This window comes from Asanoa ferruginea, from assembly GCF_003387075.1.
Taxonomy (GTDB): Bacteria; Actinomycetota; Actinomycetes; order Mycobacteriales; family Micromonosporaceae; genus Asanoa; species Asanoa ferruginea.
The window spans coordinates 3,577,414-3,808,099 of sequence record NZ_QUMQ01000001.1 but is presented as its reverse complement, the minus strand read 5'-3'; the positions used below and the strand labels follow the sequence as shown (position 1 = coordinate 3,808,099).

Annotated in this window: 193 protein-coding genes, 1 tRNA gene and 6 pseudogenes (2 of these 200 running past the window's edge); 85 read left to right on the top strand and 115 right to left on the bottom strand. The window is 70.0% G+C overall.

Features of this window, described 5'->3' with window-relative positions:
* Both dgoD (DFJ67_RS17880) and DFJ67_RS17875 read left to right on the top strand, forming a co-directional pair.
* Positions 1-93 carry the end of a galactonate dehydratase gene (dgoD, locus tag DFJ67_RS17880; protein WP_116069027.1) on the top strand. The gene continues 1,056 nt to the left of window position 1, outside the view, so the window shows 93 of its 1,149 coding nt (coding positions 1,057-1,149); its start codon lies beyond the left edge, outside the window; the stop codon is at positions 91-93.
* A gap of 14 nt (positions 94-107) precedes the next feature.
* The gene (locus DFJ67_RS17875; RefSeq protein ID WP_116069026.1) at positions 108-998 is read left to right on the top strand and encodes a class I SAM-dependent methyltransferase; all 891 of its coding nucleotides are present in this window, start codon (positions 108-110) and stop codon (positions 996-998) included.
* Here DFJ67_RS17875 and DFJ67_RS17870 read toward each other — a convergent pair.
* From DFJ67_RS17870 to DFJ67_RS17855, 4 genes are all read right to left on the bottom strand, one after another.
* The gene (locus tag DFJ67_RS17870) at positions 974-1,582 is read right to left on the bottom strand and encodes a hypothetical protein (RefSeq protein ID WP_203783613.1); all 609 of its coding nucleotides are present in this window, start codon (positions 1,580-1,582) and stop codon (positions 974-976) included. The genes DFJ67_RS17875 and DFJ67_RS17870 overlap by 25 nt on opposite strands.
* A 14-nt stretch (positions 1,583-1,596) precedes the next feature.
* Complete coding sequence (locus DFJ67_RS17865; protein WP_116069025.1) at positions 1,597-2,664, bottom strand: DUF2855 family protein; 1,068 nt, start codon at positions 2,662-2,664, stop codon at positions 1,597-1,599.
* Between the two features lie 21 nt (positions 2,665-2,685).
* On the bottom strand, positions 2,686-6,357 hold the full coding sequence (locus DFJ67_RS17860; protein WP_203783612.1) for a PQQ-dependent sugar dehydrogenase: 3,672 nt from the start codon (positions 6,355-6,357) through the stop codon (positions 2,686-2,688).
* Positions 6,358-6,494: 137 nt separating this feature from the next.
* Complete coding sequence (locus tag DFJ67_RS17855; RefSeq protein WP_170215902.1) at positions 6,495-10,172, bottom strand: PQQ-dependent sugar dehydrogenase; 3,678 nt, start codon at positions 10,170-10,172, stop codon at positions 6,495-6,497.
* A 354-nt stretch (positions 10,173-10,526) separates the two neighbouring features.
* On the opposite strand from DFJ67_RS17855, the gene DFJ67_RS17850 reads away from it, so the two are divergent.
* From DFJ67_RS17850 to DFJ67_RS17825, 6 genes are read left to right on the top strand one after another with little or no spacing between them, the layout of a single operon-like run.
* Complete coding sequence (locus DFJ67_RS17850; RefSeq protein WP_116069023.1) at positions 10,527-11,798, top strand: glycosyltransferase family 4 protein; 1,272 nt, start codon at positions 10,527-10,529, stop codon at positions 11,796-11,798.
* Between the two features lie 48 nt (positions 11,799-11,846).
* Positions 11,847-12,782: a GumC domain-containing protein gene (locus DFJ67_RS17845; protein WP_116069022.1), complete on the top strand. Its 936-nt coding sequence runs from the start codon at positions 11,847-11,849 to the stop codon at positions 12,780-12,782.
* Positions 12,783-12,784: 2 nt separating this feature from the next.
* A complete protein-coding gene (locus DFJ67_RS17840; RefSeq protein WP_116069021.1) occupies positions 12,785-14,122 on the top strand; it encodes an O-antigen ligase family protein in 1,338 nt (445 codons plus the stop codon).
* 13 nt (positions 14,123-14,135) lie between these two features.
* Entirely contained in the window at positions 14,136-14,981 is an 846-nt protein-coding gene (locus DFJ67_RS17835; protein WP_116069020.1) for a glycosyltransferase family 2 protein, read from the top strand.
* Complete coding sequence (locus tag DFJ67_RS17830; protein ID WP_116069019.1) at positions 14,975-15,811, top strand: glycosyltransferase; 837 nt, start codon at positions 14,975-14,977, stop codon at positions 15,809-15,811. The genes DFJ67_RS17835 and DFJ67_RS17830 overlap by 7 nt, the downstream gene beginning before the upstream one ends.
* Before the next feature lie 16 nt (positions 15,812-15,827).
* Positions 15,828-16,649 carry a serine hydrolase domain-containing protein gene (locus DFJ67_RS17825; RefSeq protein ID WP_203783611.1) on the top strand — a complete coding sequence of 274 codons (822 nt, stop codon included), beginning with the start codon at positions 15,828-15,830 and terminating at the stop codon, positions 16,647-16,649.
* Here DFJ67_RS17825 and DFJ67_RS17820 read toward each other — a convergent pair.
* The 4 genes from DFJ67_RS17820 to DFJ67_RS17805 form a co-directional block, all read right to left on the bottom strand.
* Complete coding sequence (locus tag DFJ67_RS17820) at positions 16,637-16,906, bottom strand: Rv1322 family protein (protein ID WP_409362921.1); 270 nt, start codon at positions 16,904-16,906, stop codon at positions 16,637-16,639. The genes DFJ67_RS17825 and DFJ67_RS17820 overlap by 13 nt on opposite strands.
* 69 nt (positions 16,907-16,975) lie before the next feature.
* Positions 16,976-18,760, bottom strand: coding sequence for a 3-hydroxyacyl-CoA dehydrogenase family protein (locus DFJ67_RS17815; protein ID WP_116069017.1), 1,785 nt, complete (start codon positions 18,758-18,760; stop codon positions 16,976-16,978).
* Positions 18,761-18,829: 69 nt separating this feature from the next.
* On the bottom strand, positions 18,830-19,702 hold the full coding sequence (locus DFJ67_RS17810) for an alpha/beta fold hydrolase (RefSeq protein ID WP_170215901.1): 873 nt from the start codon (positions 19,700-19,702) through the stop codon (positions 18,830-18,832).
* Positions 19,699-20,748: an alpha/beta fold hydrolase gene (locus DFJ67_RS17805; protein ID WP_116069015.1), complete on the bottom strand. Its 1,050-nt coding sequence runs from the start codon at positions 20,746-20,748 to the stop codon at positions 19,699-19,701. The genes DFJ67_RS17810 and DFJ67_RS17805 overlap by 4 nt, the downstream gene beginning before the upstream one ends.
* 112 nt (positions 20,749-20,860) lie before the next feature.
* Between DFJ67_RS17805 and DFJ67_RS17800 the strand changes: the two genes are divergently transcribed.
* The gene (locus DFJ67_RS17800) at positions 20,861-22,369 is read left to right on the top strand and encodes an aldehyde dehydrogenase family protein (RefSeq protein WP_116069014.1); all 1,509 of its coding nucleotides are present in this window, start codon (positions 20,861-20,863) and stop codon (positions 22,367-22,369) included.
* Here DFJ67_RS17800 and DFJ67_RS17795 read toward each other — a convergent pair whose 3' ends face one another.
* The 5 genes from DFJ67_RS17795 to nucS are packed head-to-tail and all read right to left on the bottom strand — an operon-like array spanning position 22,370 to position 29,334.
* Positions 22,370-25,084, bottom strand: a complete 2,715-nt coding sequence (locus DFJ67_RS17795; RefSeq protein WP_116069013.1) for a tetratricopeptide repeat protein — start codon at positions 25,082-25,084, stop codon at positions 22,370-22,372.
* 5 nt (positions 25,085-25,089) lie between these two features.
* A complete protein-coding gene (locus tag DFJ67_RS17790) occupies positions 25,090-26,472 on the bottom strand; it encodes a hypothetical protein (protein WP_147315536.1) in 1,383 nt (460 codons plus the stop codon).
* Positions 26,459-27,562 (bottom strand): hypothetical protein, encoded by a 1,104-nt coding sequence (locus DFJ67_RS17785; RefSeq protein WP_116069011.1) that lies wholly within the window; start codon positions 27,560-27,562, stop codon positions 26,459-26,461. Before DFJ67_RS17785 ends, DFJ67_RS17790 begins: the two co-directional genes overlap by 14 nt.
* On the bottom strand, positions 27,559-28,638 hold the full coding sequence (locus DFJ67_RS17780) for a hypothetical protein (protein WP_116069010.1): 1,080 nt from the start codon (positions 28,636-28,638) through the stop codon (positions 27,559-27,561). The genes DFJ67_RS17785 and DFJ67_RS17780 overlap by 4 nt, the downstream gene beginning before the upstream one ends.
* A 36-nt stretch (positions 28,639-28,674) precedes the next feature.
* Positions 28,675-29,334 carry an endonuclease NucS gene (gene nucS / locus DFJ67_RS17775; protein ID WP_116069009.1) on the bottom strand — a complete coding sequence of 220 codons (660 nt, stop codon included), beginning with the start codon at positions 29,332-29,334 and terminating at the stop codon, positions 28,675-28,677.
* 44 nt (positions 29,335-29,378) lie between these two features.
* Between nucS and DFJ67_RS17770 the strand changes: the two genes are divergently transcribed.
* From DFJ67_RS17770 to DFJ67_RS17750, 5 genes and pseudogenes are all read left to right on the top strand, one after another.
* Positions 29,379-29,972 (top strand): DUF4126 domain-containing protein, encoded by a 594-nt coding sequence (locus tag DFJ67_RS17770; RefSeq protein WP_116069008.1) that lies wholly within the window; start codon positions 29,379-29,381, stop codon positions 29,970-29,972.
* A 68-nt stretch (positions 29,973-30,040) separates the two neighbouring features.
* Positions 30,041-30,301, top strand: coding sequence for a hypothetical protein (locus tag DFJ67_RS17765; RefSeq protein ID WP_089246402.1), 261 nt, complete (start codon positions 30,041-30,043; stop codon positions 30,299-30,301).
* Positions 30,298-30,993, top strand: coding sequence for a hypothetical protein (locus tag DFJ67_RS17760; RefSeq protein ID WP_116069007.1), 696 nt, complete (start codon positions 30,298-30,300; stop codon positions 30,991-30,993). Before DFJ67_RS17765 ends, DFJ67_RS17760 begins: the two co-directional genes overlap by 4 nt.
* A 1-nt stretch (position 30,994) precedes the next feature.
* Positions 30,995-33,481: pseudogene (locus DFJ67_RS17755) on the top strand (FtsK/SpoIIIE domain-containing protein); the annotation flags it as partial.
* Between the two features lie 494 nt (positions 33,482-33,975).
* Entirely contained in the window at positions 33,976-34,665 is a 690-nt protein-coding gene (locus tag DFJ67_RS17750; protein WP_116069005.1) for a hypothetical protein, read from the top strand.
* A 76-nt stretch (positions 34,666-34,741) separates the two neighbouring features.
* Here the strand turns inward: DFJ67_RS17750 and DFJ67_RS17745 are convergent, their stop codons facing one another.
* Entirely contained in the window at positions 34,742-36,733 is a 1,992-nt protein-coding gene (locus DFJ67_RS17745) for a protein meaA (RefSeq protein WP_116069004.1), read from the bottom strand.
* Positions 36,734-36,832: 99 nt separating this feature from the next.
* Here DFJ67_RS17745 and DFJ67_RS17740 point away from each other — a divergent pair, with 99 nt between their 5' ends.
* Together DFJ67_RS17740 and DFJ67_RS17735 are read left to right on the top strand one after the other, a co-directional pair.
* Complete coding sequence (locus DFJ67_RS17740) at positions 36,833-37,684, top strand: ABC transporter ATP-binding protein (RefSeq protein ID WP_116069003.1); 852 nt, start codon at positions 36,833-36,835, stop codon at positions 37,682-37,684.
* Positions 37,681-38,502, top strand: coding sequence for an ABC transporter permease (locus DFJ67_RS17735; RefSeq protein ID WP_116069002.1), 822 nt, complete (start codon positions 37,681-37,683; stop codon positions 38,500-38,502). Before DFJ67_RS17740 ends, DFJ67_RS17735 begins: the two co-directional genes overlap by 4 nt.
* A gap of 10 nt (positions 38,503-38,512) precedes the next feature.
* On the opposite strand, the gene DFJ67_RS17730 is transcribed toward DFJ67_RS17735, so the two are convergent.
* Positions 38,513-39,094, bottom strand: a complete 582-nt coding sequence (locus DFJ67_RS17730) for a cob(I)yrinic acid a,c-diamide adenosyltransferase (RefSeq protein WP_116069001.1) — start codon at positions 39,092-39,094, stop codon at positions 38,513-38,515.
* On the opposite strand from DFJ67_RS17730, the gene murA reads away from it, so the two are divergent.
* On the top strand, positions 39,093-40,490 hold the full coding sequence (murA, locus tag DFJ67_RS17725; RefSeq protein ID WP_116069000.1) for a UDP-N-acetylglucosamine 1-carboxyvinyltransferase: 1,398 nt from the start codon (positions 39,093-39,095) through the stop codon (positions 40,488-40,490). The two genes, DFJ67_RS17730 and murA, sit on opposite strands and share 2 nt — an antisense overlap.
* A 435-nt stretch (positions 40,491-40,925) precedes the next feature.
* Here murA and DFJ67_RS17720 read toward each other — a convergent pair whose 3' ends face one another.
* Positions 40,926-41,216, bottom strand: coding sequence for a hypothetical protein (locus DFJ67_RS17720; protein WP_116068999.1), 291 nt, complete (start codon positions 41,214-41,216; stop codon positions 40,926-40,928).
* Positions 41,217-41,342: 126 nt separating this feature from the next.
* Between DFJ67_RS17720 and DFJ67_RS17715 the strand changes: the two genes are divergently transcribed.
* Positions 41,343-42,197, top strand: coding sequence for a 3-hydroxyacyl-CoA dehydrogenase family protein (locus tag DFJ67_RS17715; protein ID WP_116068998.1), 855 nt, complete (start codon positions 41,343-41,345; stop codon positions 42,195-42,197).
* Here the strand turns inward: DFJ67_RS17715 and DFJ67_RS17710 are convergent.
* From DFJ67_RS17710 to DFJ67_RS17655, 12 genes are all read right to left on the bottom strand, one after another.
* On the bottom strand, positions 42,194-42,649 hold the full coding sequence (locus tag DFJ67_RS17710; RefSeq protein WP_116068997.1) for a DUF2550 domain-containing protein: 456 nt from the start codon (positions 42,647-42,649) through the stop codon (positions 42,194-42,196). The genes DFJ67_RS17715 and DFJ67_RS17710 overlap by 4 nt on opposite strands.
* A gap of 13 nt (positions 42,650-42,662) precedes the next feature.
* Complete coding sequence (locus DFJ67_RS17705; protein ID WP_116068996.1) at positions 42,663-42,944, bottom strand: F0F1 ATP synthase subunit epsilon; 282 nt, start codon at positions 42,942-42,944, stop codon at positions 42,663-42,665.
* Positions 42,945-43,088: 144 nt separating this feature from the next.
* Positions 43,089-44,318, bottom strand: coding sequence for an LCP family protein (locus tag DFJ67_RS17700; RefSeq protein ID WP_116068995.1), 1,230 nt, complete (start codon positions 44,316-44,318; stop codon positions 43,089-43,091).
* Between the two features lie 198 nt (positions 44,319-44,516).
* Positions 44,517-45,962, bottom strand: a complete 1,446-nt coding sequence (gene atpD, locus DFJ67_RS17695) for a F0F1 ATP synthase subunit beta (RefSeq protein ID WP_409362920.1) — start codon at positions 45,960-45,962, stop codon at positions 44,517-44,519.
* Positions 45,959-46,888 (bottom strand): F0F1 ATP synthase subunit gamma, encoded by a 930-nt coding sequence (locus DFJ67_RS17690; protein ID WP_116068993.1) that lies wholly within the window; start codon positions 46,886-46,888, stop codon positions 45,959-45,961. The genes atpD and DFJ67_RS17690 overlap by 4 nt, the downstream gene beginning before the upstream one ends.
* 7 nt (positions 46,889-46,895) lie before the next feature.
* A complete protein-coding gene (gene atpA, locus DFJ67_RS17685) occupies positions 46,896-48,539 on the bottom strand; it encodes a F0F1 ATP synthase subunit alpha (protein WP_116068992.1) in 1,644 nt (547 codons plus the stop codon).
* Positions 48,540-48,603: 64 nt separating this feature from the next.
* Positions 48,604-49,428 (bottom strand): F0F1 ATP synthase subunit delta, encoded by an 825-nt coding sequence (locus tag DFJ67_RS17680; RefSeq protein WP_409362918.1) that lies wholly within the window; start codon positions 49,426-49,428, stop codon positions 48,604-48,606.
* Entirely contained in the window at positions 49,425-49,952 is a 528-nt protein-coding gene (locus tag DFJ67_RS17675; protein WP_116068990.1) for a F0F1 ATP synthase subunit B, read from the bottom strand. The genes DFJ67_RS17680 and DFJ67_RS17675 overlap by 4 nt, the downstream gene beginning before the upstream one ends.
* Positions 49,953-49,980: 28 nt before the next feature.
* A complete protein-coding gene (locus DFJ67_RS17670; protein WP_116068989.1) occupies positions 49,981-50,214 on the bottom strand; it encodes an ATP synthase F0 subunit C in 234 nt (77 codons plus the stop codon).
* A 96-nt stretch (positions 50,215-50,310) separates the two neighbouring features.
* The gene (atpB, locus tag DFJ67_RS17665; RefSeq protein WP_116068988.1) at positions 50,311-51,108 is read right to left on the bottom strand and encodes a F0F1 ATP synthase subunit A; all 798 of its coding nucleotides are present in this window, start codon (positions 51,106-51,108) and stop codon (positions 50,311-50,313) included.
* A gap of 13 nt (positions 51,109-51,121) precedes the next feature.
* On the bottom strand, positions 51,122-51,379 hold the full coding sequence (locus tag DFJ67_RS17660; RefSeq protein ID WP_116068987.1) for an AtpZ/AtpI family protein: 258 nt from the start codon (positions 51,377-51,379) through the stop codon (positions 51,122-51,124).
* A gap of 146 nt (positions 51,380-51,525) precedes the next feature.
* A complete protein-coding gene (locus DFJ67_RS17655) occupies positions 51,526-52,011 on the bottom strand; it encodes a hypothetical protein (RefSeq protein WP_409362917.1) in 486 nt (161 codons plus the stop codon).
* Positions 52,012-52,065: 54 nt separating this feature from the next.
* On the opposite strand from DFJ67_RS17655, the gene DFJ67_RS17650 reads away from it, so the two are divergent.
* Positions 52,066-53,598, top strand: coding sequence for an SDR family oxidoreductase (locus DFJ67_RS17650; protein ID WP_116068985.1), 1,533 nt, complete (start codon positions 52,066-52,068; stop codon positions 53,596-53,598).
* On the opposite strand, the gene DFJ67_RS17645 is transcribed toward DFJ67_RS17650, so the two are convergent.
* The 4 genes from DFJ67_RS17645 to prmC are packed head-to-tail and all read right to left on the bottom strand — an operon-like array spanning position 53,519 to position 56,337.
* Entirely contained in the window at positions 53,519-54,178 is a 660-nt protein-coding gene (locus tag DFJ67_RS17645; RefSeq protein WP_116068984.1) for an L-threonylcarbamoyladenylate synthase, read from the bottom strand. The two genes, DFJ67_RS17650 and DFJ67_RS17645, sit on opposite strands and share 80 nt — an antisense overlap.
* A gap of 37 nt (positions 54,179-54,215) precedes the next feature.
* A complete protein-coding gene (locus tag DFJ67_RS17640) occupies positions 54,216-54,830 on the bottom strand; it encodes an arsenate reductase/protein-tyrosine-phosphatase family protein (RefSeq protein WP_116076335.1) in 615 nt (204 codons plus the stop codon).
* 2 nt (positions 54,831-54,832) lie between these two features.
* Positions 54,833-55,477: an L-threonylcarbamoyladenylate synthase gene (locus tag DFJ67_RS17635; RefSeq protein ID WP_116076333.1), complete on the bottom strand. Its 645-nt coding sequence runs from the start codon at positions 55,475-55,477 to the stop codon at positions 54,833-54,835.
* Positions 55,477-56,337, bottom strand: coding sequence for a peptide chain release factor N(5)-glutamine methyltransferase (gene prmC, locus DFJ67_RS17630; RefSeq protein WP_116068983.1), 861 nt, complete (start codon positions 56,335-56,337; stop codon positions 55,477-55,479). Before prmC ends, DFJ67_RS17635 begins: the two co-directional genes overlap by 1 nt.
* Before the next feature lie 106 nt (positions 56,338-56,443).
* Between prmC and DFJ67_RS17625 the strand changes: the two genes are divergently transcribed.
* Positions 56,444-57,991, top strand: coding sequence for a GGDEF domain-containing protein (locus DFJ67_RS17625; protein ID WP_116068982.1), 1,548 nt, complete (start codon positions 56,444-56,446; stop codon positions 57,989-57,991).
* Here the strand turns inward: DFJ67_RS17625 and DFJ67_RS17620 are convergent.
* Complete coding sequence (locus tag DFJ67_RS17620) at positions 57,888-59,354, bottom strand: DUF11 domain-containing protein (protein WP_170215900.1); 1,467 nt, start codon at positions 59,352-59,354, stop codon at positions 57,888-57,890. The two genes, DFJ67_RS17625 and DFJ67_RS17620, sit on opposite strands and share 104 nt — an antisense overlap.
* 94 nt (positions 59,355-59,448) lie before the next feature.
* On the opposite strand from DFJ67_RS17620, the gene DFJ67_RS17615 reads away from it, so the two are divergent.
* Together DFJ67_RS17615 and DFJ67_RS17610 are read left to right on the top strand one after the other, a co-directional pair.
* Positions 59,449-60,141: a Clp protease N-terminal domain-containing protein gene (locus tag DFJ67_RS17615; RefSeq protein WP_116068980.1), complete on the top strand. Its 693-nt coding sequence runs from the start codon at positions 59,449-59,451 to the stop codon at positions 60,139-60,141.
* Positions 60,138-60,635 (top strand): endonuclease V, encoded by a 498-nt coding sequence (locus tag DFJ67_RS17610; protein ID WP_116068979.1) that lies wholly within the window; start codon positions 60,138-60,140, stop codon positions 60,633-60,635. Before DFJ67_RS17615 ends, DFJ67_RS17610 begins: the two co-directional genes overlap by 4 nt.
* On the opposite strand, the gene prfA is transcribed toward DFJ67_RS17610, so the two are convergent.
* Positions 60,621-61,709 (bottom strand): peptide chain release factor 1, encoded by a 1,089-nt coding sequence (gene prfA, locus DFJ67_RS17605; protein ID WP_116068978.1) that lies wholly within the window; start codon positions 61,707-61,709, stop codon positions 60,621-60,623. The genes DFJ67_RS17610 and prfA overlap by 15 nt on opposite strands.
* Before the next feature lie 85 nt (positions 61,710-61,794).
* Positions 61,795-62,022: a 50S ribosomal protein L31 gene (rpmE, locus tag DFJ67_RS17600; RefSeq protein ID WP_116068977.1), complete on the bottom strand. Its 228-nt coding sequence runs from the start codon at positions 62,020-62,022 to the stop codon at positions 61,795-61,797.
* Between the two features lie 150 nt (positions 62,023-62,172).
* Between rpmE and DFJ67_RS17595 the strand changes: the two genes are divergently transcribed.
* A complete protein-coding gene (locus DFJ67_RS17595) occupies positions 62,173-63,081 on the top strand; it encodes a phosphatase domain-containing protein (protein ID WP_116068976.1) in 909 nt (302 codons plus the stop codon).
* A gap of 1,090 nt (positions 63,082-64,171) precedes the next feature.
* Here DFJ67_RS17595 and DFJ67_RS17590 read toward each other — a convergent pair.
* The 9 genes from DFJ67_RS17590 to DFJ67_RS17550 all read right to left on the bottom strand — a co-directional run bounded on the left by DFJ67_RS17590 (position 64,172) and on the right by DFJ67_RS17550 (position 77,003).
* Positions 64,172-65,542 (bottom strand): nitric oxide synthase oxygenase, encoded by a 1,371-nt coding sequence (locus DFJ67_RS17590; protein WP_116068975.1) that lies wholly within the window; start codon positions 65,540-65,542, stop codon positions 64,172-64,174.
* Between the two features lie 241 nt (positions 65,543-65,783).
* Positions 65,784-67,946: a transcription termination factor Rho gene (gene rho / locus DFJ67_RS17585; RefSeq protein ID WP_116068974.1), complete on the bottom strand. Its 2,163-nt coding sequence runs from the start codon at positions 67,944-67,946 to the stop codon at positions 65,784-65,786.
* Positions 67,947-68,189: 243 nt separating this feature from the next.
* On the bottom strand, positions 68,190-69,140 hold the full coding sequence (gene thrB / locus DFJ67_RS17580; RefSeq protein WP_116068973.1) for a homoserine kinase: 951 nt from the start codon (positions 69,138-69,140) through the stop codon (positions 68,190-68,192).
* A 41-nt stretch (positions 69,141-69,181) separates the two neighbouring features.
* Positions 69,182-69,379, bottom strand: coding sequence for a type II toxin-antitoxin system antitoxin (locus tag DFJ67_RS17575; RefSeq protein WP_116068972.1), 198 nt, complete (start codon positions 69,377-69,379; stop codon positions 69,182-69,184).
* Between the two features lie 4 nt (positions 69,380-69,383).
* Positions 69,384-70,232 carry an SPFH domain-containing protein gene (locus DFJ67_RS17570; RefSeq protein WP_116068971.1) on the bottom strand — a complete coding sequence of 283 codons (849 nt, stop codon included), beginning with the start codon at positions 70,230-70,232 and terminating at the stop codon, positions 69,384-69,386.
* Positions 70,233-70,263: 31 nt separating this feature from the next.
* Positions 70,264-71,490, bottom strand: coding sequence for an MFS transporter (locus DFJ67_RS17565; protein WP_116068970.1), 1,227 nt, complete (start codon positions 71,488-71,490; stop codon positions 70,264-70,266).
* A gap of 32 nt (positions 71,491-71,522) precedes the next feature.
* A complete protein-coding gene (locus tag DFJ67_RS17560) occupies positions 71,523-74,792 on the bottom strand; it encodes an efflux RND transporter permease subunit (protein ID WP_116068969.1) in 3,270 nt (1,089 codons plus the stop codon).
* 78 nt (positions 74,793-74,870) lie between these two features.
* On the bottom strand, positions 74,871-75,920 hold the full coding sequence (thrC, locus tag DFJ67_RS17555; RefSeq protein WP_116068968.1) for a threonine synthase: 1,050 nt from the start codon (positions 75,918-75,920) through the stop codon (positions 74,871-74,873).
* Between the two features lie 111 nt (positions 75,921-76,031).
* Positions 76,032-77,003 carry an MDR family NADP-dependent oxidoreductase gene (locus DFJ67_RS17550; protein ID WP_116068967.1) on the bottom strand — a complete coding sequence of 324 codons (972 nt, stop codon included), beginning with the start codon at positions 77,001-77,003 and terminating at the stop codon, positions 76,032-76,034.
* 54 nt (positions 77,004-77,057) lie between these two features.
* Here DFJ67_RS17550 and DFJ67_RS17545 point away from each other — a divergent pair, with 54 nt between their 5' ends.
* Positions 77,058-78,053 (top strand): helix-turn-helix transcriptional regulator, encoded by a 996-nt coding sequence (locus DFJ67_RS17545; RefSeq protein ID WP_116068966.1) that lies wholly within the window; start codon positions 77,058-77,060, stop codon positions 78,051-78,053.
* 784 nt (positions 78,054-78,837) lie between these two features.
* On the opposite strand, the gene DFJ67_RS17540 is transcribed toward DFJ67_RS17545, so the two are convergent.
* The 3 genes from DFJ67_RS17540 to argS form a co-directional block, all read right to left on the bottom strand.
* A complete protein-coding gene (locus DFJ67_RS17540) occupies positions 78,838-80,124 on the bottom strand; it encodes a homoserine dehydrogenase (RefSeq protein WP_239097168.1) in 1,287 nt (428 codons plus the stop codon).
* Between the two features lie 77 nt (positions 80,125-80,201).
* Complete coding sequence (gene lysA, locus DFJ67_RS17535) at positions 80,202-81,584, bottom strand: diaminopimelate decarboxylase (RefSeq protein WP_116068964.1); 1,383 nt, start codon at positions 81,582-81,584, stop codon at positions 80,202-80,204.
* Positions 81,585-81,592: 8 nt separating this feature from the next.
* Positions 81,593-83,257 (bottom strand): arginine--tRNA ligase, encoded by a 1,665-nt coding sequence (gene argS, locus DFJ67_RS17530; RefSeq protein WP_116068963.1) that lies wholly within the window; start codon positions 83,255-83,257, stop codon positions 81,593-81,595.
* A gap of 96 nt (positions 83,258-83,353) precedes the next feature.
* On the opposite strand from argS, the gene DFJ67_RS17525 reads away from it, so the two are divergent.
* From DFJ67_RS17525 to DFJ67_RS17515, 3 genes are read left to right on the top strand one after another with little or no spacing between them, the layout of a single operon-like run.
* On the top strand, positions 83,354-84,163 hold the full coding sequence (locus tag DFJ67_RS17525; RefSeq protein ID WP_116068962.1) for a thioredoxin-like domain-containing protein: 810 nt from the start codon (positions 83,354-83,356) through the stop codon (positions 84,161-84,163).
* A 3-nt stretch (positions 84,164-84,166) separates the two neighbouring features.
* The gene (locus DFJ67_RS17520; protein ID WP_116068961.1) at positions 84,167-84,829 is read left to right on the top strand and encodes a DUF305 domain-containing protein; all 663 of its coding nucleotides are present in this window, start codon (positions 84,167-84,169) and stop codon (positions 84,827-84,829) included.
* A 45-nt stretch (positions 84,830-84,874) separates the two neighbouring features.
* The gene (locus DFJ67_RS17515) at positions 84,875-85,549 is read left to right on the top strand and encodes a COG3415 family protein (protein WP_116068960.1); all 675 of its coding nucleotides are present in this window, start codon (positions 84,875-84,877) and stop codon (positions 85,547-85,549) included.
* On the opposite strand, the gene DFJ67_RS42765 is transcribed toward DFJ67_RS17515, so the two are convergent.
* The gene (locus DFJ67_RS42765) at positions 85,546-86,091 is read right to left on the bottom strand and encodes a hypothetical protein (RefSeq protein WP_170215693.1); all 546 of its coding nucleotides are present in this window, start codon (positions 86,089-86,091) and stop codon (positions 85,546-85,548) included. The two genes, DFJ67_RS17515 and DFJ67_RS42765, sit on opposite strands and share 4 nt — an antisense overlap.
* Before the next feature lie 171 nt (positions 86,092-86,262).
* Between DFJ67_RS42765 and DFJ67_RS17505 the strand changes: the two genes are divergently transcribed.
* Positions 86,263-86,334, top strand: a tRNA-Arg gene (locus DFJ67_RS17505).
* A gap of 879 nt (positions 86,335-87,213) precedes the next feature.
* Here the strand turns inward: DFJ67_RS17505 and DFJ67_RS44715 are convergent.
* From DFJ67_RS44715 to DFJ67_RS43810, 4 genes and pseudogenes are all read right to left on the bottom strand, one after another.
* Positions 87,214-88,011: pseudogene (locus DFJ67_RS44715) on the bottom strand (recombinase family protein); the annotation flags it as partial.
* A gap of 812 nt (positions 88,012-88,823) precedes the next feature.
* The gene (locus DFJ67_RS17490; RefSeq protein ID WP_116068957.1) at positions 88,824-89,816 is read right to left on the bottom strand and encodes an IS481 family transposase; all 993 of its coding nucleotides are present in this window, start codon (positions 89,814-89,816) and stop codon (positions 88,824-88,826) included.
* Positions 89,817-90,450: 634 nt separating this feature from the next.
* The gene (locus DFJ67_RS17485) at positions 90,451-92,094 is read right to left on the bottom strand and encodes a UvrD-helicase domain-containing protein (protein ID WP_116068956.1); all 1,644 of its coding nucleotides are present in this window, start codon (positions 92,092-92,094) and stop codon (positions 90,451-90,453) included.
* The gene (locus tag DFJ67_RS43810) at positions 92,091-93,800 is read right to left on the bottom strand and encodes a hypothetical protein (protein ID WP_239097160.1); all 1,710 of its coding nucleotides are present in this window, start codon (positions 93,798-93,800) and stop codon (positions 92,091-92,093) included. The genes DFJ67_RS17485 and DFJ67_RS43810 overlap by 4 nt, the downstream gene beginning before the upstream one ends.
* 413 nt (positions 93,801-94,213) lie before the next feature.
* On the opposite strand from DFJ67_RS43810, the gene DFJ67_RS17475 reads away from it, so the two are divergent.
* Positions 94,214-94,969 (top strand): competence protein CoiA, encoded by a 756-nt coding sequence (locus tag DFJ67_RS17475; RefSeq protein WP_116068955.1) that lies wholly within the window; start codon positions 94,214-94,216, stop codon positions 94,967-94,969.
* A 512-nt stretch (positions 94,970-95,481) separates the two neighbouring features.
* On the opposite strand, the gene DFJ67_RS42315 is transcribed toward DFJ67_RS17475, so the two are convergent.
* The 6 genes from DFJ67_RS42315 to DFJ67_RS17460 form a co-directional block, all read right to left on the bottom strand.
* Positions 95,482-96,207 (bottom strand): hypothetical protein, encoded by a 726-nt coding sequence (locus tag DFJ67_RS42315; RefSeq protein WP_147315535.1) that lies wholly within the window; start codon positions 96,205-96,207, stop codon positions 95,482-95,484.
* Positions 96,191-96,607: a hypothetical protein gene (locus tag DFJ67_RS42310; RefSeq protein ID WP_147315534.1), complete on the bottom strand. Its 417-nt coding sequence runs from the start codon at positions 96,605-96,607 to the stop codon at positions 96,191-96,193. Before DFJ67_RS42310 ends, DFJ67_RS42315 begins: the two co-directional genes overlap by 17 nt.
* Before the next feature lie 364 nt (positions 96,608-96,971).
* Positions 96,972-97,115: a hypothetical protein gene (locus tag DFJ67_RS42760; protein ID WP_170215899.1), complete on the bottom strand. Its 144-nt coding sequence runs from the start codon at positions 97,113-97,115 to the stop codon at positions 96,972-96,974.
* A 32-nt stretch (positions 97,116-97,147) separates the two neighbouring features.
* Positions 97,148-97,759, bottom strand: coding sequence for a hypothetical protein (locus DFJ67_RS17470; RefSeq protein WP_116068954.1), 612 nt, complete (start codon positions 97,757-97,759; stop codon positions 97,148-97,150).
* A 262-nt stretch (positions 97,760-98,021) separates the two neighbouring features.
* On the bottom strand, positions 98,022-98,711 hold the full coding sequence (locus DFJ67_RS17465) for a hypothetical protein (protein WP_116068953.1): 690 nt from the start codon (positions 98,709-98,711) through the stop codon (positions 98,022-98,024).
* Entirely contained in the window at positions 98,708-99,208 is a 501-nt protein-coding gene (locus DFJ67_RS17460; RefSeq protein ID WP_116068952.1) for a hypothetical protein, read from the bottom strand. The genes DFJ67_RS17465 and DFJ67_RS17460 overlap by 4 nt, the downstream gene beginning before the upstream one ends.
* 182 nt (positions 99,209-99,390) lie before the next feature.
* Here DFJ67_RS17460 and DFJ67_RS44710 point away from each other — a divergent pair.
* The 4 genes and pseudogenes from DFJ67_RS44710 to DFJ67_RS17450 form a co-directional block, all read left to right on the top strand.
* Positions 99,391-99,963: pseudogene (locus tag DFJ67_RS44710) on the top strand (type ISP restriction/modification enzyme); the annotation flags it as partial.
* A gap of 188 nt (positions 99,964-100,151) precedes the next feature.
* Positions 100,152-100,487, top strand: a pseudogene (locus DFJ67_RS44705) (hypothetical protein); the annotation flags it as partial.
* A gap of 152 nt (positions 100,488-100,639) precedes the next feature.
* The gene (locus DFJ67_RS17455) at positions 100,640-101,761 is read left to right on the top strand and encodes a DUF4268 domain-containing protein (protein WP_116068951.1); all 1,122 of its coding nucleotides are present in this window, start codon (positions 100,640-100,642) and stop codon (positions 101,759-101,761) included.
* Positions 101,762-101,987: 226 nt separating this feature from the next.
* The gene (locus tag DFJ67_RS17450) at positions 101,988-103,376 is read left to right on the top strand and encodes a hypothetical protein (protein ID WP_116068950.1); all 1,389 of its coding nucleotides are present in this window, start codon (positions 101,988-101,990) and stop codon (positions 103,374-103,376) included.
* A 736-nt stretch (positions 103,377-104,112) separates the two neighbouring features.
* Here the strand turns inward: DFJ67_RS17450 and DFJ67_RS17440 are convergent.
* The 3 genes from DFJ67_RS17440 to DFJ67_RS17430 form a co-directional block, all read right to left on the bottom strand.
* Entirely contained in the window at positions 104,113-105,867 is a 1,755-nt protein-coding gene (locus DFJ67_RS17440; protein ID WP_147315533.1) for an N-6 DNA methylase, read from the bottom strand.
* Between the two features lie 635 nt (positions 105,868-106,502).
* Complete coding sequence (locus DFJ67_RS17435; RefSeq protein ID WP_170215897.1) at positions 106,503-107,741, bottom strand: Shedu anti-phage system protein SduA domain-containing protein; 1,239 nt, start codon at positions 107,739-107,741, stop codon at positions 106,503-106,505.
* Positions 107,742-107,960: 219 nt separating this feature from the next.
* A complete protein-coding gene (locus tag DFJ67_RS17430; RefSeq protein WP_147315532.1) occupies positions 107,961-109,031 on the bottom strand; it encodes a hypothetical protein in 1,071 nt (356 codons plus the stop codon).
* 642 nt (positions 109,032-109,673) lie between these two features.
* On the opposite strand from DFJ67_RS17430, the gene DFJ67_RS42750 reads away from it, so the two are divergent.
* From DFJ67_RS42750 to DFJ67_RS17415, 4 genes are all read left to right on the top strand, one after another.
* On the top strand, positions 109,674-110,051 hold the full coding sequence (locus DFJ67_RS42750) for a hypothetical protein (RefSeq protein ID WP_170215896.1): 378 nt from the start codon (positions 109,674-109,676) through the stop codon (positions 110,049-110,051).
* Entirely contained in the window at positions 110,048-112,870 is a 2,823-nt protein-coding gene (locus DFJ67_RS17425; RefSeq protein WP_170215895.1) for a tetratricopeptide repeat protein, read from the top strand. The genes DFJ67_RS42750 and DFJ67_RS17425 overlap by 4 nt, the downstream gene beginning before the upstream one ends.
* Before the next feature lie 335 nt (positions 112,871-113,205).
* Positions 113,206-113,607, top strand: a complete 402-nt coding sequence (locus DFJ67_RS17420; RefSeq protein WP_116068944.1) for a hypothetical protein — start codon at positions 113,206-113,208, stop codon at positions 113,605-113,607.
* Positions 113,604-116,048, top strand: coding sequence for a tetratricopeptide repeat protein (locus tag DFJ67_RS17415; protein WP_116068943.1), 2,445 nt, complete (start codon positions 113,604-113,606; stop codon positions 116,046-116,048). The genes DFJ67_RS17420 and DFJ67_RS17415 overlap by 4 nt, the downstream gene beginning before the upstream one ends.
* Positions 116,049-116,550: 502 nt before the next feature.
* Here DFJ67_RS17415 and DFJ67_RS17410 read toward each other — a convergent pair.
* The 8 genes from DFJ67_RS17410 to DFJ67_RS17375 form a co-directional block, all read right to left on the bottom strand.
* Positions 116,551-118,125, bottom strand: a complete 1,575-nt coding sequence (locus DFJ67_RS17410; protein WP_203783562.1) for a serine/threonine-protein kinase — start codon at positions 118,123-118,125, stop codon at positions 116,551-116,553.
* A 31-nt stretch (positions 118,126-118,156) separates the two neighbouring features.
* Positions 118,157-120,115 carry an N-6 DNA methylase gene (locus tag DFJ67_RS17405; protein WP_116068942.1) on the bottom strand — a complete coding sequence of 653 codons (1,959 nt, stop codon included), beginning with the start codon at positions 120,113-120,115 and terminating at the stop codon, positions 118,157-118,159.
* Between the two features lie 4 nt (positions 120,116-120,119).
* Positions 120,120-120,902, bottom strand: a complete 783-nt coding sequence (gene drmC, locus DFJ67_RS17400) for a DISARM system phospholipase D-like protein DrmC (protein WP_116068941.1) — start codon at positions 120,900-120,902, stop codon at positions 120,120-120,122.
* On the bottom strand, positions 120,899-122,794 hold the full coding sequence (gene drmB / locus DFJ67_RS17395; protein WP_116068940.1) for a DUF1998 domain-containing protein: 1,896 nt from the start codon (positions 122,792-122,794) through the stop codon (positions 120,899-120,901). Before drmB ends, drmC begins: the two co-directional genes overlap by 4 nt.
* Positions 122,794-126,627, bottom strand: a complete 3,834-nt coding sequence (gene drmA / locus DFJ67_RS17390; protein ID WP_116076329.1) for a DISARM system helicase DrmA — start codon at positions 126,625-126,627, stop codon at positions 122,794-122,796. The genes drmB and drmA overlap by 1 nt, the downstream gene beginning before the upstream one ends.
* The gene (locus DFJ67_RS17385; RefSeq protein WP_116068939.1) at positions 126,627-130,613 is read right to left on the bottom strand and encodes an Eco57I restriction-modification methylase domain-containing protein; all 3,987 of its coding nucleotides are present in this window, start codon (positions 130,611-130,613) and stop codon (positions 126,627-126,629) included. Before DFJ67_RS17385 ends, drmA begins: the two co-directional genes overlap by 1 nt.
* On the bottom strand, positions 130,610-133,771 hold the full coding sequence (gene drmD / locus DFJ67_RS17380) for a DISARM system SNF2-like helicase DrmD (protein ID WP_116068938.1): 3,162 nt from the start codon (positions 133,769-133,771) through the stop codon (positions 130,610-130,612). The genes DFJ67_RS17385 and drmD overlap by 4 nt, the downstream gene beginning before the upstream one ends.
* Positions 133,772-133,915: 144 nt before the next feature.
* Positions 133,916-135,916, bottom strand: a complete 2,001-nt coding sequence (locus DFJ67_RS17375; protein WP_244940434.1) for an N-6 DNA methylase — start codon at positions 135,914-135,916, stop codon at positions 133,916-133,918.
* A gap of 55 nt (positions 135,917-135,971) precedes the next feature.
* On the opposite strand from DFJ67_RS17375, the gene DFJ67_RS17370 reads away from it, so the two are divergent.
* From DFJ67_RS17370 to DFJ67_RS17330, 9 genes are all read left to right on the top strand, one after another.
* Positions 135,972-136,508: a DUF4352 domain-containing protein gene (locus tag DFJ67_RS17370; protein ID WP_116068937.1), complete on the top strand. Its 537-nt coding sequence runs from the start codon at positions 135,972-135,974 to the stop codon at positions 136,506-136,508.
* Between the two features lie 144 nt (positions 136,509-136,652).
* Positions 136,653-139,067, top strand: a complete 2,415-nt coding sequence (locus DFJ67_RS17365) for an AAA family ATPase (protein WP_116068936.1) — start codon at positions 136,653-136,655, stop codon at positions 139,065-139,067.
* The gene (locus DFJ67_RS17360; RefSeq protein ID WP_116068935.1) at positions 139,064-139,426 is read left to right on the top strand and encodes a hypothetical protein; all 363 of its coding nucleotides are present in this window, start codon (positions 139,064-139,066) and stop codon (positions 139,424-139,426) included. Before DFJ67_RS17365 ends, DFJ67_RS17360 begins: the two co-directional genes overlap by 4 nt.
* Positions 139,426-139,938 carry a hypothetical protein gene (locus tag DFJ67_RS17355; protein ID WP_116068934.1) on the top strand — a complete coding sequence of 171 codons (513 nt, stop codon included), beginning with the start codon at positions 139,426-139,428 and terminating at the stop codon, positions 139,936-139,938. The genes DFJ67_RS17360 and DFJ67_RS17355 overlap by 1 nt, the downstream gene beginning before the upstream one ends.
* Before the next feature lie 18 nt (positions 139,939-139,956).
* Positions 139,957-140,103, top strand: coding sequence for a DUF4352 domain-containing protein (locus DFJ67_RS17350; RefSeq protein WP_239097161.1), 147 nt, complete (start codon positions 139,957-139,959; stop codon positions 140,101-140,103).
* Positions 140,100-140,543: a hypothetical protein gene (locus DFJ67_RS17345; protein ID WP_116068932.1), complete on the top strand. Its 444-nt coding sequence runs from the start codon at positions 140,100-140,102 to the stop codon at positions 140,541-140,543. The genes DFJ67_RS17350 and DFJ67_RS17345 overlap by 4 nt, the downstream gene beginning before the upstream one ends.
* Before the next feature lie 44 nt (positions 140,544-140,587).
* Entirely contained in the window at positions 140,588-141,070 is a 483-nt protein-coding gene (locus DFJ67_RS17340; RefSeq protein WP_147315531.1) for a hypothetical protein, read from the top strand.
* 71 nt (positions 141,071-141,141) lie between these two features.
* Positions 141,142-142,113 carry a hypothetical protein gene (locus tag DFJ67_RS17335; protein WP_147315530.1) on the top strand — a complete coding sequence of 324 codons (972 nt, stop codon included), beginning with the start codon at positions 141,142-141,144 and terminating at the stop codon, positions 142,111-142,113.
* Positions 142,110-142,532 carry a hypothetical protein gene (locus DFJ67_RS17330; protein ID WP_116068929.1) on the top strand — a complete coding sequence of 141 codons (423 nt, stop codon included), beginning with the start codon at positions 142,110-142,112 and terminating at the stop codon, positions 142,530-142,532. The genes DFJ67_RS17335 and DFJ67_RS17330 overlap by 4 nt, the downstream gene beginning before the upstream one ends.
* Positions 142,533-142,862: 330 nt before the next feature.
* On the opposite strand, the gene DFJ67_RS17325 is transcribed toward DFJ67_RS17330, so the two are convergent.
* On the bottom strand, positions 142,863-143,090 hold the full coding sequence (locus DFJ67_RS17325; RefSeq protein ID WP_147315529.1) for a hypothetical protein: 228 nt from the start codon (positions 143,088-143,090) through the stop codon (positions 142,863-142,865).
* A 1,315-nt stretch (positions 143,091-144,405) separates the two neighbouring features.
* Here DFJ67_RS17325 and DFJ67_RS17315 point away from each other — a divergent pair.
* Positions 144,406-144,813: pseudogene (locus tag DFJ67_RS17315) on the top strand (DUF4265 domain-containing protein).
* Positions 144,814-144,858: 45 nt separating this feature from the next.
* On the opposite strand, the gene DFJ67_RS17310 reads toward DFJ67_RS17315, so the two are convergent.
* From DFJ67_RS17310 to DFJ67_RS17300, 3 genes are all read right to left on the bottom strand, one after another.
* Entirely contained in the window at positions 144,859-145,572 is a 714-nt protein-coding gene (locus tag DFJ67_RS17310) for a copper homeostasis protein CutC (protein WP_116068926.1), read from the bottom strand.
* Positions 145,573-145,645: 73 nt separating this feature from the next.
* Positions 145,646-146,473, bottom strand: a complete 828-nt coding sequence (locus DFJ67_RS17305) for an alpha/beta fold hydrolase (RefSeq protein ID WP_116076326.1) — start codon at positions 146,471-146,473, stop codon at positions 145,646-145,648.
* An 11-nt stretch (positions 146,474-146,484) separates the two neighbouring features.
* Positions 146,485-147,318 carry an alpha/beta fold hydrolase gene (locus tag DFJ67_RS17300; RefSeq protein WP_116068925.1) on the bottom strand — a complete coding sequence of 278 codons (834 nt, stop codon included), beginning with the start codon at positions 147,316-147,318 and terminating at the stop codon, positions 146,485-146,487.
* 141 nt (positions 147,319-147,459) lie between these two features.
* Between DFJ67_RS17300 and DFJ67_RS17295 the strand changes: the two genes are divergently transcribed.
* Positions 147,460-150,315 (top strand): AfsR/SARP family transcriptional regulator, encoded by a 2,856-nt coding sequence (locus DFJ67_RS17295; RefSeq protein WP_170215894.1) that lies wholly within the window; start codon positions 147,460-147,462, stop codon positions 150,313-150,315.
* Positions 150,316-150,360: 45 nt separating this feature from the next.
* Positions 150,361-150,786, top strand: coding sequence for a helix-turn-helix domain-containing protein (locus DFJ67_RS17290; RefSeq protein ID WP_239097162.1), 426 nt, complete (start codon positions 150,361-150,363; stop codon positions 150,784-150,786).
* Between the two features lie 9 nt (positions 150,787-150,795).
* Here the strand turns inward: DFJ67_RS17290 and DFJ67_RS17285 are convergent, their stop codons facing one another.
* The 6 genes from DFJ67_RS17285 to DFJ67_RS17260 form a co-directional block, all read right to left on the bottom strand.
* Entirely contained in the window at positions 150,796-152,421 is a 1,626-nt protein-coding gene (locus DFJ67_RS17285) for an alcohol dehydrogenase catalytic domain-containing protein (RefSeq protein ID WP_170215893.1), read from the bottom strand.
* Positions 152,422-152,486: 65 nt separating this feature from the next.
* Positions 152,487-153,428 carry a sugar kinase gene (locus tag DFJ67_RS17280; RefSeq protein ID WP_239097163.1) on the bottom strand — a complete coding sequence of 314 codons (942 nt, stop codon included), beginning with the start codon at positions 153,426-153,428 and terminating at the stop codon, positions 152,487-152,489.
* Positions 153,425-154,039, bottom strand: coding sequence for a bifunctional 4-hydroxy-2-oxoglutarate aldolase/2-dehydro-3-deoxy-phosphogluconate aldolase (locus DFJ67_RS17275; protein ID WP_116068922.1), 615 nt, complete (start codon positions 154,037-154,039; stop codon positions 153,425-153,427). Before DFJ67_RS17275 ends, DFJ67_RS17280 begins: the two co-directional genes overlap by 4 nt.
* Positions 154,039-154,857, bottom strand: a complete 819-nt coding sequence (locus DFJ67_RS17270; protein WP_116068921.1) for a hypothetical protein — start codon at positions 154,855-154,857, stop codon at positions 154,039-154,041. Before DFJ67_RS17270 ends, DFJ67_RS17275 begins: the two co-directional genes overlap by 1 nt.
* A complete protein-coding gene (gene dgoD / locus DFJ67_RS17265; protein ID WP_116068920.1) occupies positions 154,851-156,014 on the bottom strand; it encodes a galactonate dehydratase in 1,164 nt (387 codons plus the stop codon). Before dgoD (DFJ67_RS17265) ends, DFJ67_RS17270 begins: the two co-directional genes overlap by 7 nt.
* Positions 156,011-156,742: an SDR family NAD(P)-dependent oxidoreductase gene (locus tag DFJ67_RS17260; RefSeq protein WP_116076318.1), complete on the bottom strand. Its 732-nt coding sequence runs from the start codon at positions 156,740-156,742 to the stop codon at positions 156,011-156,013. The genes dgoD (DFJ67_RS17265) and DFJ67_RS17260 overlap by 4 nt, the downstream gene beginning before the upstream one ends.
* Before the next feature lie 100 nt (positions 156,743-156,842).
* Here DFJ67_RS17260 and DFJ67_RS17255 point away from each other — a divergent pair, with 100 nt between their 5' ends.
* Complete coding sequence (locus DFJ67_RS17255) at positions 156,843-157,706, top strand: helix-turn-helix transcriptional regulator (protein ID WP_116076316.1); 864 nt, start codon at positions 156,843-156,845, stop codon at positions 157,704-157,706.
* Positions 157,707-157,716: 10 nt separating this feature from the next.
* Here DFJ67_RS17255 and DFJ67_RS17250 read toward each other — a convergent pair whose 3' ends face one another.
* From DFJ67_RS17250 to DFJ67_RS17230, 5 genes are read right to left on the bottom strand one after another with little or no spacing between them, the layout of a single operon-like run.
* Positions 157,717-159,837 carry an alpha-galactosidase gene (locus DFJ67_RS17250; RefSeq protein ID WP_116068919.1) on the bottom strand — a complete coding sequence of 707 codons (2,121 nt, stop codon included), beginning with the start codon at positions 159,835-159,837 and terminating at the stop codon, positions 157,717-157,719.
* Complete coding sequence (locus tag DFJ67_RS17245) at positions 159,834-160,676, bottom strand: carbohydrate ABC transporter permease (protein ID WP_116068918.1); 843 nt, start codon at positions 160,674-160,676, stop codon at positions 159,834-159,836. Before DFJ67_RS17245 ends, DFJ67_RS17250 begins: the two co-directional genes overlap by 4 nt.
* Positions 160,669-161,598 (bottom strand): carbohydrate ABC transporter permease, encoded by a 930-nt coding sequence (locus tag DFJ67_RS17240; protein ID WP_116068917.1) that lies wholly within the window; start codon positions 161,596-161,598, stop codon positions 160,669-160,671. The genes DFJ67_RS17245 and DFJ67_RS17240 overlap by 8 nt, the downstream gene beginning before the upstream one ends.
* Complete coding sequence (locus tag DFJ67_RS17235) at positions 161,595-162,860, bottom strand: ABC transporter substrate-binding protein (protein ID WP_116068916.1); 1,266 nt, start codon at positions 162,858-162,860, stop codon at positions 161,595-161,597. The genes DFJ67_RS17240 and DFJ67_RS17235 overlap by 4 nt, the downstream gene beginning before the upstream one ends.
* Positions 162,861-162,890: 30 nt before the next feature.
* A complete protein-coding gene (locus DFJ67_RS17230) occupies positions 162,891-165,359 on the bottom strand; it encodes a glycoside hydrolase family 97 catalytic domain-containing protein (protein ID WP_170215892.1) in 2,469 nt (822 codons plus the stop codon).
* 268 nt (positions 165,360-165,627) lie between these two features.
* Between DFJ67_RS17230 and DFJ67_RS17225 the strand changes: the two genes are divergently transcribed.
* Both DFJ67_RS17225 and DFJ67_RS17220 read left to right on the top strand, forming a co-directional pair.
* Entirely contained in the window at positions 165,628-166,197 is a 570-nt protein-coding gene (locus DFJ67_RS17225; RefSeq protein WP_239097164.1) for a calcium-binding protein, read from the top strand.
* A 103-nt stretch (positions 166,198-166,300) separates the two neighbouring features.
* Positions 166,301-169,087 (top strand): AfsR/SARP family transcriptional regulator, encoded by a 2,787-nt coding sequence (locus DFJ67_RS17220; RefSeq protein WP_116076314.1) that lies wholly within the window; start codon positions 166,301-166,303, stop codon positions 169,085-169,087.
* A 39-nt stretch (positions 169,088-169,126) separates the two neighbouring features.
* Here the strand turns inward: DFJ67_RS17220 and DFJ67_RS17215 are convergent, their stop codons facing one another.
* Positions 169,127-169,684, bottom strand: a complete 558-nt coding sequence (locus DFJ67_RS17215) for a helix-turn-helix domain-containing protein (RefSeq protein ID WP_116068913.1) — start codon at positions 169,682-169,684, stop codon at positions 169,127-169,129.
* Positions 169,685-169,724: 40 nt separating this feature from the next.
* Between DFJ67_RS17215 and DFJ67_RS17210 the strand changes: the two genes are divergently transcribed.
* Complete coding sequence (locus DFJ67_RS17210) at positions 169,725-170,237, top strand: GNAT family N-acetyltransferase (RefSeq protein ID WP_116068912.1); 513 nt, start codon at positions 169,725-169,727, stop codon at positions 170,235-170,237.
* 2 nt (positions 170,238-170,239) lie between these two features.
* Here the strand turns inward: DFJ67_RS17210 and DFJ67_RS17205 are convergent, their stop codons facing one another.
* Genes DFJ67_RS17205 through DFJ67_RS17190 form a run of 4 tightly spaced genes read right to left on the bottom strand, consistent with a single transcriptional unit; the run spans position 170,240 to position 173,594 of the window.
* Positions 170,240-170,620, bottom strand: a complete 381-nt coding sequence (locus DFJ67_RS17205) for a nuclear transport factor 2 family protein (RefSeq protein WP_147315528.1) — start codon at positions 170,618-170,620, stop codon at positions 170,240-170,242.
* Positions 170,593-171,741: an MFS transporter gene (locus DFJ67_RS17200; protein WP_116068910.1), complete on the bottom strand. Its 1,149-nt coding sequence runs from the start codon at positions 171,739-171,741 to the stop codon at positions 170,593-170,595. The genes DFJ67_RS17205 and DFJ67_RS17200 overlap by 28 nt, the downstream gene beginning before the upstream one ends.
* Positions 171,742-171,759: 18 nt before the next feature.
* The gene (locus tag DFJ67_RS17195) at positions 171,760-172,437 is read right to left on the bottom strand and encodes a response regulator (RefSeq protein WP_116068909.1); all 678 of its coding nucleotides are present in this window, start codon (positions 172,435-172,437) and stop codon (positions 171,760-171,762) included.
* A complete protein-coding gene (locus tag DFJ67_RS17190; protein ID WP_116068908.1) occupies positions 172,434-173,594 on the bottom strand; it encodes a sensor histidine kinase in 1,161 nt (386 codons plus the stop codon). Before DFJ67_RS17190 ends, DFJ67_RS17195 begins: the two co-directional genes overlap by 4 nt.
* 131 nt (positions 173,595-173,725) lie before the next feature.
* Here DFJ67_RS17190 and DFJ67_RS17185 point away from each other — a divergent pair, with 131 nt between their 5' ends.
* Both DFJ67_RS17185 and DFJ67_RS17180 read left to right on the top strand, forming a co-directional pair.
* The gene (locus DFJ67_RS17185) at positions 173,726-174,637 is read left to right on the top strand and encodes an ATP-binding cassette domain-containing protein (protein WP_425321067.1); all 912 of its coding nucleotides are present in this window, start codon (positions 173,726-173,728) and stop codon (positions 174,635-174,637) included.
* Complete coding sequence (locus tag DFJ67_RS17180) at positions 174,634-175,497, top strand: ABC transporter permease (protein ID WP_203783572.1); 864 nt, start codon at positions 174,634-174,636, stop codon at positions 175,495-175,497. The genes DFJ67_RS17185 and DFJ67_RS17180 overlap by 4 nt, the downstream gene beginning before the upstream one ends.
* On the opposite strand, the gene DFJ67_RS17175 is transcribed toward DFJ67_RS17180, so the two are convergent.
* The 4 genes from DFJ67_RS17175 to DFJ67_RS17160 all read right to left on the bottom strand — a co-directional run bounded on the left by DFJ67_RS17175 (position 175,443) and on the right by DFJ67_RS17160 (position 180,947).
* Entirely contained in the window at positions 175,443-176,405 is a 963-nt protein-coding gene (locus tag DFJ67_RS17175) for a DUF808 domain-containing protein (protein ID WP_116068907.1), read from the bottom strand. The two genes, DFJ67_RS17180 and DFJ67_RS17175, sit on opposite strands and share 55 nt — an antisense overlap.
* A 106-nt stretch (positions 176,406-176,511) precedes the next feature.
* On the bottom strand, positions 176,512-177,546 hold the full coding sequence (locus DFJ67_RS17170) for a WxL protein peptidoglycan domain-containing protein (protein WP_116068906.1): 1,035 nt from the start codon (positions 177,544-177,546) through the stop codon (positions 176,512-176,514).
* 85 nt (positions 177,547-177,631) lie between these two features.
* Positions 177,632-179,566, bottom strand: coding sequence for a purple acid phosphatase family protein (locus DFJ67_RS17165; protein ID WP_203783573.1), 1,935 nt, complete (start codon positions 179,564-179,566; stop codon positions 177,632-177,634).
* Positions 179,567-179,738: 172 nt separating this feature from the next.
* On the bottom strand, positions 179,739-180,947 hold the full coding sequence (locus DFJ67_RS17160) for a HupE/UreJ family protein (protein WP_116068904.1): 1,209 nt from the start codon (positions 180,945-180,947) through the stop codon (positions 179,739-179,741).
* A 171-nt stretch (positions 180,948-181,118) separates the two neighbouring features.
* Between DFJ67_RS17160 and DFJ67_RS17155 the strand changes: the two genes are divergently transcribed.
* Entirely contained in the window at positions 181,119-181,781 is a 663-nt protein-coding gene (locus tag DFJ67_RS17155; RefSeq protein ID WP_116068903.1) for a type 1 periplasmic-binding domain-containing protein, read from the top strand.
* A gap of 118 nt (positions 181,782-181,899) precedes the next feature.
* Here the strand turns inward: DFJ67_RS17155 and DFJ67_RS17150 are convergent, their stop codons facing one another.
* The 3 genes from DFJ67_RS17150 to dapA all read right to left on the bottom strand — a co-directional run bounded on the left by DFJ67_RS17150 (position 181,900) and on the right by dapA (position 184,536).
* Entirely contained in the window at positions 181,900-182,649 is a 750-nt protein-coding gene (locus DFJ67_RS17150; protein WP_116068902.1) for an ABC transporter permease, read from the bottom strand.
* Positions 182,646-183,590 carry an ATP-binding cassette domain-containing protein gene (locus tag DFJ67_RS17145; RefSeq protein WP_116068901.1) on the bottom strand — a complete coding sequence of 315 codons (945 nt, stop codon included), beginning with the start codon at positions 183,588-183,590 and terminating at the stop codon, positions 182,646-182,648. The genes DFJ67_RS17150 and DFJ67_RS17145 overlap by 4 nt, the downstream gene beginning before the upstream one ends.
* 67 nt (positions 183,591-183,657) lie before the next feature.
* The gene (dapA, locus tag DFJ67_RS17140; RefSeq protein WP_116068900.1) at positions 183,658-184,536 is read right to left on the bottom strand and encodes a 4-hydroxy-tetrahydrodipicolinate synthase; all 879 of its coding nucleotides are present in this window, start codon (positions 184,534-184,536) and stop codon (positions 183,658-183,660) included.
* Positions 184,537-184,609: 73 nt separating this feature from the next.
* Between dapA and DFJ67_RS17135 the strand changes: the two genes are divergently transcribed.
* From DFJ67_RS17135 to DFJ67_RS17125, 3 genes are all read left to right on the top strand, one after another.
* Entirely contained in the window at positions 184,610-185,527 is a 918-nt protein-coding gene (locus DFJ67_RS17135; RefSeq protein WP_116068899.1) for a LysR family transcriptional regulator, read from the top strand.
* Positions 185,528-185,658: 131 nt separating this feature from the next.
* Entirely contained in the window at positions 185,659-186,432 is a 774-nt protein-coding gene (locus tag DFJ67_RS17130; protein ID WP_116068898.1) for a dienelactone hydrolase family protein, read from the top strand.
* Between the two features lie 9 nt (positions 186,433-186,441).
* On the top strand, positions 186,442-187,695 hold the full coding sequence (locus DFJ67_RS17125; RefSeq protein ID WP_116068897.1) for an aspartate aminotransferase family protein: 1,254 nt from the start codon (positions 186,442-186,444) through the stop codon (positions 187,693-187,695).
* Here the strand turns inward: DFJ67_RS17125 and DFJ67_RS17120 are convergent.
* The 4 genes from DFJ67_RS17120 to DFJ67_RS17110 are packed head-to-tail and all read right to left on the bottom strand — an operon-like array spanning position 187,675 to position 191,117.
* Positions 187,675-188,643 (bottom strand): hypothetical protein, encoded by a 969-nt coding sequence (locus DFJ67_RS17120; protein WP_116068896.1) that lies wholly within the window; start codon positions 188,641-188,643, stop codon positions 187,675-187,677. The genes DFJ67_RS17125 and DFJ67_RS17120 overlap by 21 nt on opposite strands.
* A gap of 10 nt (positions 188,644-188,653) precedes the next feature.
* On the bottom strand, positions 188,654-189,919 hold the full coding sequence (locus tag DFJ67_RS17115; RefSeq protein WP_170215891.1) for an FAD-dependent monooxygenase: 1,266 nt from the start codon (positions 189,917-189,919) through the stop codon (positions 188,654-188,656).
* Positions 189,916-190,575 (bottom strand): VC0807 family protein, encoded by a 660-nt coding sequence (locus tag DFJ67_RS42745; RefSeq protein WP_170215890.1) that lies wholly within the window; start codon positions 190,573-190,575, stop codon positions 189,916-189,918. Before DFJ67_RS42745 ends, DFJ67_RS17115 begins: the two co-directional genes overlap by 4 nt.
* The gene (locus tag DFJ67_RS17110) at positions 190,572-191,117 is read right to left on the bottom strand and encodes a TetR/AcrR family transcriptional regulator (protein WP_203783576.1); all 546 of its coding nucleotides are present in this window, start codon (positions 191,115-191,117) and stop codon (positions 190,572-190,574) included. Before DFJ67_RS17110 ends, DFJ67_RS42745 begins: the two co-directional genes overlap by 4 nt.
* A gap of 216 nt (positions 191,118-191,333) precedes the next feature.
* On the opposite strand from DFJ67_RS17110, the gene DFJ67_RS17105 reads away from it, so the two are divergent.
* From DFJ67_RS17105 to DFJ67_RS17090, 4 genes are read left to right on the top strand one after another with little or no spacing between them, the layout of a single operon-like run.
* A complete protein-coding gene (locus tag DFJ67_RS17105) occupies positions 191,334-191,786 on the top strand; it encodes a hypothetical protein (RefSeq protein WP_116068893.1) in 453 nt (150 codons plus the stop codon).
* A complete protein-coding gene (locus DFJ67_RS17100; RefSeq protein WP_116068892.1) occupies positions 191,783-193,000 on the top strand; it encodes an NRAMP family divalent metal transporter in 1,218 nt (405 codons plus the stop codon). The genes DFJ67_RS17105 and DFJ67_RS17100 overlap by 4 nt, the downstream gene beginning before the upstream one ends.
* Position 193,001: 1 nt before the next feature.
* Complete coding sequence (locus DFJ67_RS17095) at positions 193,002-193,352, top strand: PRC-barrel domain-containing protein (RefSeq protein WP_116068891.1); 351 nt, start codon at positions 193,002-193,004, stop codon at positions 193,350-193,352.
* Positions 193,345-193,599, top strand: coding sequence for a PRC-barrel domain containing protein (locus DFJ67_RS17090; protein WP_116068890.1), 255 nt, complete (start codon positions 193,345-193,347; stop codon positions 193,597-193,599). The genes DFJ67_RS17095 and DFJ67_RS17090 overlap by 8 nt, the downstream gene beginning before the upstream one ends.
* A gap of 5 nt (positions 193,600-193,604) precedes the next feature.
* On the opposite strand, the gene DFJ67_RS17085 is transcribed toward DFJ67_RS17090, so the two are convergent.
* Complete coding sequence (locus DFJ67_RS17085) at positions 193,605-194,369, bottom strand: SDR family NAD(P)-dependent oxidoreductase (RefSeq protein WP_116068889.1); 765 nt, start codon at positions 194,367-194,369, stop codon at positions 193,605-193,607.
* A 101-nt stretch (positions 194,370-194,470) separates the two neighbouring features.
* On the opposite strand from DFJ67_RS17085, the gene DFJ67_RS17080 reads away from it, so the two are divergent.
* Both DFJ67_RS17080 and DFJ67_RS17075 read left to right on the top strand, forming a co-directional pair.
* Positions 194,471-195,244: a tetratricopeptide repeat protein gene (locus tag DFJ67_RS17080; RefSeq protein WP_147315527.1), complete on the top strand. Its 774-nt coding sequence runs from the start codon at positions 194,471-194,473 to the stop codon at positions 195,242-195,244.
* Positions 195,245-195,316: 72 nt separating this feature from the next.
* A complete protein-coding gene (locus DFJ67_RS17075; RefSeq protein WP_147315526.1) occupies positions 195,317-195,943 on the top strand; it encodes a tetratricopeptide repeat protein in 627 nt (208 codons plus the stop codon).
* Here DFJ67_RS17075 and DFJ67_RS17070 read toward each other — a convergent pair.
* Positions 195,882-197,333 (bottom strand): MDR family MFS transporter, encoded by a 1,452-nt coding sequence (locus DFJ67_RS17070; RefSeq protein WP_116068886.1) that lies wholly within the window; start codon positions 197,331-197,333, stop codon positions 195,882-195,884. The two genes, DFJ67_RS17075 and DFJ67_RS17070, sit on opposite strands and share 62 nt — an antisense overlap.
* A gap of 93 nt (positions 197,334-197,426) precedes the next feature.
* Between DFJ67_RS17070 and DFJ67_RS17065 the strand changes: the two genes are divergently transcribed.
* Positions 197,427-198,017, top strand: coding sequence for a TetR/AcrR family transcriptional regulator (locus DFJ67_RS17065; RefSeq protein WP_116068885.1), 591 nt, complete (start codon positions 197,427-197,429; stop codon positions 198,015-198,017).
* Here the strand turns inward: DFJ67_RS17065 and DFJ67_RS17060 are convergent.
* Both DFJ67_RS17060 and DFJ67_RS17055 read right to left on the bottom strand, forming a co-directional pair.
* Complete coding sequence (locus tag DFJ67_RS17060; protein WP_116068884.1) at positions 197,904-199,193, bottom strand: MFS transporter; 1,290 nt, start codon at positions 199,191-199,193, stop codon at positions 197,904-197,906. The genes DFJ67_RS17065 and DFJ67_RS17060 overlap by 114 nt on opposite strands.
* A gap of 55 nt (positions 199,194-199,248) precedes the next feature.
* On the bottom strand, positions 199,249-200,004 hold the full coding sequence (locus DFJ67_RS17055; protein ID WP_116076311.1) for an SDR family oxidoreductase: 756 nt from the start codon (positions 200,002-200,004) through the stop codon (positions 199,249-199,251).
* A 67-nt stretch (positions 200,005-200,071) separates the two neighbouring features.
* Here DFJ67_RS17055 and DFJ67_RS17050 point away from each other — a divergent pair, with 67 nt between their 5' ends.
* The 8 genes from DFJ67_RS17050 to DFJ67_RS17015 all read left to right on the top strand — a co-directional run bounded on the left by DFJ67_RS17050 (position 200,072) and on the right by DFJ67_RS17015 (position 207,619).
* Positions 200,072-200,662: a TetR/AcrR family transcriptional regulator gene (locus DFJ67_RS17050; RefSeq protein WP_203783578.1), complete on the top strand. Its 591-nt coding sequence runs from the start codon at positions 200,072-200,074 to the stop codon at positions 200,660-200,662.
* Between the two features lie 28 nt (positions 200,663-200,690).
* Complete coding sequence (locus DFJ67_RS17045) at positions 200,691-201,572, top strand: helix-turn-helix domain-containing protein (protein ID WP_116068883.1); 882 nt, start codon at positions 200,691-200,693, stop codon at positions 201,570-201,572.
* Between the two features lie 126 nt (positions 201,573-201,698).
* Positions 201,699-203,156 (top strand): RICIN domain-containing protein, encoded by a 1,458-nt coding sequence (locus DFJ67_RS17040; RefSeq protein ID WP_116068882.1) that lies wholly within the window; start codon positions 201,699-201,701, stop codon positions 203,154-203,156.
* Positions 203,157-203,231: 75 nt separating this feature from the next.
* Complete coding sequence (locus DFJ67_RS17035; protein WP_116068881.1) at positions 203,232-203,951, top strand: ABC transporter ATP-binding protein; 720 nt, start codon at positions 203,232-203,234, stop codon at positions 203,949-203,951.
* A complete protein-coding gene (locus tag DFJ67_RS17030; RefSeq protein ID WP_116068880.1) occupies positions 203,948-205,267 on the top strand; it encodes an ABC transporter permease in 1,320 nt (439 codons plus the stop codon). Before DFJ67_RS17035 ends, DFJ67_RS17030 begins: the two co-directional genes overlap by 4 nt.
* A complete protein-coding gene (locus DFJ67_RS17025; protein ID WP_116068879.1) occupies positions 205,264-206,478 on the top strand; it encodes a sensor histidine kinase in 1,215 nt (404 codons plus the stop codon). Before DFJ67_RS17030 ends, DFJ67_RS17025 begins: the two co-directional genes overlap by 4 nt.
* Before the next feature lies 1 nt (position 206,479).
* Positions 206,480-207,124, top strand: coding sequence for a response regulator transcription factor (locus tag DFJ67_RS17020; protein WP_116068878.1), 645 nt, complete (start codon positions 206,480-206,482; stop codon positions 207,122-207,124).
* A 54-nt stretch (positions 207,125-207,178) separates the two neighbouring features.
* Positions 207,179-207,619, top strand: coding sequence for an iron chaperone (locus DFJ67_RS17015; protein ID WP_116068877.1), 441 nt, complete (start codon positions 207,179-207,181; stop codon positions 207,617-207,619).
* Position 207,620: 1 nt separating this feature from the next.
* Here the strand turns inward: DFJ67_RS17015 and DFJ67_RS17010 are convergent, their stop codons facing one another.
* Positions 207,621-207,965 (bottom strand): MmcQ/YjbR family DNA-binding protein, encoded by a 345-nt coding sequence (locus tag DFJ67_RS17010; RefSeq protein ID WP_116068876.1) that lies wholly within the window; start codon positions 207,963-207,965, stop codon positions 207,621-207,623.
* A 74-nt stretch (positions 207,966-208,039) separates the two neighbouring features.
* Here DFJ67_RS17010 and DFJ67_RS17005 point away from each other — a divergent pair, with 74 nt between their 5' ends.
* Positions 208,040-210,805, top strand: a complete 2,766-nt coding sequence (locus DFJ67_RS17005; RefSeq protein ID WP_170215889.1) for an ATP-binding protein — start codon at positions 208,040-208,042, stop codon at positions 210,803-210,805.
* Positions 210,806-211,056: 251 nt separating this feature from the next.
* On the opposite strand, the gene DFJ67_RS17000 is transcribed toward DFJ67_RS17005, so the two are convergent.
* Positions 211,057-212,271: an amidohydrolase family protein gene (locus tag DFJ67_RS17000; protein ID WP_239097165.1), complete on the bottom strand. Its 1,215-nt coding sequence runs from the start codon at positions 212,269-212,271 to the stop codon at positions 211,057-211,059.
* Positions 212,272-212,373: 102 nt separating this feature from the next.
* Between DFJ67_RS17000 and DFJ67_RS16995 the strand changes: the two genes are divergently transcribed.
* From DFJ67_RS16995 to DFJ67_RS16985, 3 genes are read left to right on the top strand one after another with little or no spacing between them, the layout of a single operon-like run.
* Positions 212,374-212,883, top strand: coding sequence for a SigE family RNA polymerase sigma factor (locus DFJ67_RS16995; protein ID WP_116076308.1), 510 nt, complete (start codon positions 212,374-212,376; stop codon positions 212,881-212,883).
* Complete coding sequence (locus DFJ67_RS16990; protein WP_147315525.1) at positions 212,876-214,114, top strand: WD40/YVTN/BNR-like repeat-containing protein; 1,239 nt, start codon at positions 212,876-212,878, stop codon at positions 214,112-214,114. The genes DFJ67_RS16995 and DFJ67_RS16990 overlap by 8 nt, the downstream gene beginning before the upstream one ends.
* 9 nt (positions 214,115-214,123) lie before the next feature.
* Positions 214,124-214,768, top strand: a complete 645-nt coding sequence (locus DFJ67_RS16985; protein WP_116068872.1) for an MBL fold metallo-hydrolase — start codon at positions 214,124-214,126, stop codon at positions 214,766-214,768.
* A gap of 85 nt (positions 214,769-214,853) precedes the next feature.
* Here the strand turns inward: DFJ67_RS16985 and DFJ67_RS16980 are convergent, their stop codons facing one another.
* Together DFJ67_RS16980 and DFJ67_RS16975 are read right to left on the bottom strand one after the other, a co-directional pair.
* The gene (locus DFJ67_RS16980; protein ID WP_116068871.1) at positions 214,854-216,278 is read right to left on the bottom strand and encodes a DHA2 family efflux MFS transporter permease subunit; all 1,425 of its coding nucleotides are present in this window, start codon (positions 216,276-216,278) and stop codon (positions 214,854-214,856) included.
* A 68-nt stretch (positions 216,279-216,346) separates the two neighbouring features.
* Positions 216,347-216,826: a MarR family winged helix-turn-helix transcriptional regulator gene (locus tag DFJ67_RS16975; RefSeq protein ID WP_116068870.1), complete on the bottom strand. Its 480-nt coding sequence runs from the start codon at positions 216,824-216,826 to the stop codon at positions 216,347-216,349.
* A gap of 110 nt (positions 216,827-216,936) precedes the next feature.
* Between DFJ67_RS16975 and DFJ67_RS16970 the strand changes: the two genes are divergently transcribed.
* Positions 216,937-217,914, top strand: a complete 978-nt coding sequence (locus tag DFJ67_RS16970; protein WP_116068869.1) for a DUF4034 domain-containing protein — start codon at positions 216,937-216,939, stop codon at positions 217,912-217,914.
* A gap of 51 nt (positions 217,915-217,965) precedes the next feature.
* On the top strand, positions 217,966-220,905 hold the full coding sequence (locus DFJ67_RS16965) for a M36 family metallopeptidase (RefSeq protein ID WP_116068868.1): 2,940 nt from the start codon (positions 217,966-217,968) through the stop codon (positions 220,903-220,905).
* Positions 220,906-220,970: 65 nt separating this feature from the next.
* On the opposite strand, the gene DFJ67_RS16960 is transcribed toward DFJ67_RS16965, so the two are convergent.
* Positions 220,971-222,494, bottom strand: coding sequence for a restriction endonuclease (locus DFJ67_RS16960; protein ID WP_116068867.1), 1,524 nt, complete (start codon positions 222,492-222,494; stop codon positions 220,971-220,973).
* Between the two features lie 102 nt (positions 222,495-222,596).
* Positions 222,597-222,986, bottom strand: coding sequence for a TIGR03618 family F420-dependent PPOX class oxidoreductase (locus DFJ67_RS16955; protein WP_116068866.1), 390 nt, complete (start codon positions 222,984-222,986; stop codon positions 222,597-222,599).
* A 128-nt stretch (positions 222,987-223,114) separates the two neighbouring features.
* Here DFJ67_RS16955 and DFJ67_RS16950 point away from each other — a divergent pair.
* Positions 223,115-224,596: pseudogene (locus DFJ67_RS16950) on the top strand (glycine hydroxymethyltransferase); the annotation flags it as partial.
* Positions 224,597-224,655: 59 nt separating this feature from the next.
* On the opposite strand, the gene DFJ67_RS16945 reads toward DFJ67_RS16950, so the two are convergent.
* The 5 genes from DFJ67_RS16945 to DFJ67_RS16925 form a co-directional block, all read right to left on the bottom strand.
* The gene (locus tag DFJ67_RS16945; protein WP_116068864.1) at positions 224,656-225,639 is read right to left on the bottom strand and encodes a beta-ketoacyl-ACP synthase 3; all 984 of its coding nucleotides are present in this window, start codon (positions 225,637-225,639) and stop codon (positions 224,656-224,658) included.
* 29 nt (positions 225,640-225,668) lie between these two features.
* Entirely contained in the window at positions 225,669-226,754 is a 1,086-nt protein-coding gene (locus tag DFJ67_RS44370) for an FUSC family protein (RefSeq protein ID WP_116068863.1), read from the bottom strand.
* A complete protein-coding gene (locus DFJ67_RS16935) occupies positions 226,747-227,178 on the bottom strand; it encodes a hypothetical protein (RefSeq protein WP_116076306.1) in 432 nt (143 codons plus the stop codon). The genes DFJ67_RS44370 and DFJ67_RS16935 overlap by 8 nt, the downstream gene beginning before the upstream one ends.
* Before the next feature lie 73 nt (positions 227,179-227,251).
* A complete protein-coding gene (locus tag DFJ67_RS16930) occupies positions 227,252-228,124 on the bottom strand; it encodes a M56 family metallopeptidase (RefSeq protein ID WP_116068862.1) in 873 nt (290 codons plus the stop codon).
* A complete protein-coding gene (locus DFJ67_RS16925) occupies positions 228,121-228,501 on the bottom strand; it encodes a BlaI/MecI/CopY family transcriptional regulator (protein WP_116068861.1) in 381 nt (126 codons plus the stop codon). The genes DFJ67_RS16930 and DFJ67_RS16925 overlap by 4 nt, the downstream gene beginning before the upstream one ends.
* 105 nt (positions 228,502-228,606) lie before the next feature.
* Here DFJ67_RS16925 and DFJ67_RS16920 point away from each other — a divergent pair, with 105 nt between their 5' ends.
* The 4 genes from DFJ67_RS16920 to DFJ67_RS16905 all read left to right on the top strand — a co-directional run.
* Entirely contained in the window at positions 228,607-229,359 is a 753-nt protein-coding gene (locus DFJ67_RS16920; RefSeq protein ID WP_203783579.1) for a class I SAM-dependent methyltransferase, read from the top strand.
* A 12-nt stretch (positions 229,360-229,371) separates the two neighbouring features.
* On the top strand, positions 229,372-229,908 hold the full coding sequence (locus tag DFJ67_RS16915; RefSeq protein ID WP_170215888.1) for a phosphatase PAP2 family protein: 537 nt from the start codon (positions 229,372-229,374) through the stop codon (positions 229,906-229,908).
* Between the two features lie 46 nt (positions 229,909-229,954).
* Positions 229,955-230,524 (top strand): DedA family protein, encoded by a 570-nt coding sequence (locus DFJ67_RS16910; RefSeq protein ID WP_116076304.1) that lies wholly within the window; start codon positions 229,955-229,957, stop codon positions 230,522-230,524.
* Between the two features lie 86 nt (positions 230,525-230,610).
* Positions 230,611-230,686, top strand: the start of a protein-coding gene (locus DFJ67_RS16905) for a glycosyltransferase family 2 protein (protein WP_116068859.1). The gene runs 1,457 nt beyond the window's last position; the window shows 76 of its 1,533 coding nt (coding positions 1-76); its start codon is at positions 230,611-230,613; the stop codon falls past the right edge of the window.

Genomic DNA, 230,686 nt, shown 5'->3' with positions numbered 1-230,686 from the left:
GACGAGGCGGCGGTGCGGCGGGCCGACGCGACCGGGCACGCCTGGCGCAACCCGGTCTGGCGCCACGACGACGGCTCCTTCGCCGAATGGTGAGCTAGGTTCGAGGGATGGCCGACACGTTGCGGGCGAGCCGCACCGCGGTGCTGGTGTGCCAGGGCCGGGCGGCCGCCGATGGCCTGGTGGTCCCGGACCGGTTCGCCGATCCGACGGCGCTGCCGTTGCTGCTGCCCGACGAGCGGGTCGCGGTCGAGTGGGTGCGCACCGGTGAGGTGCCCCGGCAGTGGCGCGCACGGGTCGACTACGAGACGGTGCGCGCGATGGCCGAGCTGATGGTGCCGCGCACCGTCGCCATCGACGACGCCGTCCGCGCGCACGCCGCACCGCAGGTGGTCATCCTCGGCGCCGGGCTCGACGGCCGGGCCTGGCGGATGCCGGAACTCGCCGGCGTGGCCGTCTTCGAGGTCGACCAGCCGGCCTCCCAACAGGACAAACGCGACCGCGCCGCCGCGCTGACCGGCCCACCACCGGCCTTCGTTGCGGTCGACTTCACCCGCGACGTGCTGGGCACTGCGCTGGCCGCGGCCGGGCACCGCGCCGACGCCGCGACGACCTGGATCTGGGAGGGCGTCGTGCCCTACCTCACGACCGACCAGGTGGCGGCGACCGTCGAGGCACTGGCCGGCTGCTCGGCGCCGGGCAGCCGGTTGGTGGTCAACTTCCAGCTGCCGGCCGGTTCGCGCAAGCTCAGCCGGCTGCTGGCCCGGCTGTTGAGCGCGTCCACCGGCCGGTCGAGCGTGTTCGCCAACGAGCCGTGGCTCTCGTTCTGGACCTCGGCCACGATGGGCGCCCTGCTCAGCCAACACGGTTTCGCCGTCACCGAAGACCACAACCTGCTCGACGTGGCCAAAGCGCTGCGCACCCAGGTGCGGCATCCGGCCTCGCTGGTCCTCAGCGCGGTGCTGGTCGCCGAGTTTCAGGCCGTGCGGGCCAACACCTGAAGCCGGTAGTCCACACTCACCCGGAAATCGCCGCTGCCGCCGCGTAACCGCAGCTGGTGAATCCCGGCCGGCAACGCCGGAATCGTCGCCCAGAGACCACATCCCACTGCGTCGACGGGATCGGTCTCGGTGCCGAGGGCGTTGCCGGCGACGCCGGTGAAGCTGACCGGTTCGCTCTCGATCCGCTCGATCGGCACCGAACTGCCGTCGAGGTCGACGGTGCCCTGGGCGGTCGCCATGAACGTGTCGCAGTCGTCGGGCGAGCCGAACACGTTGACGATCGGCACCACCACCGGGCGGCCGGCGGGTGTGTCGCAACGGCGGGTCGCCGACGTGCCGAACGTGCCGGCCAGGAACCACACGTCGGCCGGCTGGTTGCGCCGGCAGTCGTCACCATCCTGATCGGACACCGGGTCGTCTCCCCGCGGTGCGGACGCCGCCCATTCCCACCAGCGGCCCTGAAGACCGGCCGCGCTGGTCACCGGCTGGCTGTTTTCCGGTGCCGGCCGCGGATCGCTCGCGTCGGCGCACCCACCCAACAGGACCCCCGCGGCCGCCAACAGCCCCATCACACGTCTCTTCACCCCGGCAACCTAGTTCACAACTGGAGCACCTGACCGACCTGGGCCGGGGTGCGGCCGGCGACCGCGTCGAGCCAGGCGGTGCGCAACGCCTCCGGGCCGGCGCCGACGCGAACCTCGACCCGATCACCAAGCTCGTCGACGAAGCGGCGCCAGGCCACGCCGAACCGGCGGTCCAACTCGTCGCGACCCCAGTCGGCGCCGCGCTTGCGCATCTGGACCGGCGCGAAGAAGAACTCGCCGGCCGCCTCGGTGTTGGGCACCTGGTAGGTCAGGCCGACCGCGATGTCGCGGATCAGGTGGTCGCCGAGGTGCTCGCGCAGCGCGGCCCGGGTCGCCGGCGCGCCGGACAGGTCGAGGTAGGCGGTCCGCACCGGCGGCAACGTCTCCAACTGGGCGTAGGACAGCACGTCGTCGTAGCAGCCGAGCGACTCGGTGAAGGCGACGTTGCCGGGCGAGGTGAGTCCGACGACCCGCGGACCTTGCCCCCGCAACTCGAACGCGGCCGCGTAGGCCGTCTTGCTGGACGCCGACGAGAGCACCAGCGCGTCGGCACCGTAGAAGTCGTTGTCGGCGATCTGGTCGGCCAGCATGAACGACGTGAAGAACAGCGGCCGGAACAACACCAGCAGGTCTTCCTCGTCGACCCGATAGGCCGCGTCACCGGTGGTCAGCCGGTAGGCGTTGTAGGGCGAGGGCAGGTCGGCCCGGTGCGCGCTGCCGTCGCGGAAGCCGGCCGCGTCGACCCGCTCGGGCCGCACCAGCAGGTGGCTGGCGGGCGGGAGGTAGCCGTACACCCGTTGCCCGATTTCCACACCCGCGACGGTGGAGCCGACCACGTCGGCGAAGCCCCACAACGGCACGAGTCCCCAGCCGGGGTCGAGCCCGTAACGCGAAGGCGAGAAGAACTGCCAATAACGGAAGGACTCCCCCAGCACGGCGTAGGTGACGTTGTTGGCGGTCATGCCGACCCGGTCGACCCGCAGCAGCACCTCGCCGTCGGCCAGGTCGGGCACGACCCCGTCGCTGATGCTGGTGCGGGTCAGGTCGTCACGGGCAACGGCGAACGTCCATGCGTGAGCCATGCCCGTGACGGTAACCGCTGTCTAGTTGGGAGTGAAGATGATGGCCTGGCCGTCGGCGAGGACGGCCTGGTTGAGCGAGTGTTGGACGCCCGCCGTGCCGGTCGGGTTTTCCAGGCCGACGGTGGCGCTGTCGCCGCGTTCGCGGGTCTTGCTCGGTGCCAGGTCCTGGTAGTTGTAGACGATGGTGCCGTCTTCGCCGAAGATGGCCTCGACCGAGATGCGCGCCGACGCCGACCCATACTGGCCGATGTTGTTCCACTCGACGACGAGTTGGCGGTTGGGCGACGACCCGGTCACCTTCGTGCGGATCGTGCTGTCGGCCCGCATCACCAGGTCGTCCCAGAAGGCGTAGGCACCGGCGTTGGGCAGCGCCGCCGCCGGGATCGCGACGTTCTCCGGCTGGGCCCAGTCGGGGTCGGCGAACGAGACGAAGCCGTTGGTGGAGATCCAGGCCTGCGACTTCGACTGGCCGTAGAACGGCACCGCGAACGGCAGGCTGAGCTGGGCCACCGCGTCGTCGCCGGTCAGGTCGACCACGGTGCCGCCGGTCGTTGGCACGTACGCCCGCTGCTGTGTGGTCTTGGTGTAGCCGGGCTCGGCCGGTGGGCTGCCCACCGCCAGGTTGATCGTCGACGTGTTGCCCGCGGTCACCGTCACCGGCTTGCTGGCGCTCTGGCCCGACGACGTCGCCGTCACCGTGTAGTTGCCCGCCGGCACGCCGCCGAACTGGTAGGCGCCTTGCGCCGCGGTCGTGGTCGAGCCGCCGCCCGGCGTCAGCGTCACGGCGGCGCCCACGATCGGCGTGCCACCGGCGTTGGTCACCACGCCCTTGACCGTGCCGGTGGTCGGCGGCGGTGGCGGCTCCTCGGTGTCGGCCGGCGTGAACGTGACCCGCTTGCCGTTGTCGAGGTTGGCCTGGTTGAACGAGTAGGTCGACGCGGTCGCGCCGGCCGCGTCTTCGATGCCGACGGTCGCGGAGTTGCCGTCTTCGCGGGCCGTGTTGAGGTCGGTGTAGTTGAACTCGATCTTGCCCGACTCGTAGAGCACCGCGCTGATCGACAGCCGGGCCGAGTTGGAGCCGTAGTGGCCGACGTTGTGCCACTCGACGACGAACCGGCGGTTGGGTGCGGAACCGACCGTCTCGGTGCGGATCGACGAGTCGGCCCGCAGCACCAGGTCGTCCCAGAACGGGTAGATGCCGGCGTTGGGCACGCTGCCGTTGGGCAACGGGGTGTTCTCCGCGATCAGGCCGGTGAAGCCCGGATCGGCGAAGGACAGGAAGCCGTTGCTGGTCACCCACACACTGCTCTGCGGTACGCCGTAGAACGGGAACGCGAACGGCAGCGACACCTGCTGCTTCACGTCGTCACCGGCGAGCGGCAGCGTGGTCGCGTCGGCACCGACGAACGGCTGGCCGGTGGCGTCGCTGACCTCGTAGTCACCGCTGCCCCCGGTGCTGGCCGTGTAGGTCGCGGTGTAGGTGGTCGGCGAGTCCGGCGCGACGACCACGTGGGTCGCGGCGCCGCCGTCGGACCAGTGGTCGAACGCGTAGCCGCTCTGCGGTGTCGGCGCGCTGATCGAGTTGGTCGAGCCGGCCAGCACGGTGCGGGTGGCCGGCGTGGTCACCAGCACGCCGTTGGCACTGATCTGGAGGCCCGGCGGGTTGCTGGTGAACGTCAGGTCGACGTGCCGCGGGTCGAGCCGCCGGCTGGCCGTGTGGGTCAGGCCGCCGTTGTCGGTCGCGGTGAGCGCAAGCTCCAGATAGGACGGATACTCGTGGTCGGGCGCGTTGAACGTGCCGCCGGCCACGCCGTCCCACTCCTGCACGTTGTGGGTGTGGCAGTTGTCGTCGGAATAGCAGTGGTGCAGCAGCAACTGCCAGTGCAGCGCCGACGCCGGCAGGTTGCCCTGCTGCGGGTCGGTGGCATGGCCGCTGAACGAGATCGCGTCGCCGACCTTGAAGCTCGGGTTGCTGGCCGGCGTGTCGATGAACGCGGTCGGCGCGCCGGTGCCCACCAGGATCTGGACGGTCTTCTCCGACGACAGCCCGCCGAGGTCGCTGACCCGCAGGCGGGCGGTGTAGGTGCCGGTGGCCGTGTAGGTGAACGACGTGGTCGCACCGGAGGCGTCCCACGAGCCGTTGTTGGTGAAGTCCCACTGGTAGGAGAGCACTTCGCCGGCGTCGGGATCGGTCGAGGCGGACGCGTCGAAGTTGACCGTGAGTGGCGCGTTGCCGGCCGTCGGCGACGCGGTCACCGCGGCGGTCGGCGGCTGGTTGCCGGTGTTGTAGTTGAACCGGCGGATCGTGCCACCGGAGTGGTCGACGTAGTAGAGCCGGTTGTCGGGACCGATCTCGAGGTCGACGGGCGTCGCCGCGGTCGAGGTGAACGGCACGATGTGGTCGCGGTCGGGCACCCCGCCGGCACCCGGCAGCATCGCCCAGATGCACTGCCGCGCGTAGTCGCCGAAGAACAGCGCGCCGCGGTAGGTCGCCGGGTAGTTGCCACCGCTGGTCGGGTAGAACGCCAGCGCGCTGGGCGACGAACCGCCGGTGGGGCAGCCGTCGCCGGAGACGACCGCGGCGGCGTGGTTGTAGGTGTATTGCGGCGCCACGACCGCGTTGGGGCCCTGGGCGTAGAGGCTCTCGCAGAGCGACAGGTTGGGCGCGTTGTAACCGTTCTGGTCCTCGTCACCCTCGTAGCAGGGCCAGCCGAAGTTTTCCACGGGCCCGTTCAGCGGGTCGGCCAGCCGGTCGATCTCTTCCCAGGTGCGCCAGCCGACGTCACCGAACCAGACCTCGGAGGTGCCCGGGCGGAACACCCAGCGGTAGGGGTTGCGCAGCCCGTACGCCAGGATCCGCCGGTTGTTGGGGTCACTGCTGCCGGCCATCGGGTTGTCGGGCAGCCCGGCCGCGGTGTCGGGGTCGACCCGGATGAAGGTGCCGTTGAGCCCGGTCGGGTCGCCGGCGGTGCGCACGTCCTGCGAGCGCAGCGCGCCACCCTCGGCGGTCGGCGGGGTCATCGCGCCGCCGACCGGAGCACCCGGGTCGCCGCAGGCGTTGGTCACCGCGCCACGCTGGCCGTAGTCGGGGAAGCTGGGCGAGGCGCCGTCACCGCCGCTGACGTAGAGCTTGCCGTCGGGGCCGAACTTGATGTCGCCGATGGAGTGCGTCTCGTATTGCAGGCACCAGTCGTGCAGCAGCACCTGCTCGGTGCCGGTCATCACGTTGCCGGCGATGCGCAACCGGGAGACCCGGCTGCTGACGATGCAGTCGCCCAGCACCGGGCACTGGTCGTTGTAGGTCGGCGCGCTGCCGCCGATCTGCCCGTCGTAGGTGTAGCTGACGTAGACGTAGGGCGTGTCCGGGAAGTCCGGCGGCACGGCCAGCCCGAGCAGCCCGAGGTCGCCGTAGTTGAAGATCTCGCTGCTCAGGTCGGCGAAGACCGTCGGGGTGGTGTCGGAGAGGTTGTCGTAGATCTTGATGACGCCGTTCTTCTGCGCGATCAGGATCCGGCCGTCGGGCGCGAACACCAGCTTGGTCGGGTTGCTCAGGCCGCTCATCACGACCTGCTCGGTGAACCCGGTCGGCGGCGGGCCGGCCGCGGCGGGTGCGGCCAACAGCCCCGCGGTCAGCGGCAGACCAAGGACCAACGCCAGCAGGCCGGCGAAAAATCGCCGAACGCTCAACGACACGGCACTGCTCCATCCCGCGGTGAACCACCGCATCCCGGATGCTCATGGTCATCCGGATTCCGCAAGCAACTCTTCAGCTTCGTGACCGGTCCCGTTAACCGGACGGGCCTATTTGCCCGCCCGGTCGGACGGCAGGTCTAGTTAGGTGTGAAGACGATCGCCGTGCCGTTGCTCAGCACACCCTGGTTGAAGGAGTGCTGCACGGCATTGAGGCCGGCGGCGTCTTCGATGCCGACCGTCGCGGAGTCGCCCCGTTCCCGGGCCGATGTCGCGAGGTCGGCGTAGTTCAGGGAGATCTCGCCGTTCTCGGCGAGCACCACCTGAGCGGAGATCCGCGCCGACGACGAACCGTACATCCCGGTGTTGAACCAGTCGATGACGAACTGCCGGTTGGGCGCGGAGCCGACCACCTTGGTGCGGATCGCGCTGCCGGAGCGCTGCACCAGGTCGTCCCAGTATGGGTAGATGGCCGCGTTCGGCAGCCCGGTCGCCGGCAGTGCCGTGTTGTCGGGCGTCGCGCCGCCGGGGTTCACAAAGGACAGCACGCCGTTGGTCGACACCCACGCCGTGGTCTGCTGCTGGCCGTAGAACGCGAACCCGAACGGCAGCGTGACCTGGGCGACCGCGTCGTCACCGGTGAGCGGCAGCACCGTGCCGTCGTCGGTCGACACGTATGGTCGCGCCTGCGTCGTCTTGGTGTAGGCGCCGGTGCCCGGCGGCGGCCCGGTCAGCGTGAGGTTGACCGTGTGCGTGCCACCCGCGGTCACCGTCACCGGCGCGGAGCCGGTGAACCCGCCGGGCGCGGTGCCCGCCACCGTGTAGGCGCCCGGCGCGACCGCGGTGAACTGGTAGGCGCCGTTGCCGGCCGAGGTCGCCGTGCGACCGCCGGGCGACAGCGTCAGGGTCGCGCCGCCGAGCGGGTTGCCGTTGGCGCTGACCACGCCGGAGATGGTGCCGGAGGTCGGCGGCGGCGTGCCACCGGGCGGCGAGAACGTCACCGTGGTGCCGTCGCGCAGCACCGGCTGCTCGACCGAGTAGGCCAGGCCCACGGTGCCCGAACCGTCTTCGATGCCGACGGTGGCGGAGTTGCCCTCTTCGCGGTCAGCGGTCGACAGGTCGGCGTAGTGGTAGGTGATCGAGCCGTCTTCGCCGAACACCGCGGAGAACCGGATCCGCCCGGAGTTGGACCCGTAGTAGCCGCTGTTGCGCCACTCGACGGTGAATTTGCGGTTGGGCGCCGTGCCGCTCACCCCGGTGCGCACGGTCGAGTCGGCCCGTTGCACGAGGTCGTCCCAGAACGGGTAGACCGCGGCGTTGGGCGCGCCGGTCGAGGGCAGCGGCCCGTTGGCCGGCACCGCGCCACCGGGGGTGGCGAACGAGACGAACCCGTTGGTGGAAACCCAGGCGTTGCCGTATTCCTGGCCGTAGAGCCGGAACGGGAACGGCAGCGACACCGGTGCGACCGCGTCGTCGCCGGTCAGCGGCAGCACCGCGCCGTCGGCCGAGGCGAACGGCTGGCCGGTCTGCGTCGTGCAGACGTAGCCGTAGCTGTCGGCGCAGCCGGCCGTCGCGGTGAACGTGGCCGTGTAGGTCGCGGCCGCCGTCGGCGCGGTGATCACGTGGCTGTTGGCGCCGCCGTCGGACCAGTTGGCGAACGTGTTGATCGCGCCGCCGGAACTCTGCGGCGTGGGCGCGCTGACCGAGTTGGTGGAACCCTGGATCACGGTACGCGTGAACGGCGTCGCACCGGTGAACGCGCCGACGTTGAGCTGTAGCCCGGCCGGGTTGCTGCGGAACGTCAGGTCGACCGTCTTCGGGTCGAGCTGCCGCGACGCCGTGTTGCTCAGCCCGTCGGCGTCGGTCGCCGTCAGCTCGAGCTCCAGATAGGACGGATACTCGTGGTCGGGCGCGATGAACGAGCCGCTGGTCACGCCGTTCCATTGCTGCACCTCGTGCACGTGGCAGTTGCCGACGCTCTCGCAGTGGTGCATCCGCAACCGCCAGGACAGCCCGCCGGCCGGCAGGTTGCCCTGGTCGGCGTCGGTGGCGTGCCCGCTGAAGGCGATCGTGTCGCCGACCTTCCAGGTGGTCGCCGCGGCTGGCGTGTCGATCACCGCGACCGGCGCGGTGTGGCCGGGCTGGATGGCCACCAGGTGGGTGTCGGTGGCGCCGAGCGTGTCGGTCACCGTCAGCTTCGCGGTGTAGCTGCCCGCGGCCGGGTAGGTGAACGCGGCGGTCGGCCCGGTGGCGTCGGTCGAGCCGTCGTTGGTGAAGTCCCAGGCGTAGGTGAGCCGGCCCTGGTCGGCCGGGTCGGCGTCGCTCGAGGCGCTGCCGTCGAAGGTGACCCGCAGTGGCTGCCCGGCGACCGGCGTGGCGCTGAACGCGGCCACCGGCGGCTGGTTGCCCGGGAAGTAGCGGATCCGCCGGACGGTGCCGCCGAGGTCGACGTAGTAGAGCTCGTTGCCGGGGCCGATCTGAAGGTCGACGGGACCGGCCGCGGCCTGCCCGAACGCCTCGATGGCGCCGGTCGACGGCAGCCCGCCGGCGGTGGTCGGCTTCATCGCCCAGATGCAGTTGCGGGAGTAGTCGGCGAAGAACAGCGCTCCCGCGTAGGCCGCCGGGTAGTTGCCCCCGCTGGCCGGGTAGAACGCCAGGCCACTCGTGGCGTCGCCGCCGTTGCCGCAGTTTTCCCCCGGCACGACCGCGGCGCTGTGGTTGTAGGTGTAGTAGGGCTGGGTGTGCCCGCCGCCGCTGTAGAGCGACTCGCAGAGGTTGAGGTTGGCGCCGTCGTAGGAGCCCATGATGCCCATGCCCTCGTAGCAGGGCCAGCCGAAGTTGGTGACCCCCGCGGTCGGGTTGGTCACCCGGTTGATCTCTTCCCACGTGTTCCAGCCGACGTCGCCGGCCCACACCTCGTTGGTGCCGGGCCGCACGGTGAGCCGGAACGGGTTGCGCAGGCCGTGCGCGACGATCCGCCGCGAGTTGGCGTCGGGCGAGGCGGCGAGCGGGTTGCCGGGCGCGGCGGCGCCGGTGGCCGGGTCGAGCCGCAGCACCGCGCCGTCGAGCGAGGTCGGGTCGCCGGTCGAGCGCACGTCCTGCGAGCGCAGCGCGCCGCCCTCGGCGGTGGGCGGGTTCATCGCGCCGCCGACCGCAGACGGCGGGTCGGCGCACGGGTTGCGCGGGGTGCCCAACTGGCCGTAGTCGGTGGCGCTGAAGCTCGCGCCGTCGCCGCCGCTCACGTAGAGCATGCCGTCGGCGCCGAACTTGAGATCGCCGATCGAGTGGCTGGGGAACTGCTGGCACCAGTCGGTGATGAGCACCTGCTCGCTGCCGGTCATCACGTCGCCGGCGGCCTGGAGCCGGGAGAGCCGGCCCTGGACGATGCACTGGCCGTTGTTGGCGTCGCCGCAGTTGTCGTTCCAGAACGGCGCGGTCTGCCCGGGCGGCGCGTCATAGCTGTAGAGAACGTAGACGTAGGGGTTGGCCGGGAAGCCGGGCGCCAGCGCCAGGCCGAGCAGGCCGCGGTCCCACACGTTGAACACGTTGGTCGACAGGTCGGCGAACACCGTGGGGGTCGGGTCGGCGAGGTTGTCGTAGACCTTGATCCGGCCGCCCTTCTCGGCGACGAAGACCCGGCCGTCGGCGGCGAACTCGATGTTCGTCGGCTGCGCCAGCCCACTGAACACGATCTGTTCCTGGAAACCGCTCGGCAGCGTGGTCGCCGCGGCCGGCTGCGCTCCCGCCAGCGCGATGAGCCCGCCGGCGACCAACGCCGTGGCCAGCATCGTCCGCAGCGGACGTAGTGGGCGCGTCATCGCGCCACCTCCCCCAAGATTCACATGTACGCATACGCTGCGTCGCAGGCGCACAGGCTAGCCAGTGGCTCAAGGGAAAGCGGTGTCTGATTCTTGACGGGTCATTGCCGGCAATTGCGGCGCACCCCCACCATCCGGTGGCATATCCGGGATTTGGCCGGCCGACCCGCCAACAAGTATGGTCCGGTCTTCCGACGAGCAATCGACCGATCGGCCACGGGCATGTAGTGAAGTCGACACTAGTGGTGCATCAGTCACCCTTGCCACGCGTGGCTCGGATAGAGCATCGTCGCCTGTGTTAGTTAAGCCTCCCTTAAGGGAGCGCACAACTGTCCACAGTATCCAGAGGTGGAGATGACCAAATCGCGGGGGCATGTGGTCATCGTCGTGGTCAACCTGCCGGTCGAGCGTGACCGCAGGGTGATCCGCGAGTGCCTGGCGCTGGAAGAAGCCGGCTACCGGGTCACGGTGATCTGCCCGCGAGGCGCCAACCGACTGACCCGCCTGCCGGGCAGCCGGTCGACCGACATCCGGTCGTTCCCCCAACCGCTCGCCGGCGCGGGGGTGCTGTCGTTCGCCTTCGAGTTCGCCTGGGCGCTCTGCGCCGTCACCACCCGCCTGCTCGGCCTGATGCTGCGCACCCGGGTCGACGCTGTGCAGGCCTGCAACCCACCAGACGTCTTCTGGGTGCTGGCGTTGCTGCTGCGCCTGCTCGGCCGCCCGTTCGTTTTCGACCACCACGACCTGAGCCCCGAGCTCTACGAGTGCAAGACAGACTCGCCCAAACCGGCCGTGCTGACGATCCTCAAGTGGTTCGAGAAGATGTCCTGGCGCTGGGCCACCGCCGTCGTGTCGACCAACGAGTCCTACCGTGACCTGGCGATCACCCGTGGTGGCGTCGACCCCGACAAGGTGGTCGTCGTCCGCAACGGTCCCGCCATCGCCGAGGTCGCCTACGCCGAGCAGGCCCAGCCGGCCGGCCGGCACACCATCGTCTACCTTGGGGTGATCAACCCGCAGGACCACGTCGACGCCGCCGTGCTCGCCGCCGAGCGGCTGACCGGGCTGCGCGGCAACCACGACTGGAAGCTGGTGGTCGCCGGCGACGGTGACAGCCTGCCCGAATTGCGCGAGCTGGCCACCACGCGGCACCTCGACGACGTGGTCGAGTTCCGCGGCTGGCTCGAGGCCGACGAGGTCGACGCGTTGCTCAACACCGCCACCATCGCGATCCAGCCCGACCCGCCGACCAAAATGGCCGAGCTGTCGACCATGGCGAAGACTGTCGAATATGTCGCCCGCGGCGTCCCGGTGGTCGCCGTCGACCTGCTGGAGACCCGCCGCACCGCCGAAGGCGCGGCGCTCTACGTGCCCACCGGTGCGCCCGACGAGCTCGCCAAGGCGCTCGACACCCTGCTGAGCGACGGCGCCGCCCGTGCCGAGATGAGCAAGGTGGCCCGCCGCCGCTTTGTCGACGTGCTGGCCTGGGATCACCAGGCCAAGTCATACATCCGACTCTGGGACCGGTTGCTGGGTCAGACGCGAAAAGGTTACAAATCAGGTTCACCGGTGGGGGGAGGCGACCGACCGGGGAGCCAGCGTGATACCAACCAGACGGTCGGTTGACGACCACCTGACGCCCCTTCCCGCCGCATTCGATCAAAGGGCCTTTCCATGGACCTCCTTGACCTCCTCAAGCTCGTCGTCCGGCGGTGGTACGTCGCGGTCCCGGTCGTCATCGTGACGCTGGCCGCCGCGGTGGCTCTCGGCAGCGCGATCCAGCCCGAATACAAAACCGCGGCGACCGTCATCCTGGTTCCGCCGACCACCTCACAGGCGCCGACCGAAAACGGCGCCACCCCGGCGCCCGGCAACCCCTGGCTGCGCATCGGTGAGACCGCGATGGCGCAGGCGGTGCAGATCTCGGCGTCGTCCGGCGAGTCGCGGCAGAAGGTCGTCGCCGCCGGCGGCGACAGTGCCTACGAGATCACGCTGGTCACCCGCAGCTCGATCATGACGGTCGAGATCTCCAGCGACACCAGCGCCAAGGCGCTCGCCACGGTCGAGGCGGTCATCAAGCTGATCGGCGAAGAGGTCGTCGCGCAGCAGGCCAAATACAAGCCCAAAGCGGGCGAGGAGATCTCCACCCAGGTGCTCGACGCCGGCCTCAACGTGACGCCGTCGCGGTCCAACGTGCTCCGCGCCCAGATCGTCGTGCTCGCCATCGGCCTGCTCTTCATGGCCGCCGCCGTGGTCGCCTACGACGCGATCGCCCGCCGCAAGCTGACCAAGCAGGTCAACGCCCGCGCCGGCGTGCGCGGCAACGCCACCGCCGGTTCCGCCGCGGTCGAGCCGCGCCGCCCGCAGCCGCCACTGGCCAAACCCATGGGTCCGGTCAACAAACCGGCCGGGCGCGACGTCGGCGACGACGAGGAGCCGGCCGACGCCACCCAGATCATCCGGATCAACAGCACCCCGGTGACCGCCAACGGCCACTCGTCCGGCACCAACCAGCAGGTCTCCGCCGACTACGTCCGGGCACCGGACACCGACGAAACCATCCTGCTCACCGCTGTGCGGACGCCCAGGCCTGACGACAACGATCAGTAATAGTGCAGACCTACCTATCCGCTCGTCGCACCGCGACCGTCTACGACGGCGTAACGCCCAGCGTCATCGAGTTCCGGGATGCCACCGCGTGGGTCAGCCTGACCATCTTCGCGATGTATTTCTTCCCGGCGCGGCTGATCTTCCCGCCGCTCACCACGCTGGGCCGCCCCGGCGTGGTGGTCGGGCTGCTGCTGTTCGTCTGGTGGGGGCTGACCCGCTTCCACCCGTCCCTGGTCACCCGCGGCCAGCAGCCGATGCGCTGGGCGCTGGCGTTCTACTTCGTCACCCTGGCCGCGTCCTACATCGCCGGCCAGGCCCGCGGCCTCGACCCGCTGGAAGCCAACCAGGCTGACCGCACGGTGTTGCTGGGCTTCGCCGCCGGCGGCATCCTGCTGGCCGCCTGCGACGGCGTGCTCACCCGTGAGCGGATCGACACGGTGCTGCGCTGGCTCTGCTACGGCTCCGTGGTGATGGCGCTGTTCGCGTTCACCCAGTTCGCCTTCCGCCAGGACTTCACCGGCTACCTCAAGCTGCCGCCGATCCTCCAGTTCCAGCGCGACCTGGTCGGCTTCGACGACCGCGGTGGCGGCGGCCTGGTCCGGGTGGCCGGCACCGCCGGGCACTACATCGAGTTCAGCGTGCTGATGGTGGTCGCGCTGGTGATCGCGATCCACTACGCCCGGTTCGCGGCGACCCGGCGGGAGCGGCAGATCTTCGCCGGCATCGCGATGATCGTCGCCGGTGTCATCCCGATCTCGCTGTCCCGCACCGGCGTGCTCGCCCTCGCGGCCGCGATCCTGCTGCTGATCCTGGTCTGGCCGCTGCGAACGACGTTCAACGTGCTGGTGGCCGGGGTCTTCCTGACCGCGATCATCCAGGTCGGCAAGCCCGGCCTGCTCGGCGCGCTGAAGTCGCTGCTGTTCGCGGGCGAGAGCGACCCGAGCGTCCAGGGCCGGCTGGAAGACTACGAATACGTCGCGCCGTTCATCAAGGAACGGCCCTGGTTCGGCCGCGGCGTCGGCACCTGGCTGCCCTCGCTCTACCAACTCCTCGACAACCAGTGGCTCGGCACGTTGGTGACCACCGGCATCGTCGGCGTGGTCGGCCTCGGCGCGCTGTTCCTGACCGGCGTCGTGGTCGCCGCCCGGGTCCGCCGGTTCGCCAAGACCGACAGCGACCGCGACCTGGCCGCCGTGCTCGCCGTCGCGATCGGCGTGATGGCGGTGTCCGCGTTCACCTTCGACGCGCTCTTCTTCTCCACCTACCTGTTCACGATGCACCTGCTGCTCGGCCTGGCCGGCGCGATGTGGCGGCTCACCAGGGCACAACGGCTGAATTGAGGGAGACCGCGAGATGCGTGCCGGCATCGACATCCTGATGATCACGTACGACCGGCCGGAGTACGTCCGGCTGTCGCTTCCGCACCTGCTCGACACCTGCACCGACGACGCCCGGGTCTGGCTCTGGCACAACGGGAGCGACGCGGCGACGCTGGCCGCCGTCGAGGAGTTCCGGCACGACCCGCGGGTGCACCGGTTCCACCACAGCCCGACCAACGCCGGGCTGCGCGAGCCGACCAACTGGCTCTGGGCCGAGTCGACCGGCGCCTACCTGAGCAAGGTCGACGACGACTGCCTGCCCGACAAGTCGTGGCTCGAGGTGCTCCGCAAGGCACATGAAGACGTGCCCGAGTTCGGGGTGATCGGCACCTGGCGGTTCCCCGACTCCGACGTGCACCAGGACCTGGTCGACCGCAAGCTGGCCAGCTACGCCGGCGGCCACCAACTCATGCGCAACCACTGGGTGCAGGGCAGCGGCTACCTGCTCAAGCGCGAGATGGTCGAGCGCACCGGCCCGCTGGCCGACGACGACTCGTTCAGCAGTTGGTGCCTCAAGGCGGCCGCGCTCGGCTTCGTCAACGGCTGGATCTACCCGTTCCTGCCGGAAGACCACCTCGACGACCCGCGCAGCCCGCGCACGATCTACCACACCGACGAGGAGTTCATGGCCCGCCGGCCGCTCTCCGCGCAGAAGACCGGCGTCCGCACCGTCGCCGAGTGGACCGAGCAGATGCGTCGCTCGGCCTACGTCGTCCAGGCCGCCTCGCTCGACCTCCGCGAATACTCCGGGTGGCGGCGACGGGGCCGGGCGCTGCAGAAGCGGGTCCGCCGCGCGATCACCGGGCGCGCGCCGTGGTGAGCATCGTGGTCGCCGCGCACAACGAGGCGACGGTCATCGGGCGCACCCTGCGCCACCTGCTCGCCGGCGCCGAGCTCGGCGAGTTCGACGTGGTGGTGGCGGCCAACGGCTGCACCGATGACACGGCCGGGGCGGCCCGGGCGGTGCCCGGCGTGCGGGTGGTCGAGGTCGAACGCGCCTCGAAGCCGGCCGCACTCAACGCCGGCGACGCGGCCGCCGCCAGCTTCCCCCGGATCTACCTCGACGCCGACATCACCCTCGACGCGGCCGGTGCACGCGCGCTGGCCGCGGCGGTGTCCGGCCCGTCGGGCGTCATCGCCGCCGCACCGCGCCGGGTGCTCGACGTCAAGGGTCGGCCGCTGCTCGTCCGCGCCTACTTCGCCGTCAACGGCCGCCTGCCGGCCTTCCGCGACGCGCTCTTCGGCCGCGGCGCGATCGTGCTGTCCAAGGACGCCCGGGCGCGCTTCGACGAGTTCCCCGACCAGTTCGCCGACGACCTGTTCCTCGACGCGCTGTTCGCAGTCGGCGAGAAGCGCGAGATCGCCGCCGTCCGGTCCGTGGTCGCCACCCCGACCCGCACCGCCGACCTGCTCCGCCGGCTGGGCCGGGTGCGGTCCGCCAACACCACGCTGCGCGAGGTGTCCAAGAACGCCGGCGTGGCCGTCCGCCCGGTGCGCAAGGCATCCTGGCTGGTCGACGTCGTGCTGCCGCGGCCCTGGCTGTGGCCGGCTGGCGCCTGCTACGCCGCGCTGACGCTGCTCGCCGAGCGCCGGGCCCGGCGCACCCCGGCCGGCGCCGCCTGGGCCCGCGACGAGTCGACCCGCTCCTGACGGATACGGTGGCCGCGTGGCCGAATCGCAAGCGCTCGCCCTGGTCAACTCCTGGCCGGTGGACACCGTCGCCGTCACCGTGGTCAACAAGGCCGGCGTGCTGGCCCGCACGGGGCCGGAGACCGCGCTGCCCTGGGCCTCGGTCACCAAGCCGCTGACCGCGTTGACCGTGCTGGCCGCCGTCGACGACGGGCTGGTCTCGCTCGACGACCCGGCCGGCCCGCCCGGCTCCACCGTGCGCCACCTGCTGGCACACGCCTCGGGCCTCAACATGAGCGACGACCAGGTGATGGGCAAGCCCGGCCAGCGCCGGATCTACTCCAACCGTGGGTTCGAGGTGCTCGCGGACCACGTCGCGGATCGGGCCGAGGGCAGCTTCGCCGATCTGATGATCGACCTGGTCCTCGACCAGCTCGACATGCCCGACACGGTGCTCGAGGGATCGGCTGCGTCGAAGGTGACCGGCCCGGTCGGCGACCTGGCGACGCTGGCCCGCGAGTTGCTCAACCCGACGATCGCGCCGGCGCTGACCCGCGAGGCGAGCCAGGTGGCGTTCCCCGGCCTATCCGGCGTGCTGCCCGGCTATGGCCGGCAGGACCCCAACGACTGGGGCCTCGGCTTCGAGGTCCGGGCCGACAAGAGCCCGCACTGGACGGGCGCCAACAACTCGCCCGCGACCTTCGGGCACTTCGGACAGACGGGCACGTTCCTCTGGGTCGACCCGGTGGCCGGCCTGGCCTGCGCCTGCCTCACCGACCGCGCCTTCGGCGACTGGGCGATCCCCCTCTGGCCGGCCCTCTCCGACGCGGTGCTGGCGGAGTTCGCTCAGCGGCCGTAGCGCGGGGCGCTGCGCGACCGGACCACCCCGGGTGCCCGCCGGTCGCGGGCCCGCCAGCAGCCGCTGTGCCAGTGCCGGCGGTCGGTCAGGTCGCCGCGCTCGTCGGCGGGCCAGACCACGACGTGTGCTGTGCCCGGCCGGATCTCCTGGTCGCAGCCCGGACACCGGTAGACCTTCGCGCTGGCCCCACCCGGCACCAACCGCACCATCCAGTCACCGTGCCGGTCGCCCTCCACCGACCCGACACCACGGCGCAGCGCCTCGTCGTCGAGGGGCCGCCCGTCATCGGGCTTGGGTCGGTTGCGACGCGGACTCACACACCCAGATTAGTGAGTGTGGTCGCGGAACCCACGGCCTGCCTTGCGACCCACGTAGCCCGCCGTCACCAGGTGCTCCAGCAGTGGCGCGGGGGCGAAGCCGGGCTCGCGCAGCTCCAGATAGAGCTCGCGCTGGATGGCCAGGGCCACGTCGAGGCCGACGGTGTCGAGGAGCTCGAACGGGCCCATCGGGTAGCCGCAGCCGAGCTTCATCGCGTGGTCGATGTCGTCGGCGGTCGCGTAGGACGCCTCGAGCATCCGGACCGCGTCGTTGAGGTAGGGGAACAGCAGCGCGTTGACGATGAAGCCGGACCGATCGGCGCAGTGCACCCCGGTCTTGCCCAGCGCCTCGACCAGGGCCGCCACGGCCGCGGTGGTCTCCGGCGAGGTGCGGATGGTGCGCACGATCTCGACGAGCTTCATCACCGGCGCCGGGTTGAAGAGGTGCAGGCCGATCACGTCGGCGGGGCGCTGGGTGGCCATCGCGATCTCGATCACCGGCAGCGACGAGGTGGTCGTGGCGAGCACGACGCCGGGCTTGCAGATCTCGTCGAGGGCGGCGAAGACCGCCTTCTTGACCGAGATCTCCTCGACCACCGACTCGATCACCAGGTCGACATCGTCGAGGTCGTCGAGCCGGCTCGACCACGTGATCCGAGCCAGCGCGGCGGCCTGGTCGGCCTCGGTCAGCTTGCCCCGGGCGACCGCCTTGGCCAGGGAAGCCTCGACCGTGCCGGCGACCGCCGCCGACTTCTCCGCGCCCCGGGTGACCGAGACCACGTCGAACCCGGCCCGGGCCACCACCTCGATGATCCCCGGCGCCATCGTGCCCGAGCCGACCACGCCGATCGTGGCGATCGCGCGGCTATCCTCCAGAGCGACCGCCGACGCTGGCGCGGTCAGCTCGTCGGGCACGACCTTGGGCGAGCCCGGCCCCTCGTAGGTGTAGAAGCCCCGCCCGGTCTTGCGGCCGAGCAGGCCGGCCGTGACCATCTGCTTGATCAACGGCACCGGCGCGTGCCGGCGGTCTCGGCCGCCCCGGCGATACATCGTGTCGAGGATCTCGTACGCCGTGTCGATCCCGATCAGGTCCATCAGCGCGAGCGGACCCATCGGCAGCCCGCAGCCGAGTCGCATCGCCGCGTCGATGTCTTCCCGGGTCGCGTAGTGCGCCTCCAGCATCGACACGGCCTGGTTGAGATAGCCGAAGAGCAGCGCGTTGGCGATGAAGCCGGCCCGGTCGTTGATCGTGACGTCGGTCTTGCCGAGCCGGGCGCACAGGGCCTCGACGTCGGCGACCACGTCGGGGGCGGTGACCACGGTGCGCACGATCTCGACCAGCTTCATCACCGGCGCCGGGTTGAAGAAGTGCACGCCGATGACCGCGTTGGGCCGGGTCGTGGCGACCGAGATCTCGGTGACCGACAGCGAGGAGGTGTTGGTGGCCAGGATCGCGTCGGGCTTGCAGACCCGGTCGAGCTCGGCGAAGATCCCCTGCTTCAGCGCGAGCTGCTCGGGCACCGCCTCGATCACCAGGTCGACGTCGTGCAGGGCGCCGAGGCCGACGGCGAAGCCGATCCGCGCGAAGATCTCGTCGCGCTCGGCGGCGGTGAGCTTGCCCTTCGCCACGGCCCGGTCGATCGAGCCGACCATGGTCGACTGGCCCCGCTCCAGGGCCGCGTCGGTGATCTCCACCGCGACCACGTCGATGCCGCTGCGGGCGAAGACCTCGACGATTCCGGCGCCCATCGTGCCGAGCCCGACAACTCCGACGGTGTTGATCTCCCGCGACACGCAGCGCTCCCCTAACGATCCATCAGGTCACGGCCAGTCTGCCATGCCCGACAGGCGCCGGAAGGCGGGTCAGGACAACCGTCGGACCGCGCCGGCGACCTCGGCGGCACCCTTCGCGCCCAGCACGATCGTGTAGTGGTTGGTGCCGGTCACGTCGCTCTCGGCGATGCCCGGGAAGGCCCGGGTCGCCGCGCCGGGCGCGATCATTCCCTCGGGCTGGTCGAACATGCCGCGCTCGGCCCGCAGGAACACCGCCGGCACCGGCAACGGCTCCGGCGCGACCGGGCGCCATGCGTAGAGGTCGCGGGCATCCTCCAGGGCCGCCGCCAACCGGCAGGCCGGCTGCCAGCCGCCGTCGACCGCGACCAGGTCGTAGTCGGCGTAGGCGGCCGTGGTCTCGGTCCAGTCGGCGAACGACGGGTGGGCCCGCCAGGTCGCCCGGTAGGCCTCGTGGTCGGGGAAGGTCAGGGTCAGCCGCCGGTAGGCGTGGCCGATCGTCTCCGCGATGACCGCGGTGATCTCGTCTTCGGTCGGGTCGGCGGTGACACCGGGCAGTGCCGGCAGCGCCGGGCCGCCGTCGACCAGGACCAACCGATCGACCAGCATCGGGTAGGCGCGGGCCAGTTCCACCGCCGCCCAGCCGCCCATCGAGTGGCCGACGACCGTGGCCGTGCCGCCGTAGGCCTGGATGACCGCGGCGAGGTCGGCGGCGTGCCGGGCCATGCCGTAAGGCCCCGGCAGGTCCCGGCTGTGCCCCCGGCCGCGCAGGTCGGGCGCGACGACCCGGTGGTCGGCGGCAAGGTCGGCGCCGACCAGCGCCCAGGCGAGGTGGTGGGAGGTGATCCCGTGCACGGCCACCACCAGCGGCCCTTCGTCGCCCCACACCCCGACGGTCAGTTCGCCGCCGTCGACCGGGACGGTCTGGGTGCGGTGGTCGGTCACGCGGGGCCGACCAGGTCGAGCAGTTCGGCGACGAACTCGGCGGGCCGCTCGAGGTGCGGCGAGTGGCCGCAGCCCGCGTAGACGACCTCGCGGTAGCCGCCACCGGCTGCTTCGTAGCGGTCGAACACCGCCCGGGTCTGCCCGACCATCGGCTGCGGCGGGCTCGCCTCCGCACCGGGCCAGCCCGGCACGAAACCCAGCGAGCCGAGGTAGGACAGGTCGAACAGGGAGGTGTCGGAGACGATCGCGTCGCGGTCACCGCGTACCCACGTGATGTGTGGCTTGTTCGGCACGGCGACGAGCGCTTCCGCGATCCGGAAGTGGTTGGGAGCCATGGTGTTGAGCACCCCGCGGTCGCCGGGCCCGACGCCGGGCCAGTTGGCGCTGGCCACCGAAGTGCCCGGGTAGTTGTCGTCGCCGATGACCGTCGACAGCACCGTGTCGAGCAGCAACTCCTCGTCGTCGCCGAGCGACGCCGGATCGGCCACGTAGGCGGTGCGCATCACGGTGCGCGGGCTGGTCGGCTCGTCACCGCCGCGGTCCTTGGCCGCCAGCCGCGCGACGAAGTCCGGGTTGGCGGTGCCCGCGCCGGTGCCGGCGAAGTCGGCGGTTGTCGGGGTGCCGTCGAGGTCGCGAGTGCCACCGAAACCGTAGGGCGACAGCGGCGCCTCGAGCAGCAGCGCGCCGACCCGGTCGGGATGGTCGACGAGCAGTTGCATGGCCACGCCGCAGCCCATCGAGTGTGCGACCACCAGCGGCTTGGCGCCGGCCGGGAACAACTCCGGCGCGTCGAGCAGGGCGGCCACGTCGTCGGCGAAGTCGCGCAGGCCGCGGGTGGCGTCGACGGGCGCCGCGTCGGTCGCGCCGTAGCCGCGCAGGTCGGGCGCGACGATCCGCAGGTTGGGTGGCAGGTGGCCGAGCAGCGGCCGCCAGAAGTCGGCGGACGAGCAGTTGCCGTGGATCATCAGCACCGGCGGCCCGTCGGCCGGGCCGGCGACGAGGACGTTCTGGTCGATTCCGCGGGCCTGCACGCGCACCTGTTCCATGAGACCACATCCTGCCGCCGTGGTCGCCGGCCCGCTGTGTGGGGCGGCCACACAACGAAGCGACGGTCGCTGTGCCTACCCACGAGTAACCCTCACGAGTAGGCTTCGCCGCATGACGGCTACTCGGGCTGCCGGCGTTCCGGTCGTCGAAGACGGCGCGCTGGTCTCCACCAACCCCGCGACCGGCGAAGAGGTGGGCCGGTTCCCGGTCGCCGACGCCGACGACGTGGCGCGCGCCGTGACCCGCGCCCGAGACGCGGCGCAGTGGTGGGTCGCGCTGGGCCACGCCGGCCGCAAGGCCCGGCTGCTGCGCTGGCGGGCGCTGCTCGCCCAGCGGGTCGAAGAGGCCGCCGCCCTGGTCAGCCGCGAGGGCGGCAAGCCCGTCGCCGAGGCCATCGTGGAGACCGCGGCCGCGATCGACCACATCGACTGGGCGGCCCGCAACGCCAAGCGGGTGCTCGGCCCCCGCCGGGTGCGCGGCCGGCTGACGCTCGCCGAGTTCTCGGCACACCTCGAATACCAGCCGATGGGCGTGGTCGGGGTGATCGGGCCGTGGAACTACCCGGTGGTCACCCCGCTCGGCACGGTCGCCTACGCGCTCGCGGCCGGCAACACGGTCGTGTTCAAGCCCAGCGAATACACCCCGGCCGTCGGGCAATGGCTCGCCGACACGTTCGCCGAGATCGTGCCCGAGCAGCCGGTCTTCCAGGTCGTGCAGGGGATGGGCGAGGTCGGCGCCGCGCTCTGCCACGCCGGCGTCGACAAGGTCGCCTTCACCGGCTCGACCGCCACCGGCAAGAAGGTCATGGCCGCCTGCGCCGAGACGCTGACCCCGGTGCTGATCGAGGCCGGTGGCAAGGACGCGCTGATCGTCGACGACGACGCCGACATCGCGGCCGCTGCCGAGGCGTGTGTCTGGGGCGCGCTGACCAACGCCGGGCAGACCTGCCTGGCGATCGAACGCGTCTACGCGGTCGCACCGGTCTACGACCGGTTCGTCGACGAGGTCGTCCGCCGCGCGTCGGCGCTCAAGGTCGGCTACGGCGAGGGCTTCGACATCGGCCCGATCACCATGCCCAAGCAGATCGACGTGATCCGCCGGCACATCGACGACGCGCTCACCCGCGGCGGCCGGGCCGTGCTCGGCGGCCGCGACGCGGTCGAGCCGCCCTATGTCCGGCCCACGATCCTGGTCGACGTGCCGGAAGACTCGGCGGCCGTGCGCGAGGAGACGTTCGGCCCGACGCTGACCATCACCAAGGTCGCCGACCTCGACGAGGCGGTCCGGCTCACCAACGCCACCAGCTACGGGCTCGGTGCCGCGGTCTTCGGCAAGCGCCGCGCGGTGGCCGCGGCCCGGCGGTTGCGCACCGGCATGGCCTCGGTCAACTCGGTGATCACTTTCATCGGGATGTCGTCCTTACCTTTCGGCGGCGTCGGCGACTCCGGCTTCGGCCGCACCCACGGCGACGACGGCCTGCGCGAGTTCTCCCGCGCGAAGGCGATCACCACCCGGCGCGGCCCGTCGGCGCTCAAGTCGATGACCTTCGAGCGCACGCCGGCCCAGGTCGCCCGGATCACCAAGGCGATCAAGATGCTCTACGGCCGGCCCGGCCGCTAGCTAGCGCCGGGCTTCGAGTTCCTTCGCCAGGCGCTCGCGCACGTCGGTGACCTGGGCCGTGTCTTCGATGATGCCGGCCGCGACCGAGACACGCAGGTCTTCGTCGGCGGCCACCAGCATGCCCAGCACCCGGGTCCGCGGCACCGCGGGCAGAACACCGAAACCTTGGGCGTACGCGTCGGCGGCGCGCACGGTCTCGCCCGACGCCAGCAGGTTGAGCCCGATGTCGAACAGCAGCGGCGAGCGCTCGTCGCTGGCCGGCAGCGCCAGTTGGTAGGTCTCGGCCGCCTCGGCGTAGCGGCCGAGCCGGTGCTGGCACCAGCCGACGCCGTGCCGCGACCACGACTGGTCGGCGCCGAACCGCTCGTAGAGGTCGATCGCCTCCTGGTAGGCCGGGGCCGCCTCGGCCCGCTGCCCGATCGACCACAGCACGTCGCCGGCGCCCTGCGGGCCCATCGGGTTGTCGGGCACCCGCTCGCGCATGGTCTGGAACGCCTCGAGGGCCTCCGGTAGCCGGCCGAGGTAGCGCAGCGCCCGCCCGAGACCCCAGTAGGCGTAGGCGTCGACCGGCTCGACGGCCACCGCCTCGACCGCCGCGGCGTGTGCGGCGGGCCAGTCGGCCAGCCCGGCGAAGACGTCACAGCGCAGCCGGAGCAGCACCGAGGTGCGCTCCACGGCCAGGCCCCGGTCGATCGTGCGCAGCGCTTCTCCCACGTCGTCGCCGCGCGCCCGGATGGTGGCCAGGTCGGTGATGGTGGTCGCGTCCGGCCACGCCTCGACCGCCCGCTCCAGCGCCTCCGTCGCTCGGGCCGGGTCACCCAGCGCGAACTGCGCCCAGCCCAGTGAACGCAGCAGGCCGACGTGGTTGGGTTCGGCGGCCAGCGCGCGCTCGATCACCTCGACCGCCTCGGCGTGCCGGCCGGCGTTCTGGAGCACGTCGGCGTACACCTCCTGGACCTTGGCGTTGTCGGGGTGGCGCGCCGCCTGCTCGGCGACCTCGGTGACCACGGCCTCGATGTCGGCCGTGGCGCTCAGCGCCTCACACAGCCACCAGACCGCGAAACCGGGCTCCGCGCCCAGGTCGAGCGAGCGGCGCAGGTCGGCGAGGGCGGCCGGGCTGTCGCCCAGGGCCTGCCGGGTCGCGCCCAGGCTGGCCAGCGACCAGCCGTCGGCGGGGTCGATGGAAGCGGCGCGGCCGAGCTCGACCAGGGCCTCGTCGTTGCGGCCGACCACCCGGTAGGTCTCGCCGAGCGCGCCGTGCGCCTCGCCCAGCTCCGGCAGCGCGCTCACCGCGGCCTCCAGGTCGGGGATGGCGCGTTCGAACTCGCCCGTTGCCCGCAGCGCCTGGCCGCGCAGCAGCCGCACGTTGGGATCGTCGGGCAGCTCCGCGTAGGCCTGCTCGGCGCGCTCCAGCGCCTCCTCGTAGCGGCCGGCGTCGAACAGCACCAGGCCGAAGTCGTAGGAGAGGTTGGGGTCGTCGGGCCGGATCCCGTAGGCCTCGCGGAGCGCGTCTTCGGCCGCCTGCATCGCGCCCGGGTCGGCACCGCGGCGGTGCCAGTGTGCGTAGCCGATGAGCGCCAGCGTGCGGACGTTGGTGGGATCCAGCTCGTGCGCGACGCCGAGGTGGGCCAGCGCCCGCTCGAAATCCTCGTCGCGGGCCCGGACGTAGTAGGCCTCGCCGGCCGAGTAACGGATCCACTCGGCGCCCGGCTGGAGCGCCGACGCCCGTTCCAGGTCGTCGATCGCGTCGTCGTGGCGCTCCGTGGCGAGGCGCACCTGGCCCCGGGTCCCGATGGCGTAGGCGTCGTCGGGGTCGAGCGCCACCGCCCGGTCGAGCGCCTCGATGGCCTGGTCGAACGCGCCGGTCACCCGGTGCAGCTCGCCCAGGACGGCGTGCGCCCGGGCGTGCTCGGGCTGCGCCGCGATGGCGCGGTGCAGCAGGTCGGCCGCGACGTCCTGGTGTGCGCCGGTCAGGAGCTGGCTGCCGAGCACGACCAGCAGCGGCGCCAGCTCGAACCCGGTCGGCGCGAGCTCCTGCGCCCGCGCCACGAGCGCGCGGACCTCGTCGACCTCGTCGAGCGCGGCGCACGCGCCGGCCTTCTGCATCAGCAGGTTGACGTCGTCGGGTGCGAGCTCGACGGCCCGACCGTAGGCGTTGTAGGACACCTCCGCCTGGCCGGCGCTGTCGCACAGCGAGCCGGCCACCGCCCAGGCGTCGGCGCTGGCGCGCGGGTCGGCGGAGGTCAGGAAGACCACCTCGGCGAGCGCGACCGCGATCAGCCAGTCTTGCGGGAACGCGCGCAGTGCGGCGCTCAGCGTGCGGCGGCCGGCGGCGAGGTCGCCCCGCTCGACGAGCACGTTGCCCATGCAGCGCCAGGCGTCAGCGGAGCCGGCCCCGATCGCCAGCGCCCGGCGCAGCAACGGCTCCGCGTCGGCGGGCCGGCCGGCCAGGGCCAGCGCGCAGCCGTATTCGCCGACGTGGTCGCGGTCGATTGCCGGCACCCTGGCGAACCGCTCCGCGGCCGCGATGAACAGGCCTTCACCGGCGCGGTCGGCCCGCGCGGCGCACAGGCCCAGGATGGTCAGCGCGGCCGCCTGGGTCGCGTCGTCGGCGGCCAGGTCGGCGATGGTCTCGGCGCGCTCCCGGGCCCGCGCGAGGTCGCCGCCGTAATAGGCGTCGCGGGCCTCGGTGAGCACCTCGCGTGCGGTGGTCATCGCGATCACCGGCCCTGGAACGGGAGGCCGTAGCCGCCGGCCCGGGTCGTGGTCTGCGGCCCTTGGGTGGGCCGGCCGGTGAGCCGCTCGCGGGGCAGCGGGGCCCGGCGTGGGCCCCACAGCGCCCGGGCGGCGTCGGCGATCTCCTGGGTGACCGCCACGTCGTGCGGGTCGGACAGCGACATCCGCGCCGCCCAGGCCGCGTTGAGCAGGCCACGAACGGTCGCGCCGCGGGCGCTGCCCGACTCGCCGGTCAGGGCCGCGAAGGGCTCCGTCGCCTCCACCTCCCACTGTGCCGAGTCGAAACCGCGGAACGAGGTGATGTTGCGCAGGGTCGCGCACGCCTCCGCGACGAAGGAGTCCAACTCGGCGCGGCGGGCCGGGTCGGCGACGGCGGGCACGCCACGTTCCTCGACCGCGCCGTGCCAGCAGTCGGCGACCAGGTCGACCACGGCCGCCGACATGCCGTCGCCGGTCAGCGCGCGCAGCACGCCGAGGATGACGTAGGCACGCTCCACATCGGACGGCTCGCCGGCGACGCCGGGGCGCATCCGGAGCAACAGCACGGCGCAGGCGTACGCCGGGCCGAGCGCGTAGGCGGCGTAGGCGTCGGCGACCAGCCCGCGCCGGGCCGGGCCGGCCGCCGGCCCGAGCAGGCCGTCGGCCAGCGGCGACGAGCGCAGCCAGGCCAGGCCGGCCTCGTGACCGAAGAGCGGCACGTCCCAGATCGTCCACTCCGGGAACCAGAGCATCACCAGGCTGCCCGCCGAATAATCGGCCGCACCGCCGGCCAGGTCGGCGGGCCGGGCCGGCACCGCGCGCAGCGGCGCGGTCAACTCTTCCAGCAGGCCGTCGGTCAGCTCGCTGACCCGGTCGTCGAGCCCGGTGTCGCGCAGGGTCAGCCCGCCCAGCATGTCGACGTAGTCGACGAAGAGCCGCCGGCAGTCGGTGTCGGTGAGCTGGTCGAGGGCCGACCAGGCGGCCGGCCGATCGAGCGCGCCGGAGCGCAGGTCGGCCTCGACGGTGTCGATCGAGCGGAGGATCTCGTCGCAGCGCCGGCTCACGTCGTCGGTGTTCATCAGCCGGATCATCGAGCCGTCGAGTTGGTCGAGCACGACACCGGCCCGGGCGACCTTGCGCTCGAGGTCGGCCAGCAGCGGTTCGAGGTCGCCGAGGAGCAACTCCAACTCGGGTGCGTCGCCGCCGCGGCGGAAGTCGAAGATCATTTGACGGGCGTCGAGGAGCCCGTCGCGCACCTCTTTGCGCACGCTGCGCAGCCCGTCGAGCCGGCTGTGCCGGCTCTCCGCCAGCTTCGCGACCCGCTTCACCTTGCCGACGTCTTCACGCAGGTCGGCCAGGCGGACGGCGAGGAGGTCAAGCCGCGGCATCGGCAGCGCCTTCCGGGTCGAGGGCACTTAGCGCCGCCGCGCTGACCCGGCCCAGCCGCGCGGGCGGGGCGTCGGGGTTGGCGAGCCGCCAGCGCCAGGCCGCGGCGACCACGGCGACCGGGCCTTCGCGGGCCGGCGGCGAGCCCGCTTCGAGCCCGGCGACCAGGGCGTCGCGGCCGGCCAGCGGGTCGAACCGCAACCGCTGCGGTGCGTTGCGGTCGAGCAGGTCGACGAGGTCGCGGGCCTGGCGCAGGGCCAGCGGAGGCGGCGCGGTGGCGAGACCGTTCATCGTGGACCAGCGCTGCGCCACCTGGTCGGCCGCCCGGCGATGCCCGGCGGCGGTGAGCGGGTCAGGCGCCCGCTCGGCGATCTCGCGCAGGCCCGCCACCATCGTCCACACCCGCCGGTCCCAGGAGGGATGCGTGGGTGTCGCGTCGTCGAACCGGTCTGGCCGGGCCCGCAGCGTCATGACCGCGCAAGGATATGCCGCACCGAGCGCGTAGGTCGCGAACACATCGGCGAACAGCTCACCGAGCAGCCGGTCGTCTTCCCGGTCGAGGTGGATCAGCACCGGCCGGGCGTTGCGGTCGCCCGGCTCCGGCAGCGCGTCGGCGACCAGGTGGCCCAACTCGTGCACCAGGATCGGCAGGCCCCAGACGCCGACGTCGGGGAAGCGCATCCGGACCATGCCCGCCATCCGCTCGAAGCGCTCGCCGTCGGCGACCGAGAGCAGCACGCCCCGGCCGACCCCGCTGGCGTCGACCAGCGCGTCGAGCAGCGCCTCGGCGGCGACGGTGATGCCGCGGTAGAACGGGTGGGCGCGCAGCAGGATGCCCTCGAGCAGGGCCAGCGCGGCGGCCTTCACGGGTGCGATCCGGCGGGTGCGGAGCAGGTCGAGCCCGGCCCAGTCGTCGCCAGCGGTCAGCAGGTCGTGCAGGTCGCGGATGCGGTCGCGGAGCAGCAGAGTGAAGTCGTCGCGGACGGCCGCGGTCGTGGTGCCCAGCCGCTCCTCCTGCCGCAGCGCCTCGTTGACCTGCTCCAGCTCGGTGATCTCCTGCCGGACCTGGGTCGCGAACCACGGGCTGGTCATGCGGTCCGCGCGGCGTCCAGGAGGATCAACCGGGCGCCGCGGACCCGGCCGACGTTGACGGTCGTGTCGATGTAGTCGATCGCCAGCACCACCGCGACCGCGCCGATCAGCAACTCGGCGCCGAGCAGCGCCAGCGGCAGCCAGGGCACGGCCAGGCCCAGGTGCCCCTGCACCACGAAGATCCCGCCGACCGCCGCCTGCGCGATGGCCAGCTTGCTGATCACGCCGTCGAAGCGGTCGGCCAGCGCGCCGAGCGCCTCGGTGCCGCCGTCGAGCCGGCTGAGGTTGAGCCCGTCGGCCGCCAGCAGGCCGTCGGCCTCGACCCGGGCCCGCTCGGAGCCGATCATGCCGCCGAGCAGCGCCGCGCCGGCGCCGGTTTCGCCGGCCCGGTCGGCCAGCGCGACCAGCCGGTCGCGGGCGGTCTCCAGCCAGCTCGCGTCGATCAGCCGGTGCAGCGCGCCGAGGGCGGCGGACAGCGCACGCAGCCCGAGCCGGACCAGGCGGCCGCCGATGTTGTCGAGGAAGAGCTGCTTGCTGACCTTCTCCCAGGCCTCTTTGACCTGCGCCGGTGCCTTGCCGGCCAGGCTCTTCAGCGGGCCGGCGACGACGTCGGCGGTGCCGGTCGCGATCGCGTCGAGGGTGCTGGCCAGCCGGGCCCGCAGGGTGGCGACGGCTTCGGCCAGGTCGTGGGAGACGATCCGGTCGGCCGCGAACGCGCGGGCCTGCTCTGGCTGCTCGAGGGTGAGCGTGGTGCGGCGCAGGTCGGCCAGGGCGGTGTCGAGGACCTCGGCCTGCGCTCCCCCGGCGGCCAGCGCCACCTCGCCGAGCCGGAGCTGGCCGGCGACGACAGCGAGCAGGGTCTCGGGGTCTTCGGGCGCCGCCTCGCGCGCCTCGGCCTCGAAATAACCCGTCTCCGTGCGCCGCAGGTCGGCCAGTCCACTCTCGATCGAACGAGCCAGCCGCTCGGCAGCGTCGTCGTGCCCCTCACCCGCCGCCAGCGCATCTCGAAAATCCCGACCAGCACGGTGTACGGCGGTCGCTGACCGCACGAACCGTCCGATCTCGACGTCGTCCACGCGTACAGCCTGTCATCAGGCGCGGACGGGCGGAAGTCAGAACAATGTCAGCTCGTCGCGCACGATGCCGCGCAGCTTGTCGTAGTCGACGACGACGCACCGGATGCCGCGGTCCTCGGCGAGCACCCGCGCCTGCGGTTTGATCTCCTGCGCGGCGAAGATGCCCGCGACCGGGGCGAGCAGCGGGTCGCGGTTCATCAGTTCGAGGTAGCGGGTGAGCTGCTCGACCCCGTCGATCTCGCCACGCCGCTTCACCTCGACGGCGACACTCCCGCCGGCCGCGTCGCGGCAGAGCAGGTCGACCGGGCCGATCGCGGTCATGTATTCGCGCCGGACCAGCGTGTAGCCCTCGCCGAACGTGGTCGGGTTGGCGGCCAGCAACTCCTGGAGGTGCGCCTCGACACCGTCTTTGACCAGGCCAGGGTCGACACCCAGCTCGTACGACGTGTCCTGGAAGATCTCCTCCAGGGTGATCCGCAGTTCCTCGCCGGCCTTGTTGACCACCCGCCAGACGCCGGGCTCCTCTTTGATCCGGCACGGCGGGCTCATCCAGTTGAGCGGCTTGTAGGCGCGGTCGTCGGCATGCACCGAGACGGACCCGTCGGCCTTGACCATCAGCAGCCGGGTGGCCGGGGGCAGGTGGGCCGAGAGCCGACCGACATAGTCGACGGAGCAGCGAGCGATCACGAGGCGCACCGCACCACCCTATGCGGGTGGCTTGGTGCTGCCATGCTGAGGTCGTGCTGGAAGCCCTCACCGGCGCGGGCCTCGCGACCTCGGCCGGCCTCAACGCCTACATCCCGCTGCTCGCCATCGGGGTGCTGTCCCGCTACACCGACATCGTGGCGCTGCCCGCCGGCTGGGGCTGGCTCGGCAACGGCTGGGTGATCCTGATCCTCGGCGTGCTGCTCGCGATCGAGGTCGTCGCCGACAAGGTGCCCGTCCTCGACTCGGCCAACGACATCGTGCAGACGGTGGTCCGGCCGACCGCGGGCGGTCTCGCGTTCGGCGCCGGCACGTCCTCCTCCACGACCGTGTCCGACCCGGGCAGCTTCTTCGGGTCACACCAGTGGGTGCCGGTCGCCGTCGGGGTGCTGCTGGCACTCGGCGTGCACGGCATCAAGGCGACCGCGCGGCCGGTGATCAACGTCGGCACGGCCGGCTTCGGCGCACCGATCGTGAGCACGCTGGAAGACATCGCGAGCGTGGCGATGTCGCTCGTGGCGCTCGTACTCCCGGTGCTGATCGTGGTGTTCCTGGTCGGGTTGGTCGTGCTTTTCGTCTGGGCGCTGCGGCGGCGGGGCGCCCGCAAACGCCGGCGTGCCATGGCCTGACGGCGCGTCGCGCTCACCTCTCGCATTCCGGCGATAACGTAGCGTTATCGGCCAGTTGAGGGGGAACCGTGGCGAGCGTTGCCGAGGTCAAGGCCGCTATCGACGTCGCGATGGCGCATGTCCAGGAGGGCCAGGAGGCCGTCCGCGCGGCCAACGACAAGCTCGACGCCGCACAGGCCAGCCTCGCGGCGGCGGTCGACGGCAGCGCGCACGAGTCGGTGGCGGCGGCCAGGTCGGCGCTCGCGCAGGCGGCGACCGAACTCGACGACTGCATGACCGCCACGCTGGGCGCGATGGAGCAGGCACAGACCTACGCCGCGGCCCTGTGAGCCTCCTGCACGCGCTGGCGTCCCGGGTGGAGACGGTGCGTTCCGACCTCCCGGTGGCCGAGGTGTCGGTGGCGACCGGGCGGCTGCGCGAGGCGACCGCGCTGCTGGCGGCGACGCTCGAATCGTCGGCGGCCTCCTCGGCAGCGCCGTTGCTGGCCTCGGCGACGTCGCACCTCGACGCGGCGGCCGGCGCTCTGGGTCGGGCCGGCGAGGAACTCGACCGCTACCTCGCGTCGGTCGGCGTGTTCGCCTCGGCGGCGTCGGTGGTCGTCTCGGGCTCCTGCCCGTGGGCAGACCGGGTCGACGTGTTGACCGGGCAGGTCGGCGCCGCGCGACCGGCCGTCGAAGATCTTTCGGTCGATCTTGTGCTGGCGGCTTCGGTGCGGGCGGCCCTGGCCGGGTCCGCTGCCGGGCTGCGCCAGGTTCTCGTCGCAGCGCCGCCGTCGGTGGGCTGGGCGCTGGGAGCGCGGGCGGCGGGGTTGCTAGGTGTCGCCGAGCCCGCGCTGGTCCGTCGGGGCGCGGCCGACCGGTTGCCAGCGCTGCTGCCCGGGCTGTCGGCGTCGGCCGGGTCGGCGCTGGTGTCGCGGGCGTTGCGGTTGCCCGCTCCCTCGGTCTCGGCCCATGCCGCCGACGTCGCGGCGGTCGGGGTGGTGCTGGTCTCGGTGGTATTCGGGCTGACGGGGCGGTCCTGAGATGGCCGGCGCGCGTTCCCGGCTGGTGGCCGAGGTACGCGAGTCGCTGGCGGCGGCCCGCGGCCAGGCCCGGGCGGCGTCGGCTCTTGCGGAGTCCCGGCGGTCCGCGGCACACGCGGTGCTGCGGGCGGTGCGCGACGCGCATCTGGCCTGTGTCAACCGGTTGGGCGCCCAGCGCGAACGGGCCCGGCGGTCGATCGAGGCCGACTTCGTCGCGTCGGCGCGCCGGCTGGCCGGGTCGCTCTCGTCGTTGGCGCCCGACCACACGCTGATCCGGCTGGGCACGGTGACCGCGCCCGGCTGCGACGTGGTGCTGCCCGCGCTGGTGCCGCTGCTCGACCGCGGCCACCTGTGGTTCACCGGCCCACCGTCCCGCGTGGACGACCTCGTGCGGTTGGTGCTGCTGCGGGTGCTGTCGGCGGCGGCGCCGGGTTCGGTGCGGTTGACCGTCTACGACCCCGAGCGGCTCGGCGGCACGCTGTCGGGCTTCGCGCCGCTGGGCGCCGCGTCGCTGGTGCGGTTCGTCGGGCCGGGCGAGTTCGGGTCCATGATGGACGAGTTGGTCGCGGAGATCCAGCGGCTCAACGCGCTCGTACTGGCGGGCGGGCACACGTCGGTCGCGTCCCTCTCGCCACGGCCGGCGCCATGGCAGGTGGTGGTCCTGCTCGGCGACGCGGCGACGGCGGCGGAACTGACCCCGGCGGTGCGGGCCCAGCTCGACCGGGTGCTGCGGCTGGGCCCGTCGTGCGGGATCCATGTCGTCGGCCGCGGCCTGCCTGTTGATTCCTCCGTCACCCGGGTCGAGGTCGCCGACGGGGTAGCCCGGTGCGCGGCGGTCGCCGACCTGCCGATCACGCTCGACGCGGCGCCGCCGGTCTCGGCGATCGCCGCGTGCTGCCGTGACGTGGCCACCGCGGCTGCCTCGGGTCCACCGGCGGCGTCGTTCGCCGACCTGTTGCCGGCCTCCCGCTGGACCTCTTTGGCGACGTTCGGGGTGTCAGCGCCGGTGGGCACGCTGCTCGGGTCGTCGACGCCGGTGTCGCTCTCGCTCGGTGACGACCCGCCGCACGCGCTGATCGGCGGCCCGTCCGGGTCGGGCAAAACCAACCTCATCTACGCCTGGCTGGGCGCGTTGTGCGCCCGCTACTCCCCCGACGAACTCGCGCTCTACCTGCTGGATTTCAAGGAGGGCGTGTCGTTCGCGCGGTTCGCGCCGAGCCAGCGCGACCCGAGTTGGCTGCCGCACGTACGCCTGGTTGGGGTCAATATCAACAATGACCGCGAGTTCGGCCTGGCGCTGCTCCGGCACCTGGCCGCGGAACTGCGTCGCCGGGCCGCCGCCGCGAAGAGCTTCGACGCGACGAAGCTGTCGGAGTTGCGCGCCGAGGACCCGACCTCGCCGTGGCCCCGGATCGTCGCCGTGATCGACGAGTTCCAGGTCTTGCTGACCGGCCGCGACGCGGTGACGACGGAGTCGGTGGCCCTGCTCGAAGACCTGGCCCGCCGCGGCCGTTCCCAAGGTATCCACCTGGTGCTGGCGTCACAGGACGTATCCGGCATCGAGGCGCTGTGGGGCCGCGCGGGCCTGGTCGCGCAGTTCACCCTGCGGGTGGCCCTGCCCAAGGCCCGCCGCATCCTGGCCGAGACCAACCTGGCGGCGGAGACGATCCCGCGCTGCACGGCGGTGGTCAACGCCGACTCCGGCGTCACCCCCGCCAACCGGGTGGTCCGCGTTCCCGATGCGAGCGACCGCGCGCTATGGCGCACGTTGCAGCAGTCGCTGTGGGAGCAACGCCGCCCCGACGCCCCTTCTCCACGCCTGTTCGACGGCGACGCGGTGCCGCTGCTGCCGCGGTCCTTCGGCGTTGAGCCGGTGGCGTTCCTGGGCGAGACCATCGACGTCGACGCCCGCCCGGCGGTGTTCCCCTTGACCCGTGTGCCGGGCCGCAACCTGTCCGTGTTGGGCACCCGCACCGGCGACGCCTGCGCCATCCTGACGGCGGCGGCGTTGTCCCTTAGCACCACTGCCCGGTTCAGCGTGGTGTGCCTCGACGACAGCGCGTTGGCCTCGGCTACGGCGTTGGCGTTGGCGTTGCCGGGCGCGGACTTCTTCGACCGGTCCACGGTGGGCTCTCTCGTCGCGTCGCTCGAGGTGTTTTCGCCTGCTGGCGGGCCGCACGTGGTGGTCGGGTTCGCCTGGGACGCCCGCCCGCCGGGCGTCGACCTCAAGGCCGTGCTGAGCCGCGGCCCGGAGAACGGCATCCACATGCTCGGCTGGTGGCGCACGGTAGCCCGGCTCCGCGACGACCTCGGCGGCCCCGGCGCCCGGACAGACGCGATCGGCGGCTGGGTGGCGCTCGACGTGCACGGGCCGGACCTGTCGTCGCTGGCACCGCAACCGGGCGGCCCAACCTGGTACCCCCGCGACCGCCGCGCCCTCTTCTTCGACCGCAGCACCGACCGGTCCCCACAGGTGATCGTCCCCTACGAAATCCCCGCGGACCGTTTGACCGCCCGCCCAACCGCGCTGCCAGCCCAAAGCCGCGGCGCCCAACCGCCCGACGACGACGCACCTCTCCCAGCCGGACAGCAGAGCAACGGCGACGCCCGAGCCCCAGGCGGCGAACCGGCAAACGGCCACGCCCGACTCCCGGGCTACCAACCGATCGACGACGACGCCCGACTCCCAAGCGGCCAGCCACCCAACGGCGACACCCGACTCGCAGGCGGCCAACCGACCAACGACGACGCCCGACTCCCAAGCGGCCCGCCAACCGACGATGGCCGACGCTCAGGCGGCCAACCGACCACCAGTCACACCCGACTCCCAGGCGGCCAACCGACCAACAGCGACACCCGACTCCCGGCACTCCAGTCGAGCGACGACGACGCCCGAATCCCCGGCGGCCCGCCAACCGACGATGACCGACGCTTGGTCGGCCAGCCGAGCGACGACGACGCCCAAGTCCCGGGTGGTCCGCGGTGACCGACTACCGCAGCCTGATGTCGGAGTTGGCCAGCACGTCCACCCGGCGGGCGACCGCGCTCGCGGCCGCCGAGCGGGCCTACCACGACGGGATGGCCGCCGCGGCGGCCGAACTCCGCCGCGCCGAGGCCGAGGCTGACGAGTGCGACCGGCGCGCGGCCGCCGCCGCGTCCGCGGTCGTCGAGGTCGACCGCGAAGCGGAACGCCTCTGGTCGGACCTGCAACGCACCCGGGCCTGGCCCGGCCAACGCCCCGGCAGCGCCCCCGAGCCAGCACCGGCGACGGCCCAACCCCCGCTGGATTTCGACGACGACGCGAGCGCCGCCCTGCTGACCCGGGTAGCCCACCAGATCCACGGCGGCCCACCCCGCATCGGCATCGGCCTGAGCGGCAAGTTGCCCGTCCTGGTCCCCGCGCTGCTCCCCATGCTCGGCGCGGCCACCACCGCCGTCGTGGCGCTGCTGGCAAGCGCCCTGCTGGCGCTCGCGAACCTCGACCCGCCCGGCGCGGGCATCGTGCGGCTGGCCGGGGGTATGGCCTACTTCGCGTCCCCGTTCGCCGGGATCCCGGTCGCCTCGCGCTGGGCCCGCCACCGCTGGTCCGCCCGCCTGGACACGGGCGCAGTCGCCATGATCGTTCTCGGCGGCCTGTGCGCCTTGTGCGCGGTCATCATCACGCTGGCCTAAGCCCGCGACGCCCGGCGCGGCAGCCCACGATGTGCCCCGACCTGGCCGCCCACGCGCCGCGCGCTGGCCGCCGGCGTCAGGGCAACGCGTTCGCCGCTCGGATGACGTCCACCAGGTCGTCGACGATCTGGGTCAAGGCGAAGTCCTTCGGCGTGAAGACCCGGGCGACGCCGGCCGCCCGCAGCTTCTCGGCATCAACAGGCGGGATGATCCCGCCAACAACGACCGGCAGGTCGTCCCGACCGGCAGCGCGCAGACCGTCGAGCACCGCCGGCACCGCGGCCAGGTGCGAGCCCGACAGCACGCTCAGCCCGACCAGGTCAACGTCTTCATCGATGGCCGCGGCCACGATCTCCTCGGGCGTCAGCCGGATGCCCTGGTAGATCACTTCAAAGCCGGCATCCCGCGCGCGTACGGCGATCTGCTCCGCACCGTTGGAGTGCCCGTCGAGGCCGGGCTTCCCGACCAACAACCGCAACCGCCCGCCGCCCAGGTCTGAAGCGGTCTGTAACACCCGCTCACGCACCCCAACCAGCGACTCGTCCGCACCCGCACCACTGCTCGCCGACAGGCCGGTCGGTGCCCGGTATTCGCCGAACACCTCGCGCAGCGCACCCGCCCACTCGCCGGTGGTGACTCCGGCCCGGGCGCACGCGATCGTGGCCGCCATCAGGTTGGTGCTGCCCGCCGCGTCGGTCCGGAGCCGGTCGAGGGCGGCCGAGACCGCCGCATCGTCGCGGGCGGCCCGCCATGCGCGCAGCGCAAAGGTCGCCTCCGCCTCGACGCCCGGGTCGACCTGCTCGACGTGGTCGGCACCCATCGTGGTGAGCGGCGAGGGCTCCGTGTCGGCGTAACGGTTGACCCCGACCACCACCTCCTCGCCCGCCTCGATCCGCCGGCGACGTTCGGCCAGCGACGCGACCAGCGCGGTCTTGAGGTAGCCCGAGTCGACGGCGGCCACCACCCCGCCCAACTCGAGGATCTGGTCGAGTTCGGCCCGGGCGCCGTCTGCGATCGAGCCCACCAGCGCGGCGACGACGGGCGAGCCGTCGAAAATGTCCGGATAGTCGAGCAGGTCCGACTCTAAAGCCAGCACCTGCTGCATGCGCAGCGACCACTGCTGGTCCCACGGCCGGGGCAGGCCCAGTGCCTCGTTCCAGGCCGGGAGTTGCACCGCCCGAGCGCGGGCGGAGCGCGACAGCGTCACCCCGAGCATCTCCAGCACGATGCGCTGCACGTTGTTCTCCGGCTGGGCCTCCGTCAGGCCTAAGGAGTTGACCTGCACCCCGTACCGCAGGCGTCGCTGCTTTGGATCTTCGATCTGGTATCTGCTTGCGGTGATCTCATCCCAGAGCTGCGCGAACGCCCGCATCTTCGCCATCTCCTCGACGAACCGCACGCCGGAGTTGACGAAGAACGACATCCGGCCGACGACGTCGCCCATCCGGTCGGGCGGCACCTGGCCCGAGTCGCGGACCGCGTCGAGCACCGCCACCGCCGTCGCCAGGGCGAAACCGACCTCCTGCACCGGCGTGGCGCCGGCCTCCTGGAGGTGGTAGGAGCAGACGTTGATCGGGTTCCACCGGGGCGCGTTGGCGACCGTCCACGCGATCATGTCGGTGGTCAGCCGCAGCGACGGGCCCGGCGGGAAGATGTGCGTGCCGCGCGACAGGTATTCCTTGACGATGTCGTTCTGGGTGGTGCCGGCCAGGTCCCGGCCGGGCGCGCCCTGCTCCTCGGCCACGACGACGTAGAGCGCGAGCAGCCACATCGCGGTCGCGTTGATGGTCATCGAGGTGTTGGCGGCGGCGAGCGGGATGCCGTCGAAGAGTGCCCGCAGGTCGCCGACGTGCGAGACCGGCACGCCGACCCGGCCGACCTCGCCGGCCGCGAGCGGGTGGTCGGGGTCATAGCCGGTCTGCGTCGGGAGGTCGAACGCCACCGACAGGCCGGTCTGCCCCTTTTCGAGGTTGCGGCGGAACAGCGCGTTGGTCGCGGTCGCCGACGAGTGGCCCGCGTAGGTCCGCATCACCCAGGGGCGGTCGGGTTCCGGCAGGCGGCCCTCCATGGCCGCAGTCTAGGTGCCGCTATCACCGGATTTAGGCCAATTCACAAGCGCAGGGACCCGACAGAGCCTTTCGCGTACGCGAAGGGCATCATCTCTGTCATGACGCAGGACGAGCCCGCGATCGCGGTCAGTGGTTTACGCAAGGCCTACGGTGAGAACGTCGCCGTGGCCGGTGTCGACCTCGAGGTGCGCCGCGGCGAGGTGTTCGCCCTGCTCGGCCCCAACGGCGCCGGCAAGACGACCACGGTCGAGATCCTCGAGGGCTACCGGCACCGCGACGGCGGCACGGTCAGCGTGCTCGGCGTCGACCCGCAGCACGGCGACCGCAGTTGGCGGGCCCGGGTCGGCATCGTCCTCCAAGGCACCGGTGAGTTCGACGAGTTGACCGTTGGCGAGGTGGTCAGCCACTTCGCGGGCTTCTATCCCAACCCCGACGACCCGGCCTCGGTGATCGGGCGGGTCGGCCTGTCCGACAAGGCGCGGGCCCGCACCCACACGCTCTCCGGCGGGCAGAAGCGCCGGCTCGACGTGGCGCTCGGCATCATCGGCCGGCCGGAGTTGCTGTTCCTCGACGAGCCGACGACCGGCTTCGACCCGGAGGCGCGGCGCGAGTTCTGGGAGCTCATCCGCGACCTGTCCGCAGCCGGCACGACGATCGTGCTGACCACCCACTACCTCGAAGAGGCCGAGGCGCTCGCCGACCGGCTGGCCGTGATCGCCGGCGGGTCGCTGATCGCCGTCTCCACGCCGCAGGCGCTGGGCGACCGGCAGAACGCGCCGGCGACCGTGTCGTGGCGTACGCCCGACGGCACCATCGAGCGCAAGGAGACCAGCACGCCGACGGCGGTGATCACCGAGATCGCCACTGGCTACGGCGGGGAGATCCCGGGCCTGACCGTGAGTCGGCCGACCCTCGAAGACGTCTACCTGACGATGATCGGACACCGATGACCGCCGTTACGCAGGCGCCGCCCGCGCCGGGTCCGCTGAAGCTCGGCCTCCGGCAGGGTGGCCTCGAAGTCAGGCAGTTCAGCCGCAGCCGCGAGGCCGTGGTCTTCACGATGGCCTTCCCGGTCATCATGATCGTGATCTTCGCTTCGATCTTCGGTGGCGAGATCGGCGGCGGGGTCAAGTTCACCCAATACTTCATCACCGGCATGATCGCGACCGGCCTGCTGTCGGTCGGTTTCCAGAGCCTGGCGATCCAGATCCCGGCCGAGCGCGACCGCGGCGTCCTCAAGCGCCTGCGCGGCACGCCGATGCCGGGCTGGGTCTACTTCGCCGGCAAGGTGATCATGGTCCTGATCGTCGGCATCGCCGAGACGGCGATCCTGCTCGCGGTCTCGACGCTCTTCTTCGACCTGGACCTGCCCGCTACGGGCGCCCGCTGGCTGACCTTCCTGTGGGTTTCGCTGCTCGGCATCTCCGCCTGCACGCTGTGCGGCATCGCCTTCTCGTCGGTGGCCCGCACCGCCCGCAGCGCGCCGGCGGTGGTCACCCCGGTGGCGCTGATCCTCCAGTTCATCTCGGGCGTCTTCTTCGTCTTCACCGACCTGCCGACCCCGATGCAGCAGATCGCCGCGATCTTCCCGCTCAAGTGGATGTGCCAGGGGCTGCGCTCGGTCTTCCTCCCCGACTCCTTCGCCGTCACCGAGGCGGCCCACTCCTGGGAACTCGGCAAGGTCGCCCTCGTGCTCGGCGCCTGGTGCGTCATCGGCCTCGTCCTGTGCATCACGACGTTCAAATGGACGACCAAGCGCGACGGCTGACCCGCCATTGTTACCCTCGCTTGTGCCCGCCCCCAGGAACCCACAGCACATCGCCGTCGGGATTGGCCGTTCTTGACAGGATGAACAGCAAGTCCGAGAGCCGGTTGAGATACTTTGCCGGGAGCGTGTTGGTTCGGTCGGGATCCTCCGCGATCAGCGACCAGGCAGCGCGTTCCGCGCGGCGGGCGACCGTGCGCGCTACGTGCAGCAGCGCGGCTCCCGCGGTGCCGCCCGGGAGGACGAAGGAGTCGAGCTTGGACTGCCGCTCAATGAACTCGTCACACCAGCCCTCCAACCGCTCCACGTACTCCTCGGTCACCCGCAGTGGCGGGTATGCCGGCTCTGGTTCCACCGGGTTGCCCAGGTCTGCTCCGACGTCGAACAGGTCGTTCTGGATCTGGGCCAGCACCTCGCGCACCTCGGCGTCGAGGTTGCCGAGCGCGAGCGCCACACCGAGTGCCGCATTGCATTCGTCGACATCGGCGTACGCGGTGATGCGCGGATGGGTCTTGGGTACCTCTTCGTTGTTGACCAGTCGGGTCGAGCCGGTGTCGCCGGCCTTCGTGTAGATGCGGGTGAGGTGGACGGCCATGACAAACAGCCTACGGACGCCCCCACGGAACGACCTCGAGGCCGGTGCACCGGCGGTCACTCCTACCATTGCCGACGTGGATCTGATCCGGGTCGAAGGCGGCGCGCGACTGGCCGGCGAGGTCGCCGTAGTCGGCGCCAAGAACTCCGCGCTCAAGCTGATGGCCGCGGCGCTACTCGCGCCGGGGCGAAGTGAGATCACCAACGTGCCGCGGATCACCGACATCGCGATCATGGCGGAGGTGCTCCGCCGGCTCGGCTGCCAGGTGGAGATCACCCCCGACGCGGTGCCCGAGGGACGCGAGGGGCCGCCACCGTCGGTCGTGGTGACCATCGACGTGCCCGACGAACCGGGCACCGAGGCCGACTACGACCTGGTCCGCCGGCTGCGCGCCTCGATCGCGGTGCTCGGACCGCTGCTGGCCCGCCGCGGCTACGTGCGGGTCGCCCACCCCGGCGGCGACGCGATCGGCTCCCGCGGGCTCGACATGCACGTTGCCGGCCTGGCCCGGATGGGCGCCGAGATATCCGGCGAGCACGGCTTCGTGATCGCCTCGGCGCCACAGGGCCTCCAGGGCGCCACGATCTGGCTCGACTTCCCCAGCGTCGGCGCGACCGAGAACCTGGTCATGGCCGCCGTCCTGGCCAAGGGCAGCACCGAGATCGACAACGCCGCGCGCGAACCGGAGATCGTCGACATCTGCGAGATGCTGATCGCGATGGGCGCCCGAATCGACGGCGTCGGCACCTCGACCCTGCGGATCGAGGGCGTCGAGTCGCTCTCCCCGGTGCGGCACGCCACCGTCGGCGACCGCATCGTGGCCGGCACGTGGGCGTTCGGCGCCGCGATGACCCGCGGCGACGTGCTGGTCAGCGGCGTCAACCCGGCATTCCTGGAGATCGCGCTCGACAAGCTGAGCACCGCCGGCGGCGTGGTCGAGACCCACGACACAGCATTCCGGGTACGCATGGACGACCGCCCCAGGGCCGTCGACATCGTCACCCTGCCGTTCCCGGGCTTCGCGACGGACCTGCTCCCGATGGCGATCGGCCTGGCCGCGGTCAGCGACGGCGCCTCGCTCGTCACGGAGAACATCTTCGACGGGCGCTTCATGTTCATCAACGAGATGGCCCGCTTGGGCGCGGACATCAAAACCGATGGACACCACGCCGTCGTACGCGGCCGCGAGCGCCTGTCCAGCGCCCCCGTCCGGGCCACCGACATCCGCGCCGGGGCAGGCCTGGTGATCGCGGCGCTGTGCTCCGACGGCGTCACCGAGATCTCCCACGTGCACCACATCGACCGCGGCTACCCAGACTTCGTCGGCGACCTGGCCGCCCTGGGCGTCGTAGTCAAGCGGGTAGCGGCCCCAGAAGACCCACAGTTCTCCTTCTAACCGCCAGGGGGCGGCAGATCTGTTGAGCTGATCGCCGCCCCGACAGATTTAGCGCCCCGGATCGGCAGGGCCGACCTGCGACCTGCTCGGACGGGCGTGTGGCATCGTCAACGCCGCCCAGGCGGCGGTGATCTTGGCCGGGCGCTGCTCGCCGACCTGACCCGGCTCGGGCCGAGCAGGGATTGTTCGACCTACGTCTGGTCCGCTGGTGATCATCGACAAGGACGACATGGATGTGGGCGTGACTGCCTGGAGGCCGTCCTCAAGCAACTCGCAACGGTCCGGCCCGGGCCCTTGCCGCGAGCATTTGCTCTGCACCCCCACAGGCAACACCTAACGGTTAGAGGCGCTGCCTGTGGGGGTGCAGAGCAAGGGCATCAGGCGCCGGCGCGGCGGTGGGTCGCGTTTGTGCGGGTTCGGGCGGCCGGGGTCAAGTCAGTCGGCGCTGGCGTCCAACGCGCCGCCGCCGGCCAGGCGGCGGGCGTGTGCGGCGTTTTCGCGGAAGACCAGGATGCGGGTGCGGCCGTCCGGGCACGGTGCCACGGTCGAGCGGATGCCGTTGGCGGCCAGGCGCTTGCGGATCTCGCCCGCGTCGCCGGTGGCGCCCACCAAGGCCACCGTGACCAGCAGCCCGAAGTCGGGACCGTCGTTCCTAGGCTTCCCACCCATCGCCGGCCCCCCGCCGCTCAGCTCACCGACCGGCGCGGCCCAGGCGCCAACTGGCATGGGCACAGTCTGTCAGCCCACACCCCTGCGTGACGGGGAGTCGGTGACACAGCGGTGGGCTGACCGATCGTTAACCGCGCCCGCTATGTTGCTTGGCAAGCGAACCAACAGTAGGGAGCGTGCGGGATGGCGGGTCGGCTAGCGGTCATCGGGGCCGGACTGATGGGGTCGGGCATCGCCCAGGTGGCGGCGCAGGCCGGGTGGGAGGTGACGCTGCGCGACCTCGACGACGCGTCGGTCGGGCGTGGGGTGGCCGGCATCCGCAAGTCGCTGGAGCGGTTCGCGGCCAAGGGCACGATCGGGGCCGGCGATGTGGAGGCCGCCCTCGGGCGGATCAGCACCACCACCGACCTCGGCGCGGCCGCTGACGCCGACATCGTCGTGGAGGCCGTGTTCGAGCGGCTCGAGGTGAAGCAGGACGTGTTCCGCGAGCTCGACAAGATCTGCAAGGCCGACGCCGTGCTGGCGACGAACACCTCGGCCATTCCGGTGACCCAGATCGCCGCGGCCACGCAGCGGCCGGAGCAGGTGGTGGGCACGCACTTCTTCTCGCCCGTACCCATGATGAAGCTCTGTGAACTGGTTCGTGGGTTCAAGACCTCCGACGCCGCCCTCGACGCGGCCAAGGTGTTCGCGGAGGAGATCGGCAAGACCGTCGTGGTGGTCAACCGCGACGTGGCCGGGTTCGTCACCACCCGGCTGATCGCCGCGCTGGCGTTGGAGGCGATCAAGCTGGTCGAGTCTGGGGTGGTTTCCGCCGAAGACCTCGACACCGCGTGCCGGCTCGGGTTCGGGCACGCCATGGGTCCGCTGGCCACCGTCGACCTGACCGGCGTCGACGTGATGCTGCACGCGGCCCGCAACATCTACACCGACACGGCCGACCAGAAGTTCTTCCCGCCGGAGTTGCTCCAGCGCATGGTGATCGCCGGCGATCTGGGCCGGAAGACCGGCAAGGGGTTCTACGACTACGAGAGCTAGGCCGCGGGCCAGTCGGGAACCGAGAGGCGGGGGCTCTGATAGTCGGGAGGCCCCGCCTCGATCCACGAGGAGAAGCCGGTCACCGTGGACAGGGCCATCGCGATCTCGACCGGGGCCTGGTGGCCCATGCAGCGCAGGATGATCCAGTCGGTGGGCATCGTGAGGCGTTCCTGGCCCTCGGGCAGGCGACGGCTCTGCACGGTCAGGCCACGGCGGGAGAGCACGCGCTTGGGGCGGATCGCGAAGCTGAAGAGGCGGTACCAGCGCATCTCGTCGTCGACGAACCGGGCGAAACCGGGTGACCAGCCACGGCCGTCGAGCAGCGTCGTGACGCGCAGGTCACAGCGGATCGTGCCGCCCGCGCGGGCGTAGTAGGCCCGGCGGGCGAACAGCAGGACGATCGTGGCCAGGAGCAGCAGGAGGCCGATAGCGATCCATTCGATGATCAGCATCGGCCCGGCTCCGTCAGCGGGTCGCGGACTCGGCTGGCGTGGCGCTCTCGGCGAGGACCGTTACGCCGGTCTCGGTGACGGAGAGGAAGCCACCCGCGACGTCATAGGCGAGTTGCTCGCCGCCGTCGAGCTTGATCCGGATCTGGCTCGGCTCGGCCAGCTGGCCCAGGAGCGGGGCATGGCCCGGCAGCACACCAAGCTCGCCCTCGGTGGTGCGGGCCACGAGCATCTCTGCCTCGCCGGTCCACACCTTCTCTTCGACGGATACGAGCTCGACATGGAGCTGATTTGCCACTATGGCTCCTCTTCGACGCCGGACCGGGGCGAGGGGATCGTCGCCCGGTGTCGCGGTGGAATTGAAACCGAGTCTAGTCGGCACACCGGCCCGGATAAGACCAGGGGTGCCTCCTGTGTCAGGAGGCACCCCCGGTGGGACGGATCACTTATCTCGGTTGATCATCTCTGGGTGCGCGGCGATGAACGCGTCGGCCTTGTCGGTGCGGATCGCGGTGAAGAGATCCTGGGCATCGGGTTGCTTCAACGCCTCGCCCGCGTATTTGCCCGCGGAGTTGTTGACCCCGCCGCCGGCCAGTTTGATCATGGTGATCGAGTCTTGCCGCATGCCCTTGAGGGCGAAGCCGAACTCGGCGACGCTGTGGCCGCGGCCGTTGAAGACCAGCGCCTCGCCGGCCGCCCGGATCACCTTGTCGAGCTTGGGCAGGTCGGTCATCACGTTCTTGCTCAGCACCTGCGAGACCATCGCCTTGACGAACTGCTGCTGGTGCCGCTGGCGCCCGTAGTCGCCGCCGTCGACCGTGTAGCGCTGCCGCACGTAGTCGAGCGCCTGCCAGCCCTTGAACTCGTGCGTGCCCTTGGTGTAGCGGGCCTGCGGCCCGATGTAGGGGTGGGCACCGCACTCGCAGGCCTTCATCGGCCGTGCCTTGCCGTTGGGCTGGAGGTGCTCGGAGAGCACCTCGTCCTCGTCGACATACATGGTCACGCCGCCCATGGCGTCGACGATCTTCTTGAAGCCGGCGAAGTTGACGATCGCGCCCGCGTCGAAGCGCTGGATGCCGGTGTAGTTGCTGACCGTCTTCGACAGCAACTCGAAGCCCTTGGCCCGGTCGGGCAGGCCGCCGCCCTGCACCCGCGCACCGTGTGACATCGCGGCGTTGAGCTTCTCGCGGCCGCCGGGGTAGCCGGCCTTGGGGAACGCCGGGATGTCGACCAGGAGGTCGCGGGGCAGGGAGAACAGGTAGCCGCGGTCGAGGCCGGCCGGGATGTGCATGATCATGATGGAGTCGGCCAGCGGCAACGTGGTCGCGTTGCGGGGGTCGATGCCGACCAGCAGGATGTTGAGCGGGCCCTTGATGTCGCTCTTCGCCTCGACGGCGGTGCCGTCGCCGAACAGGTCTTCGGTGGTGACCGCGCCTTCGTAGCGGGCCAGCAGCGCCTCGGAGGTGACCAGCAGGCCGCCGCTCGCGACCATCAGGATCGCGCCGAGGATCGTGCACCAGCGGGCCCAACGGGGAATGCCCGAGCGCTTGCGCCCCTTCTTCGTGGCGCCGGTGGGCGCTCCGAACTCCGGTGGTGTGGCGCCGGTGGCCCTGCCGGTCGCACCGCGCCCGGTCGAGCGGCCCGATGAACCGCTGCCCGACCTCTTCGCCATCAGAACTCCTTGTCGTCGACGCCCGTGTGCCGGCGTTCCGTTATGGAGACGTCTGCAGGAGGGCCCGCCGTTGCGCCCGGAAGCCTATATCTCATGTTTGGATCAGGCCGCCCTGGGCCACCGTCATGCAAAATCCTGGTAAAAACCAACGATCCAGGCACCCACCGTGGGTGCCTGGATCGCGGACGGTAACCGGAACTAGTCCTTCATCAGCTCCGCGGCCTTGCGCTCGAGGTCTTCGAGCCCACCGCACATGAAGAAGGCCTGCTCGGGGAAGTGGTCGTATTCGCCCTCGGAGATCTTCTTGAATGCCTCGATGGTCTCCTTGATCGGCACCGTCGAGCCGGGCACGCCGGTGAACTGCTCCGCGGCGTAGGTGTTCTGCGACAGGAACCGCTCGATCCGGCGGGCCCGCTGCACGGTCACCTTGTCGTCTTCGGAGAGTTCTTCCATGCCCAGGATGGCGATGATGTCCTGGAGGTCCTTGTAGCGCTGGAGGATCCGCTTGACCTCGGACGCGACGTTGTAGTGCTCCTGGCCGACGAACTGCGGCGCGAGCAGCGTCGACGACGAGGCCAGCGGGTCGACCGCCGGGTAGATGCCCTTGTCGGAGATCGACCGCTCCAGGTTGGTGGTCGCGTCGAGGTGGGCGAACGTGGTGGCCGGCGCCGGGTCGGTGTAGTCGTCGGCGGGCACGTAGATCGCCTGCATCGAGGTGATCGCCTGACCCCGGACCGAGGTGATCCGCTCCTGCAACTGGCCCATCTCGTCGGCCAGGGTGGGCTGGTAGCCCACGGCCGACGGCATGCGGCCGAGCAGGGTGGAGACCTCGGAACCGGCCTGGGTGAAGCGGAAGATGTTGTCGATGAAGAGCAGCACCTCCTGCTTCTGCACGTCGCGGAAGTATTCGGCCATCGTCAGCGCCGACAGGGCGACCCGAAGCCGGGTGCCCGGCGGCTCGTCCATCTGGCCGAACACCAGCGCCGTCTGCGGCAGCACGCCGGACTCGGTCATTTCAGTGATGAGGTCGTTGCCCTCACGGGTGCGCTCGCCGACGCCGGCGAACACCGAGGTGCCACCGAAGTTGCGGGCCACGCGGGTGATCATCTCCTGGATGAGCACCGTCTTGCCCACGCCCGCACCGCCGAACAGGCCGATCTTGCCGCCCTTGACGTAGGGGGTCAGCAGGTCGATGACCTTGATGCCGGTCTCCAGCATCTCGGTCTTCGGCTCGAGGTCGGCGAAGGCCGGGGGCTTGCGGTGGATCGGCCACCGCTCGGTCACCTCGAACTTCTCGCCCTCTTTGAGGTTGAGCACCTCGCCGATGGTGTTGAAGACGTGGCCCTTGGTGATGTCACCGACCGGCACCGAGATGCCCGCGCCGGTGTCTTCCACCTCGGTGCCCCGGACCAGACCGTCGGTCGGCTGCATCGAGATCGCCCGCACCATGTTGTCGCCGAGGTGCTGTGCGACCTCGAGCGTCAACGTCTTCACGCCCTCGGCCAACTCGACCTTCACGTGCAGCGCGTTGTAGATCTCGGGCATCGCGTCGCGCGGGAACTCCGCGTCGACGACCGGGCCGATGACCCGGACGACACGGCCGTTAGCCGTGGTGGTCTCAGTTTCAACAGTCGCAGTCATCAGGCTTCACTTCCCGCCGCGGCCAGCGCGTTCGCGCCGCCGACAATTTCACTGATCTCCTGGGTGATGCCGGCCTGGCGTGCCGAGTTCATCTGGCGCGTGTAGGTCCGGATCATGTCTTCCGCGTTGTCGGTGGCGCTCTTCATCGCCCGCCGCCGCGCCGCCGACTCGCTCGCCGCCGAGTCGAGCAGGGCGGCGTAGATGCGGGTGTTGACGTAGCGCGGCAGCAGCGCGTCGAGCAGCGCCTCCGCCTCCGGCTCGAACTCGTAGGCCGGGAGCAGCCCTTCGGACTTGGGCCGTTCCTCGACCTGCATCGGACCGATGATGCGGGTCACCGGCGCCTGCGTCAGCAGCGACTTGAACTGCGTGTAGACGATGTGCAGTTCGTCGACGCCGGTGACCGCGTCAGGACCCGGGCCTTCGTCGGTGTCGTCGGCACCGCGGGTGAACGCCTCGATCAGCGTGTTTCCCACCTCGCGGGCGTCGTCGAACGTCGGCTGCTCCGAGAAACCGGTCCAGCTCGCCTCGATCGGCCGCTGCCGGAACCGGTAGTAACCGACTCCCTTGCGCCCGATGACGTAGACCACCGGCTCCTTGCCGTCTTCGCGCAACCGCGCGATGAGCGACTCGGCGGTGCGGATCGCGTTGGTGCTGTAACCGCCGGCCAGGCCCCGGTCGCTGGTGATGAGCAGCACCCCGGCCCGCCGCACCTGCTGGCGCGGAGTGAGCAGCGGGTGGTCGATGCTGGCGTTGGACGCCAGCGCCGTCAGCACACCGGTGATCGCCTGGGCGTAGGGCAGCGACGACGCGACCCGTGCCTGCGCCTTGGCGATGCGGCTCGTCGCGACGAGCTCCATCGCCTTGGTGATCTTCTTCATGCCCTTCGCCGAGCGAATTCGCTGGCGAAGGACGCGTACCTGGGCCGCCATGCGGTGCCTACGCCTTCTCTGCCGGCTGATCGGTGTAGCGGGTCACCGACTCGCTCTCGAGCTCACCCTCGGTCGGCTCGGCGGGCGCGTCGTGGACCGGCTTGTCGGTGTCGCGGGCGAGGAAGTTCTGCTTGAAATCCTTCAGCGACTTGTCGAGCGCGGCGACGACGTCGTCGTCCCACTTGCCGTCGTCGATCGCCTGGAGCGTCGCCTTGTCGTGCCGCCGCACGTGGTCGAGGAAATCGCCCTCGAACCGGCGCACGTCGCCGACCGGGATGTCGTCGAGCTTGCCCTCGACACCCGCCCAGATCACGACCGCCTCTTCGGCGACCGGGACCGGCGAGTAGTTGGGCTGCTTGAGCAGCTCGACCAGCCGGGAACCGCGATCGAGCTGGGCGCGGGACGCCCGGTCGAGGTCCGACGCGAACGCGGCGAACGCCTCGAGCTCGCGGAACTGCGCGAGGTTGAGCCGCAGCGAACCGGCGACCTTACGCATCGGCTTGACCTGTGCGGCGCCGCCGACCCGGGACACCGAGGTGCCGACGTTGATCGCCGGGCGGACGCCCTGGTTGAACAGGTCGGCCTCCAGGAAGATCTGGCCGTCGGTGATCGAGATGACGTTGGTCGGGATGAACGCCGAGATGTCGTTGGCCTTCGTCTCGACGATCGGCAGACCGGTCATCGAGCCCGCGCCCAGCTCGTCGGAGAGCTTCGCGCAGCGCTCCAGCAGCCGGGAGTGCAGGTAGAAGACGTCACCGGGGTAGGCCTCGCGGCCCGGCGGGCGGCGCAGCAGCAGCGACACGGCGCGGTAGGCCTCGGCCTGCTTGCTCAGGTCGTCGAAGACGATGAGCACGTGCTTGCCGGCGTACATCCAGTGCTGGCCGATCGACGACCCGGTGTAGGGCGCGATGTATTTGAAGCCGGCCGGGTCGGACGCGGGCGCCGCGACGATGGTGGTGTATTCCATCGCGCCGGCCGCGTCGAGGATGCCCTTGATCGACGCCACGGTCGAGGCCTTCTGGCCGATCGCGACGTAGATGCAGCGAACCTGCTTCTTCGGGTCGCCGGACTCCCAGTTGGCCTTCTGGTTGAGGATCGTGTCGATCGCGATCGTCGTCTTGCCGGTCTTGCGGTCGCCGATGATCAGCTGCCGCTGGCCGCGACCGATCGGCGTCATCGCGTCGATCGCCTTGATGCCGGTCTGCATCGGCTCGTTGACCGACTGGCGGGAGACCACGTTGGGCGCCTGGAGCTCGAGCTCGCGGAACCCTTCGTTTTCGATCTCGCCGAGGGCGTCGATCGGGTTGCCGAGCGCGTCGACCACGCGGCCGAGGAACTTGTCCCCGACCGGCACGGACAGAACGCGGCCCGTGCGCTTGACGCGCTGGCCCTCGTCGATGCCGGAGAAGTCACCCAGAACCACGACGCCGATCTCGCGGGCGTCGAGGTTGAGCGCCACGCCGAGCGTGCCGTCTTCGAATTCGAGCAGTTCGTTGGCCATCGTCGAGGGCAGGCCCTCGACGTGGGCGATGCCGTCACCGGCGTCGGCGACGGAGCCGACTTCCTCACGGGAAATGTCGGGCGTGTAGGAGGAGACGTAGCGCTCCAGGGCGCCGCGGATTTCCTCCGACGAGATGGTCAGCTCGGCCATCCTCTGCTTCCTCTATTCAGGCCCGGGTGTTACCGGTGCGGTGTCAGGGTCTAAGCGGGGGTGCTTAGCGCTGTGAGAGCGCCTTGCGGGTGTCGTTGAGGCGGCGGAGCACCGTGCCGTCGTAGAGGTCGGAGCCGACAAGCACGCTCATGCCGCCCAGCACCTGCGGATCGACCGTCTGCTTGACAGTGACGTCTCGACCGTACAGTTGCGACAGCTTGGTGCCCAGCCGGCGCTCCTCGTCATCGGACAGGGGCGCTGCGACGGTGACAAAAGCGACCTGGCGATCGCGGCGTTCTGCGGACATTTCCACCATGCGGGTCAGACCGGTCTGGAACGACCGGCCACCGAACCCGCCGAGCGCCACCTCGACCAGCTTCAGCGTCGCCGGCTTGGCCTTGCCCTCCAGCAGCGTCTTGACCAGCTCGGCCCGCTGCGCGGGTGGTGCGACCACGTCGGAGAGCGCACCGGACAGTGCCGGTGAGCCGTCGACGACCTGCCCGAAACGGAACAGCTCGTCTTCGACCTCCGCCAGGTCACCGGCGCGGTCGGCGCTGGCGAGCAGCGCCTCGACGCCCATCCGCTCGGCCGCGTCGAGCAACTCGGACGCGGCCGACCAGCGGCCGCCGGCCAGGATCGCGGCCAGTTCGAGCGTCTCGTCGCTGACCTTGCCGGTCAGCAGCGAGCGGAACAGCTCGGCCCGATCGTCGCCCGCCCGGCCCGGGTCCGACAGCGCCCGGCGCAGCCGCGGCTGCCCGCGGAGCACGTCGGCCACCATCAGCAGCTCGTCACCGGTCTTCGCGACATCGGCGGCGGGCGCCGAGGCCGCGAAGGAGTCCAGCCGCTCGGCGGCCGTGCGGTAGGACTCCCGGCTGACGCCCTGCATCAACGACTCCCGGTCGACTCGAGCTCGGAGAGGAACCGGTCCACGGTCCCCCGCCGGCGCGCCTCGTCGGTGAGCGACTCGCCGACGATCCGGCCGGCCAGGTCAACGGCCAGCGTGCCGACCTCGGCCCGCAGCTCGCGAACGATCTGCTGGCGCTCGGCGTTGAGCTGCTCGCGACCCGCCGCGATGATCCGGTCGGACTCTTCGCGAGCCCGCACCTGGATCTCCTGGCGGATCTGCTCACCGTCGGCCCGCGCGTCGTCGCGAATCTTCGCGGCGTCGGTGCGCGCCTCGGCGAGCTGGGTCTTGTATTGCTCGAGCAGCTTGTTGGCCTCGGCCTGCGCCTCTTCGGCCCGCTTGAGGCCGCCCTCGATGGCGTCGACGCGAGCCTTGAAGGTCTCCTCCATGCGCGGGAAGACGAACTTCATCAGCACGAAGCAGAGCACCGCGAAAGCGACGCCACCGACCAGGATCTCCTGCCAGAGCGGCAGGATCGGGCTGTGCTCGACCGCCTCGGAGAGCAACATGGGGAAACCTCCCGTTCGAAGGTGGTGATTAAGAACCGGTGGCCCAGATGAAGCCGAACGCGATGCCGAACAGCGCGAGCGCCTCGACCACGGCGAAACCGATCCAGACGAACGGCAGGGTCATGCGCGACGACTCGGGCTGGCGAGCGGTCGACTGGATGTAGGACGCGAAGATCAGCCCGACGCCGATGCCCGGGCCGATCGCGGCGAGGCCATAACCGATAGCGGCGAGGCTGCCACTAACTCCTGCGGCGATGTCCATTGCTGAGGTTCCTCCTGGTTATCACGCGTGACGTTCACGCGGGACGGACAACTGTTGGTGCGGGGGGTGGACCACTTATCCCGGCAACACCGGGGATCAGTGCTCCTCCGAGACCGCGCCTTGGATGTAGCTCGCGGTAAGCACGGTGAAGACGTAGGCCTGCAGGAAGATCACCAGCAGCTCGAGCAGCGTCAGCGCGATGGTCATCAACCAGGACAGCACCGAGAACGCGGCAAGTTTGGCATTCGCCTGCAGAATGGCGAACCCGCCGAGGGTGAAAACGAGCAGCAGCATGTGCCCGGCGAACATGTTCGCGAACAACCGGACGGCCAGCGAGAACGGCCGCACGAGGAAGGTCGAGAAGAACTCGATCGGGATCAGGATCGGGAGCACGAACCACGGCGCCGGCGGGATGAGCGAGTTGCGCATGTATTTGCGGAACCCGAACTTCTTGATGCCGACGTAGTTGAACAGCACGTAGCTGATCAGCGCCAGGAACGCCGGGAACGCGATGTGCGAGTTCGGCGAGATCTGGGCGATCGGGATGATGCTCCACAGGTTGTTGAAGACGATGAACAGCAGCAGCGACGCCAGGTAGGGGGCGAACCGCAGGCCGCGCTCGGTGCCGAGCATCTCGATGGAGATGTTGTTGCGCACGAAGCCGTATGCCGACTCGGCCATCCATTGCGCCTTGCCCGGAACCATCTTCGGCTTCCGGTAGGCGGTCAGGAAGAAGATGATGAGGATCGCCGTGCTGACCCAGACCAACGCCGTGATCTTGGTGAACCACAGCGAGTTGAGCCCGTCCCACGGCACGATGGAGGGCAGGTAGAAGTCGCCCACCTCTGGTGGAAACGGAACGTCGCTCTGGAGAGCGACCGCCTGTCCGATCACCGCGTCCCTTCCCTCATGAACTGCCGGACCCCGGTGGTGGGGCCCCGATCCGCTTGATGACCAGATAGATGCCGCCAGCGCAACCGATCACCACACCGATGCCGGTGATGATGCCGCCGCTGTGCACCCAACGGTCAACCAGCCAGCCGATGAACCCCCACACCGCCATCCCACCGATGAGGTAGGACAGTGCGGTCCACCCGAGGTCGGCCCCCGTCGGCGTGGCGTCGGGGGTCTCATCGGGGTGCTGCGAGGGTGGGTCACCGGCCATGACGCGGGAACCGTATCAGCCGGTAGAGGGAGGCGAAGACTCGACCCCCGCACGCTCATGCTGTGCGGGGGCAATGGGATGATGGATCTGCCTCTGCGCTCACGCTACTCCTCCGGCCCCCGATGTGGGGTCACCCAAGGGTCGCGTTAACGACGAAATCTCGGCGCGTGCACGGTCACGATCCACCAGATCTGGGTCGCTGTCCACGCCAACACGCCGGCGACAATCCCTACGGAGAGTGGCTTAAGCCCAGCCCATCCGGTCGAGGCGACAACCAGCATCAGCCCGCCGAGCACGCTCAACTTGGCCACGTAGACGCCCATGCCGAATGGCATGACCAGCTTCGGGTCGAGTTTGTCGGCCCAGGCAATGGCCAATGTGGATGCCAGGTAACTCGCCGTAGCGATGATTACACCGAGTGCTGCCGCGAGCGCACCGACGCCGCCCGCGAACACGCCGCCCAGGACCGCCGCGCCGGCGGTCATCACGCCGGCGGCGATGAGGATGGGCGGCAGGTGCCGCAGCCGCCAGTTACGGTCCGCGTCGGCTGGCGTGGTCGTGGGTACAGAGGTCGTCGACATCGCGTCGCAGTCTACGTTGACCGGCAAACCTGCCCGGAACGCGGCTTTCATTCGCATAGACTCGGACAAAACCGGCGCGTCCGGAAAACTTGGGGCGAACTCTAGATGACCATCACGAGGTGCTTAGTCACCGGCGCCACCGGCTACATCGGCGGCCGGCTGGTTCCCCGCCTCCTCGACGCGGGTTACCAGGTCCGCTGCCTGAGCCGGTCGCCCGAGAAACTCCGCGACGTGCCCTGGGCCGACCGGGTCGAGGTGGCCAAGGGCGACCTCGGCGATCCGGCCTCGCTGCCCGCGGCCTTCGCCGGGGTCGACGTCGCCTACTTCCTCGTCCACTCGCTCGGCCGCCCCGACTTCGAGGCCCTCGACCGGGCCAACGCCGAGGCCTTCGCCGCCGCGGCCCGGGAGGCCGGCGTCCGGCGGATCGTCTACCTCGGCGGCCCGGAACCCCCGCCCGGCGGCACGAGCTCGGCGCACCTGCGCTCGCGTGCCGAGGTGGCCCGGATCCTGTTGGACAGCGGCACCCCGACCGCCGTCCTGCGGGCCCCGGTGATCCTCGGTTCGGGTTCGGCGTCGTTCGAGATGCTGCGCTACCTCACCGAGCGGCTCCCGGCGATGGTCACCCCGCGCTGGGTGCGCAACCGGATCCAGCCGATCGCGGTCCGCGACGTGCTGCGCTACCTGGTCGGGACGGCCACCCTGCCGGCCGACGTCAACCGCGGCTTCGACATCGGCGGCCCCGACGTGCTGACCTTCGCCGAGATGATGCAGCGGTACGCCGCCGTGGCCGGGCTACCTCGCCGGCTCATCGTCCCGGTCCGGCCGCTGACCCCGGGGCTCTCCTCCCACTGGGTCGGCCTCGTCACCCCCGTGCCCAACTCGATCGCCCGGCCACTGGTGGAGAGCCTGATCCACGAGGCGGTGGCGCACGAACACGACATCGCGGAGTACGTACCCGATCCGCCCGACGGTCTGCTCGGTTTTGACCGTGCGGTCGAGTTGGCGCTCAACAAGGTGCGCGACTTCAACGTGGAGACCCGCTGGTCCGGCGCCGGATCGCCGGCCGACCCGCTGCCCACCGACCCGGGTTGGGCCGGTGGCAGCGTCTACACCGACGTGCGCGAGCGGGCCGTCGCGGCCGACGCGTCGATGCTGTGGCGGGTGATCGAGGGGGTCGGCGGCGAGAACGGCTGGTATTCGTTCCCGCTGGCCTGGGAGGTGCGCGGCTGGATGGACCGGCTGGTCGGCGGCGTCGGCCTGCGGCGCGGCCGGCGCGACCCGAACCGGCTCTACGTCGGCGACGCGCTCGACTTCTGGCGGGTCGAGGAGGTCGTGCCGGGCGAGTTGCTCCGGCTGCGGGCCGAGATGAAGCTGCCCGGCCGGGCCTGGCTGGAACTACGCGCCGAACCCGACGGCGCCGGTGCGTCCCGCTACTGGCAGCGAGCGGTGTTCCTGCCGCGCGGGCTGGCCGGGCACGCCTACTGGGCGGCGGTCTCGCCGTTCCACGCGGTGATCTTCGGTGGGATGGCCCGCAACATCGCGCGCGGCGCCGAGCACCCTACTGAGCCAGGGTCGCCCGCACCTGCGCCGCCGAGACCGGGCCTTCACGGAGCACCCGCGGACCATCCGGACCGGTGAGCGAAACCAGCGTCGAGGCCAGCGTGTGCCGGATCGAGGCGTGGTCGACCACCACCGGCACGGCTTCGTCTTCGTCCCACTCGAGCTCGGCGAGCACGTCGGCGTCGACCGGGCGCGACTCCGCGCCGGACGGGTTGAGGCTGGTCGCGGTCACCGGCACGCCGGCCGCCGCGATCACCTGAAGCGTCGCCGGGTGGTCGGGAACCCGGATCCCGACCGTGCCCTCGTGGGTCACCAGCCGGCGGGGCAGCTCGCTGGTGTGCTCGACGACGACGGTCAGCGGGCCGGGCGTGAACGCGCCGATCACCCGGCGGGCATCGGGGGTCAGCACCCCGTAGTGCGCGGCCATCTCCAGCGACGCGCAGGCGATGTGCATCGGGTGGGCGAGGTCGCGGCGCTTGGCCCGGAACACCCGCTCGACCGACGCCTCGATGGTCGCGGCGGCGGCGAGCATGTAGCCGGTCTCGGTGGGCAGCACGGCGAGCCCGCCATCCGCGAGCACGCCCGCGACCAGCTCCGCGTCGGCGAGCCTGAGCAGGCCGGACGGCGATCCCGGCGCGAGCCAGCGAGCGTTGACCATGTCTTTCCCTTCAACCGAAGACCTGAGGCCACAGGCCTCATACCGCGATGAGCAGGCGGGCGAGCGGCACGACGGTCTCTTCGATCTCGTCGGCCACCCGGCTGAACGTCTGGTCGCCGCGCCCCCACGGGTCGTCGAGGTCGTCGGCGGCCAGTGGTGCGGCGCCCCGGCGGGCCGTGTCGACGGCGGCGACCAGCGCGACGCCCCGGGCGTACACCGCGTCGGGGGTGTTTCCGCCGTCGGGCAGCGTGGCCGGGTCGACCATCGGCAGCAGGCGGCCGAATTCGCCGAGGACGAACGTGCGCTGTTCGGCGTCGCCGCGCAGGGCGACCACGTAGTCCTGCTGGTCGGCGGTCGCGGTGAGCACCAGGTCGGCCGCGTCGATGTGCTCCGAGAGCAGCTTGCGGGCGGCGAAACCGGCCGGGTCGCCACCGCGGGCGCGCACCTGCCGGGCCGCCGGTGGGTTCATCTCCTCGCCGTCGTGCCAGCCGCCGGTGCCGGCGCTGTGGCTGAGCACCAGCGCTCCCGGGTCGGCGACGTCCGCCGCCGCGCGCGACAACCGCTGCTGGACCGCGAGCGCGAGCAGCCGCTCGGCCATCGGCGACCGGCAGATGTTGCCCATGCACACGTGCAGGACGGTGAACGGCGGCACGGTCACCGCTCCGGGCCGACCAGGCCGGGGACGACGTCGCGCAGCTTCTCGATCGGGATGCCGCCCTCGCGGAGCAGGCGGGGCACGTCACCGGTCACGTCGACCATCGCGCTGGGCACCGGGTCGGCGCTCGGGCCGGCCTCCAGGTAGACCCGGACGGCGTAGTCGAGTTGCTCGCGGGCCTCTTCGGCGGTCGTCGGCGCGGGCCGGCCGGCCTTGTTGGCGGCGAGCACCGCCATCGGGCCGGTCTCGCGCAGCACCTCGAGGGCCACCGGGTGCAGCGGCATGCGCACGGCGATCTGGCCGCCGGTCTCGCCCAGGTCCCACTGGAGCGTCGGCGAGTGCTCGATGATGATCGTCAGCGGGCCCGGCCAGAACGCCTCGACCAGGTCGCGGGCGGCCTGCGGCAGCGAGAAGACCAGGCCGTCGAGGGTGTGCCGGGAGCCGACCATCACCGGCGGCGCGGCGGCGCGGTCGCGCCCCTTGGTGGTCTGCAACTGCGACACCGCGTGCGGCGTGAACGCGTCGGCGCCCAGCCCGTAGACCGTGTCGGTGGGCAGCACCACCAGCTCACCGGATTTGACCGCCTCGATCGCCGCGGCGATTCCCCGGTCGCGGTCGGCGATCGACCGGCAGTCATAGAGCATCACGATGAGCCAGTCTGCCACGGCGCGGTGTCCGTGCTGCGCCGGGCAGTGGTGAATCGAGGACGGCCGGTGAGATCCACGTGCCGTTCAATCCGGTCAAACCGGCCGTCGGCGCGCAGCAGTTCCGGTAGCGCCGTCGCGTGCTCCTCATCGTGCTCGATGGCCAGCCCGCCACCGGGACGCAGCAACTCGGCGGCGCGCGCGATCACCGGCCGCACGACGGTGAGCCCGTCCGGCCCACCGAACACCGCGGTCGCCGGGTCGAACCGGGCCACCTCCGGCGGGACGGGTGTGCCCTCCGGAACGTAGGGCGGGTTGCTGAGCAGCACGTCGACCACGCCGCGCAGGTCGCGCAGCAGCGCCGGATCGGTCACGTCGCCGGCCACCACGTGGGTGCGCGGTGCCAGTTCCGCGGCGTTGCGGCGCAGCCAGGACAGGGCGGCCGGCGACTTCTCCACGGCGTACACCGTCGCGGTCGGCACCTCGTGCGCGACCGACAGCGCGATCGGGCCGGGGCCGGCGCAGAGGTCGACCACTACCGGCTCGGTCAGCTCGCGGGCCAGGTCGACGCCCCAGCCGGCGAGGAGCTCGGTCTCCGGCCGGGGCACGAAGGCGCCCGGGCCGACCGCGACATCCAGGTAGCGGAAGGCCGCCGTACCCATGACGTATTGCAATGGTTCGCGGTCGCGGCGCCGGGCCACCAGGCGCACGAAGGCGTCGCGCTGCTCGGCAGTGGCCCGGTCGATCAGCGCCAGGCGGCCGCGGGACACGCCAAGAACGAAGGCGGCGAGCAGCTCCGCGTCGTTTCGCGCCGATTCGACCCCCGCGGATTCCAACGTTGCGGTGGCATCGGCGATCATTGGTGCGATGCGGATCGTCGTACCTTCGGTCGGCTGTTGTCGGCGGCCCGTCACGCGATAATCATTGACGCTCAAGCAGGCGACGGTTGCAGAAGGGGGTCACCTGGTGGCTTGGCTCGACCGGGTCCCCGACCAGGTTGACGCGCTGCGGGAGGCACGCGCGCTGATGATGCAGAGCCGCTCGGCCGATGCCTGCGTGGTGCTCGACCGGGTTCTCGACGCCAGCACCGAGCCGCACACCCGCGCCGACGCGCTGATCCAGCGCCTGTCCGCCGTGCTCAACCTGGGCCGCACCGCCGAATACGCCAACGCGGTCGACCGGGCCCTCGAAGCCGCCCGCGAGGCCGGCGACCCCTATGTGCTGGGTCACGCGCACGCCCTCGCCGCGCTCGCCGCCCACCACCAGGGCGCGCTCGACCGCTGCGTCACCCACTTCGTGCAGAGCGCCAGCTATCTGGCCCGGGTGCAGGATCCCGACGGCGACACCGCCTGGGGCTGGCACGACCTGGCGATGGCATATTCATATTTGAGCTTCCATGGGTACGCGCTGGGCGCGATCGAGCGGGCCCGGCAGATCGGCACCGCCGCCGGGCTGCGCGAGGAACTGTTCGCCGCGCCCGGCATCCGGCTGCGCAACGCCGTCGCGCTCGACCACTCCGGCGACTCCGACGGCTGCCTGCGGGTGCTCCGCGACATCGGCGCCGACCTCCACCGGTTCCTCAACGCCGACGGCGGTGTCCGGTTGCGACCGTCCACGGTGACCGCCTACGGCTACGCCGCCGCCCGCCGCGCCGCGCTCGGCGAAACCGTCGACTCCGGCGTCGACGTGCACGCCCTGCTGGCCGCCGGCGGCGACGGCGCCCGTGCCCGCGACCTGCGCCAACTCGGCGACGTCTGCGTGGCCATCGCGTCCGGCCGGCCGATCGAGGCGCTGGCCCGGCTCGGCACGGTCACCGTCTCACCGCAGACGCTGGGCGCGGCCGAGCCGGAACGGTTGCGCAGCCTGACCTTCGCCCGGGCCGGCGACCACGCCGCCGCGCAGCGGGCCGACCGGCACGCGTTCCGGCTCGCCGCCCAGCGCAGCGACCGGCTCCAGACGGTCTACGTCGACGGCATCGCGGCCCAGATCGAGCGCGAGGAACTGCGCCGCACGGCCGCGCAATACGCCGGCGAGGCGCTCACCGACCCGCTGACCGGGCTGCCCAACCGGCGCCAACTCGAGCGCTACGTGGCCGCGATGGTCGCGCGCGGCGAGCGGGCCGTGATCGGCGTCTGCGACCTCGACGGCTTCAAGGCGGTCAACACCGAGCACGGCCACCACTCGGGCGATCTGGTGCTCCAGCGCATCGCCGGGGTGATCCACCGGGTGATGCGGCGCGGCGACTTCGTGGCCCGCTACGGCGGCGACGAGTTCGTGGTGGTGCTGCCGGGCGCCGGGATGGCCGAGGCCGCCGACGTGGCCCGCCGGATCGCGATCGCGGTGGCCGCCGAAGACTGGCACGCCCTGGTCCCCGGCACGCCGGTCGGTGTCAGTGTCGGCTTCGCCGAGGTCAACGGCTCCGGTCCGGCGCTGCGTGACGCCCTGGGCCAGGCGTTCGAGATCGCTGACCGGGAGATGCTGCGCTCCAAGCGCCGCCCGAAGGCCGCGTCCTGACCGGCTGCGGCCCCGGCTGCGGCTCACGCCGCAACAGCAACAACACCACGCCGCCCGCGAACAGCAGGCCGCCGACGATCGTCGCCTCCACCATGGAGAGCCGGATCTGGGTGTACGGCAGGGGAAAGCCAGCCCGGAACTGCACCGCCGGTGCGGGCGGGTCACCGCCGGCCGTCAGCACCGTCTCGACCGTGTTGCCGGCGAGGTCCGGGTCGCGCGGGGTGCCCTCGATCGTCGCGCGGCTCGGTATCGACCCGGTCGCCGCGACCCGGGCCAGCAGCGTCAGCGTTTGCTCGGTGCCGGCCGCCAGATCGCCGATCACCCACCGGCCGCTCTCCTCGTCATAACCTCCGGCCGCGTAGCGCGCCGACTCGAAGACCAGCCCCCGGCCGAGCGGGTCGGCGACGGTCACCTGGCGGGCCAGGTCGGGCCCGGCGTTGGCGGCGGTGAGCGTGACCTCGACCTCCCCGCCGAGCGTCGGGGTCAGGTTGCTGACGTCGCGGGTGAGGGTGAGGTTGGCGGCGGCCACCGCCGGTGCGATGCGCGCGACGTTGTCGGCCGGCACCGGGTCGGCCGCGCTGCTCTGGCTGACCAGCAGGCCCGGGTTGCCCCGCCACGCCACGGTGGCGGGCGCCCGGACCGTCCAGGTCGCACTCGCACCGGCGGCCAGGGTGCCGACCCGCCAGCGGGCCGCGGTCGCGACCGGCCCGCCCGCCGGGGCCGCCCCGGTCACCGTGCCGACCGACGCCGCCGAGGTCAGCACGCTCCCGGTCAGCACCGGGTCGGCCACCTCCACGCCGGCCGCCGGGTCGGGGCCCTTGTTGGTGATCGTGACCGCGTAGGTCACCGGGTCGCCCACCTCGGCCTTGCCCGGCTCGACCCGCGCCGCGAGGGCCAGGTCGGCCCGCCCCTTCGTGCCGTCGACCTTCAGCGCGGCGGTGGCCAGGTCGTCGCGGTCGTCGCCGTCGGCCGGTGTCGAGGCGACAAGCGCGGCCGCGACCGTGGCGGTCGCCGGCTCGGCGCCCCGGACCAGCAGCGTCAGCGTCGCGGTGGCGCCCACCGGCAGCGCGCCGACGGTCCACACCAGACCGTCGAAGGCGCCGCGGCCGGCGGTCGCCCGGGTCACGGCCAGCCGGGCCGGCAGGGGCACCGCGACGCGTACCCCGTCCGCTGGTAGAAAGCCCGCGTTGCGGGCGGTGACGGTGAGCGTGGCGTCCTGGCCGGGCCGCACCACCGCCGGCGTCACCTTGTCCGTCACCGCGATGTTGGCGGTGGTCGGCAGCGGCGCCGCCAGCGCCAGCCCGGGCAGCACGAGCAGCAGCCCCACCGGCAGGGAAGCGGCGGCGATCCGAAACCACTTCACACCAGTCACATTAACCGCATAACTGGACAATGGTGGCGACTTTCAGCGTCAACCCAGGCTTGACGAATGGCGATCGTCAACCCATGATTGACGTATGGCACCCTTCAACCTCAGCGTCGACGACCTGATCAGAGCGTTGGAACAGGACCTACCCGACGCCGACCCGGTGGACCGCGTGGGCGAGGCCCGCGCGCGGGCCCGGGCACTCGGCGACCTCGGCGACCAACTCATCGACCACTTCATCCGGGCGGCCCGGGAAAACGGCGCCTCGTGGAGCCAGATCGGCGACGCCATGGGCGTCTCCAAACAGGCCGCGCAGCAGCGGGGCACGGGCCGGTTCGCGCGCTTCACCGCCCGCGCGGCGGGGGTGGTCACGGCCGCGCAGGCCCTGGCCCGCGAACGACGCAACCCGTCCGTCGAACCCGAGCACGTGCTGGTGGCGCTGCTCGACGCGCGGGAGGCGCTGGCCGCCAAGCTGATCGGCGTGCTCGGCGACCCTGCCGCCCTGACCGAGACGGCCACCGCCCGGCTGCCCGGGCCGGTCGACAGCGTGCCCGAGCACGTGCCGTTCTCCGGCGGCGCGAAGCAACTGCTCGAGGAGACCTCGCAGAGCGCCCTCGACCTGGGCCACAACTACGTCGGCACCGAGCACCTGCTGCTCGGCCTGCTGCGGATGCCCGACAGCGTGGCCGGCCGGGTGCTCACCGACGCCGGGCTCAACTACGAAGACACGAAGAAGACCACGCAGGCCGCGCTGGCCGGTCTCCAGCACCGCGTCAAGGGGTGACCGCCCGCTACGGCGCGGTCGACGTGCACTATCCCGACGAGGGCGGCGCGCGGGCCGCTCTCGTCGTCGCCGCCGACCCGCGCTTAGCCACGGTCGTCGAGGAGCGGGTGGCCGTCGTCGACGCGGTGCCGGCCTACCGCCCGGGCTTCTTCTTCGAACGCGAACTGCCGGCGATCCGGGCCGTCCTGGCGCCCGTCGACCTGCTCGTGGTCGACGGCTACGTCGACCTGGACCCGTCGGGCCGGCCCGGGCTCGGTGCGCACGTGCACGACGAGATCGGCAAGCCGGTGATCGGGGTGGCCAAGACCGCGTTCCGGTCGGCGACACACGCCGCGCCGGTCATCCGCGGCACGGGTGCGCGGCCGCTCTACGTGACGGCGGCCGGCATCCCGGTCGAAGACGCGGCGGCGTTGGTCAGTGCGATGGCCGGGGCGCACCGGATCCCCGACGCGCTGCGCCGGGTCGACCGGTTGGCCCGGTCAGTGCCGGGATAGCTCGGTCTCCCCCGCCAGCCGCGCGGCCCGGTCGGCCTCGCTGAGCGCGTCGAGCACGCCGTCGAGGTCGCCGGCCAGGGCCAGGTCGAGGTTGTAGGCGGTGTAGCCGATCCGGTGGTCGCTGATCCGGTTCTGCGGGAAGTTGTAGGTGCGGATCCGCTCGGACCGGTCGACGGTGCGCACCTGCGCCTTGCGTGCGTCGGACGCGGCCGCGTCGGCCTGTTCCTGCGCCGCGGCCAGCAGCCGGGCACGCAGGATCCGCATGGCCTGCTCCCGGTTCTGGAGCTGGCTCTTCTCGTTCTGGCAGCTCACCACGATGCCGGTGGACAGGTGCGTGATGCGGACAGCCGAGTCGGTGGTGTTGACCGACTGACCGCCGGGGCCCGACGACCGGAACACGTCGACCCGGATGTCGCCCGGGTCGATGCTCACGTCGACGTCTTCGGCCTCGGGAAGCACCAGCACGCCCGCCGCCGAGGTGTGGATCCGGCCCTGCGACTCGGTGACCGGGACGCGCTGCACCCGGTGCACGCCGCCCTCCCACTTGAGCCGCGACCAGACGCCGTTGCCGCCCTCGGGAACGCCGCGGGTCTTGATGGCCAGCGACACGTCTTTCACCCCGCCCAGGTCGGAGTCCTGCGCGTCGATCACTTCGGTGACCCAGCCGTGCCGCTCGGCGTAACGGCTGTACATGCGCAGCAGGTCGCCGGCGAACAGCGCCGACTCCTCGCCGCCCTCGCCGGCCTTGATCTCGAGGATCACGTCCTTGGCGTCGTGCGGGTCGCGCGGCGCGAGCAGCTCGGCGAGCCGCTCCTCGAGCGCCGGGATGGTGGCCGCCAGGGCGTCGACCTCACCGGCGAACGACGGGTCCTCGGCGGCCAGTTCGCGCGCGGCGATCAGGTCGGCGCGGGCCTGCTCGAGCTCGTCGTTGGCCTTGCGGATCGGGGTCAGCTCGGCGAACCGGCGACCGACCCGCCGGGCCGTGTTCTGGTCAGCGTGGATCGCCGGGTCGGCGAGCCGCTTCTCCAGCTCGCCGTACTCGTCAAGCAGCCCCGCGAGTCGGTCCACGCTCATTTCAACCTGTCCTTCGGTCGATCCGGCCCTGAACAGACGACGGCGCCCGCCCCCGCATGTCGCGAGGGGGGCGCCGTCAGCGCAGCTACTTCTTCTTGGCCTGGGCCTGAACCTTGGCGTACTTCTGCTGGAACTTCGCCACCCGGCCGGCGGTGTCGAGAACGCGCTGCTTGCCCGTGTAGAACGGGTGGCACGCGCTGCAGGTCTCGACGTGGATCTGACCACTCTTGGCCGTGCTGCGGGTGGTGAAAGTGTTGCCGCAGGAACAGGTGACCTCAGTAGTCACGTACTGCGGGTGGATGTCGGGCTTCATGCCGCCTCGGTCCTTTCGTCGATGGTCGCCGGGTCGCCCCATCAGGACGTGAACCGGAACCTTGGCCGATTGACCAGTCTGCCATGCACTGGTCCGACGGGTGTAACGCGACCCCCCAGGTCCGCATTCCCGTGGGCCATGATTGGAGCCATGCCGTCCCGCGCCCCCCGGTTGATCATCACCCGCGGCCTACCCGCCTCCGGGAAGACGACCTTCGCGAGGGGACTACAGCCCTGGGTGGTCCGGGTCAACCGCGACGAACTACGCCGGATGCTGCACGGCGAGCCGCTGCTCACCGACCGCACCGAACGCGAGGTAACGATCGCCTCGTTCACCCTGGTCGACAACCTCCTCCAGGCCGGCGTAGACGTCTGCGTCGACGACACCAACCTGCGCGGCCGCGTAGTTCGCGACTGGGCGGCCCTGGCCACCCGACACGGCGCGAGCTTCGAGGTGCACGACTTCACCGACGTACCCGTCGATGAATGCGTCCGCCGCGACGCCACCCGCCCGAAGGAGGAGCGGGTCGGCGAGGCAGCGATCCGCTCGATGCACCGCCGCTATCTGGAGGGCCGCACACTCCCCCTACCGATCCCGCGGGTGGCCGCAGCACCGCCGACTGACCGCTACGAGCCGCCCGCGAACGCCCCCGAGGTGGTCCTGGTCGACATCGACGGCACGGTCGCCCTACTCGGCGACCGCCACCACCTCGACTTCGACCGGGTGGCCGACGACGAGCCCAACCACGCGGTGATCGCCGCGGTCCGCGCCATGCACTCGGCCGGCTACGGCATCATCTACTGCACAGGCCGCGAGGAAACCGCCCGGCCCGACACGGAACACTGGCTGGCCCACCACGTCGGCGTGCCTTACCTGGCCCTGCACATGCGCTCCTACGGCGACCCACGCCGCGACGCGGTGGTCAAACGCGAGATCTTCCAACAAAAGATCGCGCGGTCCTACCACGTCATCGGCGTCTTCGACGACCGCCAACACGTAGTCCGCATGTGGCGCGAACTGGGACTCACAGTCTTCCAAGTCGCCGAAGGCGATTTCTAAAAGCTCATGACTCGGGTCCGCAGTGGTCCGGACCGCTCCTCCCGCGAGAGACCGCTCCGCTGCCAGGCCCGCGGCGGCAAAACGCAAGGCCGCGCGCCGCGGCCAAGGCCGGACGCCCCGCCGCCGCCAATGCCCGGCGCTCCGCCCGCGCCGCACGCTGCCGTCAAGACCGCGCCGCCACAGACGCCGAACGCCAACGCTGGCCGCCGCGGCCAACGCCGCACACCCCGCCGCCAGCGCCGCACGCCACCGTCAACACCGGGCACCGCCGCCAAGGCCCGGCACAACGCCAACGCCGCACGCCCCGCCGCCAACGCCGCACGCCACCGTCAACACCGGGCACCGCCGCCAAGGCCGAGCAGAACGCCAACGCCACACGCCACCGCCGGGCGTCGCCGCCAAGGCCGGGCACAACGCCGACGCCGCTCGCCACCGCCAACGCCGCACGCCCCGCCGCCGGCGCCGCACGCCACCGTCAACGCCGAGCAAAACGCCGACGGCGCTCGCCACCGCCAACGCCGCACGCCCCGCCCCCGCCAGCGCCGCACGCCACCGTCAACACCGGGCACCGCGGCCAAGGCCGGCCACTCCGCCAACGCCGGGCATCGCCGCCAAGGCCGGGCACAACCCCGACGCCGCTCGCCATCGCCAACGCCGCACGCCCCGCCCCCACCAGCGCCGCACGCCACCGTCAACACCGGGCACCGCGGCCAAGCCGGGCACCCACGCCAACGCCGCACGCGACCGCCAACGCCAACCCCAACGCCGCTGCGAAGGCCGCGCGCCCCGCCACCAAACGCCGCGCGCGCCGCCCCGCGCCGCCGCGCCGACGCGTGGCGCCGTGCGCGCCACCCCCAACGCCGCTCGCGCCAGAGCATCGGCCCACGCGGGGGCGAAACGTGCCGGGCGTGTCGTGCCGCCGGCGGGTAGGTCCGCGCGGGCGTACGTAACAAAACATGTAGCTACATGTTTTGTTATGTACGCCGCGACGAGGTGGTCCGCCCCCGGCGCGACACGCCCGGGCGCCCGATGCAGCAGCGCCAGAGCGCCGTTCGGGCTCGGCGAAGCGCAAAGGGCTGAGCGTTGGTCGTCAGTGGCGGACCGGGCAAGCGGGGCGCAGGGTCGGTGACGGGAGGGTCCTGGGTTCGGGCGACGTGGGCTGGGTCGGGACCATCGGTGCGGAGCGCTGGGTGGGTGCCGGGCGATCTGGCACGTGATGGGCACCCTGGGGCGCCGGGTGCTGCTCCCTGGCCAGGTCCTGGGGCGCGGGAGCGCTGGCCGGGTGGGCGCGGTGGCCCTTGGTCGCCAGCTCGCGGGCGTCGGGGTCGAGGTAGAAGTTCGGGCGTTGGTCGGCCTCGTGGTAGTAGCGGTGGAAGACGCCCGTCGCCGAGCCGGACATGGGTGGGACGATCCAGCTCCAGTCGGCCGGGACCTCGCGGCCGGCGCGGCCCTCGTTGCGGATGTGGGCCAGGAAGCGGTCTGACTCGGTGTGGTGGTCGGTGATCTTCACGCCGGCGCGCTCGAATGACCAGAGCACCGCGCGGTTGAGTTCGACCAGGACACGGTCGCGCCAGAGGGTGTTGGGCTTGCTGGTGTCGAGGCCCATCATCCGGGCCACCACCGGCACCATGTTGTAGCGCTCCGGGTCGGCCAGGTTGCGGGCGCCGATCTCGGTGCCCATGTACCAACCGTTGAACGGGGCCAGCGGGTAGTGCACCCCGCCGATCGTCAGGCGCATGTTGGAGATCGCGGGCACCGCGTGCCAGCGCAGCCCCAGCTCGGCGAACCAGCCGAACTCCGGGTGGGCCAGGGGCACCTCGAGCACCGCCCGCTCGGGCAGCTCGAACAGCCGCACCCCCTCGCTCGGCGTCTCGATCGCGATCGGCAGCACGTCGAACGCGTCGCCCTTGCCGCGCCAGCCCAGGTCGCGCATCGACTCGGTGAAGCCCACCGCGCGCGGGTCGCCGGTCACGCCGCCGTTGACGTCGCGGTAGCCGGCGTAGCGGATGAGCTGGTCGTTCCAGATCCGTGCGTAGGGGCGGCCGGGCTGTGCCTGCGGGAACACCGAGATCACCGGGCGGATCGCGCCGGGCTCGCGGTTGGCCGCCGCGGTGCCGCCGGCCATGCACAGGTGCCGCACGACCAGGGCGAAGATCTCCTCAGGGGTACGCGCCCGGCGCCGGTCGAGCACCACCAGGCTGCGCCAGTAGAGCCGGCCGATGCACCGGCTGGAGTTGCGCCAGGCGATCCGGGCGCCGTAGGCGAGCTCGTCAGGCGTGTGCCCGTAGGTGCCGGTGGCCGCGATCTGCGCCCGCACCACCGCCAACCGGGGCTCGACCGGGCCCATCTTGCCGTTGTCGGCGTAGCACATCCGCAGGAACTCTTCGGCCTCCCCGAAGTCGACCGGCGCCTGCGGGTCCCATGCCTCGGGGGGCATATCACGGTAACCAGGTGTCGTCATCGCGCCTCCCAGATTGATGACGTTCTTCCTACTCACGCGCACGGTGATGCCGCCGCAGCCAGGGGGCAGCTCCCGGGAGCGCAGTGTGAGCAGAGTTTCACCTGGGGTCACTCATGGATCGGACACCTTGTGCGACCGGGTGCCCCACCCATGAGACAGGTGCTGGGCTGCGGAAACATGAAACCGGCCCCACCCTGGGAAAGGTGGGGCCGGTTTCGGTGTCGCGTGGTCGCGACCGGGGTCACTCCCCCGGGGTTGACTTGGCGATCTGGCGCAGGAACTCGATGTTGGTGCGGCTCTGCTTGAGCCGGTCGAGCAGGAGATCGAGCGCGGCCTGCGACTCGAGCGAGTGCAGCACCTTGCGGAGCTTGTGCGTGATCGCCAGCTCGTCGGGCGCGAGCAGGATCTCCTCCTTGCGCGTGCTGGACGGGTGGATATCGATAGCGGGGAACACCCGCTTGTCGGCGATCTTCCGGTCCAGCTTGAGCTCGGCGTTGCCGGTGCCCTTGAACTCCTCGAAGATGACCGTGTCCATCATGGAACCGGTCTCCACCAGCGCGTTGGCGATGATGGTCAGCGACCCGCCGTTTTCGATGTTGCGGGCCGCGCCGAGGAAGCGCTTCGGCGGGTAGAGCGCCGTCGAGTCGATGCCGCCGGAGAGGATCCGGCCGCTCGCCGGGGCCGCCAGGTTGTAGGCGCGGCCGAGGCGGGTGATCGAGTCGAGCAGCACGACCACGTCGTGACCGAGCTCAACCAGCCGCTTGGCCCGCTCGATGGCGAGCTCGGCGACCGTGGTGTGGTCTTGCGGCGGCCGGTCGAACGTGGACGAGATGACCTCGCCCTTGACCGAACGCTGCATGTCGGTGACCTCTTCGGGGCGCTCGTCGATGAGCACGACCATGAGGTGCACTTCGGGGTGGTTGCGGGTGATCGCGTTGGCGACCGCCTGCTGGATCATCGTCTTACCGGCCTTCGGCGGCGAGACGATCAGCGCGCGCTGGCCCTTGCCGATCGGCATGATCAGGTCGATCACGCGGGTCGTCAGGATGTGCGGCTCGGTCTCCAGCCGCAGGCGCTCCTGCGGGTAGAGCGGGGTCAGCTTGTAGAACTCGGGGCGGCGCTTGGCCTCCTCCGGGTCCATGCCGTTGACCGTGTCGAGCCGGACCAGCGGGTTGTATTTGTCGCGCCGCTGCTCGCCCTCGCGGGCCGCCCGGACGGCACCGGTGACGGCGTCGCCGCGTCGCAGGCCGTATTTCTTGACCTGGGACATCGAGACGTAGACGTCGTTGGGGCCGGACAGGTAGCCGGTGGTGCGGACGAACGCGTAGTTGTCGAGCACGTCGACGATGCCGGCGACGGGCACGAGCACGTCGTCGTCGCTGACCTGGGGCTCACGCGTCTCACGACCGCCTTCGCGGCCGCCCTCACGCGTCTCGCCGCCCTCCGGACGGTCGCCCCGGCCCCGACGCCGGTCGCGGAAGCGGCTGCGCCGGCTCCGCCGGCCACCGCCCTCACCGTCGTCGTCGCCGTCGAGGTCACGGTTGGCCCCGTCGCGCTGTGCGTCGGGGTGGCCGCTGTCGCGTCGGCTGTCGTCGCGGCGGCTGTCGCCCTGGCTCTCGCCCCGGCGGCCGTCGCGCTGGCCACGCTCGTTGCTCGACCCACGCTCGTTGCGGTCGGACCGCTCGGCCCGGTCGGTGCCGCGGTCACCGCGGTCGCCGCGCTCAGCGCGGTCGCCCCGGTCGTTGCGGCTGGACCGCTCATCGGTGCGCTCGCCGCGCTCGTGGCGGTCACCACGGTCGCGGGTGTCCCGATCGCTCCGGGAGTCACCCGTGCCACCGCTGCCCCGCGAGTCACCATTGCCCCGCGAGTCACCAGTGCCACGCTCACGATCGCCCCGGGAGTCCCGGTCGTCGCGCTCGTCGACCCGCGGCTCGGGCGGAGCCGAGGCGGAAGCCGAAGCAGCCGTCGCGCGGCTGCGCCGGGTGCGCTGGCCACCCTCGGCAACGGGGGCAGCAGCTTCGTCAATGGTCGCGACGGCGGATGGCGCACTGGCGGTCTGCGCGGCAGCCACTGTCGGAGCCGACGTGGCGGCCACACCCGCCGACGCCGGTGCGGACGAGCCCGCCGGCGCGCCCTCGGGCGCGGCGGTCTTCTCGGACTCGGCACGCGGCCGAGGGGTGCTGCCGGTCGTCGCCCCGCCGTTCTGCCGCTCGGAGATAGCGGTGATCAGCTCGCCCTTGCGCATCCGGGCGGTGCCGGAAATGCCGAGGGACGCGGCCAGGCTCTGGAGCTCCGGCAGGAGCATCGCAGACAGCCCGCTGCCCCGCCGGCGTCGGGTGCCGGTGGTCGTGGCGTCGTCAGCGACGTTGGTGACATCCGACGTCACGTCGGTGGTGTCGCTCAATGGATTCCTTCCCTCGATAGGCCGGGGCTGCCCGGGTTGGGTAGATCAGGTGGCCGGGCGGCCTCGGTGCAACCCGCCTCGCTTGACACGTCACGGGTTTTCGCACGCCAACTCATCGCGGTGCGTGGCATGTGGTGCGGCGTAAGCCGAGGCAGGAGATTGACGGATCGACCGTCGATAGCTTCGGGGATGCGCCGCCCCGCAGATCGCATGCTTCGCGGCTGTGCTAGGTCTAGAGCGTAATCAACTCTTCCGACCTGCGGCAACAGGGGCCCGCTCGGCGTGTCCGAGTCTACCTGAACCAATCCTGGCGCCGACTACGTCTATCGCCAACTCGACCTGCTGCCAATCTATTCCCATCTTGACGTCGTCGGGTGGTGTGGTCAGGGCGAGAACAGTCGGCCCGGCCCCACTGACCACCGCGGCCACACCTCGACCACGCAGCTCATCGACGAGCGCCGCGGCCGCCGGCATCCCGGGTGCTCGATAGCCCTGGTGCAGCCGGTCTTCGGTGGCCGGAAACAGCAGGTCAGGCGCTGCGGTGAGGGCGTGAACGAGCAGTGCCGCACGACCGGCCGCGAAGGCCGCGTCCTGGTGTGGCACGGTCGTCGGCAACACCGCCCGGGCCTCGGCGGTCAGCCCGCGGTCGGCGGGAATGAACACGGTCGGCCGGATCTGCGGCGACGGCTCCAGCCGCACCGCCCGGAAGCCACCGGACCGCTCGTCGGACCACGCGATCACGAACCCGCCGAGCAGGCACGGCGCCACATTGTCGGGATGGCCCTCGAGCTCGGCGGCCAGGGCGAGCGCGGCCGCGTCGTCGAGGATCGTGGTGCCGTCACGGACCAGCGCGCGGGCGAGTTGCACCCCGGCCACGACCGCCGCCGACGACGAGCCGAGCCCGCGGGCCTGTGGGATGCGGTTGACGCATTCGACGGCCACGCCGGGCGGATGCCCGCCGAGCCGATCGAACGTCGCGGCCATCGCGCGCGCCACCAGGTGGTCGGCGCCGGTCGGCAACTCACCGGCGCCCTCACCGGCCACGTCGACCTGCCAACCCCGGTCAGTGACCCAGGCCGCGACGTCGTCGTGGAGGGCAAGGGCCAGACCGAGCGCGTCGAAGCCCGGACCGAGGTTGGCGCTGGTCGCCGGCACCCGCACCCGCACCGCCCCGTCGACGAACGTCACACCCATGCCCCGCACTCTAGAGGCACCTACCGACAAGATCTGGCGGGTCAGGAATCGTCCACAGAGCGGAACTCGGGCTCGGCGTCGGGCGCCGCGCGGATCGGCCGGCCGGCCGCCCGCAGCGCCTGGCGCAGCGCGTATTCGATCTGGGCGTTCACGCTGCGCAGGTCGTCGGCCGCCCACCGGGCCAGCGCGTCGTAGACGTGTGGATCGAGCCGCAGCAGCAGCTTCTTACGCTCGGCCATGCGGTCAGTAGAGCGTTCCGGCGTTGACCACCGGCGACACCGACCGGTCACCGCAGAGCACGACCAGCAGGTTGGCCACCATCTGCGCCTTGCGCTCCTCGTCGAGGTCGACGACCTGTTGCTCTCGGAGCTTCTCAAGCGCGCTGGACACCATGCCGACCGCGCCCTCCACGATCTTGAACCGGGCGGCGACGATAGCCGAGGCCTGCTGCCGGGCCAGCATCGCCTGGGCGATCTCCGGCGCGTAGGCCAGGTGGGTCACCCGCGACTCGAGCACCTCGACGCCGGCCAGCGTGAACCGCTCGGCCAGCTCAGCGGTGAGCTGCTCGCTGACCACCGCGCTGTCGCGCAGGCTGGTCGCGCCGGTGTCGTGTGCCTCGTAGGGATAGGTGGTCGCCATGTGCCGCACGGCGGCCTCGGCCTGCACCGCCACATAACGCAGGTAGTCGTCGACGCCGAAGGCCGCGTTGGCCGAGTCGACCACCCGCCAGACCACCACGGCCGCGATCTCGACGGGGTTGCCGTCGGCATCGGAGACCTTGAGTTTCGCGGTCTCGAAGTTGCGCACCCGCAGCGTGATCCGGCGCCGCCCGGTCAGCGGCCAGGTCCAGTGGAACCCGGCCTCCCGGATCGAGCCCACATAGCGGCCGAAGAACTGCACGACCTGCGCGTCGTTGGGGTTGACCACGACGAACCCGGTGGCACCGAAGACCACGACGACGCCCAGGACGATGGCGACGGCGGCCGTCGCCGGGCCGGGCAGCGCGACGCCGAGCGCCACCGCGACGGCGGCCAGCACGACCACCAGCAACAGGGCCAGGAATCCAGGTAGCCGGAACGCCCGCTTTTCCATCGCATGCCTCCGCACTATCAAAGTGATATCACTACGATAGCGCGGGAGCGCTCGTGAGCGAAAGCCGCCGGGTCAGCAGCCACCAGCCCACCGCGTAGAGCAGCGTGACCGCGCCGCAACCGGCCAGGATGACCCGCTCGTCGAGGGTGTCGACGACGGCGGCCACGCCGAGTTGGCTGACCGAGATCGCCAGCGTCGCCAGCATCAGGTCGGTGGCGAACACCCGGCCGCGCAACCGGTCCGGCACCTCGGTCTGAAGCGCGTAGTTGGACATCGTCCAGTTGCTGCCGGCCGCGAAGTGCGCCAGGAACACCAGGACCAGGACCAGCGGGAACCAGGTCAGGACCGAGACGCCGAGGTACGCCAGCCCGTAGGTCGACATCGACAGCGCCAGTCCCGGCAGCAGCAGCGCACGCCGGGTCAGCAGCGGCCGCAGCGCGAACGGGCCGACCAGCGCGCCCAGCCCGCGCACCGCGAAGAGCAGGCCGGCGCCGATCGGGCCGACCCCGTAGACGGCGGCGAGCAGCGGAAAGACGGTCAGCACCCCGTTGCCCAGGCCGACCGCCGACTTGACCGTGACCAGGGCCCGCACGGTCGGCCGCCCGGAGATGTAGGTCAGCGCCTCGCCGATCGCCGCGAACGCCCGGACCGCCGGCTCCGCCGCGTCCCGCGGTGCCTGCAACGGCTTGCGGATCCGCCCGGCCAGCACCGCGGCGCCGGCCAGGGCGGCCGCCGCGATCCAGAAGCAGGCGTAGGGGCTGAGCACCGCACTCAGGATCCCGCCAAGGGAGGCGCCGAGCACCGCCATCGTGCCCCAGGCCGCGCCGGCCAGCGTGGTCGCCAGGCCCAACTCGCTCGCCGCGACCACATTGGGCAGCGACGCCGAGGCGGCCGGCGAGTAGAAGCCCTTCGCCACGGCCATCCCGCCGACCACGACGATCGCCAGCCAGGCGGTGCCGGGGGTACGCACGAGCAGCAGGAGCAACAGCACGGCGAGGCAGGCCAGGTTGGCGGTGACCATGACCTTCTTGCGGTCGAGCCGGTCGGCGACCGTGCCGGCGTAGGGCAGCACCAGCGCGGTCACCCCGGTGTCGGCGGCGAGCACGAACGCGCCCCAGGTGCCGCTGCCGGTCAGCTCCGGCAGGAGCACCAGCAACGGCACCATGACGAACCAGTCGGAGCCGAAGACCACCAACTCGGCGACGAACAGCCGGCGGAAGTCAGGGTTGCGCAACAGCAGGGCAAGGAGCGGGGGCACCGCCAGACGTTACCCCCGACTCCCCTCTGTGCTCAGTCCTCGCTGGGCGGGCGCGGCCGGTTGCGCGGCAGCCGCAACACCTCGAACTGGTCGGTGCCCTCCAGCAGCGCCGCCGACGGCCGGCTCGGGTCCGGGTCGGCGGTGCGCTGCAAGGGCGAGCCGGCCGGCGTCGCGACCTGGTTGGGCGCGACGTCGTCGAAGGTCTTGTGCCCGTTGGACGACGGGTTCGGGCCCGCGGCCACGCCGGCCCGGCGGAGCCGGAACCGCTCCTTGGTGCCCTCGACCATCGTGTAGAGCGTCGGCACCAGCACCAGCGTCAGCAGCGTCGAGGTGATCAGGCCGCCGATCACGACCACGGCCAGCGGCTGCGAGATGAACCCACCCTCGCCGGTCAGGCCGAGCGCCATCGGGAGCAGCGCGAAGATCGTCGCCACCGCGGTCATCAGGATCGGCCGCAGCCGGCGCCGGCCACCCTCGACCACCGCGTCGCGCACGCTCATGCCCTGCTCGCGGTATTGGTTGATCAGATCCATCAGCACGATCGCGTTGGTGACCACGATGCCGACCAGCATCAGCATGCCGATCAGCGCCGGCACGCCTAGTGGGGTGCCGGTGAGCAGCAGCAGGCCGATCGCGCCGGTCGCCGCGAACGGCACCGAGACCAGCAGGATCAGCGGCTGCACCAGGCTCCGGAAGGTGGCCACCATGATCACGAAGACGATCGCGATGGCCGCGAGCACCGCCATGATCAGCTTGCGGAACGCGTCGGCCTGGTCGGCGCTGACGCCACCGACCTCCCAGGTGGCGCCGTCCTTCAGGGTCAGCCCCGCGAGCTTCTCCTTCAGCGCGGTCGTCGTGGCACCGAGGTTGGAGCCGGTCGCCGTGCCGGTCACGGTGACGCTGCGATCGCCGTCGATCCGATCGATCGCCAGCGGGCCCTCGACCGTCTCCACCTGTGCGACCTGGCCAAGCGTCAGCGGCCCGTTCCACTTCATCGGGCCGAGCGGCAGCGCCCGCAGCTCCTCGACGGTGGCCGGCGGCGTGCCGGTCTGGAGCACCACGTCGACCCGCTGCCCGTCGACGGTGACCTGGCCGAGCGGCGCGCCGCGCATCGCGGCGGCGACGACCTGGCCCACCGACTGGTCGGTCAGCCCGTAGGCCGCGGCGACCGACCGGTCCAGCGTGATGTCGAACCGGGTCGAGCTGTCGGCGAGCCCGCTCTGCACGTCGGCGACGTCGGGCGTGTCGGCCATGGCGGCCCGCACCTGCTCGGCCGCGGCCGCCAGGGCCTCCTGGTCGGCGGCCCGGACGACGACCGCGAGCTGGTTGGCCGACGATCCGCCGCCCTGGCCGAAGGTGAACTCGCCGGCGTTGCTCAGCTTGCCGAACTCGTCGCGCAGGGTCGCTTCGACGTCTTTGGACTCGACGCCATCGCGCAGCGTCACCGAGTAGCTGGCGGTGCGGCCGCCGGCCGCGCCCTCCCACGGCAGCCCCGAGCCGCCGGCACTGACCTGGTAGGACTCGACGCCTTCGGCGCGCTTCAGGATCGCCTCGACCTGACCGGCGGCCTGGTCGGTCTGCGCGAGGCCGCTGCCGACCGGGAGCTCCTGCTGGATCGCCAGCGTGTTGCCGCCGCTGTCGTCGAGGAAGTTGGTCTCCAGCCGGGTGCCGAGCGCGAACGTGCCGATCAGCACCAGCAGGCCGATGCCCACCGTGGTCCAGCGGCGGGCCGTCGCGAACCGGATCACCGGCAGGTAGGCCTTCTGGAGCCGGTTGTCGCGCTCCTTGGCCTCGGCCTCGGCGCGCACCCGCTCCTCGTCGGCGCCGGTGCCGGCCGGGCGCAGGAACCAGTAGGCCAGCACCGGGATGACGGTCAGCGAGACCAGCAGCGACGCGAGCAGGGCGACCGTGACGGTGATGGCGAACGGCGCGAAGAGCTGGCCGACGAAGCCGCCGACGAGCGCGATCGGCGCGAACACCGCGACGGTGGTCAGCGTCGACGCGGTCACGGCGCCGGCGACCTCGCGTACACCGGTGAGGATCGCGGTTCGTTTGTTTTCGCCGTACCCGAGATGTCGTTTGATGTTTTCCAGCACGACGATCGAGTCGTCGACCACCCGGCCCACCGCGATCGTCAGCGCGCCGAGCGTGAGCAGGTTGAGCGAATAGTCGCCCAGGTAGAGCACGATCAGCGCGACCAGCACCGACAGCGGGATCGAGACCGCGGTGACCAGGGTCGAGCGCACCGAGAGCAGGAAGACCAGGATCACGATCACGGCCATCAGGAGGCCGAGCAGACCCTCGGTGGTCAGGCTGTCGATCGACGACTCGACGAACGGCGCCTGGTCGAACACGACGGTCAGGTCGGAGTTGACCGTGCTGCCGAGGCCGGCGAGCTTGTCGTTGACCTGGTGGGAGATCTCGACGGCGTTGCTGTCGGGCGTTCCGAAGATCTCGATGCCCAGGCTCGCGGTGCCGTTGGTGCGGGTGAACGAGGTCGCCGGCGCCAGGTCTTCGACCACGTCACTGACGTCGCCCAGCTTCGTCGGCGGGGTGCCCGGCGCGGCGGTCAGGTAGATGCCCTTGAGCTTGTCGAGCGAGTCGATCTGGCTGCCGGTCTGCACCGCGTAGGTCTTGCCGGCGTCGGTGATCGAGCCCGCCGGGACGGTGACGCCGTTGGCCTGGAGCGCGGCCGGGATCGACGCCGGATTCACCTTCGCCGCGGCCAGCTTCGCCGGGTTGGGGGTGATCTTCACGATCTGGTCACGGGCGCCGGAGACGTTGACGGTGCGCACGCCGTCGATGCCCTCGAGCTCGGGCACGACCTGGGTGCGCAGCCGGTCGGCCAGCGCGCGCTCGTCGTCGCGGATCGTCGCGGCGAGCACCAGCACCGGCAGGTCGTCGGTGCTGCCCGCGAACACCGTCGGATCGACGTTGTCGGGGAGCTGCGGTCGGATCCGGTTGATCGCCGTCTGCATCTGGTTGACGGCGTTGTCGAGGTCGGTGCCGAACTCGTAGGAGACCTGGACGGTCGCCGAACCCTCGCGGCTGGTCGAGTTGACCTTGTCGAGCCCGTCGATGCCCTGGATGCTGTTTTCCAGCGGCTCGGTGACCTGCCGCTCGACCACGTCGGGCGACGCACCCGGGTAGGTCGCGATGATGAACGCGCCCGGAAACTCCAGCGAGGGCAGGAGCTGCTGCTTGAGCTGGGGCAGGGTGAAGACGCCGAACAGCGTGATGACGACCGCGATCAGCGCGACGAGACCCCGGTTGGCCAGACTGAGCCGGGCGAGTAGCGACATGCGGAAGATTTTGGCGTAGCCGTCTTCGCGCCTTCCGCGCGGGGTGCGAGGGTTATTGCCGCCTCGGCCGCGTTGGGCTCAGGCGAGATCCAACGCGCGGGCTGCGACCAACACGTCGTTTCGGATGGTGATGGGCGACGGTGCGGTGGAAATAGCCCACTCGGGGTCTTTGAGGCCATGCCCGGTGACGGTGCAGACCACCGTCGCGCCGCGCGGGATCAGCCCGGCGGCGGCGCTCTGCAACAGCCCGGCGACACTGGCCGCGCTGCCCAGCTCGACGAACACGCCGACCTCGCGGGCCAGCATCCGGTAGGCGGCCAGGATCTCCCGGTCGGTCACCGCGTCGATCCGCCCGCCCGACTCGTCACGCGCGTCGACCGCCTTGGTCCAGCTCGCCGGGTTGCCGATCCGGATCGCGGTGGCGATCGTCGACGGCTCGCGGACCACACTGCCGGTCACGATCGGCGCGGCGCCAGAAGCCTGAAAACCAAACATCCTGGGGGTACGGGTGGCCCGCCCGGCCGCCGCGTCTTCGCCGTAGCCCATCCAGTAGGCGGCGATGTTGCCGGCGTTGCCGACCGGCAGGCAGTGGATCTCCGGTGCGTCGCCGAGCGCTTCGACGATCTCGAACGCGGCCGTCTTCTGGCCGTGCAGCCGGTCGACGTTGACCGAGTTGACCAGCGCGACCGGGTATTCCACCGCCAGCTTGGAGGCGAGCCCGAGGCAGTCGTCGAAGTTGCCGCTGACCTGGAGCAGCTTGGCGCCGTGCACCAGCGCCTGGGCCAGCTTGCCGAGCGCGATCTTGCCCTGTGGCACGAGCACGGCGCAGGTCAGCCCGGCGCGGGCAGCGTACGCCGCCGCGGAAGCGCTGGTGTTGCCCGTCGAGGCGCAGATGATCGCCTTGTTGCCGGCCTCGACCGCCTTGGAGACGGCCACGGTCATCCCGCGGTCCTTGAACGAGCCGGTCGGGTTGGCCCCTTCGACCTTGAGGAACACCTCGGCACCGGTCCGCGAGGACAGCACCGGGGCCGGCAGCAGTGGCGTGTTGCCCTCGTGCAGCGTGATGACCGGCGTGGCGTCGGTGACCGGCAACCGGTCCCGGTAGGCATCGATCAGTCCCCGCCACATGGCGATCTCCCTGGCTCTGGCCTGCGTTGTGGCCAGCGTAGGCACACGCTTAGTGATCTCCGCAAGCGGACCGTCCCGTTCCATGGCTCGGGACAGTCCGCTTTTCGGACGTCAGAGCCGCACGGCGACGTTGCCCCGGTAGGCACCGGCGAGCAGATCGACGAGCGCTGCCGGCACGGCTTTGAGCCCGCCGTCCACGATGGTGTGCGGGAAGGTGAACCGGCCTTCCGCGTGCCACTTCGCGAAGTGCGTCTGCCACGCCGCGATCTGGTCCGGGGTGTGGTGGGTGGCGAACGGCCGCACCGCGATCCCCTTGGCGGTGGCCGCGGTCAGGTCGGGCTCGGGCTGGCCACCGATCTGGGTGGCGAGCGAACCACACAGCGCGAACCGGGCGCCGGGCCTGGCATTGGCGACCGCGGCGTCGAACTGTTCGCCGCCGACGTTGTCGAAGAACACGGTGATGCCGTCCGGGGCGAGGGCGCGGAGCCGGTCGGCCGGCGGCCCGTCGTGATAGTCGAAGGCCGCGTCGAAGCCGAGTTCCCGCACCAGGTAGTCGACCTTCGCCGGGCTGCCCGCGCTGCCGATCACGGTGGCGGCGTTCTTGCAGCGCGCTATCTGACCGGCCAGCGAGCCGACCCCGCCGGCGGCGCCGGACACGAACACGACGTCGCCGGGCCCGACCTCGGCGATGTCGACCATCCCGTAGTAGGCCGTGGTGCCCTGGCCGAGGTGGTGGACCGGGCTCAGCTCCCGATCGAGGCGGGGAAAGGCGGCGGCCGGGCCGGCGGCGTACTCGGACCAGCCCGCCATCGTCATGACCAGGTCGCCGGTCTTCAGCGCCGGGCTGTCCGAGCGGACCACGGTGCCCACTCCGGCGAGGCCGACCCGCTGTCCCGGCTGCCAGGGCGGGATCGGCAGGCGCGAGTCGGCCCGCATCATCTCGAGGTAGGCGACCGCCAGGCCGACGTAGTCGATCTTCACGAGCACCTCGCCGTCGGGCATCTCCTGGTTTTCGACGACGTCGAAGTGCTCGGTGGTCAGTTCGCCGCTCAGGTGCCGGGCCAGCCGGATCTCTGTGTTCATGGCTCGGACGCTATGGTGCTTTGCGGCCAGTTCCTGACCTCAATTGGAGCTCATATGGCCAACACGAGCACCCGATCCCTTCAGCTGCTCTCGCTGTTGCAAACGCACCGCTACTGGCCGGGCGACGAACTGGCGGCCAGGTTGGCGGTCAGCCCACGAACCCTGCGGCGCGACGTCGACCGGTTGCGCGAGCTGGGCTATCCGGTCACCGGCAGCCGCGGCGTGGCCGGCGGCTACCAACTCCGGCCGGGCGCGGTGCTGCCCCCACTGCTGGTCGACGACGACGAGGCGGTGGCCATCGTGATCGGCCTACGGTCCGCGGCCGGCGGCGTGGTGGCGGGCATCGAGGACACGGCGGTCCGGGCGCTTGCCAAGATCGTGCAAGTGCTGCCGCCCCGGTTGCGACAACGGGTCGATGCTCTCCAGGCCCACACCGTGCCGGCGCTCGCGGGCGGGGATCCGGTCGACGCGGTCGCGCTGACCACGATCGCGCTGGCGGCCCGGGATGCCGAGCGCGTGCGGTTCTCCTACGGTGACGCTTCGCGGCTCGTCGAACCGCACACGCTGGTCACCCTGGGCCGACGCTGGTATCTGGTGGCTTGGGACCTGGACCGCCACGACTGGCGCACGTTTCGGCTGGACCGGCTGACCGACCCGGTCCCGACGGGGGCCCGGTTCCGGCTCCGCGACCTGCCCGGCGGTGATCCGGCGGCTTTCGTCCGCGCCCGCGTCGGCGGGGTCCCGACCCGCTACCGGGTGGAGGTGGTGGTGCGGGCGGCGGCCGACGTGGTGACGGCGGCGGTCGGGCGCTGGGGAACGGTAGAGGCGCTCGACGAGCAGAGCTGCCGCCTGCGGATGGACGTCCACCAGCTGGACGACCCGATCAAGGTGGTCGCTGGTCTCGGCGCCGATTTCGAGATCCTGGAGCCCGCCGAACTGCGCGACCGCGTTCAAGCCATCGGCGAGACCTTCCTCCGCTCAACAGAACGGCGCGTCGACCCCGACACGCCGCCCCGTCACGCGGGCTTCCCGCCGCGCGGGGAGATCTAGGAAAATAGATGTAGCTATAGCAACAGTTTTTTACCTAGATCTGCGGAAGTGAGCGGCGAGACCGGCGTGTCGACCACGACACGCCCGGCGGTCGTCAAGGCAGGGCCGGCAATGTCGCCGGCTCGAGGCAGGACGGCCCCGCCAGCGTCCCCGCCGAGCCGGATCCACCCACTGGCGCCCGCACCGGGTCCATCCGGAGCCACCCCCTGGCGCCCGCGCCGGGTCGAGCTGGGATTACCCACCGGCGTCCACGCCGAGTTAAGGCCGAACCACCCAAACCGCCTGCGCCGCCCCGCGCCAGGACCACCCACCCGGCGTCCATGCCGAGTTAAGGCGGAACGACCCAACCGCATCTGCGCCGCGTCGCGCCAGGACCGCCCACCCGCGTTCACGCCGAGTTAAGGCCGAACCACCCAAACCGCCTGCGCCGCCCCGCGCCAGGACCACCCACCCGGCGTCCATGCCGAGTTAAGGCGGAACGACCCAACAGCATCTGCGCCGCGTCGCGCCAGGACCGCCCACCCGCGTTCACGCCGAGCTAAGCCGGAACCCACCCAACCGCATCTCCGCCGCGCCAGGATCAACCACCCGCGTCCACGCCGGGCCGGGCCGGAACCACCCGCCAGCGTCCGCGCCGGGACGAGCCAGGACAACCCGCCGACGTCCGCGCCGAGTCGAACCGGGACCGACCGCTCGCGTCCGCGCCGAGTCGAAGCGGGACCGACCGCTCGCGTCCGCGCCGAGTCGAAGCGGGACCGACCGCTCGCGCGGGCGGCGGGCTGAGTTAGACCGAGCCCTCAACCCTCAGGACGCTGGCGATGGCCCGGACGAACTCCAGGCCTCGCAGCTCCTCGACCGTCGCGGCCAGGGCGGCATCAGGTGCGCCGTGCGTGACGATCACCAGGACGGCGTCATCGCCCCGGCCCGACTGGCGGACGGTCGCGATCGAGACGTCGTGCTTGGCGAAGATGCCGGCCACCGTGGCGAGCACGCCGGCGCGGTCGGCCACGTCGAGGCTCACGTGGTAGCGGGTGACCGCCTCGCCCATCGGGCGGATGGGCAGCGCCGCGTAGGACGATTCGCTGGCCGCCCGCGTGCCGGCCAGGTGGTTGCGGGCCACCGCCACCAGGTCGCCGAGCACCGCGCTCGCCGTCGGCGCGCCGCCGGCACCGCGGCCGTAGAACATCAGTTGCCCGGCCGCCTCGGCCTCGACGAACACCGCGTTGAACGCGTCGCCGACGCTGGCCAAGGGGTGGCTGCGGGGGATCATCGCCGGGTGGACGCGCACGCTCACCGACGGCCGGCCCTCGTTGTCGAGGGCGCGGGTGGCGATGCACAAGAGCTTGATCGTGCAGCCCATCTGCTTGGCGCTGGCCACGTCGCGGGCGCTCACCGCGGTGATGCCCTCGCGGTAGACGTCGGCCGCGCCGACCCGGGTGTGGAACGCCAGCGAAGCCAGGATCGACGCCTTCGCCGCCGCGTCGAAGCCCTCGACGTCGGCGGTCGGGTCGGCCTCGGCGTAGCCCAGCGCGGTCGCCTCTTCGAGTGCCTCCTCGAAGCCGGCGCCCGTCTCGTCCATCGCCGAGAGGATGAAGTTGGTCGTGCCGTTGACGATGCCGGTCACCCGGGTGATCGTGTCGCCCTGCAACGACTCGCGCAGCGGGCGCAGCAGCGGGATCGCGCCCGCGACGGCCGCCTCGTAGTAGAGGTCTGCCGCGCCTTCCGTGGCCGCGTCGTGCAGTGTGCCGCCGTCTTCGGCCAGCAGTGCCTTGTTGGCGGTGACCACGCTCTTGCCGCGGCGCAGTGACTCGACCAGCCAGGTGCGGGCCGGCTCGATGCCGCCGACCACCTCGACCACCACGTCGACGTCTTCGCGCTTGACCAGGCCGAGCGCGTCGGTGGTGAACAGGGCCGGGTCGACCGGCAGGTCGCCGCGGTCGCGCCCGGGGCGCCGCACCGCGATGCCGACGATCTCCAGCTGCGCGCCGACCCGCGCGGTCAGGTCGGTGGCCTGCTCGTGCAGCAGGCGCACGACCTCGGTCCCAACTGTGCCGCAGCCGAGCAGGGCGATCCGGACACTCCCCTTTTCCCCATCCGCGGTTTGCTCTGCGCCGACCGAAGGTCCAGGCGCCTTTAGCGACACAGTCTTCATCCCACATCCAATGCCAGGAGGTCGGCTTCGGTCTCCCGCCGGACGATCACCCGTGCCTCGCCGCCGCGGACGGCGACCACCGGGGGACGGGGCACGTGGTTGTAGTTGCTGGCCATGCTCCGGCAATAGGCGCCGGTGCCGGGCACGGCAAGAAGATCTCCGGGCTGCACGTCAGCGGGCAGGAATTCATCCTTCACCACGATGTCCCCGGACTCACAATGTTTTCCCACCACCCGGGCAAGGATCGGGTCGGCGGTCGATGCGCGCCCGGCGACGGTGGCGGAGTAGGAAGCGTCGTACAACGCTGTCCTGATGTTGTCGCTCATTCCCCCGTCGACGCTGACGTAGGTCCGCAGTCCATCGACATCTTTGACGGTGCCGACCTCGTAGAGCGTGAACATCGCGGGGCCGACGATGGCGCGGCCGGGCTCGATCGACAGCTTGGGGGTGGCCAGGTCGAGCGCGGCGCACTCGTCGTCGACGATCTTGAGCATGCGGTCGGCCAGATCGGCGGGCGTCGACGGGTCGTCCTGGGTCGTGTAGGCGATGCCGAAGCCGCCGCCCAGGTCGATCTCCGGCAACTCGACGCCGCGCGCGTCGCGGATCTGCGCCTGCAGCGCGAGCACCCGCCGCGCGGCGACCTCGAAACCGCTGGCGTCGAAGATCTGGGAGCCGATGTGCGAGTGCAGCCCGCGCAGGTCGAGCACGTCGTCGTCGAGGATCTTGCAGACCGCCTTGAACGCCGCTCCCCCGCCGACCGAGAAGCCGAACTTCTGGTCCTCGTGCGCGGTGGCGATGAACTCGTGGGTGTGCGCCTCGACGCCGACGGTCACCCGTACCAGAACAGCCTGGCGAATGTTCTTCTCGCGCGCCAGCGCCGTCAGCCGGTCGATCTCGTCGAACGAGTCGACGATGATCCGGCCGACACCCGCGTCGACGGCCCGCGACAGCTCGGAAAGCGACTTGTTGTTGCCGTGGAAGCCGATCCGCTCCGGCGGCATCCCGGCCGAGAGCGCGGTGGCCAACTCGCCGCCGGTGCACACGTCGAGGAAGAGGCCCTCCTCGTCGATCGCGCGCACCACCGCCCGACACAGGAACGCCTTGCCCGCGTAGTAGATGTCGTGCCCCGCGAACGCGGCTTTGAAGTCGCGAGCCCGAGACCGAAGATCATCTTCATCGAGTACGTAGGCAGGGGTGCCGTATTCGGCCCGGATCCGCTCGACGCTGAGGCCCGCGACGGCGAGTGCGCCGCGTTCGTCGCGGGTCACGCCGCTCGGCCACAGTTGCGGAACCAACGCGTTGACATCATCGGGGGTACGTAGCCAGGCAGGGCCCTGGCCGAAGTCCCCGTGCAGCGCGCCAGCTTCGTGCGCCCTCATGTTCCTTGTTACATCCGTTCTGGTGCGGTCACGCCGAGCAGGCCGAGCCCATTGGCGATCACTGTGCGGGTGGCGTCGTTGAGCCACAGCCGCGCGCGATGCGTGTCGGTGATCTCCTCGTCGCCCCGGGGCAGAACCCGGCAGTTGTCATAGAACCGGTGGTAGGCACCGGCCAGGTCTTCCAGGTAGCGCGCCACCCGGTGGGGCTCGCGCAGCTCGGCCGCCGTGGCGACCACCGCCGGGTAGTCACCCAGCGACTTGAGCAGGTCGAGCTCCTTCTCGTGGTCGAGCAGCTCGGGGTGGAACGCATCGCCGGAGCCGCGGGTCAGCCCGACCTCGGCGGCGTTGCGGGCCACGCTCGCGGTGCGCGCGGCCACGTATTGCACGTAGTAGACCGGGTTGTCGCGGGTCGACCGGGTCCACAGGTCGACGTCGATGTCGATCGGTGAGTCGCTGGAGAACCGGGCCAGCGCGTAGCGCGCGGCGTCGACGCCGATCTTCTCGACCAGGTCTTCGAGGGTCAGCGTGGTGCCCGCGCGCTTCGACATCCGCAGCGCCTCGCCGTTTTCGAGCAGGTTGACCAACTGTCCGATGAGGATTTCCAGGTTGGCGTCGGGGTCGTCGCCGAAGCACGCCGACATCGCCCGCATCCGGCCGACGTAGCCGTGGTGGTCGGCGCCGAGCATGATGACCACCCGGTCGAAGCCCCGCGCGCGCTTGTCGAGGTAGTAGGCGCAGTCACCGGCGAAGTAGGTCCAGTCGCCGTCGGACTTGCGCAGCACCCGGTCCTTGTCGTCGCCGAAGTCGGTGGTGCGCAGCCAGACCGCGCCGTCGGCCTCGAAGACGTGGCCCTGTGCCCGCAGCCGCTCCAGCGCGAGGTCGAGCTCGCCCTGGTCGTGCAACTGCTTCTCGTTGAAATAGACGTCGAAATTGACGCCGAAGTCGACGAGCGAGCTCTTGATCTCGTCGAACATGATCGCGACGCCGGCGACCCGGAACGTCTCCAGGCTCTCCGGCTCTGGCGCGGTCAGCGCGTCGGGGTGCACCTCGGCGACCGTGCTGGCGATCTCGCCGATGTAGGCGCCCCGGTAGCCGTCTTCCGGCGTGGGCTCGCCCAGCGCGGCGGCCCGCAGTGACCGGGCGAACCGGTCGATCTGGGAGCCGGCGTCGTTGAAGTAGTACTCGGTGGTCACCTCGGCGCCGGTCGCGCGGAGCAGCCGGCTCAGCGCGTCGCCGACGGCGGCCCAGCGGACGCCGCCGATGTGCACCGGCCCGGTCGGGTTGGCCGAGACGAACTCCAGGTTGACCCGCTGGCCCGCGAAGCGGTCAGTGTGCCCGTAGGCCTCCCCTGCCTCGACCACCCCACTGGCCAGCAGGCCGGCGGCCGCGGCGTCGAGCCGGATGTTGAGGAAGCCCGGTCCAGCGATCTCTACCGATTTGATACCTGGCGCGCGGCCGAGCTGCTCGGCGATCTCCCCAGCGAGCTCGCGCGGCGGCACACCGATCTTCTTCGCGAGCTGAAGTGCCAGCGTGGCGGCATAGTCGCCGTGCTCGGGGTTGCGGGGTCGCTCGACCGTCACCGTCTCGGGCAGCGTGGACTGATCGAGTCCGCGGGCGGAGAACACGGTGCGGGCCGCGGCGAGCACGACCTCGGCGAGGTTGGCGGGAGTCACTGATCCATGCTAGCGGGGGTAGACTCTGTCACTCGGTGGCGACCCTGCGCGCCCGATGATGCATCCCCCCATCACCGACCGACCTGACGAGGCACCATGAGCATCAGCACTCCGGCCGGCGACTCGAGCCGTCAGACCGCGCCACCCGCAGCCAAGAAGGCCACGGCCGGTGCGGGGCGACCCCCGTCCGCACGCCCCGGTGGTGGTGGCGGTGGCCGACCCACCGGTGGCGCCCGACCGGGTGGCGGTGGCCGCCCGCGCAAGCCCGTGACCCCCGTGAAGGTCAGCCAGGGCCGCAGCTGGGGCCCGATCGCGCTGTTCGCGGCCGTGGGTGTCATCGCGGCGGCGATCATCGGGTACGGCGTCTACGCCGTCACGGTCGGCCCCAAGACCTGGCAGGACAAGGCCGACGGCATCCCCGGCATCGCCAACTTCCGCAAGTCCGACCCCAAGCTCGTCGACACCCGATCGCACAAGAGCGGCTCGATCCAATACCCGCAGTCGCCCCCGGTCGCCGGTGACCACAACGTGAGCTGGCAGAACTGCATGGGCGACGTCTACGACGCGCAGATCGCCAACGAGAACGCGGTGCACAGCCTCGAGCACGGCGCGGTCTGGGTCACCTACCGGCCTGACCTGCCCAAGGATCAGGTCGACGCGCTCGCATCCAAGGTGCAGGGCCAGGAGTTCACGATGATGAGCCCCTTCCCGGGGCTCGACAAGCCGATCTCGCTCCAGGCCTGGGGATACCAGCTCAAGGTCGACAACGCGAGCGACAAGCGGATCGACGACTTCATCCGCGCGCTGCGGACCAACGCCACGATGGAACCCGGCGTCGGCTGCTCGGGCGGCGTGACCGCGACCGGGACGACCCCCCGGGAGCTCCAGCAGCCACAAGGGCAGTGATCAATGAGCACGACGTACGACGATCCCGTGGTTAATGGTGTCGAGTCCGACCCGGTTGTTCCGCGGGGGCGGCGTCCGCTGACCATCGCGGCCGCGGTCGTCGCCGCCGTGCTCGTGCTCATAGCCGTCTTCGGAGCGGGGTGGTTCGCGCACTCGCGCAGCCACCCCGGCGACGACTCGGTCGAGGCGGGCTTCGCCCGCGACATGTCGACCCACCACGCCCAGGCCGTCGAGATGTCGATGCTGGCGCTCAACAAGAGCACCCAGCCCGACCTGCGCCTGCTGGCGGGCGAGATCGTCCAGGCGCAGCAGGCCCAGATCGGCATGATGCAGACCTGGCTGCGCGAGTGGAACCTCGAGCCGACCGGGCACAAGCCGCCGATGAGCTGGATGAAAGACGGCGCCAGCCTCATGAAGAACGGCCTCATGCCCGGCATGGCCAGCGCCGAAGACATGACGAGGTTGCGCAACGCCACGGGCGCCGACTTCGACCAGCTCTTCCTGCACCTGATGCAGCAACATCACCTGGGCGGCATCCACATGGTCGACGGCATCCTGGCCGTCTCCCACGAGGGCGACGTCACCTGGCTGGCCCAGGCGATGGCCAACAACCAGCGCGCCGAACTCGAGTTCATCCAGCAAATCCTCACCAAGATCGGCGCTTAGCGTAGTTGGTCCGTTACCCCCCGTGGTGACCGTCGTTGAACGAACATGGGGGCACTTCTCGACCCGCGCAGCTCGGCGCTGAGTTGGTGCCGACGCGAGCGCATCGGTGGTGACGGCGCGCTGGCCGCCGGCCCACGCGCCGGGCGGGTGGTCACACTCACCCGCCCGCAAGAACTCGCACTGATAGACACGATCCGCGGCCGCTTCCCCGCCGATCTGGACCTGCCGGGCGACCTTTGGACCCGCCGTACCGTCGGCGCCCTGGCCTCTGGCCTTTCCGGGGCCACCCTGTCGCCCGCTCGGGTGAACCGGTTGCTGTCCGCCTGGGGCGCGGTCGCCCGCGACCCCGTCGACCGCGCCTGCCCGATGTGCGCGGGCGCTGTGGCGCAGTGGATGACCAGCGCCTACCCGGCGATCGCGGAAACGGCGGCCGCGCACCGGGCGGAGGTGCACTGGGTCGGGCGGACCCGCCTCTGCGGCGTCACGCCTGCCGCCGACGTTGTCACTTCCGTCGCCGGCCCGCCTGGCCGCACCCGGATCAGCTTCATGATCGCCCCTGGCGGCCCGCTGGCGGCGCTACCGCGCGCCTTCCTGACCCGGCTGACCCGCGACCGCACCGCACACGCCATCGTGGACGGCTCCTGGGCGACCTGGCAGCTTCCGCGCCGGCTCATCCACCGGGTGGTGATCCACCCGATGCCGAGCTGCGAGCGGCGTTAGTGTCCGTGGTCGGCGGTCTCCCGGCGGTTGCGCAGTCCGACGAGGGCGACACCCGCGGCGATCAGCCCAACGCCGATCAACAGGACGCTGCCGACGGCCATTCCGGTGGCCTGGGGGTCAGTGTCGCCGTCTCCGCCGCCGGTGCCCGATCCCCCGCTGGGCACGACCGCGGTGGCGGTAGGCAGAACGGTCGGCGGCAGCACATCACTGCGCAGGGCCGCCTGACGGCCGGCTGACCGGTTGGCGCCCGCGACCGCCCCGTTCACGGCGACGTTGACGATCGCGTCGCGGATCGTCGCGGGGCCGGCCGGCGCTGGCGCGAGTTCCGGCTTGGGCGGGGATGCCGTTGGGGCGCTGTCGCTCTCCGCGGTCACCTCCGCCGGCCGCATCGGCGCGGCCGCCATGATCGGGTTGTGCCGGGCCGCGGGTGCCGGTTCTCCGGCACCAGGGGCCAGTTGATCAGCCCAGGCAGGCCCCACACCGCCCAGCAGGGCAGCAACCACCGCCACAGCGGTGAGTGCGAGCGCGGGCCGCCAACGCATGATCCCCCAGCCTCCGTATTTGCCCGGACGACACATGCTTCTCGGCGGCCGACACCCGGCGCATCCACTGAAGAGACAGCTTCCGCCGCAGCTCGGACCCCGGATAAGGCACCTCCCGGGTGCCACCGAACGCCGCCGGTCGGATCCCTGGTACTCTTTCTCGGTCGCTGAGCCCCCGTAGCTCAGGGGATAGAGCACCGCCCTCCGGAGGCGGGGGCGCAGGTTCGAATCCTGCCGGGGGCACTTCCTTAAACTGTGCGCTGCGGTGTCGCCAGCGTGTGAGTCCTCCCCGTTTCCGCGTTCTGGTGTTGGCTGTCCCCAGTTCGCCACCCGGGTAAGTTCCTCGATCAGTTGTCCGCTGATCTCGGCCTTGAGTGTTGCGCGTCGGCTGCGGTGGTCGTAGTGGATCTCGACCCGGAAGGCGTCGAGGAACCTGCGGAGGCGGTCGGCCGCCAGCTCGTTGAGATCGATCTCGACCAGCGGTAGCAGGTCGAGCAGGGAGACATCGTTGGTCGGCGGTTCAGGCGCCGCCGCACGGTGTGCGGCGAGGGCGTTGGCCGCCTCTGCCATCTCCCGATCAAGCTCTTTGACGCGGCGGTTCATGCGTGCGAAAAAGTGGCCATCGGCGTCAGCGTTTCTCTCCAGGGCACGAAGCAGGTTGTCGGCTGACCTTTCGAGCTCGGCCACCCGTCGTTCTAAGACGATCTCCGCTTGGCGGTGGGCTGCGGCGGCGTGTGTTGCGGCCGCGGGCAGGCTTGCCGCGACGAGTTGGACGCGGTCGGGTCCGAGAACGTGGGTGTTAAAGAAGTGGGACACGACATCGGTGAGTTTGCGCTCGTTGACCCATACGGTGGCGGGGTGGCCGTCCGGACGGACTCGTCCCCGAGGCTGGCAGTAGCTGTAGGGGGTGCCGGCGTGGTTGCGTTTGCCGTGCATGCGCGTTCCGCAGGGTGAGCAGTACACGTAGGACCGAAGGCGGTAGACGCTTTTCGTCTGTCGATGTGGGTTGAGGGCCATCGCGCCAAGATCCGCACGGGCCCTGTCGCGTCGCCGTGGCGTGGGCTGCGCGGCGAGGAAGAGTTCGACGTCTACGAGCGCCTCGTGTACGGGGCGACTGGAGATGACCCACTCGTCACGCGGGTTCAACTTGCCGGGACTTTGCTTGTCCTTGGTGGCGCGGCGGTTCCAGACCATGTGACCGGTGTACTTCGGGTTGAGCAGGATCTCGCGCACCGATGGCGGGCTCCATCGGCCCAGCGCTCGGGTGGGGTCAACCGGCTCCGGTGGTGGGTTCTCAGTGAGGTCCTCGTTCAACCTGCTGGCGATCATGCGGTAGGAGAGACCGTCGTTGGCGCGCATCTCGAAGATTCGCGTGACGACCGGGCCGCGCACGGTATCGGGCGTGAGCTTGGTCTTGTGCTTGCCCTCGGCTCGTTTGGCAGGAACCGGGTGGCGGATTCGCTCGGCGCGGTAACCGTAGGGCGGCTTGCCGACGTTAAAGCCCTGGTCCGTGTGGATCTCGATGCCATTGCGGGACTTCTCCAGCATTTCGAGCACGTACCACTCGGCGACACCTTGCTTGGCGCGGCGCAGCAGCACCATGCCGGCCTTCTTCTCGATGCGGCCCGTCCGCGCTGATCGCATAACCGGCTCGTCCGCGGCAATCAGCGGAATGCCAAGCTGTTCGAGGTCGTGTTCGATCTTCGTGCTCTGGTAGGTCAGCCGTGCGATGCGGTCGATGGATTCGCAGATGACCCCATCGAACCTACGGTCGGGCCGCTGAGCCTCGGCAAGCAAGTCGGCGATCCCGCCGTCGCGTGGGATGTCGATGTCGAAGTTGCGCCAAGCAGAGCTACTCCCCCGAGCGCCGAGAGCCTTGCGTGAGGTCTCCACGTCCCAGAAGTGCAGCCTGATCTCCATGTCGTCGCCCAGCGCGACGTGGCAGGAGCGCAGCTGCCTGGGTAGCGAAATTGTCGGGTCTTGGACCTCATCGTCCGAGGTTCTTCCCATCCAGGCCAGCCGCAGCCGGCGCGGTTCGGGAGTGTCGACGACACGAGCCTGGAGCCAGGTCGCGAGCTTGGCAGAATCCGCTTCGCTGTTCTCAGTCATGTCGACCGAGGTGGCCTTCGAGTGAACCAACCGACAACCTCCAGAATGGCGTTGACCTGTTCGGCCGCTAACCGCCTGCCATCTGCCCCGCCAACAATAGTGATGTCAAAATCTAATTCTAATGCCGATTGGTCGATATTCGACGTACCCGTCGGGGCACGTTTTGTCGACAATTCGGATTCGACATCGTCCACGGTGCAATTAATTGGGTCGGCGGATGCCGTCCCATTGGTTTGTTGATCGCTCGCGTCAACCACGGATTTCCCTTGGCGATGGGAACGCGCGTTACCGCGTCCACAGACGTTTCGGCCATGGGTTCTCCTTTCGAGTCATGGGGGCGAACTTTTACGGGCCCCGGCAAAGCCGCGGAGTGCCCGGCTTGATGTGGTCGGTGTAGACGCGCCATTGCTACTGGTGGCAGGGCAGGGATGACCGGTTCAGATGATCATCAAGGTCCACAGGCACGCGGCCAACGGCCATCACCTGCTGGCCTCAGCAGGCGACAACCGCTCGGTGTGTCGAGGACGCCAATGCCCGCCAGGCGATCGCCGGGCTGGGTCGACACCGCGGCCCGCTCGGCGACTGGCCGACGCAGCTTCCGCGACTGTCAGAGCGTTGCGGGCCTAGATGTACTGCCCGGAGAGGTTGGTTAACCGGGTGATTGGTGGCTGGCCTCCGAGGGCGGTGTGGGGGCGGTGGTGGTTGTAGGTGTGCAGCCAGGCGGGTAGGGCGGCGCGGCGGGCGGCTTCGGATGGGTAGGGTCGCACGAACGCCCATTCGTTGATCATGGTGCGGTTGAACCGTTCCGCTTTGCCGTTGGTTTGTGGCCAGTAGGGCCGGGTGTACCTGGTTGCGACGCCGAGTTGCGCGCAGGCCTGGCGCCAGGCGCGGGATCGGTAGCAGGAACCGTTGTCGGACAGCACCCGTTCGATGGTGACGCCGCGGGTGGCGAACCAGGCCACGGCGCGGCGCCAGAAGCCGATCGCGGTGTCGGCGGTCTCGTCGTCGTGGATTTCGGCGTAGGCCAGGCGGGTGTGGTCGTCGATGGCGGTGTGGACGTAGGCGTGGCCCATCAGCACGTTGTGGTGTCGGTTGCGGCCTTTGCCGCCGTCGGTGGTCTTGTTGCGGCGGCCCTGGACCCGGCCGACGGTCCGCCAGCCGCCACCGGTCGGGATGTTGCCCAGCTTCTTGACATCGGTGTGGACCAGCTCGCCGGGTCGGTCGCGTTCATAGCGGACCACGGGTTCGCCGGTGCGTCTGTCCAGCAGGCTCAGCCGGTTGATCCGGCAGCGGACTAGCACCGCGTGGACCGTTGATGCCGCGACACCGACGATCGCGGCGATCCCGACCGGCCCGAGCCGGCGTTTGCATCGCAGATGCACGATTTTGCGGACGGTTGGTTGCGGGGTGCGTGCCGGGCTGGAATGGGGCCGGCTGGACCGGTCGGTCATGCCGTCCGGGCCAGCCAGCCGGTAGCGGTCGGCCCACCGTTTCGCGGTCGGCCAGGACACCTGGAACCATTCCGCGGCCCGGGCCACCGGCCAGTTCTCATCAACGATCAGACGCGCCATACGCAGTCGCTGACGCGGCGTCAACGCGGCATTAGCGTGGAGCACCGAAGGACCTCCTTGGCTGGGTGTGTGCTGTGGTAGCTCCACACCTGCCAGGAGGTTCTTCGCCGATCAAGACCCGTCACACGATCTCGTCACACAACCAACGTCCCCGGGCAGTACACCTAGACCTGGTTTTGAGCGCGAGTAGCGGACCCGTTTGGGCGGGTGGGAGTTTGGGTCCCGGTATCTGCACGCGGATTCCATTGGGCGTCAGTTTGGGACCCGGTCTGATCTAGCGTCGGGGTGATGATCGGGCCGACGCCCTCGCATAGAGATCACCAACTACACGGGGTGGTATTCGCGCACAGCAGCGTCCGGATCTGCTGATGAGCACGCTTGCCCCCCGCCTTTGGCGGCGATGGCGTGGCAACATCGTCGGGACCCTGACATATCGGTTCGTCCATGCGCCGCATCGCCTTGCTGCGATCAGCCGGCGGACGAGCGGCTGAGAGGATGCGGCACATGATCATGAAGCGGACTGGGCGGCCAGCGGGCGTACTCGGTGTGGACTGCCCAACCGGGTGAGGTATGCATTCCGACGCTAGCCGCGTGGTGCTCGTCCGGACCTTGCGAGGTTTTGCCGACGGGTTTGTGAGCGTCTTGCTGGCCCACTATCGCTGGCGCGTTCGGAAGAGTGTCAGGAAGCCAACTTGATCAGCGGCGCAACAAGTGGCTGGGGATTGTCGCCGAACAGAAGCACGACTGTTCTGCGGCGCGCGCGGCTGAGCACCACGTAGAGCAGTTTAGAGGAGTTGACGAACGGCTCGTACCGTTCGAAGCCGTAGAAGTCGCTGCTGCGCAGGACGACGATGGTAGCGTCTGCTTCCCGGCCCTTGGTCTGGTAAAGGCCCATGAGCTGGACTGACGCCGCCGGTTCGCCAACCACATGGGTGAGTAGACCGGCGCGGTGGTCGGAGATTGCTGCGGCGAGGTGCTCGAGCGCTTCGGCAGGGTCGGCGTGACGGCGCGAAGCCCGTGCCACCAACGGTTCCAGTAACTGCGCCGCGTTTTGCCAGTGTTTTTCCCCTTGAGGAAGGCCAAGGGCGGTGTGCGCGGCGGCGGCGCGCTGCGCAGCATCGCCGATCTGGTCGGCTAGCAGAGCGTCGCGGAGTTCGGTGAGACGCCGGTCCAACGTGGCTGGCATAGCACGGCGCCCGAGGAGCATCCACGCGAGGTCGGGCGCATTCTTCCCGCGCACCGAGCTAGCGACAAACACCGCAAGCTGCTGCCTGACGAGCTCCCATTCCTCAGCCCGAGCGGCGAAACGGAGCATCGCGTGCTGAGCCTCAAGGGCCGCGGTAAGACATTCGGGCAGGCCGACGATCTCGTGGTCGATGACGCGTTGGGTGAGCTGGTCGGACAAGCCGGTCGTCGCGTCAACGTGGTGGCTGAATACGCCGACTGTGGCGCCTTCCTCCCGCAAGTTCTGTACCACCTCGGCCACGACGTCGGCTTCCCTGTCCAGCGGTAGGCCAGCGCGAACCAGCAGCCGGCCGCTGTCCAGGGCGGCTCTGACCGCATCATGCTCGAACTCACGGCGACGAATGGCCGCCGCGGCGGCCGGCAAGATATTGCTCGGATCCCGATGCGAAACGTCCGGCAAGTCGATGCGACGGGCCGCGGGCATGGCCATCGCGGCGTCCAGCCGTTGGGGACCTACGCCAACTGCGTCGGGCAGGTCGCTGTAGATGCACTGGTTCGGATCGCCTAGTAGCAGAAGCCGCGCCGCACCGCGGATGCTGCTCAGCAGGTCGAACTGGCAGTCGTCCGTGTCCTGGAACTCATCGCTGACGATGATCGACCAACGGCCCTGCAGGTGTTCGCGAACGGCGGGCACCGCGCACAGATCGAGCGCGCGGGGCATCATGTCGCGGTAGCGGAGAGTGTCTTCCGCTCGAAATAGCTTGGCCTCGGCGTCGGTCAGCATCTGTGGGTCGGCTAAGCCGATCACGCCTCCCCAGCGGATCAGTAACCGCCACGCGAAGGCGTGGAAGGTGGTGATTTCGATTCGCGACAGATATGGGCCGAGCACGTCGGCCGTCCGATCAAGGATCTGTGCCACCGATGAGCGCGAGAACGACAAGAACAACGCCCGCGCGACCGGCAGCCGCCCCCGTCCGCTCACCGCAGCGGCGCGTTCACGATCGACGCGCTCCAAGTGCGCACGCACTGCGGCGGCCGCGGTGGTGGTCTTTCCCGTCCCCGCGCCGCCGCACACCAGCAGGACCGGATCACCGGAATCGATGATCTTCCGTTGTTCTTCACTGGGCTTGTAGGTCATGGCAGATCGACCAGTCCGGTGGTGGCGGGTGGATTCGCGAGGGTATCGAGGACCTTCTTGGCTAGCGGTGGCGTCTTCCCGCGGGGCAGTGCGTCGACGAATGGCTGGTGTAGGCCGCCCTTGCTCTTGAGCGCTTTCACGATCGCCTCCGCCAAGTCGGCGTCGGCAATCGCACTGACGGTGATCCCGACCAACCCGTGCTCGGTCACCAGCCGCTCGAACGCGGTCCGCAGCCGGGAGACGTCGACACCGCTGACCAATGCCTTCTCGACCGAGGAGTGCTTTGGCAGCCGGATTACGTGCTCGGCCAGTGCGGTCAACTCGGCGATCAGCGCGGCGTCTCCGCCGGGCTTGTCGTTGTCAAGGACTACCCGTACATGGAATCCGAGCGCTGTAGCGAGCCGGGCCAGCTTTGGCAGTTCGTCCTTGCCGCCGTCGCCGTTGGCAGGTGCGACCATCCGCACTCCGTACGCTGCTGGCGGGGCAATGTCGTTGCGTAGCCGCCGGTCTGCGACCGCGGTGTAACCCTCCAGGTCGTGAGGGCCTTCGAGCAGCCCTACCGTACGGGCGGTCATCGCCGGGAGCAGTAGCGGGTGCAAGTACCGACGGGCCGCCCGCTCTTTACGGTCGGTTGTGGCGGCCAGTTGATGCGCTCGCCGCTGGCCGTGGCTTCGGGTCAGCCGGATCATCTCCTCCGGCGCGAACGCACGAACCGCCTCGGGCCGGCGGGTGGAGAGCCACACCTGCCCGCTATTGCGGCGCAGGCGGGAGGCCAGGTACTCGGCAGATGCGGCGTCTAGGTCGTCGCCGAAGTCGTCGCCGAGGACAATCGCCCCTGGCTCGGCTGCGGACACCACCGCCTCGGCTGCGGTCAACACACCGGTGGTGGTCGAGCCGTGTGCGGTAAGCGGGAGCGGGCCAGCGCTGTCCAAGGCGACTGTCGGGCGCATGGCGCGCAAGATTGCGCTGACGGATCCGTCGTCGGTTGCGAACCCAATATCATCCGCGGGCACGGTGCTGCTCATTTCCAGCAACTGCGCGGCCCCGGCGTCCAGGACCTCCTCGATGGTCTTGCGGATCCCGCTGCTCGCAACCAGGGCGTCGGTTGCCGCATCCATGTCCGTGCCGAGCTTGGTCAACGCCGCCAGCAGGTCCGGTTCGTCAGCATCGGCCACCAACCGGCGGAAGACCCCTTCAGGCCGCAGCTGCAGCGGCGCACGCCGGTCGAGCACGATTGGAGCCAGCAGCTCCCGCTCGGCGCGCGACGCCCGGGTTCCGGTCTTGGGGTACTCCACCCAGTGTTCGGCGGTCTCGCTCGCCGGGTCGTAACGAAGCCGGTAACACAACCGCAGACCCATCACTGCCTCGTCCGCCTGCTCGTGCGCTGCGAGCAGGCCCGTCTCTGGGTCGATCAGATCCAGCCAGTTCTCAAGCTCCTGTTCGACCACCGCGTTGAGGTCCACGAGCGTCACCTCGACCTCGGTCAGCTCCTCGAGGTCCTCGCCAGCCGGCGGGAAGGGCCGGTACACGTCCAGTACATCCGGCCTGGCCATCGTGCTCCGCGGCTCAAGCACCCGACGAAGACCGGTGATCATGTCGGTCCGGCCGGCGCGCGGCTCGCCGACCACCACCGCGTGCCCAACTGGGCACAGCACCATGTCCGCGAAGCCTCGGAAGCGCTGCAGGCGAACCCTGACTACGCGCATGGCGACGCCACCTCCCTTGATCACAGCTGTGAGAACGGCCGCCGGTCTGCTGCGGCATGGCCTTAGGCCCACTCGGAGGGGCATACCTTGTGGAGAGCCCTTACCGAGGCCGAAGCCATCTTGCCGCAGAATCCTCACGTCGCACACCCGACTTGCGTGTCGCTGTTCTCGGAAGAGTGACCCCAGCTAGTCTCGCGAGTCCAAGATCCCGGCACGGCCCACGCCTAGGCCTTCACCTGGGTACTTATGACCTGTCCGCGGACCCGAGGCTAAGCGACGGCGGCGTGAGTACCTCGCGCGTGTTGAACGTCTCGACTTGACCGCCCTGTAGCGCCATTCTTCGAAGCAAACCCGACCGCACCGGGAAGGAGATCCGCGATGACCGCCACGATCACGATCCCCTGGGTCATGTCATGCTGGTAGCCCTCTCGCCCGTTGGTCCGGTCGAAGCCGAACGTGACCTAGCCGACGACGAGTTCTCTTGCCCGCTCTGCCAACACCTCGTCGTCCTCAAGCGAGGACGCGTCAAGATCGCCCATTTCGCTCACGCACCTGGCGCCGACTGCATCGCGGTCGGCGAGAGCCCACGCCACCTGTTGGCCAAGAAGGTCCTCGCCGAGCAGTTCCGCGGCCTCGGCTACCACGTCGAACTCGAACAGATCCACAGCGATGGTGAGCGTCGTGTCGACGTCGCGGTGTGGTCGGACAAAAGCCGCCAGTGGGTCGCCGTCGAGGTTCAGGACTCGCCGATTTCCGTCGAGGCAATGAAGGCTCGCGCCCAACTCGACCGCCGAGCCGGCTTCCTGGGTACGGCGTGGGTCTGGACAGGCCGTCGCTTTGACCTTCTGCTGCCCATCCAGGACGGCGCTGAGGCCCGGATTCCACCGGAGATGCGCTGGTTTAACAACCGCTACAAGGCAGGCGTCTTCCTCCTCGACGCGCCGAACGAGGAGATGTGGTGGGTCCAGTTCGGATCGGCGGGTCGTGAGGGGAGCAGCTACGACTGGTACGAGCAAGGCGGCACGCTGTCCGGCGTCGACTACCCGGGCCGGACCCTCGTGGCGACAAAGCGCCTCTTCCCGGAGCGTGTCTCGTTTCGTCTGGAACCGATTGAGAGCCCGTGGCACAAACCCCACAAGCCGGACTGGGGGATCGTGTTCACGCCGTAACCCATTCTGCTCTTGCGCGCAGTAACCCCAAGCCCAACCGAAGGAGGTCACCGTGGCCGGCGAGTACACCGTCCTAGAGGCGCTCGGCGGCGACGCCGGCAAGCAGCCCAACCCCACAGCGGACCGCACTCGGTTCGAACGGTGAGGCTCACGCCCATAGAGTCGGTGCCACCGAGACGGGCCTCCCGCCGACGCGGACGGAGACGATCATGTGGCAACAGCGATGAAATCCCCCTCCTGTCTGGGACCGTATCCGCGCTGCGGCGCGCACTAACGATGGTGGGCTGGCGGCTCGCGCGCTTGCTCGGTCGACCAGACCCACTCGCTCGGGTCGTTCCAGCGGTGGCGGTTCTCGTGGCCCAACGCGATGTCCTCGACGCCGAGGAGGACCTCATTGGTGCGCAGACGGTTCCAGACCTGCCGGCCCTTGGACGGCGTCGATTTAACGTCTTTTCGGCGTCAACCACCCGTTCCTCGGCCGGTCAATCCTCGGGTTTGGCGCGCAACAACAGCTACCGGGCCTTCTGCATCTTGAAGATGCTTACCGTGGAGTCGAGGACGCCCATGGAAATGGCGGTATCGAGGTTGCTGACGATGGCTACTCGTAGCCCTCGGGATGGGTATGCCTTAATTATATTCTCGGAGGTGCCACTTAGGCCGCGCGTGGAGAAAAGCGTGGGTGGAAAATGTTTATCCCGCCGGAAGCCGTACGGTACTCGTCCGCTCAAGAAGGCAGGAGCGATTTCGTGAACGATCCCCAAAAAATGCGCCAGCAGCATTGGGTATACGGGGAATGCCTTCACCTCGGCAAGCGTCATTAAATCCGTGCTGCCCGCTTGCCACTGTCGTTTACCGACCGGGGCGATCTCAGTGCCCTGTCGAATTACACCTACGTCCACCACATAAATTCCGCCGTCGTGGTTGTAGGCGCTCTGTACAGGAAGGTTAGCGTGTAGCTCCCATCCCAAGGCATGCCCGGATCCAGCCACCTCGAACCAGGAGTAGTTGCGTGGGTTCCCGGTGGTTGTTGCTTTGAATATGAAGCGATTGCGACGGTCGAGATTTGCCGGCTGAACAGCGTATCCCATGCTCTGATAATGGTGGGCGCTGGCCATGAGGGCTGCAATCTCAAGCAACTGAAAATTTCGGCGGACCAGTTCATAGAGTGTCGCGCGATGGCGTTGCATGAAGCCGGCTAGCCCATTCAAGATGGCGTTACCGTCAATGGTTGCGCTCATGTACCTTCCTAGCAAGGCTCTTCAGCGTGCTGGATGCCAGCAGATCCCGTATTCCAATCTCTTGAGCCGTGTTCCACAGGTCGTTACTCATGCGCCGCAACTGTCGGTCATATGCCGAGTCGCCAGTAATTTCTACTGAGCCAACGGCGATGGAGGAGAACATCCCGGCCCTCGTTGTCGCCCGAATAGTTCTGCTCTGAAAGTCTATTAAATGCGCCAGTTTTCTAAAGGTTGCGACTATTACGAAGACCGAACGCTCGTCTGCCGTTGGCCGTTTGCACCCTGCATCACCAAAACTCTTGGAGGCAAGATTCTGGACACCTCTGGCATACTGGGATAATTCGCGACGTATAGGTGCCGGGGCGTCAGCCAAAAAGCCCTCAATCTGTTTGGCCGTCATGTTCGAACGGTAGCGGAAAACCGGCCGCACTGGGTCACACCGGCTCGACCACCCAGTTACGCAGACGGTATCGGCGTCCTCTGGCAGATCTGGACGAGTCGCGTAGGTTCATCGCCGCACCACACGGCATCGAGGAGATACTATGCGCAGGGGGCGTCGCGTCGCCTTCCTTGGCCGCCCGCCCCATGGGGTGCTCCGGTAACTCGATCTTTAGGAGGCCAGGGAACAGCATCGTCGGGTTTGGCTTTGTTGAGGTGCGACGCTCGGCGGTGGAGGTGTCGGTCGGGCGGTAGGACAAAGTAGTCACGGATGCTCCCGGCAGCGTCGTCCCAACCCAAACGACTGGTCTTCCTGCGAGCGACGTCTAGGTCGACGCGCACATGCGATTGCCCAGCCGGGAGAGAGTTAATTCGATCTCGTCTTGCTGGAACCTGAAGTCGCCCGAGATGTGTATGGCGACCACCTGATACAACTCACCCGTCTCGTCGTGACGCAGGAAGTAGTCCAAGGCCCCGAGCTTGATCCCAAGCTCGAAGTCCGTCAGGTGTTCCCGTCTGGGATGGTGATGGGCCTCGATAATGATCCACCGGGCGACGGAGTCCATCTCGGCCGTCTCTTGCGCGAGAACCCCAAGCGGGCCGATGTACTCGCCGTCCTCGCCGTAGACCTTCGTGCCGTACGCGCCTGTACTACATGCTCCTCTTCGCCGCGCACGACCCCAAGTGTGTAGTGCGTTGGGGTGTAGTTGACCGAGTCGGCGTACAGCCGCTTGATGACCTGCTGGCCGTCGACCATGACGATCTCGGGAGTGAGTGCCTCCACCCTGCCGTGCTCCAGCGCCACCCTCGTCAGGGCCGTCCTGCTGAACCCTGCTCGCGATACCAGTACAAGCTTATGGGTCGGCAGCCGCCGGTGCTTGTCGATCTGCTGCTCCACCCAATCCACCGACGCGCGCCGGCTCCGCTGGTTCACTTCATACGAGATGACGATTGCGTCGCCGTCTGCCTCGGCTTCTACGACGATGTCGACCTCACGCTCGCCGAGGTCGGGGTCGCACATGAGCTTCGACTCGCTCACTGTCACGCCAGGGCCGGCGTAGTGCTGCCGGATGAGATGCACAATCGCCTGGAACGGCGTCGTCCTTTTGGGCACTCCACGGAGGATAGTCCTGATCGACAGGGGTCCGGACAACTCGGCGGTGCTCGCGTCTGTGCAGAAGCGGCTGGACGCCGGATCGGGCCGGTGGATTCAGCTGGTCGGCAACCACGAGTCCCAATATCTTGGCGGTGAGGCGTTCTGGCCAGAGCAACTGACGCCCAGCGACGCTGATCTGCGGCGCGCGTGGTGGATGAAGGAATGGTTGCGGGTCGCTGCCGCGGTGCGTACCGCCGAGGGAGAGGACCTTCTGAGAAGGTCAGACCTCGTGGCCGAAGTCGTACTCGGCAACCCACGCCTTGAACGCTTCGCGGATGTGTGCGCGAACGTATGTCTGAAACCGGGTACCTGGCATCGCACCGAACTCGAACGGCAGGCGGTTAGCATGGCTGAGGCACTTGCGCGCGTGCGTCGAGAACGAATTCGTCACGAACAGGCTCGCCATCGACGGCGGGAAGCTTCGCCGCATGCCAACATACTTGAGCGCCTCGTCGCGAGGGACGCCGAGGGGGTAGTACTTGCCCTCGATAGTCAGTACACAGCCAGACGGCTTCGGAAGTTGCCGCTTGTCCCGGCTGTGACGGGCCGCATTCGTGTCGATCAGCAGCACGTCCGACTCGCCGTCAAAGTTCTTCCACTGAACCTTCACCCGCAGATGGACCTCAATCGGGCGGGCGGCCCCGAAGTACAGCACCGCATGCGTAAACGACCGTCTTCCTCGGCCGTGAATGACGCCAGGCGCACCCCGAAAGACGAGATCCTGCACCTCCTTCTCGTAGCAATCCTCGTAGATCACCCTTCCGCCGCACTCCGCCGCCGTCGCGATCACCTGCGCAAACAGGAAACCCTCGTAGATGCGGTCAGCCGCGTCAGCCCGAGTGAACGGTGTCGCCACACCCTGCATCGCGTCTGCCAGCTCGGTGAGCAGTGCACCAACGGGATCCGTCACAGCGGCACCACCGCCTGACGCAGGGCAGCCAGCGCGCCAACGACACGTTGCCGGTTCTGCACCGCAGCGGCCGTCTCGGGCTGCCAAGCGACGACGATATCGTCGTCGCCTTCGTCCAGGGCAGTAACAATCTGCTCGGGAACCGGGACCCGTCCCCGGAAACCATCCGTCAGTACACGCACCGTCTCCGCACGAAGGTTCGGTAGATCGCGGTACACCGCGAGCATCGCGTCGAGCAGCAGCAGGACGCGTTCCTGATCAGTGTATGGACGCTCCACGATCTCGGGTTCGACCCGGCTGCGCTCGTCCGGCCGCACGCCGTACCCGTACATGTAGCCACCACGACGCTGGTAATAGCTACTGCCGCCGGCAGTCGCCGAATCGGCATGGCCCTCGGCGACTGCGGCGTCCACCGCCTGCACTACCCAGCTCAGCCCGTGTTCGGCGCACAACTGCCGTAGATTCTGGTCGACTCGTGCCAGCTCTGACGCCTCCATCAGCGAGGCTCTCTCCGGATCTCTCGCAGCGCTTACGCCGCATCGGTTGATAGCCGGCGCGCCATGCCTCTCGCAGCTCTACACCATAGTGGACGCTGGGAAGGGCGCCCTCGAACTCCACGACCGAGCGTAACGTCGCGGTCTAGGGTGCTTGCGGCGTTGTGACCTGACTGGCGAACGCAATGGATCTATCCGATCTCATCAGGACGAGCTCGCGGCCGGTTGGAGTTGCTCGCAGGCTGGGCCTCATTGCGACACCTGGTACCTGCAGAGCCTCTCGGACCGGTCTGGGCCGACACCGCCCCCGGGCTGGTCCTAATTGCAACCCCACACTGGCCCCGTACGACGAGCCGCTGGAGCTCAACCCGACACCGCCCCCATGGGCTGGTCTCATTGCGACCGCAACTCAAAACGTGACGGCCTCGACGGCGTTGCGAACCGAGGCGGCCGTGAGCCTCTCGAGCTGCTTGACCTGCCAGGCAGCGCGAACGCCATCGCTGAACCTGCCGAAGAAGTCGATGCCGTCCTGCTTGTCCCCTGGCACACTCGTCGGTGAGCTCGCCCGCGCCCACCGACGAACGCCAGCGCCCGGCGACCTCTTCGCATACGTCGCCGGCATCGTCTCCCACCCTGGATATACCCGACGCTTTCTCCATGAACTCGAACAGCTTGGAATCCGCGTCCCACTTACTTCCGACGCCAAGCTGTGGCAGCAAGCCGTCGCCGTCGGACACAACGTCCTGTGGCTGCACACCTTCGGATGCTGTACCGCCGATGGGAAGACCGCCCGCCCTTCGTTCCGGGACTTCGTCGACGCCTTCGGGCCGAAGGTGATCGCCGAAATCCCGGACACTCACGGGGACCTACCCGATGTGATCGATCATGACCCCGAGACCGACACCCTGATCATCGGACGCGGCCGCCTACACACCCGGTCAGCGAGCCCGCGTGGCGCTACGACGTCGGAGGTATGCGCGTCCTCCGCCATTGGTTTAACTACCGCAACGCCGACCAACGCTACCGAAGACGGTCGTCCCCACTCGACGACGACAACGCCCCATCCTGGGCCCCTAATCTCACCGACGAACTACTCGAGATCATCACCGTGCTCCACCAACCCGTCGCGCTCGAACCACGTCAAGACGACCTCCTCGACCGGATCTGCCGCGGACCACTGATTTCGACAACGACTCTCGCGGCAGCCGGAGTCCTACCCGTTTCGGCATCGGCCCACAAACTCACTGCCAAGACAAACACGCAACCGCAAAGCCTGTTCTGACGTTGACTTCCGCTTCGCTGACGTGTGCCTCCGTGACCACGACACCGATCGTCAGATGCACCGTGACGGGTTGTGGTTGCGGCCGGCTGGACAGACTGACCCCGCCTCCGCGGCAGATGAGGTCGTCGGGTCCAGCGGTGTAACTTGCCGGAATGCCAATCGATCCCAGCGCCAGCCCGTCGCCAACAGCGGCGGAGACTGCCACAGCGGAGACTGTGGATCAGGGTGCGGTAAGCGCCGTTGACGACGGTTCCGGCCTTACACCGGCGGAGCCGCCGACGATGCAGTTGACCAGTCTGCAGCCAGTCACAGTCACCACCGTGTGGCCGACCGAGGCGCACCATTTCACGCCCTGGCTGCTGGCCAATTCCGCCCTGCTCAGCCAGACGCTTGGCATGGACGTCGAACTCGAGGCACGGGAGTACAAGGTCGGAAAGTTCTCTTTGGACCTGATCGGCCGCGAGGTCGCCACCGACACCCCCGTCATCGTCGAGAACCAGTACGGGCCGACCGACCACAGCCACCTAGGCCAGATCCTCACTTACGCCGGCGGGACCAAGCCCACCACCATCATCTGGGTGGCCGAGTCGTTCCGGGAGGAACACCGGGCCGCCCTTGAATGGCTAAACACCCACACGGAACCCGGCATCCGGTTCTTTGGCATCCGGATCACCGCGGTCACCCTCGCCGGCGCCCCTGCCGGGCTGGTCGCCCCATTGCTGGAACTCGTGGTCAAACCGAACGACTGGGAGAAACTCGCGGTCGCGGCCACCCAGTCCGGTGCCGCCGCCCACACACCCGCCCAAGCCCTCTACCTTGAGTTCTGGTCTCAGTTCGAACCCTCGGCCAAACAACACGGCTGGACCAGCGGCGCCGCGCCCGCCGCCAACTGGTGGAGCATGCCCAGCGGCGTCAGCGGCGCCTCCTGGACCGTATCTTGGGCAACCTTCGGCGGACGCTCCGAGATTTACTTCGGCCACCCTGACCCCGCCGTCAATCTGACCCGCTGGCAGCTACTCGACCATCTCCGCGACCAAATCACCGCCGCCTACGGGGATGAGCTATTCTTCGACGCCCTTCCCGAGAAGAAGGGCTGCCGCATCGAGGCTCGCCGCACCGGTCCGAAGATCACCGACCGCAACGCCTGGCCCGACATGCTCACATGGCTTGTCGACAGCCAGACTCGTCTTCGCACCGCCATCGCCAGCGTTGGCGGCGTACCCAACACCGTCTCCGCACCGCTACCAGCAGACGACGTCGACGCTGAACGTTGACCTGCGCAGGTCTTCAGCGCGCGCGTCGATGCTGACGAGGTCCACATAGCATCAGCCCTGCCGTGACTTACAAAGCGGATCCCGGCAGATCGGAGAGACCCGCCGAGACTTAGAGGGCGGCCTGCGGAAATTGGGCGACAGCCAAGCGTCGGCTCCTATATCCTGTCTGGCTCGGCATGAGGTCCGGGCATGGCGAATGTCATCGGCACCTCGCAGACAGGCCGACATGCAGATCACTTCCCTAGCACAGCTACGCGAGACCGACGAACGTACCCAGCGCTTCACCCCGCTGGGCCTCGGCCTAGATCGCATGCTGACCCCGGAATCTGCCGCCACCTACCACCAGGAAACGGTTGCCCAGATTGACCTCGCGGACGCCGTGGCACAGGGGACGCGCGATGCCTTCGAACGACTGCGCAAAATCCGCGCGTACGGGGTGCTCTGCTACGAGATCTACACCCTGGTCAACGACCATGCGTTGCTGGTCATCGAGCAGGCACTGCGGGATCGGTTCATCCACTTCCACGACGGCTCATGCACCTTCGTGCACCGCGACGGCCACGAGAAGACGATCACCATCACCGACTACGACGACGTATACAAAGCGGCCAAGCGATTCCCAGCGCGACGCGGTTACCAGCTGGTTGTGGGACGTGGCCCTGCCGCTGTCGAGTTCAATGGCATGCTCGATGGTCTGCGCAAATGGGCCCGGGCCGCTGGAGTGCTCCGCGGGCAGCGCAACCGCCGGATCGAGCAGGTGCTCGCGACCCTACGGAACTCAGTCGCCCACCCCTCATCGACGCACCTGCTTACCCCGGTCGACTGCGCCGAGACGTTGCGCGACCTGGCCGAGTTCATCAATCAGCTTTGGGGCGTGCCCACGCCGGGAGGCCGTCTCTACCCAGCGCCGGTCGAGCGCGACGCGCTGTTTATCGGCTGGAACGCCAACGGCAGTGTGACCCTAGCTCCAGCCGATCACCTCAGCGCCGGCCTAGTTCGTCTCGACCAGATCGAACAGTGCGCGATCGTCCGCGCCGTCTTCTGCCCGGGAACCCGCCTGGAGGACCCCGACCTCTATTACTTTGACAGTCGATACGAAAACACCCGGCTACCGACCGAGTACCTGTGGGGCCCGGGCAGCCCCACAGAAGCCGCCACCTGGCTGACCACCACCAGCCCGACACGGGACTTCGTGGACCTACTCGATCAGGTCTTCGCCATCCGACATGAAGGCGACCGCGTGTACCGACCCATGAAACCGGGTGTGGTCGCGTTACTCGACCCAGCCGACCAGAGCGGCCATTGGTACCTCGTCCAAGCCGATACCCCTCAGGACGCCTACCTCCACATCCGGCAGATTCTGGCGGCCGAGCCAGGATGCAGCCAAAGCGGTGAATGCCCGGCATGCCCAATCGAGATCCTCGACCAAGGCACCGTCAAGGAGCTCGTCGGCCGCGGCCAGCTCACCCCGACATGCACCGCGCTGCCTCCGGTCTTCTGTCTTCGCGACGACATTCCGTCCTGGCAACCAGCACCGCTACGCACCAACCGCGAGCCGGCGCCAAGGAGGAGGAGGAGGAGGAGGAGCAACCGCCACCGTGGTGACGTCGGATGACGGCGCGCGGGACGCTCACAGCTATCTCACCGAATCGGCGATAACCGTTACTGTTTGCCGTTCGTCCTCCGGCGGCGGGAGGGTCACGGGCTTACCCACCCCCGTACCGGTGTGACTCACGTGCGTAGGTCCCCACACCAGCGGCCCCGCGCGGCACCCCCTGCAGCGCGGTCAATCGCCAACGTACACGTCCGTGACCAGGGACAACCGCCTGGACGGTGCGCAGTTGTGGGTTGTATCCCGCCATCGAGATCAACCTGCGCCTCGGTCGCATACGCCCAGCTCAGGGCCAGTGCCTCGGCGCGTCTGAGGGCGCGTTTCGGGTCGCGAGCGTCGTGTCGGGGTGGGGTTCGAACCTGTGCTCAGGTCTCCGCGCCTTCATGGTCGCGGCTTCGACGACGTTCTTTGGGTGACCTCGCCGAGGCCGCGTCCCGTTCTCTTACCCGGCCGGCCATCTCGCGCGTTCCGTGCGGCCAGTTGCGCCTGATGAGGGCGAAGACGTCGCGTCTGCTGCCTCACCTCGACCGGCGGCGGGCGTTCGTGGATCGGGGTCGATGCAGCGCGCCGAGAATGCCGAGGCCTAGTCCGAAAGCGCCCCCGAACGCTACTCCAGCGGATAGCACGGCTTCGGCTGCTGGCGCGCCAACGCTGCTCTTGAGCATCGCGGTCACGAGCGCCACGACGAGGGATGCGAGGCCCACGACCAGGACCCACACGGGGGTCGTGCCGGAGCGGTTCACACTGCTTTCCCTTCTGTTAGGACGATGGTGCCGTCGATGAGGTGCTGGCCGAAGACCGGCTGCGCAGCGCGGACGGCTTCGAGGCGTCTCTGTAGCGAGGCCGCTTGGTCGTCGAGTGCGGCGAGTGCGGCGAGCGCGTCCCGCTGCGCAGTGAGCGGCGGCAGAGGCATCACAAGTTCGCCCAGGATTTTTGGTCGGAGCGATGTGGTGGTTGACCGGATGGAGCGCTCGCGGATGTGGGCGAGGATGGCGCGCTGCCGCAGGAACGCCAGTAGGTAGGCGGGATCCAGCTCGTCCGGGTCGATGACACGCAGCCGGAGCAGGTTGGTGTGCGGCAGCCAGCCGGACTCGGCGTCGCGGACGAGCGCGGCCTGGCCCATGGCGCCGGTGCGTACCCAGAGCACGTCGCCGCTGTGGAGCCGGTACCGGTCCAGCGACGTGGCGTCGGCCGTCGGAGCGTCGGCTGCTTCGATGATCCCGCTGCGTAGGTGCCGCGGGTGCACGACAGGCACGGTCACGCCTGCGGTTCCGGCTCGGGCGACCGCTGATTTCAGCGACGCGGCCCACACCCCGTTGCGGACGTCGCAGAGTTCGTTTAGCGGGCGACCGGGCCAGCCGCCGCCGATCGTGTACGGCGGCATGTCGACTTTGGTTGCCAGCGCCTCGAGCTCCGCGCGGGCCACGTCTGCCGGCGATCGCGTGAACCTGCGGTCTTGGTGCTCGGGCGGATGCAGCGAGTATCCCTGCGCCTGGATGTCCTCGGGGGTCGCCAGGACGCTGCACTCGGTCCGGTCCTTTGCCGTTACCGCGGCGACGATGCTCGCGACGTCCGTCTCGTCGAACTTGACGTGAGCGCCCCTCACCCGGCCGCGATTGCGGGCGTCGACGAACCGCACCGAACCGGGTCGTCCAGTGGGCCGCCTCAATAGCCAGACGCACACCCCGACCGTGGTGTTCGAGAACATCCGCGCCGGTAGCGCGACGACGGCGAGGAGAGCACCCTGCTCTACAAGCTCTCGGCGCATAGTTGCGTTGCCCGTGAATCCGGCGCTGTAGGGCATGAGGACGACGGCCCGCCCGTTCTCAGCGAGCGAGTCGACACAGTGCCGCAGCCAGGTGTCTTCGACGCGGTTGCCAAACGGCGGGTTGGTCAGCACGAAGGTCGCTCCGCCGGGCGGCGGTGCCGCGGTCACGGCGAGCTCGGCTAGCGTCCCGGACGCCGCCAACCACATGCCGGCCAGCCGGAGCTCGGCCGTGTCGGGATGCTCCACACGGATCCGCACCGCGGCCAGGTTGTGGCTGGCCATCGCGGCCGGGTCGCCGGCGCTGCGGACGAACTCGCCCGGTAGTTCGCCGAAGCGGGCGAAGGGGTCGTAGATCAGGACGTCGCCGTCGGCCGGGATAAAGGCCAGGAGGGCGACCATCGTCCGGGCGATGCCTTGGGGTGTCGAGATGACGTCGGGGCCGATGCTCGCCTGCCGCAGATAGGCGGCACGAAGCCGTACGAAGTCGGCGGGGCTGAGGGCCGCAACGAGTTTGACCACCTTGCGCAGCGGTTCGAAGGCTCGGGGTCGTAGCCGGATCGGAGGTGCGTCCGAGGCATTTAGGACGTCGGAACCCGCCAGCGACTCGTCGGCTAGCGCCACGACGCGGAGCACCAGCCGCCGGGCCATGCCCGGGTCGCCGTCCGGCGGCACGCTACGCGTCAGCTGTGACCAGCGGTCGTGGTCGTAGAGGCGCAAGTACGTCAAGCAGAGCAGAAGATAGAGGTACTCGGTCCGCACCGCGTTGCCACCGAACTCAGTGCCGAGCGCCGCGAGCTCCTTGACTCGGTCCCGATCGGGGACTTCGGCGGCCCGAAGCTGACGCCTGACCCGCTCACCGTAGGTAACGCCGGCCGCCTCCTCAGATCGGCGGTGATTGGCAGGTATGGGCCGCGTATCCAGCCACTCGATGACGTTGGCGAGCCGTAGGTCAACGCCTGGGTCGACAGGCGCCGGGAAGTCGGAGTGCCTGGTGCGCCACTGCGTGACCGCCGACCGTGCGACGCCGGCAAGTTGCGCGAGCCGGGCCTGGGAAACCGTAGCCGTAGAATCACTCACAGGAGCGAAACTACGGACACCGCCTCGCCGCGTCCACGGTGCACTCTGGAGTGCACCAGGATCTGTTAACAGATTCGTCAGATCCGCCCGCCATCTGTCGGGAGGTCCGGCGGCTGGCGTAGCTCTGAGGGAACCTTAGCTTGGATTGGCGGCCAACTCCGCGTCAGTCCTTCTCCGTGGGATAGACCGCGTGAGCATGGGGCGCTAGGTCACCGAGCGATGGCAGCATGAAACAACCTCACCGCCTACCGCGGCGCATGCTGGTGCCGCAGAGTCACCGCGAGTTAAATGTCCTGACGAAGTCCGAGCGCGTGGAGTCTCCGTGCGGCAGCGACAACATCGTCGTACGTCCGCACATCCAGGTCGGGAAGGTCCTGCCTAGCTCTAAGAACATCCAGTCTGGACGTGTGAGAATCGTTCCTGCCGACAATTACGGCGATCTCCGGCATGAAGATTTCGGTCCCAAAGCGCTTCTTCGCTTCGATCGCTCTAGACGCCTCACCAAAATAGCGCTGATATTGCAACAGCTGAGCACGCACTTCGTGAATTGCAGAGGAGTAGCGCGTTCTGTTTTGCTTACTAACGAAGATCTTAGGGCGTGGAAGCTTGAGATCCAGTATCTTCGGGGCCTTGGATCCGTCGTACGGGAATAGTATGAAGTCAGGGACTAGGTTTGCCTCGTCTTGTCGCGTGAGAACAGGCTGGCTCACAAATCTCTCGTAATCAGTGCCTAGTAGCAGGTCAGGATGAGCCTCGAAGAACGCCTGAAAATCCCTCTCCGCCGCGGACTCGTTGTTCATAAGATCCTCGAGCTCTTCCCATGGCTGCGCCCGCAGCGATGATGACTGCTCACCTAGGTCACCGACTACTCCTTCCACGGGCGTAGAGTCTCTAAAATCCAGCCGTCCCTGTGTCAATGTTGACATAGGACGAACAACGACCCGATTTCCGCGTGGAAGGAGGACCAGGGAATCGAAATGGCCGCTGACGGCCTCTACGGAACTAGCCAGACGAGCAAGGGTCCTAAGTTCCCGCAGAAGTTCGGCCTTCTGTCGTTTCAGTTCGGTGCCTCTGCGATACGCGAAGTCAAAAAGAGGATCATGGCGAGACCAGTGAGCATCGATGCCGTCTATATGGCGAAGGTGCGCCCGCAGCCAGTCCGAAACGCTTATCAACCCGATCTCGCGCAGATCCTTGTATCTCGACATCCAGCCGGGACGACCTTCGAACCACTCTTGTATCTCGGCGAGGTTGTAGTCCTGACCCGGTATGAGGTCGCGTTCGTCGGTGCCATGTATGGCCTGATCTGGCGGCAGAGGTGGGAGAAGTGTGTTCCGGGACAGGCTCCGTCGAGTCTGCTCTCGTATTAGATCGGGGTTCTTCTCGACGAAGTAGGCGGCGATCTTCTCGGGCGCCAGGACTTGGAGGTCGCCGTCGGCCGCGACACCTACCGCCTCTAGGGCTACTGACTCAATTATCGCGAGAAGACTCAAGTGCTGACGTCGCTCGACGGCCCTCCGCATGTGAGACTGCAACAGCCTAGTTGGAAACTGGCGCCGCCCCTCCAGCCAAAGCATGGATAGCCGCTTAACCGTTACGAGTCCACCGTGCACAGCGATCTCCAAACTGGACGTCTGCAAGCATCGTGCCGCATCAAAGGGATCCGTCACAACCAAAGACTCGAAGCCAAGCAATCAGCAGAGCCCCGATCGCTGATGCGGAGGCAGCGCTTGTCGTCCAGCTCAGTTCCATCTTGAGTTGCGTTGCTCGGTGTATGCGGCCGGGTCGAACTCGCCGCCGAGATCCTCTGCGGTGATCTGCTGCCGGCCAGAGGGCAGGGACGCTTCGGCCACCTCGTCCCGGCCGTGGAGGGTGAACTCGCATACGCAGCACATGAAAGCCTCTGGGTAAAATTCGATGATCCACCCAGCGAGGTAGGCCTCGGGCGGTGTGGTTTCGTCAACAGGCGGTCGTTCTTCGATCTGCGGGTCGGCCTCGACACGGCCGAACAGTCGCCCGCGGTGGCCGCACTCGGGGCAGTCCTGCTCCATTCCCCAGAGGTCCGTGCCGAAGTCACTGGGCGACAGTTCCTCTGCCTCCAGTTCCTTGTCATCGATCCAGTCGTCGAAACGGATGCCCATGCGTTCTTGAAGATTTGCCAGATCGCGGGCAGCCTTCGCGCGCTTGGCGGCAACTCGATCACCGACCTCCGTACGCTTCGCGTCCATCAGCCCTCGTGCACTACTCAGGTGTTCGCCGTAGAACTCCTTGAGGTCGTGTCCAAGGTGCTCGAGCAGTACTCGGCAGACCACGAGCGAGTCCAGCAGGACGTTCCGGGACGTGCTCGAGGTGCCTACGTGCATCGCACCGTTCCGGACGCCGACCATGCGCTTCACTGCCTTGTCGTCGATGGCGACGGCGGGGAGAAGTCGCAGGAGTCGCTCGAAAACGCCGGAGAGCCCGATGGTTTTCAGCCGTGGGTCGTCGAGGTCTGGTTTGGTGGCGAGCGAGAACAGCGCCAACTCCGCGTCTCGGCTCAATGGCACAAGCAGGATCGGCGCAGTCCGCCAAAGGACGGCCTTGCCGAGATGCTCGACGCCGAGCGGGGCGACGGCGGAGACCTTCCTGAAGTCGTCCTCGGACCAGGCAAGGAGTGCCTCCTGCATCCACGCCGATGCGGATGCGATCAGGGTGCGTTCCCCTCGTCGGACAGCTGCGTCCTCACCGCCCTGGTCCGGGATCAGCATGCCCCGCGGGTCCGACTGGCCCTGCTTGTATGAAGGCGTCCACTTCGTCGTCGTTCTGTCAGCCACTTGGTCATGCTGTCACTGCGCGATGAGTTCAAGCATGCCTGGGCACACTGCAGATGCCCCTACGTCGTAGCCCGGGTCGTGGCCGTGGTTGCGCAGGTTACCGCCCGCTGCTGCCCGCAACTTGGGACCGGCCACCGGATCATTCCCCGACGTATACGTCGCTGACCAGGGACAACAGACCTGATCTTGCACAGTTATAGGTTGTATCCCGCCGGACCCGCGAACCTGTGCCTCGATAACATTCGCCCAGCTCAACACCGGTGCCTCGATGCGCCTGGGGGCGCGTTTCGACTCGTCAAGGCCGCGTCGGGGGGCACGAACCTGTGCTCGATCAACTGATCGCCATCGACCGCCGGCGCGGCGGCTACATGCGGGCGCTTTCCCGGACGTGGAGGTCGATTCGCTCGATCGTCGCGACAGCGTCGATGAGTCCGACACGGGCCACTGGTCATCCACACAACGCTGCCGTAGGCGTGGCTTCGGCGGGGTTGGTTCATGACATCGTCGAGGCCGTCTCTATTGGACCGTTCCGCGAGCCCGTCCTCGAGTGACCATCACAGCCCACGGTGGATCATTGGATCCCGGACTCGGATGGGTGATCGGTGGATGGACGAGGCCAGCCCCGTTCACCACGATGGGCAGGTGACCACGAAACAACGTTGGGTGATCATCGCGGTGTGTGCGGCCACCGCCGCTGTGCTCGCGGCCGTCGCACTCGTGGTCGGCTTGCAGGGCATCGAGGTGCTGTCGTGGCTGGCCGGGATCGCCGCGCTGATCGCAGCGCTCCTCGGACCGATCTTGGCCCACCGCAGCCCAACCACCGAGGGTCCGCCATCAACCCAACGCGAGTCCCCGCACCCGACCGACCCGCCCGCCTGGATCAGTGCGCCGAAGGACACCGCGTCGGCTCCCGACCGCGGTCCCAGCGATGTGCGGCATGCCCGGGGCGTGCAGATCAACCTCGGCAACGGCGGCAACACCCAACACAACACCTTCAACCGCCCGCAGGACCGGCCTTGACGGCCGAACCCGCTCGCGCCAATGACATAGCCAGCCCACAACCGGAAGTGGACGCTCGACACGGGCAGGGCATCCAGGTCAACCCCGGCGGCGGCAACACCCAAAACAACTACTACGGCACCGCGCCCACCGGCACCGACATCACCTGGCCGATCCGCGTCGGCGCCATCCCCCCACTCGCCTCCGCGTTCCAGCACCGGTCCGGACCCCGCGAGCAAATCGACACCGCCCGCCACCACGGCGACAGCATCGTCCTGACCCAGGTCCTCTCGGGCGGCGGCGGCGTCGGCAAATCACAACTCGCCGCCTGGTACGCCGATCAAGCGCTCCGCGACGGCGTCGACCTGGTCGTCTGGGTCACCGCCACCCAAGCCGACACCCTCATCGCCGCACTCGCCGCCGCCGCAGCCCGCGTCCACGCACCCGGCACCACCGGGGAACCCGAGGCCGACGCGCGCGCGTTACTGGACTGGCTCGCCACCACCGACCGCACCTGGCTGATCGTCTTCGACGACATCACCCACCCCCGCGACGTCTCCGCTTGGTGGCCGGCAAGCCCGAAGCACACCGGATGGGTCCTGGCCACCACCCGCCGCCGCGACGCCGCCCTCTCCGGTAGCGGCCGCACCCTCATCGACATCGACGTCTACACGCCCAACGAATCCACGACCTACCTACGCCAACGACTCACCGAAGCCCGCCACGCACACCTGCTCGACCACACCACCAACGCCTTGGCCGACCGGCTCGGCCACCTACCACTCGCCCTCTCCCACGCCGCCGCCTACATGGTCAACCAAGGCGTCACCTGCGCCCGCTACCTCGAGCTCTTCGACGCCGCCGGGACACCGCTGGATGAGCTCATGACCGACGACGCCGACGGCTACCACCAACGAGTATCAAGAACCCTGCTCCTCGGGTTACGCGCCGCGGACACCGAACAGCCCCAAGGCATGGCCACCAAAGTCGTACGCCTCGCCGCGCTGCTCGACCCCGCAGGCCACCCGGAGGCGCTGTGGACCACCGCACCGGTGTTGGCCTACCTCGGCCAATCCGACGAGCTCGCAACTGCTGGGCAGGCCCGCACCGCAGTCCGAATCGCTCACCGGTACGCGTTGATCACCCACGATCCCACAGCAGAACCCCGAGCCGTCCGAATCCACGCACTGACCGCACGCGCCGCCCGCGAATCTGGGGCAATCCCACAACACCTCGGCATTGACAGCACCAGCGCAGTCGCGTTAGCAGCGGCGCATGGCCTGTTCTGGACGTGGCCAACGGTCGAGCGTCGCCGAGAGGTCGGCGAGGTCCTACGTGCCAACGCCGCCGCCCTAGACGCCCACCGATCCATGATCGAGAGCGCCGAGGGCCGACGTTTGTTGATTCGCGCAGGGCAAAGCTTGCGCGAGGCGGGGCTGGTGGCCGCCGCAGTCGACTACTGGCAGCACCTGCTCGACAGGGCCCGACACGCCATGGGCTCTGACCATCCGGACACCCTGGTTGTACGGCACAACATGGGCCTGTCCCGCGGAGCGGCAGGCGACCCAACCGGCGCCATTGCAGAGTTAGGCACTCTGGTCGAGGATCGACTTCGGGTATTGGGTCGCCACCATCCCGACACGTTAGAGGCCCGCAATGCCCTCGCGAATTGGCAAGGTGAGGCCGGGCACGTCGGGGACGCACTAGCGGCGATGCGCAGCTTGCTCGCAGACTACGACCGCCTCCTCGGCCTCAAGCACCGCAATACCCTGAGGGCACGGAACGACCTTTGCCATTGGCAGGGAATGTCAGGCGACCCGCTCGGTGCCGCCACCGCACTAGAGATTCTCGTCGCTGACTACGGACAAGATCCCGACTCGGACGGGCCGGAAGCCCTAGCGGCCCGGAACAACCTCGCACATTGGCGCGGTGAGGCCGGCAACGCGGCCGCCGCAGTTACGACGCTGGAAGGTCTCGTAGCCGACTACCTCAGTTTGTTCGGGCGAGAACACCCGCAGACGCTAACTATTCGCGCGAACCTCGCGAGACGGCGCGGCGAAGCGGGTGATCCCAGCGGTGCCGTCACCGCCTTTATCGAACTGGCGGCCCAGCGGCTACGCCTACTCGGGCCAGACCACCCTGAAACACTCATCACCCGCGACAACCTCGCCTACTGGCAGGGTGTCGCCGGCGATGCTGCAACTGCAGCCAGCTCCTTCGCCGAGCTACGCGCCGACTACCTGCGTGTCTTTGGCCCGGACCACCCAGAAACGCTCGCATCGAGGCGCAACCTAGCTTTCTGGCGTGGCGCGGCCGGCGACTCGGACAACGCGTTGGCGGACTTCGAATCTCTCTTGGTCGATCAGTTACGCGTACTAGGCCCAGACCATCCGGAGACTTTGACTACCCGACACAACATCGCATTCGGGCGTGCCGCCGCCGGACAACGATCTACGGCCGTAGCGGCACTCAAGGACGTCCTCAAAGACCGGATGCGCCTCCTTGGAGCAGATCACCCAGACACGCTGGCCAACCGCCACGCCATCGCCTGGTGGGTCGGTCGCACCGGCGATGCTGCCCAGGCAGTAAGCGATTTCGACGACCTGCTCGCAGATCGAGTCCGGGTACACGGGCCTGATCACCCTTACACCCTCACTACACGCCATGCCCGCGCTTACTGGCGCGCGGAGGCCGGTTACCCGACCAGAGCGGAGCTCGAAGAGCTGCATGCCGACCGCATCCGTGTGCTGGGCGCCAACCACCCGGATACCATCACAACTCGCCACGAGATCGACAGCAGCCAGTATGACGCGATCAATCGCCCACGTATACGTCGGTGACCAGGGACAACCGACCAGACGGTGCGCAGTTGTGGGCTGTATCCCGCCATCGAGATCGACCTGCGCTGTCAAGGCTGTTCGTGCAGGTCAGAGGCCTGCGGGATTCGCGTCTCGGGGTGCGTTTCGAGGAGTCGGTGTGGGGTTCGAACCTGTGCTTGATCGGGAGGGGTCTCGGCGATGCTTGTGGATGGCATCGCCGAGACCATCTCCATCCTCGGTGCACCTGAACCGGCCTTCAAGACCGGGCACTGGTCCACGATGCATCGTGGGATCGCTTGCCTCGGTTGGGTGATCGGAGGATGGACGCGGTGGAATCTACTGACCACGATGGGCGGGTGACCGCGAAACAACGCTGGGTGATCATCATCGTGTGTGCCGCGACCGCTGTGACGCTCGCGGTCCTCGCGATTGTGGTTGGTTCGCGCGGGGTCGAGGTGTTCTCGTGGTTCGCCGGGATCGCCTCGCTGCTAGTGGCTGTCCTGACCCAGGTTCTGGCCCGCCGCGGGCCCAGCATCGATCCGACGCCGGCGACCTCGATCGCGCCCCAGTCCTCGCCGTCGACCAGCACCGCAGTCCACGCGTCTCAGCTCGATCCGCCGCCCACCGGGCCATCCGAACCGTCAGCGGACTCGGGCGTTGGCTCCATCGATGTGCGGCACGCGCACGGTATGCAGATCAACCAGACTGGCGGCAACAACCAACACAACACCTTCGGCCGCCGCGAGGACCGGCCATGACCACACCCGAGCCGGCCGACGACGATGCGAGGACGCCGCCTCGAGTGGACGCCCGCCATGCACAGGGCGTCCAGGTCAACTCCGGCGGCGGCAACACACAGATAAACAATTTCGGCACCGCCGGCGCGGCCGAGGTTGTCTGGCCGGTTCGCGTTGGCGGCATCCCGGCTTTGGCATCCGCGTTCCAGTACCGGTCCGGGCCTCGTACACAGATCGACACCGCCCGCCGGGCCGGGAAGAACGTCGTATTGACCCAGGTCCTCTCCGGTGGCGGCGGCGTCGGCAAATCACAGCTAGCAGCCCGATACGCCACCGAAGCCGTTAAGGACGGCACGGACCTAGTGGTGTGGGTCAACGCCACCCGACCAGACACCGTCCCCGCCGGCCTAGCGGAAGCGGCCGCACGCATTCACGTTCCCGGAGCCTCGGGGAATGATGTTGAAGCCGACGCCCGCGCGCTCCTGGACTGGTTCGCCACCACCGACCGGTCGTGGCTTGTCGTCTTCGACGACGTCACCAACGCCTACGACGTGTCAGCCTGGTGGCCAACGAGCCCCAAGCAGACGGGTTGGGTACTGGCTACCACCCGCCTCCGCGACGCCGCCCTGTCCGACGGTGGCCGCAAGCTGATCGACATCGACGTTTACTCGCAGGGAGAGTCGATCGAGTACCTACATGCACGGCTCACCGAAGCCGAGCAGGGCCACCTCGTCGACGACGCAGCCGGCGAAGTCGCTGACCGACTCGGTCGCCTACCGCTCGCGCTGTCCCACGCCGCCGCCTACATGATCAACAATGCAGCGTCGTGCACCCGTTACCTTGAGCTATTTAACGCAGGCCCTACGAATCTCGACGAGCTCATGGGCGGAGCCGTCGATGGTCGACAACAACGCGTGTCGGCAACCCTGCTCCTCGCGTTGCGCGCCGCGGACGCGGAGGAGCCCGCCGGCATAACGACCAAAGTTCTCCGCCTGGCGGCATTGCTCGACCCCGCCGGCCACCCAGACGCGTTGTGGGCCAGTGCCCCGGTACTGGCACACCTCGGCCTACCGAGCCAACCCGCCACCACAAGCCAGGCCCACGCCGCGCTACGAATCGCACACCGGTACGCACTGATTACCCACCAGCCCACCGCAGGTCCCCGAGCTGTCCGAATCCACGCATTGACGGCGCGCGCCGCCCGCGAGGAAACGCCAGACCAGGTGCAAGGCCAACTCGCCAATGCGGCAGCTGACGCCCTGCTGGAGCTATGGCCTTTGGCTGAGGGCGATGCACCAACCGCAGAGTCCCTACGTGGCAACGGCATGTTCCTCCGGGATGCCTGCGACAACCACCTGTGGCGAGCCGACCAGGATCCGCACCCCATCGTTTTCAAGATCGGGGACAGCCTCGGAAACACCGGTAACGCCTCAGCGGCCGCTGCCTACTTCCGTGAACTTGCCTCGCACGCCGACCGAACGCTTGGATCTGACCACAACGCCACCTTGATAGCGCGACACCACGAAGCACGTTGGACTGGGCAAGCTGGCGGCAGCCTCGCAGCCCGTAATCTACTCTTGGCCCTGCTACCAGACAGGGAACGTGTCTCGGGAGGCGACCACCCCGCCACACTGTTTGTTGCCAGCGATCTCGGACGATGGATCGGATGGGCCGGCGACGCAGCCAGAGCACGAGACTTTCTGTTGCAGTTGGCGCCACGGTATGAACGCGTGAATGGATCGGACCATCCGCACACGTTGACCGTCCGCGGTGAACTGGCCTTCTGGATCGGTCTTGCCGGAGACCCCGCACAGGCTAGGGACTCCTTTCTCGACCTTACAGCGGCATGGAACCGGTTAGACACCGACGACCCGCGTGCGATCAACTGCCACCACGCGCTCGCATTCTGGACGGGGCAATCAGGTGACCCTCGCCGCGCGATGGTGATCGCCGCACGGACCGTTGAACGCCGCCGACAAATCCTCGGCGAAGAGCACCGCGACACACTCAGAAGCCGCCGCGACCTCGCACGATGGACCGGCGACGCCGGCGAACCAGAAAAAGCCCGCGAGGCACTAGACGAGATCCTGCCGACCTACGAGCGGATCTGCGGCGCCCACCACCTGCTGGTTCTGAACGCTCGCCTGCTCCTTGCACACAACATCGGCAGGGCACGCCACCCACACGAAGCCAGAGACATGATCGCCGAAGATATCCTGCCAATCACGGCCATCCTCGATAAGAGCCACCACATCCTGGCCGCCGCCAACCACGCAAGATGGACCGCAGAAGCGGGCGACATCGAACCAGCTCGAAGCAAACTGGCCACCCTCACAGCGCAACTCGAACGTCTCCACGGGCCTACCCACCCTGACGTTCGAGCGCTCCAATCCGAACTCACACATTGGACGACCGGTGCAGAGACCGATCAGCGAGTCATTGGCGGCCTGACGATGATATGAGTCGCACGCGCCTACCTCTGTGCCGCCTACGCATACGACGGCCGTCCCTGCAGAGGTCCAGGCCCGAGCCGGCCTCTAGCGTGCGACAGATCCGCCCTGGCACCCGCCCGATTACCGCTGCACAGGTCGCGGTCCCGGTCCGGACGCCCGCCGGACAGAACCAACCGGTCATTAGCCAACATAGACCTCGTTGACCAGAGACAACGCACCTGATCTTGCACAGTTGTAGGTTGTATCCCGCCGGGGGCACAACAAATCCGCTCGCTCGCGAGCGGATTTTTGCGCTTATTCCTCCCCGGGGGCCTGAGCCCCAGACCCCACGCCGTGTGCTACCCACCCCCGGTTGGACTCGGCCGCCAGCTCGTTAGATCGAACTTGAGCAGCCCGTAGAGCAGGGAGGCAGGTCGGTGGTTCAGGCCCGATGGCCTTGGCCGCCTCCGGCTTATCCCGATCACGGTCCTTGACGCGACGGTTCATGCGCCCGAAGAAATGGCAGTCTAAGTCAGCGTTTCTCTCCAAGGCGCGACCGGCGGAGTGAGGCAAGCAGGTCGGCGACCTCAGTGGTACTCGGGTTCGCCGGGTTGTGCGCACGCTTGAGGTCTGCGAGCAGCGCCGACAAAGTCTGCTCCGCGGCTTGGCGCTGCCCGGTACCGAGTTCTAGCAGGCCTATCTGGCGACGCAGCTCGAGAGTGCGGGGATCGCCGTCGCCGTAGGCCTGGCGATAGGCCCGCAGCACGTCCTGAAGCTGGCTCAGAGCGTGGCTGGATTGACCGGTCAACGCGTGGCAGGTCGCCTCTTGCAGCCGGCAGCGCAGCAGCAGGTCGATCCGGCTGTCGTCCACGGCAAGGTCCTTGCCAAGGTCGTGGTACGCCGGGGCGGCGCGCCGGTAGTCCCCGCCCTCGAAGAGAACATTGGCGAGCTCGAAACGCAGGTCGACCACGTCGCGGTCCGTCGGACCGAATGAGCGGCCCGCGGGGCCCGCCGCTTCGGCAAGTACGTCCGCAGCTTGGCTGTAGCGGGACTGCGCGATGAGTTGGTGGGCCTCGCTGCGTACGCGCTCCAGGTCGCTGCGGTGAAGCGCCGGCTCGACTGCCACGGGTTGAACGCGCTGCCGCGGCACGGGGACGTTGGCGGGCGCGGCGCTCTTAACCTGTGCGAACACCCGGCTCAGCACCGCCGCGTACATCCGGGCAGAGCTCGTCGTCGCCGGCGGGTCCAGCACGCCAGGCAGCGGGCCGAGGTCCGTGGCGAAGGGCAACAGCCGATCGAAGACAACCTCCGCGCTCGCGGGTCGGGACTGAGGCTCCTTCTTCAGCAGGTCGAGCAGAAGCCGTTCGAGGGCCGGCGGTGCGTCCGCGCGCAGGGAACGGAGGCGGGGCGGCTGCTCTTTGACCTGCTTGCTCATCACGGAGTACGAGGTCGAGCCGCTGAAGAGGTGCTCTCCGGAAAGCATCTCGTGGAGGGTGCAGCCGAGCGCGTAGAGATCGGTCGCCGGGCTGCTGAGGTTCGCTTCTACCTGTTCGGGAGCCATGTAAGCGGGGGTGCCCAAGGGCTGACCCGTGTGGGTGATCTTCGAGAAGTCGGCGAGGGTCGGCGCCACGGCGAGCCCGAAATCGAGGACCTTCACCCGCCCGTCCGGTTCGAGCATGAGGTTGCTCGGCTTCAAATCGCGATGCACGAGCGACGCGCGGTGGGCGGCGGCAAGCACGGCACAGACCTGGGCGGCGATCGCCGCCGCCCAGCCGATAGGCAGGGGACCCTGCTCGGCGACGAGATCGGCGACGCTGATGCCGTGAACGCGCTGCATCACCAGAAATGGTCGGCCGTCGGCCCCGACACCCACGTCGTAGACGGCGGGCACGCCGGGGTGTTCGAGGCGGGCGGTGATCCTGGATTCGCGTACGAACCGCCGGATGTGCTCGTCATCACGGGCGCCGTCCGGGAACCGGATGAACTTGACTGCGACCTCCCGGTCGAGTTTCGTGTCCCGACCGAGCCAGACCTCGCCCATGCCGCCGCGGGCGAGCGGGAGCTTTTCCAGCTCGTACCGCCCGTTGTTCAGCCTCCGGCCCGACACTGCACCTCCCACCCGGCGCTGGGCACGCTATTCATGCGCTGCTTCCGGTCAGTCGCAGGCGGCCGTCAGCAAGACCCGTGAATCCTAGTGCCACCAGTGACTCCGCGAGTTCCGCCGCATCCCGCACCGACTGCTGGAAGGCCGACAAAGTCCGGAACGCCTTGCCGTATTCCCGTTGCGCTTCGATGGGCAGTCGGAGCACCGACGCCCGGTGGAGGTCAGCGCGGCCCGAACCGGTTGATGCGCGGGCCGTTTGCGCAACGCGCAGGAACCCGGCCAGGAAATCGGGATCGAGCCGATTCGGGTCCACGCGGAAGAGAAGCAGCTGCGGGCCGAGGAGGCTCCCGTCCTCGCTGAGCACCCGGACCGCTGGATGCCGACCGGAGGGGAGGACGACGATGTCGCCGCGCCGCAGCACAATCCCGCCGGGGCCGTCCCTGCCCGCTCCCGAGGCGGGGCGACCAAGTCGGACGTCCTTAGCCGTGAGGACCGGCTGGTCTCCGCCGTCGGTCGGCATCGCCATTGGCGCTTGACGGATTGCCACCGCGCCGGCCTTGGTCAATTCGCCGATGGTGGTCCGAGGCTGCGGTTCGGCCGCGTCCGGAACGGTCAGGCCAGGCAGGGTGTCGGCGACGGCCCGAACAGCGTGGTGCAGTCGCGCCCGGGCGAGCCGGAACGTCTCTGCATCTGTGATGGCTTGCGTGGCGAGGTGCCGGGCCGGCGTGAGGTCGACGTCCTCGTCGAGGAGGTCGATGATGCGCATCGCGCGGCCGGCACCGCCCACACGCGTCGGGTCGCCGAGGAACGACCGCCACCTGTCCTCGATCCCGTCGCGGTCAATGGTGGCGTCGAGCAGTAGCACCTGCGCGTGGTCTACGCCGTCCGGGCGACGCAGTACCCACAGGTCCGGGCCGGACGGCGCCGTCGTACCCCAGCCGGGAAGGCGGATGACCGCACGGAGGGCGCCGGACCGGAGCAGGTTCGCCCGGATGCGCCGGCCGGCGCGCCGGCTGGCGGCACCGGCCGGCATCAGGATCGCCACGTGTCCACCGGGCCGGATGTGGGCAAGGCAGTGCTGCAGCCAGGCCAGCTCCGGCTCGCCGCGCGGCGGCATCCCGTGCTCCCAGCGGGCGTCGTTGGTGAGGTCGTCCCCCTCCCAGGAGCGCTGTCCGAACGGCGGGTTGCACACCACGGCGTCGAATAGCTCGCCGGTGAAGCCGTCGTGGCATAAGGAGTCGCCGGTGACCAGCGTGGCGTCGTCGGCCTGCAGGAGCAGCCGGGATACGGCCAGACGGGCGGCGGTCCGATTGGCTTCCTGCCCGCACAGCGAGGTGGCGCCGGCGCGCTGGCCGGCGAGCAGCAGTGTGCCGAAGCCGCACGCCGGGTCGAGCAGCCGCCCGCCAGCGGCGCCGGCCAACGCGATCATGAGGTCAGCCACCCACGCGGGCGTGACTGCGTGCCTGCGCGAGTGAACCTCCAGGTAGCGCTCCCAGAGGAACTGGAGAACGGCCACGCCACCCTCACGCTCGGCGGCTTCGGCGGCGAGCCGCACGATGGTGACGTTGTCCAGGTCCGGTGCGTCGAGGAGGCCGTCGAGCTCCGGCACGCACGCGCGGACCACGCCGACGAGTCGCGCGATCAGGACGGAGTCGGGCTGGTCGGCAACGGCCTTCCATCCCTGTGGCTCCCGCTTCAAGGCGACGAGGAACCCACCGACGTGACCGATCCGGTCGCTCAACTCCCGGTCGGCCGCAGCGCCGCGCAGCGACTGCCACACCCGGTCCGGGGCGGTGACGACGTACGGCTTGCCGTGCCGCCGCAGCCAATTCTCCACGTCGAACAGGGCGTACAGCGGGCTTGCCGAGCTGCCGCCGACGGGTTGCGGGAAGTCCGCGAAGCGGCGTCTCCAGTTGCTGACCGCTGCCCGGCCGACACCAGCCAACCGCGCGATGTCTCCGCTGGCGACGGTCGCAGCGCCCTCACTTGGCATCGGCTCACCTCCCCCGGCTCGCCACCTCGAGGCGGGTCAGCACCCCTCGACTCTGGAGCTCCGTGATGTGCTCCGCCGCGCGCAGCGGAGCTGTCCCACCGCGCACCAACAGGCCGGCCTCGATGTTGCGATGCACGCCCGACTGGGTCAGGTTGGCGCTGGACACCAGCAACGCCCGCCGGTCTGCCACCGCGACCTTGGCGTGCATCTTGGCCCGGTCCTCGGCCCGCACCTCCACCGGCCAATGCCACAGTTGAACACCGCGCACCTCGGCGAACGCGGCGGCCGGTTCACTACCGTTGAGCGCCCCGCCCGCTCCGCGGAGCGTCTCGACCACGACAGCCACCGCGACGCCCCGGTCGACCGCCGCCGCGAGCGCGTCCAGCAGCGGCTGGTATCTGGTCGCCGAGTACGTCATGAGCAGGAGCTCACTTTGCGCCTCCGCGACCAGGTCGACGAGCACCTGTGCGGTGGCGCGGACCGGGACCGGATGTGTGCTCGGCCCGCTCCACACCGACTCGATCCGCACGGCCGCCGACCGTTGCGCGTGGCCGGCGGCCAACCCACGCAGGTATGCCGACGCTTCGGCCCGAGGCAGCTCGGAGTCCTGCCTGGCGGCGAGGACGGCCCTGACCGCCTCGGCGAAGCCGGGCACCGGCACGGCGTGCCGGAGCGCTTGCTCCGGCCAGCCTTCACCGAGCCGGTCGGCGAGCACCTGGAGGTGCGCCGGGCCCAGCCGGTGCACCGCGGCCTCGGCGGCCGCCTCGAACGCGGCGTTCCAGGTCATGGCAGCTCGGGGAAGAGAGCCAGGCCCGGGTCGTCGATCGGCACCACGAAGCGCCGGTCGAGGAACCGGTTGCCGCGCTCGCACGTGGTCTCGGACACGAACAGGCAGACGTGGCAGGCCGCTCCGTGCAGGAACTCCTCGGGATCGTGTGGCAACCGCTCGGCGCAGAGCGGGTCGGACGAACAGTGCATCGCGTCCGAGAGGGCCCGCCGGGTGAGCCGAACCAGGTTGTCGTGCTCGGCAAGCGAGACCAGTCCGCCCAGCGTGCCTTCGGCGTCGGGCACGGCGGTGTAGATGAGGATGCCGGCGCGCCGTGGGTCGGTCTCGGTGCCGGCATAGATCCGCTCCGACAGGCTGGCGGAGCTGTAGCCACATTCCAGCGCGATGGTGCGGATCAGTAGGTGTGACAACGTGTGCAGGGCGAGGTAGCGCGCTCCGGGCCAGTGCTTCATCGGCTCGAAGCCGCCCGCGAGCCGACCCGAGTAGCGGCTGCGCCGGAACCGCGCGTAGGCCTCCCGGTGGGCCTCCATGCACTGCGTGTCGTCGACGCGCCGCTCCCACTCGGCGAGCAGGTCCTCCGGCAGCCGCAGGAAGATTCCCTCGCCGCGGACCTCGCTGGCCGGCACCCAGTCCGGCGTGCCCTTGGACAACGGCGCCCGCTTGACGAGCTCGGGGTCCATCGGGTCGGGGGCGTCGAGACGGGTGAATCCGACCAGTGCCCGCACCTCGCGCAGCCGCTCGGCCTGGATGACGTCGGCGTACACCTCTTTCAACTCGCCTGGCACGCCGTTCGGATCCCGCCGCAGCGTGAAGTCGTCGGTGGCTGGGGGCAGCTCGCCGGCCGAGAAGATCTCCCACTCCGGCGTGTGCAGGTCGGGATAGCCCTTCTCGTCGTCGTCGGGTTTCGAGCCCGTCCGGTGCCGCTCGACCGCGGCCCAGATCTGCTCGTCGGACCACCGCTCGAATTCCCGTTTCACCACGGGTACGACTTCGCGGGCGAACTTCAGGAACGCGGCGTTTTCCACCTTCTCGAAGGTCGACCAGTGCTGCTCCACCTTCGCCTGCAGTTCGCTGGCTCCCGTGGGCGGAACGGCCAACGCGGACAGCGTCTGCGCGAACCACTGGTTCGAGGCGCCGAGCACCAGCAGCTTGAGTTCGCCTTTGCAGGCGGCCTTGTCGAAATCGCCCAGGTGCGCCCACCGGCCCCGGCACCTCGGCAGTTTCTCCGCGCCGCGCGGGCCGAGCACCTCCTTCATGTTGCGGCGGGCGCCGCACGGCACACATCGGATCTCCACGTTCGCGCCCAGGTTGCCGCCCCGGTCGTCCATGCGCAGGCGTGGATGGCTGGCGTTCGGGCACGCGCCGCCGTGGTGAACGAAGGCCGCGTACGGAAAATCATCGAGGTGGCCGAGGGTGCAGGCGAGCACGAACCGGGCGGCCACGGCCATCGGCTTGCCCGTCTTCTTGCGCGCGCAGGACTTGTGGAAGAAGCGCGCCTCATGCGGCTTGCGCGGCTTCGCGTTCTCGAAGTCGAAGACCCCGCCATCGAGAGGCGCGAGTTCGTCGCAGACGGTGCAGCGCAGCCAGCCGGGAAACGGCGTGATCGGCACACCCACCTTGGCCGCCGGGCCGTTGGGCTGCTGGTCGGTGCCCTCCATCCACGGCGCCGGGCGCAGCTCCTTGATGGACTTCCGGTTGAGCAGCGTACGCACCGCGGCGAGCAGTCTCGGCTCGGCGATCGGCTCGCTGTCGGGCACCGCGGCGTGGTTCCATTCGTCCAGGCCGCGCACGAGGACCGAGATGTTCGGCAGGTCGACGATCGCGCCGACGCCAGTGGTGAACATCAGATGGCTGGGCCGGACCGAGCCGACCCGCCGGAAGTAGCCCGCCATCAGTTCCCCTTCCCCGCCAGCGTCGACTCGCCCAGCTCGTCGCCGTCGGGCAGGTCCTCGTCCCTGGTCTTGTCGCTCTCCGGCCCGAACGACCACTCCGGCGCGCCGTACTGCGCGTCGAAGATCCGGTCCGCGGGCAGCACCAGGTTGATCTCGTTCTCCGTCTCGCGCATGGACTGGCCGACCGTCAGGTCGGTCCAGCGCTCGCCGCCGGCCTTGGTCAGCAGAGCGGCGAGCTGCTGCTGCTTGAACGTGCCCTTGTCGTAGCCGAGCCGCGTCGACCCGTTCTTCCGCTCGTTCCACAGGTCCCGCAGGCGGTTGATCCGCTCCAGGAGGTAGTCGCGGCCCCGGTTGCCGGCGATCGCCTCGGCCCGGTCGAGGAACCGACCGACGATCCGTTCCACCTCGGGGCCGTCGAGCGGGACGTCCTGCGCGTCGGTGTTGCGGGAGAAGCCCTCCTCCGCGTTGCGCACCGCGGCCACGAGGGTCGCGGTGGTGCCACGATCAAGCGCCCGCCGGGTGTACGGGGTGACCGAGAGCGCCTCCACCTGCCGGTAGAACGTGGCGTGGTAGTACTCGAAGTCCTCGTAGTGGGCGAGATCCCGCGGCCGGGTCCAGTTGTAGAGCGTAACCACCAGGCCAGGGCGCCGGGCGTCCCGGCCGACCCGCGAGGACGCCTGGATGTACTCGGCGGTGTTCTTCGGCTGGCCGGTGACCACCATGAGCCCGAACCGGGACACGTCCACGCCAACCTGGAGCATCGAGGTGGCCAGCACGGAGTCGACCGGCACGTCGCCGTCGTTCTGCCGGCGGTAGAACCGGTCGGTCAACGGGTGCAGGTTGAGCCGCGGGTTCGAGGCGGTCTTCGCCTTGATGGCCTCCCGCATGTCCTCGATGATCGCCTTCCGCCGGGCCGTCGTGTCGAGCTCCGGGTCGAAGCCGATCTCCAGCCCTTTCAACACCTCGCTGATGTCGCCGGAGGAGATCCGAGAGGTCAGCTCCTGAACGTTGAGCATCTGGGCGCCGACCAGCCGGTCCGACAGGTCCTTGCGGCGGCCGTGGGTACGGACGCGGGTGGCGACCTGGTCGTCGAGGAGGCGGCGCATGCCGGCGAGCTCCCGGGTGGCGCTGAAGTAGCCGACCGTCGTCAGGTACGGGTCTGCCGGCGCGCCGTACCTGTCGAACAGGGTCTGTCCGGCGAGGAACAGGATCTCGGCGACCCGGATCTCCGCGGACTTCATGCGTACGCCGTGCGCGCACACGCCCAAGTAGCGGCGGCCCGGGTTGGCGGCGGTGACCGGCACCTGCTGGCTGAAGAACGTGTCGGTGATGTCGACGACGGGCGGTGGGAACACCGCGAGATCCCGGCCGAATACGCCGAGCACCTGCTCACGGGCCCGCTTGGTGGTGGCCGTCGAGGCGACGATCTTCGGACCGGCCTGGCCGCCGCCCGGCAACGGCCAGGTGCATAGCTCGTCGACGGCCGCTTCGAAGAGGCCGACCACCGTGCCGAGCGCGCCGGAGATCAGGTGCAGCTCGTCCTGGATGATCAGGTCCGGCGGGCGCAACCGGATGACCGGCTGGCTGGTGACCGCTTCCAGCGCGCCCTTCTTGTTGTGCCGATTGCCGCAGCCGACGCGCGCGTCCAGGTCGTCGTGCCGGTAGCCGTGCCGCGGGCAGCGCTCCCGCACCCGCCCGAAGAGGATGCCGGCGAAACCGCGCCACGGTAGCTGTGCGAGCTTGTCGACGGTCGCGATGACCAGGCTGGGCGCGTACCGGTAGATCTCCTCGTCGACGGTGAGGATCGGCAGGCCCTCGCTGCTGCGAGTGCGCGAGAACGGGCAGGCGTCGTCGCCCTCCGCCTCGGCGCAGAAGAGCAGGACCCGGTGCAGGTCCTCCTTCGGCTCGAGGTCGCGCTCGGCACGCAGCTTCGCTCCGCACCACGGACAACTCAACGTCTGGAGGACGTTGGTGAATTTGCCGTGCCCGGCCTCGCGCGCCTCGGCGATCTGCTCGGCCGCCTCGTCGAACCAGTTCGGCGAAACGCCGCCACCGACCCACAGCCCGATGCGGAAAGGTTCCGTTCCCCAGGTCGCGTCGTCACGCCGGCGCAGCACCTCGGCCGCGCAGATCAGTGCGGCGGCCCGCTGGAACTGCTGCGCGGTCAACAGCCGCAGCGTGTAGCGCATCAGCACCGCGACCCCGGCCTCGCCGCTGCGGGTGTCCGCTCCGGTGCCGACCACGCCCTGCAGCCGCCGGATGGCGAACGTGAACGCGGTCAGACCCAGGTAGGCCTCGGTCTTGCCACCACCGGTCGGGAAGAACAGCAGGTCGACGGTGGCGTCCCGGTCGGCCGCCCTCTCCTGGTGCGCCGGATCGGTCAGCGACGGCAGGTTCAGCAACACGAACGCGAGCTGGAACGGACGCCAGGAGGCGGCCGCCGCGCCGCGCTCGTCGATGGTGGCCCTGGCCTTCGCGTACGTTAGACCCTGCTCGTCACGCAGCCGGGCGACCTCGCTGTGCCGGCGCTGCAACGCCATCGCCTCGTTGGCGAACCGGAACGCGGCCAGCGCGTCGGTGTGCCGTTTTTCGGCCGGGTCGGTGAGCAGCGCGATGCCGGCGCGGATCCGCTTCGCGGCCTTGCGGGCGTTCATCACGGCCGTCTCCGCGGCCCCGCGCAGCTCTGGCGGCAGGCCGGGGATCTTCGCGGACTGGTCGCCGAGCCAGGATTCGTAGCCGTCGGCGAGCGGCGCCAGGTCGGCGCGCAGCCGGTCGACGTCTGCGGTGACGAGGGCGTCCATAGACAGCTCGACATCGGCCAGCGGCGTTCCCTTGCCGACGGGCGCGACCGTGGCAGGCACGTCGTAGGTGGGCAGCCAGGTGGTGAACAGCTGGTGCGCACTGCGATCGCCGTCGCGCACCCACGGGTGAACGGCCACGTTGCGGCCGGCGGCGTAGCGGCGCTGCGCCCGGTAGAGCAGGCGCAGGTGGGTTTCCTCCAGGTCTTCGCCGGTCCTCTTGACCCCGTCGAGCGGGTCGTCGATCGGCTGGAATACGGCGGAGTGGCCGTCGAGCGCGGTCACCGTCAGGGCAGACTGGAACAGCCAGGCGGTGTCGGCGTTGCTCTCGGGTTCGAGCTGCGTGTTGACGAGCACGAGCTGCACGATCCGCCGGCCGTCGCGCGCCCGCACCTCGACAGAGAGGTGCACACCCGGATCGTCCTCATTGGACACGGTCAGCGGGATCCGGTACGAGATTTCCCCGTCGAGCCGGACCTCCTTGGCGTAGGAAACCGGCTCCCGGTACCAGACGCGGCGCCGCTTGCCCTTCTCGTCCTCGGACTCCCGCAGGTCGTAGCGTCCCCACTCGGCGTTCACGGTGAGCACGTCGGTGTCCTCGGCGACCGCGAAGGACAGCCCCATCGAGGACGCCCACATCTTGCCGAGGTTCTGCGGGGTGACCACCTCGGGCAGCTCAGCCTCACTGCCGTCCCCCTGCACGGCAGCGTCCACGTCATGCACCTCGGACGAGTCACTGTTCTTGGTGCGCGGGCGCTGCTTCGGGCCGAGCATGCCGACCAGGTAGCGCTCACGCGGCCCCATCGCCCCGGGCCGAAACTCCTCCCGATCCCCGTCCCACGGACCAAGCAGATCCCGCCCGATCAACTCCTCCAGATCGTCCCGCACCTTGTACGAGGTGGCCTTGGCAAAGATCTGCGGCACGTCGAGCGGCGGGATGGCGGTGGGTTGGTCGCCATCGCCCTGGCCGGGCAGGGACAGCGCCTGCTGCTCCCCGCGAGGGTGCGGAAACAGCCCGCCCTGCACGTCAACCATCACCACAGCCCTTCCGTGGCGGCCTTCGCCTTACGACCAGCCTTCTTGTCGTACAGCCCATTGGCGACCTCTTCTGCGTGACGCTCGTGATTCAGCTCCAGCAGGCGGTCAAGAATCTCGCGCTGAACAGCCGGACCAACGGTGTGGCGCGTGTAGGCACCGGCCTTGTGGAACCCATGATCGAGACCCTGGACGACGAGATCATCCCAGCCGTAGGCGCTGCACATCGCCTCGTCGATTTTGCGATGGATCCGCCGAAGCTCTGCAACATCCTCGTCCCCGCAAGTCGAGTCAAAGACAAGGCTGTACGTTGCGGTTAGCCCCGCGTGCCGGCTTCGCATCACCTCACGGCGGTGCCTGTCGAGCTGATCACCCAGGTCTCGCAGCCGAGGCGTCAATTCCGGCATGGCCAAAGTCTCGAATACGTCTGAGGGAGTGTACCGAATATCTGTCTTTATCGAAGACGCACGACTTGCCACCCACCAGTAGTGGATCTCGCTTGAGAGCAGTGCAAGCATCGCGGCGTCATCGCTCGCGATGACCACCGTTGCATCACTCATCACCTGTTTTGTATGGACGAATAGAGGCATGACCGTCTTGCTGTGCCGGGCCATGACAAGCGCGCGTTCCATTCCGGCAAGCGCCCGAACCATGCCAGGACGGCTGTTCCAGTACTTCCACCACTCATTAACCATCCGCGGATACTTGCGAGCATCCTTTGTCAGCCGCTCCGGTCTTACTCGCTCCTCCAGTTGTCTCCACAAGCTCGGCCATTGGCGCGCCTCATCCTCGGAGCGCTCGCCGAAGTCAATGATCCAGCGACTTGCCGAGCCGTCCGGACGAGAGTTCAGGTCTTGACCGTTCAAGTAGGGAAAGAGTACCTCGCGGTTGCGGTCGTCTTCGGCGATCAGCACCGCAGCATCGGCCGGCGTCATCGTGAAGCCGAGCCCCAGGACGATTGAGCCTTGGAATGAGACGCCCGCGTTGGCTTGCAGGCGGAATGGATGTCCTATCACGCGCGACTCGGCATCCAACAACGATGTGATACCGGCGACAGCTTGGCCATCGGCGCGCCGCTCGGCAGCGGCACCAAGTTTTGCCCGGCTAGTCCAGACGGCACAGAACTCCAGAGCCGCGGATTGTGATGGCCAAGGCCGGCTCTTGATCGCCTGCCGGATGACAGCTCCACCCTCGACGATCTGATCAAGCCCCACCTCGCGCGTGTCACCCTGAGCCAGGGTGTTTGTGGCAACCAAGCCAGTCTGTCCCGACGAGTTGAGTAAGTCGTGGGCGCGGAGCAAGAAGTAGGCCACCAGGTCAGCATTTCCCCTAACTCCACGGCCGAGAACCGTGACAAGATAATCTCGGTAAGCCGCGCCCAGCGGTCCGCTGATCTTCTTTCCGCCAAGGAATGGCGGATTGCCGATGATGGCGTCAAAGCCGCCCCGCTCGAAGACCTCAGGGAACTCCAGCGGCCAATGCAGCGGCTTCCTATTAAACCCGCCAGCCGGCCGGTCGAGGGCCAACCACGACAGCGCCTGTTCGACCACTGAGTCCACGTCCTCACGGCCAAGGCGCCGAGACAGCATGCCGACCCGTTCGGCAATGACAACTCCGTCCTGCCCGCGCTTCACCGCGGCGAGCGAGGCCCCGACGACCAGATCGGCATAGGGGTCAGCCCGCCGACGCACTGCGCGCACCTCGTCTAGCAAATGACGCTTCTCGTCCAGGCCCGCTTGGTCGTCCGGCAGCGCGGCTATTCGCCGTCGCAGGTTCAGCGCCTCGGACAGATCCCGGTCCAGCCTGAGGTCACGTGCGCCGCCCTCGGCCAGCATCGATCGATTTCCGATACCAAGGAGTGAGTCGCCGGCGACGAGGCGGTCGTCGAGGAAGGTGAATGGGCGTTGCGGGTCCATCGAGACCAGCCACAGCGACAGCTTCGCCATCTCCACCGCCATCGGGTTGATGTCGACCCCGTACAGGCAGTGCTCGATGATCTGACGCCGCGCCTCAATCACCAGCGGGTCGTCGTCGGCGTCTACCAAACGTTCGACGCCATGCTCCCGATGGGCGAGCGCCTTCTCCTCGCCCTCCCGCGACCAAGCCTCGATCAGGTGTCCGGCCAGGTAGCGCGCGGCGGCGACTAGGAACGCCGCCGAGCCCATCGCGATGTCCGCGACCTTGAGGGCGAGGATCTCCTTGCCGGACTTCAGTCTCCACTGTGACTTATCCGCCGTTTGCAGCGGCCCTGGCTCGTATACCAGCGGCTCCAACGCACCCTCGACCACCTCCTCGGCGAGGAAACGCGGCGTGTAGTGGGTGCCGGTGTTGCGGCGCAGCGCGGACTCGGTGACATAGAGCGCCCCCGGAAGGATCACCACGGGCAGGCCGCGCAGATCCTCGCGCAGGAGACCGAAGAACGGGAGAAGCCGTTCGGAGAGCAGGTAATCCCCGCCGGTTACCGCGAGCAGCTTCTTACGGGCCTCCTCGTGCTCGACCCCGTCGAGCGGCGCAAGCCTCTTGGTCAGCGCCGCGACGGAACCAATCTTGGAGTCCTTGTACTTCTCCGCGAGCGCCTTGGCCAGGTCGTCGGACCGCTCTCGGGTCAACTCGAGGTCGGTGAGTGCGACCTCGTCCTCCAACCCCTGCTTGCCGATCAGCCCGACGGTCACGTCCTGCGCCCGGAAGCCTTCGAAGGACAGCAGACCCTCGTAGACGTACCCGATCTGCTCGACGTCCAGGCTGCGGAAGCTGACCGTGCGGCGTTCGCGGGAGCGGCCGGAGCCGACCTCGACGTACTGCACCGAGCGCAGCATGTGCAGCACGGTCCGGTCGTCGACCGACAGCGGCAGCCACGACGTCGCCTCGGGGTCGAAGAGTGAGCCGTCGTGGCCATGCAGCTTCAGGCGCGGGTGGTCGATGCCGTGGTAGACCGCGTTGAACAAGGCCCGCAGCCGGTGCCAGGCCGCGGAGCTGTGCTCCAGGTCTTCCTCGCTGCCTTCGTTGGCCCGCTGCTCCAGTTCCGCGCAGAGGCGGCCGGCCGAGTAGGCCGTCGCGTACAGGTCGTTGTCGGCGGGGAGCAGTTTGCGTTCCTCGGCGAAGAGCAGGAAGACGATCCGCATCATCACCGAGACGGCGCCGCGGTAGACCTCGTGCGCGTCCTGTTCGCCGAGGCCGGGGCCGCCCAGTTCCCGCTCGCGCACGTCGATCCGGCCGATCGCGGCGACGAGCAGTTCGACAGCCTGACGCACCTGGACGCCCAGGGCCTCAGTGATCTCCTCCTGGCCTCCGAGGCTGTCCCGCAGCAGCGGGACCAGCCGCTCCGCGTCGGGCACGCCGAAGAACCGGCGGCGGCACAGCAGCGAGACGAACGCCCGCACCACGTCGCGCTCCGCCGCCTCGGGCCAGGAAACCGCATCAAAGGTGGCGGTGGTGGTGACACCGCCGCGCGGCGCCCACACCAGCGTCCACATGCGACCGTTGGTGGCCAGGCCGAGTTCGATGTTGTGGTGCCGGCAGAGGTGGGCGAGTCGGTCGGTCGACGTCGCCGCCCACGTCTCGCCGGGAACGCGCGCGGTCGGCTGTTGGCCGGGCGGGCAGACGAGGCCGAGCACTAGTACGCTGTCGGGCTTGACCTCCTCCCCCGGCTCGGCCAGCACGAACGACGGCCGCAGCTCGGTGTCGTGCTCGGCGACGACGGTGGCCAGGGTGTCGAGGCCGTCCCAATGCAGGGCGTCGGCCCAGCCGAGCAGGTCGCCGAGTACGTACCCGATCCAGGTCTGTTGACCGGAAACCGCGTCGGCCTGCCAGGTGGTGTGTTCCTGGCGCAGCCGCTCGCGGGTCTTCTTGTCGAGGGCGTCGAGGGTGGGCCAGGTGCGGCGCAGCACCGGCAGGCTCAGGAACGGGCCGTTGACGTCGACCAGGCTCAGCCAGTTGCGGTGCTGCTCGGCGCCGTCGGGGGCCGGGCGGCGGAACGTGCGGCTCATCGGATGGCTTCCCGCCGCGGCACGACGAAGACCACGGCGACCGGGAACCGGTGCGGCTTGGGGTCGCGGTAGCGGGCGGCGACGGCGGCGAGTTCGCGGTCGCGCTCGGCTTCAAGGGCCGACAAGCGTTCCTCCCAGGATTGGCGGTCCTTGCGGTATTGGGCGAGTTCTTCTTTGCTCTTGCTCATCGCGACGAGCTGCGCGGACGTGAACAGCGAGTCCTGTCCGTCGGCGCCTTCCTCCGGCGTCGCGAGGGCGCCGCGCAGGGTGGCTGCGAACTGGTCGAGGTTGTGCACGATGCGCTGCTGCTCCGCTTGCTGCCGGTGCGCGAGGCTGCGTTCCAGCGACTCCTGCCGCGTATTGGCACGCCAGGCGATGGCCGCGAGCAGGCCGTCGGCGACGCGTGGCCAGCGTTCAGCGAGCTTGGCCTGCACGAACGGCGAGGCGGCCGTGCCGGCGGCGAGCGCCCGGTCGAGGATGCCGCCAAGCGTGGTCAGGTTCTCCAGGCGGCGGAAGCGGCCCTGCTCGGGTGCCCAGCCACCGGAGTAGAGGACCTCCTCGTGGAGGCGGACGCCGTCGGCGCCGACCAGGACGAACCGGGAGTACGCCCCGACCAGCACGTCCTCCAGCGCCGGGTCGTCACTGACGACGGCGGTGACGCGATGCAGGCCGATGTCCGGGTTGGACACCGCGGCCCGCAGCAGCCGGGTCGACATGGCGACCAGCGGGTGGTTGAGGTGGGCGAGAACGATGCCGTCCCGGTCCACCGCCGCCACTCGCGGATCGAAGGTGACCGGCAGTTGGCGCGGCGGCTCATCCGCGTCGTGCAGCTTCGCGGTCAGCCCCGCGCCGGCGCGCTGCCAGGAGCCGGTCAGCGGCGGCACGCAGTAGAGGCGGTCGACCAGATGCTTGTCATCGGTGTGGCGCTCCAAGCGCTGCTGGCGGGCCAGCTCCAGCGCGGTGTCGACGACCCGCTTAACGGCCGGCGGGGTGATTCCGAGCTCCTCGACGGTCTTGTCCAGGTCGGCGCGGAGGCGGCGGACCTGCTCCCCCACGTTGGACTCGGTGGGGAGGCTGCCGCGGGTCCGGCCCTTGCCGGCCTTGTCGATGTCGACGCCGACCTGCTCACCGAGCATGCGGCGCTGCACCGCCTCAGAGAGGACCGCGTTGACAGAGCCGAGGTCCTCTTCCATTCGCGCGACCTTCGTGGCGACCCGGGACAGGAACTCCAAATCCGCCTCGAACGAGTCGACCGCCTTGCCGAACCCCGTGCCGACGAAGTGCTGGATGTCTGGGCTGACCCGCTGCCCGTACCGGTCGATCCGGCCGATCCGCTGTTCCAGTTTGTTGGGGTTGAACGGGATGTCGTAGTTGACCAAACGGTGGCAGTGGTTCTGCAGGTCGATGCCCTCGCTGGCGGCGTCGGTGGCGAGCAGGATGCGCACCGGACGCTCGGTGGGGTCGGCCTGGAAGGCGAGGCGGATCTGCTCGCGCTCGTCGGGCGGGGTGCCACCGTGCAGCAGCGCGAGCCCGTCGCCACCGAGTCCCTCCTGCCGGAGCAGGTCGGCGAGCCACATCTGCGTGTCGCGGTACTCGGTGAACACGACGACGCGTTCGTTGGTCCAATGCCGACCGTCAGGCTTGCACACGGCGGCCAGATAGGTGATGAGCTCGCGGGCCTTGGCGTCGGGCTGCGCTTCCTTGGCCTCGGCCCAGTCGAGCATCTTCTGCAGCAGGGCCGTCTCGTCAGAGGTCGGGTCAGGCTGCATGGGCCGGACCCGGTTGAGCGCATCGTCCTCGGCCTCGGCGAGCTGTTCGTCGTCGTATGTGGCGATGTCGTCCATGAACTCGTCCAGCCACTCCGGCACGTCGTCACTCGCGGCCAGGGCGGGCGAGCTTCTCCGGCTGGCCAGCGTGTCCAGGTAGACGCGTACGGTGTGGGCGAATGCGGCCGGGCTGGAGAACAGCCGCTTCTTGAGCAGCAGCGTGACCAGGTCGGTGGCCTTGCGGCCGCGCTGGGAGTGCAACCGCTTGCGCCGCAGCTCCGCGAACTGCGTGAGCAGGGCGTGGATCTGACGTTCGTCGTCCGGGTACGCGACCGGGATCGCGGACGCCGTCCGCTCGACGAACCGCGGGGTGCCATCCGGGTTCTCGATGTCGCGCTTCAGCCGGCGCACGACGGTTTCCTTCACCGCGGCCGCGTCCGGGCGGACGCCACGGGCGAACCGTTGGTTGTCGAGGATTTCCAGCAGCGCCGTGAAGGATGCTTGGTAGCCGTTGTGCGGAGTGGCCGACAAGAACAGCCGGTGGGTGAAGTGCGGCGCTAGCCGGCGGATCAGCTTGGTCTGCTGGGAGTCGACGGCGTAGACCTGCTTAGGTGCCGCCGGCGCGACGTGGTGCGCCTCGTCGAGGACGAGCAGGTCGAACGTGCGTGGATAAGTCGGGCCGTCAGCGGGAAGCACCTCGTCGAGCAGCCGCTGCGCCTTCGGACCGCGGAGCCAGGGCAGGCTGACGATGCTGAGCGGGTATACCTCGAACGGGTTGGCCGCGGAGCCATGCGTGCGGCGCACGGCGGCGCACCGTTCCGAGTCGATGATGGTGAAGTCGAGCCCGAACTTCTCCGCCATTTCGTCCTGCCACTTCAGCGTCAGGCCGGCCGGACAGACGATCATGATGCGCCGGGCCCGGTGGCGCAACAGCAGCTCCTGGGCGACGAGTCCGGCCTCGATGGTCTTGCCGAGGCCCACGTCGTCGGCGAGCAGCAGGTTGACCCGCGGCGCGTCCACCGCGCGGGCGACGGGTTCGAGCTGGTAGTCCTCGATCGCGACGCCGGAGCGGTATGGCGCCTGGAGGGTCCGCACGTCAGCCGACGTGACGGCCGACCAGCGGACCGCGTCGAGGAAGGCGGCCAGGCGTTGCGGTGAGTCGAACGCGCCCTCGGCGACGGTCGGCAGCGCGCCGCTCGGGAGCACCCGCCGCCCGGGCTCCACCTCCCAGATCACGTCGAGGGTGTGGCCGTACTGGCCGTCCTCCACGCTCTGCAGGCTGACCAGGCTGCTGTGCTCGCCGGGTTGGACATCGCTGACCACCCACCGCTGGCCGCGTACCTCGACCAGGTCATTGGTCTCCGGCTTGTCCGCCGCCGTCGCGCTCGGCATTCGTCCCCCTGTTCACTTGCCGTCACACCGCGTGAGCAACGTACGCCCGTCACTGACGCGGGCGAAGTCCACCGAAAGGCTTGTTTCTTCGATTCACACGTCAACGCCGTCAACACGTTGGCTTGATGGCCAAGGGGGCAGGCGTCACGCCTTCTTCCTTGCCCGACGGGCGGATGGCTGACCAGGACGCAGGGAGCCGCCGGCGAGACCGTCGGCGGTAAGTCGAGCAAGCTCGGCGCCAAGGTCCGCTGCCTGCTGTATCGCCGACTCGAAGGCTTCCAGCCGCCGGTACGCAGCCCCGTGTTCCCGTTGCTCCGGCAGCGGCAACCGGCGCACCTGCGCCCGCCGGACGTCGTAGCGGGTGGTGCCGGACAGGCTCGACGTCTGCCTCTCGTTGGCGCTGGCGCGCAACTGTCCGGCCAGGAACCAGGGATCCAGCGCGGCGGGATTCGGGCGCAGTAGGTAGAGATTCCGGCCGAGCAACGTCCCCTCGGTGGCGATGACGCGAGCGATGAGTCTGGGAGCGACCGTCGGCACGACCACGTCCCCACGAACCAGGCTGACATGTGGCTGGAGCTGGCCATCGTCCCATCCGGACGCCTCGCCACCCGATGCCACATCTCGACCGGTGAGCACTCGCAGGCCGCCAGTCGCACCCGATGGTTCGTCGTCCGGGGAACCGGTGGAGCGGATCGGTCCGATCAGCTGCAGCGCGCCGATGCGCACCAGCTCGGCGACCGAGGCCGTCGCTGCCGTCGCCGTCGCGCCATCGGGCTCAGGGATCGTCTCAGGAATCAGCCCAGGCAGGTCCTTGACGACCGCGGCCAGCCGTTCTTTGACGCGTTCGAGCTCTATTTCGGTCGGCTGCCGCGCGCCGGCGGTTTGCCGGCGCGCCGGCGTCAGGTCGATCTCCTCGTCGAGCAGGTCGATCACCGGTACGGCGCGGGCGAAACCAGCCTCATCGAGGTCGGCTTCGGGGGCGGCAGCGAACGCTTTCCAGACCGCGCGCACTCGCCGGTACAGGTCGCGTTGCTGGCCGTCGACCGCATCGGCCAGCAACGCTCGCGCGGGTGCCGATTCTTCGCCCAGGGGCCGTCGCAACACCCACAGGTGCAGCGGTACGGCGTGCGGCGCGGCGCTCCCGCCAGGAAGGGCGATGATGGCGCGCAGGGCACCGGCGCGCAGGAGTTGCCCTCGGATGCGCCGTGCCCCCCGACGCCCGGCGACCGTCGGTGGCATCAAGAGGACCGCGTACGCGCCCGGCCGCAAGTGGGCCAGCGCGTGTTGTGCCCAGGCCAGCTCCGGCTCGGTGCGCGGCGGCACGCCGTACTCCCAGCGCTGGTCGTAGCCGAGATCCTCGAGACCCCAGTTGGTGACGCCGAACGGCGGGTGACACACGACGGCGTCGAACACGCGACCGGCGAACGCGTCGGCACGCAGCGAGTCGCCCCCGGCGACCTCCCCCGGCACGTCGCGCAGGGCCAGCCACAACTCCGCGAGCCTGGCAAGGTCCACGTCCAACTCCTGGCCATGGGCGAAGGTAGAGCCCGCGCGAACGGCCGCCCGCAGTGTCGCACCGGTGCCCGTCGCCGGGTCCAGCACGGAGCCACCATCGACGCCGGCGAGGTCGACCATGAGGTCGGCCAGCTCATCCGGCGTCGCGAACGGTCGGCCCGGCCCGGGCGCCGAGAAGCGCTGCCACAGCTGATCGAAGGCGGCCTGCTGCCCGAACTCGTCGCCCAGCGCGTCGACCTCAGGTAGGAGGTCGGCGAGCCGCTTCGCCAGGCGCTTGCGGGCCTGCTGCTCGCCACGGTGCCCGGCCAACAGGTACGCGCCGACGTCGGCGAGCGTCGCGGCGGGACCGTTCTTCGACGCGACCACGTGGTGCCAGAGCCGGTCGGCGCGCGACACCTCGGCGAGCTTGCCTTGCTCGCGCAGCCACTGCTCGACCTGCGCCAGGTCGAACTCCGGGCTGGCCGCGGTGCCGCCGACCGGCGACGGGAAATCGGCGAACCGCTTGCGCCAATTGCTGACGGCGGCCCGGCCGACGCCGGCGAGCCGGGCGATCTCTGCCGCGGTGATGGTCAGTGTCTCCTGCACGTTATGCAGTGTGTCACGCCTGTCAAGCATCCTGTCTGTTGACACGGTTCACAGTTGGTGTTCTCATTGACGCCGTCACACTGACAACGGGAGGAACACGATGCGCAAGATCGCCACCTTCGCCCTGATCGTCACCGGCCTCGTCGCGCTGGGCTGCGGCGCGGGAAGCACCGACGAAGGCACCGCCAGCGGCGCCGACACCGCCGCGGGTGCCGCCAAGGGCGAGGACAAGCCCAAGACCGCGAAGATCGGCGAGCCGGCCCGGGACGGGAAGTTCGAGTTCACCGTCAAGGCGTCGAAGTGCGGCGTCAAGAAGGTCGGCACGTCGCTGCTCGGCGCCGAAGCACAGGGCCAGTTCTGCCTGGTGACCGTCAACGTCAAAAACATCGGCAAGGAGTCGCAGATGTTCGACGGCAGCAGCCAGAAGGCGTACGCCGCCAACGGCACGGAGTACTCGGCCGACAGCGAGGCCGCGCTCTACGCCAACAAGAACGCCGACACGTTCCTCAACGACATCAACCCCGGCAACCAGGTGACCGGCGTGGTCGTCTTCGACATCCCGAAGAACGTCAAGGTCAGCAAGCTCGAACTGCACGACTCGCCGTTCTCCGGCGGCGTGACGGTTTCCCTCTCCTGATCCCACCGCTCGTCCCGGGGCGGGCACTACGCCCGCCCCTCGCCGTGGCCCGTCTAGACCTGCGCTCCGAGCCCTTCCCGAACCTCTGACCGCAACACCGCTCCGCCGCGAACGGAGCCCAACCCGCAGTAGACAGGGGTCCCCATGAACGACGCGCTCACGCCCTATCACGAACTGACCGACCGACTGCGTGCTCTCGGAGCGGCCGACCCGGTGGTCGACCTGGTCCTCGCCGCCTTCCGGGGCGACGAGACTCTGGCGGCTGTCATGCGTGGCGAGCCACTGCCCGCCACGCCCACCAACGAGACGGCCACCGCGGAGCAGCCGCAGGTCTTCCTCGAGTCGGTGGAGGTCGCCGGCTTCCGCGGAATCGGCCCGCAAGCCGCACTGCGGCTCAAGCCTGGGCCTGGCTTGACCGTCGTCGCCGGACGGAACGGCTCCGCCAAGTCGAGTCTTGCCGAGGCGACCGAGTATGTCCTCACCGAAGACTCGCCACGCTGGTCTCAGCGGCCGGCGGTCTTCCGCGAGGGCTGGCGCAACCTGCACTACGACGGCGAACGCGCGATCACGGTGAAGCTGCGGCCAGGCTCCGGCGGCCCGCCGGTGGTGGTCCGCCGGGCTTGGGCAGCCGGCGAAACGGACCTGGCCGCCGCGACGGTCACCGTGACCGGGAACGGCGCAATGACGCCGTCCGGGGATCTGCCCGAATGGCTGCGCTCAGCCGACCGGTTCCGGCCGTTTCTATCCGCCAGGGATCTGGAACGGGTCATCGCCTCCAAGCCCACCGAGCTGTACGACTCGATCGCGCCGATCCTGGGCCTGGCACCACTGGTCGCCGCCAGCGGCAGGTTGCAGGCTCTGCGCAAGGAGCGCGACGACCGGGTCGTAGCGGTCCGGGCCGCATTCAACGATCTGCGTACCCGACTCGCCGCCATGGACGACCCGCGAGCGGCGGAAGCCCTACGCCTGCTCGATCGGCAGGCTGGGAAGGCGAACCTCTCGGCGCTCGCCGAGCTGGCCGGCGGGGAGACGGGTGGCGAAGACGCGCGTGCCGCGGCGGCCGCGCGGCGGCTCGCCGAGCAGGAGATGCCGGACACCGCCCACACGTTGCGCGAGCTGGCCGAAGCCGCCGCGACGGTACGGGACCTCGCGAGTACGGAGATCGCCATCGGACATCGGGTGGCGGACCTTCTGTGGGGTGCCCTGGAGATACACCGCGACGTCGGTGATCAGTCGTGCCCCGTGTGCGGGGTCGGCCTTCTCAACACCTCCTGGCGGGAAGGCGCCGAACAGGAGGTCGAGCAACTGCGGGCGGCCACGGAGACGGTGCGTGCCGCGACCATCCGGCAGCAGGAGTTGCTCCGGCAGGTGGAAGCGCAGCTCAACGACGTTCGCCGGATGTTGGAACCGGTCGTGGCGGCGCTCGCCGCACAGCTGCCGCAGCAGACCGCCGCACTGAGCACGGCGCTGGGTTCCATGGCAGTCGACGAGGGCGCCTGGAAGGCCGTCGCGGCAGCCCGTGGCAAGCTCGTCGCAGCGGCGGCCGAGTGGCTGGCCCGTCGCCACGACGCATGGCAGGAGCCGGGTGCGGAAATCCGCCGCTGGGTGGAGGACGCCACGGTGGTCCGGGCCGAGGCGGACAAGCTGGCGCTGCTGACCAAGGCGCGCAACGACCTGGTCAACGTCACTGACCGGATGCGGGCCGACCGGTTCCAGGCGGCAGCCGGGCAGTCGCAGCACATCTGGGAGCTGCTGCGGCAGGAGAGCAACGTGGCGATGGGGGAGATCAAACTCGGCGGCACCAACAACCGGCGGCGCGTGGACATCTCGGTGGCCGTCGACGGGACGGACACCCCGGCGCTGGCGGTGATGAGTCAGGGCGAGCTGCACGCGTTCGGATTGGCGTTGTTCCTGCCGCGCGCCTGTGCCGAGGCGAGCCCGTACCGGTTCGTGATGATCGACGACCCAGTGCAGAGCATGGACCCATCCAAGGTGGACGGCTTTGCCGAGGTGCTGAGGGAGGTGGCAGGTACGCGGCAGGTCGTGGTGTTCACCCACGACGACCGGCTGCCCGAGGCGATCCGCCGGCTCGGTGTGGAAGCCGACATCCGGGAGGTGACCCGGCGTGAGGGCTCGGTCGTTGAGGTGCGCAAGAACATGTGGCCGGCCAAACGCTACCTGGAGGACGCCCGGGCGGTCGCCCTTGCCGGGGACATTCCGGAAGAGCCGAGGCGGTTGATGGTGGCCGGTTTCTGCCGGTCCGCGCTCGAGGCGGCGGCGATGGACCGGTTCCGGATGACGCGGTACGCGGCCGGCACCTCGCAGCATGAGATCGACGCCGTGCTGGAAGCAGCGCACAGCGTCCAGGACAAGCTGGCCTTGGGAGTGTTCGGCACCGCTGGCCGCCGTGGTGCTCTCTATACCCATCTGAACGGCATTCGCGTGCCGAGAGCTGTCGACACAGTGAAGGCCGTGGCGCAGGCGATGCACGGGCACTGCGACATGGCGAGCATCGACATGGTCGAGACCTCCGAGGCGTTGGTGGCGAAGCTGCGATGAGCGTGTTCCTGGAAACCGCGGACCAGCTGCTGACCACCGTCGTGCGAGGCGCCCGCGGATGCTGGCCGCGGGCCTGCGCCTGGCTGTTGCGATACGAGCTCGAGGCCGCCATCGACCGCTACTGGCAGCGGGTGTGCCCGGAGATCGGACAGGCCCGCGCCCAGCGGCCGAAACTGGTGCTCCTCAACCACTATGCAGGCTCGGAGATCGGGCAGCGGACCAGCTACCTGTGGTGGGTCCTGTCCCGCGCCGGCCACCACCACACCTATGAGCTCGGCATCACCGCCGCCGAACTCGCCCGCCTCCGGGCCGAGCTGACCGATGTGATTGCCCTCATTGACTCTCAGGAGGCACCGTAATGCTGAAACGCGACTACGCCTTCCTGATGGTCGGCATCGAGGCGCTAGCGGTGGTGGGCGTCGTCTACTACCTGGTGATGCTCGACTTCATGAGCTTGGCCTGGTCGGCGTCGATCGCGGTCGCCCTCCCGGCTTGGGTGCTCGCCGTCAAGGCGCCGACCACGTGCGGGGTGACCACCCAGACCGGCGGGCGGTGCAGCCGTCCCGTCAACGGTGTGATCTTCGGATGCGGGCGGTCCAACCACACGTGGGCGAAGTTCTTCTCCCGCTTCGGCTGGCGTCGCCAGTCGGACCCGAACGCGTCCGGCGCTCGGCCGGGCAGGTTGACGAACGGGGCCGACGGCGTCGACGTCGTCATGGTGAAGATCGCCGAGGATTGGAAGAGCACGGCGGCTTTCTGGCTAGCAATGGCTGCCACGCTATGCGCCATCACCAGCGCCACGGTTGACGCCACCAACTTCGCCCGCGACCGGCAGCACCCGACACCGACGGCCGCCACGCCCTCTCGATGACTGTGGAGAGAGCCCCTGTTGGATGCAGATCCTCTTCGAGAGATCAACCCCGGCAACGCGCTATCGGGCAAACTCGTCTTCGACGTGCCCAAAGGCACCGAACTCGCCGCGCTGGTGCTCCACGAATCGATCTTCTCCGCCGGCGTGAAAGTGGCCCTCCGATGACCCGCTTCACCATCCTGGAACGCAGCGACGCCGACCTCCAGGTGGTCGCCGAATTCAGCGACGCCGAGACCGACACCTACCCCGTCGGACCGCAGCGCCTGATGATCGAACTGGCCTGCCACGACCCGGCCGGCATCGGCACCGAGATCCTGCGGCGAGCCGACCGGAGGCTCAGCGACATGGTCGGCGAGTTCAACGAGATCCTGGCGGTCGGCGGCCATCACCGCATGGTCGTGCAGTACGTCGAAGCCCGTTTGGCCACCCTGCCCGCCGACGGCGACGCCTTCCACCGTGGACTGCTCGACCTCCACGACGACCTCGCCCTCCGAGAGCAGGCCGACCCCGCCCTGCTGCTCTCCGCCGCGATGCGGATGCCGGAGGAAACCGCACGAGCCTGCCTGCAGGTGGCCCGTCAGCGACTCGGCCGCGAAGCGGCGTGACCATCCTTCCAAGGACCGTCACCGATCAGGAAGAATCCGCCGCCATGATCAACACCAAGCCGACGAAGTCCCTGGTCTACGGGCTCACCCGGCGCCCCGACTGCCTGGCCTTCGCTGACGCCCGCACCGCAGCCGATGAGGCGAAGGAGATCATCGCGATCGCCACGGCCCGCACCTGGGGCCAGGCACGGGCCGTGAACCCACACCACACCTATAACCCGGTACCCGACCTCGACGACGACCCTGAGGAGAGGCCCGACGACGCCGCGTTCGACATCCACGACGTCGGGCTGGTCAGTCAGGGAGACTGGCCGCCCATGGTGACAGGCCGCATCCTCGACCTGCTGCCCAAGGAACTGTGGAGCACGTTCGGTGAGGTCGAGTTCACCGCCCTCAACGGCGACTGCCTCGAGATCCCCGTGAGCCGGGAGGCCGAGATCGTCGCGGTCCTCTGGGAACACGGTTACGAGTTGACCCGCGACGACGAGCTCATCCAAATTCTGGACGGCGGGACGTTCCTTTCCTAGCAGCAGCTTGGCTAGTTTTACCTGCCGCCTGTCATCACGGACTGCGTCACGCCGAGGAGTCTGGAGCCAAGGTGATTCCCAAAATCGCACAAGCAGGGTGGAAAGTTCTGATTCCACTTGGCGCGGGTGCTGTCCTCGCAGCCGGAGCGGGGGTGAAGGGCGCTGTAGATCTGATCAAGGGAAACAACATCCGCAACGATGCCCTGAAGCGGCATGAAGCCGCGGTCGCCGAATGCGAGGCGACCAGAGTCAACACGGAACGTGTGTGCCGCGAGTACGGCGAATTCCAGATCCGTGTTCACAAAAAGACCGTCGCTCGCCTGGCGGACTGGCTCGAACGTAACGAGCACCTGGTCAAGCGCATCGATTTCAAGAGGATCGACGGTGTGCGCATCGAGATCCCGCACGCTCCGACCTTCTCCGCCGGCGTCGAGGACGTCACCATCGGGCTCAGCGGGCTGATCGGTGCGGTCGGCGCCGGTGCATCGGCACAGGCGGCAGCTCTCTGGGGCGTCTCCACGTTCGCCACCGCGAGCACCGGCACAGCGATCACCTCGCTGTCCGGCGCAGCCGCCCAGAACGCGGTCCTGGCCTGGCTCGGCGGCGGTTCACTGGCGGCCGGTGGTGGCGGGGTGGCGGCCGGAAGCGCCGTCCTCGGGGCCGTGACGATCGTCCCCGGCCTCCTCGTCGGCGGCCTGACCGTGGGCATCATGGGTGCCCGCGCCAGGACGAAGCTGGAAGGCTTCGCCGCCACGGTGGACGTCGAGATCAAGCAACTGTTCCTGACCCACGAGATGCTCCACGCCGTCGAACGGCGCATCGATGAACTCCGAGACCTGCTCAGCCGCATGGCGGAACGGGCGACCCACGCGCTCGACGCGCTCGACGCGGTGGATTTCGACCCGGAGGTCCACGCCGCCAAGTTCCTGCGGGCACTCCAGTTGGTCACCGCGGTCAAGGAAATCCTGAACACACCGGTCCTCGACCCCCGGTCAGGGGAACTCACCGAGGCCTCGATCGAGATCATGGAGAAGTACGCATGAGCGTCACCAGCAAGGCAGCCACGCTAATCCCCAAACCGAGCCCGGCCATGGTCGTTGACGCCTTCCGACTCGTCATGGCCTCGGCCCAAGAGTGGCATGCGGTAACGGCGCAGGAGGAGACCCGGCGCGAGGAGATCCGCGCGTGGAAGGAAAGCCAGCTCGAGATCATCCAGGTCCAGCGCGACTTCCTTCTCACCGCGCTGGACAAAACCTTCGACGAGCGCCGGGAAAACTTCCGACGGCTTTTCGATCAGTTGGACAGAGCTCTGGCCTCAGACCGGGAGAACGCGGCGACCCAGGTGTCCGACCTCCTCGGCACGATCACCGACCTTGCCAAAACGAGCCCGTTCAAGGACCTGAAGAGCCCCGCCCTCGTCGTCCAGGAGTTCCTGCAGAGCGGCCGGGTGATCGAACTCTAGGCCCGCCCGCACGGCACCGAACATTGCCGTTGATACGGGCTCCCCATCGGGTAGAGGGGGTGGACCCCTCCCGTGGATGAAACGCCACTCCAGCCGGTAGCCGCATCGGGCGTATAGACGCCGGTTCTGGGGTCCGGTGGCTCAAGGTAGGCCGCTGTTCCCGACGCATCGAGGTGGGTGTGGTGGTACTCCAGCAGAGCCTGCCGAGCCGACCACCCCGGGACCCTCGACACTCGACGGAACGTCTCGTCGGCGGTCAACGGCTGGACTGCGCGCTTGACGGATCTCAGCGGACGTCGCTCCGAATAAGGAACGCGGCAGCGCGCGACCTCAGTTATCGAGTCCTGTCACGTCAGGGCCAGCGAGGGCGGTGCGGTTTCGGCGCCGTACCTTGGCGTCGAGGGCGGCGGCAAGCTCGTGTTTCCCCTCGCCTTGTATGCGCTGCTCGAACTGGGCGACCTCCCGCAGGATTTTCCGATCCTGGGTCTTCTGCCACAGGTAAAAAGCCAGCAGGTAAGCACGCATCTTCACCACCGTTGCGGTGATCGATCCGGTCACCGTCAAGACCACCCACATCCAACTAGGCATGCGCCAAGGGTCGCCATGCGACAGAGGTTGAGCAACGTGCCCGCCTCAGCGGACGGCGGAGGTCGAATCCGACCGGCTGACCTGCAAAAACACAGTCTTTGCTTGTCAAGAAAAACCTGACAAGATGGAGTGTGACGCGAAGATACCGCAACACGTTGAAGGCCCACGCCCACGCTCTTTCCAGTCTCGGCGCAGTAATGGGTGAACTCGCCCATGAGCATCGAGTCGCTGCAGCCGCGGTGGAGCAGCGCCGAGCAGCCGCGGTCCTAGATCCGATGGGCGGAATGCCCTTCCCAGAGTGGATCGCGACTGCTTCCGAAATCTCGACGGCCGCCGAGCGGCTGCTCGAGTTGCAGGTCGAACTCGCCCGGACGTACGGCATGACGTGGGAGCAGATTGCCGATGTCTTGGGCGTTAGCCGCCAGGCCGCCTGGGAGCGTTTCAACACTCACGCCAGGCGGGACCGCACGCACAGAATTGGACATCTACGGCGCACACGGCGGGCGACGATGTTTCGTCGGATGGCTGTCGGCCAAAGCCCAGAGGTTATTGCCACCCTACGGCGGATGATGCGGACCGACTTCGCACGTCGTCCCGCCGCCTCGCCTCGTGACGAATAGAGCCTATCTGGAAGGGGCGTGCTCAGCAGAACACAACCCTGCGGCCACGCCTATTGGGGTGCAGCAAGGCCCACGCCCGGTGCAGTACGTGATCACCTTTGAGCAGGGTGCTGCGCCGATCGCCTACCGGCCGGCACCCACCATTGTCGTCAGTCCCCCACGTACACGTCACTGACCAGGGACAACCGCCCGGACGGTGCGCAGTTGTGGGCTGTATCCCGCCAGGGACGCGCTCGTTAACTGCGCACAGGCGGCACGGCACCCTCCTGCTGCTAGCTGCGCAGACGCCATGATGCGCTCACGACTACCAGGTCAGCGTTGATCGAATCCCGTTCCCATGCTTGGCGTGACCCGCCGGGGACACAAGAAATCCGCTCGCGAGCGAGCGGATTTTATTTGCGCTTATTCCTCCCTGGGCCCGAGCCCCAGTCCCCACGCCGTGGGGCCCTTCTGCCCCCGGAGCCCCCGACCGTCGCGTAGGCCGTCTTCGTCTCGGAGCCGGTGGCGTTGTCGGGGCGGCTTCTCAGGCCTCAATTTCGGTTACCTATAGCCGGGGATAACACCCCCGGCTAGCGGGTGCGCGATCATGTTGGCCATGACATCAGCGGGACCAGATAGGCAGCCGCCCGCAGGAGCCCCAGCACGCCAAGATCTGGTTCAAGTTTGTGCCGCGTGAGGGCTGGCTTCCTTACGCCACCGAGGGCCTGTGGGCAGTCCCGGCCGGTCCTGACACCGCGCGCATCAGCAATGTGCCGTTCCTTCAGGACGGCGTGCCTGAGGGCGACGTCGTGCGCTTCATGACCGATCCCGACGGGGTTCGTTGAGCGACTGGGCGGCTCGAGGCCTCCGGCGGATGCACGGCGCGAGTGCTTCCGATCCCTGACGGCCCGCTCGGGCGAAGCGCCCGGGCCGTGCACGACCGGCTGGCGCCCTTCGGTCTCGGCGGTGAGGCGTTCAGCGAGCAACTTCCTCTCGTCGCGTTCAACGTGCCGAGCGACGCCGACCTCCAACGGGTCAAGGCCGTCATGCGCCAAGGCGAGGCGGAGGGCTGGTGGCAGAAGAGCCGTGCTTGACCGAGGCCTGGAAGGCAGCCTGAGCGACCGACCCGCTGTACCCGTTTACGCGATGCGAACCGCGCAGAGTGCGGCCACCTCGTCCGGGTCGGTCTCGAAGTGGTCGTAGCCGGGCGGGACGCCGGCGCCTGCGAAGGAGACGTCGCCGGCGCGGGCGGTGCCGGCAGGGCGGCGGGGCGCCGCGTGCAGGTCGTCGACGCGGGTCGCGGCGATGACCAGCGCCGCGTTGGCGACCCGCACTCCGCCGCATGCCATCACGGTGACACTCGTTTGGGTGGCCAGGTCCCTGATGAGGGGCGCACCGTCGAGTGCCGACCGGCGCCGGCCCGAGGTCAGCACCCGGGTGAAGCCCAGGTCCGCCAACCGGTCCAGGGCCCGGCGGGAATCCGCGCTGACGTCGATGGCCCTGTGGAACGTCGTCTCCAGACCCTCGGCCGCGTCGACGAACCTGGCGCAGTCGTCGGCGACCGTGCCGTCCGCGGCCAGCGCGCCGACGACCACGCCTGCCGCGCCGGACCGCCGTGCGACGGCGATGTCGCGGACGACGAGGTCCACCTCGTCGCGCGAGTAGTGGAAGTCGCCGGGTCGCGGCCGCACCAGGACGTGCACCTCGGCCAGCGAAGTTGCGGCCTCGATGAGCGCGGCGCTCGGGGTGAGGCCGCCGTCTGACAGGCCGGCGCACAGCTCGACGCGCGCGGCGCCGGCCCTGGCCGCGACCCGGACGCCCTCGACCGACTCGACACTGATCTCGACGCGCATGGATTCCTGTCCTTCGGATGCGAAAAGGCGGCCGTGGCATCGCGGTGCGCGATGCCACGGCCAGTTTGTCGCGTCAGTCGGTCGCCTTGGCGGCCGCCTCGATCTGCTTGGTGACCGCGCCCGGGTCGGTGACCGGGGACAGGTGCGGAGCGTTGATCTCGACGGTGTGTGCCTTGGCCCTGTTGGACATCGCGATCTGCTCTGCCGCGGGGATGATGGCGTCCTGCTTGCCGACCACCGACCACGAGGGAATGGTGCGCCAGGCCGGCTCTTGCGCCGCCTCGGTCAGGATGCTTGACGCCAGCGGGCGCTGCCGGGCGGCCAGCACGGCCACGTCGTCGGCGGAGAGGGCCTTGCCGGCGAACGCTTTGCCGAAGACCGACGGCTTCACGTAGAGGTTGGCGGCCTCGGTGTCACCGGGGATCGCGACCTGGTCGAAGAGGGTGGACGGGTCGGCCGCGAAAACCGAGCCCGGAACGGCACCGGTCAGCGACATCAGGGTGTCGTCCTTGTCCGGGATGTACGCGTCGACGTACACCAGAGCCTTGACCTGCTTGTTGTCCAGAGCGGCGTTCGTGATGACCATGCCGCCATAGGAGTGTCCGACCAGGACGATCGGCCCGGTGATGGTGTTCAGGTAGGCGCGGAGATTGTCGGCGTCCTTGGCCACGCCCGTCAGCAGGGTCGGCGGGGCGACCACTCGGTAGCCGTCGTGCTGGAGTTTGGTCGTCACCTTGTCCCAGCTGGACCCGTCCGCCCACGCACCGTGCACGAGCACGACGGTCGGTCGCGGAGAGTGACTCGTCGAGGCCTGTGCGGTGCCGATGCCGACACCACCCAGGGTGAGGGCACCGATGGCCACGCCTACGTAGATGAGGCGGCGCCGGAGGGAGGATTTCACGGTGTTTCCTTTCACTTCTGGAAAAAGTCGAGCAGTGCGCCGTTGACCTGATCGGTGTGCGTCCAGGCGATGGCGTGCGGCCCGCCCTCGATCACGAGCAGACGCGTGTCGCCGATGAAGGCAGCCAGCCGCTGGCCGGTCACCCCGATGGGTAGGACCCGGTCCTGGTCGCCCTGGATCACGAGCACCGGCACGTCGATCTTGGCGAGGTCCGCACGGAAGTCGGTGAGCCAGGTGGGGATGCAGGCCACCGCGGCGACGGGAGATCCGGCGACGGCCACGTTCCAACTGGCCCGGAACGCCTCGTCGCTGACCAGCGTGCCGCCGTAGACGTCGTAGTTGTAGAAGTTCTCCAGGAATTGCTTGAGCCACACATACCGGTCCGCCTGCGCGGCCTGGATGAATCCATCGAACAACGCCTGCGGTGCGCCTTCGGGATTGTCTTCCGTCCGCAGCAGAAATGGCGGGATCGGCGACATCAGAACGGCCTTCGCCACGCGCCCGGTGCCATAGCGACCCAGATACCGGACAACGTCGCCGGTTCCCATCGAATGGCCCACGAGGATGGCGTCGCGCACGTCCAGTTTCGTGAGCAGCGCGTTCAGATCGCCGGCGAACGTGTCGTAGTCGTATCCAATGGCGGGCTGGCTGGAATTGCCCCAACCCCGCCGGTCGTACGCGATAACGCGATAACCGGCCGCGAGCAGTGCCGAGACCTGCTTCTCCCAGGCCCGCCCGCTGAGCGGGTAGCCGTGGCTGAGTACCACCGGCGTACCAACGCCGTGATCTTCGTAATAGATTTCGATCGGGTTGGCTCCCTCTGAGCCAACGGTGACACGGGGCATGCACACTCCTAGGGCTTGCGTTCCGCGCTGGAACCTTGCCGAAGGTACGTAGCTGACGCCGCTTCGCGAATCGCCCGAATCACGTAGTCAGGCTGGGCCGCAAAGCGAAGCCGCTGCCCGTGCGTCACTAGGATGTCAATGGTGAAAAAGCCCGACCGCGCGCCTCCGGACGTGCCGCGGTCCCACTGCGAGTTCAAGGTTTTCGGCGGTCTCGGCTGCCGGCGGGACGGCGTGGAAGTCGATCTTGGCCCGGTTCGCCAGCGGATCGTCCTGGCCAAGCTCCTCGCCGCCGGGGGCGACGCGGTCAGCCTCGACACCATCATCGACGGCCTGTGGGACGAGCGACCGCCGGCCAGCGCCGCCAACCAGATCCACCGGCACGTCGGGCAGATCCGGCGGATCTTCGAACCAGACCTGGACGTCCGCGAAACCGGCCACTACCTCCTACCGGCGGGCACGGGCTACCGGCTGGCCCTCGCGACCGAAGACTCCGATCTGGCCATGTTTCGCGAGTTGGTCCGGCGGGCCCGCGAGGCGCTCGCCGGCGGCGACGTCGTGGCCGGCGTAAGCGCCTACCTGACCGCGCTTGAGCTTGGCCGCAGCCCCGCGTTCATCGACCTGCCGAACAGTGCGTTGCGCTCGCCGGAGTTCGTCGCCGTCGAACGCGAGCGCCTCGCGGTGGCGCTCGCGGCCAGCGAAGCCGCGATCGCCAACGGCATGGCCGGCGACGTGCTGACCCCACTGGTGAGCGTCGCCGCGGCAGCGCCGCTGGACGAGGCGTTACAGGCGTGCCTGATGCGGGCGTACGTGGACACCGGGCACCGGGCGGAAGGGGTCCGGGTGTTCGAGCGGACCCGGCACCATCTCGCCGAGGAACTGGGGGTGGACCCGGGGCCGGAACTACGGGAGGCATACCGGGAACTGCTCGCCAGGGGCTGGACCCCGCAGGACGAGCCACGGCCGCCGGATGCTCCCCGGCCCGCGCAGCTGCCGCCGCCGGTGGCGGGCTTCGTCCGCCGAAACGACATGGCGACCGCACTCGACGACCAGCTGTCCGACGCCTTCAGCGACGCGACCATCGTGATCACCGCGCTCGGCGGCATGGGCGGCATCGGCAAGACCGCCCTCGCCGTGCACTGGGCCCACCAGATCGCCAACAAGTTTCCCGACGGCCAGTTGTTCCTCAACCTGAGAGGCCTGGATCCGGACGGACGCGTCATGGCACCGGCGGACGCGCTCGCCACCCTGCTCGCGTCACTGGGCGAGCCGGCGGCCTTGTCACCACAGGAGAACGTCGACGCGCAGGCGGCTCGTTACCGCAGTCGCCTTGCCGGTCGGCGCATCCTGATTCTCCTGGACAACGCGCGCGACTCCGATCAGGTCCGCCCGCTGCTGCCGGCCTCCCAAGGCTGTCTGGTGATCGTGACCAGCCGCAACCGGATGACGAGCCTGGTCACCCGGGAGGGCGCGCGTTATCTCCAGGTCGATCGGCTGACCGGGGCCGAGTCCAGACAGCTTCTGATCAACCGCCTCGGCACCCGCCGCGCCACTGTGGACCCGGACGCCTTGGACAAGGTCATCGCGCTCTGTGCCGGGCTGCCGCTCGCACTGGCGATCGTCGCGGCCCGCGTCGCCCTCAACCCGAACCTGTCGTTGAGCGCGGTCCTCAGCGACGTCTCGGCTCCATCGGCCAGACTCGACGCGTTGTCCAGCGCGGACCCGTCCGACGATGTCCGGTCGGTGTTCTCGTGGTCCTACCACGCCCTCGATCCAGCAACGGCGCGAGTGTTCCGGGCCCTCGCCGCCCATCCCGGTCCGGGGATCTCGCTGGAGTCGGCGGCCAGCGTCGCCGGAGTCGGCCGCACACTGGCGCGCAAGCTGCTCACGGAACTGGTGACCGCGAATCTGCTCAACGAGTCGCAGCCCGGGCGGTATGCCCTGCACGACCTGTTGCGGGCCTACGCGGGTGAGCTTCTCGACCAGGATCAGGAACGACCGGCGTGTGAGCGGCGCCTCATCCTGCATTACCTGCACTCGGCCCGCGCCGCGTATGCGACGCACCACCGGCAGCCGGCCGGCACCGTCGACGAACCGCCGCCGGATGTGACGCCTGAATCGTTCGACACCGTGCCACCGGCCGCCGACTGGTATGCACGGGAACGCACCGCGCTGTGGGCGACGATCGATCTGGCCATCGCACACGGCCTGGAGCGCGACGCGGCGGCCATGGTCCTCGCCGCTTCAGCACCGGGCAGCGACGCCATACCGGCGGGCCGGGCACAGACGTTGCTCACGGTCCTCGATACGGTCAGCGAGCCGCTGATCGAGGCCGACCTGCTTCGCACCGTCGGTGAGGTCTTCGCCCCGCTGCCCCAGGCCGACGAATATCTGCGTCGAGCCTTGTCCATTTTCGAAGGCGCCGGAGAACTCGCGGGACAAGCCGACGTCCTGCGCAACCTCGCTGTGCTTTCGTCATCGCGTGGCGACCACGACGCCGCCAACGCGTACGGTGAACGCTCGGTGGGTCTCGCCCGCCAGACGGGACGCCAGGAACTGCTCGCCGTCTCGCTGTTGACGCTCGCCCGAGCGCGCCTGGGATCCGATCGGCTCGATGCCGGCGCCCGGGTCGCTGACGAAGGGCTGGCCATCGCGGTGGCCGAGCACCTCGATCACCTGAAGATCTCCTACGCACAGCTCATCGCGGAGTCGTCCTGGCAACTCGGCCGGCTCACCCGAGCCGTGCAGGTGTCGGAGTGGGGACTGGCGGAAGGCGTCTCCGAGTCGAACGCTCCCCGGTGTGCCCTCGCGGCGATCCTCGCGCGGGCCGCATTCGATCTGGGCGACCAGGTTCGCGCGGAACGCGGGTGCCAGCGGTTCGAGAACCTGATCGCCGACAACGGCTTCCGGGAACTCATCGAGGTCTCCGGCATCGAGAAGGCCGAGGGATACCGCGACCTGGTGGCGCAGGTCCGGGCCCGGCTGAGCCTGAGCGGGTAGGGCAAGCACTAACTCTGCACTCGTCGTGCACGCCGGTGCGATCGGATGGTCCTCGAGACCCCGAACCCGCGCCCGAGGAGCACCATGCACTGCGCCGGACTGACCCCACGACAGGAACAGATCGCCCTGTTGGTGGCGGCGGGCTCCACCAACGTCGAGGTCGCGACGCGCCTGGTCATCAGCACGAACACCGTCAAACATCACCTACGCGGAGTGTTCCACCGACTGGGCGTCGGATCCCGGCGCGAACTGCGCGGCAAGTTGGCCCACCACGACACGGCCAACCGCTTCGCCCAGTGCCGCTGCCTGACCAGCCAGGAGCGCGACATCGCGCGCCGGGTCTCCGACGGCGCGTCCAACCGCGAGGTGGCGGCGCAACTGTTCATCAGCCCGAGCACGGTCGACTATCACCTGCGCAAGATCTTTCGCAAGCTCGACATCACCTCGCGCCGGGAACTGGCGAGACGCTGACCGGGTAGCTCAGGTCAGCGTCCGCAGCAGTTCCTCCTCGGCGGCCAGGCTCCAGTGGCCGCGGTCCAGCAGCTCCGCGACCGAGGGGAGCACGCGTGCCAGTTCCCCCACCGGAGTCAGTGGCAGCGGCTCGCGCAGGTTCGGGAAGATGACTACCTTGCCGCCGAATCGCCCTTGGGCCACCGCCCGGAGCACGTCCGGCGCCGCGTCCAGCCCGGCCACCGCTGCCACCGACCGGTTCGGCTGGAGCACGCCGTTCTCGATGCGGTCGCGGGCCCCGCGCAGGTGGGCGACAGACGAGCCGCTCGTGCCGATGGCGCGCACGCCGCGGTGCGCGATCGTGGTGAAATCCCAGGCGCAGCACGTGCCCCGGGGAAGCCCGGCGAACAGGTTGATCACGCCGCCGTCGGCCAGGTGCTCGAACGCCGCCTCGATGGCCTCCGCGACCGGCGCGATCACCACGATGTCGTCGAACCCGAGCCCGCCCGTCGCGTCGTTGAGGCGCTTCGCCAGCGTTTCGGCGTCGCCGCATTCGCGCTCCGACAGGAACGTGAGGACCGCCGGGGCGATGCGACCGAACGCCTCGGCCGCCCGGCCGCTGCGGTCGGTCGCCACGATGGTTGCCGGTCCGCCGTCTCGTTGGAGCGCGCGCCGCATATGCATCCGGCCCATCGGGCCGCCGGCGCCCAGCAGCCAGAGGCGCCCGCCGGGCGTGAGCTCGGTGCGGATCGGCGTGTACGCCGCCGCGAGATCGAGACGCGCGGTGCCGAACAGGGCCAGACCGTCATAGTGCAGCCGTCCCACGTCGACCCGCACCCGGCGCGGCAGCGGCTCGGCGGTGATCACGGCACAGGTGCCGTTCGGCGCCAACGCGGCCAACGCGCGTTCGACGCGATCCGGATCCGGGCCGAGGACCACCGCGTCGTCCACGGATTCCGGTGCCCCGGCGACGATCTCCACACCGGAGACAGCCGCCCATTCGCGTACGCGTTCGGCGAAAGCCGTGTCCTGGACGTCGAGGTGGACCCGACCCGGGCGCCAGCCGGCCGCGTCGCCCAACTCCACCCCGGCACCGTCGCCGAGCAGCCACACCGTGCCGCCGGGACGCCAGGTGGTGCGGTAGGAGACGGCGTAGGCGGCCTCGACGCAGGCCCACGGCTCGGCCAGCGCCGCCTCGGCATAGCCGGTGGTCGGCCGCACCGGCAGGAGGTAGGGCAACATCTCGGGTCCGAGGACCGCGTACTGGGCGAGACCGCCGCGAACGTCGTAGCCGTACGTTCGGGCGACGCCGCCCAAGGTCATGTTGGCCTGGACGATGAACCGGTCGCCGGGCGCATAGGCGTCGGACAGCTCCGGACCGACAGCCGCCACGGTGAGGGCCACCTCGTGGCCGGGCACGACCGGGAACCCGCGTACGCGCGGATGGTCCAGGCCCAGCCTCGCGATCTTGACGTCGGAGAAGCACACGCTGACCGCATCGTGCCGCACCAGCAGTTCGTTGCGACCGGGCACGGGCAACGGCTCGCCCACCGGAGGCTCCAGAGCAGACAGTCCCGGACCGGTCAGCCGCCACACCTGGTGCTCCCTGGGCAGCGGCCCGGCCACCTTGCGATAGTCGCCGAGAAGATCACCCACGGGACGAAGGTAATCCAGCGCGCGGCCACTCACTGGCTGCTCCGAAAAATGCAAGCCGAACGAGGTCAGCGCAGCGTGGACCCGGGTTGGGCGTCGAGCAGCTCGAGATCGGCGCGGGTCGGCAGCCCTTCCCAGTCGCCGGGTGAGGCGACCGCGAAGGCTCCGGTGCTGACCGCGCGGTCGAGGCGGCCGGTCAGGTCCAGGTGGTCGAGCAGCCCGGACAGGTAGCCGGCGACGAAGGCGTCCCCGGCCCCGACCACATCGACGACCCGGACGCGCCGGGCCGGCACGTCAACGTGCGAGTGCAAGGTGTGCCCGCTGGCTCCGGCCGCGCCGCGCTTGATGACCACCTCGGCCACCCCGGCGTCGAGCAGGGCGGCCACCCGGTCGCGCTCGGTCGTCGCCGAGGGCGGCGCGACCAGAGCCAACTCGTCGTCGGACGCGACCACCACCGACAGCGACGGGACCAACGGGCGCAGCGCGGCGGCCGCCCGATCGCGGTCCCACAGCCGGCCACGGTAGTTGACGTCGAGACAGACCCGTACGCCCGACTGCGCGGCCGCCCGAACCGCCGAAGCGGGGCCCGGGCCGAGGGCCGGGGTGATGCCGGTGACGTGCAGCAGCCGGGGCGGTGGTTCGAGGGCGGGCCGGACGTCATCGGCCGATAAAAAGGACGCGGCCGAACCGGCCCGGTGATAGCTGACCCGGACGACATCGCCGAGGCGGCGTTCGAAGAGGATGAGGCCGGTCGGCCCGCGCTCGTCGACCCGGGCGTGACCGATGTCGACACCCTCGGCCCGCAGGGTACGCAGCACGAGCTCGCCGGTCTCGTCGCCGCCGACCAGGCCGACCCAGCGCACGCGGTGGCCCAGCCGGGCGAGGCCGATCGCGACGTTGGACTCGGCGCCGGCGATCGAGAGCCGCATCGTGCCGCCCAACCGGATCGGGCCGTCCGCCCGCAGGGCCGCCATCGTCTCACCGAAGGTGGCGACGTCGACCGCACTCACAGCGCCGCCCGGAAAGCGCGGATGCGGCCGCGCAGGTCGTCGAGGCTCCCGCCGGCGGCCGCGTCACCCACCAGGGGCGAGCCCACACCGACCGCCACGGCCCCGGCGGCCAGGTATTCCGTCGCTTCCGCCGCGCCGACTCCACCGACCGGCACGAACGGCACCTCGGGGAACGGGTCGCGCAGGGCGCGCAGGTGGCGCACTCCGCCGAGCGACGCCGGAAAGAGCTTGATCGCGGAGGCACCCAAGCCGAGCGCCACCACCACCTCGGTCGGGGTGAGCGCTCCGGCCAGGACCGGCAGACCCAGCGCCCGCCCCGCCGACACCGCTTCGCTCACCGCCGGGGTGACCAGAAACGAGGCGCCCGCCTCGGCCGCGGCGTGGGCATCCCCCGAGGACACCACCGTCCCGGCGCCGAGGTTGGCAGACCCGCCCAGCGCCGCACGCGCGTCCCGTAAAACCTTCAGCGCGTCGCGGGTCACCAGAGAGACCTCGACCAGCTCCACGCCCTCCTCGAAGAGGGTGAGCACAGCACGAGTGGCGGCCAACGCGTCCGGCCCGCGCACGATCGCCAGCAGGCGGCGGGCCGCCAGCGTTTCGAGAAACTCCATCAGCTCATCCGTTCCATGGCCAGCACGAGCCGCCAACTGAGCGACCCCGACGGCGGGATCATCGCCGCGTCGCCGGGACCCGCCTCAAAGAGGTCGAAAACGGCGCCGAGCATGGGTTCGACACCGATGCTGCGGTACGGCGACCCCTCGGGGAAGCCGCCCAGGTTCCGCCACAAAGCCGTGCCGACCGGGACGTCCGGCGGCGCCTCCACCCGCAGCGAGAGCACGTCGGCCCCGTCCACCACCCGCACGGCCGCGCAGCGCAGCACGGCGCCAACCGCGGTGCCGTCGTCGGCGCCGAGCCGGTCGAGCGCCAGGCCGTGCGGCGCGGGCCAGGTGCCATCCAGATATGCGGCGGCATCGGGCCACGGGCGATGCAGCAGCGGCGCCGCCTCGGGGTAGAGCCGGGCCACGGTGCCGGAAGGTGCGATGATCCGGGCGCCCTCGTGCAGGTCGAGCAGGGCGTGAGCGGCCCAGACGAACCGGAACCCCGGGTCGGCCGACAGCTCGTAGGTCGCCACGACCGCACCGGCCTCGTCGGTGACGGCGCGCGACAGCTCGAAGTCGTCGCAGCTCGCCGTGCTCCGGGCGGCCGAGCCGGCCCACGAGCGGCTCCACACGTCGCCGTGGTCGGGGAGGCCGCGGACCGTCGGAAGGCACTCCTCGATGCCGCCGGCGTCGACGAAGGCCGATCCCGGCACGACCGCGGACCGCGCCGGATCGTGGCGCGACCACAACCACTCGCGGCCACCGCCGGCCAGCGACGTCCAACGACCGCCGTGGCGCAGGTCGAAGTGGGCAGCCAAGGGGATCACCATTCGGCGAACCCGCCGTCGTCGTGCCGCCAGACCGGATTGCGCCAGGCGTGTCCGGCCTGGTCGGCCCGCCGCACCGCGGCCTCGTCGATCCGCACGCCCAGCCCGGGCGCGGCCGGCCGGGAGACGTATCCGTCGGTGAACGCGAACACGCTCGGGTCGACCACGTAGTCGAGCAGGTCGGCGCCCTCGTTGTAGTGAATGCCGATCGAGTGCTCCTGGATCAGGAAGTTGGGCGTCGCGAAGGCGACCTGGAGGCTAGCCGCCAGAGCGATCGGGCCCAGTGGGCAGTGCGGTGCGAGCTTGGCGTCCCACACCTCGGCGAGGGCGGCGATCCGCCGCGTCTCCGAGATGCCGCCCGCGTGGGACAGGTCGGGTTGCACCACCGCAACCCCGGCCTCCAGCGCGGGCCGGAAATCCCACCGCGAGTAGAGCCGTTCGCCGGTGGCGATCGGCACGCTGCTGGCGGTCACGACGTCGCGCAGCAGGTGCGGCCGGTCGGGCAGCACCGGTTCCTCGGCGAACATCGGGTGGCAGGTGGCGATGAGCGGCAGGATGCGCCGGGCGTCGGCCGCGCCGACGCGGCCGTGGAAGTCGACCGCCAGGTCGCGGGTCGGGCCGAGCGCCTCGCGGGCCAACGCGACCCGGTCGACCACGCCGTTGACGTCGGCGACCGTCGCCACCGCGGGCATCCGCCCGGTGGCGTTCAGCTTGACCGCGCTGAATCCCTGCTCGATCCGGGCGCCGATGCTCTCGGCCAGTTGGGTGGGGTCGTCGCCGCCGACCCAGGCATACATGCGGACCCGGTCGCGCACCGGCCCGCCGAGCATCGCGTGCACCGGGACGCCGTAGGCCTTGCCCGCGATGTCCCACAACGCCTGGTCGAGGCCGGCCAGCGCGCTCGAGAGCACCGGGCCGCCCCGGTAGAACCCGCCGTTGGCCATGACCTGCCAGTGGTCCTCGATCCGCAGCGGATCCTGGCCGACCAGATACTCGGCCAACACGTCGACGGTCGCGCGCACCGCTTCGGCCCGACCCTCCACAATGGGCTCGCCCCAGCCGACGACGCCCTGGTCGGTCTCGACCCGGCAGAACAGCCAGCGCGGCGGCACGAGGAACGTCTCGACCTTGACGATCCGGCCGGCCGGCAAAAGCGTCATGCGGAGTCCTTCATGGCCGTCCACCCGCCGTCGACGACCAGGCACGCCCCGGTGATGAACGAACTCTCGTCAGAGGCCAGGAAGGTCACCGCGGCGGCCACCTCCTCGGGCCGGCCGAGCCGGCCGGCCGCGGTGGCCGCGGCGCTGCGCCGGCGATCGGCCTCGCTGATGCCGTCCCAGACGGAGGTAAGAATCGGTCCAGGTAGGACGGTGTTCACCCGCACCTGCGGGCCATACTCCACCGCCAGCTGCCGGCCGAGCGCGACGAGGCCGCCCTTGGCGGCGGCGTAGGCCGGGTGCCCGGGCAGGCCGGCCAGCGCGTGCACGGAAGAGCTCAACACGATGGCGCCCCGCGCCTCGCGCAGGAGCCCGACGCAGTCGTGGACCGCCAGGTAGGTCGCCTTGAGGTTGACCGCGAGCTGCCGGTCCCAGTCGTCTTCCGACAGTGCGTGGGCCGGCGCCCGCACCACGACGCTCGCGTTGCTGTGCAACACGTCCAGCCGCCCGAACTCGGCGTGCGCCGTGTCGGCGACCCGCCGCCAGGTCGCGGGATCGGCGACGTCGCCGGTGATCGTGCGCACGCCGGCCCGGTCGGGGACCTGACCGGCCACGTCTACCGCGATCACCCGTGCGTCCTCGGCCAGGAACCGCTCCACCACCGCCGCACCGATTCCCGCGGCCGCGCCGGTGACCACCGCGACCTTTCCCGACAACAATCCCCGTGCCATCTTTCCCACCTCGCTAGTCAACCCGGGCTCGCCCGGCCGAGGAATGTCCGATGCTCCCGACCACCTGGACAATCCGATGGCGTTCACCAATACTCAGCCGATGCCGATCCAGGAAGGCTTCCGCAACCAGCGGCTGACCGTCGTGCCGCGCCGGGTCGTGGTCGAGGCCTGCGCCCGCCCGGTCACCCGACGCCTGCTGGTCACCGACACCGGTTACTACCCCGCTGCCGCTGACCACCTGATGGAACGCCCTTCCGGCATCGAGGAGTCCGTCCTGATCGTGTGTGCGGCGGGCGCCGGCTGGGCCAACATCGAGGGCACGCAACACCGCATCGGTGCCGGCATGGCGCTGGTTGTCCCGCGCGGAACGCCGCACGCCTACGGCGCCTCGGCGAGCAATCCCTGGACGATCTGGTGGTGCCACCTGCGCGGCACCGACCTGAGCGAACTGATCGAGGAGGTCGGCGCCAGCGCCGTCAGGCCGGTGGTGCCGATCCGGCGCCTCGACCGGGCGGTCGCCATGCTCGACGAGATCGTGACCACCCTCGAGCGCGACCACTCGCCGGCGAGCCTGACCGGCGCGGCCGGTGCCGCGTGGAAACTCCTCACGCAGATCGTGGTCGACCGCGCGATGCCAACACCCGGCGATCCGTTGCAGCGCGCGATGGCCTACCTGGCCGAGCGGTTGGACAGCACCGTCCGGGTGGCCGACCTGGCCTCGCTGGTCGGCGTCTCACCCTCCCACCTCAGCGCGCTGTTCCGCCGGGCCACCGGCGGTGGCGTGCTCGCGCACCACACCGCGCTGCGGATGGCACAGGCCCGCAACCTCCTCGACACGACGGACGCGACCGTCGCCGCCATCGCCCACGAAGTCGGCTACCCGGACCCGTTCTATTTCTCGCGCCACTTCAAGCGGATGCACGAGGCCAGCCCCAGCGAATACCGCAACCGCGCGAAGGGCTGACCCGGCGCCCTCACGGCGCCGCCACGACGTGCAACAACACCGAGCGGTCGACATCCAACGCTGGCGCCTCGATCCCGACCAGCCGCAACACCCGCCCGGGCAACAGCACACCGGCGCGCTGCCAGGGCGGCAGCACGGTGCCGGCTGCCGGCGCCGATCCGGGATGCACGGCCTTCACGGCATAGGAGCGCTCGTCGTCGAGGCCGGGCAGCCGGATCCGCCCGGGCGGCCAGGTCGCCGGGCGTTCGACGACGCTGAACGCGTAGAGCGCCTCGCCCCGGTCGCTCGCGACGACGCCTTCCAACCGCAGCGCGGGGTCGGGCAGGTCGGCATGGACGACGTCACCGGAGTGCAACAGAGCCCGATGCCGTTTGTGGAAGGCGATCCACCGCGCGATGGCGGCCCGGGTCTCCTCATCGGCGGTCAGCAGGTTGACCTCGACGCCCAGGTGTCCCCACAGCGCCTTCTCCGCGCGATAGTCGAGCGGATGCGTGCGGTGGGTGGTGTGTGACTCCCCCGCACCGAGGTGGGTGCCCTGCATCTCCGGCGGCACCAGCAGCCCGGTGTAGCGCTGGATCTCGAGCCGTTCGTGCGGGTCGTTGCAGTCGCTTGGCCAGACGCGGTCGGTGAACTCGAGGACGCCGAGGTCGACGCGCCCGCCACCGCTGGCGCACGACTCGATCTCGAGCCCGGGATGGGCCGCCTTGAGTTGCGCCATCAGCCGGTAGGTCTGCTCGACCTGGACCCGCACTCCGGGCCGGCCGTCGGGCGTGTGGCCGGCGTCGAGCAGATAGCGGTTGTGGTCCCACTTGATGTAGTCGACGCCGAGCGCCGCGACCAACGCACTCATCCGGTCGAACAGATAGGCGTACGCGTCGGAGTGCCCCAGGTCGAGAACATGCTGATAGCGCGAGGGTGGCCCGGCGCCGTGCCCCGCGTCGAATATCCACTCTGGATGGTCGCGGGCCAGATCGGAGTCGAGGTTGACCATCTCCGGCTCGAACCAGAGGCCGAAGTCCAGGCCGAGTTCGCGCACCCGCGCGACGAGGGGCTCGAGCCCGTCGGGCCAGACCGCCGGGTCGACCGCCCAGTCGCCCAGCGACGTGGTGTCGTCGCGCCGGCCGAGAAACCACCCGTCGTCGAGCACGAAGCGTTCGGCGCCGACCTCCGCACCCCGTTCGGCCAGGGCGGTCAACGTCGCGAAGTCGTGGTCGAAGTAAACCGCTTCCCACGTGTTCAACACGACCGGCCGCGGCGAGCGGGGATGCTGCGGCCGGGACCGCAGGTGCCGGTGGAAGCGCGCGGCGAGGTCGTCCAGCCCGACTCCCCACGACCCGTACTGCCACGGGCTGCGGTAGTCATCGCCCGGCCCGAGCACGACCTCGGACGGCAGCAACACCTCGCCCGCGGTCAGATGGCGAGTGTCGGCCGGTGTCCGCTCGGCGGCGAGCACCTGGTTGCCGCTCCATGCGAGGTGGGTCGCCCACACCAGCCCGTGCCGGAAGCCGAACCCCGCCTCGCCGGCCGCCAGTAGCAGCGTGTGCTCCAGCCCCGGCTTCCCGCCGCGCGAGGTCCGGACCCACTCCCCCACGTGGAACGGCCGGCGCTGTGGCACCCGCTCGAGTGCCCAGCGGCCGGTCAGGTCGAGGATCTCGGTCGCGTCGGTCGGGACCGGAAGGGCCAGTTCAAAGGCGTTCATCCGGTACGGCGCAGCCGCCTCGTTCCGGACCACGGCCCGCTGGCGCACGAGCCCGCTCGCCGCGAGCACCTCGATCTCGAGCTCCAGCGCGAGGCCGAATTCGGGGTCGCGTGCCGAACTCACCAGCACCGTGCCGTCGACCCGCCAGGTCGCGTCGCCGAACTTCGGTGCCCAGCGGCGCCCGTCGCTGTCGCCGACCAGGCCGGGGCGGCCGAGCCAACCCTCCGCGAGCTGCGGCAGCACCGGGACCGGCTGTGGGTAGGTGACCGCGCTGTCGCCGATCGCGGGCAGCGCTGCCAGCCCCAGGTCGGCCAGGGCGCCGTCGCCGATCTCGCCCAGATCCGGGCCCCAGTGCAGGATGCGCGGAAGCCGGCCGCCGTCGACGGCGATGACCAGGCTGGTGCCCCCGGCCCGCAGGTGTATAGGCGTCATCCCTTGATCCCACTTCCCGCGATGCCCGCGAAGAACTGCCGTTGCAGAAACAGGAACACCGCGACCAGCGGTATCGAACACACGAACGCGCCGGCCATCAGCGTCGGATAGTCCGTGCCGAACTGACCCTGCAAACCCGCGAGGCCCACCGACAGCGGTCGGTTCTCCCCCGACGGCGAGACGATGAGCGGCCAGAGCAGGTCGTTCCACGAGTAGAGCCCGGTCAGCACGGCGAGGGCGGCGACGGTCGGCCGGGCCATCGGCAGCATGATGTGCCAGAAGACCTGAAGCGGGTTGGCGCCGTCGAGCCGGGCCGCCTCCTCGTAGTCGTTGGGCATGGTGCGGAACGCCTGCCGCATCAGGAACGTGCCGAACGCGGAGAAGAGACCGGGGATGGCCAGCGCCGGCAGGGTGTCGAGCAGCTTCAGGTCACGGATGAGCCCGTATTGGCCGATCAGGAAGAGCTGGCTCGGCACCATCAGCATGGCCAGGAACACCCCGAGGAGCACCCCCCGGCCGCGGAACGGGATGCGCGCGAACGCGTAGCCGGCGAGCGCGGCGACGATGACCTGGCCGCCGACCCGCAGGACGAGCGCACCGACGGAGACGGCGAACATCGACCAGAACGGCACCGTCGCGAAGAACGTCTCGAACGAGTGCAGGCTGTAGCCGTGCGGCAGGATCGTCGGCGGGATCCTGGTCACCTCGGCGGTCGACTTGAACACGGTGAGGATCTGCCAGACGAACGGCACCACCATGATGGCGGCCGCGATGGCGAGGATCAGGTGTAGGTGCCAACGCCGCTGAGCTTTCCCGCGCCGGACGATGGATTCAGTCATAGAAGACCCAGGATTTCTGGAGACGGAACTGGAGCGCCGTCGCAATCATGATGACGACCAGGAGCACGACCGCGATCGCGGCGCCGTAGCCCTGGTGGAACTGGACGAACGCCTTCTCGTAGAAGAGGTAGACGATCGTCTTCGAGTCGGCCAGCGCCGTGTTGTTCACCCCGCGCAACATGATGAAGTTCAGGTCGAACATCTGCAGCGCGCCGATCACGGTCAGCACCGTGACGAAGAAGATGCTCGGGCTCAGCAGCGGCAGGGTGATCCGGAAGAACTGCCGTACCCGGCCGGCACCGTCCAATGCGGACGCTTCATACACAGCCTTGGGGATGGCCTGTAGGCCGGCACCGAGAATGATCAGGTTGATGCCGAGGCCCATCCAGATGCCGACGACGCCGAACGCGTAGATCGTGAACCGCGGGTCAGCCACCCAGAACTGGCCGTCGATGCCGACCCAGGACAACACGGTGTTGAGGAGCCCGAAGTCGCCGTTGTAGATGAACCGCCACACCATGCCGATCGCGACGGGCAAGGTGACCACGGGCAGGAAGAAGAGCACCCGGTAGATCGCGCGCCCCCGGCCGACCTGCTCGATCAGCGCGGCCAGCGCGATGGCGACGGGCACGCCGACAAGGGCGATGGCGGTATAGAGCGCCGAGTTGCCGAACGCCTTCCAGAACTCCGGGTCGTGAACCAGGGCCGTGTAGTTGTCGACGCCGACAAAGGTCGCCGGCCCGAACGCCGGCACGTCCTGGAAGCTGTCGATCAGCGTCGACAGGAACGGCCACACATACAGCACGAGCAAGCCGATCGTCGCCGGTGCGACGAACGCCAGGCCCCACCAGCCGCTGGGCTTGGTGACGCCTTTGCGGCGGCCGGTCGGCCGCCGCAAAGGCTTCGTTGCCAGGTCTGTCATTTCTTGGCGAGGACCTTGTCGACGGCGGCCTGGTACTCGTTGGCCGCGTCCTGGACGGACTTCTTACCGCTCCACGCCGGGCCGAGGTATTGCGCGGCGAGCCCCTGCCATTCCGACGCGTTGCCCGCGACCGGCAGCGGAACGCTGTAGTCGATGGCGTCGATGAAGACCTTGAGGTGGTATTCCGGCATCGAGTCGAGCCACGGCTGCTGCGTTCCCTTGTAAGCGGGGAGCACCGTACCCGTGGCCGCCTGGATTTCCGCTGCCTTCGTGCCGCCGAGGAAGGCGAGGAACTTCTTGAGCTCGGCCGGGTGCTTGCTGCCGGCGTAGCCCGCGTTGCCGATCCCGCTCGTGACGGTGGCGCGCTTGACACCCTGCGGCAGCGGCGCGACGTCGACCTTGCCCTTCAGCGCGGCGTCGTTGTGGAACCGCAGCGCCCAGTAGGCGCCCGAGAAATACATGGCGACCTTCTGGTTCTCGAACATCGAGACCGCCTCGGTGTCCGACAACTGCTCGAGCGTCGGCGACGCCTTGGCCGCCTGGAGGTCGGTCCAGAACTTGAGGCCTTCGACGCCGGCCGGGCTGCCGAAGTCAGACGCGCTGCCGTCGGCGTTGATGATGGAGCCGCCGGCCTGGAGGATCGTGTTGTAGAAGCCGCCCTGCCCGTCGATCGGCGCCGCGATGCCCCACACGCCCTTGGCCGGGTCGGTCAGCTTCTTGGCCGCTTCCTGCGCGTCCTGCCAGGTCCAGGTGTCATCGGGATACTTCACGCCCGCGGCGTCGAACAGCGCCTTGTTGTACCAGATGCCGTTGGTGTCGAAGTCCTTCGGCAGAGCGAAGAGCTTCCCGTCGTAGGTGTAGGAGTCCGAAACCGCCTTGGGGTACGCGCTGACGTCGATGTTGTTCGACTTCACCGTGTCGGACAGGTCGAGCAGCTGACCGCCCTTGGCATATTCGCGGAAGTGGTCGGCCAGCATCCAGAAGGCGTCCGGCGCGGTGCCGCCGGCGGCGCCGACCTGGAGCGTCGACCAGTATTCCGTCCACGGCAGCGTCTGCACCTTGATGGTGATGTTGGGGTTCGCCTTCTGGAACTCGTCGGCGATCTGCTGCATCGCCGGAGTCTGGTCCTCGCTCCAGTTCGCGTATGTGAGGGTGACCTTCTCACCTGACTCACCGGACGCGTCGTCGGATTGCCCAGAGCAGGCGGTAAGCAGGGTTACCGCCGCGGCCACGGCCGTGGCGGCGATCCACCTACGTTTCATGGTGCTCCTCTGATGAAGGGGAAGGGGATTTCAGGAAGGGACGTGGATGGTGGTGTCGACCCAGTCGACGTGCACGCCGATGTCCTCGGGCGCAACGGTTTCGCCGCGCAGGCAGAGCGTGCGTACCCCGTGGATCGCAAGGTTGAAGGTCGTGACGGGCTTGCCCGCCTCGACGACGGCGGCGAAGACCTCGTGCCCGTCGGCGAGCACACTGACCCTGGCCCGCCCGGTCGACTCGTCGTCGACGCCCACGGCGCCGGCGAATGTCTCGGCCCTGCCGCCGAGGTGGAAGCGGGCCTCGGATGCCGGTGCGGTGCCCAGGCCGCGGTCGAACCGCTGACCCGCGACCCGCATCGGCTGCCCGTCGCGAGGGTTTCCGCCCCCATTCGACTGGTCGCGCTCGACCGGACCGTCGGCGTTGACGAACGAGAGCATCGGCAGCTCTGACAGCGCGTGCTCGCCCGGCGTCAGCGGGCACACGACTCGGGCGTGCGCGACCCCGGGAACCTGGCCGTCGCCGTCCTGCTCGACGGTGACCACCCCGAGTTGCCCGGGCCGCAGCGACGAGTCCGGCCGGATGACCCAGGTCTCGCCGCGACGGTCGGCCGACCAGCCGGCTGGAAGCCGCAGGCGCGCTCCCGCGTCAGTGGCCAGCGCCGCGGTCCCGTCCGCGCCGATCTCGGCGACCGCCGGGTGCACCGCTGGCGCGGGGTGGTGCGGCCGGGGCGCGCTGCGGAACAGCTCGGTGCCGGCCGGTGCCACGACAGCGACGAAGCCGCCGTCGCGAGCCACCGCGACGGAGAAGGCGTCGGTGGCGGCAACGGTGCTCTCGGCCAGGCCAGAAGCGGGAACCGCGTCGCCGACGATCCACACCTGGGCGTCCTGGCCGACCGAAAGCCGTTCCAGCGGCACCTGGATCGTGCGGGCGTCCCCAGCGGCGATGCACCCGATGAACCAGCGGTCCCCGGCCCGGCGGGCGATGACCGCGTGGCTGTCGGGGTCGCCGGCCAGCAGCACCGTTTCGTCCCAGACCGGTGCCAGTTCCGACAGGAAGCGGGCCACCAGCGGACGGCTGGCGTAGGCGTCGACATGATCGGCGAAATGGGTGATCCCGGCTTCGAACACCACCGAGAGTCCGAGTTCGTGGCCGTCGCTGGTGGTGCGGTTCGGTGCCCCGAACGCGACCGGGGTGGCGTCCATCCCACCCACGACGTTGCGGGTGAACGGCTGGATCACGTTGTGCGTCGCGGTGAGCGCCTGGTCCTCGAAGAAGACGTAATATTCGGCGCCGCGGATCGCTTCGTACCCGATCACCTGTGGAAAGGTTCTGGCCCATCCGCGCGGGATCACCGAGCCGTGGAAGTTCACCATGAGGCCGAGCCGGGCCGTCTCCGCGAGCACCGTGTCATACCAGCGGTAGCGGTCCTTCGACTCCGACTCCATGAAGTCGACCTTGATCCCGGCCACACCCCACGAGCGCCACAGCGCCAGCTTCCGGAGATCTTCGGGGCTGTTGAGATCGCGCCAGATGGTCCACAGGTGCACCTGGATCCCGCGGCGGCTGGCGTAGGCGACGATCTCGGGAACCCAGGTCTCCTCCCAGCCGCAGTCGATGAGCAGGTGCTCCCAGCCGAGGTCGGCGGCGACGTCGACGAAGTGTTTCTGCTTGTCGAGCTGTGCGCCGGAGTAGAAGTCCGACCACCACGACCAGGCGGCCCGGCCCGGCCGGACCCAGGTCGCGTCGTCGAGCTCGGGTGAGACGGCGGGCGCCAGTTCGTCGACCAGCAGCGAGGACACGAGGTCGGGCAGGGTGCCGACAAGGATGACGCGCCACGGGCTGACCACGCCCCGGGCGACCTCCACGCTGTCGTCGGCCAGGGTGAACCGCAGCGTCCGGCGGCCGTCCGGTTCGGGGTCGCCGGCGACCGCGTGCGCGCCGGCGAACCGGCCGTCGATGCCCGACTCGGTGATCAGGATGTGCGCCGGCCCGGCGTCGAGGCGGGTGAGGAAAGGGAAGCCATAGGCGCCCGGCGCCAGGTCGGCCGTGTCGACCCCGAAACGGGGCGTCTCATACCAGGTCTGATAGTCGAGCACCCAGTTGCGGGACTGGGCGGGAAGCGTGACGGCGGTGCGGTCCCCGGTGATCCGGGCGGTGCCGTCGAGCGCCGGCAGGGCGTAGCGGATCGCCACACCGTCCCGTGCGATCCGCACGATGACCTGCCACTCGAGGCCGTCGGCCGCGCGGAACGTGTGCACGCTCTCGTGGTGCTCGTATGCATGGATTCCAGCGGATTTGCCCGACCGCAGGCGGAACCGATCACGGACGGTGCGCTCCGAAACCCGGACGAGTTCGGCATTCGTGCCGACGTCGACGCCGTTGACGGCGAAGCCGAGCGGGATCCGGTCGAGGACGATCTCGCCGTGCCAGGTCACGGTCAGCCGCACACCCGCGTCCGCGTCGCGGACCACGGCGCCGACCGGACGTATCTCCGCGCTCAACATTCCTCCATGGGCCAGGGCCGGGTTGCACACCTGACCTGATCACGTGCGACGGTATAGGTCCCGACACGCTGGCCCACATGGGGTTTCTTACTTGTTGCATGGACGATCCGACGATCCGGCGACCGCCCCGGAGGGCACGCCTCAACGTTCGTTGCACGTCCGTTCAACGCCGGCTGGCCACGCTTCGCTCTCACACATAGGTGGAGGAGGAAGCGTCATGTCACACACTGGTCGTCGAATCAGAGCAGTCGCCACGATCGCAGCCATGGTCGTCGCGGCCGTGGGGGTTGCCGCCACGGCGCTGCCCGCGTCCGCGGCCGTCGTCGTGGTTCCCAGCGACTGCGGGCCCTACTCCGGTGCCCCGGTGCCGGCCGGCTACTTCGGGGTGTTCGTTCCCGCCGGCGGGCTCTACACCAGCACCAACAGCAACGGCTCGGAGTTCATCATCGGCACGACAGCGGCCGACGTGATCGTCGGCAGTTCCAGCGACGACATCATCTGCGGGCGCGACGGCAGCGACAACATCCAGGCCGGAAACGGAGACGACATCGTGTACGGCGGTGCCGTCGGCGACACGATCTACGGGGACCTCGGCAACGACACCGTCATCGGTGACGGCGGCGTCGACACGCTGCACGGCGACCGCTTCATCGGGCCGAGCAACCTCGACGGTGACGACCGGCTGCGCGGCGAGAACGGTGACGATCACCTCTTCGGCGACAAGGGCGTCGACATCCTGGTCGGCAGCGTGGGCAACGACGACGGTGACGGTGGTCCAGACGTCGTCGCCGACGACTGCCGGGCCTCGGTGGAGATCCAGACCAACTGCCCCTGAACCGCGGCGTGCCGATCGGTGAGAGTCGATCGGCACGCCCGTCTCTGTCGGATGATGGTCGGCCGGGTTCGCCGCCCGAGCGCGGCACCTAGCGTTGTACGCCGTGGCGGTTAACTTCCGGATACTCGGCGATGTCGATGTGCAGATCGACGGTCGCCCGATCGACACGGGCCACGCCCGCCAGCAGACCGTCCTGATCGCGTTGCTGGTCGAACCCAACCGTCCGGTCCCGGCCGAACACCTGCTGCGGCGGGTGTGGGGCGACGAGGTGCCGGACGGTGCCAGTGCCACCCTGCGCAGCTATCTGTCGCGGCTCCGCCAGGCGCTGGCCGGCACCGGCGAGGCCGAGATCGTCCGCCGCCCGGCCGGTTACCTGTTGGCGGTCGACCCGAGGTGCGTCGACCTGCACCGCTTCCGCGACCTGGTCGAGCGGGCCCGCCGGAGCGACGACGACCCGACCGCCAACACCTGTCTGGAGCGCGCGCTGGAGCTCTGGCGCGGCGAAGCCTTCGGCGGGCTGCACACACCGTGGCTGGCGGCCTACCGCGAGACCCTCGACCGGGAGCGGATCGCGGCCACGCTCGACCTCAATGACAGCGCGCTGCGCGCGGGCCAGCATGCCCGGCTGGTCACCGAGCTGCTGGAGGCGAGCGGCCAACATCCGTGGGACGAACGCCTCGCCGGACAGGCGATGCTGGCGCTCTACCGGTGCGGCAGGCAGGCCGAAGCGCTGGACCATTTCCACGAGATGCGACGCCGGCTGGCCGACGAGGTCGGCACGGACCCCAGCGCCCCGCTCGCGCGCCTCTACCAGTCGATCCTCACCGGTGACCCGGAGCTCACCGCGCCCGCGAGCCCTTCGCGTGCGGGAGGACCGACGCCGAGGCAGCTTCCCGCGTCGCCGGCGGTCTTCGCGGGCCGGACCGCCGAGTTGGCCCGCATCGACGACGCGGTGCGGCCGGGGTCCGGTGCGTCGCCGGTGGTGATCTCGTCGATCGGCGGCACAGGCGGCGTCGGCAAGACCTGGCTGGCCCTGCGCTGGGCGCACACCAATGCCGCGCACTACCCCGACGGCCAGCTCTACGCCAACCTGCGCGGCTTCGACCCGACGGCGACACCGGTCCCGTGGCCCGTGGCCGTGCGCGGCTTCCTCGAAGCGCTCGGCGTCGAACCGGCCGGCATCCCGGCCGATCCGGAGGCGCAGGCGGCCCTCTACCGCACGCTGATCGCCGACCGCCGGATGCTGGTGGTGCTCGACGACGCCCCCGACGCCGCGACCGTGACACCGTTGCTGCCCGGCACGCCCACGAGCACGGTCCTGGTGACCAGCCGCCGGCAACTTGCGACCCTGGTCACGGCCCACGGTGCCCGGCCGCTGCGGCTCGACATCCTGCCCGAGCACGAAGCACACGAACTGGTCGCCCGCCAGTTGGGCCACCAGCGGGTGGCGCGGGAACCGGCGGCGGTCGCCGACATCCTGCGCTTCTGCGGTGGCCTGCCGCTCGCTCTCGGGATCGTGGCGGCCCGCGCCGCGCTGCACCCCGACCTCGACCTGTCGTCGATCGCCGCGGAGTTGGCCGGCGCGGCCAGCCCGCTCGACGCCCTCGACGGCGACGAGGCGAGCACGAGCCTGCGCGTCGTGCTCGCGACGTCGGTCGCTTCGCTCTCGCCGGGGGCGGCCTCGGTGTTCACCCTGCTCGGCGTGTCCCCGGGCCCCGACATCGGCCTGGCCGCCGCGGCCAGCCTGACGGCGCTGACGTGCGACGAGGTGCGGCCGCTGCTGCGGGAGCTGGTCGACGCGCACCTCGTACACCAGCATCGGGTTGGTAGGTATCGGATGCACGACCTCGTCCGGCTGTTCGCGGTCGAGCGCGCCGCCGACGCCGGGCCGGCCCTGCGCCGCCTGCTCGACCACTATCTGCACACGGCGCACCCCGCGGCGCTATTGCTGTCGCCGCAACGCGACCCGCTGACCCTGGCCGCCGCGTCGCCGGGGGTGCTGCCCGAGCCGCTCGACGACCTGGCGGCCGCACTGGCCTGGTTCTCCCGCGAACACCAGGTGCTCCTGGCCGCGATCGAGCACGCGGGCGACGCACACGTCGGCCCGCTCTCCTGGACCCTGGCCACTTATTTCGACCGCCAGGGCCACTGGCACGACTGGGCGGCGGTCGCCCGGAAGGCGGTCGAGTCCACGCGGCGCCTGGGCGACCGTCCGGCGCTCGCCCAGGCACACCGCCTGCTCGCCGGTGCCTGCTCGAACCTGGGCTGGCACGAGGAAGCGCACACGAACCTGCTCGCCGCGCTCGACCTGTTCACCGCCTTGGCCGACGACGAAGGACGGGCGCACACGCATTTCGACATCAGCATGCTCTTCGACCGGCGGCACCGACCCCGCGAGGCGCTTCCGCACGCCCGGCAGAGTCTCGCCCTTTACGAACGCGTCGGCAGCACGCTCAAGCAGGCCGTGGCCCTCAACGCGATCGGCTGGTACCACTCGCAGGTCGGCGAGCACCAGGAGGCGATCGCGTTCTGCCGGCGGGCGCTGGCGTTGTCCGCACAGGCCGGCAGCGCCTACGGGCAGGCGAACACCTTGGACAGCATCGGCTTCGCACACCACCACCTGGGCGAGCACGAAGCGGCGGTCGACTGCTACGAGCAGGCGCTGGCCCTGTTCGACGAGATCGGCGACCGGCACGCGGCAGGCATCGTGCTCGATCACCTCGGCGACACCTGGGCAGCCGCGGACCGGCCGGCGGACGCGCGCGACGCGTGGGTGCGGGCGCTGGCGCTCTTCGAGGAGCTCGGCCACTCCGACGCCGACGCGGTGCGCCAGAAGCTGGCAACCGGGCGGGAGCAAGCCTTGCCGGGCGTTCAGGTCAAGGCCACATAGGTCGGCAAGACCCTGGTCCGATATGGACCGAAACCTTACTTAGTTGCGCCGGCTGAGCACCACCAGATAGCGGCAGGGCCGATCGGTGACGTTGCGGTAGGTGCCGGGCGCGGGCGCACCGAGTTCGAGGCAGTCGCCGGCCCGCAGGTCGTGTTCGACCTCGCCCTCCTGGAAGCGCAGCCGCCCGTCGAGGACCCAGATCTGATGATGGGCCAACGCGTAGGACTCGGCCGGGTAACCGACCTCCGCCCCCGCGGGGAGTTCGACCTCGACCAACTGGATAGCGCCGCCGGCCGGCGAGACCGACCGGCGGCGGTAGCCCGTCTTCGGGTCGACCCAGACCGTCTGGTCGGCGGTCCGGGCCAGGCGGGGGGTCTGACCCTCGGTGCGGGCGAACAACTCCGACAGGGTGAGACCGAGCGCCGCGCTGAGCCGGCCCAGCAGCGCGGCCGTCGGTTGTGCGGCGCCGCTCTCGATCTTCGCGATCATCGACCGCGAGACGCCGGCGTGCTCGGCGAGGGCGTTGACCGACAGGTCCTTGTCGACCCGGGCGGCGCGCAGGGTGGCGGCAAGATCGGCGGTGAGGCGGTCCGACATGGTGTCACTATAGTGCGGTCGGCCTTGTTACTATAGCGGCATGATCATCCGTGCCGCCAGCCAGGATGACGCCGCCGCCTGCGCGGCCATCTACCGGCCATACGTGCTGGACACCGCCGTCACGTTCGAGGTCGAACCGCCGACCGCCGACGAGATGGCCCACCGCATCGAGGCGGCCGCCCGGTCGCACGCCTGGCTCGTGGCCGAGGCAGACGGCCAGGTCATCGGCTACGCCTACGCCGGTCCGTTCGCCGTCCGGCCCGCCTACCGCTGGTCCTGCGAGGTCAGCGTCTACCTGGAGACCGGGCGCCGCCGCACCGGCGCCGGCCGCGCCCTCTACTCGGCGCTCTTTCCGCGGCTGGTCGAACGCGACTACCGGGTCGCGGTGGCGAAGATGACGCTGCCCAACGAGGCGAGCATGGGTCTGCACGCGGCGCTGGGTTTCCTCCCGGTCGGAGTGCACCGGCGCATCGGCTGGAAGAACGGCGCCTGGCACGACGTGGCCATCGCGCAACTCGACCTCGTCACCGACGGCGCGCCGCCGACCGGTTAGCTTCAGAACCGGCTGTCGCCGACGAAGTCGACCCAGCCGGCCTCGCTCTCGTATTGGTATTCGCGCCAGCGCCGGATCTTCCCGCCCTCGACGTGCACGATGGCCATGCCGTGGAACTGCCGCCGCCCGCGGAACGTGTATTCGCCGACCCCGACCTGCTGCTCCGGGTCGAAGACCAGATGGTGCCAGGTCATCGACATGGGCGACGGGTCGCTGCCACCCGACAACTCGAACAGCTCGGCGCGGCCGGCGTAACGCTGTCGATCGGGCGGTTCGATATAGACGACATCTTCCGTGAAGCAGACCGCCGCCGCGGCGGCGTCGCCGGTGTTCCACGCACGCGCGATCGTCGCCATCAGGCCGGCGAAGGCATGACTGTCCACTTAGCTCTCCAGACGAGTAGTGAGCATGTAGCCGCGCTCGCCGCCACCAGGCAGCCGAGCCACAGCGGCCCGGCTCCGAACCGTTGCCACGTCGCTGTCCCGGCCACCGGCGCGACGAGCATCGCCAGCCCCCACGAGGTGCCCCATACACCCTGGTAGCGGCCGCGCATGTCGGCCGGGGCGATCGCCGCGAGGATGGCGGGAGCCGAGATGTTCAACGCGATCTCGCCCAGCGTCCACACCACGACGGTCGCGGCGAAGCCGGCGGTGCTTTCGGCGGCCAGCGTGAGGCCGAACCCGATGCCCGAGAGAACTCCGCTGATCGCATATACGTACACCAATGAATGTTTCGCCAGCAGCCGCATCAGGATCGGTTGGCAGACCAGGATCACCACCGGGTTGACCGCGGCGACCAGGCCATAGGCGGCCGCATCGAGCCCGTGCGCCTGCATCGCCAGCGGCAGCGTGACGAAACCTTGGAAGTAGACCACCGCCACGACGAACGTGCTCGCCGTCAGCCCGACGAGCCGGGGATCGAGGGCGGTCGCCGTGGCAGCCGCCGAGCGTGCCGGCTTCGTCTCGGGCACGGCGATCAGCACGATCGCGGCGAACCCGACGCAAGTGATCGCGTCGATCACGAACAACAGGCCGAAGTTGCGCTCGGCGAGCATCCCGCCCAGCACCGATGCGACACCGACACCCAGGTTGATCGCCCAATAGAGCAGGCCGAACGCACGCCGCTGCTGTTCCGGTGCGACGAGGTCGGCGACGATCGCGGCCACCGCGGGGCGATAAAGGTCGGTGGCGAGCCCCGCCGCGACCGCGCACGCGGTCAGGACCAGCGGGGAGGCGGCCGCTCCGAGCGCGAGATATGCCGCGGCGGTGGCGAGCATTCCAGCCACCAGCGTCGGGCGCCGGCCAACGCGATCGGTCAACCACCCGCCGAGCGGTTGACTGACCAACGAACCGGCCCCGAACGCCGACACCACCGCGCCGGCGGTCGCCGGATCAAACCCTTGATGGCGTACGAGATAGAGCGTCAGGAACGGGATGACGAAGTAGCCGAACCGGTTGATCAGGGTCCCGACCCAGAGAAACCAGAACGGCCGCGGCAGATCCATGTGCAGCACCGTAAAGGCTCAATCCCACTTCACCTCAAGCGATTTTCGAGCCGGGACCAGGCCGGCGTCGTACGCGATGATGACCAGTTGGACGCGGTCGCGAGCGTCGAGTTTGGACAGCAGCCGGGACACGTAGGTTTTGACCGTCGCCATGGTGATGTGCAGGTCGGCGGCGATCTCGGTGTTCGACCGCCCACGGCCCACCAGCGTCAGCACCTCGGTCTCCCGGTCGGTGAGCCCCTCGACCACCCGGGGCCGGGGCACGGACTCGGGCCGGCGGGCGAACTCCTCGATCAGCCGCCGCGTGACAGTCGGGGCGAGGAGCGCGTCGCCGGCGGCCACCACGCGGATGGCCTCCAGGATGTCGTCGAGCGCCATGTCCTTGACCAGGAACCCGCAGGCGCCGGCGCGCAGTGCGCCATACACGTTGTCGTCGTCGTCGAAGGTGGTCAGGACGAGGACGCGGGCGTGCCCGGCATTGCCGACGATCCGGCGGGTCGCCTCGATCCCGTCCATGCCGGGCATCCGCAGGTCCATGACCACGACGTCGGGACGCAGGTCCCGCGCCATCCGGACCGCTTCGCCGCCGCTGCCGGCCTCGCCCGCGACGTCGAGGTCGGGCGCGTCGCTGATGACCATCCGCACGGCGGCGCGAACCAGCGGTTGATCGTCGACGAGCAGGACCCTGATCGTCATGCGGCGGCGACCGGCATCGGCAGCCGGGCGGCGACGCGGAAGCCGCCCTCCACCCGGGGTCCGGCCGAGAAGTAGCCGTGCAGCAGCGCGACCCGTTCGCGCATGCCGACCAGTCCGTGGCCGGTACCGAGGGCACCGGGCGGGCTCTGCCCGTCGTCGAGCACCTCGATGGCCAGCGCGCCGTCGGCGTGTTCGATGGTCACCCGGCAGGAGTCGACGCCGGCGTGCCGGATCACGTTGGTGACCGCCTCCTGGACGATCCGGAACGCCGACCGGTCGATCTCCGGGGGCAGCGCCGTGTGCGGCCCGAGCCATCGCACGTCCACCCGCACGCCGGCCGCGGCCGTGGCCGAGACCAGCTTCGGCAGGTCGGCCAGGCCGGTCGCCGGTGGGTCGCCCAGGCCATTCGCACGCAGGCCGCCCAGGTCATTCGCGCGCAGGCCGCCCAGCATCCGGCGAAGCTCGGCCAGCGCCTCCCGACTGGCCGACTCCACCACGCCGATCGCCTGGCGGGCCTGGGTGGGCTGGGTGTCGAAGACCCGGTTCGCGGCGCCGGCCTGCAAAGCGATGATGCCGATGCGGTGTGCGACGGAGTCGTGCAGCTCGCGGGCGATGCGGAGCCGCTCGCCGATGATCGCCGCGCTGGCGGCCTGCGCCCGCATCGAGTCGGCGTGTTCGCGCCGCTGCCGGAGCAGCAGGCCGACCGCCACGCTGACCGCGACCAGCAGCGCGGAGAACAAGAGCTGGGTGTCACCCGCGGCGACAGCGATCCGCTCCGGCGCCGCACTGTAGCTCGCCCGCCAGCCGATCTCCGCACCGGCCAGCGCGCCCCACGCTACGGCGGCCGCGCCGACGCCGACCCGCGGGCGGCTGGCCGCGACCACCGCGCCGACGGCCACCACGACCGCGAGCCGAGGGCCGAAGAACACGTCACCCGGGCCCAGCGTGCTGACCACGGCGACCGCGCCACCTGTCATCAGGGACAGTGCGATCAGCGGATGGCGGCGGAGCAGGGCGACCGGCAACGCCATCACGATGGCCGGCCAGAGCACCCGCAGCCCGTTGTCGTCCTGCTGGACGCTGCGGATCGCGACGATCATGAGAAGCGGATAACCAAGGGCCAGCGCGTACGCCCAGCGGCGCCTGGTGCCGGTCATGCGCCCGATGCTAGCCACGCCACACCCCGCCGGCATCAGACCGTGGATGTACCTCCCCGGTCGGATCGCGCCGCCGATTCCCAGCCGCCGGACCGATGAACCGGCGAACCTCCTGCGGCACCGTGGGCCGCGTGATCGAACTGCGCGAACTGACCAAACGCTACGGCCGCACCACCGCGGTGGACAGTCTGACCTGCACGGTGCGGCCGGGCCAGGTCACCGGCTTCCTCGGGCCGAACGGCTCCGGCAAGTCGACCACGTTGCGGATGATCCTCGGCCTCGTCGAGCCGACCCGCGGCAGCGCCACTGTCGACGGACGCCGGTTCCGTGACCACCACCGCGGACTGCGGCACGTCGGCGCGTTGCTGGACGGGGGCGACGTCCACGGCGGCCGCAGCGCCCGCAGCCACCTGGCGGCGCTCGCCGCCAGCAACGGGATACCGCGGGCCCGGGTCGACCACGTCCTCGACGAGGTCGGTCTGGCCGCCGTGGCCCACCGCCGCATCGGCGGCTTCTCGCTCGGGATGCGCCAACGCCTCGGCATCGCCGGCGCGCTGCTCGGTGATCCACCGGTGCTGCTCTTCGACGAGCCGATCAACGGCCTGGACCCCGAGGGCGTGCATTGGGTACGCGGGCTGTTCCGCGGCCTGGCCGCCCAGGGCCGGACCGTCCTGGTGTCCAGCCACCTGATGACCGAGATGGCGAACACCGCCGACCAACTCGTCGTTCTCGGCAAAGGGCGGCTCCTGGCCGCCGAGAGCGTCACCGACTTCGCCGGCCGCGGCGCCCGACCGACTGTCGTCGTGCGCTCCGCCGACGGCGCCAGGCTCGCCGAGGCGCTGACGTCGGCCGGCGGGTCGGTCGGGATCGAGGCGGACGGCGCTCTCGCCGTCACCGGGCTGACCGTGACGCGCGTCAGCGAGCTGGCGATGGATCGCCGCATCACGCTCAGCGAGCTGACCACCCGTACCCCATCGCTGGAGGAAGCGTTCATGAACCTGACTACCGACAGCGTCGAGTTTCTCGCCGGAGAGCCCCAATGACGGCTTCGAGGTTCCACCACCTGCTCGCCGCCGAGTGGATCAAGTTGCGCTCGCTGCGCTCGACGCCGTGGGCGTTGCTGGTCAGCGCGCTGACGATTGTCGGCCTCAACGTCAGCGCCGCCGTCGCCGACTACACGAGATTCCCCAGCTATCCGGCGTCGGTGCGGGCCGACTTCCTCAGCTCCGCCCTCTTCGACGCGTTCACCGACGTCGCCAGCCAGGTCGTGATGCTCGCGGCCGGCAGCATCGGCGCGATCATGATCGTCAGCGAGTTTTCCACCGGCCTGATCCGCACGACGTTCACCGCCGTCCCGCACCGGCGCGCCGTGCTGGCGGCCAAAGTCGTCGTGCTCAGCGCGGTCATGACCGGCTATGGCCTCATCGTGTCATCGAGCTCGTTCGGCGCGGTCCAGATCATCCTCGCCGGTCGGGGCGCCGACGTGCCGATCAGCAACCCACACGCCATGCGGGTGATCGCGGCCTCCACGCTCTTCACCCCGGTCTGCGCGCTGGTCGGCCTCGCGATCGGCAGCGTCATCAGGCACAGCGCGAGCAGCATCGTGGGTACGGTCGTCGTCCTCATGCTCCTGCCGGTCCTGTTCACCAGCCGGGACCCCGTTTTCGCGGCGATCGAGCGGGCACTGCCGCACAGTGCGTGGTATCACCTGTCGGCTGAGCAACTCGCCGGCCCCTGGACGGCCAGGTCCCGGCAACCGATCTCGGCGCTTGGACGGTGTACGCCGCCTGGGCCGTCGTGGCCGCGGCACTCGCGATCCTCGCCACCAACCGCCGCGACGTGTGACGGCTACTGCACTGGCTCGTGCGCCTTTTCGGCTTCGTCGTGCGACTTGCCACGGTGAAAGGTGACGCTCATGACGGCCACGATCAACGCACCGAGGATCAGGCCAACGACGGCGCTGGCCGCGGTGTTGACCAGCCAGCCCGCCAGGCCACCGAGCGCGCCGGTGGCGTCGTGGGCCGCCTCCTCGAGGTGGTGCACGACCTCGTAGGGGTGGTGCAGGCCCAGCTCATCCGCACCGACCAGCAGGATGTGCCCGCCGACCCAGAGCATCGCGGCGGTGCCCACGACGGTAAGCACGGCCAGCACCCGGGGCATCGCCCTCACCAGGCCGCGGCCGAAGCCGGCGACCCGCTGCCGGGGAAGCTCAGCCAGGCGCAGGCCGGCGTCGTCCATCTTCACGATCAGGCCGACCGCGCCGTACACCAGCACGGTCATGGCCAAGGCGACGATCACGAGAATCGCCAGCCGGGACACGAATCCCTCGTCGGCGACCTCGTTGAGCGAGATCACCATGATCTCCGCCGACAGGATGAGGTCGGTCCGGATCGCGCCCGACACCAACGTCTTCTCGTCGGGCTGCCGTTCCTCGCCCGCGCCGTGGGCATCATGGTGGGCAATCTTGGCCCAGACCTTCTCGGCGCCCTCGTAACAGAGATAGGCACCGCCGAGCATCAGCAGTGGAGTCAGCAACCAGGGCAGGAACTCGCTGAGCACGAGGATCACCGGCAGGATGATCAGGAACTTGTTGCGCAGCGAGCCCAGCGCGATCCGCTTGACGATCGGCAACTCGCGTTCGGCCGCGAGGCCACGCACGTATTGCGGTGTGACGGCCGCGTCGTCGATGACCACCCCGGCAGCCTTCGAACCGGCCTTGGCTGCGGCCAGGCCGACGTCATCGATGGACGCGGCGGCGGTGCGCGCCAGGACCGCCACATCATCCAACAGTGCCGCGAGACCACCGCTCACCGAAACTCCCTCACCATCGATACGGCCGTATGCCGGCCCATTCTCGTTGGCGTCCGCAACTTTCGCAGTGCGGCCCGGGAAACCCTTCAATCCAGCCGCGCGTCGGTCAGGCGGTCTTGGCCTTCTGGTCGCGCAGCGCCTGGTCGATGGCCTCCTGCACGCGGGCGTCCTCGCGGATCTTGCGCTTCGCGCGGTTGTGGCGCGTGAAGTAGACCGCTCCGACGACAAGAGCGATCAGAACGACCACCAACACCAGCAGCGTCCACGGTACGGCTGCCCCGTGCGCCGTGGCCTCGACCGGATCCAGCGCGCTGGTCGACCCCGACGGGTCGGTGAGCAACGGCGAGAGCGACACGGTCGCGCCCACGCGAAGAGCGGGCGCCACGCCGGAAACGGGCACCGACACCTTCCAGCTCTCACCCGGGAAAAGCTGCGGCGGCGCCGCGACCTTGCCCGCCGCCGTCCGCAGCCAGCCGAACGGGCCAGAGACGGACACGGCCTGCGAGGCCGACAGGATCGTGTTGCCGGTGTTGTGGATCGAGTAGGAGACGGTCGCGTCGCCCTTGGCGAACGGGTTGACCGTGCCGGCGTAGTCGACGTGGAAGTCTTCGATCGCGAGCGCGGGGTTGAGCTGACCGCTGACCCGCAGCTTGACCATGATGCCCAGGCGCCGTTCGACGTTGATGCTTTCCGCGCCTTCGGCCTGGGTCAGTGACGTGACGATGCCGCCGACATAATCGCCGGGCGTCGCGTTGGACGGGACCGCCATCGTGAACGGGATCGTGACCGTCTCGCCCGGCTTGATGGAGAACTTGTCGCGGTCGGCGTGCAGGAAGACCCCGACGCCCACCGACTTCTTGTCCTTGACCAGCAGGTCGACCTGGCCGGTGTCGGTCGTGAAGCCGTCCGCGGCGTACACCGCCAGGTTGAGGGGTGCCTTGCCCCGGTTGGCCACGACCATGGCGTCCTTGACCTGGCCGCCGGGGTTCACGGCGTAGCTGAAGCTGGACCGGTCGGCGCCGTAGCTGTTCGAAGCCGTCCGGACCGTCCAGGCGACGTCGCCGTCATCGGCCAGCGCGGGGCCGCTCGCACCCAGAATGGTCAGTGCGGCGACGAAGAACAGGGTCATGATCCGGCGCATCTTGGATCCTTACGCGAATTGAAGGAAAGTAGCGGCGGGGCGGGCACCCGAAGGCACCCGGCCCCGCCACCTGGAACACGTTCGATCAGCTGCTGAGTGCGGTGATCGTCAGGGTGGCGCGGTAGCCGCCCTTGTCGACGCTGCCCGGGATCTTCAGATCCAGGCCGGCGCCCAGCTTCGCGGTGCCCTTTTCGTGGCCCTGCGAAGCCCAACCGAGGCCACGGGAGACCGACAGGCCCTGGCCGTGGTCGTCGTAGGCCGACGGCACGGCGCCGCTGGCCTGCGCGCCGGCACCCGCCTCGAGCACCTGCGGCGTCCAGCCGAGGTAAGCGCCCGAGAAGGTCTTGTCGGCGTCGCGGAAGTCGCCGACGCTGGCCGAGATCGACCACGGGGCGAGCGAGCGACGGTTGTCCGACACGACGATCGGGTTGATCTGGCCGGTCGCACCGAAGTAGTCACCGTCGTGGTCAACGGCGGTGCCGAGGTCGACGAGACCGTTGTAGCCGTCGATCGTCCAGCCGAACTCACCCGGAGCGGCGTTGGGCACGTTGACCTGGATGGCCTGCCCGTCACCGTTGTAGGGGTGCACGGTGACCTTGTCGACGACCGAGCCGACCGGCTGGTCGGCCGTGGTGTTGTTGCACCAGTCGACGTTGCCGAGCTCGACCGCCGCGTTCGGCGCCGCGCACGTGCCGCTGCGAAGGTTTTCGACCACCAGCTTGTCGCTGCGGACCTGGACCTTCACGTAGGACCGGACGTGCTCCTGGTTCTGAACCGAGTTGTACCAGTAGCTGTCCGGGTTGAGCGGGTCCGGACCGTTGCCGGCGCCGCTCGACGGCTCGTTCGTCTTCGGGTCGGTGATGTCGTAGTACTTCGAGCCCGAGGACGAGTTGCCCGTCACGTAGAGCACTCCACCCGGACCGGCGACAACGTCGGCCGCACCGGGCTGCTCGGCCGGGTTGGCCTTCTCGCCGTTCTTGATCACGTAGCTACGCGAGTAGCTGTGGTCGTGACCCTGGAGGACGAGGTCGACACCCAGCTTGGAGAAGGCGGTCGGGAAGTCGACCCGGCGCACCTTGTTGTCGCCGTCCTGCGCGTGGTCCGCGGGCGAGTAGATCGAGTGGTGGTAAACCAGCACCGTCCACTTCGCGTCCGCGGCGTGCTGGTTGATGACGTTGGTGACGTAGCCGATGTGCGCCTCGTCGCCGCCGCCACCCGAGGCGGAGGTGTAGCTGTTGCTGTTCAGGTCGATGAACAGCACATCCTTGTAGATGTACCAGTAGTCACCACCCGACGTGTTCGAAGCCGGGTTGCCGTTGGCGTACAACGGGCCCGAGCGGTCGGTGTTGGGGGTGAAGAGGTGCTGCTCGTAGGCCTTGCCGCCGACGTCGTGGTTACCGATGGTCGCGGCCCACGGGTACTGGCGGAGCTTGTCGGGGGCCAGGAACGCGTTCCACTGTGCTTCGGTGTTCGCGGTCTCGACCTGGTCACCACCCGAGACGAGCAGTTCGGCGTTGGGGTTGGCGGCCAGCGAGACGTCGAGCGTGTCCTGCCAGCCGGCCTGGTCCTTCGCCACGTTGCCCGACGAACCGATCTGCGGGTCGCCGTAGAACAGGAAGTCGTAGTCGCCCTCGAAGTCCTGCGTCTTGAAGGAGTAGGTCGGTGACCAGCTTCCTTCGGCGCCGACCCGGTAGGAGTACGCCGTGTGCTCCTGAAGGCTGGAGATCGTCGCGTGGCGGTTGAAGCCACCGCTGGTCGCGATGTTCGCCGCGCCGATCGCGTCGAAGGTGGCCGCGTTGGCCGGGAACTCGTTGTTGACGAGCTCGGCCGTCGGGGCCACCTGGATCTCCTGCGCGGTGTCAGCGGAGGAATACCACGTGACGATGCGCTGCGACTCGTTGGCACCAACACCGAGGATGACGCTGGTGATGGTGGTGGGATCGGCCGCGCTGGCGGCGGTCGTGAGACCACCGATGGCAACGGCCAGGCCCAGGGCTGCCGCGATGGCCCCAGTGGCCATGCGGCGCCGCACAAGCCCGGAGGCCTGTGGGGAGTTGCTCAATCTCATCGGTTTCCGTCCCTTTTCCTGATGAGAGGAGGGGTATAGCGACCTCAACGTTTCGCCGCTCGATGAACTGGCCGTGAATGAGGTCCGGCGGATCGGTGGCCCTTCCCGAAAGATCTCAGCGATCTCACAGCCCGAAAGCCCTTTGCACGAACCAGATCAGTCCCATAACGGATACGCCCGCGGAAATCGCGCCGGTCGTCCAGAGACCAACCTTGGGCACCCGGTGGCGCAGCAGGATCAGGAGCGGAAAGACAACAGCGATAATCGTCAGTTGTACGACCTCGATGCCGACGTTGAACACCAGCAGCGACCACAGCAGCGTCCACGAAAAGGCTTCGTCGATCCCTAGTGCGCCGGCGAAGCCGAGACCATGCACGAGGCCGAAGCAGAAAACCACCCCGAGGCGGGTCCAACCCGCACGGTCCAGGTTGAAATGGCCGTCGCCGGTCGACTCGAGGTCGGTGGCGTGGCTGCCGCGCCGCCAGATCCGCCAGAGATACCAGCCCGCGACAGCGGCGATCGACAGCGCGATGACCGGTTCCACGACCCGGGCCGGCACGTCGACCAGACCGAGCGCGGCGAGGATGAACGTCACCGAGTGGGCCAGGGTGAAACTGGTCGCCGCGAGCACGATCTCCCGCAGGCGCCGCGATCCCGCGATGAGCGCCAGCAGGAACAGGATGTGGTCGATGCCGGTGAGCAGGTGCTCGGCGCCCAGGCGGAAGAACTCCCAGAACCGCTCCTGCGTCGACTGCCCGGTCGAGAACGACGGTTGGTTGGCGTCGAGCGCGGCGCTGCCGGAGTGGCCGTCCAGGTCGTACGTGACGATGGTCTTGGTGCCTTTGACGTAGCCCTCGGCATCGGGGAAGAGGGTGCTGCGCACCTCGTGCGCGTCGGCTCGGCCGGGGCAGGCCCAGTCGAGCAGCAGATCGGTGTAGGGCACGCCCTCCTGGACGTCCATTGTGAAGTCGCCCACTTTTGTCGGCACGCAGGCTTTACCGTTCGAGGTGACCGAGAAGCGCTTGGTGACGTAGGTGATCACCGAACCCGCATAGGTGTTGAGTGCCGCCACCTGCGCCACGCTGTCACCGTTGTCGAATGCGGTCGTCCCGGCCCGGAAAAGGGGATCGTTGTCCTCGTAATCGGCGGTGGAAACCACAAATAGGTCGTATTCGAGCCCCAGTTTCGTCTGCACGTGACCGTCGTCACCAGAGCTGATATCGACGAAAACGACCGACGAGAAGCCGTGTGCGAGCGCCGGCCCGGCGCTCAGCACGACAAACAGCGCCGCGACGATCGCGATGACAACAGAACGGCTGGTACGCAGTGCCAATGGTGCTCCTTCACTCGACCGTGCACGTTGCACGTCACGGGTGAACAAGAGCCGGCCCGCGGGCGAACCGCTGGCAACAACCTGCCGCTGCGATTTGAGCGCGGCGCGAACTGGGATAGGAAGAACGCGCACCTCATCGCCACCACTCGAAGGACGACCACGTTGCGCCCCATGCTTCGGGCCGCTGCCACGCTCGCCGTGGCCGCCGCTTTCGCCACCGGATGCGCCTCCGGCACCGGTGCCGACTGGTCACAACCGCGCCCGATTCCCAGCCCGGTCGGCACGCTCGGCCCCGGCTTCGTCGACCCGACGTCGGCACCCACCCCGGAAGCGACGATCACGCCGGAACCGGGCTCGTGGAACGGGATCCACCCGGCCAAGGGATACCGGGTCGTGCTGCTCACCGCCGGCGACGACGGCCCGACCAAGGCCCTGGTGACGGCGATCGAGGGTTGGGCCGAGGACGAGCACGTCGACCTGCGAACGGTGCGGGCCGGCAGCGACGTCGTGCCCAGCATCACGAAGGCGATCGACATGGGCCCGGACCTGATCGTCACCGCGGGCAACAACCTGATCGACCCGCTGGCGCTGGTCACGGCGAGCCACCTGGCACAGAAGTTCCTCGTCGTGGGCGCGGAGGTGGCCGAGCCCACTCACAACGTGACCGCGGTCGACTGGTCGGGAGCGTCATTCCGCGGCGAGGGCCTCGGCGCGTCGTCGACCTACGACGCCACCTCGTTCACCCCGGAGCGCTGCGCGGCCGCCATCCGAGCCGGGGCGGCCGCCGTACTCACCAACCTGACCGGCATCGTGATCTGGCTCGACCGGCTCTAGCTACGCAGGTGGGATCCGGTCGTGGCGTCAGGGTCTCGCACTCGATCGGCTCGTAGTAGCACGAAAGCCGCCTCAGCGATGTGGGGTTCGCTGAGGCGGCTTTCGGTAGGGGGCCAAGTCAGGCGCGCTTCTTGAAGGTGGAACTAGCCCACACGTAGCCGACGACCGCGATGGCGATGCACCAGGCGACCGCGATCATCGCGTCGTGGCCCGACGGCGTGCCGGCCAGCAGCCCCCGGAGGGTCTCGATGATCGGGGTGAAGGGCTGGTATTCCGCGAACTCCCGCAGCCCCGGCCCCATCTTGTCGGCGGGCACGATCGCGCTGCTGAAGAACGGCAGCATCACCAGCGGCACCGCGGCCAGGCCCGCCGTCTCCGGCGACTTCGCGAACAGGCCCAGGGCAACGGTGAACCACCCGGCCGCCGACCCCAGCAGGACCACCACACCGACCACGCCCAGCCAGTCGAGCGCACTCGCCGCCGGGCTGAAGCCGAGAGCGAAAGCGACCCCGGTCAGGGCCGCGATCGCAACCAGGTTGGTCAGCACGGTGGCCACGACGTGGCCGGTCAGCACCGCGCCGCGGGAGACGTCCATCGCCTTGAAGCGGTTGATGATGCCCTTGGTCATGTCGGAGTTGACCGCGGTCGCCGTCGACCCCAGCCCGTAGCAGACGGCCAGCAACATCAGACCCGGTGTGGCGTAGTCGATGTAGTCGACACCGACCGCGAACGCTTTGCCGAACATGTAGACGAACATCAGCATGATCACGATCGGCATGAGGACCGCGTTGAACACCGAGGTCGGGTTCCGGGCGATGTGCTTGAAGTTGCGGCGAAGCATGACGATCGCGTGCGGCTGGGTGCTCATTTCGCGTCCACCTCCGTGGTGTTGCTGCCGGTCAGGGCAAGGAAAACGTCATCGAGATCGGGCATGTGTACGGAGAACTCCTCGGCACTCACCGAGTGCTCGTCGAGCCGGTCGAGCAGCGCCCGCAGCGACTTGGTGCCGCCGTCGCTAGGCACCCGCAGCGCCAGCCCGTCGTCGTCGCGCTGGGCGTCGGTCAGCACCCGCGCCGCCTCGTCGAGCGCGGCGACATCAGCGAACCGCAGCCGGACGTGTGAACCCGGCACCTGCCGCTTCAGGTCATCCGGAGTGCCGGACGCCACCAGCCGGCCCTGGTGCAGGACCGCGACCCGGTCGGCGAGCTGGTCGGCCTCGTCCAGATACTGCGTGGTCAGGAAGATCGTGACCCCGTCGGCCACGAGCTCCCGCACGATCGTCCACATTGTCCGCCGGCTGCGCGGGTCAAGACCCGTCGTCGGCTCGTCCAGGAAGATGATCGACGGGTTGCCGACCAGCGTCATGGCCAGATCCAGCTTGCGGCGCATGCCACCCGAGTAGGTCGACGCCTGCTTGCCCGCCGACTCCACCAGGTCGAACCGCTCCAGCAACCCGGACACGACCCGCTTGGCCTCACCCGAACCCAGCCGCTTCAGGTCGGCCATCAACTGGAGGTTCTCGCGCCCGGTCAACAGCTCGTCAACCGCCGCGAACTGGCCCGTGACGCCGATCGCGGCCCGCACCGCCTTGGTCTCAGCGGCGATGTCGTGCCCGGCGACGCGTACCGTGCCGGCATCGGCGTTCATCAGAGTGGTCAGGATGTTGACTGTCGTCGTCTTGCCGGCCCCGTTCGGACCCAGCAGGGAAAACACCGAACCCGCGGGAACATCGAAGTCGATCCCATCGAGTACGACCTTGTCCCCGAACTTCTTCGCTAACCCGGAAACCTCAATCGCTGCACTGTTCATGTCGATAACAATCGACGGAGGCCCTGACACCGACCTGACACGCCACTGACACGTCGGGAGGCCGGTGTCAGGCAGGCACGGCCAGCACCTCGTCCAGCCGCGCGAGGTCCACGGAGGTGGCCTCGAGCAACGGCAGCCGCACCGTCGCGTCCGGAATGATCCCCAACTGAGCCAGCGCCGCCTTGGCCATCACGGCACCCGGAGAGGTCCGCATGATGATGTCGACCAACGGGAGCAGCGTGTGCTGGATCGCCCGCGCCGAGTCGAGGTCGCCGGCGCGGACCGCACGGATGAGCTCCGCGTTGCGACTGGCGGCGACGTTGCCGACGACGCTCAGCACGCCGGCGGCGCCACACGCCAGGTAGGGCAGGTTGAGCTCGTCGATGCCGCAGTAGTAGGCCAGCGACGTGCCCACCATGATCGACATGGCTTCGAAGAGGTCTCCCTTGGCGTCCTTGACGGCGCGGATCCGCGGATGCCCGGCGAGTTCGATCAGTGTGGCCGGTGACATCGCGATGCCGGTGCGCGCCGGAACGTCGTAGAGCATCACCGGCAGTTCGGTCGCGTCGGCCACCGCCACGCAGTGGGCCACCACCCCGGCCTGGGTCGGCCGGGAGTAGTAGGGGCAGACGAGCAGCAGCGCGTGCGCTCCGGCCGCCTCGGCCGCGCGGGCCCGGCGCACGCTGGCGGCCGTGTCATAGGTGCCGATGCCGGCGATCACCCGGGCCCGGCCGCGCACCCGGCCCGACACCGCGCCGACCAGCCAGGCCGACTCCGTTTCGGTCAGGGTGGGCGACTCGCCGGTCGTCCCGCCGACGACGAGGCCGTCGCAGCCGGTGGCCAGCAGGTGGTCGACGAGGCTCGCGAGCCCCGGCTCGCTGAGCGCGCCGTCGGGCCGCATCGGGGTCACCATGGCGACGAGGTTGGAGCCGAAGAGCGAGGTCATGCTGCGAGCCTGCCCGGCCCCGATACCAACGGTCCAGCGATGCTTTCTTGGCAGTATTGCGTAGGCTGGCTTCATGATCGATGTCGCGGCCCTGAGGGCGTTGCGGTCGGTGGCCACGCTGGGCACGCTGGCGGCGGCGGCCGACGAACTCGGCTTCACCGCCTCGGCGGTCTCGCAGCAGATCAAGCGGCTCGAACGGCAGGTCGGCGTGCCGGTGCTGGCGCAGGCCGGGCGCGGGGTGGTGCTCACGCCGGCCGGCCAGGCCGTCGTCGACTCGGCGCCCGACGTCTTCCAGGCGCTGGAACGCTGCGCCGAAGCGGCCCGGTCGGTCGCCGACGGCGCGCCCCGCGGCGTGCTCCGGGTGGTCGCTTTCTCGACCGCCATCCGCGGGCTGCTCGCACCCGCCGTCCCGCGACTGTCGACCCACTCCCCCGACCTGCGGCTGCACCTCACCGAACAGGACCCGGACCAGGCCCTGCACAGCGTCCATTCGGGGGTGGCCGACCTGGCTCTCGTCCACGACGCCGACGGGCTGCCGGCCCCGCTGCCGCCGTCGATGACCCAAAGTCACCTGCACACCGACGCCGGCGACGTCGTCATGAGCCGCACCCACCCGCTCGCCGCGCTCGACCGGCCACTCGCCCGCGCCGACCTGGCCGGCCACGCCTGGGTGACCAGCCCACCCGGAACCGTGTGCCACCAATGGTTCCGGCGGCTGTTCGAGAACGACGAACCCGCCGTACCCCATCTGATCGATGATTTCGCGACCCAGCTTTCGCTTGTCGCCGCAGGCGAGGTGCTCGCGCTGATCCCCCGGCTCGCCCGCCCGCCGCTGGGCGACCACCTCGTCGCCCGCCCGCTGCGCCGCCAACCGAAGCGCGAGGTCTACGCGGCGTGGCGGCGCAGCGCCGAGGCCAGCCCGGCGATCCAAGCGGTGCTCAGGGAACTGGCCCCGGAAAACCAGTTGAGCCCGGCGAGCTCGACGGCTTAGGTTGCGGGTCGGCAAACAGCACGACGCGAGGAGGTGGGACCCATGCACGCAGGGCGCTCCCCCTCGCCGCGATTGACCTAGGTCTCGCCCGGGAGCGCCGAATCAACAGGCACTCCCGAAAGGCAACGACCATGCATTTCACTGTGGAAACATCGGCCAACGGTGTCGTCGAACGCGAGTTCACGCTCGGCGAGATCACTGGCGTGCTCTGGTCGCCCGCGGGCGATTCGGCCGATCCCTCGCCCCTGGTGTTGATGGGGCACGGCGGCGGCCAACACAAGAAGACGCCGGCACAACTGGCCCGCGCCCGCGACGCCGTGACGACCTGGGGTTTCACTGTGGTCGCCATCGACGCCCCCGGCCACGGCGACCGCACCCGCTCGGCGGAAGACGAGCAGGCCCGCGCCGACCTCGGGCAGGCCCTGGCCGCGGGCGACAACGACGCCTTCCGCTCGGTCACCATCCGCTATGGCACCTCGCTGGCGGAGCGGGCCGTCCCCGAATGGCAGGCGACCATCGACGCCGTGCAGCAGGAGCTCGGGATCGAGGGGCCGATCGGCTACGGCGGCGGCATCACGCTGGGCACCGCGATCGGGATTCCGCTGACCGCGGCCGAGCCCAGGATCAGTGCGGCCATCTTCGGTGGCGGGTTCTTCCCGCACGAGGCGCTGATCGAGGCGGCACGAGAGATCACCGTCCCGGTCCAGTTCCTGCTCCCCTGGAACGACGAGCACGTCGACCGCCACGACGCGCTCGCGTTGTTCGACGCCTTCGGCTCGACAGAGAAGACCCTCCACGCGAACCCGGGCGATCACCGCAGCATCCGCTGGGTCGGCCTCGACAACGAGTTCCTGCCCCGGCACCTCGGTCGGCTTTCCCTTTCCAGCAAGGCAAGCGGTGTCTAGCGTGGCCCCATGGGCTTCTGGGACGACGTCGACCGGCACCTGATCCGGTATTCGGCAGCCGGGCGGTTCACCCCTGAGGTGATCGTGCGCGCCGAGGGCAGCTATGTGTTCACCGAGTCCGGGAGGCGGGTCCTCGACTTCACCTCGGGCCAGATGAGCGCCATCCTCGGGCATTCACACCCGGAGATCGTGGCGACGATCCAAGGCCAGGCGGCCACGCTCGACCACCTGTTCAGCGGCATGCTGAGCCCACCTGTGGTGGATCTGGCGCGCCGCCTGGCCGGATCGTTGCCCGACCCGTTGACCAAGGTGCTGCTGCTGACCACCGGCGCCGAGTCCAACGAGGCCGCGATCCGGATGGCCAAGCTGGTCACCGGCAAGCACGAGATCGTCTCCTTCGCCCGGTCCTGGCACGGCATGACCCAGGCCGCGGCGGCCGCGACCTACAGCGCCGGGCGCAAGGGCTACGGACCCGCCGCTCCAGGCAACTACGCGATCCCGGTGCCGTTCGCGCGCGGCGGCGCCGAGTTCGACTGGCCGGGCCAACTCGATCTCGCCTTCGACCTGATCGACGCCCAGTCGGTCGGCAGCCTGGCCGCCTGCATCGTCGAGCCGATCCTCAGCTCCGGCGGCGTGATCGATCTCCCGGAGGGCTACCTGGCCGCGCTGTCGGCCAAGTGCCGCGAGCGCGAGATGCTGCTCATCGTCGACGAGGCGCAGACCGGCCTGTGCCGCACCGGCGCCTGGTATGCCTTCGAGCGCGACGGCATCGTGCCCGACATCCTGACCCTCTCCAAGACGCTGGGTGCCGGCCTGCCGCTCGCCGCCGTGATCACCTCCGCCGAGATCGAGGAGCGGGCACACGAGCGCGGCTACCTGTTCTTCACCACCCACGTCTCCGACCCGCTGGTCGCCGCGGTCGGCAACCCGGTCCTCGACGTGCTCGAACGCGACAAGCTCGACGTGCGGGCCGCCGAGTCGGGCAGCTTCCTGCGCAGCGGCCTGCTCGACCTGGCCGACAAACACGAGATCATCACGGATGTACGCGGCCGCGGCCTGCTCGCCGGCCTCGAGTTGGCCTCCGACGAGGTCGGCGCCGAGGTGACCCGGCGCTGCCTCGAACTCGGCCTGCACATGAACGTCGTGCAGCTACCCGGCATGGGTGGCGTGTTCCGCATCGCGCCGCCCCTGACCGCCACCCACGACGAACTCACCGAAGGACTGGAGATCCTCGACCGGGCCTTAACAGAAACCCCGGGTTAGGAACGGGCGCTGGCCCGGCTCGCCGATGTCCAGGGGGATGTTGACCGAGCTGGGCAGGGCGTCGAGGGTCACGTTGGGCAGGATGAACTCGCGGCCGGTATAGCGCTGCTCGACCGACTGGGCGGCGGCGGGCTTGCAGATCAACGGGTCGGCGTAGGTGTTGTAGCCGCGCCCGACACCGGTGTTGAGGAACCCGGCGTCCTGGCACTGGTAGAGCACCGCCCGCAGCGCCGCGGCGTTGCGCGGGCCCGCATAGCCGGCCGCGAAGTTGGCGAAGCACTGCGTCGACTCGGCGCCCTCGTAGGGCGACGGCCCGGCGGCGGTCAGCGCGGCGAGGAAGTCGGCGTTGCAGCCGATCTCGGGCCCCGGGAAGGCGCCGTCGAGGAGGGCGGCCCGCTGGCAGCCGGTGACGTCTTCGAACGCGTCGACCACGTCTTCGTTCCGGCCGAGCCGGGTGTAGGCCCGCTCGAGGTCACGCAGCGCCGCGCGTGGGAAGCCGAGTTGTTTGCCCACCAGGCGGAACCACTCGGCGAAGGTCGGCACCGTGGCGTGCACGCCGCGCGGAAGGGTGTAGACGGCGAGGTCGGTCGGGTAGGGCCAGGTTTCCAGGCCCGGATAGCCGACATAGGACAGGATCCCGACGCCAACCTTCGCGGGCTGGTCGCCGTAGCGGTGGCGCAGCTTCAGGTAGGCCTCGAGGTTGACGCTGGAGCCGGCCCACGCGTACGCGAAGCCGCTCGGGTAAAGGAAGTTGTCGCCGCGGCTGTGCGTGGTCGCGAACAGCGTGGGCTCGACACAGCGCACCTCCCGCGCCTGCCAGGCGGCCTGATATTGGCCCGGTGTGCTGATGCACCGCTCACCGGCCGCAGCCGGCGAGCCCACGGCCAGCCCGCCGGCGATGGCCAGAACGAGGGCGCAGAGGAGAGTGCGGATTCGGCGCAGGTCCATCGACGGGCTCCTAGCGTTCCGGGGTGACGCCAGTCTCCACGCTGGAACTATCGCTGTCGATCCAGGGATCGACCCCTGCCACGTAGCCGTCCGGCCGGACGGTGACCGGGCCTTGCGGGGTATTGACGACGTGCCGGCGGCCGTCGTGCAACACGGTCAGGTCGAGGTCCGGCAGCCGGTTGCCGTGGTCGAGCCCGGCCACCCGGGCGGCCAGCGCGCGGGTGTCGACCAACTCGGCGAAGACGGCCCGCAGCGCGGTCACGTCCTCGTCGGGCACCAGCAGCACGCCCTGGGCCTGGGTCGACTGCAACACCCGGGCCGCGACCGGGTGCCGCTCCGCGTGGTAGGTGTCGAGCAGGTCGTCGCCGGATTCGCCGCGGATCACCTCGGCCAGCTTCCAACCCAGGTTGAAGGCGTCCTGTAGGCCCAGGTTGAGGCCCTGTCCCCCGGCCGGTGAGTGAATGTGTGCGGCGTCGCCGGCCAGGAAGACGCGACCGACGCGATAGTCGGCGGCCTGCCGGGTGGTGTCGGTAAACCGGCTGGCCCAGCGCACCTCACCGAGGGTCAGGCCGTCGCGGGCCAGTGCGTTGGCCACCTCGGCGTCGGGCACCGGGTCGTCCTTTCCGGCCGCCATCTGCTTCGGGCCGGCGGCCAGCACCCGGAAGACGCCGTCGCCCAGCGGCAGCACGGTGAGCAGCCCGTCTCCGCCCGGCGCGGGCAATGCCCATGCAGACGGCCCCGCCTCGGCCAGAGTGACGTCGGCGACCAGGGCACAGATCCGCGCGTCGCGGCCGGGGAAGGCCACGCCCAACTGCTTGCGGACGACGCTGCGCGCGCCGTCGCACCCGACCAGATAGCCGGCGGCGGCGCCGTTCACCAGCACGCCCGACGAGTCCTGGCTGAACGACTCCACTGCTTCGCCATAGCGGATCTCGGCGCCCAGGCTGGTCACCCAGGACGCGAGGCGCTCCTCGACGCGGGCCTGCGGGATGCCGATCTGAAAGGGGTAAGGCGTCCGCAGCGTCGAGTAGTCCAGCGGAATGCCGGCGAAGTGGCCCGCCGGCAGCCGGGCCGGCGCGATCGCCAGGATGTCGTCGAGCAGTCCGCGGGAGGCCAGCACCTCGGCCGACCGGGGTTGCAGGTTGAGCGCCTTCGACTGGCCGGTGCGGGCGGCCAGCCGCTCCAGCACCACCACCCGGGCGCCGCCCAGGGCCAGCTCGCCGGCCAGCATCAAGCCGGTCGGGCCGGCCCCGGCGACGATCACGTCGGTGCTCATGCGCGCAGGTCCCACTTCTTGGTGTAGTAGAGGTGGAACAGCAGGGTCGGCACCAGGATGACCGGCCAGCTCGCGTTGAGCACCGCCGGCGCGAGGTCGAGCGGCAGCAGGTAGGCGGCGAACAGGGTCGCGACGACGTTGAGCAGGCCGGCGCAGCCCCAGACGAAGGTCAGCACCCGCATCGCGTAGCGGAACTTGCGGTCGGTGTCCCATTTGGACTCCCACGCGTGCAGCCCGTCGGCGCCGACCTTGGCCAGCACGAACGTCCGGTAGAGCGACATCAGCGCCGGCCGGCCCACCCACACCGAGGCCAGCAGCCACACCGCGACCAGGCCGCCGAGCAGGCCGCCCCAGGCGTCGCGGACCAGCATGGTGCGGGCGTCGCCGGTCATGGCCGAGACGCCCAGGCTGAGCGCGACGACGGAGATGACGAAGACCGCCAGAAAATCGATCTTGCGGGTACGCACGAACTTGGCGATCACCGCGACCACCGGGATCACGCCGGACAGCAGCAGGGCCCACCATTGGTCGACGCCGGCGACGCGCAGGCCGTAGAACGCGATGAGCGGCAGGCCGAAGTCGACGAACAGGTGCAGGAGGAGAGTGCCGCGGCTGGGCGCCGCAGTGCGGGATTCGGGTTGGGCCGTCGTGGTCATGAGGGGTCCTTCCGGGTGGCGAGGCTGAAGAGGGCGACCAACTCGGCCGCGTAGGCGTGCGGGTCGAGATCGGGCCGCGCGGCCGCGGCGTCGATGGCCGCACGCAACGTCACCGCCATCACGACCGGGTCGAAGGGGCGGAAGTCTCCGGCTTCCTGGCCCTCGCGGAACAGCGTGGCCAGGCGGGACACCGGGTCGTCGACGTCTTCGAGCCGCACCAGCGAGGTGCCGTCGTCGGCCCGGGCGTTGGCCGCGATCTCGTTGACCGCCCGGATGGCGGTCGGGTGCTCGGCGATGAACTCCAGGTTGGACTCGATGTAGGTGGCCAGCAGCTCGGGACGGGTGCCGCCCGCGCGGAGTCGCTTGCCCATGTAGTCGGCCGCCTCGGCAAGCACGGCACCGACGACGGCCCGGACCAGCTCGGCCTTGTCGTCGAAGTGGTAGGAGATCAGCCGCGTGCTGCTGATCCCGGCCCGCTTGGCGATGCGGGCGAACGAGGCGTTGCCATACCCCAGCTCGGCGATCGTGTCGATCGCGGCCATGACGATCTGCGCCCGCCGGGCTCCCGATGTCACAGTCTCAGTTACTCGCATGAGTAACTTTTTACTCGCTCAAGTAAGAACCGTCAAGCGTGAGATCCCGACGAGTTGGGTAACCGGCTGCGCCGGCAGGTCGGCAGAGCCGGCTGCGCTGGCAAGTCGGCAGAGCCGGGTGCGCCGGCAGCGCCGGCGGGTCGGCGGGTCGGCGGAGGAGGGGCCATGCGGTCACGGGACTGGGCGGCGACGCTGGTCACGGTCGTCGCGGTGCTGTGGGGTGGCCTGGGATACCTCGCGACCAGGCCGGCCGACTTCCACGACTACCGCACGATGACGGTGTCCGCTGCGCAGTCGGCCTACGGGGCGGTCGCCACCGCGCGGCTGGCCGCCGGCGCGCGGGCCGACGGCAGGGTGACGGCGGCATTCGCTCGGGCGAGCCTGGCCGACGCCCGAGACGCGCTCGGCGGTGCCGCGAAGAACTTCGCCGCCGAAGGACCGCCGGACGAGCGGTCCCGAAAGCTGCGCGACGAGCTCGACCCGCTGCTGCGCGAGGCCAAGGCCGCGCTCGACGGGATCGAGGAGGCCGACGGCACGCCCGCGGCGTTGCGGGCCGCCGCCGACGGCGCCGCCGCGGTGTCCGACGGCCTGACGACGTTCATCGCGGTGCACTCGTGAAACGGCTGCTGGCTGTCACCCTCGGCATCCTGACCGCCATCGGTGGCTTCGTCGACATCGGCGACATCGTGTCCACATCGGAGGCCGGCGCCCGCTTCGGCCTTTCCCACGCATGGGTGCTGGTGGTCGGGGTCATCGGGATCTGCGTGTATGCCGAGATGGCCGGCCGGGTCGCGGCGGTCAGCGGCCGGCCGGTCTTCGACCTGGTCCGCGAACGGCTCGGCCCGCGGGTCGCGCTGGTCAACCTGATCGGCTCCTACCTGATCACCGTCGCCACGCTCGGCGCCGAGATCGGTGGTGTCGCCCTCGCGCTGCAACTGCTCAACGGCGCGCCGTACCTCCTCTGGGTCCCGCTCGTCGCCGTGCTGCTCTGGCTGGCCCTCTGGCGGGTGCGGTTCGAAACGCTCGAACGCGTCTTCGGGCTGGCCGGGCTCGCGCTGATCGTGGTGCTGGTCTCGGCGTTCTCGCTCGGCCCCGACTTCGGCGGCGTCACACACCTGACCCCGCCGGCGGGCGAGAACTGGCCCACCTACTGGTTCTTCGCGATCGCGCTGTTCGCCTCGGCCATGACGCCCTACGAGGTGTTCTTCTTCTCCTCCGGCGGCGTCGAGGAACGGTGGACGGCCCGCGACCTCAACCTCTCCCGGGTCAACGTGTTCCTCGGTTTCCCGCTCGGCGGGCTGCTCGCCTTCGGTTTCCTGGCCACCTCGGCGGCCGTCTTCCACCCGCTCGGCGTACGCGTCGACACACTGGGCCAGGCGGTCCTGCCGGCGGGACTCGCGTACGGCCAGATCGGTCTTGCCCTGGCCATTATCGGCGTCTTCGCGGCCACCTTCGGCGCGGCGATGGAGACGAGCCTGTCGGCCGGCTACACGGTCGCGCAGTATTTCGGCTGGGCCTGGGGCAAGATGCTGCGGCCCCGCCAGGCCACCCGGTTCCACCTGGTGGTGCTGGTCAGCATCCTCATCGCGGTCGCCGCACTGCTGACCACGATCGACCCGATCCAGCTCACCGAATACATGCTGATCTTCAGTGCCATCGCCCTGCCGCTGACCTACCTGCCGATCCTGGTCGTCGCCAACGACCGCCGCTATCTCGGCGACAAGGTCAACGGCCGGTTCGCCAACGCGCTGGGCCTGATCTACCTGGTGATCGTCGTCGCCGCGGCGGTCGCGGCGATCCCGCTGATGGTGATGACCGGGATGGGAGGCTGACATGTTGCTCGCGTTCGATCTGCTCGACCGCCAGATCGTCGACCGTGACGGCACGCCCGTCGGCAAGGTCGACGACCTCGAACTCGACGGGCCCCGGGTGACCGCGCTGCTCACCGGCCAGCAGGCGCTCGGCCCGCGGCTCGGCGGCTGGTTGGGTCGCTGGGTGACGACGTCGGCGGCCCGGCTCGACATCGACCGCCGCGGCCCCCGCCGGATCCCCTACGACCTGGTCGAGCGGATCGACTCGGCCGTGCACCTGTCGGTCCGCGTGGAGTTGCTCGACCCGGCGCCGCTGGAACGCTGGCTCGACGAGCATGCGATCGGTCGCATCCCGGGAGCCGACGATGACTGAGCGGGCGAGCGACCTACTCGGCCGGGTCGCCGTCGATCCGGCCGGCCGTCCACTGGGCCGGGTGGTCGACCTGGTCGCCGACGGCCCGCAGATCACCGCGGCCATCGTCGTGCGCGGACCGTGGGGACGCCTGCTCGGGTATGAGCGCGACGAGGCCGGCGGACCGTGGCTGCTGGAGGCGGTGGCCCGGCTGATCCTGCGCCGCGACATGACCACCGTGCCGTGGTCGGAGCTGCGACTGCGCTGACCCGATCAGAGGTGAATGCCGCCGGAGACCTCGATGCGCTGGCCGGTCACCCAGCGGTTGTCGTCGCGCAGCATCGCGGCGATCGCGGCACCGGCATCGTCGGCGAGGGCGATCCGGCTCAACGCGGTGACACCGACGATCTGGTCCTGGACCTGCTGGTTGTCGCGCAGCAGGCCGTCGCTGAAGTCGGTGGCGATCGGACCGGGAGCGACGGTGTTGACCCGGATCCCGCGGCCGCCGAGGTCTTCGGCGAGATAGCGGGTAAGCACCTCGGTCGCACCCTTGGCGGCGCTGTAGACGATGCGCTGGGGCACGTAGAACCGGGTCATGGCGGAGGAGACGTTGACGACCGCGCCGTTGTCGGCCAGGAGCCCGGAGAGCTTCTGGGTCAGGAAGTAGACGCCCTTGAAGTAGACGTTGACGACCCGGTCGAAGTTCTCCTCGGTCACCTCGCCGAACGACATCGGAATCTGCATCCCGGCGTTGTTGACCAGATAATCGAAGCTGTCCCGACCCCAGGTCTGCTTCACGACATCGGTGACGGTGGTGACGAAGCCATCGAACGAGCCGACATCCCCGGCATCGAGCTCGAGCGCGACCGCGGCTGGCCCCAGGTCGGTGATCTCCTTGACCACCTCGGCCGCCTCCTCGGCGTGGCTGCGATAGGTGAGGATGACCCCGACCCCATCTCGGGCCAGATGCAAGGCGGCACTACGCCCGATGCCCCTGTTGGCCCCGGTGATAATTGCGATACGCCCAGAAGAACTCATGGCTCAACCCTCCACCGCGCTAGGGGCGACAGCCAGTGTCTGCTCTTCCTGGGAGTGCGAGGGACAGTCGCCGCCGCGCTTGATCATTAAGATCCCGCGACGTGACGTCGAAACCCATGCCGATCGAGGTGGCCTTCGCGCTGTTGCGGGAGGGCCGCGTGGTCGAGGCCGAAGAGCTCATGGCGCGCGAGGTGAAGGCGGTGACCAAGAAGCACGGTCGGGGCAGCACGGCTTGGGCGGCGGCTCAGTGTGACCTAGGGAGCCTGCTGCTCAACTGCGACCGGATGGGTCGCGCCATCGAGTGCTTCCGCGACGCCGCCTCCGTTGCGCCCGGCCAGGATTACGAGGCCGCCAGGGACCAGCTCAGCTACCGGATGAACCTGGGCATGGTGCTGCGGATGGCCGGGCGGCTCGACGAGGCCGAGACCGAACTGCGGCGCGGCGCCGAGGACCGGCTGGCGTTCTACGGCCGCGAGCACGCGGGCTACGCGTTCGGCCTCGAACCGCTGGCGGAGCTGCTGCTGCAACGCGGCAACCTGCGCGAGGCCCGGCCGGTCATCGACGAGACGGTGGCCAACTTCTGGCGCAACGGGCACGAGCGGGTCGCGACCGCACTGGCGTTGCGGGCCGAGATCGTGCGCGCGGAGGGCGCCGAGGGTTCGCTCTTCGGCGACCTGGCCCAACTGCCGGACCACGTTGTCGAGCAGGTGTGCGCATCCGTGCTGAATCGAGCGGGCCACGGCGACCAGACGATCTACCAGGCAGTTCTGGCGGACCTGGTCGCCGTGCTGGAGGCCAGGCTCGGCCCCGACCACCAGGCGACGCTCAACGCGTTGTCACAACTGGCGAACACCGGCCGCGAGCGCGGCGACTAGGCCGGGCGGGTCGACGCGATCCAGCGGGTGCTCGCCGCATACGACCGTCAAGGTCGGACAGAGGACGCGCTGATGGCGGCGCTGGGCCTGGCGATGGCCCAGGGCGACGCAGGCGACACCGACGGATCGCTCCGGACCTACGCATCGGCGTACGACCGGGCGCGACGCATCGCCCGCCCGGAGGTGATGAGCCAGGTGTTGCGCAACTGGGGGCTCGCCTTGAGCGAAGCCGGCCAGCTCGGCCCGGCGGAACAACGTCTCGGCGAGGCGGTGGCACAGGCGCGCCGCGCTGGCGATGGTGAGACCCTGGGCCGCGCGGATGTCGCACTCGGCATTCTCCTCCAGCACGACGGACGCCTGGACGAGGCCCGCAGCGTGCTGGAGGAGAGTCTGTCCAATCTGGACCCCGTGCACCCGGACGCGCTCGTCGCCCGCAGCCACCTCGGCGCGGTCCTGGAGGGTCGCACCTGCGGTTGCGGCGACATGCCGGCGACGATCACGGACGCGTGCCGCGAGTTCATCCTGAGCAAGATCCCGACGGACCTCCTCGCCACATTGGCCGTGACGATCGAGGAGGGCGACATCCTGGTCAAGGTCGAGCTCCGCCGCGAGCCATCGGAGGAGGAACTCGAACGTCTTAACGGTGTTGTGCAGTCGGCATACGCGGAGTTTCGGCGCCGGTTGACGCGTCAGGGCTAGGCGCTGCCGCCTGGTGGGGCAGGGCCAGCGCGATCAGCACCGCGAGCGCGGTGAAGGCCGTGGCGCACCAGAACGCGATGTCGAAGGCCGACGCGCGGTCGCCGGCGTGACTGGCGATGGCGCGTTCCAACACCACGGCCAGGACCGCCGTGCCGAACGAGCCGCCGATCTGCTGGACGGTGCGCGTGATGATGCTGGCGTGCGGCACCGCGTCGCGTTCCAGGCCGGCGTACGCGGTCGCCATCATCGGGATCGTCACCGCTCCCAGGCCGGCGCCGCGCACCACCAGCGCGACGATCAGTTGCCACTCCGGGGTGTCGGCGGTGGCCAGCGCGAACGGGACCGTCGAGAGCAGCACCACGACCAGGCCGGTGAACGCGATCCAGCGGGCGCCGATGCGGTCCGTGAGCTTTCCTGCCACGCCGCGGCTGAGCAGAGCGCCGACGCCTTGCGGTGCCAGCAGCAGGCCGGCGGCGAGGGCGCTCTGGCCCCGAACCTGTTGGAAATACAGGGGTACGAGCAGCATCGCGCCATACAGCGCGAAGCCCGACAGGAACAGCAGGGCGTTGGAGGTGGTGAACGAGCGGAGCCGGAACAGGCGTACGTCCACCAGTGGGTTCCGGCTTTTCCAGGCCCGCACCGTGAAGACGAGGATCAGCAGCGCGCCGGCCAGGATCGGGAGGAACACCGACGGGTGACCGAAACCGCCCTCCGCGCCGACCCGGGCCAGGCCGAAGACGACCGCCGCGATGCCGGGTGACAGCAGGGCCAGGCCCCAGCCGTCGAGGCGCGATCGGCGTTCCGGTGGCGGCGCGGCCATCATCCGCCAGGCCAGCACCATGCCGACCACGCACAGCGGCACGTTGACCCAGAAGATCCAGCGCCAGGTCAGGTGGGTGACGATCAGGCCGCCCAGCACTGGGCCGAGGATCGGGCCGAGCAGCACCGGCATCGCGATCACCGCCGTGGCGCTGCCGAGCGACCGGCCGCCCAGCGACTGCATCAGCAGCGTCGTCATGACGGGGAGCATGATGCCGCCGCCGACGCCCTGGACGACCCGGAAGGTGATCAGGCTGCCGGCGTCCCAGGCCAGGCTCGCGCCGACCGAGCCGGCGAGGAACAGGGCCAGTGCCGAGATCCAGACGGTCTTGGCGCCGAACTGGTCGAGCAGCCAACCGGTGACCGGGATGACGATGGCGAGCGCCAGCAGGTAGCCGGTGGTGACCCACTGGACCGTGGCGATGCTGGCGTGCAGGTCGCGACCGAGGGTGTCGAGGGCGACGTTGACGATCGTGGTGTCGAAGACGACGGCCAGCACACCGGTGATGAGGACGGCCGCTTGCCGGATGAACGCCGGGTCGAGGCGCGTCGCGGGAGGAGAGGATGTCATGGCGGATCTCCCCGCTCAGGAAATAAGGTACGTAGGTGTATCTAGTCTTCGCGCCGCGAGGACTGATGTCAATAAGATGCAGAGGTGTATCTAATGCAGGCGCAGCGCCGGCGTGGCCAGGAGTTGGAGGACGCACTGCTCCAGGCCGCCTGGGAGGAACTCGTGGCGGTCGGCTACGGCGGTTTCACCATCGAGGGCGTCGCCGCCCGTGCCGGGACGAGCCGACCGGTGCTCTACCGGCGCTGGCCCAACCGGGCCGATCTCGCGGTCGCGGCGATCCAGCACTACGGCCGGACGGACCCGGTCGACCTGCCCGACACCGGCTCGCTGCGCGAAGACCTGATCCAGGTGCTCCGCAACGCGTCGGCCCGCCGCAGCGAGTTGGCCGTGCTCTTCAGCGTGCAGATGGGCCAGTTCTTCACCGAGACCGGCACGTCGCCGGCCAAGCTGCGCGCCGACTTCCTGAGCGGCCGGCCGCAGCCCTCCGGCATCAACCTCATCCTCGACCGGGCCGCCGCGCGGGGCGAGATCGACGCCGGCCGGCTGACCGAGCGGATCGCCAACCTGCCGTCAGACCTGCTCCGGCACGAGATCCTGATGACCCTCGCGCCCGTCGCGGACGCGACCATCGTGGAGATCGTCGACGACATCTTCCTGCCGCTGGTCCGACCGACCCGCGGCTAGCCGCGCATGACGCACAGCGACCGGTGCCGCGAAGCCGGTCAACGCGAACATCGCACCGACGGCGAGCCAGCCGGGCGCGCCCCAGCCGATGCAGAGCGCGATCAGCAAGGCCGGCCCGAACGCGTCGGCGAGCCCGGCCCCGAGCCCGAACACGCCCAGATACTGCCCGGTGGCGTGGTCGGGAGCCAGCGCGAAGGAGACCTCGAAGCCCGCGGCCGAGTGCCACAGTTCGCCGACGGTGTGGATGACCGCCGCCGTCAGGATCAACGCGACCGCCGCCCACCCCGGGATCCCGCCGGTGAACGCGATCAACGAGCAGGAAACGAGAAAGGCCACCCCGGCTCGGCGGTACGCGCGACCGCCGGCCGCCGGGGTGTCGATGCCCCGGGTGGCCCGCACCTGGAACACGATGACCAGGAACGTGCTGATCAGCATCGTGCCCGACACCATCCAGGCCGGCGCCGTCGTGGCCGTCACCAGCCACAGTGGAATGGCGACGGTGAGCACCTTGAACTGCACCGCCAGCACGCCGTCGAGCGCCGTGAGCACGAGATAGGGCCGGTCGGCCAGGGCGACCCAGCGCGGGCCCGGAGCGGCCGGCTCGGGTCGCACCGCCGGCAACCCGACCAGGACCACCGCGGAGACCACGAAGGCGATCGCGTTGCCGGCGACCATGAGCTGGTAGGCCGTCAGCGTGCCGACCTGCACCGCCCAGCCGGCACCCAACGCCCCGACCGACACGCCGACGTTGGTGACCGCCCGCAGGTAGGCGCGGAACTCCTGCGGGCGGTCACCGCCGTAGTGCCGGATGAGTGGGCTGCGCGCCGCCAGCCCGGCCGCCTTGGCACCGGCCGCGGCGCAGACCGCGACCACGAACGGCCAGAAGCTGTGCACCAGCACGAACGCGGCCGTGGCGAGCGCCTGGACGACCAGCGTCACCGCGTAGACGCCACGGGCACCGTGCCGGTCGGCGAGATGCCCGGCACCGATGCCGACCGCCAGCGAGATCACCCCGGCGATGGCCAGCCCGAGGCCCACCTGGCTGGCCGGAAGCCGCACACCCTGGGTGAAGTAGAGGACCCCGGCCGTCAGGTAGAGCCCGCTGCCGACGGTGTAGACCAGGTTCGACGCGGCCAGGAGGCGTTGCGGTCCCGGTTCCGGCAGCAGTCGAGGCATGAGCCTCAGTCTTATTGCAAACTATTGGCAATAGCAAGAGGCTGGCAGCAAGGATCTAGACGCGCGGTCCGAGGAACAGGCCGCCGCTCGCGTCGATGACCTGGCCGGTGACCCAGCGCGCCGCGTCGGAGGCCAGGAACGCGACCACCTCGGCGACGTCGTCGGCACCGCCCAGCCGGCCCAGTGCGGTCATCCCGGCGATGGCCTCGGCCAGGCCGGGCGCCGCGAACGCCGATCCGTTGGTCGGCGTCCGGGTGGCGCCGGGCGCGACCACGTTCACCGTGATGCCGCGGGCGCCGAGCGCGTTGGCCAGGGTCAGGCTCATCGTCTCGACCGCGCCCTTGGTCATCGCGAACGACGTCTGGGTCGGGTTGGCCATCCGGGTCGCCACGGACGAGACGGTGATGATGCGGCCACCGTCGGAAAGCAACGGCAGGGCCCGCTGGATGATGAAGTACGGCGCCCGCACGTTCACCGCGAACAGGTGGTCGAACTCCGCCGGCGTCGTGCCACCGAGCGGCCCGGCCGGCGCCGCCGCGGCGTTGTTGACCAGGATGTCGAGCGGCCGCCCGGCCAACCCGGCTGCCACGCCGGCGAAGAGCGTCTCGACGTCACCGTCGACGCCGAGCCGCGCCTCGACAGCGAACGCGCCGCCGCCGATCTCGTCGACCGTCGCCACCGCGCCCTCCTTGTCGGTGCCGAAGTGCACGATCACGGCCGCACCCCGCGCCGCCAGCAGGGCCGCGATCGCCTTGCCGATGCCGCGCGACGCACCGGTCACCAGAGCCGTCCGCCCGGTCAGGTCAGTCATGCCGATCACCTCAATGTGTTAGTCACTACCAACTTGGTAGAAGCTAACACACGGGTAGTCTCTACCAGTGAGCACCTTGCGGGAACAGCGGCGGGCCGAGACCCAGCGCGCGATCCAGGCGCACGCCATCCGGCTGTTCACCGCTCGCGGCTACGACGCCACGACGGTCGCCGACGTCGCCGAGGCCGCCGGGGTGTCGCCGATGACCGTCTACCGGCACTTCCCCACGAAGGAAGACCTGGTGCTGGTCGACGAATACGGCGCGCTCATCGCCGGCCGGATCGCCGCATCGCCGGCCGGGCAACCCGCGGTCCGCCGGATCGCCGGCGCGCTGGTCGAGTCGGCCGGGGTGTTGACCGGTGATGGCAAAGAGAAACAGTTCCTGCTGGCCCGGCTCCGGCTGATGGTCTCGACGCCGGCCCTGCGAGCCAAGCACCTGGACAACTTCTACGCCCTCCAGCAGGCGATCGTCGCCGGCCTCGGCGACGACGGCTCCGATCCCGACGCGACCTTCCGCAACCACGCCGCGGCCAGCGCCTGCCTGGCCGCCATGCACACGGCGCTGGTCCGGTGGACCGAAGACGACGGGCGGGCCAACCTGCCGGACGTGATCTCGAAAGCCCTGGCCGCCGCATTCGGGACGGATTCCGTACACTGATTCTGATCGATGTATTGTCTCCTGGCCGATGCGGGTGGCGATGACCCTCGACAGCGTGCTCTACACCGGCCCGTTCCACCGGGCGCTCCGGAAGGCGATCCGGGAAAGCGGGCTGACCCTTGACCGGGTGCGGGCCCACCTGGCCCGGCGCGGCATCTCGATCGGCCTGTCCAGCCTCAGCGACTGGCAGACCGGGCGGAGCCGGCCGAGCGCCGCGCACACCGTCGCCGCCCTGGAAGAGGTGCTCGGCCTGGCGCCCGACGCGCTGGCCCGGTTGCTCGACTGCGCCGGCAGCCGGGTGCGGTTGGCCGACATCGGGCCGGTGGCCGAGTTGCTCGACGTCGTGCCCGACTCGCGACCCGGCGACCTCGAGTTGGTCAGCACCCAGCACCGGGTGCACGTCGACGACGCCGGGCAGTTCACGCATATGTTCGTGCGCACGGCGATCCGTGCCCTCCGCGACGGCGTCGACCGCTATGTGGCCCGGTTCTACGGCGACCGTGGCTGTGACCCCCACCAGGTGCGCACCCGGCCGTTGCGCAACTGCCGGCTGGGTCGTCGCCTCGTGCACCGGTCCGCGCCGGCGATGGTCTACGAGGTGGTCTTCGAGCAGGCGCTGCGGGCCGGTGACACCTGGGTGTTCGAGACCCAACTCGCCGACCCGGGCGCCGGCGTGTGCTCCGAGTTTGCCTTCGGGTTCCGCTATCCGGCCGAGCAATGCCTGCTCGAGGTGCAGTTCCACCCGGGCGCGCTGCCGGCGAGCACCCGCGCGTTCAGCCAGTTCGACCTCAACGACCGGCGCCACGGCATCGGCGACCTGACCGTGAGCCGGCACCACGCGGTGCATCTGATCGCGTCGGGGGTCGACTCCGGCGTGCTCGGCATCGAGTGGGACTGGCGCGCACTGTAGGGACCGGCCCGACCCCGGTCAAGCTGCGGAATTCCGCAGCTTGCCGGCACCCCGTTGACGGTGCGACAAAGACCGGCACAGCGGTCCGCTCTCCGTCCCAGCGCCCGTCAACGGAATGAGTCCACCATGGCCTCGCTACCCGCGCTTGTCGCCGTCCTGCTCCTCGCGATCGGCTCCCCCGCCAAACACGTCGAGCACCAGTCGCAACTGCCCCTCATCGACGCGGCCACCGTCGTCCGCACCGCCGCCCAGCCGGAAGCCGGGCTCGCCTCCATCGTCATCGAGGAGAAATCGGTGACCGTCTGGTGGAAGGGCGCCGTCCCGGCGAAGGTCGAGGCGGCCGTCGCACAGGCCCGCCGGATCGCGCCCGTCCGGGTGGCCGTTGCCGCGTACTCCATTGTGGAGTTGAGAAATGCCTCTGCCACCCTGGAAACCCAACTCCGCAGCGATCCCGGCTTCCACGGCATCAAGGCCCGGCCCGACGGATCGGGCCTGATCGTGAAGGTCGACGCGGCCGGGGTGAACCGCACGCTGGCCGCGACCGGGGTGCCGGTCTCGTTCAGCGTCGAGCCACGGCTCGCGCCGGTCGCCCGCAACAACGACAGCGCGCCCTGGTCGGGCGGTGCCCAGATCATCAACACCAGCATCGGCGCGGGCTGCACGGCCGGCTACGGCGTCAACACGCCCAGCGGCCCGGCCATCCTGACCGCCGGCCACTGCGGCCAGCCGGGCAACCGGGTCACCGATGGCGGCGGCGAGTTCATCGGCAACATCGGAGCCGACGACAACACGTTCGACGTGCTGCTCATCCCGACCAGCGCGGTCAGCAACCGGATCTACGTCGGCGGCGGCGCCAGCACGCAACAGCTCACGGTCACCGGCGGCGGTGCCCCGTTCGTCGGCGAACGGCTCTGCCAGTCGGGCAACACCAGCGCCAACGCGGTCGGCGGCCAGATCTGCAACCTCCAGGTGCGGTTCGAGGGCACCGACTCGCAGCGGCTGTGGGAAGCCACCCAACTAGACGGCCAGATCGCCGCGCGGCCGGGCGACAGCGGCGGCCCGGTCTACCTCGACCGCGGCGACGGCACCGTGACCGCGCGGGGCACCACCACCCGGGTCGCCGGTTCGGGGCTCGGCTTCGCCGGGTTCGAGAAGGCACAGCAGCGCTTCGGCGTCTCCATCCCGGGCGGCAGCGGCGGCCGGACCGGCCAGGTGGTCAGCGCGGCGACGAACAAGTGCCTGGACATCAACGCCAGCGGTACGGCCGACGGCACCAAGATCCAGATCTGGACCTGCAACGGCACCGGGGCGCAACGCTGGACGATCGGCGGCGACGGCACGGTCCGCGGCCTCGGCAAGTGCCTCGACGTGCGGTCGAGCGGCACCGCCAACGGCACCGTCGTGCAACTATGGGGCTGCAACGGCACCGGCGCGCAGGTCTGGTCGGCCCAGGCCAACGGCTCCCTGGTCAACCCGCAGTCGGGCCGCTGCCTCGATGTGGCCGGCAACGGCAGCGCCGACGGCACCCAGATCCAGATCTGGGACTGCGTCGGCGTCGCCAACCAGCGCTGGGCGCTGCCGTAGAGGTGCGGCTAGCCGCACCTTGACCGGCGGGTCAGCGCGGATGTCCCGGGGAAGCGCCGCGACCAGGGTGAAGGCATGGAATCCGTCATCTCCCTGACGTCGGTGTCGCGGCGTTATCCGCGTGGCGTGCTCGCGCTGCGCGACGTGTCCCTCGAGGTTCCGGCCGGCCAGTTCGTCGCCGTCATGGGCGCGACCGGCTCCGGCAAGAGCACGCTGCTGCACTGCGCCGCCGGGCTCGACCGGCCCACCTCCGGCCGGGTCCGGCTGGCCGGTCGCGACATCACCCGGATGGGCGAGGCCCGGCTCACCCGGCTGCGCCGCGACCGGGCCGGGTTCGTCTTCCAGGCCTACAACCTGCTCTCCGAGCTGACCGTACGGCAGAACGTCGCGCTGCCCATCCGGCTCGGCGGCCCCCGCGCCCGCGGCGTCGACGAGGTGCTCGCCCAGGTCGGGCTCGCCGGCCTCGGCAGCCGGCCGGTCGGCGAGCTGTCCGGCGGCCAGCGGCAGCGCGTCGCGATCGCCCGGGCGCTGGTGACCGGGCCGGCGGTGATCTTCGCCGACGAGCCGACCGGCGCGCTCGACCCGACCACCGGCGCCCGGATCCTGACCCTGCTGCGCGAGGCCGCCGACCGCGACGGGGTGACCGTGCTGATGGTCAGCCACGACCCGATCGCCGCCGCGTGGAGCGACCGCCTCGTGCTGCTGCGCGACGGCAGCGTCGCCGACGACGGCCCGGCACCGGGCGCGGCCGCCATCTCCGATCGGCTCAAGAGCGTCTCGGCGGTGACCGCGTGATCCGCCAGGCGCTGCGCCGCAACCCGTGGGCGTTCCTCGGCCCGGCCGCCACCCAGGCACTCGCGGCCGCGCTGGTCACCACCGGGCTGTGCCTGCTCGCCTCGTTCGACGGCGCACCGCTCGATCCGGCCCAGCGGGCCGCGCTCACCGACAGCGGCATCGCCGACCTAGGGCTGATCTTCGTGGTCTCGTCGATCTACCTGTCGCTGCTGATCGTCGGCGTGACGATGGGCACCGCGATCGCCGACCAGGCCCAGGACCTGGCGCTGGTGCGCACGATCGGCGCGACCCCGGCCCGGGTCCGTCGCACGATCGCCGCGCAGGCCGCCCTGATCGCCGTGCCCGCCACGGTCGCCGGCATCCCGCTTGGTCTGCTGGCCGGGTATACCTGGCTGAGCGGCCTCACCGGGCACGGCGTGGTGCCGGCCGAGGTCAGCTTCCGGATGCACGGCGGCACCGTGCCGATCGCGTTCGCGGTCACCGTCGGCACGTCGTTGCTCGGCGCGCTGATCGCCGCGATCCGGCCGTCCCGGCTACGGCCGGCCGTGGCGCTGACCGAGGCCGCGGTGCCCCGGCGGCGGGCCGGCCTCGTGCGTACCCCCGTCGGATTGTTGTTGGTGGCCGGTGGCATCGCGCTGGCCGTGCTGCTCACCCGAGCCGACGCCGACACGGCCGACCAGGCCGGCTTCTTCGTCATGCTCGCCATGTGCGTCGGTGTCGGCCTGCTCGGACCGCTGCTGTTGCGGGTCGCCGCACCGTTCGCCCGCCTGTTCGGCTCGACCGGCAAGCTCGCGGCCGACGCGGTCAACGCCCGGGCCCGGTCGCTGTCCGGCGCCCTGGTCCCGCTCACCCTGGCGGTCGGGTTCGCCGCGTTCACGATCGTGCTGGGCACGACGACCGAGCACGTCACCGGCGTTGCCACCCCGGCCGCCGACCGCTGGCTGCAATACGCCGGTACCGGCGCCTACACCACCTTCGCCGCGATCGCCGCGGTCAACACCCTGGTCACCGTCATCCAGGCGCGCCGGCACGACCTCGCCGTCATCCGGCTGGCCGGCGGCACGCGGGGGCGCACGCTGGCCGTGGTGATCTGCGAGGCTCTGGTGGTGACCGCCACCGCCCTCGTGGCCGGCGCCGTCGTCGCCACCACGACCCTGCTGCCCCTGCTGCACACCGCGCTGGGCACCTGGCGCCCGTGGCTGCCGGTCTCCTGGCTGCTGGGCGGCATCGCGATCACCGCCGCGCTGGTGCTCGCCGGCATGGTGCTGCCGGCCGCGGCCAGCCTGCGCCGGGCACCGATCGAGGTCGTCGGATGATCCTGCTCCGGGTCTGGGCGACCGCCCGCATGTGGCGCGAGCTGGCCTTCGTGCTGGTGACCGCGCTGCTCAGCGTGGCCACGTTCGCGCTGGCCCTGCTCGGGATCGCCGCCGGCGCGCTCTCCGTCGTCATCTTCGGGCTGTTCCTGCTCGCCGGCGTGCTGTTCCTGGCCCGGGGCAGTTCCCGCTACTTCCGCGTGCCGGCCCGGCGGTTCCTCGACTGGGACTGGCCCGACCCGCCACCGCTGGGCCCGCGCAGCCGGTGGGGCCGGATCGTCGCGGTGCTCGGCGATTCCACAGCCTGGCGGGCGCTCTGCTACTGCTTCGTGAGCTTCCCGCTGATCTTCGCGGGCGCCTACGGCGTGGCCATCGCCATCGTCAGCGGCCTGCTGGCGCTGACCTATCCGGGGTGGTGGTTCCTGTGGCCGAACCCGCTCAACTCGCTGGACGCGCACACCTGGGGCCAGACCTGGCTGGAGGCGGGCCGGGGCGCGCTGCTGCTGCTCGCGCTGCCATGGTTTGTCCGGCTGATCGTGCTCGCCGACCGCTGGCTGGTCCGCGGGCTGCTCAACCCGACCCGTGCGGCCCGCCGGATCGCCCAACTCGAAGCCGGCCGGGCGGCCCTCCAGGCCGACGCGGCGGCGGTGCTCCGCCGGGTCGAGCGCGACCTGCACGACAGCACCCAGGCGCGGCTGGTCTCGCTCGGTGTCGCGCTGTCCCGGATCGAGCACCGCAGCACCGAGCAGCCGGTGCGCGACGTCGCCGCCGACGCCCGCGGCACCGTCACCGAGGCCCTCGCCGAGTTGCGCGACATCGTTCGCGGCCTGCATCCACCGGCGCTCGACGACGGCCTCGACGTAGCACTGTCCACACTGGCTGGTCGCAGCGCGGTGCCGGCGTCGGTGACGGTCGAGCTGACCCGGCGACCACCCGACGCGATCGCCTCGGCCGTCTACTTCACCGTCGCCGAACTGCTGACCAACATCGCGCGGCACGCTTCGGCCAGCCGGGTCCGCATTTCGCTCCGCGACGGCAGCGACCTCACGCTCGTCGTCCACGACGACGGCCGGGGCGGGGCGACCGCTAACGGAACCGGCACCGGGCTGGCCGGGTTGACCCGCCGCGCCGAGGCGCTCGACGGCGCGCTGCACATCGAGTCGCCCGCCGGCGGCCCGACCACCATCACCATGACCCTGCCCCGGGAGCCCTGAGATGCGCGTCGTCATCGCCGAAGACAACGCCCTGCTGCGCGACGGGATCGTGCTGCTGCTGGGCGAGCACGACATCGAGGTGGTCGCCGCGGTCAGCGACGGCGACGCGCTGCTGGCCGCCATCGCCGCCGAACGGCCCGACGCGGCCGTCGTCGACGTGCGGATGCCGCCGACGCACACCGACGAGGGCCTGCGGGCGGCGCTGACGATCCGCTCGGAGCACCCCGAGATCGCCGTCCTGGTGTTCTCGCAGTGGGTGGAGACCAGCTACGCCCGGCGGCTGCTGTCGGAGCACACCGGCCACGTCGGCTACCTGCTCAAGGACCGCATCGTGAGCACCGGCGAGTTCGTCGACGCGCTGCGCCGGGTGGCGGCCGGCGGCACCGCGCTCGACCCGGAGGTGGTGCGGCACCTGCTCGCCGCGCCCGCGGTGGACGCCGGGCTGGCCCGGCTGTCGGCCCGCGAGCGGGAGATCCTCGGCCTGCTCGCGGAGGGTCGCTCGAACGTGGCCATCGCCGAGACGCTGCATCTCGCCGAGCGCAGCGTGGAGAAGCATGTCACCGCCATCCTCACGAAGCTCGACCTGCCACACGACCGTTCAGACCACCGCCGGGTCCTGGCCGTGCTCCGCTACCTGCGCGCCTGAGCTGGTCAGTTTCGGAGAAGCCCAGGTCGCTGTGCGCCGCCTAGCCTTGTTCACATGACCGAGACGAAGTACGACGGGTTCACCGACGAAGAGCGCGACGCCATGAAGGAGCGGGCCAAGGAGCTGAAGACGACCGCTCGCCGCGGCTCCAAGACGAGCAAGGCCGACGGCGAGGCCGACCTGCTCGCCAAGATCGCGGAAATGCCGTCCGACGACCGCGCCATCGCCAAGAAACTGCACGCGCTGGTCAAGAAGAACGCGCCGACCCTCACCCCCAAGACGTGGTACGGGATGCCCGCGTGGGCCTTGGACGGCAAGGTGCTCTGCTTCTTCCAGCCCAGGGAGAAGTTCAAGACGCGGTACGCGACCCTCGGCTTCAACGACGTCGCCAAACTCGACGACGGCACCGTGTGGCCGACCGCCTTCGGCATCGTGAAGCTGACCGCCGACGACGAGGCGATGATCGCGGCGCTGCTGAAGAAGGCCGTGAGCTGAGTCAGTCGCTCGGCGCCCGCATCCGCCAGGCGTCGGTGACCAACTCGCGCAGCCGGTCCTGCTCGACCCGGGCCAGCCAGAGCATGACCAGCGGCAGACCGTCGTACGCCGGCGTGGTGAAGAAAAGGTCGGGTTCGCCCAGCAGCAGCGCCTGCTTCTCGGCCTCGTCGCCGACGTAGAGCACCGCGATGTCGCTGCGGATCACCCGCCGCTGGACCGGGCGGCGTTCCGGGTATGACCAGACGAAGCCCTTGTCGGCGACCCGGAAGTCGAAGCCCTCGCTCTCGATCTCCACCACCTGCGGTAGTGCCAGCGCCAGGGCACGGACGTCGTCGGCGTCAGCCATCCGCACAGGCTAACCGCGGTCGCCATGGCGACTCGCTACTGCCCCGGATCGATGCGACGACGTACGGTCAGGGCGTGCCTCGCGTGTTGTTACAACGCGACGCCGAGCTCGCCTCCCTCGGGCGGCAGGTCGCCACAGTGCGAGCCGGCATCGGGCGGATGATCATCGTCGATGGGCCAGCCGGCATCGGCAAGTCCAGCCTGCTCAGCGCCACCGCCGAGACGGCCGCGGCGGCCGGAATCCGCACGCTGCGGGCGTCCGGCAGCCCGCTGGAGCAGGACGCCGGCTGGGGCGTGGCCCGGCAGCTCTTCGCCACCTTGCGCGCCGCTGAGTTCCCGGTCGGCGCGGCCGCCCTGGCACGGCGGGCGCTCGACGCCGACGAGGCCGAGCCGGTCCGCGGCGGCGACGCGATGCACGCCGCGCTGCACGGCCTGACCTGGCTGGCCGCGGGCGTCGCCGAGCGCGGGCCGACCCTGATGGTCGTCGACGACGTGCACTGGGCCGACCCACCGTCGCTGCGCTGGCTGGCCGGGCTGGGCCGGCAACTCGGCGAGCTGCCGCTGGCGATCCTGTGCGCGGTGCGCAGCGGCGAGCCGCCCACGTCGGTCGACCTCCTCGACGAGTTGCTGGCGCTCGCGCCGGAGCCACCGGTGCGCCCCGGCCCGCTCGGCCCGGCCGCGGTGGGTGCGGTGGTCGCGCACCGGTTGCCACACGCCGGGGCGACCTTCGCGCCGGCCTGCCACGCCGCCACGGCCGGAAACCCGTTCCTGCTCGGCGCGTTGCTCAACCACCTGATCGCTGAGCGCGTGGAGCCCACCGACGAGTTCGCCGCCACGCTGAGCGCGTTCGGCCCGGAGCAGGTCGCTCGCAGCGTCGGCCGGCAACTCGGCCGGCTACCCGCGGGCTCGGCGTCACTCGCTCGGGCGTTCGCCGTTTTGGGCCGGGGCGCGCCGCTGCGCCACGCGCGCGAGCTGGCCGGGCTGGCACCCGACGACGCCCTGCGGGTGGCCGACCGGCTGCGGGCCGCCGGGCTGCTGGACCGCGCCGACGACAGCTGGTTCCTGGTGCACCCGCTGGTCGCCGGGGCGCTCTACGGCGAGCTGGGCGGCGGTTCGCGGAGCCTGTGGCATGCGCGGGCGGCCCGGTTGCTGGCTCTTGAACGGGCCGACCCGGAGGCCATCGCGCTGCACCTGTTGCACACCGAGCCCGCCCGCGACGAGACGACCGTGGCCACGCTGCGGGCCGCGGCTTCCCGGGCGGGCCTGCGCGGGGCGCCACAGAGCGCGGCGGTCTTCCTGCGGCGCGCACTGGTGGAGCCGCCGCCCGACCGGGCCGTCGAGGCAGACCTACGCAACGAGCTCGGGCTGGCGTTGGCTGCCCACGTGCAGCCGGAGGCGCCCGCGCTGCTGGCCGAGGCCGTCGACCTGGCCGCTACGCCCGAGCAACGCGCGCGGATCGCCCTTTCCGGGGCTCGGGCGCTCGGGCTGAGCGGTCACTTCGTCGAAGCGGGGCGGCTGTGTCGCAGCGGCCTGGACCGATCGGACGGCATCGCGGCCGATGTCCGCGCCCAGCTCGAAGCGGAGCTGGTGGGCAATATCTGGCTCGACACGTCGACAGTGGACGAGGCTCGGGGCTGGTTGCGGCCGGCGCCGCTCTCGACGGAGCCGGCCTGGCAGGTGGTCGCGGCGTTGGCGGCCCTGTTCGACGGGGCTCCGGCGACCTCAACCCTGGTCCTGGTCAAGCCGGCGATCCACAGTGGAAGGCTGGACGAGGCCGGTTCGATCCTCGCCACGGTGGCCAAGTTCGTCCTCATCGACAGCGGCGAACTCGACGACGCGCGAGCGTATTGCACCGCGCTGATCGAGGCGGCCCGCCCGCGCGGCTGGCTGATCGCTCTCGCGCACGGCAGCTTCCTCCGCGCGCTGGCCTTGACCCGGGCCGGCCAGATCAGCGACGCGGTGGCCGACGCCCGGTTCGCCTACGAGTTCAAGCTGGTCAACTCGCCCCTGCCGGCCCTGCTGTGGTCGGTGTTCACGCTGGTCGAGGCGCTGACCCAGCACGACGAGCTGGCCGAGGCGGACAGGGTGCTGCGCTCCGTCGGCGATCCACCACCCGGTTCGCTGGCCACCGTGCACCTGTTGGAGACCCGTGCCCGGCTGCGGCTGGCCCAACACCAACCGGCGCAGGCCCACGCCGACCTGGTCGCCGCCGCGGACCATTGGCGGCGCTTCGGAGCGGTGCACCCCGGCCTGGCGTGCTGGCGCGTGGACGACGCCGAGGCACTGGTGGCACTCGGCGACCGGGCGGAGGCGCGCCGGCTAGCGGAGGAGCATCTCGACCTCGCGGCCCGGGTCGACCTGCCCGGCCCGCGCGGCGCCGGCCTGCGGGCACTGGCCCGCACGTCCGGGCGGAAGGCCGTCGACCTTCTCGAAGAAGCGGTCGCCGTGCTGGCCGACTCCCCGGAACGCCTCGAATATGCCCGCGCGCTGGTCGACCTGGGCGCGGCACTCCGGCGCGGCAACCACCGCGAGGCCGCCCGCGAACCGCTCCGCCTGGCCCTGACGGTTGCAGATGGAGGTGGCATGCGGTTGCTCGCGCGGCGGGCGCGGCAGGAACTCTCGGCGGCCGGTGCCCGTCCCCGCCGCGCGGCGGTGACCGGGGTGGACGCGCTGACCTCGGCCGAGCTGCGGGTGGCCAGCCTCGCGGCCGAGGGACACAGCAATCCGGAGATCGCGCAGCGCCTGTTCGTCACGCGCCGCACGGTCGAAACCCACCTCACCCACGTCTACGCCAAACTGGGCGTAACAACCCGAACCGACCTCGCGGCAAGCCTCCGCTGACCCGGAGTGCGGTTGGCGGCAGATCGGGCGTGTCGGGCAGCCCCGACGGATGTTCTCGCGGCGTACATGTTCTTTCATGTAGGTACATGAAAGAACATGTACGCCGGCAAAACCAGGAGTCCGGCAACCGATGAAGCCGTCAGGAGCGGGCCCCGACAGCGGGGGCTAGCTTGCACGCTGCAAGCGGGTCGGGGGCGGTGCCGCTGGACTGCGCCGCACTGCCGTCCATCCTGGACGGTGACGGAAAACAGTTACCGGGTGGCGAGCGGCTCGCCGCGGACGTAGACGGCCTTGATCCGGTCTAGCGCGGTCGGGTCGGTCAGGGGGTCGCCGTCGATGGCCAGCAGGTCGGCGTCGTAGCCCGGTGCGATCCGGCCCTTGCGCTCCCCCAGGCCGATCACCGTGGCGGCGCGGGAGGTGCTGGCCCGCAGCGCCTCCGCGGGCGTCATGCCTACCCACGCCGTCAGCATGCCGACCGCCGAGCGCAGCACGTCAGCCGGCTTGCCGGGGCCGAGGCCCGCGTCGGTGCCGGCGATCAGGTCGACGCCGGCGGCGTACATCTTGCGGATGTTGATGATGATCGAGGGGATCCGCTCCCTTATGCCGTTCGGGGGCGGCGGGTCGCCGGGGCGGATGACCATGCCGAGCGTGAGGCCGACGGTGACCGGCGCCGCGGCGAGGGCGGCGACCAGGTCGTCGGGCATCGGGTCGATGCCGTCGGCGGTCATCAGGGTGACGTGTTCGAGGCCGTCGACGCCGGCGGCGAGGGCGTCGCGCACCGTCTGGAGGCCGTGCGCGTGGGCAACGATCGGCAGGCCGCACGCGTGCGCCTCGTCGACGGCGGCGCGCAACTCGGCGGCGCTGAACTGCGACAACTCGGGCCGGCTGCCGGGCGTGATGTTGCCGCCGCTCGCCATGATCTTGATAAGGTCGGCGCCGCGTTCGGCGTGGTCGCGGACCGCGGCGCGCAAGCCGTCGATGCCGGCCGCGGCGCCGCCCAGGTAGTGGCAGTGGCCGCCGGGGGTGGTGATCGGCGGGCCCGACGCGACGATCGTCAGCAGGGTGCGGTCGGTGCGCGCGGCCTCCCGCAACCGCAGTGCCAGGTAGCCGCGGTCGCCGAGGTCACGCACGGTGGTCACGCCACCGGCGGTCGTGCGGCGGGCGGCCTCGATCATCGCGGCGTACGCGGACTCGTCGTCGCGGTCGGCCAGCGCCGCCACCGGGTCGAGGGAGGCGTCGAACGCCAGGTGGACGTGCCCGTCGACCAGGCCCGGCAGCAGCGTCGCCGAGCCGAGGTCGACGACGTCGGCGCCGTCGGGCGGTGCCGTGCCCACCGAGACGATCAGGCCCGTGCCCGGGTCGACGGTGACGACCGGGTTGGGGGTCAGCGCGTCGCCGGTCCCGTCGAAGAGCGCGGCGGCTCGGACGGCCGTGAGCCGCTGGCGCGGGGTCGCGGTGACTGTCACCCCGGCAGTGTCCCGCCGTTGAGCCCGGCACGATGTCAAGTGGACTACACACCCGTGCAACCGATTGGCTGGCCGCGGCGCACCTTTAACCGAGGAGGTGTCATGCCGCGCGGCGAGACCGATGATCAACGGCAGTTCCGGGAATACTTCACGGCACGGCGCGATGCGGTCCGCCGGACCGCGTACGTGCTGTGCGGTGACTGGCATTGGGCCGACGACCTGACCCAGAGCGCCTTCATGCGGCTGGCGGTGAGCTGGCGGAAGGTGCGCGACCGCGAGGCGCTCGACGCCTTCCTGCGCACCTGCCTCGTCCGCGCCTACCTCGCCGACGTCCGCCGGGTCTGGCGGCGCCGGGAGCGATCGGTCGCCGAGCCGCCCGAAGGATCCACCGAGATCAACCCGACGCAGCGGATGGAGTTCGTCGCGGCGTTGCGCCAACTCCCGCCGCGGCAGCGGGCGGTCCTGGTCTGCCGCTACTACCAGGACCTCGACGTCGCCGAGACCGCTGCCGTCCTCGGGTGTTCACAAGGGACGGTCAAGAGCCAGGCCGCGCGCGGGCTGGCGAAGCTGCGCGAACTGCTCCGCGAAAAGGTGGGTGCGTCCAGTGAGTGAGCTGAAGCGCCGATTGCGGGACGTGGCCGGCAGCGACGGGCCGCCGAGCCGGCTGTCCGCCGACGAGGTCTACGCCGAGGCGTTCCGCCGGCGGCACCGGCGGGCGACCGCGTGGGCGGCCGGCGGCGTGGTGGGTGTCGTGCTGGTCGGCGCGATGGGCGTGACCACACTGGCGACGCCGGACCCGGTCACCGCTCCGCATCCCGCGCAGAGCGCCGACGGTTGGCCCGCCGAGACCAGGGACGGCACGATCATCTCGGCCGCCGCCACCGACGCCACGCATCTCTACGCCGGGGTTGCCTCCTGCCCAGGGCAGGATCAGGTCCGGCACTGCACGACCCGGCTGGTCGGGTCCGACGATGCCGGGCGCACCTGGACGGTCCGCCAGACCGAATTCGGTGACGGGCAGGTGACCGCGCCCGCCCCGGGTGTGCTGCTGCGGACCATCGAAAGCGTCAGGTCGCCGGTCGCCAAGATCTCCTATCAACACCGGATCAGCACCGACGGCGGGCGGACCTGGCGGGAGCTGCGGCTGAGCGGTGAGCCGTTGGCCGAGGTCCCGTCGGGCGGCTGGCTGCAGTGCGCCCAGCCAACAGCCCACCCGACAGCCCAGACGTGCTCGCTCCTGGCGGTCGACCCCACCACGGCCGTGGCGGCCCGCTTGGCCAGCCAGCCCGCGCTGACGATCGAAGCACCGGCTCACGTGCCGACCTCGGCCGGACTGTGGGTCACCGGCCATGACCCGACCGACCGCTCCCGCCCCGCGGTGGCCGTGAGCCATGACCGCGGCCGCACCTGGGAGACGCACGTTTTCGGGCGGGAGGAACTGCTCTCCACCTACCTGGACGCGGTGCCGTTCAGTGTCGACGGCGACACGGCGTACACCGTGATCTCGGGGTCGAAGCCCTCGGTCTTCCGCAGCACCGACGGCGGCCGCAACTGGCAACCGGACCCGGGCAGTCCGCCGCGTGTCGCGGACAGCTTCGTCGCCGCCGATGGCACGCACATCGTGCTGGGTAGCGCGGATCCGCCCTGGCTCTGGTACGCCGGCGATGCGAGCGGCTATCACCCGGTCGAGCTCAAGGGCCTCAGCGACCGCCTCCCGCCGGCGCCGGCGCTGGTGCGGGTCACGGCGCCGGGTGTCTACGTGGCGTTCGACCGAGACGCCGTCTACCGGTCGGCCGACGGCCTCAACTGGACCCGCACCCTGGTCCGGGTGCCTCCGTCGTAGAGTTCGATCATGTTGCTCACCAAGTACACGCACGCCTGCGTACGTGTCGACGACGGCGACCGCCGGTTGCTGCTCGACCCGGGAATCTGGACCGAGCCGGAAGCCTTCGACGGCGTGACCGACATCCTGGTCACGCACGAACACGCCGACCATTTCGCCGTCGAGCCGATCGCGGCGCTGCTGGCCTCCTCGCCGGAGCTGCGGATCTACGGCCACGAGTCGTTGCGGGCGGTGGCCATCGAGGAGAACGCACCCGCGGTGGCCGAGGCGATCCAGGCCGTGGCGGTCGGCGAGACGTTCACGGCCGCCGGGTTCGCGGTCACCGCCGTTGGCGGCAAGCACGCGGAGACCTACGACGGGCTGCCGCGGTGCGCCAACATCGGGTTCATCGTCGACGGCGTCTACCACCCGGGCGACTCGTTCTTCGTGCCGGCGGAGCCGGTGGCCACGCTGCTGGTGCCGGCCAGCGGCCCATGGTTCAAGCTCCGCGAGGCGCTCGACTTCACCCGCGCGATCGCGCCGCAGCGGGCCGTGCCGATTCACGACCGGATGCTCTCCGCCGACGTCGGCTACGACAACTTCGACGGTTGGCTGACCGAGAAGGGCGGCACGGCGTATGAACGCATCCCGCTCGGCACATCGCTCACTGTCTAATGTAGCGTCGCGCGCACCCCGCAGCGTGGGCCTGCGGGGTGCCGCTGAGTGTGGCGACGACGTCGGGCGTCGTCGTCATCAAGCGTCAGACGCTCACGGTTTCGGCCACCGGCGCCGGGCGCGGGGCCGGCCGCAGCAGCGCGAACGCGACCACGAACGCGACCACGACGAGGCCGGCGCCGACCCCGAACGCCAACCGGTAGCCACTGGTCAGCGCTTCGGCCGAGCCGTGGCCGAGCCCCACTAGCCGCGCGGTGCGGGAAGCGGCCAATGTGGACAGCACCGCGACGCCCATGGCCATCCCGATCTGCTGCGTGGTGTTGAACAGGCCGGAGACGAGTCCGGCATCGTCGGGGCGCGCACCGGACATGGCCAGCGTCGCCAACGCCGGCAGCGCGAGCCCGAAACCCGAAGCCAGCAGCATCGTCGGCAGCAGGTCGGTCACGTAGTTGGCGTGCACCGGCAGCCGGGCCAGCAGACCGAGGGTGGCGCCGAGCAGCACCAGGCCGAGCAGCAGCATCCGGCGTTCGCCGAAGCGGGCGTTGAGCCGGGCCGACAGCCCCAGCGACACCGCACCGATGGCCACGGCGGCGGGGAGCATCGCGAGGCCGGTGCGCAGGGCGTCGTAGCCGAGGACGCGCTGGAGGTAGAGCGTCACGATGACCTGGAACGCGAAGCAGGCGGCGAGGGTGAGCACCTGGACCAGGTTGGCCGCCGAGACCCCGGGCGCCCGGAGCACCCGCGGCGGCAGCAGCGGGTCGCGCGCGGTGCCCTGCCGGATGGCGAAGGCGACCAGCAGCGCGAGCGCGACGCCCAGGCCGCCGAGCGTGCGGGCCGAGGCCCACCCGTACGACTCGATTTTGACGACTGTGTAAATGGCCGTCACGAGGCCGGCGGTGACCAGTGCTGCGCCGATGACGTCGGCACCGGACGCGGGGCCCAGCCGGCGGTCGGCCGGCAGCGTGCGCTGGGCGAGCAGGACCGTGGCCAGGCCGATGGGCAGGTTGATGAAGAAAATCCAGTGCCAGTTCAAGGCATCGGTGAGTACGCCGCCGAGCACCTGACCGATGGCCGCGCCCGCGGCGCCGGTGAAGCTGAAGACCGCGATGGCCCGGCCGCGCTCGCCCGGGGTGGCGAAGAGGGTGACCAGGATGCCGAGGCTGACCGCGGTGGCCATCGCGCTGCCGACGCCTTGCAGGAAGCGGGCGCCGATCAGCATCGCGGGGCCGGTCGCGACGCCGGCCAGCAGCGAGGCCGCGGTGAACACCAGGGTTCCCGCGACGAACATCCGTTTGCGACCGATCAGGTCGCCGAGCCGGCCGGCGAGCAGCAGCAGGCTGCCGAACGCGATCAGGTAGGCGTTGACCACCCAGCTCAGGGCGGCGGGTGAGAAGCCGAGGTCGTCTTGGATGGCGGGCATCGCGACGGTGACGATGCTGCCGTCGAGGACGGTCATCAACGAGCCGGTGGCGATCACGCCAAGGGCGATCCAACGGACACGGGCAGACATGCGGTCCTCCTAAAGCCGATAGGAAGGACCGTAGCGGATAGTTCCGTTGCAGACAATCTCTAAGTTGACTAGTTGCGGGCGCGCCGGACCGGGCGCGGGTTCTCCACCGGCTCGGCCAGGTGGTCGCCGACCAGGCGTTCCATGGCTCGCAGGAAGGTCTTGCGCTCGGTCGCGGGCAGCGCGCCGAGCGCCTCCTCGTGCACCCGGTCGACGATCTCCTGGCTGCGGTGGGCCACCCGGGCACCCTCCGGGGTGACCGCGATGATCCGGGCCCGCCGGTCGGTGCTCGACGGCCGCCGCTCGGCCAGACCGGCCTCTTCCAGGGCGTCGACGGTGACGACCATCGTGGTCTTGTCCATGTCACCGAGCTCGGCGAGCTGGATCTGGGTGCGCTCCTCTTCGAGGGCGTGCACCAGCACGCAGTGCATCCGGATGGTGAGCCCGATCTCGCCGAGTGCGGCGGCCATCCGGGTGCGCAGCACGTGACTGGTGTGGTCGAGCAGGAACGACAGGTCAGGGCTGCCGCGCCGGGGGGCCATGGCGGTCATGCCACCAGCATAGGTCCGTAGCAGATTATCCGCCAAAGTCGCAACCCCGGTGATCTTTATCGGGCAGGACCCCTTCCGATCGAAGATCACCACCCTTACGATCGGCGGCCATGTGGCCGTTTTCGATCTCGTCCCGCCTCACGGTCGACCCGACCGAGGGCGACCCGACCGCGCGTGCCCTGGTCGAGTCGCTCGCCCGGCACGACTGGGCGGCCGCCGAGACGCTGCTTCGCGGGACACCCGACGCGGACGACCGCGCCTACGTGCTCGACCTGACCAGCGCGGTGCCCGACCTGTGGCCCGCGCTGGGCTCCTGGGTGGCCGCGGCGCCCGGCGACCCGTTGCCGTTGACCGTCCGCGGCGCGTACGCCATTGGTTGGGCCTGGGAAGCCCGCACCGCGGCCCGGGCGAAATATGTCACCAGGGAACGGTTCCAGGAGTTCTTCCGCCGACTCCTGCTGGCCGAAGACGACCTGGCGGCGGCGATCGCGCTGGACCCCGAAGACGTCACCGCGCGCAGTTTCCTGGTGCTCTCGGCCCGGGGCCGGCAGGTGCCGAAGGAGGAGGCGGAGGCCCGCTTCGCGGCGGTGGTCGACCGCTACCCGCACCACCGGTTCGCGCACGAGCACCGGCTGCAATACCTGTGCCACAAGTGGTTCGGCAGCGACGAGGAGATGTTCGCGTTCGCCCGGGAGGCGTCGGCGGCCGCGCCGGAGGGCAGCCTGCTCGGCGCGCTGATCCCGGACGCACACGTGGAGCGCTCGATGGAACGGCCGGGCGCCGGCTACTGGACCTCCACCGCGGTCCGCGACGAACTGCACGCCGCCGCCGCGCGGTCGGTTTTCCATCCCTCGTACCCGAAGCGGCTGGGTTGGGTCTGGGCGATGAACCTGTTCGCCTACGCGTTCTCGATGAGCGGCGACCGCCAGGCCGCGGCGACCTGTTTCGCCGCCCTCGGCGACCGGGTCACCGAATACCCGTGGACCTACGACACCGTTCTGGCCCGCCCGGAAAAGGCGTACGCGAAACACCGGGCCCGGGCTTATGGATCGACTCACGTCCATCCAGGGGATGTGCTGGGTCAGTGACGCCCGTAAATTTCTCTCCGACGGCAACGCTGCCGTCCGAGAGGAGGGGCCGTGCAAAGACGACTTCTTGGCTCGCGAGGGTCCACCGTGCTGCTGACCGCAGCGGTGTTGGTTCTCGCGTCCGGTGCGGCCGGTGGCGCCGCCCGGCCGGCTACGCAGCAGCGTGGGCCGGGCGACGGCGTGGTGGTGCAGGGTGACCACGCCGGATCCCGCGACAAAGACAACCGCCGCGGTGCGATCGCGCCGACCGGTGAGCAACGTAGCCGGGCCAGCCGCACGCCGGCTCGGGTGAGCTTCAACAACCTCGGCACCGTCGCGACGGCGGCGCCGACCAACCAGGCGCTGGCCACCGGGCTGTCCAAAGATCCGGCCCAGGCCGCCCGCGACTACGTGGCCGCCAACCGCGACCTGCTGGGTCTCACCGAGTCCGGTGCCGCCGCGCTCGAGGTGCTCACGGTGCGGCCGATGGGCGAAGGCGCCGCGGTGATCATGCGGCAGCGCTTCGGTGACCTGCCCGCCGGGCGAGACGGCATCCTGTCCGTGGGCGTACGCGCCGGTTCGATCCTTTATGTCAGCTCTTCCCTGGCCCGTGACGGTGCGGCACCGGAGCCCGCGACGATCTCCTCGGCCGACGCGGAGCGGATCGCGATCGCCGACGCCGCCGCCCCGGGTGCCCGCGCCCTGCGCAGCGACCTCGTCGCGGTGCCGACCGCCGACCGCGGCGTCCGGGCCGCCTACCAGGTGGTCGTCGTCGCCAACGGCGCCGAGCCGGTCGGCTATTCGACCTATGTGGACGCTCGCGACAGCGGCGTGCTGGTCCGTGAGGACCTGGTCGACCACGACTCCGACAACCCCGAGTGGGACGTCTTCCCGAGCTCGCCGCGGGTCGACTACAGCTCGACCGACAGCCGCGTCGACTGGTGCTGGGCCAAGGCCGCCGGCTGCGACGAGACGGTCGGCACCTCGGCCTCTCCGCTGGCCTGGGACGTCGACCCGGCGACCGGCCTGTCCACCAACACGACCCGCGGCAACAACGCGATCGCCGTGCACAACTGGAACAGCGCCGACCCGTTCACCGTCGGCAACGAGACCGCGACGGCCCGGCCAAACCGCGACTACCAATACCCTTGGACCAACCAGTGGTACGAGCAGGGCTGTAACCCGGCGACCTTCACCTCGCCGGAGCGCAACGACATCGACGCGGCGCGGGCCAACCTCTTCGGGATGCACAACCGGATGCACGACTGGTCCTACCATCTGGGCTTCACCGAAGCCGCCTGGAACATGCAGGGCGACAACTTCGGCAAGGGTGGCCTCGGCGCCGACTTCGAGCAGGGCAACGCCCAGGCCGGCGGCATCGCCGGTGGGTTCCCCAGCTTCGCCGCCCGCGACAACGCCAACCAGATCACGCCGCCGGACGGCACCGCGCCGATCACCAACATGTATCTCTGGCAGTCGATCCCCGGCAGCTTCTACGCGCCGTGCGTCGACGGCGACTACGACATGTCCGTGATCGCGCACGAATACGGTCACGCCATCACCGGCCGCATGATCGCCGGCCCCAACATGGGCCTGTCGAGCCCGCAGGGCATGAGCGAGAGCTGGTCCGACCAGCTCGCGATGGAATACCTCTTCGAGCACGGCTACGCGCCGTCCGGGACCCGCGGTTACACGATCGGGCAATACGTGACCTCGGACCCGATCGCCGGCATCCGCAACTACAACATGAGCCAGAGCCCGCTCAACTACAGCTCGGTCGACTACGACTTCGTCGGGCTCCAGGTGCACGCCTCAGGTGAGGTGTGGACGGCGACCAACTTCGACATCCGGGCCGCGATGATGAAGCGCTACGGGTCCGGCAACGCGAAGATCCAGAAGGCCTGCGCCAACGGCGAGCGGGCGGTCACCGACTGCCCGGGCAACCGGCGCTGGATGCAACTCGTCTTCGACTCCTACCTGCTGATGGCCGTCAGCGGGGTCAGCATGGTCGACTCGCGCGACGCGTTGCTGGCCGCCGACCAGATCCGCTTCGGCGGCGCCAACCAGGATCTGCTCTGGAACGCGTTCGCCAAGCGCGGCCTGGGCGAGGGCGCGACCAGCGCCGGCCCGGCCGACGTCAACCCGGTGCCGAGCTTCGCGTCGCCGCTCGCGACCGAGGCACGCGTGCTCTTCAAGCCGATCGCCCTCGGCGGCGGCACCGGCGCGCTGGCCAACGCCAAGCTGTACGTGGGCCGCTACCAGGCCCGCGCGATGCCGGTGGCCGACACCGACGCCGCGACCCCGCTGGGCAGCGAGGTGGCGCTGGTGCCGGGCACCTACGAGTTCGTCGCGCAGGCGCCGGGCCGGGGCCTCCAGCGGGTCGGCCCGATCACCGTCAAGGCCGGGCAGACCGTGCCGCTGCCGGTGATCATGCTGCAGAATCTCGCGTCGGGCTCGGCCGGCGCCACCGCCACCGGCGACGGCGTCAACCAGGCCATGCTGATCGACGACGACGAGACGACCAACTGGGCCTCACTGGGCAGCCCGATCGCGGGCAAGCAGGTGACGGTCGACCTGGCCGGCGGCGCCCAACTGGTCAGCCGGGTGCAGGTCAGCGCGATGCTCCGCACACCGCTCGCCGGCGACGCGGACACGGGCACGCAGAACAGGTTCAGCGCGCTGCGCCAGTTCAAGGTCTCCGCGTGCACGGCGCGGGGCACGGTCACGTGCACCAACCCGGCCGACTTCCGGGCCGTCTACACCAGCCCGAAAGACGCGTTCCCGTCTGTCGCACCCCGGCCGCGCGCACCCGAGTTGATCGCGCGCGACTTCCGGATCCCGCTGACCCTGGCCACCCACCTGCGCTTCGAGGTGGTCAGCAACCAGTGCACCGGCGCGCCCGACTATGCCGGTGAGCAGGATCAGGACCCCCAGTTCACCACCGACTGCGCCGCGGGCAGCATCCAGGACGACAACGTCCGCGCCGCCGAGTTCCAGGCCTTCCTGGCCTGATCAGCCAGAGCCGATGAGGAAGGGCCCCTGGTTCGCCAGGGGCCCTTCCTGCCGAACGGGTCAGCTCACTTCTTTGGGACGTGGACGATGCGCGCGGGGATGTTGTAATCCTGGCAAAGCGCCAGCAGGCCACTGCCATCGATGAGCTGCAAGGGCTTGCCGTTGGCGAACTGGTAACTGCTCGGGCCGAAGCCGCTCGTGGTTATCAGGATGCCGCTCTTCGCACCTTCATGCTGCATCGTTCCAAATAGGTCGCGGACGGCCGTCGGAGGCACGGTCTTGTTATAGAGCTTCGCCTGGATGACGTACTTCCCGCCCCGGATAGGGGTTGGATCGTAGGCGACACAGTCGACGCCACCGTCGCCATCTGCCCTGAAAATCTTGGTGTCGAAGCCCATGCGGTCAAACAAGTTGTGCACGAAATGCTCGAACTCTTTGGGCGAGAGCTCCAAGAGGTTGGGTCGCTTGTCCAGATTGCTGATGACGTCAACCGGGTCGATGATGCGCGGGTCGGCCATCTTGAATTCCATCACCGGCGGCACCGCCTGCAGCTCGTCAGGATGTGGAGACACATCGGCGGCGAAATACTTACGGACGCAAGCGACCGGATCGAGCTGCCGCAGCACCAGCGGTGCGAACTGCTCCCGGGTCGCCCTCAGCGTGATCAGGCAGGGCTCGATCGCCTGGCCGGTGCTCGGATCAATCGCATCCACTATGCCGTTGAAGACGACGGTCGTGACCAGCGAGAAGCGATCGGCGGTGAACACCGCGGTCAGCGCTCGCAAGGCAATCTGGGCGACCAGGGTTTGGTAGATCTTCCGGATCTCTGTAATCGGCCGCGCGACCCCATCAATCTCGTCGCGGGACTTGATCCATTTGTATGACTTTTCCGACGGCACGATGGTGGTCGGCGGCAATCGCCACTCGACCGCCAACAGCGTCGACTCAGGGACGTAGCCGGCGAGACGCTTTCTGGGAAATCCCTGAGGGTCGCGCACCTGGTCGATCACGAGTTGGAAGTAGTGGCTTACCGCGTGCCGGTCCGTCGCCTGCACCGCTGCAGCAAATCTGTCTACTGAGGCATTATGTCTAGCGGCTTCCTCATTGGCCGTCGACTGATGCTGGCTCTGGACGCGTCGCGCCTCAGTCGCGCGTTGTTGGCGTGCGATCTCGTCGGTCCGGTGTCTCTCAACCGCTGCGGCGAATGCGCTTTCGGCGGCGGCTCGCTCACGTAGGTGTCGTGCTTCTCCACCGAGCAGTCGGCCGACAACGCCGGGCGGCGGAGGCTCGAAATTCTCCCACCTCGGCGGTGGGAGTGGCTGCGAGTCGGCACCAAGTTCGATAGGGATGATGGGCGGACGCCGCTTCAAGGCATCGAAGTTGACGCCGGCAGCGGGGGACGCCAACGCCGTCGCGAGCAAACCGGTCAGTTCGCGAACACGCTGATCGGTCGCACCCGTCATGCCGGCAGCCTGCGCGATGCGCCCCTGCTCGTATGCCTTGACCTGCTCGCGCACCGCTTGCTTCGCTGCTTGCTCCGCAGCCCTCCGCTGTGCGGCGATCTGCCGTTGAATATTGCTCGACGTCATCTCCGCCCCTCCACGTTGTATCGCAGAGTAATCGAGCGGGTACACCTTGAACAGGCGGTGGAGGGCCCTTGGCTCGGCCGGGGGCCCTCCACTCTGGAAGCCTCAGAAGCTCTGTGCCCCCGCGCGGTCGACCTCCACGAGGTAGGCCGCGCGGTCGGTGCGCATCGGGTAGGGACCGCCGAGGTATTTCTGGGACAGCCGGTCGATGATCTCCCACCCGCGGTCGCCGTCGACGACCTCGACGACCCGGCCGCGGAGGTAGGCGCTGTCGGTCGGGCGGTCGCGCCGGGTCAGCGAGATGGCCACCCGCGGGTCGCGCTCGATGTTGCGGCCCTTGCGCGAGTTGGGTGAGGTGAGGAAGGCGACGTAGCCGCCCTCGCGGCCGACCCAGACCGGCACGCTGTGCGGCGAACCGTCCGGTAGCAGCGTCGCGATGTGTGCGGTGCACGGCTCGTCGAGCAGGCCGACCACGTCGGCGGGGAGATCACTCATGCGTCCCACCGTACGACCAGGGTCCGACGTTCTCCCTTCTTTCGGACACCCCCTGGCCAGGCGCGGGGCCGGCTGTCGGAGAATGGTTGCGGTCAACTCGGCTCGGTGTGGAGGCGCGCGTGGAAACGATCGTCAGCAGATATCTGGATGCGGTCGACCGCGGACAGCTCGACCCGTCCGCGATCGGGTTCTACGCGATGCTCGACGCGGTGCGGGCCGTCGACCCCGGCATCGCCGCGGCGACCGTGCAGGAACTGCTCGACCAGCGGTCCCACCTCAAGTTGATCGCGTCGGAAAACTTCAGCTCGCTGGCCGTGCAGGCGGCGCAGGGCTCGCTGCTCACCGACAAATACGCGGAAGGCTTTCCGGGCCACCGGTTCTACGCCGGCTGCGACAACGTCGACACGATCGAGGCAACCGCGGCCAAGCTGGCCACCGGCCTGTTCGGCGCCGAGCACGCCTACGTGCAGCCGCACTCCGGTGCCGACGCCAACCTGGTCGCGTTCCTGGCGATCCTGGCCACCCGGGTCGAGGCCGACGTGCTGGCCAAGCTCGGCGGCCCCGACGCGCCGGCCCGGCTGCCGCAGCTCGACGCCGAGCAGTTCGCCAAGCTGCGCACCGAGCTCAACAACCAGCGGCTGCTCGCGATGGACTACTACTCCGGCGGGCACCTCACCCACGGCTACCGGTTCAACATCTCCAGCCGGATGTTCGAGGCGCACTCCTACGCCGTCGACCCGCAGACCAAGCTGCTCGACCTGGCCGCGGTGCGCGACAAGGCCCGCGAGGTGCGGCCGCTGATCCTGCTCGCCGGCTACTCGGCCTACTCCCGGAAGATTAATTTCGCGGAGTTGCGGTCGATCGCCGAAGAGGTCGGCGCGACGCTGATGGTCGACATGGCCCACTTCGCCGGTCTGGTCGCGGGCAAGGTGTTCACCGGCGACTACGACCCGGTCGCCCACGCGCACGTGGTCACCACGACCACCCACAAGACCCTGCGCGGCCCGCGCGGCGGCATGGTGCTGTGCACCGGCGAATACGCCGAGGCGGTCGACAAGGGCTGCCCGGCGATCCTCGGTGGCCCGCTCTCGCACGTGATGGCCGCGAAGGCGGTCGCGCTGCGCGAGGCGTCGAAGCCCGAGTTCGCCGGCTACGCCGCCCGGATCGTCAGCAACGCGCAGGCGCTCGCCGACGGGCTGCTCAAGCGCGGCGTTCCGGTGCTCACCGGCGGCACCGACAACCACCTGCTGCTGGTCGACGTCGAAGAGGGCTTCGGGCTCACCGGCCGGCAAGCTGAGCAGGCACTGCGCGACTGCGGCATGACGCTCAACCGCAACAGCCTGCCGGGCGACCCCAACGGCGCCTGGTATACCAGCGGCCTGCGGCTGGGCACGCCGGCGCTGACCACGCTCGGCATGGGTCCCGGCGAGATGGACGAGATCGCCGACATCATCTCCCGGGTGCTGGCGGCCACGTCGCCGGCGCAGGGTGAGGGCGGCAAGCCGGCCAGCAAGGCCAAGTTCAGCACCACGCCCGACGCCGTCCACGAGGCCGGCAAGCGGGTGCACGCCCTGCTCTCCCAGCACGTGCTCTACCCCAACCTCGACCTCGACCACGTGCACCCGGCCGACTTCGGCCTGAAGGCGTTCGAGCACCGGGGCGCCGCAGCCTAAGGCAGATCAACCACCATCGCCGAGTACGACAGCCCCGCACCGAAGCCCACCAGGAGGGCGGCGCCGTGCGGGGCGTCGGGCGCGGCGAGCAGCGCGTCCAGCGCGAGTGGGATCGAGGCGGCCGAGGTGTTGCCGGCCGTCTCGATGTCGGCGGCGACCACACACGACGGTGGCAGGCCCAGGTCGGCGGCCATCCGGTCGGTGATCCGGGCATTGGCCTGATGGGGCACGAACGCCGCCAGCGACGCCGGATCCAGGCCGGCCACGGTGAGCGCCGCGCGGGCGGTGGCCGTGACCTCCTGCACGGCCCAGCGGAACACCTCCGGCCCGGCCATCGTCATGGTCGGCCAGAAGTCGGGCTTCTCGCGCATGCTGGTCCACGGCTCCTGGTGGCCGATCAACCCCGCCCGCGAGCCGTCGGATCCCCAGACCACCGGGCCGACCGAGGGCTCCGGTGCCGGGCCGACCAGCACCGCACCGGCGCCGTCGGCGAACAGGAAGGCCAGCGACCGGTCGGTCGGGTCGATGATGTCGGTCATCCGTTCCGAGCCGACCACCAGCACGTGCCGGGCGCTGCCGGCCCAGATCAGCCCGTCGGCGACCGCGATCGCGTGGCAGAAGCCGGCGCAGGCGGCGCCGAGGTCGAGAGCCGCCGCGGTGGCCGCGCCGACCTGCTGTGCGACCTGCGGCGCGGCGGGCGGCGTCTGCTGCACCCGGGACATGCTGGCCAGCAGGACCGCGTCGACGTCGCCCGGCTCGAGACCGGCGCGCTCGACCGCCTGCCGGCCGGCGGCGGCCGCCATGCTGACCACGGTTTCGGTGTCGTCGGCGAACCGGCGGCTGGCGATGCCGGAGCGTCGCTTGATCCACTCGTCGGTGGAGTCGATCTGAGCGCAGATCTCGGCGTTGGACACCACCCGGGCCGGGCGGTACGCACCGACGCTGAGTAGCCGGCTTCCCCCAACCGCCGCTACCCGCATCGATCACCCCTCAGGCCGCCGACCCACGCTTATGAGTCATTACATCCAGCGGTAGGCCCGGTCGGAGCGTTTTCGGCAAACGGCCCATGGCGGCCGGCCAGGAGCAGTTGGCCCGCGGCGGCGTGCAGGTGGCCGGCGACGGCTGTCGTGGCCGTCGGCGGGGCCGCACGCTCGGCGCGGCCGGCCCACGCCTGCGCCTGCCGGGCCGCCTGCGCACCGTGCCAGGTGCCGGCGGGGTTCACCAGGTCGCGCAGCAAATCGTCGCTGGCCCGGTCGAGCGCCGCCATCGCATCGAGCAGGCCGGGCGCCAGCGGCACGCCCAGCGCCGCCGACTCGTGGCGGAGCGCCTGGTGCAGGTTGTCGATCGCCCGGCGCAGGTGTGGCGCGGCCGCGTCCACCCGGGCCAGGGTCAGCCGCGTCCGGTGGTGCAGCAGGCCTATCGAGACCAGGTGGGCGGCCCGGGTGGTCTCCTCGCTCAGCACCTTCAGCGCGGCCTCCGCCGGGTGCAGCCGCTCAGCGGCGGCCAGCGTCGCCGCCGGGTCGGCGTTCCGCACGGCCGCCGTACCACCCTCGAACGCCTCGCCCAGCCGGTCGTGCACCGCGTCCGCCGCGCGGCGGACGGCCCGCAGCGGCTGGCGAGGTTCGACGACCGCGCGGATGACGAGGGCCACCCCAGCGCCGATCAGCGCGTCGATCCAGCGCTCCCAGAAGATCCCGCCGCCCGCGTGCGGATAGAGGGCGAGGATCAGGACCGCGGTGGTGGTCGCCTGGTTGAGCACCATCCGGCCGCCGCTGACCACCAGCGCGAGGCTCGCCGCGAGGATCACCACCAGGGCGAGTTGCAGGGGCCCACGCCCGATGAGCCGGACCAGGCCATCGGCGAGGATCAGCCCCACCGCGACGCCGACGATCAGTTCGGCGGTCTGCCGGACCTGCTTGCCGATCGAGCCGCTGACCACCAGCACGGCGGCAGCGGGAGCGAAGAACGCGTTGGCTTGGCCGAGCACCGCGCCGGCGATGAACCACGCGAGCCCGGCGGCCGCGCCGATCTGGAGCACGATCCAGCGGTCGGCCCAGGTGGCGACCAGCCGCGGCTTGAGCCAGCCGTCAGCCACGCCAGCGGTAGTACGTCCGCACCACGTCGTCGACCAGCAGGGACAGGCCGATGCCCAGCAGCCAGGTGTCCTTGGCCAGCGGCGTGCCCTGTTCGGTCGGGCGCAGGCTCCCGTCGAGGCGCATGCCTGGTGTCCGCAGGTAAAGGCCGACCAGTCCGGCCGAGAACCCGGTCAGGGTCAGCCCCGCCAGGCCTTCGGGCACCAGCGGGAACAACAGCACCGCGCCGACCGCGATCTCCGCCGTGGACAGCAGCCGCGCGAACTTCTGCGGCTCCATCTCGCCCAGGAACGGGTAGGCGGTCGAGGCGAAGCCGTGCATGCCCTTCGCCGCCACGTCGTCGGCGCCGCGCTTGGTCAACCCGGAGTTGAGCACGAACGCGCCCGTCGCGAGCCGGAGCGGCAGTTGGTGTGCGAGGTCTCGCATGAGCAACACGTGACTCCCCTTTGTTCGCGGCAGGAGACCGTCGCCTACCCGCTCGAACCAGGGCCAAACGGACCTACGCGGCGCCGAGCCAGGCGGCGGCGAGGGCGGCGAACTCCGCGGCGGCCACCAGGGTGACCAGGCCGATGCCGGCGACGACCGCGCCGGGGACCAGGAGTCGGGTCCAGCGGCCGCGTGGTGCCGGGCGGCGCAGAGCGTGCACCCGCGCGACCACACTCCCGCCGCCGAGGGCGAGCACGGGGCTGGCCGCCAGCGCCGCCTTGGCGACGCAGCGGGCGACCAGGCCGCGGTCGCCGATCTGGGCGGCGGCCTCCTCGTCGGCCCAGCGTTCGGCCTGGTAGGCGACCGCGTCGCGGAGCGGCACCAGCAAGGGGTTGACGGCCGCCGCGGCCGCCGCGACCGAGACCAGGCGGTCGTGCCGGTGCCGGAGGTGGGCGCGTTCGTGTGCCAGCACCACCCGCCGCTCCCGGCCGTCGAGGGCGCGCAAGAGACCAGTGGTGACCAGCACGTGGCCCGGGCGGCCGGGCACGGCGATCGCGTGCGGCGCCGCCCAGTCGGCCACCACCAGCCCGTCGGCCTGTGGTGTGCCGGCCGCGCGCAGCCGCCGGGTGGTGTCGCGGCGCAGCCGCAGGTCGCGGACCAGCCGCACGGCGCCCCAGCCGAGCAGCGCGGCGGCGACCAGCGCGACCGGGCCGGGCACCGGCTTGGGCAGCCCGGGCAGGTGGTCGAGCGCGGAGAGCGGCGGCACGTCGTCGAGCAGGGTCAGGGCCAGAAAACCGAGACAGCAGGTGTACGCCGCCGCGGCGCCCGCCGCCGCCAGGGCCAGCCCCCGGGTCGCGACGGCCGGCGGCGCGTGTCGGACGGCGACCCGCGACACGGCCACCAGCAGCAGCGAAAGCAGCGCGGGCAGGTAGACGGCGAGGGTCACGGTGCCTCCGGCGGCTCGGCCAGCAAGGCGCGCAGGGTGCGCGCGTCGTCGTCGTCAAGCTCGGCGGCGAACCGCTGGAGCACCGCCGAGCGGTCGGGGCGGCCCGCCAGCGTGGCGCGCATCCGCCGAGCCGCTTCGGACGCCTCTTCGTGCTTGACCCAGTAGACGTGACCGCGGCCCTGGGCCCGCCGCTGCACGGCGTCTTTCTCCAGCAGCCGGATGAGGATCGTCTGCACGGTGTTGTAAGCCAGGTCGTGGCCCAGCGCCCGCTGCACCTCGGTCGGGCTGAGCGGCCCGTCGGCGGCGGCGAGCGTCGCCAGGATCTCCGCCTCGAGCGCGCCATGCGGCCGGCGGCCAGCACCCGCGTTCACGGCCATCGATCCACCTCCGTCTTTCACCCTAACGCCCAACGCTGGTAGCGCTCGGTCCGTAACGAAGCTAGCACCTACACGTTGTAGGAGCTGATACCGAAAGGGGTGACCATGCGCGACTACGCGGACGTGTTCCAGGATGCCGCCGCGGCGGCCCGCTACGACGAAGAGGTCTACGCGCCGGGCGGCTGGGCGGCGGCGGTCGACCGCCGGCAACGGGTGCGGCTGCGGCGCTGGCTCCGGGGCGCGTTCCCGGCCGGCACCCGCCCGGTGCAGCACGACTTCGCCTGCGGCACCGGCCGGGTACTCACGATGTTCGACGGCCTGGTGGCCGGCGCGCACGGCTACGACACCTCGGCGACCATGCTGGCCCGGGCCCGCGCGCGACCCGTACCCGGTGAACTGCATCTGATCTCCGAAGGTGGGCCGGCCGAACCGGTGGCGAGCGGATCACCCGTACTCGTGACGCTGTTCCGGTTTCTGCTCAACGCGCCGCCGGAGGGGCGCGCGGCGGCGCTGGCCTTCGCGGCGCGGGCGCTGCCCGACGCGGACGCGGGATATTTGCTGGTGGAGAACCACGGGCCGAGCGGTTCGCTGCGCGGTCTCGGTCGGCACCGGCACCGGGCCGACCGCTGGTTCGCCGAGCTTTCCCACCGCCGGGTGGCCGACCTGCTGGCCGGGCACGGTTTCCGCATCGTGGGCCGGCACGGTTTCGGGGTGGCGCCGGCGGGCAGTTACCGGTGGGGCTGGTCGCGTCCGCTGGCCCGCGCGGTGGACGCCCTCGCGGGCCAGATTCCGCACGCGGCGGTGGCGACGACCGTGGTCTACATCGCGCGTCGATTTGACAGCACCTACAACTTGTAGGAGCTTTGGCTGGTGAACTACCGCGTGTTCGAGGCGATAAACGCGCTGGCCGGGCGGGTCGACGGGGTCGACGACCCGATCGAGTTCGTCGCGGTGTGGCTGATCTTCGCGGCGTTCGCGGTGGCCGCCGGCCTATGTGTGCACGCGCTGCTGCGGCGCCGCTTCCGGCCGGTGGTAGAGGTCGGCGCCACGCTCGCGGTCGCGTTCCTGGCTGGGCTCGGGGTCGCCGCGCTCGGCCTCGAGCAGCGGCCGTTCCAGACGCATCGCGTGCACCAGTTGATCACCCACGCGCCCGGCACGTCCCTGCCGAGCGACCACGCCACCGCGGCGTTCGCCGTCGCGCTGGCGGTCGCCGCCTTCCTGCACCGCGGCTGGGGCATCGCGCTGCTGGTCGCCGCCGCCCTGATCGGATTGGCCCGGATCTGGGTCGGGGTGCACTACCCGGCCGACATCCTGGCCAGCCTGGTCATCGCCCTCGCCGCGGTCGGCCTCGTCCTCCTCGCCCGGCGGCTGCCCCGGGGGTTGCCGGCCGTCGCGGAACGGCGCTGACGTGCCATCTTTCCTCGACCCGGAATGGCTGATCTCCACGTTCGGGATGCTGGGCATCCTGGTCGCGGTGTTCGCCGAGTCCGGGCTGCTGATCGGCTTCTTCCTGCCCGGCGACTCGCTGCTGTTCACCGTCGGGCTGCTGATCGCCGACGGCCATTACCTGCACCTGCCGCTGTGGCTGGCCTGCCTGCTGATCTCCGCGGCCGCTGTGGCCGGTGACCAGGTCGGCTATCTCTTCGGTCGGCGGGTCGGCCCGCGGTTGTTCTCCCGACCGGACTCGCGACTGTTCAAGCAGCAGAACCTGGAGCGCGCGGCGGAGTTCTTCCGCCGGCACGGCGCCCGCTCGATCGTGCTCGCCCGGTTCGTGCCGGTCGTCCGCACGTTCACGCCGATCGTGGCCGGCGCCAGCCGGATGCCCTACCGCACCTTCGTCTGGTTCAACATCCTGGGCGGCGTCCTCTGGGGCAGCGGCGTGACGATCCTGGGCTACTTCCTCGGCCAGATCGCGTTCGTCCACGCGCACATCGAGTTGATCCTGATCGGCGTGGTAGTGGTGTCGTTGATCCCGATCGGCGTCGAACTGCTCCGGGCCCGCCGGCGCCGGGTGTCCCGCTGACCGCGGTCCACCCCGCGTCCACCGGCCCGTAATACGGACCGGCTATCCTTCGCGCCCGTACGGGCGGCGGCGCTGAAGGGTTGGTCATGAACGCCATTCCGCGGGTGCTCCGCAACGACTGGTCGACGGTGGCCGTGCCCGACCTGGCCGGCTGGCAGCCCA

Bases quoted from the DNA above. Each gene is read 5' to 3' on its own strand.
- drmC (WP_116068941.1), bottom strand. From the start codon at position 120,902: ATGACCTGGAACGCCGCGTTCGAGGCGGCCGCCGAGGCCGCGGTGCAC.
- rpmE (WP_116068977.1), bottom strand. From the start codon at position 62,022: ATGAAGCCCGACATCCACCCGCAGTACGTGACTACTGAGGTCACCTGT.
- prmC (WP_116068983.1), bottom strand. From the start codon at position 56,337: ATGATCGCCGATGCCACCGCAACGTTGGAATCCGCGGGGGTCGAATCG.
- DFJ67_RS17135 (WP_116068899.1), top strand. From the start codon at position 184,610: ATGATCGATGTCGCGGCCCTGAGGGCGTTGCGGTCGGTGGCCACGCTG.
- DFJ67_RS42315 (WP_147315535.1), bottom strand. From the start codon at position 96,207: ATGAGCGCAACCATTGACGGTAACGCCATCTTGAATGGGCTAGCCGGC.
- murA (WP_116069000.1), top strand. From the start codon at position 39,093: ATGACAAACAGCCTACGGACGCCCCCACGGAACGACCTCGAGGCCGGT.
- DFJ67_RS17045 (WP_116068883.1), top strand. From the start codon at position 200,691: ATGCGGGTGGCGATGACCCTCGACAGCGTGCTCTACACCGGCCCGTTC.
- thrB (WP_116068973.1), bottom strand. From the start codon at position 69,140: ATGGGTGTGACGTTCGTCGACGGGGCGGTGCGGGTGCGGGTGCCGGCG.
- DFJ67_RS17720 (WP_116068999.1), bottom strand. From the start codon at position 41,216: ATGCCAGTTGGCGCCTGGGCCGCGCCGGTCGGTGAGCTGAGCGGCGGG.
- DFJ67_RS17435 (WP_170215897.1), bottom strand. From the start codon at position 107,741: ATGCGGAGGGCCGTCGAGCGACGTCAGCACTTGAGTCTTCTCGCGATA.
- DFJ67_RS17595 (WP_116068976.1), top strand. From the start codon at position 62,173: ATGCCGTCCCGCGCCCCCCGGTTGATCATCACCCGCGGCCTACCCGCC.
- DFJ67_RS42745 (WP_170215890.1), bottom strand. From the start codon at position 190,575: ATGACCACGACGGCCCAACCCGAATCCCGCACTGCGGCGCCCAGCCGC.
- DFJ67_RS16935 (WP_116076306.1), bottom strand. From the start codon at position 227,178: ATGCGAGACCTCGCACACCAACTGCCGCTCCGGCTCGCGACGGGCGCG.
- DFJ67_RS17730 (WP_116069001.1), bottom strand. From the start codon at position 39,094: ATGGCCGTCCACCTCACCCGCATCTACACGAAGGCCGGCGACACCGGC.
- DFJ67_RS17235 (WP_116068916.1), bottom strand. From the start codon at position 162,860: ATGAAACGTAGGTGGATCGCCGCCACGGCCGTGGCCGCGGCGGTAACC.
- DFJ67_RS17405 (WP_116068942.1), bottom strand. From the start codon at position 120,115: ATGCCAAGTGAGGGCGCTGCGACCGTCGCCAGCGGAGACATCGCGCGG.
- DFJ67_RS17575 (WP_116068972.1), bottom strand. From the start codon at position 69,379: ATGGCCGAGCGTAAGAAGCTGCTGCTGCGGCTCGATCCACACGTCTAC.
- DFJ67_RS17450 (WP_116068950.1), top strand. From the start codon at position 101,988: ATGCAGATCACTTCCCTAGCACAGCTACGCGAGACCGACGAACGTACC.
- DFJ67_RS17715 (WP_116068998.1), top strand. From the start codon at position 41,343: ATGGCGGGTCGGCTAGCGGTCATCGGGGCCGGACTGATGGGGTCGGGC.
- DFJ67_RS16975 (WP_116068870.1), bottom strand. From the start codon at position 216,826: ATGACCGCCATGGCCCCCCGGCGCGGCAGCCCTGACCTGTCGTTCCTG.
- DFJ67_RS17835 (WP_116069020.1), top strand. From the start codon at position 14,136: ATGCGTGCCGGCATCGACATCCTGATGATCACGTACGACCGGCCGGAG.
- DFJ67_RS17635 (WP_116076333.1), bottom strand. From the start codon at position 55,477: ATGCTCTATGACTGCCGGTCGATCGCCGACCGCGACCGGGGAATCGCC.
- DFJ67_RS17700 (WP_116068995.1), bottom strand. From the start codon at position 44,318: ATGGCGAAGAGGTCGGGCAGCGGTTCATCGGGCCGCTCGACCGGGCGC.
- DFJ67_RS17125 (WP_116068897.1), top strand. From the start codon at position 186,442: ATGGGCTTCTGGGACGACGTCGACCGGCACCTGATCCGGTATTCGGCA.
- DFJ67_RS17035 (WP_116068881.1), top strand. From the start codon at position 203,232: ATGGAATCCGTCATCTCCCTGACGTCGGTGTCGCGGCGTTATCCGCGT.
- DFJ67_RS17195 (WP_116068909.1), bottom strand. From the start codon at position 172,437: ATGACGATCAGGGTCCTGCTCGTCGACGATCAACCGCTGGTTCGCGCC.
- DFJ67_RS17020 (WP_116068878.1), top strand. From the start codon at position 206,480: ATGCGCGTCGTCATCGCCGAAGACAACGCCCTGCTGCGCGACGGGATC.
- thrC (WP_116068968.1), bottom strand. From the start codon at position 75,920: ATGTGGCGGGGACTGATCGATGCCTACCGGGACCGGTTGCCGGTCACC.
- DFJ67_RS17415 (WP_116068943.1), top strand. From the start codon at position 113,604: ATGACCACACCCGAGCCGGCCGACGACGATGCGAGGACGCCGCCTCGA.
- DFJ67_RS17075 (WP_147315526.1), top strand. From the start codon at position 195,317: ATGGCGGCGCTGGGCCTGGCGATGGCCCAGGGCGACGCAGGCGACACC.
- DFJ67_RS17845 (WP_116069022.1), top strand. From the start codon at position 11,847: ATGGACCTCCTTGACCTCCTCAAGCTCGTCGTCCGGCGGTGGTACGTC.
- dgoD (WP_116068920.1), bottom strand. From the start codon at position 156,014: ATGACGCTTTTGCCGGCCGGCCGGATCGTCAAGGTCGAGACGTTCCTC.
- DFJ67_RS17330 (WP_116068929.1), top strand. From the start codon at position 142,110: ATGAGCGTCACCAGCAAGGCAGCCACGCTAATCCCCAAACCGAGCCCG.
- DFJ67_RS17355 (WP_116068934.1), top strand. From the start codon at position 139,426: ATGCTGAAACGCGACTACGCCTTCCTGATGGTCGGCATCGAGGCGCTA.
- DFJ67_RS16980 (WP_116068871.1), bottom strand. From the start codon at position 216,278: ATGTCTGCCCGTGTCCGTTGGATCGCCCTTGGCGTGATCGCCACCGGC.
- drmA (WP_116076329.1), bottom strand. From the start codon at position 126,627: ATGGTTGACGTGCAGGGCGGGCTGTTTCCGCACCCTCGCGGGGAGCAG.
- DFJ67_RS17650 (WP_116068985.1), top strand. From the start codon at position 52,066: ATGACCATCACGAGGTGCTTAGTCACCGGCGCCACCGGCTACATCGGC.
- DFJ67_RS16925 (WP_116068861.1), bottom strand. From the start codon at position 228,501: ATGGCCGTGAACGCGGGTGCTGGCCGCCGGCCGCATGGCGCGCTCGAG.
- DFJ67_RS17105 (WP_116068893.1), top strand. From the start codon at position 191,334: ATGCGGTCACGGGACTGGGCGGCGACGCTGGTCACGGTCGTCGCGGTG.
- dapA (WP_116068900.1), bottom strand. From the start codon at position 184,536: ATGACCTCGCTCTTCGGCTCCAACCTCGTCGCCATGGTGACCCCGATG.
- DFJ67_RS17240 (WP_116068917.1), bottom strand. From the start codon at position 161,598: ATGACAGACCTGGCAACGAAGCCTTTGCGGCGGCCGACCGGCCGCCGC.
- DFJ67_RS17210 (WP_116068912.1), top strand. From the start codon at position 169,725: ATGATCATCCGTGCCGCCAGCCAGGATGACGCCGCCGCCTGCGCGGCC.
- DFJ67_RS17865 (WP_116069025.1), bottom strand. From the start codon at position 2,664: ATGGCTCACGCATGGACGTTCGCCGTTGCCCGTGACGACCTGACCCGC.
- DFJ67_RS16985 (WP_116068872.1), top strand. From the start codon at position 214,124: ATGTTGCTCACCAAGTACACGCACGCCTGCGTACGTGTCGACGACGGC.
- DFJ67_RS17520 (WP_116068961.1), top strand. From the start codon at position 84,167: ATGAGCACGACGTACGACGATCCCGTGGTTAATGGTGTCGAGTCCGAC.
- DFJ67_RS17270 (WP_116068921.1), bottom strand. From the start codon at position 154,857: ATGGTGATCCCCTTGGCTGCCCACTTCGACCTGCGCCACGGCGGTCGT.
- DFJ67_RS17225 (WP_239097164.1), top strand. From the start codon at position 165,628: ATGGTCGTCGCGGCCGTGGGGGTTGCCGCCACGGCGCTGCCCGCGTCC.
- DFJ67_RS16960 (WP_116068867.1), bottom strand. From the start codon at position 222,494: ATGACGTCGAGCAATATTCAACGGCAGATCGCCGCACAGCGGAGGGCT.
- lysA (WP_116068964.1), bottom strand. From the start codon at position 81,584: ATGAGGGCGCACGAAGCTGGCGCGCTGCACGGGGACTTCGGCCAGGGC.
- DFJ67_RS17360 (WP_116068935.1), top strand. From the start codon at position 139,064: ATGAGCGTGTTCCTGGAAACCGCGGACCAGCTGCTGACCACCGTCGTG.
- DFJ67_RS17255 (WP_116076316.1), top strand. From the start codon at position 156,843: ATGCCGATCCAGGAAGGCTTCCGCAACCAGCGGCTGACCGTCGTGCCG.
- DFJ67_RS42310 (WP_147315534.1), bottom strand. From the start codon at position 96,607: ATGACGGCCAAACAGATTGAGGGCTTTTTGGCTGACGCCCCGGCACCT.
- DFJ67_RS17155 (WP_116068903.1), top strand. From the start codon at position 181,119: ATGCTTCGGGCCGCTGCCACGCTCGCCGTGGCCGCCGCTTTCGCCACC.
- DFJ67_RS17515 (WP_116068960.1), top strand. From the start codon at position 84,875: ATGGGGGCACTTCTCGACCCGCGCAGCTCGGCGCTGAGTTGGTGCCGA.
- DFJ67_RS17250 (WP_116068919.1), bottom strand. From the start codon at position 159,837: ATGACGCCTATACACCTGCGGGCCGGGGGCACCAGCCTGGTCATCGCC.
- DFJ67_RS17850 (WP_116069023.1), top strand. From the start codon at position 10,527: ATGACCAAATCGCGGGGGCATGTGGTCATCGTCGTGGTCAACCTGCCG.
- DFJ67_RS16910 (WP_116076304.1), top strand. From the start codon at position 229,955: ATGCTGGGCATCCTGGTCGCGGTGTTCGCCGAGTCCGGGCTGCTGATC.
- DFJ67_RS17065 (WP_116068885.1), top strand. From the start codon at position 197,427: ATGCAGGCGCAGCGCCGGCGTGGCCAGGAGTTGGAGGACGCACTGCTC.
- DFJ67_RS17460 (WP_116068952.1), bottom strand. From the start codon at position 99,208: ATGGAGGCGTCAGAGCTGGCACGAGTCGACCAGAATCTACGGCAGTTG.
- DFJ67_RS17090 (WP_116068890.1), top strand. From the start codon at position 193,345: ATGACTGAGCGGGCGAGCGACCTACTCGGCCGGGTCGCCGTCGATCCG.
- DFJ67_RS17385 (WP_116068939.1), bottom strand. From the start codon at position 130,613: ATGAGCCGCACGTTCCGCCGCCCGGCCCCCGACGGCGCCGAGCAGCAC.
- DFJ67_RS17795 (WP_116069013.1), bottom strand. From the start codon at position 25,084: ATGACCACCGCACGCGAGGTGCTCACCGAGGCCCGCGACGCCTATTAC.
- DFJ67_RS17545 (WP_116068966.1), top strand. From the start codon at position 77,058: ATGGCCAACACGAGCACCCGATCCCTTCAGCTGCTCTCGCTGTTGCAA.
- DFJ67_RS17245 (WP_116068918.1), bottom strand. From the start codon at position 160,676: ATGACTGAATCCATCGTCCGGCGCGGGAAAGCTCAGCGGCGTTGGCAC.
- DFJ67_RS17365 (WP_116068936.1), top strand. From the start codon at position 136,653: ATGAACGACGCGCTCACGCCCTATCACGAACTGACCGACCGACTGCGT.
- DFJ67_RS16945 (WP_116068864.1), bottom strand. From the start codon at position 225,639: ATGCGGGTAGCGGCGGTTGGGGGAAGCCGGCTACTCAGCGTCGGTGCG.
- DFJ67_RS17590 (WP_116068975.1), bottom strand. From the start codon at position 65,542: ATGACGACACCTGGTTACCGTGATATGCCCCCCGAGGCATGGGACCCG.
- DFJ67_RS17190 (WP_116068908.1), bottom strand. From the start codon at position 173,594: ATGACCGGCACCAGGCGCCGCTGGGCGTACGCGCTGGCCCTTGGTTAT.
- drmD (WP_116068938.1), bottom strand. From the start codon at position 133,771: ATGCCGAGCGCGACGGCGGCGGACAAGCCGGAGACCAATGACCTGGTC.
- DFJ67_RS17345 (WP_116068932.1), top strand. From the start codon at position 140,100: ATGACCCGCTTCACCATCCTGGAACGCAGCGACGCCGACCTCCAGGTG.
- DFJ67_RS17170 (WP_116068906.1), bottom strand. From the start codon at position 177,546: ATGCGCCGGATCATGACCCTGTTCTTCGTCGCCGCACTGACCATTCTG.
- DFJ67_RS17130 (WP_116068898.1), top strand. From the start codon at position 185,659: ATGCATTTCACTGTGGAAACATCGGCCAACGGTGTCGTCGAACGCGAG.
- DFJ67_RS17310 (WP_116068926.1), bottom strand. From the start codon at position 145,572: ATGCGCGTCGAGATCAGTGTCGAGTCGGTCGAGGGCGTCCGGGTCGCG.
- DFJ67_RS16995 (WP_116076308.1), top strand. From the start codon at position 212,374: ATGCCGCGCGGCGAGACCGATGATCAACGGCAGTTCCGGGAATACTTC.
- prfA (WP_116068978.1), bottom strand. From the start codon at position 61,709: ATGAGCGTGGACCGACTCGCGGGGCTGCTTGACGAGTACGGCGAGCTG.
- DFJ67_RS17165 (WP_203783573.1), bottom strand. From the start codon at position 179,566: ATGGCCACTGGGGCCATCGCGGCAGCCCTGGGCCTGGCCGTTGCCATC.
- DFJ67_RS17060 (WP_116068884.1), bottom strand. From the start codon at position 199,193: ATGCCTCGACTGCTGCCGGAACCGGGACCGCAACGCCTCCTGGCCGCG.
- DFJ67_RS17690 (WP_116068993.1), bottom strand. From the start codon at position 46,888: ATGGCGGCCCAGGTACGCGTCCTTCGCCAGCGAATTCGCTCGGCGAAG.
- DFJ67_RS17570 (WP_116068971.1), bottom strand. From the start codon at position 70,232: ATGGAAAAGCGGGCGTTCCGGCTACCTGGATTCCTGGCCCTGTTGCTG.
- DFJ67_RS17115 (WP_170215891.1), bottom strand. From the start codon at position 189,919: ATGAGCACCGACGTGATCGTCGCCGGGGCCGGCCCGACCGGCTTGATG.
- DFJ67_RS17475 (WP_116068955.1), top strand. From the start codon at position 94,214: ATGCTGGTAGCCCTCTCGCCCGTTGGTCCGGTCGAAGCCGAACGTGAC.
- DFJ67_RS17290 (WP_239097162.1), top strand. From the start codon at position 150,361: ATGGTCCTCGAGACCCCGAACCCGCGCCCGAGGAGCACCATGCACTGC.
- DFJ67_RS43810 (WP_239097160.1), bottom strand. From the start codon at position 93,800: ATGCGCGTAGTCAGGGTTCGCCTGCAGCGCTTCCGAGGCTTCGCGGAC.
- atpA (WP_116068992.1), bottom strand. From the start codon at position 48,539: ATGGCCGAGCTGACCATCTCGTCGGAGGAAATCCGCGGCGCCCTGGAG.
- DFJ67_RS17215 (WP_116068913.1), bottom strand. From the start codon at position 169,684: ATGTCGGACCGCCTCACCGCCGATCTTGCCGCCACCCTGCGCGCCGCC.
- DFJ67_RS17615 (WP_116068980.1), top strand. From the start codon at position 59,449: ATGGCACCCTTCAACCTCAGCGTCGACGACCTGATCAGAGCGTTGGAA.
- DFJ67_RS17095 (WP_116068891.1), top strand. From the start codon at position 193,002: ATGTTGCTCGCGTTCGATCTGCTCGACCGCCAGATCGTCGACCGTGAC.
- DFJ67_RS17745 (WP_116069004.1), bottom strand. From the start codon at position 36,733: ATGGAGGGCCGCCTGCCGGAACCCGACCGCCCCTGGGTGATGCGGACC.
- DFJ67_RS17010 (WP_116068876.1), bottom strand. From the start codon at position 207,965: ATGGCTGACGCCGACGACGTCCGTGCCCTGGCGCTGGCACTACCGCAG.
- DFJ67_RS17550 (WP_116068967.1), bottom strand. From the start codon at position 77,003: ATGAACACAGAGATCCGGCTGGCCCGGCACCTGAGCGGCGAACTGACC.
- DFJ67_RS17055 (WP_116076311.1), bottom strand. From the start codon at position 200,004: ATGACTGACCTGACCGGGCGGACGGCTCTGGTGACCGGTGCGTCGCGC.
- DFJ67_RS17785 (WP_116069011.1), bottom strand. From the start codon at position 27,562: ATGACCAGCCCGTGGTTCGCGACCCAGGTCCGGCAGGAGATCACCGAG.
- DFJ67_RS17150 (WP_116068902.1), bottom strand. From the start codon at position 182,649: ATGAGCACCCAGCCGCACGCGATCGTCATGCTTCGCCGCAACTTCAAG.
- DFJ67_RS17485 (WP_116068956.1), bottom strand. From the start codon at position 92,094: ATGACCTACAAGCCCAGTGAAGAACAACGGAAGATCATCGATTCCGGT.
- DFJ67_RS16955 (WP_116068866.1), bottom strand. From the start codon at position 222,986: ATGAGTGATCTCCCCGCCGACGTGGTCGGCCTGCTCGACGAGCCGTGC.
- DFJ67_RS17340 (WP_147315531.1), top strand. From the start codon at position 140,588: ATGATCAACACCAAGCCGACGAAGTCCCTGGTCTACGGGCTCACCCGG.
- DFJ67_RS17525 (WP_116068962.1), top strand. From the start codon at position 83,354: ATGAGCATCAGCACTCCGGCCGGCGACTCGAGCCGTCAGACCGCGCCA.
- DFJ67_RS17655 (WP_409362917.1), bottom strand. From the start codon at position 52,011: ATGAAAGCCGCGTTCCGGGCAGGTTTGCCGGTCAACGTAGACTGCGAC.
- DFJ67_RS17300 (WP_116068925.1), bottom strand. From the start codon at position 147,318: ATGCCCCGTGTCACCGTTGGCTCAGAGGGAGCCAACCCGATCGAAATC.
- DFJ67_RS17670 (WP_116068989.1), bottom strand. From the start codon at position 50,214: ATGGACATCGCCGCAGGAGTTAGTGGCAGCCTCGCCGCTATCGGTTAT.
- DFJ67_RS17710 (WP_116068997.1), bottom strand. From the start codon at position 42,649: ATGCTGATCATCGAATGGATCGCTATCGGCCTCCTGCTGCTCCTGGCC.
- DFJ67_RS17085 (WP_116068889.1), bottom strand. From the start codon at position 194,369: ATGAGTTCTTCTGGGCGTATCGCAATTATCACCGGGGCCAACAGGGGC.
- DFJ67_RS17275 (WP_116068922.1), bottom strand. From the start codon at position 154,039: ATGGAGTTTCTCGAAACGCTGGCGGCCCGCCGCCTGCTGGCGATCGTG.
- DFJ67_RS17675 (WP_116068990.1), bottom strand. From the start codon at position 49,952: ATGTTGCTCTCCGAGGCGGTCGAGCACAGCCCGATCCTGCCGCTCTGG.
- DFJ67_RS17875 (WP_116069026.1), top strand. From the start codon at position 108: ATGGCCGACACGTTGCGGGCGAGCCGCACCGCGGTGCTGGTGTGCCAG.
- DFJ67_RS17070 (WP_116068886.1), bottom strand. From the start codon at position 197,333: ATGACATCCTCTCCTCCCGCGACGCGCCTCGACCCGGCGTTCATCCGG.
- DFJ67_RS17180 (WP_203783572.1), top strand. From the start codon at position 174,634: ATGACGGCTTCGAGGTTCCACCACCTGCTCGCCGCCGAGTGGATCAAG.
- DFJ67_RS42765 (WP_170215693.1), bottom strand. From the start codon at position 86,091: ATGCGTTGGCGGCCCGCGCTCGCACTCACCGCTGTGGCGGTGGTTGCT.
- DFJ67_RS17370 (WP_116068937.1), top strand. From the start codon at position 135,972: ATGCGCAAGATCGCCACCTTCGCCCTGATCGTCACCGGCCTCGTCGCG.
- DFJ67_RS16920 (WP_203783579.1), top strand. From the start codon at position 228,607: ATGCGCGACTACGCGGACGTGTTCCAGGATGCCGCCGCGGCGGCCCGC.
- DFJ67_RS17735 (WP_116069002.1), top strand. From the start codon at position 37,681: ATGACCGCCGTTACGCAGGCGCCGCCCGCGCCGGGTCCGCTGAAGCTC.
- DFJ67_RS17015 (WP_116068877.1), top strand. From the start codon at position 207,179: ATGACCGAGACGAAGTACGACGGGTTCACCGACGAAGAGCGCGACGCC.
- DFJ67_RS17200 (WP_116068910.1), bottom strand. From the start codon at position 171,741: ATGGATCTGCCGCGGCCGTTCTGGTTTCTCTGGGTCGGGACCCTGATC.
- DFJ67_RS17560 (WP_116068969.1), bottom strand. From the start codon at position 74,792: ATGTCGCTACTCGCCCGGCTCAGTCTGGCCAACCGGGGTCTCGTCGCG.
- drmB (WP_116068940.1), bottom strand. From the start codon at position 122,794: ATGGCGGGCTACTTCCGGCGGGTCGGCTCGGTCCGGCCCAGCCATCTG.
- DFJ67_RS17120 (WP_116068896.1), bottom strand. From the start codon at position 188,643: ATGGACCTGCGCCGAATCCGCACTCTCCTCTGCGCCCTCGTTCTGGCC.
- DFJ67_RS17145 (WP_116068901.1), bottom strand. From the start codon at position 183,590: ATGAACAGTGCAGCGATTGAGGTTTCCGGGTTAGCGAAGAAGTTCGGG.
- DFJ67_RS16970 (WP_116068869.1), top strand. From the start codon at position 216,937: ATGTGGCCGTTTTCGATCTCGTCCCGCCTCACGGTCGACCCGACCGAG.
- DFJ67_RS17645 (WP_116068984.1), bottom strand. From the start codon at position 54,178: ATGGTCAACGCTCGCTGGCTCGCGCCGGGATCGCCGTCCGGCCTGCTC.
- DFJ67_RS17025 (WP_116068879.1), top strand. From the start codon at position 205,264: ATGATCCTGCTCCGGGTCTGGGCGACCGCCCGCATGTGGCGCGAGCTG.
- DFJ67_RS17260 (WP_116076318.1), bottom strand. From the start codon at position 156,742: ATGGCACGGGGATTGTTGTCGGGAAAGGTCGCGGTGGTCACCGGCGCG.
- DFJ67_RS17855 (WP_170215902.1), bottom strand. From the start codon at position 10,172: ATGACGCGCCCACTACGTCCGCTGCGGACGATGCTGGCCACGGCGTTG.
- DFJ67_RS17110 (WP_203783576.1), bottom strand. From the start codon at position 191,117: ATGGCCGCGATCGACACGATCGCCGAGCTGGGGTATGGCAACGCCTCG.
- DFJ67_RS17790 (WP_147315536.1), bottom strand. From the start codon at position 26,472: ATGCCGCGGCTTGACCTCCTCGCCGTCCGCCTGGCCGACCTGCGTGAA.
- DFJ67_RS17740 (WP_116069003.1), top strand. From the start codon at position 36,833: ATGACGCAGGACGAGCCCGCGATCGCGGTCAGTGGTTTACGCAAGGCC.
- DFJ67_RS17660 (WP_116068987.1), bottom strand. From the start codon at position 51,379: ATGGCCGGTGACCCACCCTCGCAGCACCCCGATGAGACCCCCGACGCC.
- DFJ67_RS17455 (WP_116068951.1), top strand. From the start codon at position 100,640: ATGCCAATCGATCCCAGCGCCAGCCCGTCGCCAACAGCGGCGGAGACT.
- DFJ67_RS17040 (WP_116068882.1), top strand. From the start codon at position 201,699: ATGGCCTCGCTACCCGCGCTTGTCGCCGTCCTGCTCCTCGCGATCGGC.
- DFJ67_RS17800 (WP_116069014.1), top strand. From the start codon at position 20,861: ATGACGGCTACTCGGGCTGCCGGCGTTCCGGTCGTCGAAGACGGCGCG.
- DFJ67_RS17805 (WP_116069015.1), bottom strand. From the start codon at position 20,748: ATGGAACAGGTGCGCGTGCAGGCCCGCGGAATCGACCAGAACGTCCTC.